Genomic DNA, 230,686 nt, shown 5'->3' with positions numbered 1-230,686 from the left:
ATTTTAGATACGAAGTCGGATAGGTTAAATGATGCTCTATATCCTAAATTACCAATTCGGTCGTTCCAGCCCGCCTGCATTTCCCATCCTGTGGTAAACATCTTACCTGTATTTTGATCGGGATTGTCGAACCCAATATAATCGGGTATCTCCAGTTCCAGGAGCATGTCACGAGTGGTTTTTTTGTAGTAGTCAGCAGTGATCTGAAGTCGATCATTAAAAAAGTTGGCATCAACTCCCAAATCGTATGAAGAAGTAGTCTCCCAGGAAATATCTCGGATGGCATATTGAAATTGAGCCGCCGATTGTGCCGCGGTAACAGTATTTCCTTGATAAAATAAGGAACTATTTTCAAAACTTAGTATCGCTTGGTAAGGATAATTACTTCCAATTCGTTCATTTCCAAGTGTCCCCCAAGAGGCTCTTAGTTTCAAGAAGCTGATGGCATTGGCCTTGTTCTTTAAAAAATTCTCTTCTGAGAGTACCCACCCTGCAGAGATGGATGGGAAGGCTCCCCAACGATAGCCGGAGGCAAACCTTGAGGAACCGTCATACCGAAGATTGGCTTGAAGCAAATATTTATTTTTGAAACCATAGGTCACCCTTCCAAAAAAGGAGCGATAGGCATTTTCTGATGCGGTGCCACTATTGTCCCGCTGATCCAAGGGGCCTAGATTTAAATAAGGATAGTTTGACAAATTATATTGCCTTCTGGAAGCTCCTAAATATTCATTGAAAGCTTTGAAGAATTCATAACCTCCTAGAGCACTAAAGCTATGGTCACCCCATTGTTTATTATAATTGGCTAAAAATTGAGTCGTGTAACGATAATTATCATTTCTGCTTTCATACAAACTCGTTTCAGTTGCACCTTCTATATATCCGGCCGTTACCCCCGGGTTGTCGAAGGAGGTATACGGTACTTTTTTAACAAATCGTTTCGATTTGTCAAAATTAAGAAACGGAGAAACTACAGCAGATAACTTTAGCCCCTCCACCGGGCTGAAATCGAGTCCTACTTTACCACCAATTTGGTTGTACCATCCAGTATTCGTTCCTGCCTGCATGGCGCCGTAAACATTTGCCCCATCCTTCCCTGCCGCAATTCGCCCATCCGACCATTTTGCAGCATATATTGGAGGCAGCAGATTCATCATGTAGAATGGATCTATGTTGGTCTGTTCCGACTGGGTTCTTTTGAAGTTTAAGTCTACACTGGCCGATAAATATTTAGAGATGGTGATATCATTATTCATACGTGCGGTTATTCTCTCATACTTGCGACCATCGAATAATCCATCGGTATTGTCATAGGCCATAGATACTCTGGACCTTAACATTTTCCCTGCCGCAGCAATACTTAGGATATGGCTGGTCCGAGGAGCCGACTTTTTTAATATTAAATCCTGCCAGTTCGTATTAGGATATAGATCCGGATTCTCTTGGTTCAACTGGTTATAATTTTCAATCATATCCTTAGAATAGGTAGGATACTCATTAGTATTATTCCCATTGTCATTCCATCGCAATTCGTTAGTCAACTGCATAAATCGCTGCGCCCCAACATACTTGGCTAGGTTGGTGGGCCGTTCCGATCCATATTCGAATGAATAGTCTAGATTCAACTGGCCCGATTTAGCCCTCTTGGTTGTAACAACGATTACCCCTGCAGCGGCTCTAGAGCCGTAGATAGAAGCGGACGCGGCATCCTTTAGGACCGAGATACTTTCAACATCATTAGGATTAATGGAGTTGATATCATCTACGGGAACTCCATCTAAAATGATGAGTGGGTTAGCCCCTTCACCGGAAATCGTGGTGATACCGCGTATTCTTATGGAGGCCGTAGAACCTGGTGCATTACTGCTTCTGGTTACCATCACCCCAGGCATGGTACCTTGCAATGCCTGCGAAATCTGCGTTGTTTTCCGGTTGGCTATTACCTCTCCCTGCACGGAAGAAACCGATCCGGTCAGGTCCTTTTTCTGAACACTCCCGTATCCAACCACTACCAGCTCTTCAAGTGCCTTATCATCGATCTTCATGACGATGTCCAAACGATTTTGATTCGTGATGGATAGCTCCTGCGAGGTATATCCTACAAAGGAAAATACCAATACGGAAGGCGCATCGGTCAATTCGATTTGAAATGCGCCATTCTGGTCCGTAGTGGTACCCTGTTGTGTTCCCTTTACTATCACATTGACCCCTGGCAGTCCTATCCCTTCCTCGTCTTTCACCGTACCTTCCAGCTTCCTAACCTCGGGACCTGGTTGAGTATGTAATATGTTTTCTGTATGTTTATCCTCTTGAGCTCCAACATTATTTTCTTTTTTTCGCAATATGATCTGATCGTCTATGATCATATACGTGATACTTTCGGGCGATAAAAGTTCATCTAAAACGCGGGACAGAGGCTTATTTTTGGCTTGTAGAGACCCTCGAAGATTTGGCGTGACAATCTTGGAGTTATAGGTTATACGGACACCGGTATTTTGGCTTATTTCTGATAGGATAGTTCTCAGGCTGGCATCCTTAATAATCAAATTGACCCGTTGATTGAGCATCTCCTGAGCCGAAGAGCTGGCCCAGGAAGCCGTAGTCAGCACGAGAGCCATCATTATCTGTATGCTGGAAATTTTCATGATCAGGCTCCAAGAATGAGCGTCGAATAGTTTTTTTTTCATACTTTTAATCGTTTTTGTGATTGTAAAAGGCAAAAACATCCCCTTCACACCAATAATGGTGTTTGCTTTTCATTAAGGAAGGGGGAGCAGTAGGTCAGTCATGGTGCGAACATGGCTGACTTTTTTAGTAAGGTAAGAGGTGTTTTGACATAGGCTATGGTTTAGTTATTACATCCTTTGGTGCTGATAATTATTTTGTTTCCTTCAATTTTATAATGTGTGGAAGGTCCTATTGCTTGGCAAATGATTTTAAGCTTTTCGAATAAGGGTTCATCTCCGAAGGTGGTGGTCAGCGAACAGTCGGCCAGGCTGGAACCTTCGACCGAAAATTGAACATTATACCTTCCACTCAGTGTAGTCAGAATATTATCTATGGTCGTGTCGGTAAAGATCAGGGGCTGAATATTATTGGGGCTGATTTTGTCAATTTGCGGGGTTGCAATCACAGAACGCACCATCATTTGCTCTTTGCGCTGCAATACCAGTCGCTGATTGGGCTCCAGGGCAACTTCCGAGGCCATCTTCTCATAAGCTGCTTTGGTACTAATTGAAACTTTACCACTTTTCACTACCACCTCAAAGTTGTCACGATCCTCAAAAGCATCTACTAGAAAGCTGGTGCCCAGTACCCGGGTTACCATTTCCTGGCTATGTACCAGAAATGGTCTGCGCGCATTTTTCGCAATCTCAAAAAACGCCTTACCCTCTAAAAATACTTCTCGTTGAGTCCCATTAAATTCTGTGGGGAACCGCAAGGTACTTCCAGGATAAAGCAATACGGTACTTCCATCAGATAATGCTATGGGTTGGTACGCACCTGTCGTTTCTGTATTTTTGATGGTAGTGAATTGATCGGACTGTAAATTTTGGTCTGAAAAATAGATAAACCAGGTCCCGATAATAAGGACTGCCACGCTGGCTGCTACTGAAAATGGCAAAAGCCAGTTACGAGAACGTTCCGGCGCTTGATTTTCCTGTGATCGAATGGTTTCAAGGGTATTTCGAATAATGGATTGGGTATATTCTGAAGAAATAGGCCGCTCGCATATTCTGCTGGCTATAATTAATTCCTGCGCTTCCTTGGCAATTTGCGCTTGTGTATGGTTTAGTTCAAGTCGGCGGTACCATTCAGAAGTGGGATCCGAAAATCCATTCACAAGAACCCAATGCTGAAAATCGGGGTCCACCAGGTAATCCTGAAGTTGGTACGAATTATAATCCTTCATCAATGCTATTTGGTCGATACATACCCAGTAGCAGGGATGGACAGGCTTTATACTGTTTTTTTATATTTTTTTTAAAAAAAATATTACTGATGCAATACAGTGGTCCAAAGAAATAGAAGGGAAAGTATTGATTTAGAGGGTATTAATTCCCGAAGTGAATTGAGTGCTTCGTGAAGTAAATTTGACGCAGTCTGATACTGAATGCCCATGACTAAGGCTATTTCCTGGTTACTAAGATTCTGGTAATACTTTAGATATATAATTTCTTTTCTTTTCCGGGACAGGCCGTTGATGTAGCGGTTCAGTTCGAATATGCGCTGAGCTTCCTCTTCATCCCTTACCAGGCTCTGCTCAACATTGAAATCCAATTCGAAGTGGGCTCCAGCATCCATTTCCTCTAAGGGGAGAAATTTTTCTTTTAAAATTGCTTGTCCAATTTTTCTCCTCAAACAAGTCAGAAGATAAGGCCTGATTTCTTGTACAACCCTTAAATTAGCGCGGTATTGCCAGATATCGATAAAAGTTTCTTGGATGCAGTCCTGGATCAGGTCATCATTATGAGATAATTTTCTTCCATAATAGGTCATTGGTCCAATAAATTGGTCCATTAACTGAGTCAAAGCCAGTTCGCTTCCTAACTGGAAGGCGTGCCATAAGCTCTTTTCATCGGTAAAAGGACGGTGGGCCATGTAGAAAATTGAATTGGATAGAAATGCAATTTGTAAATATTTACCGAAAAAGTAAGCATATTTCGTTCTAATCTATAGTCTATTCCCTAATTTCAACTGATGTGGTATCAAATTTTCTCAATTTTCACGAAAAAAGGTCTGGTACAATATTATTAAGTAACCCGACAAATCATTAGGGTATATTGCTAATTGTGAAGAGATGGAAAAATATGCACTGAATAGAGAGGCTGAGCCCCAAAAGACGGGCGTTACATTTAATGAAAAGGGATTGGCACAAGTTCAAGTCTGGGCGCCCTTAGCAAGTCTTGTGGAAATTTGTTTACATAAAAACCAGGTAAGGCTAGCACTAAATCAATTGCAGGATGGGTATTGGGGCATAGAAACAGATGCCCTTAGTCCAGGTGACTATTATAAATTCAGTCTCGATGGCACACCGTTACTTCCAGATCCCTGTTCGAGGGCTCAACCTGAAGGAGTCCACGGACCTAGTCAGGCGATTCGCTTAGACGATTTTTGCTGGACAGATAGCAACTGGAAAAATATACCTCTATCGGAGTACGTCATTTATGAGCTACATGTAGGTACATTCTCCGATCAGGGTACTTTCGAAGGCGTACTAAACCGGCTGGACTATTTGGTAGATTTAGGTGTAACAGCTATAGAAATTATGCCCGTCGCTCAGTTTCCCGGAAAGCGCAACTGGGGTTATGACGGAGTTTTCCCCTTCGCCGTTCAGAACTCTTACGGAGGCGCCAGAGGCTTGCAGCAATTGATTAATGCTTGTCACCGCAAGGGGCTAGCCGTTATTCTTGATGTAGTGTATAACCATATGGGGCCTGAGGGTAATTATCTGTCTAGCTATGGTCCCTACTTTACTGACAAATACCATACGCCTTGGGGATCGGCGGTTAATTTTGATGATGCTTATTGTGATGGAGTCCGGAGATTCGTTCTGGAGAATGCCAGAATGTGGTTTGAAGATTTTCATATAGATGCTTTACGCCTGGACGCTGTGCATGCCATTAAAGATTTTAGCCCTAAACATATCTTACAGGAATTAAAAGAACAGACGGTAGAGATCATGCAAAAATCGGGAAGACCACATTTCCTGATCGCCGAGCTGGACTTAAATGATACTCGTTTTATCAAGCCCATAGAGCTTGGAGGGTATGGCATGGACGCACAGTGGATTGATGAATTCCACCATGCCCTACGGGTAGCGAGTGGACAGGAACCGGTAGGTTATTATTCGGATTTTAATGGATTGGATCATCTGGCGAAGGCCTTTAGAGATGCTTACGTATATGATGGGGGGTATTCAGAGCATCGTAAAAAATATTTTGGTGTACCCGCCGAAAATTGTAGTGGAGAACAATTTGTTATTTTTTCACAAAATCATGATCAAGTAGGCAACCGCATGCTGGGGGAAAGGACTAGTACCTTGCTAGGGCCAGCAAAGCAACGACTGCTCGCCGGAGCGGTGATTATTTCGCCCTATATTCCTTTGCTGTTTATGGGGGAAGAATACGCAGAGCCCAATCCCTTTCAATATTTTATAGATCATGGCGATGTAGAATTGGTACAGGCAGTGCGGGAAGGCAGAGCCCGGGAATTCAAAGATTTTCATCGAGGGTCTCCTCCCGATCCGTTTGGAATAGAAACTTTTATGAATTCCAAAATGCAATGGGAGCTTCTTTCCAAGACAAAGCATCAGCAGATGAGAAATTATTATCAGCGTCTTATAAAGATTAGAAAACAGCAAGAGGTGCTGTCGAGGCTGGATAGACATGCGGTTGAGGTAGAGCTGCATGCCCAGGGGAAGGTACTGGTGATTACTCGCCGCTTAAAGGACAAGATAGCCATTTCAATCCTCAATTTTAGTAATGAAACCCAACAGTTGAACCTGCCTGATGAGGCTCCCGCCTGGTACAAACTAATCGCTTCAAGCGATACCGAGTGGGGGGGCTGGAAGACGCTTCCGGAAATGGTACCGGACCGACTCTCGTTCGCACTCCCGGCAGAATCATTTTCACTTTACACCAACACGATATGAATAGTATTAAAACATCCTATAGAATTCAATTTCATAAGGATTTTGATTTTAAAAAATTCAAGAAAATTATTCCTTACCTGATCGAGTTAGGCGTTGGGACCATTTATGCTTCTCCTATTTTCAAATCGACTGCAGGTAGTATGCACGGCTATGACGGCGTAGACCCTAAACAGATTGATCCGGAAATAGGAACAGAGGAGGAACTCTTAGAAATAAGTCAGCTTTTAAAGGAGCATGGTATTGGATGGTTACAGGATATTGTTCCGAATCATCAAGGTTTCAGCCTGGAGAATCCTTGGCTCCTCGATGTCTTAGAAAAAGGAAAGGACTCATATTACGCTGCCTTTTTTGATATCGAGTGGAATCATCCTGAGGCTAAGGGCAAACTATTATGGCCTGTTTTGGACCGTCCCTTGGAGGAACTGATACGTGAAGGGCAGTTCTCATTGGCATATATAAATCAGCGCCTTTATTTTAGATATGGAGAACAGCTCTTTCCCCTTCATCCGCGCAGTTATTTGGAAATCTTAGAGACTGAATCGCTAAGAAATAATCAGGCATTTAATTTGCTTTTTGAGCAACTCTCTACAGCGCTAAGCCTGGAGGATGCCCAGCAATTTGCCTTGCAATGGAATGAAATTCGGGCTCAACTGGAGGCTCTTTTTCAGTCAGATTGGGAAAAAGGGCTCTTTGAGGCGAGAATATCAGAAGTAAACGACGAAGAATTTCTCAAATCCCTTATACAGCAACAGGCCTATATTCTGCTTCACTGGACGGAGTCGAGTCGTAAAATGAACTACCGGCGATTCTTCACCGTAAATGAGCTTATATGTTTGAACATTCAGAACGAGACAGTATTTACTCAGTATCATGAGCAGATTGAAAAACTTCTTAACGAGGGCGTATTTACCGGGCTAAGAGTAGATCATGTCGATGGACTGTATGATCCTCGAGCTTATTTGCATCGCTTACGATCTATGTTGACCGATGATAAATATTTGGTTGTAGAGAAGATATTAGAGCATGGAGAGATGCTTCCGGAGAGCTGGCCTGTGGAGGGCACAACTGGTTACGAGTTTTTGGCATTGGTTAACAATCTTTTGACTCAGTCCAGGCAGGAACGGAAGTTTACCGATTTTTACAATCGTTTTATTCAAAGCGATGAAGCACCACAATCGTTACAGATTGAGAAAAAAAGAATGATTCTCCAAGAGCATATGGGGGGGGAACTCGACAATTTGTTTGAGTATTTAAATACTTTATTATTAGTACCAGAAGGATTTAAAGAAGAAGATTTCTCTATCCTCAAAGAGGCTCTCGGAGAGATGCTGGTCTACTGTCCAGTTTACCGATATTATGGTCAAAAATTCCCTCTTGACGCAGAAGAGACATGCTGGATTCATGATATTCTGGATCAGGTGAGAAGTTCCTTGCCTCAACTTGGCGTGGGGGTAGAGGCCTTAGAAAAAATATTAATTGTCAATCCTAAGGAGGCTAATGATTCCTATAATGAGAGAGTAGGTCAATTTTACGCCCGTTGTATGCAATACACCGGCCCCCTTATGGCCAAAGGGGTGGAAGATACCTTGATGTATGTCTATAATAGATTTATAGCGCATAATGAGGTAGGAGATTCGGTGGAGGCTTTCGGAATCAATAGGGAAGAATTTCACCGGAAAATGATTCTAAGGCAGGCCCAAACGCCTTTGTCCCTTTCTACAACAGCCACACATGATACCAAGAGAGGTGAAGATGTACGGGCACGATTAAATGTCTTAAGCAATATACCAGAAGTCTGGTTCGAAACGGTTAATAGTTGGTCACAGTTTGTGGATGAGACGTTGGTTTCAGATGAAATTCCAGATAGGAATGATCAGTATTTTATCTATCAGACACTGGTGGGAACCTATCCTATCGACGATGCGGACCATGCCAGTTATACGGAGCGCCTCAAGGCCTACTTACAAAAAGCATTTAGGGAATCGAAGAGGCGTACCAGCTGGGACAACCCAAATCAGGAATATGAAGCCGCTGTAGAGCTATTTGTAGACTACATATTAGAAAAGGAGGGTGCCTTCTACGACTTTTTGATTTCGCTCGTTAAAAGAATTGATGGATTTGGAAAGCTTAATTCTCTGTCGCAGCTCTTGCTGAAATTTACCTGCCCAGGAGTTCCAGATGTCTATCAAGGAACAGAATTATGGGATTATTCCTTTGTGGACCCGGATAATCGACGCCCTGTAGATTATGATAATAGGCAGCGCATATTAGAATGGTTATATTCTGACGAAAATATTGCCGACCACCTTCCCCATACCATGTGGGAACAGGGGAAAACGGCCGAACTAAAGCTTTGGTTTACCAAGCAACTGATGCATTTACGGCAGGACGGCGACCATATTTTCACGAAGGGGTCTTATATTCCCCTACAGGTAGAGGGGCAATATGCAGACAATTTGCTGGCATTTGCCCGGGTTTATAAAAACAGATATATCGTGGTTATAGTCCCTCTTCACCTCGCAGAGCTGAGTGGAAAAGAGGCAGATTCAATAGGTCAGCTGGACTGGAAGGATACGTGTGTACATTTTCCTGATAGCCAGCAGGTAGACTGGAAGAATTATCTACATGCGCAGGAATACCAGGGAACGGAAGGCTTTATGGTCAGTGAAATATTCAATGGTTTTCCTTATGCTGTAATGACAGGAGAGCGGATCTCTAAGGGTAGGAGCGCAGGAATTCTCATGCATATCAGCTCCCTAGCTGCTCCATTTGGTATCGGGGATTTAGGGCCTGAAGCATATGGATTTGTCGATTTCCTTGCCCGAAGTAATCAATCTGTCTGGCAATTATTGCCCTTAAATCCTACCTCGGAGCATGAACACCATTCTCCGTACAGCACTTTGTCTAGCCAGGCCGGAAATATGCTCCTGATTAGCCCCGCTCTATTGTACAGAGACGGACTGCTGGAGAACATCAACTTAAAATCCTATTATAGGAATAATGAAGGCAAGGTAGATTATAAAGCCGTGCTCGAAGTGAAGGGGGAAATATTGAGTCGAGCTTACGAGTCTTTTAAAAACAAACGATCCTCCAAGATGCTGCGTGCCTTCGATGATTTCTGTAATAAAAACCTATCCTGGCTCGACGATTACGCTTTGTTTATGGTCATTCGTGATATGCACGAATGCAAACCTTGGTATGAATGGGAACCGGCTTATCGCAAATATGATCCCGAACAGTTGCAAAAAGTGTCCGACGAGAAGGAGGATGCGTTGCGTTATCAAAAGTGGATTCAGTTTATTTTTGATCGGCAATGGAAGGCCTTGCAGAAATATGCGCATCGGAAACAGATATGTCTCCTTGGTGACATCCCATTCTATGTAAGTTATAATTCTGTAGATGTATGGGCCCACCAGTCTCTGTTTAAGGTGGATGAGGAGGGTGAAATGGTTGGAGTTGCGGGCGTGCCACCTGATGCCTTCTCTGCGGAAGGGCAACTTTGGGGAATGCCCACTTTCAACTGGGAATATATGAAAGAAAGGCAATATGATTGGTGGGTAAGCAGGCTCAAAAAAAATAAAGAATTATTCGACCTACTTCGGTTCGACCACTTTCGCGCCTTCGTAGACTATTGGGAGGTACCCGGTTCCAGCCCTACCGCTGAAGGAGGGAGCTGGGTTGCCGGCCCAGGTACTGATTTCTTCGATACCATTAGCCGGGAACTTAACGGATTACCATTTGTAGCGGAGGATCTTGGAGCTAGCAATCCAGAAGTTTTCCGTATCCGCGACCAATACAGGCTGCCCGGTATGAAGGTCCTTCAGTTTGCCTTCGACGAAAATTTTGCACAAAGTCCTCATATTCCTCATGAATACGGGGTTGACTTCTTGGTCTATACCGGTACTCACGATAATAACACCACTTTAGGATGGTTCCAGGATGAGACGGATGAGGAGATACGCGCCCGCATTGAATCTTACGTAGGTTTTAAAGTCGATGAAAAAAATGTAGTAGATACATTCATCAGATTGATCTATGCCTCTGTAGCCCAGACCGCAATATTGCCCATTCAGGATGTTTTGTATCTGGGTAGCGAAGCCAAAATGAATCGTCCTGGGACTACTGAGGGCAACTGGTCCTGGAGACTATTGCCCGGGCAGCTAACCAATGCCGAAGAAAACTCCCTAAAATTGTGGACAAAATTGTATAACAGAGGCTGACGTTTATGTGTAAAAGACTTCCCTGTTTGAGGCTCCTCGGTTTATTTAAGTGAGTGTCTGGTGACAGGAAGCTGAAGCGTATCCTGGGTACACTTTTTGTTATTGCTGCTGCATTGTTAAATATGAAATCGTCAAGCGCATGGGGCAGGGAGATAATTTGGTTCAAAAAGTTGCAAAGATTTGGAGGATGCACAAGAAACAGGAGCAAGGTTTCAAGTCGGTTATGAGCGCAGATATTTCTAATGAGCTCCGCCGGATTTGTGCCTGTGGTCATATGAGTTCTGTACTTTTTCTTAATGAAATCTGCACCCTTTACGAAAGTCTGAAGAATTGTCTGGAGGACAGGGACCTGGACAGTATCGTGATGTCCCGGACCATGAACTTAGGAAAAGATGGGGTGAAATCGGTGTTGCAGCAATTATTTTATACGCAGCAGGATCTCTTAAATGCCTATAATGAGCTCGTAGAAGGGGAAGTGCTGGGTGGAGAAGCCTTGCTTTTCTGTCAGGATCATTTTGCTCAGTTATTAAGATTAGATGCTTTTTTAAAGAAAGAAGTAAGGTCGTATGAACTCGGTACCAAAACGGCCTACCAGGTGGTAGCCTGAGGTAGGGAAGGCCTTAAAAAATATGTGTTTATACCTTCAAAAAACTAGAATTTTGGTACGATTATTTTATCACTCTATATAAACAGTCACACTAAAATAATATTTCATTTTAATCAATAACGTAACGTTAGAATTATGAAAACTTCGAAGAAAAAAGCACAGAAACAAATTACAGCTTCAGATAGCGAGAAACTAAAATCACTTTTTGTAGACGGCCTTCAAGACCTATATTGGGCGGAGAAGAACCTTTCTAAGGCATTGGTTAAAATGGCCAAAAATACTACCTCCGACGAGCTGAAGGAGGCTTTTGAGACCCATAAGAAACAGACTGATGGACATGTAGATCGTTTGGAGTCCATTTTTGAAATGGTAGGTGAGAAGGCCAAAACCAAAAAATGTGCCGCCATGGAAGGGTTGATAGAAGAGGCCAATGAAATTATAGAAGATACGGAGTCTGGAACCATGGTTCGGGACTGTGGATTGATTATGGCCGCCCAGAAGGTGGAGCATTACGAAATTGCGTCATATGGAACACTCCGCAATATTGCCCGTACTCTAGGCCATGAAGATGCGGCCAAACAATTACAGTTAACTCTAGACGAGGAAGGTGACACGGATCATCTGCTTACTGAATTGGCCGAAACGTATGTCAATCAGCAAGCTGGGGACGAATAGATAAATCCATATTTTGATAAAGTTATCAACTAAAAAGGGCTTGAGATCATTCTCAAGCCCTTTTTAGTTGTTGAACTGTAATTTATTCCTGGTGTGGAGAAGGACAAATTAGCACAAGCACCGATCTACTTGGGACCTCAATAATCGCTCCGGTAGGGTATTCCTCTGGCTGTCTTTCGACTATTCCAGTGCTGGTGTCTATCACTTTATACCACACTGTTCCTCGCTCGTCTGGAGGGACGGTATAAATTACGGGTTCATAATGTGCGTTAAACAGGATATAAAAACTATCATCCCTCATGGGGTCTCCCTGATCACTTCGGCAACGTATTCCCTGCCCATTGAGGTACAGGCCAAGAGATTTTGCGAAGTCATGTTCCCAGTTATGACTGGACATAAGACTTCCGTCCGGGAGATACCAGCGAATATCTTCAATGCCCGAACCTTCTACTGGTAGGCCCTGAAACCATCTTTTCCTTCTGAAAGTAGGATGTGATTTTGTGAATTGGATGATAGCCTGACAATATTGGAGCAAGTTTTCATCTCGCTGCGCCCAGTTTAACCAAGATATTTCATTATCCTGGCAGTATGCATTATTATTACCATATTGAGTCCTGCCGAATTCATCACCGGCTACCAGCATAGGCACTCCTTGTGACAGGAAAAGCGTAGTCAGGAAGTTGCGTTTCTGTTTATCCCGTAGAGCGATGATCTCAGGATTATCGCTAGGACCCTCTTCTCCACAATTCCAGGAGCGATCATGATCAGCCCCATCCCTGTTGTCCTCACCATTTTCCAGATTATGCTTCTCGTTATAGCTCACCAGATCATTCAAGGTGAACCCATCATGAGCCGTAATCAGATTAATACTGGCTGTAGGACTTCGGTATCCGCCCTGATACAAATCAGAGCTCCCAGTAATACGTCGAGCAAATTCGGCCAGGGTACTGTCGGCACCCCTCCAGAAATCGCGTACACAATCGCGGTACATACCATTCCATTCGGCCCAACCCACGGGAAATTTCCCCACCATATATCCGTCCTGGTGAATATCCCATGGCTCGGCAATCAGCTTGACTTGGGATATAATGGGGTCTTGATGTATAATATTAAAGAAGGAGCTCAAGGTGTCCGTTTCGTGGAGTGAACGGGCTAAGGATGAAGCCAAATCGAATCGAAAACCATCTACATGCATTTCAGTAATCCAATAACGCAGACTATCCATGATAAGTCCCAGGACATAGGGGAGGCGGGTATTTAGAGTATTACCCGTTCCCGTGTAATCTACATAATAGCGGGGATCTTCCTGGCTTAATCTATAATAAGCGGGATTGTCAATACCCTTAAAGGAAAGTGTAGGGCCCAGATGATTGCCTTCGGCGGTGTGGTTATATACGACGTCCAGAATTACTTCTATGCCAGCTTCGTGCATAGCTTTCACCATTTCCTTGAATTCGTATACCTGTTGTCCAGCAGAACCGGATGAGCTGTATCGTACATCCGGTGCGAAAAATCCCAGGCTATTATAACCCCAATAATTAGTAAGTCCTTGATCTACTAAATGGCGGTCACTAACAAAATGATGCACCGGCATTAATTCTATGGTTGTTACCCCTAATTTCTGTAGGTATTCAAGCATCACCGGATGAGCCAGTCCTGCATAAGTCCCTCGAATTTCTTCAGGAATATCAGGATGCATATAAGTGAGCCCTTTCACATGCGCCTCATAAATAATGGTATCATGGTAAGGTACATTCGGAGATTTGCTATCGCCCCAGTCAAAACGATTGTCGATCACCACAGACTTAGGGATAAAAGGTGCGCTATCGGTACTGCTAAAACTATAATCTTCTTCGTCGCTGCCGATTTGATAACTAAATAAGGCATCGTCCCAGACGACCGTCCTGGATATCGCTTTGGCATAAGGATCGATAAGCAACTTATTGGCATTGAAACGTAATCCGTGTGCTGGCTCGTAAGGTCCGTCAACACGATAGCCATACAATTGACCTGGCTTGATGTCGGGGATATAGCAATGCCAGATAAAGTGGGTAACTTCCTCTATTTTTATGCTGCACATTTCCTGTTCATCCTTATCGTAAAGGCATAAGGTTACGGCAGTTGCGTTTTCGGAAAAGAGGGCAAAATTTACCCCTTTACCGTCCCAATGCGCACCTAAAGGATAGGGCTTGCCTGGTAACACATGCGTTTCTCCGCCCAGTCTATGCGTTAAGACTTCATTTGCAATTTTTTTGTCCATATCATTTTAGTTAAAGAATTCATAGTGAGAAAAGTTGATCAGTTGGTCAGTAGCTAATTTTTCCCCAGTTTATTTATTACTGGTGATCCGGAGTGCTGGTGTACCGGTACTTTAATATCAACATGGCAATGTTTAAGAGCATGGAGAAGGCATTGGTGATAATTATGGGCATATCGTTTTTTTCGATCCCATAGTAAATCCATAGGGCATTTCCGCTCATGAGCACAATAAACATAAAAGTGGATACCTCAGATGCCGCCTTGCTTTTTATAGTTTTTACAAGTTGGGGTATCAAAGATGATGAGGTACAAATACCTGCTACAATCCCAAGCCCTTGGATAAAATTCATACCTATAACTTTATGTATTTGTTGTAATTATAACCTTAATGCCATTATAATATTCGTGCCAGATTTTACTGGATACAGTTAATCATCATAATGGGGATGGAACAATTTTTTATAGAATTGAGCTACAGATTATGCTCAGGTAAATCAACTGATTTTTTCACCATTATTCAGGTTGATTTGGAAGAGCATTTTCATTTCCTTTTTTGATGTACAAATGATAAAATCATAGATTTATGACTAACAGAAAATTTCAGACAGGAGATTGGGTCAAGCTCCAACAAGGAACCCAAGCAATGACCGTTGTCGATTATGTGAATCAGGAGTCAGAGGCTCCAAATGTAAAATGTCGCTATACCGACCAGGACGGTCAAAGCCAGGAAGACGTTTATAAGGAAGAAGAACTCGTATTACTTAATGCATAGAGTAAATATAAAATTGAGAATCATGAAAGAACATAATGAGACAGGTACAATTCCTGCCCAGTATGATGGAAAGGAAATTGTCGCACAAACAATCAGGGAGTGCGAAACCATAGAGGCAGCTGTCGCTCTTTTCGAAGTTGCACGTCTGAGGCTATTAGATGTTAATCGTTGGAATGAGCTTACCAACCAGCCCGTTACGAATTTTCAGATAACGGATCGGTTTGGTACTCCTGTAGATAGAACCGTAGAAGAAGGCGATTGCTTGCGTATTGACATTCCAGGCCCAGGTACCAAATCGGGGGATGGTCGAGATTGGGTTATGGTAGAGTTGATAAAGGAATACGATGCTCCCAATGTGAAAAGTGTAGGCATCAGGGTTAGGCCGACGACTAATCCTGGAAAGATGGATAAGGCCACTGCTCACTTTTACGGGCCAGAGTCTACGAGTACTTTCACGATTACCCAGGAGGGTAGGCAAGTGACAGCGGCCATTTACGATAAAAACTTACAGATAAACGATACAGCTGAAAATTTGGGGGATGACATCCGAAATAAGCTGGTGGGTATTATCGGTATCGGTGTCTACTCTCATCATCAATGGAAAATGTTGACGGAGGGGCTGTTAGACTAAGTAACGACTTCGCGTTTTCATTAAAAAGGGTGCTTTGAAAGCACCCTTTTTAATGAAAAACTTTTTGTAACTTATCTGTATTCTGGATTGGGGGCGTTATGGTCGCTTTTATCCCAATCCGAACGCTGATTGCCATGCGATGGGAAACCAGTCTGGAGCAACTGGGCCAAGTGCATCAGATTCCATGTCATGAAGGTTGTATTCCGGGTAGTGAAATCATTTTGAAGTCCGCCTTCTTCTTTATTCAAATAGGAGGGGCCGGGCCCGGCTTCACCTATCCAGCCGGCATCGGCTTGAGGAGGAATACTGTAGCCCAAATGTTGCAGGCTATACAGGATATTCATGGCGCAGTGTTTAATTCCATCCTCGTTTCCGGTAACAACGCACCCTCCCACCTTTCCATAATAGGCATATTGTCCCTGGTTATTTAAAATAGCTGAATTGGCATACAGTCTTTCTATAGCTTGCGCGGCCACCGAAGACTTATCACCAAGCCAAATGGGCGTTCCCAGCACAAGGATGTCTGCAGCCATAATTTTTTCCTGTATAGAGGGCCACTCATCCACTTCCCAGCCATGCTTGGTCATATCGGGCTGAACTCCATGGGCAATCTGATGATCGACCAGCCTTATCATCTGTGTTGATATCCCATTGGCTTCCATGATGGTTTGCGACATCCGCATCAGCCCTTCTGTATTCGAAATTTCTGGAGATTTTTTGAGGGTGCAGTTTAAAAAGATTGCCGATAGACTGCTGAAATCTTCCGTATTCTCTTCATTCCATCGCTTTTGTATAGTGTTTAAAATCATATCCATATTAATAGGCTGTTTAGTTATAACTTCATCCGAATCGATTTTAGTCCCTTTTCTTTACGCTATGTCTATTGGTGAAAAATAAGGGTTCTAATCGGTGGATTTGTGTTGACCTGTAGAGCTAAAATAATGATGCCTATGATGAATTTGTAGGAGATAAAAGGCCTTGGAGAATGAACTTTATCTACCTATTAAACCTTTTCAATTACATAAAATCAATTGCATGAAAACACATATACTTCAGATAGGAGATAGCTCGCAGGTGCTTGGCGCAGATCTGAATTCTCATATATCCTTCAACAAGGTCGTTCAAAGTATTGACTCGGCGAATGCCTCGGCGACTGAGGCGGAAGCTGCTCTTTTAAACCCGGTGGTGGAAGTAATAAAGGCCAATCCGGAGTTCTTACAGCCCATGACGGCACAGCAGACTTCTCAATTTACCACTCAGCTGGACTATATTTATCGAATGCTGGTTCCCGGTTTAAGCCCTAAAGCCGATACCCTTATTGCCTTTTGTCCACCTATGCAGCCAACTGTGTTCTATGGTACTGACGCCTTTTATGAACTTGTAATGGACAAGAGTTTTATGCAGCTAAAATGTCAGGTGATGGAACAGTCTGAGTCGGAAACTGAGGATCATATTAAGCTCATTTATTCAGTGATTCTGGAAAAATTATATGGTTTTCCTCCTTTGCCACATGCCATACAGACCATTTCCTTACTCGATGAAAACACGGGTCTATTCAGCTATTATCGCTGTAATATTGATAATTCCTATGTTGAAATAGCTCCTACAGGCGAATTGCCTCATTTCGATATAGACCTTTTGCGTAAGGAATGGCAGGAGCGGATGGATCCGTCCGCTATATTGAAAATATTACCCTTGTCTAACTTTGTCTTCTCAGGGTTTTCAATTCTCAGCCTTGAAAACATTACAGCTGATTACGCGATTGAGCGGTTGAAGAATATGTTAATTAACAAGGACACCTCCAGTAGTGAATCCCAGTATGAAGAATTATCCGATACCTTGAGCATACTGGTAGGTTCCCGGAAAGTATCTTTCGATTTATTGCCTTTGATGAAGGTAAATGGACGCCCAATCATTAATCAGCAATTCATTAAGTCGAGCCGTATGTATGACATATTGTTGAAGGGAGATTATTCTGAGGAGAATTTGGAGCAGTTAGCCGAGCAATATTTTGACAATCCCAAAATGGTATTTATGCCCACCATTCAGCTTACAGAAGATAGCCCGGACTATTTGCGGAATATCAAAGCGGGGGGGATACTTTCCTTTACCATGATGCCAATCTATTGTAATCAGGCATTAGTAGGGGTATTGAATGTGTACTCCAGTGAAGAAAACCTGGTGAATGAAAGAATACTAGCGAGGTTGCAAGGCGCCTTGCCATATGCTCAGCAACTGCTTCAGAAAGATATAATGGCTTTCAATCGACAGTTGGATGAGGTTATTAAAGATCGCTTTACCTCTCTGCAGGGAGCAGTTGAATGGAAATTTAAGGAAGTGGCTTGGGATTATCTCAAACACGAGCATGAGCCAGGGTCAAAGGCTAAAAAGGATATAGAAAAAATTGTATTTAAGGATGTCTATCCGCTCTATGGAGCCATAGATATTCGCAATTCGACCGTAGAAAGAGCGGTGGCATTACAAGCTGATCTGGAAGTACAGTTTCAAGCCTTGATAGATACACTTACTCTGATTCGTAAAAAGGCAGGGTTTGGTTTGGCGCAGGCGATGATCTTCAATACCAATACTTTTTTTGAGAAAATCAGACTTCATAGGTCTGATAGCGATGAGGTTCAGTTACATCACTTTCTTGACGATGAATTGCACCCCTTTTTAATTCATTTTCTAGAAAATGATGGGGCTTCCTTGCCCGAAGATATCAGGGCAGAGGTACTGGCGTCGATTAACCAATATTTCGCAATGATTGATGAAGAAACTGGAGAGGCATTCCAGAATCGCCGGGCACTGGAGTTGTCCATGGGGCAGATAAACTCGGCAATTAATCAGTATTTAGATCTGTCACGATTAGAAATTCAACAGACTTATCCTATCTACTTCGAGAAATTTCGCACCGATGGTATCGAATATGATATTTACATGGGCCAGTCCATTGCTCCCCAAAAAGCCTTTAATGAGCTATATCTTAAAAATATCCGTTACTGGCAAATTTCTTCTATGGCAGCGATCGCTAAAATGACCCATCACCTCGGACCTAATATACCTCGACAGTTGGAGACTACTCAACTGATTTTTATTCACTCAGGGAGCATTGATATCGGTTTTCGTGACGACGAGCGCCGCTTCGATGTGGAGGGAGCCTATAATATCCGTTATCAGGTAATTAAGAAAAGAATTGACAAGGTTCATGTACTCCAAACGGGTGAGCGCCTTACGCAACCGGGGAAAATTGCATTGGTATATTTTAACGAAGATATACTAAAGGAATACCTGTCCTATATTAGTACATTACAGAACCAAAATATTCTGCTGGACGATTTGGAGCAATTAGAATTAGAGGAATTGCAAGGTGTATACGGCTTGAGGGCCCTTAGGGTTGGTATTAACTTCCAGACATAAATCTATTAAAACGAATATGGATTACAGCGAGTTATTAATTCTTGTAGAAAATGAGGTGGTACGACTGTTCGAGGAATTGTCCTTTACCCGGTTGGAGTACCACAACCTCTCCCATACGCGATCGGTGGTGGAAAGTGCTAGTAAGATGGCTGTAAAATTTGAGCTTAGCGCTGAGGAGGTCTTTATCGTTAAGGTTGCTGCCTGGTTTCACGATACCGGATATTTTAATGGCGATGCAGAAGGGCATGAAGAAAGGGGGGCAAAACTAGCTGCGGGTTTCCTAGACATACATCATGTTCCTGAATCCATAATTGCAGAAATTAAAGGCTGTATTTTGGCTACCAAACTTCCTCAATCACCTCAAAACTTATTACAGCAAATCGTTTGCGATGCCGATCTATATCACTTTGGGACTACGGATTTCATGTCCAATAATAAATTAATGCGGAAAGAAGCCGAATCGCGGTTGGGTCGGAAGATTAGTAAATCCGAGTGGAATGATAGTACGATTAAGCTCCTTAAAGAACATACATTTAAAACGAGCCTATGCCAGCAACTCTTAGGGGATCAAAAGCGGGAGAATCTGAATTCGTTAAAGGCTAAGGGAGCCGATAAGAAACAGATGAAGATAGATGGGCCTCGCAAAATTGAGCAGGATGAGCATTTGAGTAAGCCTGGGCGGGGGATCGAGACCATGTTTAGAGTAACCTCCAGCAATCACCAGCGCTTGAGTGATATGGCCGACAATAAGGCACATATTATGATCACAACCACCTCAATTATCATTTCGGTATTGCTCAGTGTTTTATTTCGGATGATGGAAGAAACACCCCATCTTATCATACCTACCGCCACCTTACTGATTGTATGTGTCATAACCATGGTGTTTTCTATTTTGGCCACCCGTCCTCAAATTCCTAATGGAACCTTTTCGAAAGAATCTGTAGAGAACAAAAGTGTGAATCTATTGTTTTTTGGTAATTTCTACCGCATGCCTTACGAAGCATATTATGAGGGGATGCAGCGTGTCATGAACGATAAAGAGTTCTTATACGGAAATCTTACGAAAGATGTTTACTCGCAAGGGGTAGTATTAGGGAGAAAGTATCGCCTGCTTCGAGTGGCATACAATATATTTATGTTTGGTATAGTAGTTTCTGTGCTTTGCTTCGTGGTAGCGGCCTATATGGCTCATAAAGATTTACAATAATTAGAATATGAACCTATCTTTAACTTGTTCCAAGTCCTACATGCCTTTACTCCTTTTTCTCCTTCCATTTTTGCTGAGTACTTTGGGCTGCGAACGGAAGCAGGGCCAGGAAAAGGTAAGTGTAGCCTATGACTTACAAAAGCCGGTACGATATCCTATGGTTAAGGCACTGGATGAAATTTCGGGAATTGCCCTAAGAGATATTCATTCCACAGATATTCTGGCCATTCAGGATGAGGACGGAAAGATCTTTACATTTACCCTAGAAGAAAAAAAAACTGAGTCGATTGAATTTGCCAAGAGAGGCGATTATGAGGACATCGCCTTATTGGGGGCTCATATTTACGTGCTTAGAAGTGATGGTACCATATTTTCTTTTCCGACAGCGGCCCTCGACGAAGGTAAGATTAGGAATGTAAAGACTTTTGATAATGTTGTGCCCAAGGGTGAGTATGAAGGTATGTATGGGGATAGTATTAGTTCAGCCCTTTATGTTTTGTGTAAAAAATGTGATCGGGAGCTTAGTAAAAGTTCTGTTACGGTATACCGTTTAACGGCAGACGAGGCTGGATTAAAATCCAGTCCAATCAAAATAGATCTTTCGGGAATGAATCAAGGGGGAATGAATAAAAGGTTTCAACCCTCGGCCCTTGCGCGACATCCTTTCACGCAGCGATGGTGTCTGCTTTCCTCCATCAATCTTCAATTAATAGAATTAAGTCCGGAATGGAAAGTTCAGCAAACATATACGCTTAAAAGGTCCATATTTCAACAACCAGAAGGTATGCTATTCGATCAACAAGGCAATCTTTATATCTCCAACGAAGCCGGGAGCAATAAGGATGCCAACATATTGTTTTTCCAGTATAAGGATCCAAAATAGCTATAAATTAATTAGTGAAAAGAATTGAAATATCCATTTTTAGTGATGACCATACCCTTCTATCAATTTCAGCATCGATTAAATTATACAATATTGGTTGCGATAGCGCTTCTGATCACTGGCTGCGCGGGATATAAAACTCAATACGCCTCGGTAACTAAGGATTGGGATCAGGAAATGCCTATGTCCGGAAAAGTGCTACATACCATGTATCTGATCGGTGATGCGGGCAATGATAGTCCTGAAAATAAGGCGCCTGTTCTTTCCTATTTAAAAGAAATACTTTCCCAGGAGGTAAGTAATAGTTCGGTGCTATTTCTGGGAGACAACATTTATCCAAGCGGAATGCCACCTTCTGAGGATTCTGCGAACCGAGCCATAGCCGAGTTCCGGCTTTCATCCCAATTAGAAATTATCAAAGATTTTAAAGGTCGACCTATTTTCATTCCTGGAAATCATGATTGGCGCGGATGGGGTGGCCAAGGTCTGAAAAGGCAACAAAAATTTGTTCAAAAATATATTAATAAAAATAGAGGGGTAAAAGATAAAGACGATTATGAGGATTATTTTTTACCTCTAGACGGGTGTTCCGGGCCGGAAGTTGTGGAATTGAACGATGATGTCGTGGTGATTGTGGTAGATTCTCAATGGTGGTTGATGGATTGGGATAAGGAGCCCAAAATGAATGATGGCTGTGAGATAAAAAATAGGGCACATTTTCAATTTGTCTTCGAAAATGTTGTTCGGAAGTATCGAGCCAAACAAGTGGTCATTGCCATGCATCATCCACCCTATACCTATGGCCCGCATGGGGGACGCTTTACCTGGAAACAGCATCTGTTTCCGCTGACAGAAATAAATCCAGGATGGTATATCCCTCTTCCCGGCTTAGGCACAATTAGTGCTTTGTTCCGGGCCACCATTGGTTCTCGCCAGGACATGGTAAATAAGCGCTATAGAGATTTACGGAAAGCGCTCCTGGCAGGGGCGAATAAGAATGGTCGCTTTGTCTTCGCCAGTGGTCATGAGCATGGCTTGCAATTTATACAAAACGAAAATCATAGTTTTATTGTCAGTGGGAGTGGGTCAAAAAAGAGCCCGGTAGGGATGGGCAAAGGATCCGAGTTTGCCTCTTCGGAGCCTGGCTATAGCACCCTGGAATTTTATGAAGGGGGGCAGGTATGGACTACTTATTATGCCGTTGCTCCAGATGGTAAAAGTGCCAGGATAATTTTTAGAAAAATAATAAAAGAAAAAAAGGATCCTGAATATAAAGCCTATTTGCTTGAGAATCCTTCGCGACCGGAGCTTGAGCGAGATAGTATCGACCAATTTGTTACCATGCAACCGGCAGGACAGGTAGGAAAGTTTCATGGATTTTTGTTCGGAAAACATAATAGAAACCTTTATCAGCAACCCTATAAATTTCGGGTATTTGATTTGTCCAAAGAAAAAGGAGGCATGGTTCCCGTGAAATTAGGAGGGGGGAATCAGACTAACTCATTGAGACTCGAAGCCAGTGATGGGAAGGAATATGTTTTACGAGGATTGGCCAAGGACGTTACACGATTTATACCTTTTCCCTTTAATAAGATGAGTGCGGCAAAATATTTGGTAGAGGACAATTTTCTATCTACCAATCCATTTGCGCCACTTTCTGTCCCGGTCTTAGCCGGGGCCATTGGGGTATATCATACCAATCCCGAACTGGTGTATGTTCCTGAGCAGCCTGGCCTAGAAGGATATAATGAGGCGGTAGGAGCTACAATGAATTTATACGAAGAACGGCCGAAAGGGAAGCATTGGAGAGATGCTGCACATTTTGGCTATCCCGATAAAATTGTCGGCACTACCGACGTGGTAGAGGAGATTTTGGAAGACCCGGAAAATAGGGTGGACGAATCGTGGATGTTAAGAACCAGAATGCTTGACTTTCTGATTGGTGACTGGGACCGACACGATGATCAGTGGGCCTGGGCTATGCTAAAAGGTCCCCATGGGAGCAAGATTTTTAGACCCATCCCTAAAGATAGGGATCAGGCATTTTCCTTGTATGATGGCACCATTACGGAATTGGCTCGGTTTACTGAGCCTTTTTTGCGTCAGTTGCAGAGCTTCGACCCTGTTGTGAAAAGTGTTAAGTGGTCGACCTGGAGCGCCAGACTCATGGACCGGACTTTCTTAAACGGACTTTCCTGGCCAGAATGGGAGCAGCAAGTATCTTTCGTCCAGGAAAAGCTTACAGATGAAATTATTGACCAAGCTTTTGATCGCTGGCCTGCAAAGGCCAGGGAATTGGCAGCCGATGAGATTGCTCGAAATATTAAAGCCAGGAGAGATGGCTTGCGGGAAATCGCTCGTGATCATTATTCCTTTGTAAGCCGTTCAGTGAATGTTATAGGTACTGAGAAAAAAGAACGCTTTGAAATTGATCATATCAATGACCACCAATTAAGGGTTAGGGTCTATGATCTGAGTAAAAAAGGTAAACTAAAAGATTTACGATACGACCGGACTTTCGATGCAGCAATCACCCGATCGGTACAATTGTATGGCATAGGGGATGACGATTCCTTCGTTCACCAGGGGACTGGTAGAGCCCCTATTAATATACGGCTCATTGGAGGATTGGGGAAAGACGAATATATAGATTTGGCCGACTCTGTCCGGAGAGGGAAAAAGATCAAGGTTTATGACGATCGGCGTAATAATAGGCTTCATTCGTCTCCTAATTTCACGGATAAGCGCAGTAGTCAATATCGATTTAATATATATGATCGCCGCAGTGCCGACAGCAATTATGACATTCTGATGCCTTTGCCCCTGATAGGCTATAATCCTGACGACGGGGTAATGTTAGGTGCGGGTCTGAATTATACCCGCTATGGGTTCAAAAAAGAGCCTTTTGCTTCCATGCAAAAAATTGGTCTCCGCTATGCTTTTGGCACCAAGTCTCTTATTCTTGATTATACGGGCGACTTTATTAATGCTTTTGGAAAGTGGGATTTCTATTTGAACGGCCATTTACATGGACCAAGCTATGCTTTTAATTATACTGGAAGAGGGAATAACTCGATTCGGCTTCCTGAAAGAGCGAATTTTTACAGGGTGCGGCAACAGGGGGTAGCGCTATTTCCTGCTTTCAAAAAACGAATAGGATCGAGCGATGGATTTTTTGCCATTGGGCCCTTTGCTGAGGTCAATAAAATAGAGCCTACTATAGGGCGCTTTATTACTTCTCCACAAAATGAACTTGGACCAAATGTATTCGATACCCGCGCATTTCTGGGAGGGCGAGCCCTTTTCGATTTCAAAAGTGTAGATAATTATGCCATGCCTCATTCAGGGATTAAGTTTATGACGCGGCTCGACTGGACACATGAACTGAACAGCCACAGATCCTTTTCAGCTCTGAAGTCCCAGCTGGTCTTCTATCGATCTCTGGATGTGAAGGAGCGTTTCATTTTGGCGACGAGACTCGGAACAGAGGTCAATTTCGGCAATGATTTTGCCTTCTTTCAAATGCCTACCTTAGGAGCACGACAAGGCCTGAGAGGTTACCGAGCGGAACGATTTTATGGTAAAAGCAGCTTCTGGCAAGAAACCGATTTGCGGGTAAGGGTGAATAGTAGCTATAACGCCACCTTGCCCCTTACCTACGGGCTATTCGCCAGCATTGACTATGGACGTGTATGGGTTCAAAACGATACCGCAACCAATTGGCATTACAGCTATGGGGGCGGGTTTTGGTTTGCTCCAGTTAATCTTCTTACGATTTCTGTAGGAGTTTTTATGCCCAAAGAGAAGCAGGAAGAAGGTCCCAGGCTTGCTTTACAAACGGGTTTTTGGTTTTAAATCTGCCTGAGTTAAGGGCACCCCTGGAGTCAATTGGTATATCCTATTTGGTAATGCCCTTTAGTTGGATATAAATATCTAATTGCTCAGGCCTAATCTATTGACAGGCAGTTTATTTGTAATTGTATATTTTGATAATATAATCTGTTTGCCTTCTTCACAAATATGCGGATCACATGCATTCTATATTTCAAACGAAGAATTCTTACATGATATAAGATCATAGTTAAATTAAAAATTTTGTCTTCTAGGTTTAAAACCAGAAACGTATTATTCGTCTCACTTAACTCACTGAAGGATGCAAGCTTTTTTCGAAACACTATTTTTATATAATTATCAAACAAATCAGGCTTTGGCGAAAAAGTATGAAGATTCTCCTTTCAAGCTTTCTGATAATGCCCTGAAATTATATAGTCATATGCTCAATGCCCACCATATTTGGAACAGAAGAATATTATTGAAAGCGGCCGATTTTGGTGTATGGCAGTTACAGCCCAATACAGATATTAAAAATATTGATCTGACCAATTACCAAGAATCAATGATGATTCTGGCAGAACTGGATTTGAATGCAGAAATAACTTACTCCAACAGCAAAGGACAAGTTTTTACCAGGGTTATATCAGATATTTTGTTTCACATAATCAATCACTCGACTTACCACAGGGGACAGATAGCTACCGAATTTAGAAAATGTGGAGTCGATCCTTTAGTAACAGACTATATCTACTATAAGACGTATTAATTTGCTGTAAGGTTGGTAATCTAAGAGCAGGTAAGGCTATTGGAAGCGTTTGAATAGGAGGGCCAAAATAAGGGGCCCCATATGCCCAGAGTGGACTGGACATCACAGGGCCGCTTTATTCTGGAATAATCATTTTTTTTCAGGACAATTGAACATCCAGTTGATTCCAAATTTGTCTGTACAACTACCGAAATAGTCGCCCCAGAACATGTCTTCCAGGGGCATCGTTATAGTTCCGCCATCGGATAGTCGATCGAAGAGTTTCTTGGTTTCTTCTCTGGTATCCGGCATAAGGTTTATATTAATATTATTTCCAACGTTTAATTGAAAACCCATTGAATCGGGACAATCGGTGCCCATAAGGCTATGACTGTCCAGGATGCGTAATTCGACATGCATGATCAAGTTTTTGTCGGCCTCTGCAAGAGGGGGCATTCCTTCTTGAGGAGGGGCATCGGCAAAGCGCATCGGTCCTTGTCCATAGTATTCCCCGCCAAAAACTGTTTTGTAAAATTCAAATGCCTCTTCAGTATTCCTTTTAAAATTTAGATAAGTGCTTACGCTGGCCATAATTTGAACGTTTAGTGAATGAGTCTAATGCTGGTGTTACTTCTATACAAAAGTACAGCATGAGGGCAGCCTGGTACATAGCCAATTATGACAAAAAATGGGGGTAAATACGGCAATTCAAAACAAAAAAATCCCCCAACCAAACTGTTTCATTCATATTGGTTGGGGGGGGCGGGAATAGGGATTATTCTATTGACTGTCTTTGTACAGACCAAAACTGCTGAGGGCTATTGAGACAGGGGATTTGGTAATACGTAATCTTACTTTTTGAGCCGTGACGGGCTCGGGTAATTTAATAAGTCTTTTGGCACCTACGCTGGTGGCCTTACCAATCTCCTTCCATTCCTGGCCATCCCAGGCATCTACAGCAAATTCTTCTATTCTTTGGCCAAGCTGAATGTACTCTTGAATAGAAATGATGTCAAATGTTACTGGCTTAGTTAGTTCAATAACTGCATCGGGGGTTTTGAAGTCGTCGTCAGTGGCCCAATAGGTCTCTGGATTTCCATCCAAAATATTCTTGGCACTGTAAATGGAATTATATCCTCTAACATTTACCGCCCGAATCGAGGCTTTAGCTGCCAGATTTTCGGAGAAAGTCTTTGAGAGCCTCTCTCCAAATGTTTTCAGAGCTGCTACATCGTCCTCATGTAGCTGCCCCCGGGTGTCGGGAGCCAGGCCTAAGTCCAAGGCTGCTCCGCGACCTACACTCTTAAGGTATAATTCAAAGAGCTTTTCCGGACTCTTAGGTTTTTCGTTTTCATGGTAAAACCAGCCTTTACGAAGGGGGACGTCGCATTCAGCAGGAATCCAGAATTTACCACCTCTTGTGCCACCTGGGTTTTCGGTAGCATTAGCCTGGCCAGGTACGGCTTCATTCTTGCCTACAGGGGGCACTGGAGTGAGGGTGGCCCAGGAAGTAGGGTCTACCGATCCATCCTCATTTCCTGCCCAGCGAACATCCCAGCCCACATCACTGAAAATATTTGCACTGGGTTGCAATTTTCGGGTAATGCCTCCCCAGGTATTAGACCAGTCGTAATAGACCGTATTGTCTATAGAACGTTTCTCGTTGGCGCCACCATAATATCCATCGCCACCCATGGCTCCATCGTGCCAAGACATAAATAATTCTCCATAATTGCTATACAATTCCGTAAGCTGAGCGCGATAGATTTGAAGATATTCCGGAGAGCCATACAGGGCATTATTCCGATCCCATGGAGAGCAGTAAACTCCGAATTTAAGACCATGCTTCCGGGCTGCATCGGCTACTTCGCGCACCATATCGCCCTTACCGTCTCGGAATGGGCTTTTGCTGATATTGTAGTCAGTGGTTTTTGTAGGCCATAACGCAAATCCATCATGATGTTTAGAAACCAATACAATGCCCTTTAATCCTCCGGCTTTCGCTGCCAGTACAATCTGCTCCGCGTCGAAGGCAGTAGGGTTAAATGTTTTAGGGTCTGCATCTCCATAGCCCCATTCCTTGTTTTCAAAGGTGGTCGGCGTAAAATGGATTAGCCCGTAAACTTCTGTTTTATGCCATTCGAGTTGTCTTGGGGCAGGCACAGCGCCAAATGGTTTTGGTGGAGTTTGTCCCTGTACGGCTGTAGCGGCCAATAAAGAAAGACCTAATATAAATTTATGCATGAATGATTGGTTCAGGTTTATAAATGCTGGCTGATTATTCTATTATAAAGAGATAAGCGGGTTGTAAACCTGCTGTTTGCGAAACTTTTTCGGGAATTTGAATATTCCCTTGCTTATACTTTAAAGTGGTATTTTGCCCCGCAATACTGATTTTTTGTTCCGAATTTATAGTTAATCCGTCTATTTTCAACAGTTTAGGTAATTTTTCTCCCTTCTCGGCAAGATAAAAGGCGTAAGTGCGCTGTCCTTTATGTGTGAAGGCCCACTTCCCCTGGCGATAAGGGGCTAAAGGTTTGGTCTCATAGATGCCCACCGAATTGATGTTCATCCATTCGCCAATTTCATTTAACCGATCGTAAGCAGCCTGTGGCCAGGTTCCATCCGGCCCAGGTCCAATATTAAGCAGTAGATTCCCGCCTTTAGATACTATTTCCAATAAGGTATGGATTAACTGATGGGTGCTTTTAAATTGGTCATTAGGAACATAAGACCATGAGTTTCCCATCGTCATGCATGATTCCCAGGGGATAGGCAGATAGTGATCCGGCACTTGTTGTTCCGGAGTAACGTAATTTTCGAATTCTCCCGAGACTGTTCTATCCACTACCAGCAGACCGGGTTGCTTTTTACGGGCCTCTTTGGCTATTCTGGCCATATCAATATCCTGATCGTAAGGTATGGATTTTTGCCAACTGATATTGGGATCAATTGAGCTGAAAGGCCGAACCCAACCGCCATCGAGCCATAGAATATCTACTGAGCCGTAGTCGGTCATCAGTTCTTGTATCTGGTTATTGGTGAATTCTTTAAACTCTTGCCATTTTTCAGGATACTTCTTTGGGTCATAACTGACGTTGCGGTCTTTGGGTGGGAAATAGGGCCACCAATAGGAATCGGTGTTCCAGTCGGGTTTGGAGAAGTAGGTTCCAGTCATGAACCCTTCTTTTCTAAATGCTGAGAGAATCTCTTTCGTAACATTACTTTTTGGGTTTTTTCCGAAGGGTGTATTCGTGATCTTATAATCAGTGTACTTGGAGTCGAACATGGAAAAACCATCATGATGCTTGGTTGTAAATACCAAATATTTCATTCCAGCATTTTTTGCTGCAGAAGCCCATTTTTCAGGATCAAAATTCACCGGGTTAAAGGAGTCGGCAATCCCTTCGTAGGCTTTTTTATATTCGTACCAATTATGTGCATGTGGGCCACGTCGTTCACACCAACCTTCGTCTTCAGGACAGAGTGACCAAGACTCCACAATACCCCACTGGCTGTATGTTCCCCAGTGCATCATGAGTCCAAATTTGGCATCCTGCCATTTTTCAAGTTTAGCCTGTACTAAAGGGTCGGAAGGAGCTTTGTAGTTGGAGTGATCCTGCTCGGAATGCTGCTGTGCGGAGGCACCGAACCCCGCACCTATCATAAATAGGGCTAGGAAAATCGATTCAAATTTCATTAATAAGCAATTTTGAAAAATATGAGTATGGCTTAGTTAAACACTTATCAGACTAAGAAAAGGTTAGTAGTAAGCCATATTAGGGCTATACTAGCACTTAGCATACTGGTTAATTAAGTTTATGATTGTTGCTGCCAAAAACTGGGACAAATCGGACTCTTAGGGAAGTCTAGGAAAAGTAACATTTAGCATTGGAAATTTTATGCGCGCCACCTTGTTCGGTCACAGTATAATTAAAACCTTTTTGGATAGCATATGCCCCTATTTCTCCTTTTTTATTGATGGCGATAAAACCGACTTGAAAGGTCTTTGCTCGTTCAGGATTTGGTTTTACAATCCTTTCAATGGCTTTCTTACAAGCTTTTTCCGGAGAAAGGCCCGATCGCATAAACTCAACTACCAGGTGGGTGCCACATACTCTGATCACTTCTTCACCCTGTCCCGACGAAGTGGCCGCACCGACCTCATTGTCTACAAATAGACCTGCCCCAATAATAGGAGAGTCTCCCACGCGGCCCCGCATTTTGAAGCCCATTCCGCTGGTGGTGCACATGCCCGATACGTCACCGTTGGCATCCAGTGCTAAGGTGCCCATGGTATCATGATTAAATGATCCATCTTCCAACCGTGCAGGGGCAAATGGACCATGTCCCTTGCCCTTGTTTTGCTCGAGTTCAATATTGATAACCGGTTTGTATTCGGCTTTTTCAAGCCACTTGTCGTAAGTTTTCTGTGCGGAAGGAGATAAGGCTTCGGGTTCAAGTTCAAAGCCATTCTGAAGTGCAAATTGCTGAGCTCCTACACCTGCTAAAAACACATGCGGAGTAGTTTCCATTAATTTTCGTGCGACTGAAACCGGATGCTTAATGCGTTCCAGAAAGGCCACAGACCCACAATTAGACTTTTCGTCCATAATACATGCGTCTAAGGTGACATAACCGTCCCGGTCGGGATTTCCCCCCAAGCCTACACAGCAGTTAATGTCGTTCTCTATGGCAATTCCTGCCTGCTCTACGGCGTCCAAGGCCTTTCCTCCTCTTGCTAATATTGGCCAGGCGGCACCATTGGCAATCTGCCCACTATCCCAGGTCGATATGACAATGGGCTTTTTTACAGGGCCATGAGCTAAAGCGCTGCCGATCTGGGAAAATGGCACTGCCAACGCCGAAAGACGTAAAAAGGAACGACGATTTGATTTCATAAATTTTGTTGGGTTACTAGCTAAGCGTTTAGGTAAGTTCAGTTAACCTGCTGGACTATGCGGTTAAGTATTTTGGAATTTTGTCAAATATATATGCTGAGACCATTCTGTCTGTCGCTTGAATAAATATACATAAAGTTTTATATGTACAGGCATAAGTCTGTCAGATTAACAATTAACCGCCCAATTTATTAAAATTATTTATTAAATAAAATGATGTTAAATACATTTATTAAAAATTGATCATTATGCTGCATACTAGGGAGCTTAAATCCACTATATTTATGATTACGAAGAAGTAAAATCAAGGAGCCCGCTTCCAGTGACCAGAGGTAGCGCAGCCCACCAGGGGGAACTGATTGCGTTTGTTTATGGAAGGCTTTTAATTAATCAAGCTTGGCCAGGATACGGGTTACCATGCCAACAATCCCGTTTGCCTAGAGATCGAATAACCTCGGTAAGTCGCCATCATGTTTAGGTACATTCAGGCGATATATACCTCTGGTGCCAGGATTGGCGTCCAAGAAGCTGAGTGGGAAGCACCAGAAATGGAAACGCAAAGCAATACCCTACTTATTAGTTCTTCAAATCCCAATAATCGTAAGTTAAGAGTTAGTTTTGACCTTACTATTGGTGAAAAAGGAGCCCTTACTAAATATGAAACAAAGGGGAATGCGATTTTCGAGCGGAGTTTGGACGGAACAGGAACCGGTAAAAAGTAAAATTAGCGGATTCTTGCGCAGGTATATATCTGGTAGAGCTCCGAAATACGAATGGCTTATTAATAGTTGAAAAAATACTGGTGAGGAGTGAAATATTTGAAATCCTATTCAAATATTCTCCTTAGTCTGGTCTTTGACAGGAGTTGTGGAGGATAATTTGGAATCGCTAGCCGGCCGATAAGGTTGGAAAGGAATTTTCAGAAGGTTAGCGATCCTGGCATTTTCCTCAGGCGTTGGATGGGTGTCGATTCCGTAAACCAAATCCTTTTGAAAGGCGAAACGATAGGTTCCCAGAAGACGGTCCCAGAGAGAGAATATATTTCCGTAGTTGGAGTCGGTATAAGGTTGTTGATAATGGTGGTGTATATGATGCATATTGGGGGTAACAACGACTAGACTTATCACTCTGTCAAGCCAGGAAGGGAGGGTGATATTAGCATGGTTGAACTGCGATAATACTACAGAAAGAGACTGGTATAAGAATACTAACCACATGGGAGCGCCGGCGGCTAAAATAGCGACCCAGGTGAATATGAAACGTACCAAGCTTTCACCAGGGTGATGACGGTTAGCAGTGGTGGTATCTACTTGTTGGTCGGTATGGTGGATGAGATGAAATTGCCACAAAAATTTCACCTGGTGCTGTATCCAGTGCGCGAACCATGCCCCAATAAAATCGAGTAGGAGAAGGGCGGCTATGGTTCTAAGCCAGAAAGGTGTAAAGCTAAGCCAGTGAAAAAGGCCAATATGGAATTTTTGAGTCCAATCGCTCGCCCAGAGCAAGGCAAATGCAAGAGGGAAGTTTACCAATATGGTGGTGAAGGTAAAGAAAAAATTTATGCCGGCATGTCTCCATTTCCTGTAGCCAAATTGGAAAAGTGGCCAATTGTTTTCTAAAAGCCAGAAGAAAAGAATCCCCCCTACTAAAATAAAGGCACGGTGGGATGATGGAATGGTTTCGAAATAGTTGATAAAGAAATCCATGAGGCGTCAAAGCATATGTAATCTGGTCTTTGACAAATTTAACATATTTATTTTGAGAAAATATATTAAAATTTTTGTTTGAACCGCAGTTTTAACACAGCGAGGGACAGGAATATTGGAAGGGTATGAAGATATAAAAATTCTCCCGTCGCCTATCTATACAAAGAGAATTTGGGCAGGCGGGAGAAAATTTGAGGCTTTACCTATTTCGGAGGCATGGCAGGCCGAACTTCAATTTTGCTTGGAAGTGTGCGTGCCGGCATTTTTATCAGATCAGCTACGATTTGTCCAATATCTTCTGGTTGGATCTTCCAGGCATCCTTGTCGGAGGGCTGATGGTGATTGAATTCGGTGGCAACAGACCCAGGCATAATGGTGGACACTTTGATTCCTGCATTTCGCACATCCATCATCATGGCCTGAGAAAAACCAACTACGCCAAATTTGCTGGCATTATAGGCCGTGCCGCTAGGGAAGAAGTTGGTGCCAGCAAGACTGGAAATGGTAATAAAATAGCCTTGACTTTCCGTCAGCGCGGTCAAAGATGCCTTAGCGCTGAAGAAAACACCGGTAAGGTTAATATCAATCGTTTCTTTCCATTGCTCGGCTGTCAGATCCTGAATTGGTGCAAAATGACCTACTCCGGCATTGGCTATGAGATAATCGAGTCTTCCCCATTGTTGGATTACCTGTTCAACAGCTTTTTCCTGAGAAGAAAGATCGCGCACGTCCGATTCTATTCCAAGGGCAAAACCGGGGTATAGGGCATTTAATTTAGCAGCTGCGTCATCTGCAGAGGCCTGAGTACGACTGGTAATAGCAACCTTGATACCATCTTTGATAAGGGCCTCAGCTACCCCAAAACCTATTCCTTTTGACCCCCCGGTGATGAGGGCTGTTTTTATTATTTCAGACATATTGTAGTTTGTTAATTGATTAAGAACGCATGTTACAACAGGTTTAACAGAAATAATGTCCGGATGGTTTGCTAGTACAGGCTCATTTTTAATGTTCAGCTACACAACTTGCTTTTTGTACTATGTGCTGAAAACTCTATTTTTGCCAAACCAGTCGCTAAGTTCTACTATAGACCTGGCCACAGGGTACTGTCGATAGCACAAATGATAACTTTAACATAAGGAATGAAATTAGTTGAAAAAAAAGTAGCCCTTGTAACTGGAGCCTCAAGAGGTATCGGTCGTTCTATAGCCATGCGCCTCGCTCAGGAAGGTGCTGACGTCGCGTTTACTTACCTTTCCAGCATAGAAAAGGGAGAAGCTTTGGTAAAAGAGCTGGAGCAATTTGGCGTGAAAGCCAAGGGCTATCGTTCTGACGCTTCTGATTTTCAGGCAGCAGAACAATTGGTAACAGACGTTCTGGCTGATTTTGGCAAATTAGACATTTTGATTAATAATGCAGGAGTTACCCGGGATGGACTGCTTATGCGGATGACTGAAGAGCAGTGGGACACCGTTATGACCATCAATCTCAAATCAGTATTTAATCTCACCAAAGCATCCATCAAAAGCATGATGCGTGCGCGTAGCGGATCAATCATTAACATAACTTCGGTAGTAGGTATTAGCGGCAATGCGGGACAGGCTAACTATTCTGCTTCCAAAGCCGGGATCATCGGCTTTACCAAATCCGTTGCCCTGGAATTAGGTTCCCGTAATATACGCTCCAATGCGGTAGCTCCAGGTTTCATAGAAACAGAAATGACTGACGCTATTGATGCCAAGGCAGTGGAAGAATGGAAACAGTCGATTCCAATGAAAAGAGGTGGGCAGCCAGAAGATGTAGCGGATGCCTGTATCTTCCTTGCTTCCGATCTTTCCCGCTACATTACCGGCCAGGTGCTACAGGTTGATGGCGGAATGCTTACCTAGGGATTGAGGCTATTTCCGTTATAAGAACCAGAAGTTCGATAAAAGTAAGTATTTTGGGAAACGCAAGTTAAGGCCTTAACTTGCGTTTCTTATATAGTTTTCATCCAAAATCAGCGTCCTGCAATAGGGTACATATGGTACGTTCTGAACTTCTTTTTCAAACTCCTTACTGGTTTATAGCTTTTTGTTTTCTGGCTGGGGCTGCCTATGCATTTTTACTTTATAAAACCTCCAGTCCCTGGGGGCCCTCCGCTAACTGGGGCTTGGCAGTGGCTCGAGCTTTGGTAGTGGGACTTATCGTTTTTTTATTACTCAATCCGCTGGTCCGCAGTGTAAGCAACCAAGTTCAAAAGGCACAACTGGTCTTGGCCATTGACAATTCTGCATCTTTGGGTTCATTTGCCAAAAATGTGAGAGATGCAGGCCATTCTTTGACCCGAAAACTGCAAGAGGAAGGATTTGATTTGCGATGGGAAGATCTGGAAGGGAATATCCCCCAGGAAGACAGCATTCAGTTTGATGCACCAAAAACCGACCTTTCCGCCATGCTGAGAAGGTTGAAGAAAGGCTATGAAGGAGAACACCTCACCGATGTTATACTGATTTCCGATGGTATTATTAATCAGGGAAGTTCACCTGCCTATGAGCAGTACCCATTTCGGGTCCACACCTTAGCGGTGGGAGATACCACTCCGGTTACCGATTTATGGGTTCAGGATGTGGTTCATAATAAAGTTGCCTTTTTGGGTAATAAATTTCCGATTCGGGCTGAGGTGGCTGCCAAAGGCCTTGCAGGGAAGTCAGTAACTGTTTTTCTGAAACAAGCCGGAAAGGTGATAGGCAAGGAAAATATACGGATTGATCGGGATGTATTTTTCAAAGAGATCAATTTTCTATTATCCTCCGAGCAGAAAGGCATGCAGCGATATACCATTTCCCTTTCCGAACTACCGGATGAACATACTTTGACTAACAACTCCAGAAATGTTTTTATTGATATAATTGACGGAAGGCAGCAGATATTGCTTTTAGCGGCCACTCCGCATCCCGACATTAAGGCCATAAAAGGGATGTTAGAAACCGACGACAATTATGAAGTTACAACCCAGATACTGAGTGTAACAGGGGGGACACCCAAACCGGGAAAGCCCTATGACTTAGTGATCTTACACCAAATTCCCCATGCCAATAATTTGGGATCGGAATATTTAAGAGAATTGCTACAACAAAATGTACCTATACTTTATATTATCGGCAATCAATCGAACATATCGGCATTCAATTCAGTAAATAAGGCAGTACAGATTAATCAAGCCGGTCCACAGAAAGACCTGGTTCGGGGTATTTTCAATCCTTCATTTTCACAATTGAATCTTAATAGCACCGATTTCGACATTTTGCCGCAGTTGCCTCCATTATCGGTGCCCTTTGGTGAATATACGATCAGAAATGGTGCAGAGGTGGTACTTCATCAAAAGGTAGGCAGTCTGCCCACCAGCAAGCCGCTATTAGTGGTTCATCAAGCCGACCAAAGCCGCAGTGCAGTGTTAATGGGAGAGGGCCTATGGGCTTGGCGTCAGGAAGAGTTTGCCCTGACCAGAAAGCATGTTCTAGTGGATCAGTTATTTCAAAAATTAACACAACTGATGTCTATTAAGGAAGATAAACGCAAATTCCGTGTTTATAATAATAAGCCCAGCTACGATGCTGGAGAAGTTGTTACGTTCCGAACTGAGATTTATAATAACGTGTATGAACATATTTATGGTCAGGAGATAAAACTTGAACTTACGGATGATCAATCGAAAAGCCAGGAATATCAGTACACCCATACCCCAGAGTCAGAGGGCTTTCAAATCAGCAGCTTGGCGGCAGGAGCTTATCGTTATAAGGCAACGTCCACATTAAACGGGGAGTCTGTGAGTGCTACGGGAGCCTTCGTCGTTCAGTCAAATGATCTGGAAATGGTATCTACCCGGGCAGACTTTGCCATGCTCCAGGAATTAGCCAAGCAAAGTGGTGGAATATTCGTAGCTGAAGACGCGATAGATGCTCTGGTAGAAAAACTCGTTCAGAATCGACCGGTGGACAGGATTGAGTCTACGGAAACCTTGCAGGAGCTCATTCGTTTTCGGTGGCTATTCTTTTTGCTGATTACCTTATTGGCCTTAGAATGGGCGCTAAGGAAATATTTAGGGGGATATTAGTGACCCTACAATTAAAATAATAACTCTTTCTGTAATGATCGGAAAGATGACTTTAATATGGAATATCTTAAGCGAGTTGGAATTGTGGTGATGCTCGTCATCTGTTGTTATGGAAGGGCGGGTGCGCAGACCATTCCTGTGCAGCAGGATAGTAGCGAGCATGAACCGCCAAACTATCGTCGACTTCGAGCAATATTTGCAGGCCAGTCCGTATTATATGCCGCAACGCTATTAGGTCTTAGCAAAGCCTGGTACAAAAATGACCTTAGCCAGTTTAGAATAAAAGACGACAGCCGCGAATGGTTGCAAATGGACAAAATGGGGCATATGTATACTTCTTATCAGATTGCCCGCCACACGGCTGCCATCTACAAAACCTCGGGAATTTCAAAACGACAGATGTTGGTCTATGGAGCAATTTCTGGAATTATTTTTCAGACACCCATAGAGATACTAGATGGCTTTTCTTCGGACTATGGGTTTTCACCCGGAGATATGGCGGCCAACGTAGCGGGCTCTGCGTTGTATTTAGGTCAAATGGCTTTATGGGACGAAGTTCGGATTCATCCGAAGTTTTCATCCCATTTTACTGAATATGCCCAGGTTCGCCCCAACCTGTTAGGGCAAACCCCAGCGGAGCGCTTATTAAAGGATTATAATGGGCAAACATATTGGTTTTCAGGTAGTCCTTCTTCCTTCATCCAGCATTCTGGATGGCCCCCATGGCTTTGTCTTTCTGTGGGCTATGGTGTTAGCGGAATGGTTTCGGCAGAAACCTGGAGAAGCCGGGAAATGGGTTATAACCCTACCCGAACCCTATATTTTTCGTTGGATGTAGATTTAACCAAAATAAAAACCCGAAGTAAATTTCTCAAAGGACTAGCCTTTATCACCAACTCTATTAAGGTTCCGGCACCGGCCCTGGGCTTTGATAAGCATGGTGTTCGTTTCAAACCATTTTACTTCTAAAGGCACCAACCTTGGCTCAAACTTGTTTTCACAGTTAGAAGGACTCCTAGGTGCCTGCCAAACAACTCATTTAAAATTTAAAATTTATAATAGCCATATGAATATCGGAGATAGAGTAAGACTCGTCCATGGAAAAGAAGAAGGCATCATTTTTGCGTTTTTGCCGGGCAATATAGTCGAAATAGAAATTGAAGATGGCTTTAGAATTCCTGTTCTTCAGAAGGAAATTGTAACCATTGCTGCCGAAGAAAAACAGAGAATGGCAAAGACATCACAGGGCATACAGCCAAGAAAGGAGACCGAACATGTATTTAAACCCTCGGCTCCATTTGCAGCAAAAGGAATATATTTGGCCTTTGTAGCGGTAAATGATAGGGCATTGACGGTGCATATTATTAATAACTCAGACTGGACAGTGCCGTTTACGGCCAGCACCCATGATGGTAGCCTTCACAAGGGTATAGGAGCGGGAGCACTTCCAGCCCGCAGTAGCCAAAAGCTTACAGAGGTACAATTGAAGGATTTCGAATCCTGGCCCGTTTTCGATTTTCAATTATTATTTTTCCGGGAAGGGAATTATGAACTCCCTTTGCCCATTCATAAAAAGATGAAATGCAGAGCGCAATCATTTTATAATAGCAAACAGAAAGCCCCTGTAATTCAAAAGGATGCCTACGTTTTCCAACTGGATTTAGAAAATCTAAAACAACCAGAAACTGTGGTTGAAGTAGGTTTGTCCGATCGTCTGAGAGAACGAATGATGGATGGTGCAGCAATAGAATCAGAGAAGTCGCCGCTAGAGCAACCGGATGATATCGTTGATTTACATATTGAAAAACTGAATACTGCCTCTGAGAATCTAAAGAAGGAGCAGATCCTTGCCATGCAGTTAAAAGCCTTTGACACTTATCTAGAACGGGCTATAGCAGGTGGAATGGAACATATTACCTTCATTCATGGAGTGGGCAGCGGCGCTCTCCGGGATGAGCTGCACCGGCGGTTAAGTAAGAATAAGGATATACAGTATTTTAAGGATGCCCAAAAGGAAAAATTCGGTTACGGTGCTACCCTGGTTTATCTTAAATAAGCAAAGAGGGTGGCGGTCTGAAGTGGTCGCTGCCCTCTCTGGACTGATCTTTTTGTTGAATGCCTGCGAGTCCAAATATAGTTCGCCAGCTCCCCCTATGGAAAAATATCTGTATAGTGACGATCAGGTGATGAATGAGAAACATTTATCCTATGTCAACCTACCTGTAGAAATACCGGTACAGGAAATAGAAAACCAGTTAAATGCCCAATTAAAAGGACTTATTTACGAAGATAATAGCTACGAGGACGATCAGCAGGACAATCTGAAAGCTAAAATATGGAAATTGAGTCCCATCAGGATGGTGGCTATAGATTCCAGTTTTTTATTTGAAGTTCCTTTAAAGATCTGGGCGAGTGCAGGCTATAAATTTAGTCCTCTGGGTATAACTGTTTCGGGATATCGAGATACAGAATTTTCTATTCGAATGCGATTTATTTCCCGACTTTCGGTCGGATCCAGCTGGGATGTCCGGAGCAGTACTGTTCTGGAAGGTTACGACTGGATTACGGAGCCCAATGTGCAGATTGCTGGATTTAAAGTGCCCATTAAAAGTATGATAAGTCGAATCCTCAATAAAAACGCCGACAAGATCTGTGAAAATATTGATCGGCAGGTAGGGGAGGGAATTGAACTTAAGAAATATGCACGTCAAGCCTGGGATATGGCTCAGAAACCAGTTCTAGTCTCCAAAGACTACCATACCTGGCTCTCAATCCTTCCTTCTTCCGTGCTCATGACCCCGCTCATGGCCGATAATGGGATACTGCGCTCCACTATCGGATTTAAGGGGTTTACACAGACGGTGACAAGCCAGGAGGCACCTCAGAGTCTTCCTGCCAAACAGCTCCCTCCTCTGGAGGTAGTCAGTAAAGTTCCTGAACAGTTTAAGGTTGCCCTGATCAGCCGGATTACCTATGAGGAAGCTGGAAGACTGGCCAGTGAGCAATTCGTGGGGCAGACTTTTTCATTTCTGGGAGGTCAGTACAAGGTGACCGTTAATGGCCTCACCCTATACGGCCAGGACAATAAAATGGTGATAAAAGCGACGTTAAAAGGGGGAATAAACGGTAATGTTTTCCTCAAAGGAATTCCACACTTCGACCCCAAAATGCGGCAACTTTCCTTCAGAGACCTGGATTATGATCTGCAGACAAGGAATAGTTTGGTAAAAACTGCCGATTGGCTTTTGAAGGGACAATTCGCAAAAATGATAGAGAAAAAGATGATATTTTCAGTAGGCGATCAAATATACGAGACACAGAAGAGTATGCAGAAAGCATTGGATGAGATACAGGTTGTGGATGGGGTTCGTATTTCGGGAAAAATAGAGGAAATTAATCCAGATCGGGTTTATCTTACCCCGGAGCATATCTGTGCTGTAGTGTTTGCCAACGGCCGGGTGGGCCTAAGGGTTAAGGGGTTGAAGAATTTTTGAATAATTCTCAGCTACTGTATCCAAATAAGTCACCAGTAATTTTTTGGTTTTTATGAGATATTTCACATAGATCAAAGGAAAGTATTTCTTAGCTTTGCAGCTGAGCAAAAAGTTTAAGCTGTTCTATCGCCGCGGTTTTACATCGGGGAGGAAAGTCCGGACAGCGCAGGGTGCCGTACTTCCTAACGGGAAGGCAACCCCTTGGAAACGGGAGGTTGACAGCCAGTGCCACAGAGAATATACCGCCTGGCATATTTTTTTATGGCAGGTAAGGGTGAAAAGGTGGGGTAAGAGCCCACCGCGTGATAGGTGACTATCATGGCAGGGTAAACCTTACGGGCTGAAAGATCAAATAGGTGCTGGTCAGTGGGGCTACTCGTCTCCGTCATCGAAAGATGGCATCAGCATGGGTAGATCGTTAGAGGCTGTGGGTGACTACAGTCCTGGATAAATGATAGAAATTTCGTAAAAACTTGTTTTTGCGATTTACAGAATCCGGCTTATAGGCTTATACTTTTTGTTTGTATTTTAAATTAATAGTGAATAATTGAATCACATAACTGGTGTTTCCCATGAAGAAAAAGAATCTTTACATTGCTATCGCTTGTTTGTCCCTATTAAGTTTAGACTCAATTGCCCAAAACAGAACATACGACGGACCGAATAAAATGAATACCTGGTCCATCACGGGCTACGGGGGTATTACCAAGTTCTTCGGTGATCTGAAAGAATATGATTTCAAACTCGGCCAGGACGAAAAGCTTACGGGAGGATGGGGACTATCAATTAACAAGCAGTTATCACCGATTTTCGGGGTACAGCTTACCGGCTTTAACGGCCAACTTCAAGGGTCCAAAATGGGGCATAAAAGTTCTATCACAGGTGACACCTACAATGCCAACTTCAATAGCCCTTCCTTTATTCAATTGACTTTGGACGGAACCATGAACCTTAACCGGTTACTCCTGGGCCATAATAAGATGCGCCATTGGAAAATTGATGCACATTTGGGAGGGGGTATTATGTACTATCACACCGACTTAAATTATACCAATGTAAACACCGGCGTATCCGGTTCACTTTCGTCGAATACAGAGGGTAGTTCTAAAACTGCCGGGACCTGGGATCGTAACGGATCAACTTATACCCGCGAATGGGTGGTGCCTGCTGGTCTTGCCGTTCATTACGAATTGTCTCCTCGCTTCGATTTAGGTGTAGATTTTACATATAGCTATGTAAACACAGAAAAGCTGGATCTGACCGTTGGTGGTTTGTCCGACTATCAGTCACAGGCCGGAATCTGGACGTTTGCTAAAGGAGACTCAAAAAATGATGGCTGGGGGATGGCTTCCATTGCTCTGACCTATAAATTGGGAAAAAATCCGGTGAAGTCTAAAAATGGTGTTTATGATGCGGGCAGTGGTCGTTACCACCTACGCTGGGCCGACCCCAAGTCGCTTATCCCCGTTCCATACAACCCGACGATGAACGATGCTGACTCTATTGCAAAGGTTAATATGCCTAAGCCAGTTGATCCACGTCTTTATACCGACTCTGATGGTGACGGTGTAGCCGACTTGTTCGACAAAGAAGCTAATACGCCCATGGGAAGTATTGTATCTGGTGGGGGAGTGGCCTTGGATATCGACAAAATTATCCGGGATGCTATCAAAAACAATCTTCCGAAAGATGAATGTGAAGCATTATTCTCTAATGTGGAATTTGATACCGATAAAGCCATAATCCGTAACGCCTCTAAAGAAACATTGAGCAAGGTTGTAGAACTATTGAATATGCGTGTCAACTGCCGTATTGTTTTGGTAGGGCATACCGATGCACGTGCTAGCGATAGCTATAACGTAGCCTTGTCTCGTCGCCGTGTCGATGCAGCAAAGCGCTTCCTGATCAGAGCGGGTCTTCAGGATCCGAGCCGAATCATTGCGGAATACTATGGAGAGCTAAGACCAATTGCTGAGAACACTACAGTAGAAGGACTTCAGTCTAACCGTCGTGTGGAAATTAAAATTCTTCCGATGAATAGCATCCGCTCTACTTATCCTGCTGGGTTTCAGAAGTAATTATTAGAAATAAAAGTAAAAAGAGCGCGCTGATTCATTTCAGCGCGCACTTTTATTTTTATGGTTAGGATGAAAATACTTAGCTCCTATACCCATTTTTTTCTGAAAAAATAAAGAAGCATCCCTGCGGTCGTCATGCCCATAAGGCCCCAGGTATAGAAATATCCGTTTCTCCAATGCAACTCGGGCATATTATCGAAATTCATGCCGTAAACACCTACAATAAAGGTTAACGGCATAAATATTGCCGAGAATACGGTTAAGGTCTTCATGACAGAATTCATACGGTTGCTCACCGTTGATAAATGTACATCAGCCAGGCTTGCTAATAGATCACGATAGGCGTCGATGGTCTCCACCACTTGCATCACATGGTCGTGCAGGTCCCGAAAATAGGGTACACTCTCCCGATCAATTAGCCGGTTTTCTTCCCGGATTAGTTGGGTAATCATTTCGCGAAGGGGCCACACCATACGGCGGGTAGTGGTAAGTTCACTGCGCAGCAAGTACAAATCCTTTAAACTGAGGTCTCCAGACCCACTCAGCACCGCTTCCTCCAGATCGTCCAGACTCTTTCCAAGGGCTTCTATGGCAAAGAAATAATGATCAACAATGATATCCATTAAGGCAAACATCAGGTAATCAGCCCCATTTTTACGGGTTTTACCGATGGAAGCCCTTAGACGCTCTAGCACAGGGCTAAATACATCGCCGGTCAATTCTTCTTGGAACGAGATGAGAATATGATCGGATAAAACAAAATTGATATGTTCGAAATAAAGACTCAATGGAGCGGATTGCTCCACATGTATCATTTTGAGAGTTAGAAAAATGTATTTATTCTCATAAATTTCCAGCTTAGGTTTATGCTCAGTATTGACAATGTCCTCCAAGATAAGCGGATGTAAATTGTAAATTTTTCCAAGCTTTTCAATTAAACTGGGGTCGTGAATTCCATTTACATCCAGCCAGGAAACCATGGTCGGATCCAGAGTAGATGGGTAACAGTCCTGGATAGACAGTGGGTTCTGGCTGGAGAAATGAGTTCCATTAAATGAGATTTTCCGGATTTCTGTCTTCAAAGGAACAGAAGGCCCTACGTAGGTAATTGTCCCTGGAGATGTCAGAAGGTTTTCGTTAACAAAATTATGCTTTTTGCGTCCTCCTTTCTTGGAAAGGGCTTTTTTGGTTGCAGGGTGCTTCTGTGTCAAGAGTATCTTATTTAAGGTGATAAACGAGCAGTGGTAAATGCGTGTCTATAATTAACTTTTTGGTCAGTCCCGGGTTGATTAGGTATTCTTCAAGAAATCCTCTCTCACGAGATGACACTACAATCAAATCAGCCTCCACCTCATCGCAGTAATCTTCGATGCCATCCAAAACATGTTTGGCGTCCCGGGTAACGAAAAGATCAGCAGGTAGGCCGAATGTAGTCCTTATATCAGCCAGAAACTGGCTATCGGGTTGAATATCCATTTGGCTCTTGCTGTTGACTTTCAGGAATTGTATGTTAGCGCCCATGGTTCGGGCAAAGGATAGCACTTGCGCTAAATTGCTGTTCTCGTCGTATTCTAGTTGTGTGGCATAAACAATTTCCCTGAATGAGGTAGGGGAGCTTTGTGGGGGAATAACCAGTACCGGACAGGGGGTATGCAAGGCGATTGAAGTCGCAGAGGTACCAATTAATTTATCCAAAAAGCCCCCTTCTCCTGTTCGCCCCACAACTACCAGGTCGGGGTGATGAGTGGCCACCACTTGTTCTACAGCCGTCTTCACCGATCCAAACTCCCAGAGCGAATGTACCGTATAACCCTCATGGATCAGGTCTGCTTCTACCTGTTCGAGCTTTCTCTTAAACTCTTCCTCCAGCTCGGCTGTGAGGGCCAGGGCGTCTGGAGATCCCACGGCTGTGATGATTCCCCCATCTGCTGCACCTATATTGGCATAATAAGGTTTATAGGCGTGCATGACCAGTAATTCAGAATTGTACTTGCTGGCGATGACCTTCGCAGCTTCCAAGGCCTTATATGCATTTTCCGAAAAGTCTATGGGAATTAATATCTTTTTCATGAGTCCTAACGATTTTGAGGTTATTACATTTTTTTCTACTAAGAATTATATTATACAATAATAATCAATAATGGTGCCAACCTGAAATGACGGTGGTCAGCTAACAAACGACTTTTATAATCATAATTATTTAGTAATATTGCTTTATTGTTAGAACAACCATTAGTCTTAAAAACTATTTCATATGGTTAATTCCATTTTTCCTTTGTGTTTGTTCTATAAAAAATGGTATTAGTAGTATGAATATAACAATTATCCCATAATCCAAGTAAAATATTTGGAATTAGGCCTATTTTGCTACTCATCATTGTGCACGCTTTCAGTCTAATTTACCTAAGTTTACCGTATTAAACGCTTTATCTAATCTGAACCTTTAAGTATGAAGAGTAAAATTACCCTGATTAATATCGTATTATGCTTTATTGCGGCTGTAGCGTCTCTGTTGAATGCCTACGACCTGGTAGCCATTCCCGAATCTATTCTAATTGGATTAAGATGGTCGGCTCTAACTGGTTTGATCATCTACGCTATATTGAAAAGAAATCTTACCACTTCGATATTAATTTCGATGTTGGTAGGTACCGAAATTGGGTATGATTTTCCAGAAGTGGGAGTTCAGGTGCATTTCTTGCGCCAGATTTTCCTGCAGATGATCAAGACCGTTATTGCTCCTTTACTTTTTGCTACTCTGGTAGCGGGTATAGCCGGTCATTCCGATCTGAAACAGGTAGGTCGAATGGGCTGGAAGTCTCTTCTTTATTTTGAAGTAGTTACAACCTTCGCTTTATTAATAGGGTTGTTCTTTGCCAATTGGTTTAAACCAGGAGAGGGAATCATTCCTCCTGAGGCATTGAATGTCGCCCTTCCTTCTGTACAAAGTCAGGGTTGGCAGGAGGTAATCTTACATTCTTTCCCCGAGAATATTGCCAAATCCATTTATAATGGAGAAGTGCTACAGATTGTGGTATTTAGTGTTCTATTCGGCGTTAGCCTAGCCTTGCTGCCGGCCGAGAAGAAGCAAAAATTTGTCAATGGGGTGGAGCTTCTTGCAGAAGTCATGTTTAAGTTTACAAAAATTATCATGCTCTTCGCTCCAATTGGAGTAGGTGCCGCCATAGCCGAAACAGTGGGCCATATGGGGATTGACGTACTAAAAAACCTGGCTCTGTTACTTGCTACTTTATATGTCGCTCTGATCGCCTTTGTTTTGTTGGTTTTTGTACCCATCATGCTCTTCGCACGAATCCCTATTATTAAGTTCGTAAAAACTATTTTCGAACCCGTGTCAATTGCCTTTGCAACGACAAGTTCGGAGTCGGCTCTTCCGAAGGCTATGGAGAAAATGGAGAAATTCGGGGTCCCACGTCAAATCGTTTCTTTCGTTATGCCCACCGGTTATAGTTTCAACCTCGATGGGTCGACCCTCTACCTGGCCTTGGCTACCGTGTTTGTTGCTCAAGCCACAGGAACTGAGATGACTCTGGGGCAACAATTATCCATGGTATTGCTATTGATGCTTACCAGTAAAGGTGTTGCAGGTATTCCTAGAGCAACCCTGGTTATTCTCTTGGGTGCCATTGCCAACTTTGGCATGCCCGAGTGGCCCGTGTTGCTGATTATGGGCATTGACGAACTGATGGACATGGCCCGTACTTCTGTCAATGTTGTAGGGAACTGCTTAGCCACGGCTGTAGTGGCGCGCTGGGAAGGGGAACTTGATGATGAAAAAATGCATAACTCCGACTTAATTCTGGAAACCGAAATAGTAAATTAGTATTTCTTATGCTCACAATTTATGCTATTCCCAATTGTAATACAGTGAAAAAGGCCAGACAATGGTTAGATGCGAAAGGGATTGAATATATTTTTCACGATTATAAAAAGAAGGGTATTTCAGAGGAAATTATAGCTCAATGGATGGATCAGCTGCCCTGGCAAGATCTCATTAATAAGGCGGGTACCACCTGGAAACGACTTTCCGATGAAGAGAAAACGGAAGTTCTGGGGCCCCAGCAGGCCACCAGTCTGATGATAGCGAAAACCTCTGTAATCAAAAGGCCATTGATTCAGGATGAAGAAGGGAAAATTGTTGCGTTAGGGTTTTCTGAAGAAAACTATCAGCGTATTTTTGATAGATAATATTTATTACCAAAGAGGAGGGGAGGTCGTCCTGATTAACCATCCTCTTTGGTAAATCTCTGCAAGCATGTGTTACTATTTTGGCAACCTGCCCTTCTGCATCTCCAGCGCTTTCTGTTTATTTTGAAGGTCTGTAATCGATAGCTCAATCTCTGATCTATTTCTTTCTAAGCTTTGACGAAGTTCGGAGAGTTTCTTCTCCATTCTTTCAATATCTTTTGCTAGATCTTCTCCTTCTCTTATAAGCTTTTTATGTGTCTTTTCGGAATCAGAAAAGGCATCATCGGCAAGTTGTACTTCATTTTTTGCTGCAGCCCGGCTGGCAAATTCCTTCAGTATGGATTCTGCCGTAGTATAGGTATTTCCCGAATAGCTTTCAATGAACCTGCCATCTACCGCAAAGGTCATAAAAAGCTGTGACTGACCTTTGGAGGGAGAAGATATTTCGCTTAAAATCAAAACAGGGTTCGCTGATAGTTGTGGAACCGATGCGCGTTCTATCCTGACCACTCCTCTTTTCTCCTTGACTTTACCGTACTGTCCTAAATAAACCTCCCAGTATTTAATTAATTGCTTTTCCGGAATATTTTGATTCAGAAACAAACCGAAATAATCGGTCTTGTCAATATTTTTCTTTCCAGGATAGATAGTTTGGGCGCTCAACTGGGTAATTACCAGATGCAGGACCAGGCTGGTAAGTAATGTTACAGTGTGTTTCATGCCTGATGAAAGTTAAGTGATTTTGGAGTGGCTTTACCCTTAGGCAATCTTTTCTGTTATGATAACGACTTTCTTTTCATTCTCCAGAGTCGTAGCGAACAGATAGGTTTTTCCACCTTCCTTAAGACGTAATTTTTTCCGAAGGTCATCAACAGAGCCAGGGAAATTACGTATCGTCAGATTAGCCTTGTCAGTCTTTATTATATTTTTCACTTCCTTCGCATCCGGTTTGCACACGGCCAGGATACGGAAAGTTCGGCCAGGGAAATTCTCTACTAGGCGATCAGATGTATATAGATGACTCGAGGTTGCAATTTTATTGATGTGGAAATTAGCTCCGATCCATTTGTAGCAACCCGCCTTCATGACGGCCGCATGCGGTTCGTACAGGAATGTTTGAGGGGCGGAAAATTCCGATATGGTGTTCTTTTCATCATCCATACTGAAGTCCAATGCTGCATATACCTTTCCCGAAGGAAGTAATAGCCGCACTTTTCTGAGATAATTGAAAGTTGGGGCCTGGCTGAACCGGACGAAGAGTAACTCCTTACATTCCGATCCGAGGCCGATAATATGCACTTCATGTATGCCTCCTAGTGCCTCTACCGCACCTGCAATGTCCAGCACAGGGGAGGTCTTAATAAGCAGCTGATGCGCAGAATTTTTGAGCTTGGACCCTAAGGCTACTACATCGGGACTACAGTCAGAGAGCAATACTACCTTTTCCTTTTGGGTACCCCTTCGGGCTGGGTCCGCATAGAGCCAGTCTACCTGTTCGGGATGAAGGTCGAGGTAGCTTTGGAAATCGCCATGGTACACGCTTATTTGGGAGGATCCTAGGAGTTTAAAGTTGAGATGAGCCACACTACTCACCTCCGGATTAATTTCACAATAAGTGGACCGGTCAAATTTTTTGCTCATATAATAATGGTCGATGCCTGTACCACCTGTAATATCCAGCAGCGATTCTCCTTCCATTAGAGAGGCTTTATAAAGTGCCGTTGCTTCCGATGAGGCTTGTTCAATGGATAGTGGAGGAGGAAATACCAATTGGGTATGGGCAAACCATTCAGGAAGTTTTTTTTTGGCCTTTTGCCTGGACAGTATTTGTTGGCATAGCTTGGGCATATCTAGCTCCGGGAATCGCTTGGCCTGGAGCATAAGCGTATGAATGTCGGCCTTTAAATGGGCTTGAATAAAATCGATTTCCTTAGCGCTTAGCGGCTGTACTGATAGCGGTTGATCTGTGTTCATTCTGTAGTACCCCGAAATGATTTGAGAGGTGTTTTAAGTGCCATATCAGGCATATTTTTGGGCATACATGCCCGTTTACGCTGCAATATACGATCCCATCGGTAGTAAGGCTAAATGATTTTTTAATTCAGTAGGACTAACCGATTGAAAATTATAATTTCACCTCGAAATTCCTTTACCATTAAAAGATAATCTATAATTTATTATGAGAATTAGAACCTTTGAAGAATATCAGGACACCTATAATCAGAGTGTCGAAGACCCCGAAGGTTTTTGGGCAGAGATCGCCCAGCAATTTACTTGGAGAAAGCCATGGAAAAAAGTATTGAACTGGGATTTTACCCAGGGTACTACGAAATGGTTTGAGGGCGGAGAGCTGAATATCACCGAAAATGCACTAGACCGGCACCTAGGCGATAAGGGCGATCAACCTGCCCTGATATGGGAGCCAAACGATCCGGACGATCAGGCGGTGAATATTACTTATAAAGTGCTGCACGATCGGGTCTGCCGCTTTGCTAATGTCCTGAAAAAACATGGAGTCAAAAAAGGAGATCGGGTTTGTATATATCTTCCCATGGTACCCGAGTTGGCCGTTGCGGTATTGGCTTGTGCCCGTATAGGAGCAATACATTCGGTAGTATTTGGAGGCTTTTCGGCGCGCTCTATTGCTGATCGTATCAACGATGCCCAGTGCGTCATGGTAATTACTTCAGATGGTGCTTTCAGGGGTCCTAAGGTCATACCGATGAAAGATACCGTCGATGACGCCCTTGAGCAATGCGACAGCGTAAAGAAGGTGATCGTTATGGCGCGGACACGAACACCAGTTTCTATGTTCAAAGGCCGCGACCTTTGGTGGGAAGAAGAGGTGAAACATGTCGATTCCAACTGCCCTGCCGAGCCCATGAATGCCGAAGATCCTCTGTTTATTCTTTATACCTCTGGGAGTACGGGTAAGCCAAAAGGAGTGGTTCATACCTGTGGGGGTTATATGATCTACGCGACATATACCTTTACGAATGTGTTTCAATATGATCCTGGAGAAATTCATTTTTGTACTGCAGATATTGGCTGGATAACCGGACATAGTTATATTGTATATGGCCCACTGTGTGCGGGAGCCACCTCGGTGATATTCGAAGGAGTACCTACCTTCCCAGATGCGAGTCGGTTTTGGAAAATTGTAGAGCGGCATAAGGTCAATATCCTCTATACGGCTCCTACGGCAATCAGATCGCTTATGGGATATGGCCTGCATTTTGTGAAAGACCATGATCTCACCTCCCTGAAAAAACTAGGCTCAGTGGGTGAGCCTATAAATCAGGAAGCCTGGCATTGGTTCAAATTGAATATTGGCCGCAATATATGCCCATTAGTCGATACTTGGTGGCAGACTGAAACAGGTGGTATTATGATTTCACCATTGGCTGGAATCACCCCTGAGAAACCTTCTTTTGCCACCTTACCTTTACCTGGCGTTCAGCCGGTGTTGGTTGATGAAAAGGGAGATGAACTGGAAGGGAATAATGTCTCTGGTAACCTGTGCATTAAGTTTCCCTGGCCTGGGATTATTCGCACGATCTATGGGGATGCGGAGCGTAACAAGCAAACCTATTTCTCTACCTACCCCGGTATGTATTTTACAGGAGATGGCTGTCTGAGAGATGAGGATGGGTTCTATCGTATTACAGGGCGTGTAGATGATGTGCTTAATGTATCGGGTCATAGGATTGGTACGGCCGAAGTCGAAAATGCTATTAATATGCATTTGGGTGTGGTTGAATCGGCCATCGTCGGCTATCCACACGATATAAAGGGGCAGGGAATATATGCCTTTATCATTACTGACCAGAAACCGGAAGATCCGGAAATGTTCCGCAAAGGCATCGCGGCAACGGTTTCAAGGGTAATTGGTCCCATTGCTAAGCCCGATAAAATTCAATTTGTTAGCGGACTCCCGAAGACACGTTCCGGTAAAATTATGCGAAGAATTCTACGTAAGATTTCAGAGGGAGACTTCGATAGTTTAGGGGATACCAGTACACTTCTGGATCCGGCTATTGTAGAGGAAATTAAGGAGGGAGCATTATAGTTTTCTTAAAAATACAAAAAACGGCGAACCCAACATGGCTCGCCGTTTTTTGTATCAACCAAAGTCTATTTGCTTTTTTCGAGTTTATCCACTGAGCATCCGCATCCTTTGGAACAGCCTCCTCCATCTTTCAAACCTAGGCTTTTATAGAGTTTTTGACCTATAAAGCCTACTGCCATTAAGAAGAGCAAGAAAACTACAATCGTTTGTATGTCCATAATTCCTTAACGAACTAGTGGCTCCAATTGTTCCTTAATGCCAACTGGAAAGCGTGCTGATAATGGTGTTCACTATGCCAGGCATATTGAGCGATCACTTCGTCGAGTCGGAAGGTCTTGCCCGACTGCGGGTGTGTATAGGTTCGTGCCATATCGGCTTCATTCATAGAGTTCAGTAACAGCACCCAGCGAAGATGAATGTATCTGAGGAGTTGCGTAGATAGATCGACGGGTGCCGATTGCGCATCGGGCAATTCGGCCCATAATTCTTCCTGGTAGGGCTTTATGGTCGGATTGTCTTCGGTAAGGGCCAATCGAAATCTTATATATGCATTCATATGGCTATCAGCGACATGATGAACCAACTGCCGAACGGTCCATCCCCCGGGTCGGTAAGGTGTATTCAGCTTTTCAGCATCCCAGTCTCCAAGCAAATTGATGAATTTGGAAGGTAATGCGCTGATAATTTGAATGTTAGTCCTATTCTGTTCGTCAGTATAGGGGTGCTGAGCCACAAAGGGGCCAATAGGGAATTGCAGGTTATTGATATCCATCATTACTTTTTTTTAGAATGCTAATTCTCTGGTACTGTATTTTCATTTTTTGTACTTCTGAAGAGAATTCAGAAATGCTCCCGGATGGTCTCCAGTAACTCGCGGTGTGAGCCACAACCTGCAATGATGTCCCCACCAAAGAGATAGTTATCTCCGCCCGAAAAATCAGTTACCGTGCCTCCGGCTTCCTTAATCAGCAGGACCCCGGCTGCCATGTCCCAGGAGTTAAGATTATATTCATAAAATCCCTCGAACCGACCTGCTGCTACATATGCCAGGTCCACGGCTGCTGCGCCCATTCGCCGGATGCCATGCGTTTTTTGCATGAGAAGCTCAAGAATATACATATAGCGTTTCTGCTTCTCAAATTTATAGTAAGGGAAGCCAGTGGCGATCAGACTTTCTTGCAGTAAAGTAACCGACGAAACACCCATACGACGGTCGTTGCAGTAAGAGCCACCTCCCTTCCATCCCCAAAAGACTTCGTCCAAGCTAGGTTCGTGAATCACACCTAGCAATAGATCCTTTCCCCGAGCCAATCCCACACTGACGCAATATATGGGTATACCATGTATGAAATTGGTGGTGCCATCCAGGGGGTCGATTATCCAATTTAAGGCTTCCGGATTCGGCTCCATTCCCGACATGCCTTCTTCGGTAATGAAGCTTGCCTCCGGCAGAAGTTCTCTTAATTCTTTTATCAGGATCTTCTCCGCCTCCTTGTCTACGTAGGAAACCAGATTATTAAGGTCCTTGTATTCAATTTTTTCAGTGCTAAAAAGGGCAGCCTCCTGTTGGATAAAGGTTGAGGCAAGTTTTACAATGTCAATGGTTTGCTTTGTGAGTTGTTCTAGATTCATCATCAGGATTCCTTTTTGACAGGGATTTGAGAAAGTGAATTATTAAGATAATATACCCTCGCAATCAACATGACCAGGATGGGTATCAACACCAGATTATGTTTCTCTAATATACTGGTAGCACAAAGTAGGAGAAATCCATAAAAAACCAAAAAATATTGAAACCAGACTGGTCTACTATTTTTTGAGATCATAAAAATAATAGGAATCCAAAATGGGAATGCCCAGAGAATATCGAAATTAAAAGTAGTTACTCCATGGTTAGTCCCGAACCATAACAGGAGTATGAACCAGCCCATAAGCCCACAGATGGTAAACAGGATTTTGTCTAATAAGATATTGATTCGGTTGGTTTTAAGTTGCCAAACCGTATATGCTACGACCAGCAGAGCTAATGCCCAAAAGAAGTTCCTGGGCGTAAACACTTCTTCGTACGCTACTGCTGTTGCCTCGAATAGAATGCGTTCCGTCTGTACCAATGGTACGTTGCTGGAGTCTGTTTTGATAGAAGCAGCGTTGAATGCTTCACTAAGATTATCTGGCAAGAAGGTGGCCTGAATGGCCGTAGCTTCTTCGTCGGATGGAGCTCCTATGGCCAAATCCATACCAAAATCGGCCCAAGGGTTTTGAACATAAGCATATTGGTCTATCCATTCTCTGAAGCTCCGTTTTTCCCCCGGATATCCCGGGTAGTTTAAGCTGTCTCCACAAGCGGCCTGAACAGCCAGACCTAGCCGGGTAGCACAGTTATCGTAGAAAAATTTATACTGATATTCCCTGTTTTCCGGAAGATAATTGGTTTCCAGATATTGGTATAATTTCTCCTTTTGCTGAGCCGATAGATTCAGGATTTGTTGCTTTATAGACCTATTTTCTGCTTGCCAGTATGCCGCTTGAGGGGCTAAGGGAGCTACAGATATGGTATAGGGCAGGGTTCCTCTGAGAAATTTGATATAAAAGTTCCCCGTTTCAAAGCTAAAGGTACCGTAACTATAGGCCTTGTCCATGCCAGTAAGCGGATCACTAAACCATAGAACGCTATGACCAAAACCAGAGTAAAGTTCGGTTCCAGGGCCTACAGTCACCAGACTCACCTGAGTTTCCGGTGACAGGCTTTGGGAATATACCGTTCCCCTGGCTGCCCAGGAGAGCACAGTTAATATTAGTGAAAAATTGATGATCCTAAAGAAATTTTTTGAGTACATAGGAGGTAATAATGGATGGTATAATAATATTGGGCTGCAATAATCAGTCCGATTGCTTTTTTATATTTGGTTTGCCACCAAGTACGATGACAATCTCTCCTTTAACGGTTTTGGCCTCAAAATGGGCCGTTACTTCCGCTAAAGTACCCCGAACATTTTCTTCATAAAGCTTGGTAAGCTCTCTGGAAACTGAAACAGGGCGATCTGGGCCAAATGCTTCAGAAAATTGTTGCAAAGCTTTCACAAGCCGGTGAGGAGACTCGTAAAATATCATCGTGCGCTCTTCGTCCAGGAGATTTTGAATTCGTGTCTGCCGACCTTTTTTATGGGGTAAAAAACCTTCAAAAACGAAACGATCGCTTGGAAGGCCCGAGTTCACTAGGGCGGGTACAAAGGCCGTAGGTCCGGGCAAGCATTCTACTTCAATGCCTGCCTGTATACAGGCGCGAACGAGTAAAAAACCTGGGTCGGAAACCGCAGGGGTCCCCGCATCCGAGACTAGGGCTAGGGTTTCTCCTTTTTTGATCCGCTCTATCACCCTGGCCACAGACTGATGTTCGTTGTGAATATGGTAACTCTGCATGGGTTTGGAAATTCCCAGATGCTTCAGTAAATGACCAGAGGTCCGGGTGTCCTCAGCAAGCACCACGTCAGCGGTTTTTAAAATATTAATGGCCCGTAGCGTAATGTCTTCCAGGTTTCCTATGGGAGTGGGTACTATATATAGCTTCATTATGGCAATTTACAAAACGGTCGACTGTGCTGCCGTTTTAGGATTTATAAGGGTAATGACTTGCGGCTTTATCGATTGCTGCGGCTAGAGTATGGTCTTTTTCTGTGACCTTATTGCCGGCATCGTGGGTGCTTAGGGCAAATTTTACTTCATTATACATATTCGCCCACCAGGGGTGATGATCCATTTGGTCGGCTATCAGGGCTACATCCTGCATGAATGCAAATGCCTCTTTAAAGTCTTTAAAGATATAGGTTTTGATGAGTTGATCGTCCTGTTCTTTCCACATGATCTCTGTCGTTTGAGGTTGATCCCGATTTGTAATTAATTTAACTTAGAGACAAAACTAAATACGCTCAGGAATGGTTGTACGAAGATACAAGGATTCTTATTGATTATTATCTATAATAATTTAGGTACCTGAATAGACTACTTCTATCTTTGCTGTTTTTTGAGCTATTTCGGTTTTAGAGATTAGCTCAGGTTCTTGTTTTGGTATATTATCAGTAAATAAACGATATGAAAATTGAAATGGTACGCGTCGATGACGCATTTCACTTTGAAGGAACGGGTTCATCGTCCATTAAAGTGCATACCGACGGCTCCCCAGAAATAGGAGGTCAGAACGCTGGGGTTCGACCTATGGAACTCTTGCTTATGGGGCTGGCCAGTTGTAGCGCTATCGATGTGGTATTAATTCTTAAAAAGCAACGCCAGGAAATTACAGATTTTCGTATTGTGGCCGATGGAGATAGGACCGAAGAAGAGGGCACTAAAAGGAGCCCTTTCCGCACTATTCATTTAACTTTTAGACTAAAAGGAGTGGATTTGGATGAAAGCAAAATCAATCGGGCTATCAATTTGTCCATGGAAAAATATTGCTCGGCCACGGCTCAGCTTGAAGCCTTGGCTACCATTACCCACAGTGTGGAAATCATAGATTAAGGAACAGGAATATTTAAGAAATAATCAGGGTAGGGCATCATATATTTTTATCTTATCCGATGACGCACTTCAGAACTGAAGTACGTCTAATTTATATAATGTAAACATGCAACAATATCAGGCCTTATTACGACACGTACTGGATACAGGTGTTAGAAAGACAGATCGTACCGGAACAGGGACCATTAGTGTTTTTGGTTATCAAATGCGATTTAACCTCCAAGAAGGTTTTCCCTTGGTAACCACCAAGAAAGTACATATGAAGTCGGTTATCCATGAGCTGTTATGGTTTCTGCAAGGAGATACGAATATCGCTTATTTGAAAAATCAAGGGGTTTCTATCTGGGATGAATGGGCCGACGAAAATGGTGATCTGGGACCTGTATATGGCAAGCAATGGCGGAGCTGGTCTGCTCCTAATGGAGAGTCGGTAGACCAGTTGATGGAGGTTATCAAACAACTGAAAACAAATCCTGATTCGCGGAGAATTATCGTTTCTGCCTGGAATCCTGCTGAGCTGCATTTGATGAAATTGCATCCTTGTCATGCGTTATTTCAATTTTACGTTGCGCCTCCCGACACAGATGCGGGGGAGACCCGTGGGAAGCTTTCCTGCCAGCTTTATCAACGCAGTGCCGATGTCTTTTTAGGGGTTCCATTTAATATAGCGAGTTATGCATTATTAACCATGATGGTCGCCAGAGAATGTAATCTGGACCTTGGGGATTTTGTGTGGACTGGAGGAGATACCCATATTTATGTGAACCACCTGGAGCAGGTTAACCTTCAGTTGAGCCGTAGTGTCAGAGCATTACCTCAGATGAAGCTTAATGAAGACGTTCAAAGCGTTTTGGACTTTAAATACGAAGACTTCCAACTGGAAAACTATGATCCATGGCCAGGAATTAAGGCACCTGTGGCTGTTTAGTAGCTCATCTTTCCAGGGCTGGGCTGCGATTTTAAAATTCAATCATTTAGCGTGCAATGTATTCCGTCGTGCCTGCATGGCTAGGATGGTATTTTAACCAAATTTCAGTAGCATCTGCATTTTTACAGTGCCGCCATCATGAACATACAATATATCCTCGAAATAATCGGTACCGTTTCTTTTGCTATTTCCGGTGCTTTGGCCGTGCGGGATCAGCAACACCAGGACTGGTTTAGTGCATCCTTCACTGCCTTTATTACCTCCATAGGGGGCGGTACCATGAGGGACATCCTTTTGGATAGTTATCCATTGGTGTGGATCAGTGATATCACCATTATATATGCTATTATCGTAGGGATTTTGGCCACTTTTATTTTCTACAAATATTTGATTGGACTACGTAAAACCCTGTTTTTTTTCGATACCTGGGGGATTGCCTTATTTACTATCGTAGGTACAGAAAAAGCGCTACATCTCGGTGTACGTCCTGAAATTGCAGCCATAATGGGTGTTTTTTCAGCAGTAATGGGCGGAGTAATTAGAGATGTAATGACCAATCAAATGCCTATTATTTATAGCAGAGAGGTATATGCCACTGCCTGTTTTACCGGGGCATGTACCTATTTATTTCTCAACTGGATGGGGGCTGGCCGCAATGTAGCTTTTATCGTAGCAGCTTCTGTGATTATAATCCTACGCATCTTCGCAGTAAAATATAAATGGAGTGTGCCAGTTTTTTTTCGATAGCTCGCTCGTTCTCCGGTGATGTTTATAACAGAGAAGGCCTGCTGGTGCGAGCAGGCCTTCTCTGTTATCAGGCGGGTCAGATAAACTAAGGTGCAATCCAGATTTACCGACTCTACGCTATTTACTTCTTCTTTTTTAATTTGTTTTTAACGGCGGGAGCCAGGTTCTTCATTTCTGGCAGGCTACTTTGCATACTACTTATCCCTTTTTCAATCTGTCCTTTTAAGAAACCGAATGAAGGGTCTCCAGAGCTTTCTCCTAAGTTCAACGCTTTCTGAGCAAAGGGTATCGCTTCAGCAACTTTTCCCATCTTGCCAAGAATTTGGGCCTTAAGCCACAGATTCATAACGGTTTCTTTAATTCCAATAGCCTTGTCGACCATAGAAAGCGCCTGTCCCAAATCCTTACCCTTGTTAAGCATATAACCCGCGGCGTTTTGCAGAACGGCGGGATCTTCGGGCTTTTCAGCAACGGCCTTATTTAGGCCAGCCATGGTCAGTGTTTCCGTATCAATCAATAATGGAACTGGTACCTTTACCGACGCCCACGACAAGTTTAACATGGCCGAGCTATCGGAAATGTTTGAGAAATCGATGGTAAATGTTTCTGTAAATTCGCTAGACTGAGGGGCTACCTGGATCCGAGCCACATCTTCGGACTGACTATAATTAGCCGTTCCTCCCTGATTTACATTTTTATTGAGAATAACGGTCCATGCCCCTCCGGAAGGAATGGAAAACACCGCATATTTCCCCGCTGGGACGGCCCGGCCACCAAATTGAAAATCACTACTGGACTCTAATATAGTAGCTGCGTTGGCTCCAGTACGCCATAATTGATTCAAAGGTGCTAGTACGGAACTATCGGCAAAGGCTGTACGCCCTTTGATGCCTGGACGGGAATATTTGACGGTAAAATCGGTGACGCCAACGGTTTGGGTAACAGTCGCTCCTGGACTTGCCTGAGGCGTGCGTTGGGCTTGTGCGTGTATAAGGGAACCAGCCACTACTAGCATAGAAAGAAGATACTTTTTCATGTGAAATGTGTTTTTTGTGACAATTATTAAAAACTTGTGACGAAATTAGTGGTAATTTATCAGATAGCCTACCCCCAGATATGAGCAGTTTACTAAAGTACCTAAATGCATATACTCCAATTGATGATAACGAAAAGAAAATGCTGGAAGCTACACTCACACTTGTAACCGAAAATTCTGAATGTTTTTTACGTAGTAATCTTGAGGGACATATTACGGCTTCGGCATGGATTGTGGACCCACGACGTTCTCAGGCCTTATTGATGCATCATAGAAAGCTGAATCGATGGTTTCAACCCGGAGGACATTGCGATGGCGATAAAGAGGTATTAGCCGTTGCTAGGAAAGAGGCCGAAGAGGAAACAGGTCTTGCCGGACTGACTTTGATATTCGACCAGATATTTGATATTGACCGGCATACTATACCAGCCAATGCCAGAGATGCCGCTCATGATCATTTTGATATTCGCTTTCTTTTTGAGGCCGATCCACAAACTCCCTTGCTGATCAACGAAGAATCCCGGGCTCTAAAATGGATCCCACTTTCGGAAATTAAGGCCTATAATGATTCCGAATCAATTTTAAGGATGGTTCGGAAAACTAGGGCTTTACAATCCTTATTACCTGTTGCTGGCTCTTAGTCTGTACTTTTAGTATATAAATTCCAGGACTCAAATCTGGAATTGCGAGGTAAACGGTTGGCTCTAGCAGACCGGAAGTACGGTATATTTCTTGACCATTCCCTTTAATTATACTGATCTGCGCCGGCTGATTCTTCAGTACGGTGGGTACTAAAAGGGTCAATGGGTCCATGACGGGGTTAGGAGCCACCCTGATGGCCATAGGCGGTTGAGGCTCCACTGCCAGAGGGCCGTATTCCGTTGCAACGATCTGTTCCAGCTTGCGTAAATTGGGGACACCATAGCCTAGATAATTATCAGGACGGTCCGCTTGATTGCCCGATTTCTTTAATACGGAAATGACTTGCTGTGCGGTTAGAAAAGGATACGCTTGCCAGGCCAATGCGACTAATCCGGCTACTTGGGGACAAGAAAATGAGGTGCCCTGTGAAGAAACAACTGTGCCCGTACCCACATTGGTACCAATGTATACACCCAATCCTACTGCTGACACATCGGGCTTCTGCTGCCCTAGGGCATTGGGCCCAATACTACTGAAAGATGCGTATTCCAAATTTCTATTCGTGGCCCCCACGCTGAGTACTGAATCAACGTCAGCAGGGGCAATGATATATTTCCATGGACTAGAAGCTTCGTTTCCGGCAGAATTCACTACCACTATCCCTTTCCTACTGGCCCAGCGCGCAGCCCTGGATACGATTGTTGTATGGCCATCCATATCCTCGTAGGTATAATTATAATCGGCGTTATTAAAGGGGCCAATAAAGGTGCTGTACCCAAGCGAAGAGGTAATGATATCTACGCCTATACTATCGGCACGCTCAGCGGCAAGCAACCACGCTACCTCTTCATAGGGCGACTCCATCATATTGGATTCGGTTCGATATAAAACAAATTTAGCTTTAGGAGCAATCCCAACGATCATTCCAGGTTGATAGGCCGCAATTGTCGAGAGTACGTTGGTGCCATGCGACTGTTTATCATATACATTTACCTCTCCTGCTATGAAATCATAGGTTTCTAAAACCCTTTTCTCGTCAAAAAGAAGTTTGAAATATTCCAGTTGGTCTGCACGACTGAAGCCTTCATCAAAGGCAGCGATCACAATTTCTTGACCTAATATCCCTTTTTGATGAAAATAGTCTGCTCCTAGCAGTGTGGTCTGAGTTCGGGCCAGTCCATAATCTAATGTTACAGGTGATTCTGTAGCTTGTGCCTTTACTGCCATTCGTACCTCTCCGGGCTCAGTGCCAAACAAAACAGGGTGATTGCCTTCTATGGAGCTAAAAAAGGGAAGCATTTTGATGGCCTTAAGTTGGGATTCATTTGCTTCGACCAGGGCTCCATTGAACCAACGAGTGGTACTGATGACCTTTGCTCCAGTGGCAGCTACCCGTGCCAGATAACTGGGTGAAACGGGAAGGTCGCTTTCGGAGATGGGTATATTTTGTCGATACCGACGGGCTAGGGCCTTAGGACTCAAAAATTCCTCCGCTTTCTCCAGGGAAAATACATTATCTGCCTTGTCCTTAAAAAGTAGCAGATATCTGGAATTTATCTGTGCCAGAACATCCTGCGTCCCCAGTAAAATAAATAGGGCTAACCATTTTAGTTTCATATGCTGCTTATTGGTTATGATTGCTTGTGGTTATTCAAGAATTTTCCTATGTCCCAGATATGGACAATCCAATAGTTCTTCCATGCTCTTAAATGGGATCAAGGTTTTCTGATAGCCAAAGTGATGTCCCAGTGTAGCCGTTTCATTATCACCCAGCGAGATTTCTACATCTTCGGCCGTGAACTGAGCGGGATGCTCATAACCGGCAGCATGCGTTATCTCAATGATTTCCTTGGTGAACGTACGTACATAGTTATGGAATCTCTGACTCTTAAGAGCTGGATCGATACCCGATTCAAGCCATTTATTATTGGTGGCAATTCCTGTGGGACAGCGATTGGTATGACAAATTTGCGCCTGAATACAGCCTATCGACATCATGGCTTCCCGGGCAACATTGATAATATCGGCGCCCAAAGAGAAGGCCATGACGGCTTGGCCGGGCAATCCAAGTTTGCCTGAAGCGATAAAGGTGATTTTATCGTTTAGATTATGTTTCTGGAATATTTTGTAGGCACGGGCAAATGCTTGTACAAAAGGAAGTGAAACATGATCGGCAAAGGCGGGTGGTGCAGCGCCTGTACCCCCTTCTCCACCATCAATTGTTATAAAATCCGGCCCCTTGCCACTCTCGGCCATACGGTGAGCCAGTTCTTCCCACATTTCCGTTTTACCCACCGCCGATTTTATTCCTACCGGAAGTCCGGTTGCCTCTGCTATACTTTCTACGAAATCGATCAGGCCCTGCACATCGCTGAAAGCACTGTGGTAGGGCGGGGAATTGACATCTTTCCCCATAGGGACATGTCGTATTTCTGCAATTTCCTTCGTGATTTTGCTGGCAGGAAGAACTCCTCCTTTACCCGGTTTTGCTCCCTGCGAAAGTTTGACCTCTATCATCCGGATAAATGGATTGTCCTGGCATAATCGTACCATTTTTTCCATTGAAAATAATCCATCCTCATCCCGCACTCCAAAATAGGCGGTACCAATATGGAATACGACATCTGCTCCATTTTGGTGATAGGGAGATAAGCCACCCTCTCCGGTATTATGATAATTTCCAAAAAGAAAAGAGCCCTTATTAAGCGATTCGATGGCCCGGGAAGATAGAGATCCATAGCTCATCGCACTCACGTTGATAATGGATCTGGGTCGGTAGGGCCGCTTTCTCTGATGCGATTCTCCAATCAGTTTGGCAGCTGGTAAGGTATAATGATTCTTGTCTAATATATTATAAAGAAAATGCGGATGCGTAGGTTTCAGGCTCGTTCCCAGTAGAGTGGGCTTGATAAACACATGTCCAGCTTGCATAATGTCCTGGTCGGTACCAAATCCCTGATAGTTATTTTCTTTTTTGGCGGATGCATAAATCCACGAACGTTGCTTTCTGTTGAACGGGAGTTCTTCCCTATTATTGGCAACAATATATTGCCTGAGCTCGGGTCCAATCCGCTCGATAATATACCGCAGGTGCCCTACCACCGGGAAATTATGCTGTATCGTATGCCTGTTTTGAAAGATATCTCGGATGGCAAGTAGGGCGATCAATGCAATCAATATCAGCAGCCAGATAGGGATATATGTAAATATGCTTGACAGGTTCATATAATTTTAGTTTGTGTGATAGGATTATTATACGATAGGCCTCTTTACTTATCGTAAGATTTAAACACAAAAACACTTCATGAAAATGAAGTGTTTTTGAAATATTATTTCTTCAGCCCAGGCCAATTGCTATTTCAAGCCTTGGACTATTGTGCGTTCACTTCTAAGACTTCGTCTAATTCTGTTATCTTTTCAAGATCTGTCCAAAAACCAGGATATGACTTTACTACTACCCCGGGTTCTTCAATATTGATGGGAAAGAGCATACCGACCGGTGCAAAGGCCATGGCCATTCGATGGTCGTCATAGGTATCGATGGTAGGAATCTGATCAGCTTTCTCAGAAGTTCTCCTCACCTGATATTCTTCGCAGGATTTTACTTCGATAAGTTCAGCCCCTAATTTGACCAGTTCTTGCTGCAAGGCTAGAACCCGATCCGTTTCTTTAATTTTCAAGCTCTCAATCCCAGTAAGTGTCAGAGGGATTTTTTTCATAGCACAGCATACGGCTACAGTTTGAGCTAGATCGGGACAATCAGTAAAATCGTAACGTAGCGAAGTTTGAGGAGTAATTTTGGTTAAGATAACCCCTTCTGAGGTATATCGAGTCTGCACGCCTAAAGCCTGCATAATCTCCACAATAGCACTGTCGCCTTGAAGCGAATCTTCTTTTAAACCCAACAGAGTAATCTCCGCATCGGGAGCCAAGGCAGCTATGCTATACCAATAGCTAGCGCCTGACCAGTCTGACTCAATGGCATAAGGTCTGGCCAAATACTCGCCCGGTTCTACCGCGATGGTATTCGTAGCCCAATCGGCCTGATATTTGATGCCGAAATGGGCCATTTGTTTCAACGTCATTTCAATATAAGGTCTGGAGCCTACCTCTCCTTCCAGCTCAATGTTTATGCCTTGTGGAAGTGCTGGTGCAATCAGTAAAAGAGCCGATATATATTGGCTGCTTACATTCCCTTGTATCTTAATCGTGTTATTTCCAGAATAATTAAACCCTTCTAGCTGTAGTGGAGGAAATCCTTCCTCTTTTACAAAGCGAATAGTGGCTCCCAAGGTTTTCAAAGCATCTACCAAAATTCCAATAGGCCTCTCGCACATGCGGGGGGTTCCAGTCATGGTTTTATTCTGATTGGTTACAGTGAAGTAAGCTGTCAAAAACCGCATGGTCGTTCCAGCATCCAGCACGTCCGCTACCGGATCAGCAGACTTCAATAGCCGCTGCATGGTCTGAGAGTCGCGTGCCTCGGATATATTCGTAAGGGTGCATTTAAAACCGGTAAGGGCATCGATAATTAACGCCCGATTACATTCACTTTTAGATGCTGCCAGTTTGATTTCGGCGCGTACAGGGGTTTGAGGTGGATTGACAACGATACTTTTCACTAGTATTGGACGATTACAAAAATGGATTGGTTATTAAATATGGACCCAAAGAATATATTAATAGGTCTCTAGCACTTTTAATTTATTACGGCCGTTAATACGAACGGTAGTAAAGGTTAATTTATAACTGATAAATCCTGCAGCAATAAAAGCTCCACCTACCGCTATGGCTCCTGCATCGGTAGTGAACCTTTTATTATCTATGCCGGGATTAAAAAAATCGGCTCCGATATAAATAAGCCCGACCAAAGGGAAAAGGGGAGCAGCCTGGGAGATAAAAGGAATATTTTTGTGGGTCTTTACATATTTGATCTCTTTCAGCGGTATCTCCTGGTAATCCATACGCACGGCGGCTTCATTAATAATAGCGATTGAAAGGGAGGAGTCTGTGATGGCTGCAATGGGCTCGTTAAACCGGATGGTTTCGTTTTTCATTCTGAATTTAATCAGATCTCCTGGGAAGTAACGATGTCTATGAAAAAAGCCAAGAATAGGAGAAGCATCTAAAACCAGATACTTTTGATTCGGCTGGGCGATGATGCGATTGCTGGGCTTATCCTTCACAAATATTTCCTCACTACTGAGTACCTTGGCGCGGTCATAATGGTCCTGACCGTTTGCCTGAAATGACAGGAACAGAATTAAAGCCCAAAAAACCGTGAGTTGCTTCATAGTAATTTCTTAGATGTTTCAAAGATAGAGAATCATTCTTAAAACGGCTACACTAAGCGATATGTTGCCATTTTAATTTGATTCTATTGGGCTTTCCGCCGTTTCTTCAGAACGTGCTTGCATGGACACTCCTCCAGATACCAGCATCTTCATGATATCCGTAGAGGAAGCGTCAATAGGCCTTACATTGGCAATAGGGACGATGTAAAGCTCACCTGAAAGGGCATAGGAGAAGGGCATATAAACGGCTACATGGTCGATGAGCTGGAGTTGCTTGAGGTCGGGTTGGGTAATAAAACCAATTTTTTTGATACCTGTATCCCTGTACATGGTTACTAATACAGGCTGGTTAAATTTCTTTTTATCACCAACAAAGGCGAGTAACAGATCCTTGATGGAGTAATAGATCAGGCTGACCAATGGAATTCTTCTTAGAATTCCCTCTGTGAGCCTGAAAAAAGATTGGGGTACTACAGTAGAAAAGAAAAAACCCAGAAGAATAATAGAGCCCAGAATAATCAGTACGCCTAAACCAGGGAGATAAACGACCTGATTATTAGAAATGGGGATATTGATCGGGATGATATTGTCTAGGAACTCAACACCCGACCAGATAATGAGGGCGGTAATGTATAGAGGGGCCACCAGCACCAGTCCTCTGATGAAATAGCTAAGCAGCCTTTTTATGATTCTGTTTCTGATTTCCATTTATTAGACTCCAATAATCCCCCTTATGTCGGGCTCTTGCCCACGTATATGCTACGGTTATTACTTCGTTTTGGTTCCGTATATTAATGCGAAATAACGACTAAATAATAACAATTTGTTATCGTGGCAGGTTTACTTATTGCAAGCTGGACTTGGATTGCGGATATTTGCAGGCTTATTCTGCTCTTTATGTAATTATAGAACGGGATATTATTGATGTTGAAAATATAATCATTAGAAAATATGAAGTTTCAGGCCGAATATCTGAGATCATTTACCAAGCAGGTATTTTTATCCATAGGATGTAGTGATGCAGATGCTACCCTGGCATCTACCGTCCTGCTAAGTGCCGATTTGCGCGGTGTGGATTCTCACGGCATTGCACGCCTGGCCGGTTATGTTCGCTTAATGGATCATGGTCGTCTCAATCCGAACCCTGATATTAAGGTTGTTTATGAAACGCCCAGTACTGCCGTGGTAGATGGAGATAAAGGGCTAGGGCTGGTAGTAGCACCCAGAGCCATGGAAATTGCTATGGAAAAGGCAGAGAAAGTGGGTTCAGGATGGGTGTCTGTTCGTAATTCTAACCATTTTGGTATTGCCGGATATCACGCCATGCTGGCTCTGGAAAAAGATATGATCGGATGGACTATGACCAATGCTGCCCCTTTGGTAACGCCCACATTTTCACTGGACAAACTTTTAGGAACAAATCCAATTGCTGTAGCCGTTCCCGCTGGTAAACAGCCGCCTTTTGTGGCGGACTTCGCTTCTACGGCAGTAGCGTATGGGAAATTTGAAATATTGCAGCGCAAAGGACTTCCTGCCCCGATAGGATGGGCCCAGGACGCCGAAGGCATGCCTACTGACGACTCTAATGCGGTAAAAAGTGGAGGTGGGTTGCTTCCTCTGGGCTCCGATAGAGAACATGGAAGCCATAAAGGTTATGGCTTAGGTGCCATCGTAGATATATTTTCAGGGGTTTTGTCAGGCGCTAATTTTGGTCCTTGGGTACCGCCATTTGCAACGGCAGGATTTATGAATACACAGCAGGCAGCCGGCCTGGGTACCGGACATTTTGTAGGAGCGATGCGGGTGGATGGCTTTCGCCCCACCGATGAATTCAAAGCCGATATGGACAAATGGATTGGTGCTTTCAGAGGGGCGCGACCGGTAGCGGGTGAAACGGTGCTTATTCCTGGAGACCCTGAGAGGGAAACCGAAAAAATAAGGGCCGTTGAGGGAATAGAACTTCTACCACCGGTGATAGAGGCATTAAGAGAGCTAGCCAGTCGTTTTAATATTAACTTTGATGACCCGGCAAATTAAGAAAGAAGAGTACAGCATAACAATTAAATATTAACGTAACGGGTCCTGAGACCTCTGAACATTCATCCTTATATGTCAAGAAATTTTAAGGTCGGTTTCTTCCTTGTTTTGGCCATTCTGACCACCACTTTTACATTCTACTTCTGGCAACTGGTAAAGACGCCGAATTTTCAGGTAAATAAAAAGACCAGTTTTGCCCTTTACATTCCAGAAGGTGCTACTTACGACCAGGTGTTGGACTCCCTAAATCGTAATGATGTGGTCGCCGATCAGATATCATTTAGATTTTTAGCGAAATTTTTGGACCTGCCTGAAAATATCAAGCCCGGGCGTTATCTGCTGAAGCCCGATATGAGCAATTATGAAGCCGTTAAAAAGTTGACGTCCGGAGATCAGGATCCTGTAAAGCTAACCTTCAATAATATTAGATTGAAGCAAGACCTGGTAAGTCGTATTGGAAGCCGTTTCGCATTTGGCGAAGAAAACTTTGGAAAGGCGTTGTCTGACCCTACATTATGTGCGAAATATGGCTTCGATACGACCACCATTATCAGTATGTTTTTGCCCAATACTTATGATATTTTCTGGACTACCGGTACCGAAAAGTTTATGGATAGAATGCATAGTGAATACCAAAAATTCTGGAATCCGACGAGAATGGCAAAGGCCGATTCGTTAGGATTGACCCCAATTCAGGTGTCAATTCTGGCTTCCATTGTTGAAGAAGAACAGGCCCGGAAAGTGGATGAAAGGCCTATGGTGGCAGGGCTCTATCTTAATCGATTGAAGGCGGGAATGCCTCTGCAAGCCGATCCTACTATTAAGTTTGCCTTACAGGATTTTGCAATCAAGCGTATCCTGAACGATCAGTTAAGAGTTCGATCTCCTTATAATACCTATGTGAACACGGGCCTCCCTCCAGGACCCATCCGGATTGCCGATTTGAATTCTCTCAATGCAGTCCTGGATTATAAGGATCATGAGTATATATATATGTGTGCCAAGTCTGATTTGTCGGGTTATCATGCATTTGCCAAGACATATGCAGAGCATCTTAAAAATGCAAGAGAATACCAGACGGAGCTTAATCGTCTGAAAATTATGAAATAATAAGTTAGAGGCCTGGCCCAAAAATTGTAGAGAATGTTTTCTTATAAAGTTGAAGGAGTGCGTGTCCGTTATGCCGACACGGATCAGATGGGATATGTTTACTATGGAAACTATGCCCGATATTATGAAATCGGTAGGGTGGAGGCATTAAGAAGCCTGGACTTTCATTATAAAAAAATGGAAGATACGGGTGTGATGATGCCGGTCTATGAAAATCGTTCCAAATACCTGAAACCCGCACGCTACGACGATCAGTTAAGCATTAAGGTGACTATCAATCAATTACCTGGGGTGCGGGTCACCTTTCAATATGAAATTAGAAATCAGGATGATATTCTCCTTAATACCGGTGAAACTATATTGGTATTTCAGCGTGTAGATACGGGGAAGCTGTGCTTTGCTCCAGAATCCCTGCTAGAGAAATTGAAACCATTTTTCAACTAAATAAGGCTGTATGCTTGAAAAATTATTGCGATCCAGACAGATCAAGCGATTTATTGTATGGCTTCAGCATACTCATTTCTTCAGAGAGGGAGTGTCATGGTACGACATCATTGTCAATATTATTGATAAGAATAAGCGGTTTGACCTGGATCAGAGAGCTTCGGCGGTTGCCTTTAGCTTTACCTTAGCCTCCTTTCCTGCCGTAATCTTTCTGTTTACCCTCATTCCCTACCTCCCGTTGCCTACTGCAAAGCAGCAAGTAATGGGACTGCTGAGCGATATCGTACCTTACGGGATCTACCGTCATGTTAACCACGCTATAGAAGATATCCTTAACAGGCCCAGAAGCGGGGTGCTTTCCTTTGGATTTATTTTTGCCATCCTGGCTTCTACCAATGGGATGATGTCTCTGATGAAATCATTCGATGTAATCTTTGGCGAGAAAAAGAGCCGAGGGTTTCTCCTGGGCAGAGCGGTAGCCCTTATGTTGACTGTCCTCCTGGTCGTTGTAATTTGTGTTACTGTCATCCTTCTGATCGTAGGAGATGCCGTTATGGGTCTTCTTAGTGAGTGGGCTATAATTACCGATGGAGTGGTAATCTTCGTACTGAATGTTACCCGGTATTTAGTAAGTTTTGCCGCGCTAATGGTTGCCATTTCGCTCATGTACCGTTTTGCGCCGACCAATGGAAAAAACTTTTCATTTATAAATTCAGGGGTCATCATAGCCGCTGTACTCATCTTGGTAGCAACCTTTGGGTTTTCGTTCTACCTGTCCCAGTTTCATACCTATAATAAACTCTACGGATCCATCGGGGCGGTAATAGCGCTGATGATATGGTTTTATCTGCTATCATTTTTGCTTATTCTTGGTTTTGAAATTAATGCCAGCATAGCTATGATCAAATCGAAGGGGGACCAATCGTAATTGGATTAATCGTGATGCGGTGACTTCACGGGCCTGAATTTCGTCAGAACGATTATGTTAGGTGCCCCAAAAGAAGATATTAACCCGCATCCATTGGTAAGTGTCATACTTACTTGTTACAACCAAGCGCCGTACCTGGAAGCAGCAATAGCTTCAGTACTTAGCCAAACTTACCCATATATTGAGCTGATCATAATCGAAAATGCAAGCACTGATCAATCCTTAACCATCATCACAACTTTCCTGAATAAACACCCTGCCATTCGGTTCATTCAGAATCGGGAGAATATTGGACTTTGTAAAGCCTTCAATCAGGGATTATCCTTGGCCGAAGGTACCTATATAATTGATTTTTCAGGCGATGATATTATGCTGCCCGAGCGCGTGGGTCAACAGGTACAGTTTTTTAGCCAGCAGCCCGCTGATTGTGGCTTGATCTATGGAAATGCCATCTATATCGATGCCCACACGGAGTTCTGCTCCATGCATTTTCCCATCGATTCCCAGGGCCTTTCCTTAGACTCTCCTCCATCCGGAAGGGTATACTCCGATATATTGCATCGCTATTTTATACCTGCACCCACCATGATGATGCGTGCCGAAACGATCCGACAATTGGGTGGATACGATGAGGATCTGATCTATGAGGACTTTGACCTCTGGGTTCGGCTCTCCCGGGACTATACCATTATTTATCAGGATACGATTCATACGTTAATTCGCAAACATGTTACCTCTTTGAGTCAGCAGGTTTTGCTTAGAAAAAACGAAATTTTAAAGAGCACCCTGACTGTTTGTCATAAAGCTTATGCGCTCAACCGCTCGAAGCAGGAGAATGGTATTTTAGCCGCTCGTATCCGGACCTTTATTCGTAAATGTTGGTATACCCATTCCTTCGACCTGGTGGAAGATTTTAGAATTTTATTAGAACAGGTAGAATTTTTAGATCGATATACAAAAATATTCATAGTATTCTGTAGATTACGGTTACCTATCAACAGAGTTTATCGTATAATTCATAGAATTCTAAACTTTCGAGGCTCCTGTGGGATAGATTTTGCCCGTAGCGTTGTTATCAATAAAAACCAAATAGCTTATGCCTGCCGAATTTATTCGAATTTATCCAGAGAACCCCGACGAAAGAAAAATCAGAAAAGTAGTTGAGTGCCTGCGAGATGGGGGATTGGTTATTTATCCCACCGACACAGTGTATGGGTTAGGATGTGATATTTACAATGCCAGGGCAGTTGAAAAGGTCGCACGTATTAAGGGGGTGAAGCCACAGAAAAATGACTTCTCGTTTATTTGCTACGATTTGAGTCATATAGCAGACTATGCCCGGGTTGGTAACGCAGCCTTCAAATTAATGAAAAGAGTTTTACCAGGCCCCTATACATTCATCTTGGATGCAACCAATAATGTTCCCAAATTGTTGAATACCAATAAAAAAACAGTGGGGATCAGGGTTCCGGATAATAATATTCCCAGGATGCTCGTCAAGCAGCTGGGGAACCCTATCGTAACAACTTCAATAAAAGATGAAGATGAAGTGATTGAGTATTCCACTGATCCCGAATTGATTTTCGAGAAGTTTCAGCATCAGGTAGACATAATCATTGATGGGGGCTATGGAGGAAATATAGGTTCGACCATCGTTTTGGCTACAGACGATGACTTTGAAGTGATCCGCGAGGGGCTGGGAGACGTAAGTGTAATTGGATAAAAAGAATAGTTGGCGCTACATTATATCTGGAAACGTCCCTATCTCTCTTTATTCAGGCAATTAGAATTAATATTTGTCGTTAAATTTTTGATATTATCAAAGTCCTTTCTCATATTTGATAGTGCGAGTAATTGAAAAAAGTACCTCCGAAAAGGAGTCCGTCAGAATCGAATTGCAATATTTACCGAGTTTGGAATACTTCTGTTGTTTGTTGAAACAGGATGAAATTTGGTTGGAAACGGAGGAGGTTTATCAGAAGCAAACATATAGGAACCGGTGCAAGGTTCTTACGGCCAATAAGATCGATATCCTGACCGTACCCGTAAAAAAGTATTCCCATGGTACGCTTTCGAAAGATATAGAGATTGATTATGATCAGAATTGGAAACGTAGACATTGGGGCTGTTTCCAATCGGCCTATGGAAAGTCTCCTTATTACGAATATTATGCACCCGAGCTTAGGGCCATTTATGATAAAGAATATCAGTTTCTGGTCGATCTGAATTATGAATTGTTGACATTTTGTCTTAGATTGGTGGGGCTTAAGAAAGAAGTTAGGTACAAAATGTCAGGCTCGGAAATTGCTTCAAAACCCGCTAAAGACTTTATTTCGACTATTAACAATAAAAAAAGTACAAATAATTATAAATTTTACCGTTCTGTACCCTACTATCAGACCTTTGGGAATGATTTTGTTGAGAACCTAAGTATAATCGATTTACTCTTCAATATGGGACCCGAATCCAGGGGCATATTAATCAGTTCGTCAAAAGCGGAGGAACTACTTTGAACAAAGCGGATCGGAGTAGCGTTTAGTTAATTAAGAAACAATTTATTATTGCTGAAAATGGAAGCAAAATTCTCAAATAGAGTTAAAGAGGTAATCACCCTGAGTCGTGAAGAAGCTTTGCGCTTGGGCCATGATTACATCGGAGCCGAGCATCTTCTGCTGGGGATGATTCGTGAAGGCGATGGAATTGCCATAGGCCTATTGAAAAAACTGGGGGTTTCATTGGAAGAAGTTAAACAGACCATTGAGCAAGCTACGAAAGGAGCGGCCACCAATAACGTTAAAAATTTACAAAATATCCCGCTCACCCGTCAGTCAGAAAAGGTCCTTAAAATAACCTATCTGGAGGCTAAGATTTTCAAATCGCCGTTAATCGGGACGGAGCATTTGCTACTTTCTATTCTTCGGGATGAAGATAATGTAGGGACTCAGATTTTACATAAATTCAATGTCAGTTACGAAGTGATCAAAGAGATGCTCGAATACCAGTCCTCTGGAATTCGTCCTTCTATGGGTCCCGAGACAGAAGATGGGGATGAAGAAGGTCGTGGCGGCGGTATGTTCGGCGGCGGCGGTTCTTCTTCCGGCAAAGAATCGAAAGGGGCAGAAAAATCTCGCACACCGGTACTAGACAATTTTGGCCGGGATCTGACTAAGATGGCAGAGGTCGGGAAATTAGACCCGATAGTAGGTCGCGAGAAAGAAATCGAAAGAGTGGCTCAAATTCTGAGCCGTAGAAAGAAAAACAATCCTATTCTCATTGGAGAACCAGGGGTTGGTAAGACGGCGATTGCGGAAGGCCTTGCCTTGCGTATCGTTCAGAAAAAGGTCTCTCGGGTTCTATTTGGAAAACGAGTTGTAACGCTGGATTTGGCTTCTCTCGTAGCTGGTACGAAGTACCGTGGACAATTTGAAGAGAGAATGAAAGCGGTAATGAACGAATTGGAAAAATCTCCTGACGTAATCCTGTTCATCGATGAGCTCCATACGATTGTAGGTGCTGGAGGGGCTTCCGGTTCTTTGGATGCATCCAACATGTTCAAACCTGCTCTTTCACGTGGGGAAATTCAATGCATCGGTGCTACAACCTTAGACGAGTATCGCCAATATATCGAAAAAGATGGTGCCCTGGCCCGTCGGTTCCAAATGGTGATGGTAGACGCTACCTCTATAGAAGAGACCGTACAGATATTGAATAATATCAAAGATAAATATGAAGAGCATCACCACGTTAATTACACGCCTGAAGCACTGGAAACGGCTGTGAAATTATCGGAACGGTATATAACTGATCGATTCCTTCCCGATAAAGCCATTGATGTGATGGATGAGGTAGGTGCACGTGTTCACATCAGCAACATTACTGTCCCTGAAGAAATTTTGGTTCTGGAAGAACAGATCGAAAATATTAAGCAGGAGAAAAACCGGGTAGTAAAAAGCCAGAAGTATGAAGAAGCTGCTCAGCTGCGCGACCGGGAGAAAAAGTTGATTGACCAACTTGATAAAGCAAAAATTGCCTGGGAAGAAGAAACCAAGCAGAAACGTTATCAAGTTACGGAGCATAATGTAGCCGAAGTAGTGGCTATGATGACCGGGATTCCAGTGACCAATGTCTCGATGGATGAGGGCAAGAAACTCTTGAAAATGGGAGAGGTGCTCAAGAGCCGGGTGATCGGTCAGAATCCACCGATTGAGAAATTGGTTAAAGCGATTCAGCGTACCCGAGTAGGGTTGAAAGATCCGAAAAAGCCTATTGGATCATTTATCTTCCTTGGACCCACTGGGGTAGGTAAAACAGAGCTCGCTAAGGTGTTGGCTACCTATTTATTCGATAAAGAGGATTCTCTGGTTCGGATTGATATGAGTGAATACATGGAGAAATTCAGTGTATCTCGCTTGGTCGGAGCCCCTCCAGGATATGTAGGGTATGAAGAAGGTGGACAGCTTACCGAAAAGATTCGTAGAAAGCCATACAGTGTAGTCCTGCTGGACGAAATTGAAAAGGCACACCCAGACGTATTTAATATTCTGTTGCAGGTTCTGGATGACGGAATATTGACGGATGGACTGGGTAGAAGAGTCGATTTCCGGAACACCATCATCATTATGACTTCAAATATTGGAGCTCGTGATCTTAAGGATTTCGGTTCAGGAATTGGTTTCTCGACCCGTGCCCGATCAGAAAATCAAGACGAGATTATGAAAAGCACGATTCAAAGTGCTTTGAGAAAGGCTTTCTCGCCAGAGTTTCTGAATAGACTTGATGACGTAATCGTGTTTAACTCTCTGGAAAGAGAAGATCTGCATCGGATTATAGATATCAGCCTAGGCAAGTTATTTAGCCGTGCTAAAGGGCTGGGTTACGAAATAGAGCTGACCTTGGAAGCTAAGGACTTTCTATCAGAAAAGGGCTACGATCCTCAATATGGTGCCCGCCCACTGAACCGTGCGATCCAAAAATATCTGGAAGATCCTGTAGCAGAAGAAATACTGAAAGGCGATCTGAAAGAAGGAGATGTGCTAGTGGCAACTCACGAAAAGGGAAGCGATGAGCTGGTAATCTCTGTTCGGAAGAAAGAAGAAGAACTAACTGAATAAGTTAAAAGTAATATAAGTAATTACTAAAAAGGCGGCCTATCTTACATGGGTCGCCTTTTTAGTTGGCATGTGCACGGAGTATTGAGCGCAGGGATAATTTGGTGTGCACCTGGCAAGGTACAGACGACATGAAGATGGATCTGCTACCAACCACTCCGGTAGAGTCTTCAGCTTGTTTTTCAATTTTAAATACTGTAAAAGCGAAGTGAAAGATACAAGATGATAAAGGATGGGATCGGGGCAGAATGTGAGATTGAGTAAAAAAAAGACCCGGTCGCATAGCCACCGGGTTTTCTACATTTTGCAGATAAAATTTATTGTGTTAATTCTAGCTTTAACTGATTTAGACGATTCTTAATAGAAGCGTCAATCTGCCGGTCATTAACACGAAGCAGATATCCACCGATCAAACTAGGATCAATTTTTTCCTCCAACTGTACCGACTTTCCGGTAGCTGAAGCAACAATTTGGGTGAATTGTACTCTCAGTTCTTCGGTGAGTTCCGAAGGAGTAGTTATAATGGCCTTTTGAATGCCTTGGAAATCGTTATAGGCCAGGACAAATTCTTCAGCAATAGCGTCCAGAATAGATTCCCTGTTTTTCTTGGTAATGATATTAAATATAGCGAAGGTAACCGTATTTACTTTGTCTTCGAAAATAGCCTTTAAAATCGCCAATTTCTTTTCGTGGCGAACTACTGGGCTTTTCAATGCGAGCATCAAACCGCGGTTTTCCTTGGCGATACCCAGGAATAATTGCATATCCTGATACACCGCTTCCAATACATTCTTTTCCTTGGCCAGTTCAATAAGAGACTTGGCATATCTGGAAGCAACAATACTTACTGACATCTTTGATCAATTTAATGGTAACTGGAATAAAGAAAGGATTAGTTCAAGCTGGCGGAGCTAGCCAATTCGGCTACCAGTGCCTGCTGAGCTGCCTTGTCTTTCAACTCCCGGTTCAATACTTTCTCTGCGATATCAATTGAAAGGGTCGCAACCTCCGTACGGATTTTCTTGACAGCTAGCTCTTGTTCGCTGCGAATCGTTTCACGAGCCGCATCAATCATTCTCTGACCTTCAAGTGCAGCCTTTTCTTTGGAAGCAGCAATCGTTTTGTCTGAAGCCTCTTTGGCTTCTTTAAGAATGCTATCGCGAATAGCGTTTGCCTCGGCAATCATTTTCTGATTGTCCGCTTTAAGTTGCGCCATTTCCGCACGCGTTTTTTCGGCTAGGTCTAATGCACCCTGAATTTCGTTCTCACGCTCCTTAAGGCCGTTGATGATAGGCTTCCAGGCAAATTTGGCAAGAATAAATACAACTAGTAAAAATACCACCAGCATCCAGAAAATCAGACCTGGGTTAGGAGTAAGCAATGACATATGAATAGATGAGTTTAATTAATGAATTTCTTTGATCTAAGAAAAAGTTATTCTCAGTTTCAGCTCTTTTTTTATTATAATCCGTGGAAGCCTAATGCTTCCACGGAAAGGGTATTTTTTTGCCAAATCTTGAACCTATCGTTCAGGATCTATAGCGAACAGGCCTAAGCCTGTGAGTGCCTTAAAGCTTAAACGAGATAAGCAGACAGATTACCGCTGCAAAAAGGGCTACGGCTTCAATAAGAGCGGCAATGATCAACATGGCAGTCTGGATAGCACCAGCAGCTTCTGGCTGACGAGCGATACCTTCCATAGCACTTCCACCGATTTTACCGATACCAAGACCAGCACCGATAGCAGCAAGACCAGCACCAATAGCAGCGCCGAAAACAGCTAGACCTGCACCACCTTGTTCCGCAGCTTGAAGCAAAATTTGAAGCAACATAATTCTTAAAGTTTAATTTATGGTTATGAAATAAAAAAAGAGAATAAAAAATCAATGTCCATGATCAGCATGACTGTGCTCTTCAATAGCACTACCGATATACATAGATGATAATAGGGTAAATATAAACGCCTGGATAAAGGCAACCATGATTTCGATTAAGTTCAAGAATAAGGCGAACAAGGAAATCACAGGGGCAATCATAAAGCTTTGGAATATAAATATCAAACCGAATAAGCTTAGCAGGATAATGTGTCCAGCGGTCATGTTGGCAAAAAGCCGCACCATCAGAGAGAAGGGCTTCATAAAGACACCTACAATTTCAACCGGGATCATTACAGGTAATAATGCGCCTGGCACTCCAGTTGGGCTAACAAGGTGTTTGTAATAATGCTTGTTGGCGTTCCAGTGAACAATGATGAAAGTGATCACAGCCAAGGTCATCGTAACCGCTATATTACCTGTTACGTTAGCAGCACCGGGAAGTAGACCCAATATATTATTAACCAGAATAAAGAAGAACAATGTCAATAAGTAGGGAAGATATTTCTCGTAGTTAGGGCCCACATTTGGCTTCACCACATCGTCGCGAATGAAGAGTATCACAACTTCCATAGCCGACTGGAAGCCCTTGGGAGCCTTGCCTTTGTTCTTTTTATAGGCCGAACCGATACTAGTAAAGATAAGTATCAGTATAATAGCACTTAGAATCATAGACGCGACATTCTTGGTAATAGAGATATCAATTATCTCGCGGGAGGCATCTTCTGGAACGATCGTTTCGGAGTCGCCGTGTACCAAATGATACCCATTATAAGAATGGTGCTCATTATGGAAGTTACTGGAAGAGAAGATTTCCAGTCCACGATCGTCCGAATAAAGGATCACGGGAAGAGGAAGGACTACGCCATGTGTAAACTCCCATTCGTGAGAATCGGCAATATGATGCATAATCATTTGCCCAATATTAAACTCTTCCTCGTGCTTTTCGAGGTTTTGTTCAATTTCGTGCTCCGCTGCATTGATGTGCTCCTGAACAGGATGCTCATGCTGCTCTTCGGGTTGATCGGCATAAGAAGGTGCAGCAAATAAAATTGCTGCTGCTAAGAATGCGGTGGTAAAAAACTGTTGTAATGAGGTATACATAATGGCTTGAAATACTACGCTTTGTCAATCGCGGCGCAAGTTACAATACAAAGTATATATTTCAAAGCCGGTATAACACAAATACAGTATAAAAAAGTTGATAATGAATAGTAATGAGTCAGTTAGGCCATGATATAAAAATATTCCAATAAAAATAAGACTTAGAATAAGTCTGCCAACAACGGTCGAAAGGTAAAAGCTTACAAATTTTTTGCGATTATCCTTCATTCCATATTCCATCAGTCGATAGATAAGAAAGGATAGTCCGAAGAAAAAAGCAAGAATGTACCAGATGTAGGGGTGAACCCAACTGGCATTTACGAATTTAAGGACTATAAAAAATGCAATTCCAAGAATGGCAGTGAAGGCAAAATTTCTAAGCATGTTAAATAAATCTATTAAAGTTTGGGCATATTTCGGATGAGCATATATAAGGATGCACCGATGCCAGTTAGCGAGAGTACAATGGTCCATCCGGGAATCTGATGGCCTTGCCAACGGTCTAAACGCACGCCTGCATAGGTAAATATCAGAATAGTGCCAAGCATTTGCATGGCGAGACCAGAGTATTGCGCCAAAGAAGCGGAGCGCTTCAAATGGTTTTTTTTATCCTTTTTGGGTTCGTAATCCATTTGTTGTCCTGGTAAAATATAGGTAAAGTTGCTTCAATATTTTTTAAATGGCCTTATCTTCGATACGGTTTTGTAAATATTCCCGTTAATTTATTGATATTGATCCTGAATTAAACCTTCAAATAGTCTAGAATAAGTGATCTACCTCTTCATAAAAAAATACTTGGTAATCAGTGGTAGCATGTTGCTCCTATTAGGGCTGGGAGCTTGTTCCCAGTTTAGCAACCGCCCTGGAGCTATTGCCTTTCATAATATTACATCCAGGTATAATGCCTATTTTATTGCCGAGCAAAATATGGCTGAGGCGGAATTCCTCTTGCGCCAAGCCTATAAGGATGATTATAATCAGCTTGTGCCTATTTTGTACCCTATGGATTCCATTTCTTCCATTAAGGTACAGCCCCAACTGACCGATGCAATAAAGAAGGCGTCTATAGTGGCAGAAAAACACCAGAATAGTAAATGGTTAGACAACAGTTATATTGTCTTAGGAAAAGCACGCCTCTACATGGGCGAATGGGCCGATGGATTGGAAGCACTACGCTTTGTGTATGCTAATGGTAAGGATGAAGATGACAAAAATGACGCACTCATCCTTTTGATGAGGGCATACATCATCAAAAAAGATTTTTCCAATGCTTTAGGTGTAGCCGAGTATTTGAGCCAACAACCCTTGCGCAAGGATGCTCGTTTGCAATTTTACCTGACCAAGGCCTATCTACACCAGAGTAATGGGGAATACCTAACCTCTGTAGCTATATTGGAGCAGACATTTCCTCTTTTGAAGAAATCACCTGAAACTGCACGCATTCATTTCGCTGCTGGACAGATGTATGACTTACTGGGGCAATATGCCTTAGCCAACGATCATTATAAGAAGGTGGCTAAAAACCGCCCTTCCTATGATCTGGCATTTTATTCGTCTATGAATTCCCTGCAAAACAGGGTTTTTCTAAATCCTTCTACCGATTTGAGCGCAGTAGGTTTCGATAAAATGCTCAAGGATCGCAAAAACGAAGACCTCACGGATAAAATTTATTTTACCATGGGACTCCTCGCTGAACATAAGAATAATATCCCGGAGGCTATAAATTATTTACAAAAATCAGCTGCCAAAGGGGCCGGTAATCCTACCCAAAAGGCCTATACCTATTTGCATCTTGCTCGGATCAATTATGAGTCCCTGGAGATGTTCGAAGTTTCTAAAGCCTATTACGATAGCGCCCTAGCATTACTGCCAAAGGAGATACTGGATTATCAGATTGTTTCGGAGCGGAAGAAGGCGTTAGATGGTTTTGTGTCGCAATATACCATCGTTACCCGCGAAGATAGCCTGCAAAGTCTGGCGCGTTTGCCAGAAAGTGCTTTAGAAAATAAACTGGATGCAATTATCGAAGCCGGGGAGAAGGCCCGGATAGAAGAACAGAAAAAGCAGATGGCGGCGTTGGCTGCTGCCAATGTTTCACCTGTGAATAACGGTTCAGCTCCTGTTCCTGGTGAGCGTCGATGGGAATTATACGATCCATTATTGTTGAATAGAGGTAAAATCGAATTTAAACGTCAATGGGGGAACCGTCCTCTGGAGGACGACTGGCGCCGCAGTGGGAAGCCAGCTAGAACCATGGTCACCAGTATCGGTACGGCAGCAGAAGATAGCCTCAGCAGTTCTAATGAACCTGTGGCGATGGTGAAAGGCTCTCCCGAATGGGAGGCTGTTAAAAGTACACTGAAAAAGAATATTCCCTTTTCAGAAGCCGAATTAGCGGCTTCTCAAAAGCAAAAGGAAGAGGCACTCTATCAGCTAGGGAAAATTTACCGCTTCGACCTTAAAGAAAATTTAAAAGCCATTGCATCCTTTGAGCGTATCCTGGATGAATTTCCGAATAGCGGGCATCGGGAAGAGGTTTACTACCTCTTATATTTGTCCCACGCCGAGGGATCATCAGAGAAAATCGCTTGGAAAAATAAAATCTTTCAAGATTTTCCTAATTCTACCTATGCCCGGCTGGTGAGTGAGAAGACGGAGACAGGAGCCTCTAATAACGCGATGAAAAACCCCCAGGAAGCTTATGAAAGTAGCTATCAACTCTATGCGCAAGGCAGCTATGAACAAGCTTTAAAGGATATAGAACAAAATTTACCAGCCTATAAAGGAGGCCCTTTGGAGGATAAATTTGCCCTTCTCAGGCTCTTTTTGATTGGTAAAGTCCGAGGGAAAGCGGAATATACTCAGGCAATTACCGAGTTTATTCAACTATATCCCCAGAGTGCGTATCTTGCCCGAGTGAAAGAAATGCAGGAGCTAGCCGTAGGATCCTTTGGTCGGTTATAAGCCCAGACTTTTGTATTTTTGTAGTCCATACAATAACCATTACCCATTTTATGATTGAATTCCAACCAGGAAAATACCGTCGACGTATTGTAAACTTATGGTGGTCTGCCATAATAGGCCTGGGCTTAATGATTTTATATGTCACAGCCGTTAGCTTCAACCTTTTCTGGCTGTTCGGTGGTATGCCCGATCTTAAAACCCTGGAAAACCCAAGGAGTGAATTAGCCTCCGAACTCATTTCCGAAGATGGAAAATCCTTGGGGAAATACTTTTATGAGAATCGTACCCAAATTGAAATTGGGCAAGTGTCTCCCAATCTGATCCATGCACTGGTAGCCACCGAAGACGCCCGGTTTGTAAACCATTCCGGAATAGATGCGAGAAGTCTGATCAGGGTAGCCAAAGGAGTGGTATCTGGAAACTCCAGCTCTGGTGGGGGAAGTACCCTTACCCAGCAGGTGGCCAAAAACCTTTTTAATACCCGCTCAGAAGAGTATCGTGGTGTATTAGGCCATATTCCCGGGGTACGGATCGTGATTGCCAAGACCAAAGAATGGATACTGGCCGTCATACTCGAAAGAAAATATACCAAGCAGGAGATCATGCAAATGTACCTGAATACGGTATCCTTTGGCAATAACACCTATGGTATTAAAGTAGCAGCAAAAACCTATTTTAACAAGGAGGCCTCCGACCTGACGGTAAGAGAGTCGGCCTTACTGGTGGGGATGCTACAAAATCCTACCCTATACAATCCCTTACGATTCCCTACTAATGCCTTGAATAGAAGAAATACGGTGTTAGCTCAGATGAATAAATACGACTATTTGCCTCGTGAGGAGATGGTCAAATTACAGAAGCTGCCTTTGGGCATGGACTTTACCGTCGATAGCCATAACACCGGTCTGGCACCTTATTTCCGTGAATCAATGCGGGGCTACCTCAAAAGTTGGGTAAAGTTGTATAACGAGGAGCACGGCATGGACCTGGACTTGTATACTTCTGGACTAAGAATTTACACCAGCATCGATTCCCGAATGCAGCAATATCAGGAAGAAGCCGTAGAAGAGCATATGCGCACCCAGCAAAAGCTTTTCGACGAGCACTGGAAAGGGAAAGGAGATCCCTGGCGCGATGACAGTGGTCGAGAGCTGACCGGATTTATAGATCGGGCTGTACGCATGTCCGGACACTTTATTTCCTTGAAACGAGACCTGGGTGAAGAACAGGCCTGGAAGGTAATGAAAACACCCAGGAAAATGAAGATCTTTACCTGGGATGGGGAAAAGACGGTTACGATGTCGCCCATTGATTCCATCAAGCACTACAAAAAACTCTTACATATCGGTATGATGTCGATGGATCCTCGAAATGGTAAAATTAAAGCATGGGTGGGAGGAATCAACTTCAAATATATGAAGTACGATCATGTTAAGCAGGGGACAAGGCAGCCAGGTTCCACCTTCAAACCCTTTGTTTATCTAACGGCTTTGGATAAGAATTTTCTTACTCCTTGTAGCCGTTTGACCGATCAGCCGGTATATTTCGGTCCGAGTGACGGTGTGCCAGGAGGCTGGTCGCCCAAAAACGCCAATATGAAGTATTCATACCAAAGCCTCACATTACGCCAGGCCCTTGGAAAGTCGGTTAATACCATTAGTGCTCAAATCATGAAAATGGTAAAGCCAAAGGCTGTAGTCGAGTATGCTCATAAGCTGGGGATCACCAGTGAGCTGCAGGAAGTGCCCTCTTTGGCCCTGGGTATAAGTGAAGTGTCGGTTCACGACATGGTGTCTGCCTATTCAGCCTTCGCCAATGGAGGACATAAAGTAGAGCCCATGACCATTCTTCGGATCGAGGATCGATATGGAAACCTGCTTCAGGAATTTTATCCTAAGCAAAACCAGGAAATTAGTGCCAATATGGCATACAATATGCTGTATTTGATGCGTGGATCTGTAGAAGATCCTGGAGGAACTTCCCAGCGGTTACGTCAGTATGGAGTTACGGAGGGCAATGAAATCGCCGCCAAAACTGGTACCACCTCCAACTATTCAGATGGATGGTTTATGGGGATGACACAAAACCTGGTGACAGGGGTATGGGTGGGTGCCGAGGATCGAAGTGTCCATTTCCGGACCATTGCTTTTGGGCAAGGTGGCCGCATGGCCTTACCCGCCTGGGGGATCTACATGAAAAAGGTTTATCAGGACGAGACCCTGCAACAATACAGAAAAGGTCCTTTTATCAAACCTGAAAATTATGAGCTGGACTGCGGCAATATTGATATGGATAGTTCAGATACTTATACTCCTCCATCGCGATCCGATGATGAAGGGGTTCTATTCTAATTAGAGCGGAATAAGGGGGGGTACAGACTTGTATCCCCCTTTAATTTTAAAGCGTATATTATTTCAGCTGTTGTTATGAATATTATAGTAGCACCCGATAAATTCAAAGGTTCATTATCTACCTTCGAAGTGATAGAGGCCATATCCACAGGCATTCGTTGGGTAAATCCTGAAACGATTATCCATGCTGTTCCCATGGCTGATGGGGGCGAGGGAACCATGCAGATTATGACAGAGGCTAGTAAAGGTACCATCCAAAAGGTATCGGTTCGGGACCCCTTAGATCGTATTATTGAGGCGGAGTATGGCTATTCTAAAGAGCAGGAAACCGCCTTTATTGAAATGGCAGCTGCCTCTGGTCTCCACCTTCTGTCCCGAAATGAATATAATCCCTTGCTGACCAGTACTTTCGGTACGGGCCAGATAATCCAAGATGCCCTTCTGAAAGGGGCGAAAAAAATTGTACTAGGAATTGGAGGTAGCGCCACTACCGATGCCGGAATCGGCATGGCTGCTGCCCTGGGTTATCGCTTTTATGACGATCAGGATGTGGAGGTTTTGCCCATAGGCGGTATGATGCGTAACATATCTAAAATCGATACTTCAATGGTACTTCCTCAACTACAACAGTGCAAGGTGGTTGTAGCCTGTGACGTAACTAATCCGCTCTTAGGCCAGGAAGGAGCTGCAGCGGTATACGGCCCTCAGAAAGGGGCTAGTCCAGAGATGATCCCCCTTTTGGAACAGGGTCTTGAAAGGATCAGTAATTTGGCGAAAGAAGTATTTCATATGGATATACACCAAAAACCTGGTTCGGGAGCCGCTGGAGGTTTAGGAGCCGGCTGTCAATGGTTCCTGGGTGGTGAATTGCAGGAAGGGGTGAAAGTTATAATGGAACTTTCTAATTTAGAAAATTTGATCCAATCGGCCGACCTGGTTATTACCGGGGAGGGCAGAGTGGATCAGCAGACCCTGCAGGGCAAAGTCGTTAAAGGATTGGCGAATCTCTGTAACCGCAATCAGGTACCGCTTGCAGTTCTGTGTGGGAGTCTTTCTATTTCTGCAGAGGAATTGGAAACCGCAGGTATTACATATGCCAGTTCTATCCTGGATAAGCCAATGGATCTGGATACTGCACTATCCGAAGCATCAGACCTGCTTACGAATGCAACTATTCAGCTGGTCCGGTTGTTTTCTATAGCTAGATAGAAGGGTATAATTGCCGCTTTTATTGTCTTATTTCGCAGTTTACCACTGTTTAAAAGTATTTTTAATACGTGTCAGCATTTAACTATAAAGAAGAGATAGCTAAAATACCTCAAGAGCCCGGGGTATATCGATACTTTGATGAAAAAGGGGAGGTGATTTATGTTGGGAAAGCGAAAAATTTAAAAAATCGGGTTTCCAGTTATTTTTTAAAATCTAATCAGCACGACCGCAAAACCAAACGTCTGGTTTCCCAGATTCGTCGCCTTGAGTTTATGATCGTGCCCAGTGAATGGGACGCACTTTTATTGGAAAATCAACTTATCAAACAGTTGCAGCCCAAGTTCAATATTCTTTTAAAGGACGACAAAACATATCCCTTTATTTGTGTCACAAATGAGCTGTTCCCTCAGGTATATGTCACCCGGAATGTAGATCGGCGCAAGGGAACCTATTATGGTCCATTTGCGAGTCTGCGCACCATGCATACGCTACTGGACATGTTTCGATCGCTCTATACCATCCGCTCCTGCCAGCTGGCGCTTACTCCTCCCAATATTGAAGCAGGTAAATTTAAGGTATGTCTGGAATATCATATTGGCAATTGCAAGGGGCCGTGTGAAAACTTACAATCTCCAGAAGACTATAGGGTGGAGATAGAGCAGATACATCATATTCTCAAAGGTAATCTATCCTTACCACAGCAATACTTCAAGGATAAAATGCTAAAAGCCTCCGAATCCATGGCTTTTGAAGAGGCTCATTCCTGGAAAACTAAATTGGAGCACCTCGCTAACTTCCAAAGTAGAGCCACAGTGGTGAATCCTAAGATCGGAAATGTGGATGTTCTTACCATCGTTTCGGATGAAGATGCGGCCTATCTGAATTTTATGAAAGTGAAAGATGGCTATACCGTGGCGACGCAAACTTTTGAGGTGAAAAAGAAACTCAATGAGCCCGATATGGAGATTCTGGAAATGATGTTAATTGAAATGCGAGAAAAATATGGCAGCGAATCAAAGGAAGTACTTTCCAATTTAAAACCCGAACTGAGTATGAAGCCTGAGGTGATAATACCTCAGATCGGCGACAAGAAAAAACTTCTGGATATGTCTATGAAGAATGTGATGTACTTCAGACGGGAGAAAGCAGAGCGTAGGGAAATAGAAGCATCAGCTACTACATCCAGAAAAGATCGGGTACTGATTAGGCTCAAAACCGACCTGCAGCTGAAAACACTTCCCCGACATATCGAATGCTTTGATAATTCGAACACACAGGGTACCAACCCGGTAGGAGCCATGGTCTGTTTCAAAGACGGTAAGCCCTCCAAAAAAGATTACCGACATTTTAATATCAAAACGGTAGTAGGCCCCAATGATTTCGCATCTATGAATGAGGTAGTAGGTAGAAGATATCTGCGACTCATTGCTGAGAATCAACCCTTGCCCGACCTTATCATTGTCGATGGGGGAAAGGGGCAACTAAGTGCTGCCTGTGATGCCCTGAAACAATTGGGGATCTATGGTCAGGTACCAATTGTGGGAATTGCCAAGCGACTCGAAGAAATCTATTTCCCCGAAGATTCTGTCCCTTTATATATTGATAAGCGCTCCGAATCTTTAAAACTTATTCAGCAGTTACGTGACGAAGCACACCGTTTTGGCATTACCCATCATCGTGATAAGCGAAGTAAAGGAAGCCTGATTAGTGAACTAGAAGGAATTGAGGGTGTAGGTAAGGTCACAGCGACGAAACTGTTAAAATATTTCGGTACGGTAAAAGCGATCAAAGAGAGCCCGGCCGAAAAGCTTACAGAGGTGGTAGGCCCAGCATTGGCGGGTAAACTATTGAGGCATTTCGATTCTATGAAAGGGTAGATGTAGGCGGAGCTCCTATGTTTTTACCTGCAATATTGCCCGTGGTCCAGGCATTTTGAAAATTAAATCCTCCGGTTATGCCGTCGATATTAAGGACTTCACCTGAGAAGAACAGGCCTGGAAGGAGCAAGCTCTCCAAAGTGGTGGGGTTAACTTCATTAAGGTTAATGCCTCCACAGGTAACAAATTCCTCTTTAAAGGTGGTCTTTCCAGAAATATCATATTGCGAATTGGTTAACATTTCTACCAATCTGTTCATTGCTTTGTTACTGACATCTCCCCATCTTAAGGTATCGCTAATTTCCGCTTCCTGACAGAACGCCTTCCATAATCGAGAGGGGATGCCCCATTTGGCGTGCGAGGCAATCTGTTGCTTAGGGGCAATCTTTTTTTCGGTGATAAATGCGTCCCGAAGGGTCTGCTCCTGATGCTCAGGCAGCCAATTGATCTTACACACAAACCGATAGCCTAGGTCTGAGAGATATCGGGCTCCCCATGCCGATAGTTTGAGAACCGCAGGGCCGCTAAACCCCCAATGGGTAATCAATAAGGGGCCCTTATAAGCTAACTTGCTGCCTATAATTTTTACTTCACAGTTTTTTACGGATACTCCAGCCAGTTCCAATAGAGGGTTATCGGGGCTGTTGAAAGTAAATAAGGAAGGAATAGGTTCCGCAATAGTGTGTCCATGGCCGGTTATCCAGTCGAATCCACTGGCCTTTGGATGGCCTCCGGCAGCAATCAACAGTCGATTGGCAATAAGCCGTTCTCCATCGAGGGTACTTATTTCAAAAAGCGAATCTCCGTCCAGTCTCGAATATTGAAATGAAATGACTGCTGTGCTGGTTCGGATGTTAATGCCCCTGCTCCGCGCCATTCGTGTAAGACATTCAGTAATAGTTTGTGAGGAGTCGGTTACTGGAAACATCCGACCATCTTCTTCAGTTTTTAAAGAGACGCCATGGCGCTCAAACCATTTTACAGTATCCTTGGCATCAAATTGACTAAATAGCTTCCGAAGAAATTTTTCTCCTCTAGGGTATTGTTTAGGGAAACTCTTAAGGTCTGCTGGACTGTGGGTGACATTGCAGCGCCCACCTCCTGATACCCTTACTTTATTAAGTACCGTTTTGTTTTTTTCTATAATGGTAATATGCGCTTCAGGAAAATGATCGGCAGCAGTGATAGCGGCCATAAATCCCGATGCTCCCCCTCCAATAATAACAATATGCATAGATCGATTCAATAAAAAACTTTGTAAAAATGGCTGGAACTTCTGGATATCTGCAATTTCTTTTTCTAACTTACTCAAAGTCGCACTATTGTATCATTTTTACTTCGATAATTCATGAAAAATATTCTTGTTATTGGAATGGGAAAGGTAGGGTCATTAGTAGGAACCTTACTATCCCATCAGTTTAAGGTAACCGGTATAGACAGGCATATGCCACCCAGACCCCTGGGTTTCGAAATCCTGCTCGGCGATATTACGCATCCGGATTTTTTGGAGGAGGTGATGGAAGGAAAAGATGCGGTAGTGTCTTGTATGCCCTATAATTTAAATCTGCCTATTGCAAAAAGTGCCCATGAAAAAGGGATCCACTATTTCGATTTGACGGAAGATGTGGACACCACCTCCGCTATCAGGGAAATGGCCCGAAGCAGTAGGGGAGTGATGGTTCCGCAATGTGGACTGGCTCCGGGATTCATTGGAATTGTTGGAACCGACTTGGCCGCTAAATTTACGAAGCTCAGAGACATAGAGCTTCGGGTAGGGGCTCTGCCGCGCTACCCCAATGGCCTTATGGGGTATTCATTTACCTGGTCGCCAGCAGGAGTGGTAAACGAATATATCAATGATGCGGAGGTGATACATAACGGCGTTAAAAAGCTGGTACCCTCATTGGAAGGGATAGAAATGATTAATATTGAGGGGCAGGAGTTTGAAGCTTTTAGTACCTCCGGTGGGCTGGGAACAATGTGTGAAACTTTTGAGGGCAGGGTGGATACCCTGAACTATAAGACGATCAGGTATCCGGGCCATTGCAGACTGATGCGTTTTATGCTGTATGAATTATTATTAAAAAATGACCGGGAACTGATTGAGAAAATTTTGACTGAGGCGAAACCTCCGGTACAACAGGATGTCGTATACGTTTATGCGGTGGTAGAAGGCTGGAAGGACGATCGCCTTGAAAGGGAGGAATTTTACCAGGCCTACCATCCCATCGAAATTGATGGGCAGCACTGGAGAGCAATTTCCTGGACCACCGCAGCCTCAATCGCCGCCGTTGTGGAGATGGTTGCTCAAGGTACCTTGCCTCAAACAGGATTTATCAGGCAGGAAGATATTGGTTTAGACGACTTTTTGAAGACTACCAACGGGGCTTTTTTTAAGAAATATACTACCTGAATCCGGGGTGGAAACTTCCTGGTCTGGAATTTGGATGAAGGAAAATAATAGTTATTGATTTTATACTAAAGAATATGATCATGAAGGATATAAAAGGGATATTAAAAAGGTTGCAGATTCAAGATATTAACCCTGGTGTAAGCACAGGTCAGGATTTCTGGGAAGGGAAAGGTAAACATGTGATCTCCTGGTCGCCAGTCGATGGCAGTGAAATTGCCCAGGTGACAATGGCTTCTGCTGAGGACTACCGCCGGGTAATAGACTGCTCCCAATCCGCATTTAAGGTGTGGCGAGCAAAGCCTGCCCCGATCAGAGGAGAGATAGTAAGGCAGATTGGTCATGCTTTGCGTGAGTACAAAACCGAGCTGGGGACACTGGTGAGCTACGAAATGGGGAAGAGCCTGCAGGAAGGCATGGGAGAGGTTCAGGAAATGATTGACATTTGTGATTTCTCAGTAGGACTTAGTCGCCAGTTGTATGGGAAAACCATGCATAGTGAGCGTCCGAACCACAGGATGTATGAGCAGTGGCATCCCCTGGGAACAGTAGGAATTATTTCTGCATTCAATTTCCCAGTGGCGGTATGGTCTTGGAATGCCATGATTGCCCTTGTATGTGGAAATGTATGTGTTTGGAAGCCCAGCGAAAAGACTCCGCTTACAGCACTAGCCTGCCAGCATATTATTAAGCGGGTTTTTGCGCATAATGATATTCCAGAGGGAGTGGTAGGTTTGGTTTGTGGGGAAAGGGAGATTGGCGAACTCATGGCCCAGGATCCGAAGATAAATCTTTTATCGGCTACTGGAAGCACCCGGATGGGGCGCTCCGTTGCCGAGCAGGTAGGCCAGCGACTCGGAAAGTGTTTGCTGGAACTGGGGGGGAATAACGCAATAATTGTCACTCCAGGAGCCGATTTTAGTGTGGCCGTTCCCGGCATCGTTTTTGGTGCGGTAGGAACAGCAGGACAGCGTTGTACCAGCACCAGAAGGGTGATTGCCCATGAGAGTATATATGAAATTCTTAAAACGCAGCTAGTGAAGGCTTATAGCCAGTTGAAGATAGGAAATCCTTTGGATGAGCATATTCACGTGGGTCCCTTGATTGATAAAGCTGCAGTAGACCAGTATCAGTCGACTGTAGATGTACTACGGCAAAAACAGCAAAAGTTTCTGGTGGAACCTGAAGTATTGAAGGGAGATCCTTATAGTTCGGGGTGTTATGTACGCCCATGCATCGTTGAGGTAGAGCATAACTTGGAAATAGTCCATCAGGAGACCTTTGCCCCCATATTGTACCTGATGCAATATACTGATTTAAACGAAGCAATAGCCATTCAAAATGAGGTACCCCAAGGCCTTTCTTCTTCCATATTCACGCTAAACATGCGGGAAGCCGAGCAGTTTTTATCGGCGGCAGGTTCCGACTGTGGCATTGCCAATGTCAATATTGGTACCTCTGGCGCCGAAATAGGTGGGGCCTTTGGAGGAGAAAAAGAAACGGGGGGTGGTCGCGAATCGGGTTCTGATGCCTGGAAAGCGTATATGCGGCGACAGACCAACACTATTAATTACGGCCATGGTCTGCCTTTGGCCCAGGGCATCAAATTTGATCTTGAGTGAGTGGATTTTATTCCTAACTTTGCATCCTTTGGTTGAGCATACACTAACGCAAAAGACGATTCATGAAATATAAGTTAACTTCAAATCAAGTGGCCTCTAAGGTAGCCGGAGAAACGGTAATTCTAAATCATAAAAAAGGTGCCTATTACGGCCTGGATGAGGTAGGCGGGTTGGTGTGGGATCTTCTGGAAAAAGGACCTCAAACTTTGGAAACCCTGTGTGATGAGGTGATGAAACAATATGACGTGGATCAGGCCACCGCACAGGCCGATCTGGATGGGCTGCTTCAATCTTTGATAACAGAGAACCTGGTGGAGACAGCGGAAGATAAGTAGATGGGTCAGATACAGCAATATCGCCGAAAGTGGAATCAGACACCTTCTTTTGAAAGGAAGTATCTTCTTAAGGCGTTCGCTACTCTTACCTGTATCAAATTGGGTCTGTTAATATTACCCTTTCATACTTTTAGAAGAATCTTTGCTCGCTTGACCAAGCGGGCTGGAAGCCAGCGTTTCTCGGAAGTGCAAATGAATCAGGTAGCGCTATCGGTTAATAGAATGGCCGATTTTCTACCATTTACGTTACTCTGCCTACCCCGTGCCCTGGCCGTAAAATATCTGTTACGGAATGAGCCCGATTTGACCCTGGAAATTGGCGTTGAGATAGGTCGTATTGATTCATTTGAAGCCCATGCCTGGGTGGAAAGGGACGGAAAAATCATCATTGGAGACTGGAACGAACAAATTACTTACCAGCGACTCTGGTCCTGGGAGTAATTACATTTTTAAGCATTGATATGACCTACTATAAGGCTTACGGATTGTCCATACGAGCGCAGATTCCTCTACCAGAGCTAAGCATAGGGGAATCTACTGAAAAGCCAGATTTGAAGGTAGTTTTGACTACGATTTCTCTTCCTAAACTTAAGAAAACCAATATCCATCGTAGAGGGGTTCGGGCAGACTTTGGAATAAACGAGCAGGGAGACTTGATTTTACACTGGCAAGGCGTTGCTAACTTCCAAGCCATGGGGGGCCACACCTTAGGCGTAGAACCCTTGGTAGACGATGAAAATATTATCAGTCTATTCACCGTGAGTGAGGCCCTTGGACTGATTTTGTTTCAGAGAGGATTATTCCTCTTACATGCAAGTTCGGTGCAAGTAGGAGATGAGGCCTGGTGTTTTATGGGGCAGCCTGGAGCCGGGAAATCCACCACAGCTGCTGCCTTCATCAAAGCAGGAAGCCCCCTTCTAAGCGATGATCTGACCGCCATTCAATTTGATGATAGGGGGCAACCTTGGATTATCCCCGCCTATCCGCAGCTTAAAATCTGGGAGACAACGGTCCATGGCCTAAATTACGATAGCAAGAATCTCGCTCCGGTGAGTGAGGGGGTCAATAAGTTTTCATTCCAGCCTAAAGAAGGCTTTCAACATGATCCGTTGCCTTTAAAGCGTGTGTTCTTCTTACATAAAGCGCGAAACAGACCCTATATGGATGGACTTTCTGCTGCAAGTATTCCCGTCGAATTATTGAAGCACTTCCCCCTACCACTTTCACTCGTGCAAAACGATGCCTTGAAGGATCATTTTTCCCAAAGCTTTCTGATTTCCCGACATGCGGCTCTATGGCGCAAGCGACGCGACAAGTCATTTAGCGCCTTAGAAGATTGGGTGGCCCAGGTAAACCTTAACGTAATGGAGAGCCGTGAAATATAAGAGAAGCCCAGAAGTGGATTTTTTATTATCCGTTTCTTTTAATCAGCCCTATTCTGGAAATCTTGGTACCCTTGATTTCGAACGATTGTACCGTCTAGCCCAATGGCACGGCCTCCGGCCGCAACTTCTAGCTTTCGCTGAAAAATATCTGATCACACTACCATTCATAACGGAGTTAGTAGAAGGTTGTAGAGAATTGTCGTTCTATAATCTCATTTTGGCCAACGAGCTAACGCAGTTGAAGGAAATGTTAGCTCAAAATGATATTGAATGTTATGCCTATAAAGGAAGTTTCTGGGCTGAATGGTTGTACCAGAATATTGGTATGCGCGAGTTTGGCGATATTGATATTTTAGTAGCCGATCGGGATATCCTTAAAAGTTTGGAGGTATTAAGAGAAGAAGGGGGATATATACCTGACCATTACCGCCAGTACTTGCTGAATGACAAAGCGTCTTACCCTCGATTTATGCGGACAGATTATCATATCCCGCTGCTCAAAGACTATGGTAACCAGGCTTTGGTACTTGAACTTCACTGGAGAACTGCTTATCCCAGGCTAGCCTTTGACTTTCCTGCCAGGGAATGGGCCGAATACGGCTCCATCTCGCTTATCCGAAATAAGGAGGTCAATGGCTTTATAAATGAATACCAATTATTATTACTTATTGTCCATCATTCAGGAAAAGAGTCCTGGCATAAATTGAAATATATCGCCGATTTGTGTGCCTATATGAACCTTTATGGAGCCTCTACCGATTGGAGACTGGTTTACCGTCTGGCCAGGAAAAAAGGAATATTTCAACTGGTTCAGGATAGTTTTAACCTGCTGATCGAACTGGGGTATGAATTTAACTTCTCTCTTCCGGAGGTTCTTAGGTTAGAAGAGACCGGCGAAGCAGGAAAAATAATATCCATATGGGAAGAGATGCCTGCCGCTAGTAGTAACTCGACCTTGCCATATCTGATGAGAGGAATAGCGGCCAGAGACGGGTGGAAATTTAAGTGTAAAGTAATTTGGTCGCATCTGAGCTATTTTTTGGAGATCCCCCTACTACTCAGGAAGGCCGGATATTACCGCAAGAATCGGTAGCCCATTGGCAGACTTACCGATTCTTGCTGCCAATATATTAATACAGTTTAAGTTCTATTATTCCAGAAACTGATTTGCCGGGGCTCACCAGGTTCAGTCCTTCTCCATTATTGAATGCATTTACATTGGCCGTAAGTGGTTCTATGGCCACACAGTCTCTGGCAGGAGGAGTGTAAATTACCAGATAATTAAATTTTCCGTCCCCAATCTCCTGCCTGATTTGCAGGGTAACATCCTGATTCTCTGAAATGAGTTCAGTGACAGCCGAATGACCATCGGCTTCTACAATAAAGCAGTTGTCCAATTCTTTCCTAAATAGAGAAAAGGGTCCTTGGTGGTGATATGGGGCAGTACCTGTTGGAATCATATTCCCATCAAAGGTTACAATCGTTTGAGAAGGTATTCTAATTTTCCAGGCATCTACTTCTTCATTTCCTAAATCGAAATAAGGATGCCAGCCAAACATGGCGGGTGCCGCATTGGTACCTTGATTATAGGCCTCGTAATGAAGACGAAAGATCCCCTGCTGATCCAGGCTATAGGTCACCTCAAATTTAATTTCAAAAGGGTACCCTGGCGTTGGAGTAATTGCATAGGCCAACCTGATTGCTGCGCAGTCCGATTTTATACTTTGTTCCTGAAGGGTGAATTTATTTTTCCGGACGAGTCCATGTATAGCATTTTTTCCACCCTTTTCATTACGTTCCAATTGGTAGCTTTTTCCTAAAAATGTATAAGACCCATCGGGGATTCGGCTGGCGAAGGGGAATAAGAGCTCGCTGGCACTCTGGCTATCTTCGGCAAGTTTTTGAGGCGTCGGAGGTGTTTTTAATAAGGAATATAATGTAACATCTTTCCGAAGTGATAACTGCCTCACTAGGCCGCCCAGCTCAGGTACCACGGAAAAGCGATTGCCTGTTGAGGCTTCCTGAACAACATATTCGGTAAGATCGCCAAATTGCTGCTTTGTAATTTCAAATAACATAAGGTATTTTTTAGTGTTTAGGATTGGGAGTCGAATGTAAAAAATAAAAACCGGACTGCATAAACAGACCGGTTTTTATTAGATTTTAGGCATTCGACTAGGATGGAGAACCGTCTTTGGTGTCTGCCAGAACTTCAGCATCTCCCTCAGTTGTAGTTCCGTCTTTATCCAGATGCTCCTTCACGATTTCTTCATGAATAGCAGCCTCCTCATTGGAACGGCGATTGACATATGCCTGGTAGCTGGTTTCTCTTTCGAAAGGACGCTTACCTATAAGCTTTTCCAGATCACTTTGGAAGAGAATTTCTTTTTCTAAAAGCTCCTTAGCCAATACTTCCAGAGCATCTCGCTTGTCGGTAAGTAGTTTTATCACAAACTGATAAGCCTGGTCCACCAATTTCCGCACCTCTTCATCGATAGCCTGTGAGGTCGATTCCGAGTAGGGTTTCGTGAAGTTATAGTCACTTTGTTTAGAATCGTAGAAAGAAATATTTCCAATCCTTTCGTTCATTCCATACATGGTAACCATGCTGTAAGCTACTTTCGTCACTCTTTCAAGATCACTTAAGGCTCCAGTGGAAATTTTGCCAAAGACCACCTGTTCGGCCGCCCTGCCACCGAGGGTCATACACATTTCGTCGAATAACTGTTCAGTGCGGTAAAGATACTGTTCCCGAGGCAGGTATTGAGCATAACCCAAAGCAGCAACTCCCCGAGGAACAATGGATACCTTCACCAATGGGTCGGCATGTTCCAGGAACCATCCCGCTACAGCATGACCTGCTTCATGGTAGGCAACAATCTCTTTCTCTTCCGGAGAAATGATTTTATTTTTCTTTTCCAAACCACCGATTACACGGTCCATGGCATCTTGGAAGTCTTGCATGGTAACTTCGTCACGATTTCTCCGCGCTGCAATCAGAGCAGCTTCGTTACATACGTTGGCGATTTCTGCTCCTGCAAAACCAGGAGTCTGAGATGAGAGTCGGTGCATATCCACATCTGCCGACAATTTCAAGGGCTTCAAATGCACCTTGAATATTGCCTCACGACCGATTACATCAGGCTTATCTACCGAGATCTGACGATCGAAACGACCTGGACGAAGGAGTGCCGGATCCAATACATCGGGACGGTTGGTAGCTGCTACGATAATAATACCGGAGTCAGAACCGAAACCATCCATCTCTACCAAAAGGGAGTTCAAGGTGTTTTCCCGCTCGTCGTTGCTACCTGGCATTGCTCCACGACCCCTTGAGCGACCTACTGCATCAATTTCATCAATAAAGATGATACACGGTGCTTTCTCTTTTGCTTGTTTAAACAAGTCACGCACACGCGCAGCACCTACCCCTACGAACATCTCCACAAAGTCAGATCCTGACAGAGAGAAAAAGGGGACACCTGCTTCGCCGGCAACTGCCTTGGCAAGAAGGGTTTTACCCGTTCCCGGAGGCCCTACGAGTAAAGCACCCTTAGGTATTTTTGCTCCTAATTTCTTGAACTTGTCCGGACTTTGAAGGTATTCTACAATCTCCTTGATTTCCTCCTTAGCCTCATCGAGTCCGGCAACATCGTTAAAAGTAATCTTAACCTTGTTTTCGGCATCAAAAAGGGTGGCTTTTGAACGTCCAATATTAAATATCTGTCCCCCAGGTCCCACGCCTCCTGACATTCGGCCTAAAACAAAATACATGATCAGGATGACCACAATAAAGAAGCCCCAGGTTCCCAAAAAGCTTGTCCAGTCGTTACGGGTATCCACCACAAAGGTGACCTTGTCCTGGTCTGGTACTCCTTCCTGCATCTTATCCAGATCCTTTTTAAAAGTTTCGGCAGAAGTTACCTGAAACTGGTAATGAGCCGGTGCTTCACTTCCAAAATAGGTATTTTCCTTTGCGATGGCCTTATATTTATCCAGCTTAAGAGCCTCCGGCTTTAAACTGACTTCTACGGTCTTGTCGTTGACAATCGTTACCCGATCCACCTCTTTGTCGGTCATCATCTTCTCGAATCGCTTCTGGGTAGTTGGTCTTACGGTGGATGTACGACTTAAGTAAGTTATTCCGAGTATGGTCGCTATAAGGGCGGCTATAATCCATCCTTGATACCCCTTCTGAGGGTTCTTCGGATTCAGCGGTCCCCGTTTGTTTTCGTTTTCAGACATTCTTTATAAGAATAAAATAAGAGGAATTATTAAGTATAACGTGAAGCATTCTACGAATGTTCACCTTATGAAGGGAATTATGCTACGGAATCCTCCATATGCGTTACGATGGCATCGCCCCAAAGCTCTTCCAAATCGTAATGCTCACGACGATCCTTATTGAAAATATGGGCAATCACGTCCACATAATCAATGAGTATCCATTCTCCATTAGCCTTACCTTCTTTTTGCCATGGGTCTATTTTTGTCGCCTTGTACACCTCTTCCTCCACCGAATCGGCCAAGGCATCTATTTGTGTGTCGGAATTACCCGAACAGATTACAAAAAAATCAGTGAATGAATTTTTGACCTTCCTCAGGTCCATTATCTTTATATCAACGCCTTTTTTCTCGGCCATTCCCTTTGCTACTAGCTCGGAGAGTTCTTTTGAAGATACTTCTTTATTTTTGCGTTCTTTCATGCTATTGGATTCCCTTTTCTATAAACCTTAAAATAAGCCAAAAAAATTGTACAATTCTATATCTAACACCGGAATTATTGGTAAAAAAATTGTTTATCTGCCAACTTGTCACTCAACAAACGACATAGCCGCCGAATTAGTGCGTGCAGAGGGTTTCGAAGAGGGGGCCATTGTCATTACCGACCACCAGACTAATGGGCGTGGACAGCGCGGTACGGCCTGGGAGTCCCGGCAGGGATCTAATCTGATGTTTTCCTTAGCTCTGACTCCGGCAAATGTTCCGATTATGCAGCAATTTCTGCTGAGCCAGATGGTGGCCTTGGGTCTGGTACAGTTCCTGAAAACCATAGGTCTTCCTGCATCTATTAAATGGCCTAATGATGTATATGTAGAGGATAGAAAGATTTGCGGGACACTTATCGAGAATAGTATACAAGGCAATAGAATTTCTAGTTGTATAGCCGGGATTGGTCTTAACGTAAATCAGTTAGAATTTCAGGGAATAAGAGCCACTTCCCTGGCCCTGGAAACTAAAAAAACATGGAGCTTGGAGGAGGCTCTTGACATGATAATCAAAGAGTTAAATGCCTATTATGCGGTCTTAATTTCTGGTGAGTTTAGGACAATCCGAGCGCATTATCTTGATAATTTGCTCGGATTGAATGAGACTAGAAATTTTAGAATAGCCAACAAAGTCTTTCAGGGGCAAATAGTCGGAATTAATGACTACGGACATCTTCTACTACTCAAAACGGGTACGAATCATCCCTTAGAACTGGACCTCAAAGAGGTGGAATGGATCTGGGATAATTAACCCCAGCGCCCCAGAAACGCCATGCCAATCGCACAAATGCCGAGCCCAAGTGACTCTCTTGCCAGCTCTATGTTTAAGGAACGCATCTGGGTTTCTCCCCAGAAAACTCCTTCGAATTCTGGAGGCCATTGTAAGATAGCACCGACTACATATCCAGCGGCGAGTACATAGAAAACCCAGCTGGGCCATAAGTCTCGTAGACTCATATAACAGGCTAACGCAGCAATACTATAAATGAAAATCCAAATGGAGGCATCCGGGTCATTGGTTTGGAAATAGGAAAAGATGAGAAAAACGATTCCCAATACGATTTTAAGTATTTTCATGAAGGTTGATATAATGGGTTATTAGTATATAAAGGTTAAATACGACAATTTAGTATATTTTTTGAAAAAGGTAGTCAAGTTCTAGCCTGCAAATTGGAAAAAGAGCCGACGCCAGGGAATAACTTCCTCTAGTTGGATGGAAAAACTTGTGGAAGATGTAGGGATTTATGAATTCGCATGGGTACACTCATCGGAAATGATGTGAGTAATACTAATTTTTGGAAAGCTTTTTCCATGCCTGGCCAACTGCGAAGCGTGATAGGTGAAATTTTAGAATTCCAATTAAATAGAATAAACCAGATGAATTTAGTAAGGGGGTAGCTTTGTTAGTTTCGTCCTAGTAAATGAAGAATTACTACAAAAACAACCCTCTCTCCGTTTTAGACACTTGCAGTATGATGACGAGTATATTCAAAGGCCTTACAATCCTGATCCTGATGATGGTATCGGCCCCTAATATTTTGGCTCAAAGTGAAATTGAATTAATTAAAAGTCGTATTGTTGCCGATCTCATGTCGCAAGAGGTTAATGACGATTATATTGACGAAATTCTAAAGAAAATAAATCCTGATGGGAGCTTTCCGGGGATTGACTACACGGATCTAAGCCGGACCGCTGGATTTCCGCATCGTTTTCATAATGCCAATTTATTACATTTGAGTAAGGCCTTTATGAAAGAATCGTCGAGATACTTTAGGGATGAACAAGTTAAGTCAGCGATTGTGAAGGGCTTGTCCTTTTGGTTGAAGAATGATTTTGTGGGTGATAATTGGCATGATAATCAAATTTCTACTCCTACCTATCTAGGCGATTTGGTGTTGATCGTTGGTGATCAGCTTCCAGAGATAATAGTAGATAGGCTTCAACCTATAATCGGTAGGGCGCATATGAATGCTTCTGGAGCACGACCTAGTGGCGACCGAATTGTCATCGCAGGAATCCTGGCTAAGAACCTGCTTTTTCGAGGTGAAGACAAGGAGTTTGAAAAGATTATCAATATTATTGAGGGTGAGCTTAAGTTCGCTACGGGCTCTCGGGGTATGCAACACGACTATAGCTTTCACCACCGGGTCGACCGGGTAAATAATACCGACTCCTATGGATATGGGAAATATGCCAATGCGTATGGGGATTGGTCCTATTATGTTTCGGGGACCCGGTATGCCTTTTCAAAGGAAAAGATAAACCAATTGGTAGATTATTATTTGGACGGTATATACAAACAATCCGTATATGGGATATATCCCGATGTAAGTGTCCAGAACCGGAGTATTACGATCAAGAAACCAGAATTGAAACCCAGAGGAACACAGGAAATCGAGCGTATACTGGCAAGCACGGACTATAGAAGAGTAGAGCTGGAGGAAATTATCCGCCTTAGAAAAGGGGAGATCAAACCTGGGAGGTCATTTGCCAAATTTTTCTGGCAAACAGAACATTTCGTATTTCAGAGACCGGATTTTTATACTACCGTACGCATGTTTTCTAGCCGTAATCGCAACATGGAAGTACCATATAATGGGCCCGGGAAGCCCACCCACCATCGTGCCGACGGGACCAACTACCTACTCTTAAAAGGAGATGAGTATCATAATATATGGCCAGTTTACGATTGGCAGAAGATATCTGGTACGACCATCTTGCAAAAGCCAGAACTTCCCAGTCCTGAAGAGATTCAGAAAGATGGGCTGACCGATTTTGTAGGTGCCGTCACCGATGGGCTTTACGGAGCAGTGACATTCGACTTTAAAAGTCCCCATGATCCTTTGCAAGCTAAGAAGTCGTGGTTTTTTTTCGATGAGGAATATGTGTGTCTAGGGGCTGATATCAAAGCAGACTCCAAATTGCAGGTGGCTACTACCCTGAACCAATCCTTGCTTCGTTCTCCGGTTCATATTTCAGAGGGTAAGAACTCCCAGTTGATGAAGCACGGAGGTCGGGAATTAAAGGGAATAAAATGGGTACATCATGATCGGGTAGGCTATGTTTTTCCGGAACCTGAAAAAGTGAGTCTCTCTAATCAAGTGGAGACAGGTAACTGGGCATCCATCACCGACCAGAAGAATATCAGTCAAGAAGAGGTACAGGAGGGAGTTTTTAAACTCTGGCTCGACCATGGTAGCAAACCAGCCAACGCCACCTATGCCTATATGGTGGTACCTAACGTGTCGGAACAGGAACTCGAGAGGTCCAGCAAGGATAACCGCTCTATAGATATCCTGTCGAATACGGCAAATATACAGGCCGTACACCACAAGAGGTTGGGAATTAGTCAATTGAGTTTTTATCATGCGGGGGAATTAACTATAGACAACGCGCTGACGGTCAGGCTGGATAGCCCTGGGATGGTCATGCTGAAGCAAACGGCCGGTCGACTCTCCCAGCTTACTTTGGCGGATCCCTCTCGTAAACTGAGCCGTATGTTGGTGACAGTGAGTGGTCAATATCCAGGGGACGGCGACCATTACCGTAGCATTGTAGATAAGCAGGCTGGAAGCACGCTCTTTATAGTCGATTTGCCTGTGGGCGTATATTTGGGGAAGAGTGTTGTACTGGCTGTGCAATAGCATAATTTAGCCCAGAAATTAGAAACAGTACATTTTGAAGAAGATTTCGAGCTATGCTGTGGTTTTACGAAGCATTTACCTGTTGAAAGCGGAATATACATTAATGGAAAGCTATATATTGTTAGTTACCCGCCCAAAATTCCTATAAGGTCAAAAATGAATCGTATGAAACAAAGGTTTGTCAGAAGTGGAAATGAACTTTACTCGGCGAAAAGGTAATCGTTAAAAAATTATTGTGTTTTTTTGTAAAAAGAAGCTTACCGAGTAGTTATGCCCAAACTTTTGGAGAAGAATATATCCCATAAACAGATTAATGAAGAATTAGTGGTGTTTACGGCGCACGATGCCGAATATCATTTGGAGCTTAATGTCCCCTTTAGGGCCGAAGCTTTCGCCCTGATTTTGGTAGAAACTGGGGAGCTGCAGGTGCAATCCAATCTGAAGAATTACACCCTTCTACCTCAAAGCATTTTAATGGTATTACCAGACTCGCTGAACGAACTGAAATACGAATCTGACGATCTGAACTTCGTTTGCCTGGCATTTCAAAAACGATACCTAGAAAGATTGGGCCTTATTATGTCTCGTTCGGAGGCGGTATTAATGTTCTCCAAAGACGTTCAACATCACTTCGAGCTGTCGGCAATGGATCATGCAGATATCGTCTATGGGATATCAGTTTTGGCTCGGAAGATTAACATGAATACAGAAACTCCTTTTTATGACGAAGTCGTCAATAGTACTTTTTTATCGGTAACGTATCAGGTAGCCTCTATATTTTTTACCAAACTACCCGTATTAAATGTACAATTAAGTAGGAAGGAGGAAATAGCATCTAAATTTCTCGGGTTGCTGGCAGAGAAGTTCCGACAAGAACGAAGTGTATCCTATTATGCCAACGTCTTGTCCATTACCACACGTCATCTTTCGCAGGTGCTCAAGGAAGTTACTGGAAAAACTGCCGGAGAACTGATCGATGAGTTAGTTATTCAGGAGGCTAGGGTGCTGCTGTCTCAGTCCTCCATCAATGTGGCTGCGGCGGCTCAAATCTTACAGTTTAGTAACCAGTCTTTCTTTGGTAAGTATTTCAAACAACATACCGGATACTCCCCTTCAGAATATCGTTCGTTGAGCCGAACGACGCTGAATCCACCGTTTTGACCAATTCTTCCACCGTTTAGGTCTTTTAAGGTCCACTACAGCTACCGAATTTTGCATGGTAAATAATCTACAATACCATGCGATAATGGGAAATAAGCTTTTAAATAAAATAGCAGTAGTCATCGGCGCGGGCTCTATACTTGACCGTCAGGTAACTCGAGCGTTATTGCTAGAAGGTGGCCAGGTAGCCGTACTGGCTGCCAGCGCTGAGGACTTGTGGCAGCTTAAGTGCTTTCTTAAAAATGACGAAATATCAAGGCTCCATCTTTATTTGACCGACCCCCTCGACTATATCAAGAGTCTGGATATATTGGCCCATCTAAAGGAATCCTTTTCAAGAATTGATATAGTTTTTACAACTCTGGCCAATTACAGTCCACTGGCCACTCCGCAGGATATACTGGTTGCCGATTGGAAACGGACGACAGAGGAGCATATCCAGTTCTACTTCACCAATCTTCTCATACTGGGCTATCTAAAAGACGATACATCCTTATACGTGACCGCGGGTAGACAACCTGTAATTAAGGGCGACAATCAAAATATCTTAGCCGACCTACGCCAACTTTTACGTCTGGAAAGTCACCAATATTTTCTGCCAGAAATGGCCAGTACCAATGCCCGCTATCATCACCTTTACCTAAAGGAATCGTGGGGGGGTAAAGACGAGGCTGTTTCCTTAAAAAAGGATTATGCCGACTATATTATTCAGTTATACCTGGGACAAACGGAGTGTTTAAAGGCTGATATCCGCCAAGTCGTTTTAAGTCTTTAATAGGACCAATTTTCTCTTTTCAAATAAATCTAATTAGAAAATAAAAAACAATGCAAGTATTGATAAAAACCTTGACTCCATTATTGGTATGTGGACTCGCTTTGGGCAGCTGTACCCAGGAAAAGAATAAGGAGTCCAAAGAGGCTACTCCAGTAGCGGTGAGCATATACCGTGTAGGGACGGCCAACCAAAGCCAGCAGCTGAGCTATTCAGGTAGTATAGAGCCGGATAATGTGGCCCAAATCGGCTTTGCCGTTGGAGGGGTTGTTAATAATGTGATGGTCCAAGAAGGGCAACGCGTGAAACAAGGGCAATTATTGGCCTCTATTGACGCCACGGAATACGAGCAAGCGCTGGCCATTGCCGAAGCAGGCCTTGAACAAGCAGAGGACATGTACAACCGATTAAATGAGCTCTATAAGAAGGGAAGTCTGCCCGCGAAGGACTTTATTGATATCAAAACTAAAGTCGCTCAGGCTCGGGCCAATAAGAATATTAATGCCAAACATATTTCCGATAGTCGTTTGCATGCCCCTATGGCAGGCATTATTTCGGTCAGGGCTATTGAGCGTGGGAGTATGGCCGCTCCAGGCGTACCTGCTTTTACCATTGTTAAGACCGATCAGGTATATGCTCGTTTTTCTGTACCAGAAAGTGAAGTGGGGGGCCTAAAGGCGGGTATGCCAGGGTGGGTATATATACCCACGTTAGCAGATACCTTAAAGGGAAATATCAGTATTATCAACCCCCAGGCCGATCCCGTTTCGAGAACCTATACCATTAAGATCAGAATAGCAAATAACGAACATCGCTTAATGCCTGGCATGCTCACAGAAACTACAATTATGACGGGGAAAGAGGTTGAAGAACTGGTTGTTCCGGCCAAATCGGTGGTGCGGGATGTAGAGGATCTGTCTTATGTGTATTTGGTAGGGGAGGGAAAAAAGGTTGTAAAAAGAAGGGTAGAAACGGGTAGGCTTACAGGCAACGGAGAAGTCGTGATTCGCAAGGGTATCAAGCCTGGCGATACTGTTGTAATAGCAGGCCAGTCTGGACTTAAGGATGGAAGTGAGATATCCTTTTGAATTACCTCTGGCGAATGAATTAAAATCAGTAAGATCGATTTGAAAATATGAAAAATAGAAAAATTAACTTCATTGAAGCGGCCATGAAGTACAAGCAAGTTACGCTTGTAATCACGGGATTAATGTTGCTTCTAGGAGCATGGGCCTTGCAAAATATGCCCCGAGCCGAAGATCCGAAAATTGAAACCCCTGTGGCAATGGTCTATGCCTTTTATCCTGGTGCCGACGAGCTTCAGATGGAACAACAGGTAACCAACAAAATAGAGCAATTCTTGTTCTCCTTTGAGGAAGTAGACAAGCAAAAAACGAAGTCGCAGACGCGGGAGGGACAGGTCTTTATTACCGTGCAACTCCATTCGGAGGTAAAGGACCGCAAGAAATTTTGGGCTACCCTACAGCATGGACTCAATACAAGCATGCGGGCCAGTATACCGCAGGGAGTGATGGGGCCGATCGTTAACAGTAATTTCGGGGATGTTACTGCGCAAATTATCGCTGTTTCTTCTCCGAAAAGGAGCTATGCCGAACTGGAAAAGTACCTAGACAAGATGGAGGCTGTTTTGAAAACGATTCCGGAAGTATCTAAGATAAACCGGTCGGGCGGGCAACGGCAGCAAATCTATGTCACTGTGGACGATCGAAAGATGCAGCAATACGGATTCGACATGTCAGTGATTGTCCAGACTTTGCAAATGCAGAATATTACCGCCCCCTCGGGAGAGCTGACGGTAGCCTCAAACATCATACCCGTTTTTACAAACAGCCAATATAAAACCCAAGACGATATCGCCAACCAGATCGTATATACCACCCCCCAAGGCGTAGTGGTTCGTCTGAAAGATGTGGCCACTATCGAAAGGCGCTATGAAGAAGAGTCATCTTTTATTCGTATTGGAGAGGATAAGGTAATGCTCATTACCACAGAGATGCAACCGGGCAATAATATCGTGGCTTTTGGGGAAAAAGTAGATAGACAGCTTGAAGAATTAAAGGCGGAGTTTCCCGATGATATTAGTATCAATACAATCGTTAATCAGCCAGAAGTTGTAGGAGAAAGTATCAGTCATTTCATGTTCGAATTTTGTTTGGCAATTCTTTCAGTAATCATTGTGGTGATGCTCCTGCTTCCCATCCGAGTAGCGGCCGTTTCTTCGGTGGCCGCGCCCATCGCCATACTGATCACCTTTGGTGTGCTGAGCATTATTGGGATAGAGCTGCATCAAGTGTCACTGGCAGGTCTTATTATCGTCTTAGGAATGGTGGTAGACAATGCCATAGTGGTGGTAGATAATTATATAGAAAAGCTCGATGAGGGCGTCACGCCCTGGACGGGCGCTTGGCAGGCGGCACAGCAGTTGTCCTTACCCATATTTACAGCAACGTTGGCTATTATTTTTGCCTTTGCTCCATTGGCCTTTTTTATGAATGGTATAGCCAAAGACTTTATGGCTTCCCTGCCCATCACGGTGGCGGTAGCGCTGATCGCCTCTATGCTGGTGGCCCTTCTCCTGACCCCTTATATGTGCTTTGTATTTATCAAAAAAGGGTTAAAACATCAAATTAGCGAGCGCCCGCCACGAAAGTCCTTACTCGATAGGCTTCAAAATGTTTTCAATATGGCCGTTGAGTTTTGCTTCCGATGGCCCAAGAGCACCATGGCAGCGGCTGTTGGGGCGGTTATCCTGGCCTTTGTCGTGGCTGCCAATGTGGAGCAAGAGTTCTTTCCAGTCAGTGAAAGAAACCAGTTTAACGTCGAAGTATGGATGCCAAATGGAACGGCATTGTCGGAAACTGAAACGACTGTAAGGGGCATAGAGGCCATACTAAATAAGGATCAAAGGGTCGTGAACATTGCCAGTTTTGTAGGTACCAGCTCACCTCGCTTCCAGACTTCTTATGCGCCTGAAATTCCTCGACGAAACTTCGCACAATTATTTATAACCACCGAAAGTAATGAGGCTACCGATGAATTAGTGAAAGAGTATCGGCCAAAATTTGAAGGCTTCGTTAAAGATGGTTATGTACGTTTTCGTCAACTAAGTTTCCAGGAGGGTTCTCCTTTGGCTATTCGCGTAATCGGAGAGAATCTTAAAGATCAGAAAAGAGTCGCTCAACAAATAGAGGACATGTTAAGCAATACAGAAGGTACCAACTGGGTCCGTACCGATTATGAAGATGATTATCTGGCGGTAAGTTTGAAGGTTAAAGAAGATGTTGCGGCCAGACTAGGAGTCTCCAATCAGGCCATAACCCAGACACTTGCAGCCGGATTAAAGGGGTTTTCAGTATCTCAAATATGGGAAGGGGATAAGCCTGTAGATATATTTTTGCGCCTTAATGAGAGCAGTCGTAAGGACTTTGGAAGCCTTGAGGACCTCCATATTAGTTCAATGTATGGTAACAAGGTGGCCCTTAAAGAAGTCGCCGATCTGGTGCCCTCGTGGCATACAGGCGTACTGGCGCATCGCAATGGACTTCGTACGCTTACGGTATTGTCGGAAGCCCAGATGGGCCGCAGGGCGTCAAGCATTCTTAAGGAGCTGCAGCCACAGATCGAAGAGCTGCAACTTCCCGATGGTATCAGCATCCAATATGGTGGCGATGCCGAGTCGAGTGGAGAGAACATGCCAGGGATGATGACCGCCTTGAGTGTATCACTCGTGCTGATTTTTATCACCTTGTTATTTCAGTTCAAAAGCTTTGGAAAGAGTATCATTATCCTAGCTACCTTTCCGCTGAGTCTTCTAGGTGCATTTTTGGGACTGTATCTGACGGGAAACCCAATTGGTATGACGGCCTTTATGGGAATTATTAGTTTGATTGGAATTGTGGTTCGGAACGGAATAATACTGGTAGACTACGCCGATGAACTGGTCTTGGATCACGGATATTCCATAAAAGCGGCAGCCTTATCGGCGGCTAAACGGAGGATGCGCCCCATCTTCCTGACCTCTGCCGCCGCTGCTGTGGGTGTTGTGCCTATGATCATAGGGAAATCACCCTTATGGGCTCCGCTTGGAAGTGTCCTAGCATTTGGCTTGATCGTATCCATGATCCTGACACTATTTGTAGTGCCCGTCTTATACTATAGGTTTATAAAACCTGTGCCCGAGGAAGAGCTCCCAGCACCCACTAGCGAGCATATCCAATTCAAGCCTTCTCATTCTTAGTCATCAAAAAAATAGAGTATGACGGTAGTAGCAGTAATGATGAATGGTAGGCGGCGTCCAGTCTTCAGCTGCTTACCATTTTTGTGAATTATGCTACTACCGACATTATCAATACTAAATTTCAATCCAGTATGAAACGATCAATCACGGGTAAAAGGGGTTACAATACCAAAGCATTGAGCCTCCTTGTTCCAATATTTCTACTTATGGCTTTTGTCGCTCAAGCGCAGCAATCATTAACATTGCAGGAGATCCGCCAACTGGCCACCGAACATAACAGAAAAATTGCCCAGGCCCAGTATAATATCAAGGCTGCAGAAGCCGTACAGGCTGGAACCAAAGGTCTCAATAAGCCACAGATCGATGGTTCTGTATCTGCTTTTCATGTAGGTAAGCCTCTGAGTAGCCTTCTGCCCTCTGTTGGGGTTAGCCCTTCGCTAACGGTCTCTCAGGCTATTTATGCAGGAGGTAAAATAAAACTCGGGCAGTCTGCTGCAGCAAAAGGGGTAGAAATACATCAAAACCAGAAGACATTAACAGAAACTCAGGTGTTGCTACAGGCCGAAACGGCGTATTGGCAGATCGTGAGTCTGAAAGAAAAAATAGGTCTGACCAATCGATTTATCGTTTTGTTAGACTCTTTGGACCAGCAACTTTCCAATTCCTTTGATGCCGGGTTAATCTATAAAAACGACCTCTTAAGAGTAAGGGTACAACGAAATGAAACGGCCCTCAATTTGGCGAAAGCAGAGGATGGACTCATGCTTGCCAAGTTAAGCCTAGCTCAAATTATCGGTATGCCTGGAGATGTCAATTATTCTATCAGCGACTCGGTTTCAGGTTCATTTAGCCCTTTAGCTAGTGAGCCGTTGCCTAGTATAGCCGAAAACCGCATAGAAATCCAAATGCTGAAAACCACCATGGAAGCTCAGCAGCTTCAGAAGGAAATACTTAAGGCCGATTTTAAGCCAACCGTTGGTCTACTTTTCGGTGGATTTACCGGTGTAGGAAAAAAGATGAATTTTACCACTGGGGCAAATACCCTGTCTTCCTATTTTGGTATGCTGAGTGTAAGTGTGCCGATTTGGGACTGGGGACAGAAAGCGAGTAAGGTGAAGGAACAATCCTACCGTATGGATGCCTTACAGAGTCAGATTGACGAAACCAAAGAGTTGCTTACGCTGGAAGTTCAGGAGGCCTATTCGCAGCTCAATCAGTCGGCCCGTCGAATTAGCTTGTCCTATGCGTCGGTGTTACAGGCAGAGGAAAACCTGCGCTTAAGTACGGATCGGTTTGCGGCTGGGACCGTTACCGGACAGGATGTCCTAGAAGCTCAGACACTCTGGGAGCAGGCTAACAGTAATATCATCGATGCTAAAATAGCGTATAAAATAAATGAGGCCGCCTATAGAAAGGCAATAGGGGATATCCAATAGCAATGTGGTATATGCCAGACGATATTGCCGCCAAAAACTGTAAGCCAGCAATACTATATGTAGATTCTGAGGTGCATAATATAACGGCATTTGTGGCGATGTTGCGCCGGGAGTACCATATCGTATCGGCTGGCTCGGCCTTTTTGGGGCTGGAAATATTACAGTCACAACATTTTGAAATTATAGTCAGTGCAAAAAATATGAAAGAAATGAATGGGGCGATGTTTTTGGCCAAATCTATGGCAACCCATCCGTGCTCTATCCGCCTGATGGTATCGGACTATGCCGATGAGGACATGGGACAGGGGCAGGGGCGCTTAATCCATGATTTTTTAATAACCCCTTGGGATCAGTCGCAGGTAAAGGCGATATTGAAAAAGTCTTTTGCAGATTATTTGCTAACCTATAAGGCGAAAAATATGGAGTAGGTCGCCTTATTATGCTTTTGGTAAATGGTCTAGGTAAGCATATTCAGCGACCTGTATCAGTCTGAGTAAAAAGGGACTCGATTAGGAAATCGGACCCTATCGAATATCCAGGCCTTCTGGAGGGGAGGTCTTTGCACCCATGGGTTTGTGTAAAAACCGTAAATGAACGACGCCAATAAATAAGGCCAAAACACCTTCGCCTAGTATAGTATTTTGCACCCCAATGTACTTGGTTACTGTACTGACCAGCAAACTGCCAATAGGAACCATGGCCGAATAGGACATGACGAACAGGCTGATGACCCGCCCACGCATGGCCGGGGCTACGGAGGTCTGGATTAGGGTATTACTGATCGTAACCTGCGACATCATACCAAAGGCACCGATCATGATAAAGAGTAGGGCCAGGGGGTAGATGGTTGTATGAGAGAATAGGATTAACCCAAAACCAAAAACAAAGGTGTTGATGGCTAGCACCTTACTGAGGTTCGTTTCGGGCTTTAAGGATGCGAGGAAAATGGCGCCAATAAAAGCCCCTAGGCCTATGGCGCTGTCGATAAATCCAAAAGTCTTGGCCGTTCCATTGAAAATGTCTTTGGCATAGACGGGCATTAGAGTGGTAAAAGGTAAACCAAAGAGGCTAATGGCCGATAACATCAGGATGATAAAGCCAATAGAAGGGGTTTCTTTTACGTATTTTATGCCATCTTTTAGGTCGCCCAAAATATTTTGAGTACGTTCCTTGGTAATATGCTTGGGTAAACGAATCAAGCTAAGGGATCCTATAACCGCTACAAAGCTCAGCGCGTTAATACCGAAACATACTACTTCTCCCCAATGTGCTATTGCTACGCCAGCAATGGCCGGTCCCAATAATTTGGATAAGTTTACCATCGATGAATTTAAAGCTACTGCATTGGGTAGATCTTTTTTATCGTCGACCATACTGAACACCAAAGATTGCCGAGCGGGTACGTCGAACCCGTTAATGATTCCCAATAGAACACTCAATCCAATGATTTCCCAAACGGCGTTGTTTTTATAATAAACGACAAGGGTTAGCAATAAAGCCTGAGCCATCGATAATACCTGAGTCGCTAACAGGACTCGATACCGATCGTATCGGTCCGACACCACCCCACCTAGGGAAGTAAACAGGGCAGAGGGCATCAAGGTAGCAAATACACTTAGACCAAGCATCGTTTTTGAGTTGGTGTAGGAGTATATCACCCAGCTTACGGCCGTTTTTTGCATCCAAGTGCCCAGCAATGAAATGGACTGGCCTACAAAAAATAGTCGGTAATTATGGCTTTTAAATGCACGAAAAGTATTCTGGTTCATAGGAACAATAGATAGTCATTTGAGCGCTGAGGCAGCGCCAGTATTATAATTTTGCACATTTATGTATACAAAAATAGAGTGCCTGTCGGTGGGTAAGGAATCTTCTCCATCATCTTATCATGATTTTTGCCTGGCTAATCCCTCGGGGATATGTGCATTACCTTAGTGGTTCAACGAAAATAGACCACCAAAGTTTCAGCCCAGCTGTAGCCAGGGTGTTTTTTATCTATGGCAACAGTGCCGACATAGGAACTGATGTACTGGTGGGGTCAGAGGGTTTTATGCGATACGACTATAGCTTTCTATACGCTTTTCTAGTCCGTAATCTCAATATGGAAGTGTCATCAATTGGGCCCTGGAAGCCCAGCCCTCATCGTGCCGACGGGGTAATTGGGCAGCCATCACCGATCGGAAAAATATCAGTCAGGAATAGGTACATGAGGGAGTTTTTAAACTGCACCCTCATTCATAAAGAGCAGAATTCTACCTTATTCGTTGTTGATCAGCCTTAAATAGTTGGTATAGATTAATATTTTGGGGAAGTCGGTATCAATTGTAACCATAATTTAGTTTTTTAGTGGTGATTTGTTCTTATCGTTTCTTCCATGAAAAAAACGAATTATATTGCTTTTTTCGTCGTGGCCTTGGCAGGTCTTTTCTATCTGGTTTTAACGGAAAAGCCGGCCCTAAGGCATTCTCAGGAGCCAATTCCACCGGATCCCTATTATAGTGAGGAAGTGTCCTTTAAAAATGTAGAAGATAGTATCACGTTATTGGGAACGCTGACCTTACCAAATAAAGAAGGCAATTTTCCGGTGGTGATACTAATCACGGGAAGCGGACCACAAGACCGGAATATAGAGGTGTTTGGACATAAGCCTTTTCTTGTTATTGCCGACTATTTTACGCGTCAGGGATTAGCTGTCTTGCGGTATGACGACAGGGGTATTGGAAAGTCTACGGGTTCTTTCATGACAGCCACATCACAAGACTTTGCTTCAGACGCTATAAGTGCTTTGAACTATCTGAAGACAAGGAGTGAAATAAATGTCCAGAAGATAGGTCTTTTAGGACATAGTGAGGGAGGGCTGGTGTCGGCCATCGCGGCTTCTCAGTGCAAGGAGGTGCGCTTCGTTATTTCACTGGCAGGCCTCGGCGCCAGGGGGCTAGAAGCGCTCGGCTTGCAGACCGAATTGATCGCAAGAGCTGGGGGTGTTAATGATGCTGGTATTGCTTTGATTAAAAAGTCTAATCGAGAAGTCGAAGAAATATTGAATACTACCCCTGATACGACTGTATTGAGAAAGGCGCTAACGGCTTACTTTAAGGCCAATGGGCATCAAATCCCTGAAGAAATGGTACCTCCGGGCCAATCGAAGGCCAAGTTTTTTGAAAATTCCGTCAATTTCATGTGTACGCCCTGGTACCAGTGGTTATTAAAGGTAGATCCAGCCGATTTTTATGGAAAAATTGCTTGTCCGGTACTGGCACTGAATGGATCGAAAGACTTACAGGTAGATGCAAAACAAAATTTGCCTCTCATTTATAAAGCCGTCAAAAATGGAGGGAACCCTAACGTTGCCATAAAGGAACTACCAAACCTCAATCATTTTTTTCAAAATTGTAATACGGGGCATCCGAATGAATACGCCGATATTCAGGAAACTTTTTCTCCCCTGGCACTGACGACAATGACTGACTGGATTTCTATGACTATTGATCAGAACATTAATCGGCTGTCCCAATGAAAAAAGGTTCCTAGTATAGAGAAGCGATAAAAACTGTACCCATTTAATAATGAAATAACAATGGAAAATAGGCTTTTACTAATATCAATGATCTGTTTTTTGGGTTCCTGTAGATTCGAGTTGGATAAGGATCCAGAGATGATTCAATTTGTCTTCTACAATTCAGACAAAACTGTATTTGAGGAAGTAAAGATTATAGCCTTTGAGTTAAAAAACGGTATGTTAACCCCAGTTGATTCTGTATATCACTATCCACTAAAATCTCCTAGTATACCGTACTATAGTAATATAGGGATAGGTTTTTTGGCAAAGGATATAGATTCTCTACAATCAGGGTTATTTCAGGCTATCGCTATAAAAAAAGATAGTACCGTTTTTAAGATTCCGATAGGTGAAATCGAAGGCAAAGCTACTAAGCGCTCATTTAGTATTGAAATGACCAGTAGTGGAATTCAGGCACAGTAACTTCAAACTGATAATAAGTTTGCCCAATATTTCTTAGTTAGAACCAAATTAACTTTAAATAGAATGGGGTGACTAATGGTAAATCTTTAAATTCCGAATGAAGGACCCTCATTGAATATATGGATGCTACTAGCGCCACATGGAAAATTATGATCGATTTGTTTAAAATGGTTGACCATTGGGTCCCTGCTTTCCACCACCACAATTGCCTTAATATAGGCGGCTAATATGGGGTCTGGTTCGAAAATTATCATGGCTATATAGATAAACTTGTATATTAAAGCATTCTCAGCCACTGTGCCATGGCCATTCCTATATCTGCTGCTGAATCTTCTTGCAGATTATGATGCCCTACTACGGTGACATGCGTTTGGTTGGGCCAGTGTGTACAATTTTCTTTTTCGGCCTTCGACAACGTCCCGGGCCTGGCCTCAATAAATAATTTCGGGATACTACTTTCCGATAGCCAGCGTGTATTGTCGTTGACGATCTTGATAATCTCTGCCGGTTCTCCACCTATAGGCAGCTGTCTCGCCCAGCTGAGCATGGGGCGTCTGCTTTCTCCGGGGTCTGTGAAGGGTCGGCGATATTCGGCCATTTCCGCTTCCGAGAGCGGACGCAGCACCGATTTTGGCAAATTGAATTCGATGAAAGAATTTTCAAAAATAATCATTTTTTCGCCCTCCTCTGATCTTAATTTTTGAAATGTCTCGCGGGCTGGGCCCGGCACCTCGTCCCAGGTCCGTGGCATGGTGATAGCCTCCATATATACGATGCCCTTTACCTTGTCAGGGTGGTTTCGTGCCCAGTCAAATGCCAAAACAGATCCCCAGTCGTGAACTACAAAAATAATGTCTTTTTGTATATCTAGTCCGTTTAGAAATTCATCTAGGAACATTTTGTAGGTGCCATAAGTGTATTCTTCCGGGTCGTTGAGGCGATCAGAGTCGCCCATACCCATCAAGTCAGGAGCAATGCAGCAACCAAAATCTTGAACCAAGGGAATTATGTTCCTCCATATATAACTGGAGGTGGGGTTTCCATGAAGGAAAATAATAGGACTTCCGGTTCCTGCTTCGGTATAGGCCATTTTTAGACCATTAATCCGTAGGTATTTTTTGGGTGCGACAGAAGTTGTCTGAGTTTGAAGTTCTTTTTCTGTTTTCATTGATTTAACTCATTTGTGCCATTATAGCCTGTTCGATTCTTACTTTATACAAAGTTGGGATGTGGCCGGACAGGGAAATAGGAAAAAATCATTGGATTTCCTTATTTGACTTTATCACCTCCGATTTTGTACGATGAATAGTATTCCCAATACTCAGTAACAATCAGCTCGATAATCGTTTGCGGGAAGAATTTGACGACCGAAAGCAGACTGCAATACTAATCTAGTCGTGATATAGTCTATTGTATGGCACAAACGGTATTAAGCATCGGGAATTATAGGCTCAACGAGCTTTTTTAATTTTTCCAATGATTCCTGCCATCCCAAATAACACATTTCTACTGGGATCATCGCCGGGATACCTTCTTGAACAATATGTAGTTCGGTCCCGCAAGACACTTTAGAAAATTTAATAGTGGTTAACATTTCGCCCGTCAAAGTAGGGTCGTCAAATCGATCGCGGTAACGGATAAGTTCATTGGGCATGATCTCCAGGAAATCGCCTCCAAAGGACTGTGTTTTTTCGGTAGAAAAATTTAGAAAGGACATTTTAAAGGATCCTCCTACTCGGAACTCCCGATGATGCGCAATACAGATAAATCCATAAGGTGGGAGCCAGGAACAAAATGCTTCAGTATTGGAAAATGCCCGGAAGGTTTTTTCTTGGGGAGAAGTAAGTATGCGGTGCAAGGTTATGGAATTGCTCATATCTGTGATTTTAAGTGTAATTCCGATTCATATGAATTGAAAGAAGCTGTGTCAGGCAGACTTAACTGGTTGTCCTAATCCCGATTAATCCCCTCCTGCGTGTGGAATGGGCAAAGCTTTGCTGCCCGGTACGGGATAGCAAATAAGATCCAAAACTGAATATTCGGTAACTGAAATAAAATCGGACAGGATCTGGGCAGTAAAACCCAGATCCTTTAGAACTAATATTATTTTCGTCACATCTATGCTATCCAATGCCGTCTCAACTCGGAGAATCCGGTCACAATCTTCCAAATCGAAATTCATTTCATAGACCGGATATAGCGTGTTCAAATACTTTAAAAGGAATTGAGCTTCAGCTGGAGTTCTTACATTGGTGCGATAGACTTCAACCATTCTTATACATAGTTTTGATTAATCATTTTTTGCCAAGTCGTAACTCACCATCCAGTTGATGCCGAACTGATCCTTCCACATTCCAAAATAGGATCCCCAAAAAGTTTCGTCTAAGGGCATAGTTATTGAGCCACCTTCCGAAAGTTTCGCAAATAACGAATCCGCTTCTTCTTTGGAATCTACATTTAAGGATATTGAAAAGTTATCTCCCATCGTTACATCCGGTCCAAAGCCGGGTACTGTGTCGCTGCCCATTAATACGGTTTCTGTACTAATGGGAAGAGACACATGCATCAGCCTTTTTTTCATCTCCTCCGAAAGCTCCGGCATACCCTCTTCTGGAGGCATCTCACCAAACCGGCTTAGATCTTTAAATTCTCCGCCGAGCGCCGATTGATAAAAATTAAATGCCTGCTCGCAGTTTCCCTGAAAGGTTAAATAAACATTTACTGTTGCCATAATAAATAGGGTTTGAGGTTAAGCGTTAACTACTACTTTATAATAATGTTTAGAACCGGATGCTTTCGTCAATATCGTAACGCATGCCCTGTAAACCAAGCAGCTTCCTCATAAGTCCTATTTGACCTATCAGGTAGTCTTCCCTGCCAATGCACATCCCAATCATGTTCAGTACGTTTTCCTTAATAAATGACGCTCCCATTCCAAACGGGAAGGGGGTATCAAGCTGTTGATCTGTCGCTTGAAGCAATTTTTGATATACCTTAGGCGAAATGTCTGCAAAATTCATTTTAAGACCGTCCAATGAGGGATATTCTAAGCTTTCGTCGAGTGCGCGCCCCTCTTTAAATAAGTTCTCATTAGGGTCTGTGTCGTCTAAGCCCAACAAATTGCCTATCCAATACCGGCAATTAACTAAGTTTCCTGTCATCCACACTACATGATTGGTTTTGTTGTCTATACGCTTTAAGGCCATTTCATCAGAAATGCCGTCGAGAACGTTTTTAAAACTTTGTGAATGCATACGAAAGGCAGGAATTATAATTTCCAGTTTTTTTGATGTTGCAGTGTCCATAGTCATAGTATCAATAGGTTTTAATTAGGATTCCGAATATTGCTTAATTAGCCTTAAGGCTTTGGGAAATGCTTCGTTGAAATACTCCTCCATTTCCAGGGTGATATCCATTACTGCCTGTAGTTCTACACTGGTTTCGGATTCTTGTTTTAAAAAGTAAATCTCTTTAGCACCTTTCCAGCTTGATGTAGTTTCCACACCTTCTTTCAATTCAGCTTGGTGGGAGAATACCATTTGTTCATTGACAACAAGTCTTTCGACCAGGGAGCGTATCCCATTTCCATTCTTTCCTAAAAAATCGATGGTATGGCCCGGTTTTAAGTCGCCCTGGTAATGGCTTCCTTCCATAAATACTTTGGTCCACTTTTCATAGGTTTTAGGCTGCCACAGAACTTCCCAGATTTTTTCTCTAGGAGCATTTATAGAGATAGAAAATGATATGGTTTTAAGATTTCCCATTGCTTACCCGATTTGATTTCTCAAAATTAGAGCTTGAAAAAGCAAGGATACTTAACCTATGTCAAGAAATGCTAGTTGGTAATCATTTCCTTGCGAATACGGCTGAGGGAGGTGTCTGCAATGCCTAAGTAAGAGGCAATCTGTTTCAGGGGAGCCTGTTGCACAATTTGAGGTCGGTGTTCTATCAATTGTAAATATCGCATGGAGGCAGAGTGCGTAATCATTTCAATAGAGCGCTGCTGTGTCTGAAATAGTTGGCGAGACATCCATTCTCTGCCCCATTCCCGGATCGACTCCATGCTGTGATACAAATGTTGAAAATCGTTGAATTCAATTTTCCACACTACGGCATCAGTTACCGATTGTATATTTTGCACGGAGGGGAGTCGCTGGAATAAGGAGGACACTTCATTGGCAATCTCATTTTCACAAATAAATTGTGTTGTAATTTCATTTCCATCCAAGTCGTGAACAAAGAAGCGTATTAATCCTTTTTCTACCAGATAATATGCATTAGCAGTTTTTCCTTCCTGCAATAGCATATCGTTTTTTGATAGGACCATTCTCTGATGTAACGAAGCAATTTCGTCCAAGTCCTGGGGAGTCATGAGCGGATGACTGTAAAGCTTTTGAAATAGGGTCTGTGCCATAAACTTGATTTACAGTTATGTAGAAATCATTATTTATAAAGAGCCTTCCGGACTTTATGGAATCGTAAAGTGGTAAATGGATAGATGATATACTTGCCTAGTATTTTTGCTTTTTTTTTATAAATCTAAATTAAAATTTTAAGTAATCTAATCCCAAAGACAATAACTTTTATTCATCTTAAGGATGCTGGCCTGACTGCTGCAGGTAAAGCCGACATTGCATTGGCCCATTCCAGAAATAGTAGTAAGTTAGGTCGTCTCCAATATGATGCTCAGAGACATGTACTGAATACGAATATTGCGCCTAGCATTTCGGTAATAATATGACTTTGAGTAAATAAAAAGAATTTACCGTCCAGTGGGCACGAATATTGTAGCCTTAATAGGTTCAGAAGAGACTAAATGATAGTAGTGGCTCTGTTTTAAATGGTTCTTCTAATCTGGAATTATTTAGGGCTAATCTCGCAGCTAATCATTAACCGTAAATCTGTCAAAAAGCTTAAAAGGCTGAGCGGAATAATAAATTATATCACTAAACAAAATCATAATGAATAAGGGAAAGCAAAATATATTGGTAGCTGGCGCAAATGGTACCACAGGAAAGATAATTGTCGATTTGTTGAAACACTCGGATAAATATACGCCCGTCGCAATGGTCAGAGAGCAGGGGCAAAAGGAGCAATTTGAAAAAGATAATGTGACTGTAGTACTGGCCGATCTGGAGCAGGATCTAAGCCAGGCAGTGAATAACGTGCATAAAGTGATTTTTGCTGCAGGATCAAAGGGGAAGAACGTAGAAGGGATCGATCGGGATGGGGCCAAGCGTCTTACCGATGCTGCTAAAGAAGCGGGCGCCACGAAGTTTGTCATGTTAAGCTCTATGGGTGCCGACAACCCTTCGGCCAACGAAGATCTAAGAGCATATTTACAGGCCAAGCAAGCGGCTGATGAGCACTTGATGGCAAGCGGCATGAATTATTCCATTATTAGGCCCGGCTCATTGTCAAACGAAAAAGGAACAGGCAAAATTGAGTTACAGGAAAAATTTGAAAGGCAGGGGGATATTACACGAGCCGATGTAGCCCAGACCCTGGTTGCAGTTTTGGAAGACGGAGTACAGCAAAATCAGATATGCGAAATATTAAGTGGAAAGATTCCTATAGAGGTAGCCGTACGCGCGTAGGTATAAACGTAAATGATTATCAGGAGTCTATTCCTTAACTGTAACTTTGAAGCGACTCTAAGTAGATTTGAGTCTCCCCCTGCTTTCTGAATCATCATTTCCCATGATAGCACACGACGATTTGGGTTTTGATATTTTCCAGAGATCATTTTACAAAGTAAGAGCAAAGACATGTTGAGAACGGCATTGGTGATGGTACTGCTATCTATCTGGGGGCATAAGGCGATTTCGCAAACGAGCTACTCCCCACCTTTATTTGAAGGGAAAATTACCGATATTGATGATACTAATATTTTCCGCACCAAGGATTATTATAATTGGTGCGGATCAATTGTTAAAGCCGACGACGGGCTCTATCATATGTTTTATTCCCGTTGGCCGAAAGCGACAAAATTCACCGGCTGGCTACTGTACTCTGAGGTGGCGCATGCGGTGTCGGCCAGCCCTAGTGGGCCTTGGGAGTATAAAGAAACGGTATTGAAGGGTACGGGTGCTGGACATTGGGATGCCATCACGGCGCATAATCCTAAGATCAAATTTTTCGAAGGTAAGTACTATTTGTATTATATCTCCACAAACATGGGCGATAAGCCTTATACGGAGGATGAACTCATGGAAATCAGTCTGCGAGGCTATACCCATCCTAGCTGGGGGATTATACGCCCAAATCAACGGACGGGTGTGGCAGTAGCCTCCTCCTTATCGGGTCCGTGGGAGCGTTTTGATACGCCTTTAATTGAGCCCTCCGGGCCAATTGTTACTCTGACAGTCAATCCAGCCATCGACCGGGGGCGGGATGGACGCTACTATCTCATTATAAAAGGGGACAAGCCCAATGAGACCCGGTTCATTAGAAACCAGGCCATGGCCATCTCCAACAGCCCATTGGGCCCGTTTGTTATCCAGCCCAAACCGGTAATCGATTATATTGACACGGAAGATATGTCCCTATGGTACGATCAAAAAAGAAATAAATATTTCGGTATTTTCCATGCCCATAAATTTATAGGTCTGGTAAGCTCCGACGATGGCATTCACTGGGTAAAGGCTCAGGAGTATGAGGTGATGCCTAAGAAAATAAAAAGAAAGGATGGCACTACCATGGTCCCCGACCGCCTAGAACGGCCCTTTGTGTATAGGGAGGATGGCGACCTGCAGGTGTTGGGCCTGGCCAGTAAGCTGGGCGACGACTCCTTTATTATAACCATTCCCATTAACCATTGAGGGCGATCTGGTAGGGCTAGGAAGGTGGAAACCCTTTTCTTATAATAATTCTGGAAATTGCTGGGGTTTCAGTACTTGGAATGGTCCTGTCCTGAAGCGCATACTTTGGTCAATAGCATGGAGTTGATACTGATAAGCGGGTTCCCGGAGGCTAATTAAAAGATTGTCTAAAGGCTAGGGGTGAAGTGTTGGTTTTACTCTTAAATAACTTGCTAAAGGAGGTAGGGTGTTCAAAACCCAATTCGAAGGCAATTTCGCTAATACTCAGTTCCGTAGTCGAAAGTTTTTCTTTAGCAATCTCAATCACTTTGTTGTGGATATGCTGTTGCGTACTTTGCCCGCTAAGGTTTTTTAACATACTGCTGAGGTAGTTTGGTGACAGGTTTAAGTCATCGGCTATTTGTAGGACGGTAGGAGCCCCTTTTAAAAGTACATTTTCTGAGCAAAAATATTTATTTAAGATTTCTTCTAATTGGATAAGAATCTGGTGATTGGTAATTTTTCTAGTAAAGAACTGACGCTCGTAGTAACGCTCGGCATATTGGAGTAAAGACTCGATCTGAGTAATTATAATGCCCTCGCTAAACTTATCCAGATTGGAATAATACTCCCTTTGGATATTTACTAAAATTGCTTCTAATATATTTTCTTCCTTTTCGGAAAGGAAAAGTGCTTCATTTACAGCGTAGCCGAAGAAGTCATATTTTTTAATGGTTGTTGCCAAACTGGTATTCCATAGGAAATCGGGGTGGATTAATAATAACCACCCCGATGCAGCTGTTGTTACATCTTGATTGATCTCGATGTTTAGGATTTGTTGTGGGGCTACAAACGCTAACACCCCTTCGTCAAAATCGTATTTTTGTTGACCATAGTTGAATTTTGCGCTTACATTTCTTTTTAGCCCGATCGAGTAAAAATCCTGGACCCACCTTATTTCATTACGATCGGTAGGGTAAGCCACTTGGCTGTAATCTACGAGGCTAATGAAGGGGTGTTCGGGCTTAGGTAGCCGAGCGTATTGGTGAAACGCACTGATGGTCTTAAATCGATACATATTTATTCGTTTATTTCTTTATATAGTACCATTCCAGCATGATAAAGAATACCATTCTTAAATTCTCCATCGGCCGTAAATCCAGTATCGTCCTTATAATCAATATGGTTTCCAGTTACCTGATAGGTGCCTTGATAGGCATTTTCTTTATTCCCTCTGGTTTCCTTATAACGGCTATTGGGCAGAAGGTAGTGTTTAATATAGCCATCTTCGGTAACCCATTTACCTAAGTATGCTTTTGTGTCTTCTATTTTTGCTGAATCCAATTTATTCGTTTTTGAAAGTTCTGGGTGAGCTCCGGTATGGAGGTATACATGATGGGTAGGGTTACAGGCTGTGTTGAAGGTAGCGATTATTGTCGCAATTGCATAAAGCCTTTTTGAATGCTCCTTCATCGTTATTGATGGTCAAATCCGGTGGATAATCCTAAGTGACGATGAGCATCCATTTCCTTTTGAATGGTTTCTATTTTAAGCCGGGCATAATGGTAGGCGTCCTCTCCCATAAAAAAGTGAACCGGTGGATTTTCCTGTTGGCTCAATGCCATCAGCACGTCGGCCGCTTTTTCAGGGTCATTGGGTTGATTTCCATTGATTTCGTTTAAATGGGCCTGCTCCAGCTCACGAGCACTCTTGTATTCCTGCATGGGGTTGGCAGGAGTCTGAATGGAACCTTCGGCCAAAAAGTTGGTTCGAAAGTAGCCTGGATAAACCAAAGTGGTCTTGACTTGGAATAACTTCATTTCTTCGGCAAGTGCTTCCGTAAAGCCGGCTACGGCAAATTTGGTGGAACAATAGATTCCAAATCCAGCAAAGTTGCCCGTATAGCCGCCAATGGATGCGATATTAAAAATATGACCCGATTGTTGTTTTCGCAAATATACTGCGGCATTCCGAATGACATGTAAAGAGCCAAAGACATTGACCCTGAAGTTGGTCATCACTTCCTCATCGGACAATTCTTCTAATGTTCCTATTTGGCTGTATCCCGCATTATTGACGATCACGTCTATTTGTCCAAAATGTAGGACAGTTGCTTCAATCGCCTCTCGAACGTCGTTATTTTTGGTAAGGTCCATGTTTATAGGAAGAAAATGGCTGCTCTTTGGACCTATGGTATCCATAAGGGCTTGCTTATTCCGAGAAGTCGCTGCTACACGGTATCCATTTTTTAATAGGCTTTTTGCCAGTGTTAATCCCAAGCCTTTAGACGCCCCTGTTACAAACCATACTTTTTTAGTGTTCATCTTTTTAGTGTTTTAAATTTACACTGCAAAGTTGCCAATGCTCAGCCGTTAATACTTTTCCAAATCTATGGAAGGCTTAGCAAAATCTACTTTTATGTGGCTCACTTCCGATATTACTTACCGTTCGCTCATTTTGACGAAAGATTTAATTGGGAGGTTGTTGGTGAATGGTGTGATATGGACATATTTATCAATCTGAATATAAAACGTATTGATAGGATGGGATTTACTGGAGTTTTAATCGTGGTTTTTATTCTGGCGGCCTTGCTGCTGTTCATAGGGATCAAAAAGAGGAATAATCTGCTGATCACAGTGGCCTCAGTAGGCCTTTCTACATTATTTCTTCTCGTTTTAACTATCCTGTATTCCGTTAAGTATACGATGTGATCCTTTTATGTCTAAGTCGGTAGGGGAGTATTTCCTCTCGTAGGGATAGCCTTTTCAGTAGGTTATGTTTGTATCTTTAATATAGGGGCGATAAACTGGCCCAAGGATTTAAGTGGTTAAGAATAAAGCGAGATAGCCCACTGTTTCACCGAAAAGAAACCCGTAATCTTTTCTTCTCCATCAGCTAGGATGTTTTCTCGTATACAACCCTCAGGTATGAAATACGTGTTGGCAGAAATCTGGCCTTCTTTTAATAATTACTCTCCCTTTTTCAATGCTTTAGTTTGCAGACTTGAAATAATCGCTTCAGACTCTTCAATTGAAAGAGTCGATATTTTAGAGAAGTAATTAATGAATTTTTCGTGCATTCACGTTCTTTATTAATTACCGATAACACGGTTTGCGGATTTGCGAAGGGCGGAATTTTTACTATAAATGCTTATGCGGAGAACAAAACTTTCGGCTAACGCTAAACTGTCTGCGGAGTTCGAAACCCCCGCCTATTGCAAATGTTCTATTATGCGTACGGCTTTCTTTTCTGTCATGCAAGTTTAACAAAGTTGTCTTCAAGTTTTACGCTAAAATTTATTTCTGCTTTTAATGCTCTGAAAACTTTCAGAACAGTGTCTATTGTCGCACTGTTAGCACTGCTTTCTAGTTTTGAAATTTGAGCTTTCTGCACACCAACGAGTTTGCCAAGTTGTTCTTGTGTCAATTGGCGTTCTTGTCTCGCCGATTTTATCATTTTTCCTAACACATCCATACGGAGTTCGTATTCGTATTCGTCACGGTCTGCTGTCCCAACTTTACCGATATACTTATCTTTCATTTCGGTAAGTGAATAAGTCTTGAGTGCTTTCGTTGCCATGTTTTCTACTTTTTAGTTTTGTTGTTAAAATATTTGTCTCTCAGTCTTGCTGCACGGTCGATTTCGTTTGCTGGTACTTTGTCAACCTTTTTTATGAAACCGTGAGTCGCAATTACCAAGGTTTCCTTGTTGTTTGACTTGTCCCAAAATGCAAGCAATCTGATTTGAGCTCCACCAAATTTTGTCCGAAGTTCCCAAATGTCATTTTGCAATTTCTTGAACAATTTCGGGTCATTCGTCTGTTCGGCAAGGTCAATGTTGTAAAATATTTTTTTTTTTGATAGTCTTTGGGTCAAGTTCTGCTATGAACTCATTTGCTTCTTCCATAAACTTAGTCTCAAAATACTTCATTAGTCAAATTGATTGTTAGACGCCACAAAGATAAATTAAGTTTCTAAATATGGAAACAAAAGATTTCGCTATTTCTGTCGGTGTCTTCTTTTAAGCTGACGCATAACGTTTTGAAAATTTGTTCAGAAATGGCATTGCATGCAGAACCATGGCCGCACCGTGCTAAGTTAAGTAAATTACTGATGAATTACTCAAGTTACGCAGGCACTTATTAACACGTTTTGATCAAGTATTTTAGCATAAAAAAGCAGGATATATTTTATTCAATACCCTGATAAACAGCATATTAATATTTTAAAAAACTATGCTACAACATAAAGATACGAAGGAGATTTCATAATCGAAGACAGTTTTAACCAATAAGGCCTTGTGGCATATAGGTTAGTGACTAAAGGATAATTAGGTCAATAAAACATCGGCCGAAATGCCCAAATTCTCACGCAAGGCTTTAATCATTTTTAAGCTGAGGGCGCGTTTGCCGTTTAGTACGTGTTATCTTATTCTTTATGAGTGCCAATAAATCTGATATAAGCTGATTGATACCTGTACTCAAATTTGACAATGAGCCTGTACTTGTTATTACAGATGTCAAAGACAATTCTATTGTTCTTAAGGGTGTCGGCATCCTTAAAGAAGCCTGTTATCTCACTGGGAAAGTTGAACCGATTCGTTTCAATGGTTGCATACCAAGTTTCTATGGATGGTCGTGCATCAGGGTGTTTCTCCCAAAATGTCAAATAAAGTTCCACTTTTAGGGAAGTTTGTTCTTTGGTAATAGAAATGCATCCGGAAATTATCTGTGCTGACCAGTCTAATTGATAGCCCAAGGCCAACAGCTGATTGCCCAATATAGAGGCGCTCAGCAGTCGGCAATCAGCTGTGGGCTGTCGGCAATCGACCTTGATCCATGAAAACCCAGAATGAGTGACATGGTTATAGAAATTAATCGCTTTAGTCCATTCCCAAAACCCAGAAAGGGTGGTATGATGGCGACGGGCTTATGGGATAGAAATACCTTCTTATAAAATCCCACACGCTCTATGAGTTTTTGACTTGATCCATGATCTATTCACTTTTTGCAACCTGCAAAAATCACAACATCAAGCCACAAGCTTGGTTACTAGTCGTTCTAAGAAAATTGAACTACTGGAACTAGGAAGGAAAATTCTCAGACTTGTTACCATAACGTTGGAAGAATTAAAGTGCTAAATTTTGGCCCCTTTACCATAATAAGTGGGATGGGCGACTGCTTACATATAAATGACCTCGTGCCTCGGCCACCCTTGACAAATCCAATCGTAATTTTTAAATAGCACTTGAAAATCCAATAAAGAAAAATAAATTTGAATGATTAATTAACCACAGACAGCGTTCATTTTACACATCCATAATTAAGCCCTATCTTATTATATTCACCCAACCTTTCAGATGTTTCGAAATTTCCTGACTGGATAGCTCATAGTAATACAGGCCACTAGATAGGTTATTGCCGTTCCAAGAATTGTCGTAATGTTTGTTTTGGTAAACCATTTTCCCCCAACGGTTATAAATTCTTAATTGCCAAGGAATCAACCGTATATTGTCGATGATGAAGTTATCATTAATTCCATCATTATTTGGGGTGATAACATTTGGAATCAGCCCAGGACAGGTAACACTTTTAATAGTGATGGAATCCTCAGAATAGCATTGCTTATCGAGTGCCTGAGCTGAATAGGTTCCAGCACTGGAAACTGTTATAGCTTTGGCAGTTTCTCCGTTACTCCATGAAATACTTTCCAGATTTTTGCTCTGAATGATTATTGGAAAATTATCTTCACAAACATTTAAATCGACTCCAAGATCAATTTCATTAATAATTTCAACACGAATCGTATCCTTTACAACGCATTTGTTAAAGGCTAGGTTTAACTCATATTCGCCTGCGCGATCAATGGTGTATTTTGGGGTATGGTTATTGTTTGGCCAATAAAAATCAAATTGTTGATATTGACTTAAATCATAATTCAGGGTTTGGCCAAAGCAAAGTGTGGTATCTTTCCCTAAAATATCGTTAGGAGGTAATTGATTGAGGTCATACTCTTCCAAATACACATCATCTATTAAGTAGTAAGGTTCTAGCCCTGTAAGATAAATGGTTGGACTAAATGCAGTTTTAGAATCGGGAAAAAAATTGCCTATTGTAAGAAATTCATAATTTTCAGAAGCCTGAAAACAGCCGCTAACCTTTACCCAATTTTTGGTGTCCGAAATGATTTCCGAAATATTGATTTGTGGTTCATACTTTAAAAGTCCGAAATCTAATGGAGATTCGGATTTTATGGAATCCTTTGTGAATAGAGCCCCTAAATTATTGCTGGCAAGAGATGAGTTGTAGATAAAATGAGCATAAAATTCTAAATAATAGACTTTGTCTGTTTGTAATTTTTGAGCAAGTTTTACTTGTAAGTATTCTCTATATACTGGTATTGCATTAGTATTAATAATTTCATTATTATTTGCCGAAGTTATGATACCACCACAAAATTGTCCCGAATGTGGTTTGATATTGTATCTTTTGAGTAAATCAACAGCACAATTTGAAGTGTTGATATCAACCCAAATATCACTAGTACCACCGGTTGGGGTATACCAATTTGATGAAAAGACGGATACGTTATCACCGATTGTAGTGAGTAAATCACAAGGTTTTTTAATAATGTTTTCAAATCCACCATTTGGGACTAAGTTTTGTCCTTTGGCTGGATTCATACCAAAACAATTCAACCCAATAATTATTATCAAAAAGGTATACCAACTGAAAGATTTAACCATGGTTCAATAGCTGGTTTGAGTTTTGTTTTGAATTTTTCATCCGCCCCGATTTGCACACTACGGAACATAGGTGTCTGCCCTATTACTCTAAACAAAAATTTCTTGTTCGGATTTTTGCTCTTTCCGCTTAAAAACTGGAATAGTTTTGCAGCGAGTTTAAAGTTAAAATTTTCTTCTGGAGTTTTTACAATTAAGTACTGGTGGTAATATGTGTTCGTTCCGCTTGATGGACTAGGTAATAAAACCCCGTTTTCTAGCCTCATTTAATGCTTTCCCCAATATCATAAATGGATTTAAGATAGTTTGATCAGAAGTTGGCTCCACTTTTTTAATAATTGGATTTTTCCAGTTACCTTCGAAAATAACATCCATACCAAGAGTTGGAATGTTGATCCTCTGTCTGTCAACCTCTTCTATACTAATCTCCAAAGTTGGGGTGCGTAGAATAGGTAAACAGATTTTCATTACAGTTTTAGTAAGTGTAGTGATATCAAGGCTAGTGTCGTTGCGTTCATGGAATTCATCAGGACTGTATTTTTTTTCTACAGCCTCAATACTTTCAATTATTGGATCAATACTATGGAGAAATCCTCTTAGTATTCTGTAGAGTATGAAAAAATCTGATTCAGCTTTATTTATTTCTTCTTGCGCAAAAAGCCTTACCGTTTCCGTTGGGAATTCGATTTTGGGATAGTTTATGATTTTTCTCAGATTCAGTCGTTTATAAATTATCAGTGTACGCACTATATAAGTAGTCAGCCGCTCCATTTCGTTGAGGGGGTTCCGTTCTTTATAACTTGTAGGGAGTTGAGGTTTAAGAATTGTAAAAATCTTATCAATTGAATCTCTAATGATTAATTGGTTGTCGAAATGAAATGGCTCAGTAGAGTAGAATTTGTCGATATAACCTGAGAAATCAACAGCAGAACCATATCTATGATGAAATATCTTTCTGATATTATCTATATCGCAAACTAGAACAATTCTGTCAAAACCAAATTTATTCATGTCAACTTCTGGATCGTAGTGAGCGCTAAAAATGTTGAAAATCCTAAAGATATGCTCTGGGTCCAGCCTGTCCATATCGTCGACAATTAACACCGTTTTCGCTTCTTGATTTTTTATGCGCTGAACTAATTGATAAATCAGGCTTGATACAGGGTCAGACGAGTAAACTCCCGGCTTAGATTCTTGCTTAGCCATGAATTCTTCTATGATTTTTCTTTCAGGGTTTTCCTGCACCTTTTCTCTGAATTTTTGTAATCCTTTCCATAGGTTTCCGGGCCATTTGTTGATCTTTGAGGAAAGCGTTAGGTTTGCCACTATTGCTTCAGGGTAGTTGGCTATTTCTGTAATTATCTGACCCGCTTGGATCATGCTTCCCAATGTTTTGCCACCACCAAATCGTTCAATTATAAACATCTGATAAATAAGAAACATAGAAAAGTCCTCTTCTGAGAACGTTATCTTTTCCCCATATTTGGCCAGAAGCTCAACAATAAGGTCGTATTTGATCAGCTCGAATATGTCATCATTAGAAGCTATAGAATAATTGACAGGTAGAATTTTTAAGAAGATGAATTGCTGCTTGGCCTTTGATGCTTCGGAGTTATTATATTTTTTTTCTATTTGGCTTAAGAAAGTTGATTTTCCAGACCCGAAAGGTCCACTGAGGAGTGTTTTATTATTAATTGGTTCATTTAAATGTGCTATGAACTTGTCCTCCAGTGAGGTGTGGTCTACTCGAATGTTGCCCATGCTACTAGATAAGTGTACAGATTAAAGGTAAAATATTTAATGCTTATTATTGCATTTATTTATCTTCAAAAATGGTATAGGATAACTTCATTTTATTTCAATTATATTTTGAGTAAAGAATTAAAACAAGTAACAAATGACTAAGTTCTTGGGGCGCTCCCATTTTGAAGTGGATAGGCAAAAACAGAAATTGGAAGAAATCGGCATCTGGCTTATTGAGTCAGATCATACGATTTTTAAAGAAAATGAATTCTCTACAATACTCATTTTTAATTATCTATTTGAACCATTAAAGAACCCAGTGAGGACATTACTGTTGGGCTTTGAAGAATTGGACGAGTTTTTAGGTTATGATTCAGGGGAGCTGTATCAATTTTTTGCATTTAGATTCCGGCGTAATAAGGGTCGTCTAAGAAAGCCAATAAAATGTAAAAACATTATCTAATATTACTCCCAAATTCAAATTATGGGACTTGGAGGAGGTTGGTAACCAATATAGAATTTAGCAATCCGTCATTTTATTACCCATTACTGCTAGTGATGTAGCAACTATACGCCATTTACAAGTTTGGCTGGCGATAAGATCATTTCTTTTATAAAATTCAGGAATATATATATCGCAAGTGTGCCATCCCTCATATTGGTGTAGCTCCGCCAGCCTCCGCACCACAAAACAGGTCTATTCTTGACTTAAAAGCCGATCTTGGTCAGATAGCCGAACATAGTTTTGGGAGGGTAATTGGTCTGAATTTGTTCTGATATAAGCTGGTTTATGGGTTTAGGAAGTTAAGAACGGAGTGGATCTTAAAAAGTACATTGGCTGGAATGGAATGGACTACAGCCTAATCCAGGAAAAAGTTAAGATTGGCATGGTGCCTGATAGTAGATCCCCCCTCCAGCACTCGCCTAACCCCTAACCCCTAACTGCCTAATACGTTTCCCTCACTCCCTCAAAGACCGCTTTGGATTACTGGTGCGAGCGATGTTTTTTTGATTTATTTATCTATCCTTATTTTGTCCTTTTTTAGGGGCTACAAACTGGTCCATGGTAAGCACAAAAACGAGTGAAGCATTATACAAGGGATAGGGGTATACCTGTTGCGAAAGTCGTTGAAAATGAGTGGTTTTTTGAACTTAATGGGCAAGAAAATTGTGGTGGGGAGTGTTTAAAATATTGCTTCTTGAGTTTGTCAACATAACTTAAAGGGGTTTTTATTGGTTTATAAATGTAGCAACCCTTTTAAATGTAAAAAAAAATGATAACGTTCACAATTGAGTTGCCAGAGGAAGAAAGCTCCTCTTTTAAGGAATTTTTAAGCAAGATTCATGGTAAAATTATTTCGGAGGAAAGAGTTCCTAACAAGGAAACTATTCAGGCCATGAAAGAGCTTAAGAATGGGAAGGGTAATAGGGTAGGAAGTGTTGATGAGTTTTTGAAATTAGTATAGTCATGTTTGAAATACTATACTCAACGAAATTTCTTAAAGATGCTAAATTACTCAAAAAGCGTAGTCTAAGGGATTTTGATGAATTGGCGAATGTGCTTAAAATATTAGCAAATAAAGTGCATAAAGGACTGGATAGGAATCATAATGCTCATAAATTAAGAGGGGAATATAGTGGCTATTGGGAATGCCATGTTCGACCTGATGTATTACTTATTTGGGACGAAAATGAAAAACTTATGCTTCTGGAATTGGTAAGAACGGGTACGCACTCCGACCTATTTAAATAATAAATCAATGCAAATTACGAAAAAAGTCATGGGAGGTAATAATGGCTATTTTGGTGAACTCACCCCAAAAAAATGATTTTGCATCTTTTGAGCTATCTCGATTGATTTTACACGCCCCAAGATTAAGAATACCCTCCATTTTCCTGCCCTTCCCGGAACCTATTCCTTACAAAAATTTTTCCTCGCCTAAAGCCTAAAGCCTAAAGCCTAAAGCCTAACCCCTCGAAACCATATCCAATCTTTCCAGGGCTGCCACTTCTATGGACAGAAAGCCGAATTCTTCGGTGACTTTTCCCTGGATTTTGTATAGGCCCCGGCCGGTGAGTTTGAATTTTTTGACGATGGGAGGGAAGTGTACCGTATCGATAAAATCTCCGTTTTGGTCTACAAACGTCCCAAACTGCATGGTCTCTCCCCGGTTGGTGCGGGTGTTTTTTACCGTTACCAGATAGCCATATTGGGTTACAGGCAGGTTGACAAACTGGTGGATCTCGCTGCTCATCACCCCAGGCGGGATGGGCTCCCGGGAGAGGGCGAAGGGGCTGCAGAGGGGGAAACCCAGTAGTTCGATCTGGTCGAAGGCGTTGTCGATAAAGGTCTCCTGAAACTGCGGGAGCTTATAATCTTTTACCTGGTTCTGAAATAACTGCTTCTGAGGCGTTTTGTTGGTGCTTTTATTGAGGCGGAAGGTGGCCTTCCAGAGCAGAGTCTTCTTGTCGATGCCGGTAAACCGAAAGGCGTCGATGCGGATCAGGATGGTGAGCTGCTCGATGCTGATGGGCACCCGGTCGAGGAAGTCGTTGAGCGAGACGAAGGGTCCTTCCTGTTGGCGGGCGTGCAGGATCTGCTGCATGGTGCGCAGCTCCAGCTGGTGGAGCATCTGCAGGCCCAGGTAGATGGTGGTGCCGCTGATGCAGGTGTCGGCGTCGCTGTGATTGATGCAAGGAGCCTCTATCTGTGCTCCGCACATGCGTGCCTCGTGGATGTAGAGCTCCTGGCTGTAGAAGCCCCCTCCGTTGTTGAGGGTGGCCACCATATATTCCAGAGGGTAGTAAGTCTTTAGGAACAGGCTCTGATAGCTCTCTACGGCGTAGGATGCCGAGTGGCCCTTGGCGAAGGCGTAGCCGGCGAAGCTGGCGATCTGGTCCCATACTTGCTGGGTCTGCACGGGGTCGTAGCCCTTATGCTGACAGTTTTCGAAGAATTTGGTCTGCACCATTTCGAATTCGGCCCTGCCGCGGAACTTCCCGCTCATGCCCCGACGGATGACGTCGGCCTCGGCCAGGGTGAGGCCGGCATAATAGTGGGCTACCTTGATGACGTCCTCCTGGTAGACCATCACCCCATAGGTATCTTCCATCAGGCGCAGAAGTTCGGGGGGGGCGTCGAGGCGGCGCTCGGGGAAGCGGTGGCGCAGGATATAGGCGCGCATCATCCCGCTTTTGGCTACGCCGGGACGGATGATGGAGCTGGCTGCCACCAGTCCCAGATAGGTGTCTACCTCCAGTTTTTTGAGCAGCATGCGCATGGCGGGCGACTCCACATAAAAGCAGCCTATGCAGGAGGCCCGGCGGATAAGGGCGTTGATCTTGGGGTCGGTTTTGAACTTCCTGACATCGTGGATGTCTATGGCCGGGGCCTCCGGGCGGTTGTAGTGGATTACGTCCAGGGTCTCCTTGATCTTGGCCAGCCCCCTCTGGCTGAGGATATCGTACTTGTATAGACCCACATCCTCGGCGATCACCATGTCGAACTGGGTGGTGGGGTAGCCCTTGGGGGGCAGATCGGTGGCTGAGAAATAATGGATGGGCTTCTGGGTAATCAGAATCCCGCCGGCATGAATGCTCAGGTGGTTGGGCTGGTTGTTTTCCTGGAGATACTGGGCATAGCGAAGGACCAGTTTGGAGAGGTCGTCCAGCTTGTTGTATTCGAACTTCTTGTCGCTCAGGGCGTCTATCTCATGGGTGGGCAGGCCAAATACCTTCCCCAGCTCCCGCACGGCGGCGCTATGCTGGAAGGTATTATAGGTCGCCAACAGGGCGGCCTGGTTGTTTTTGCCGTATTTCTCAAAGATATACCGGGTGATGTCGTCCCGGTCTTTCCAGGAGAAGTCGATGTCGAAATCGGGGGGATTCTTCCGGTACAGATTCATAAACCGCTCGAAGTACAGGTCCAGCTCGATGGGGTCCACATTGGTGATATTGAGCAGATAGGCCACGATGCTGTTGGCCCCGCTACCCCGACCCACATAATAATAGTCTTTATGACGGGCATAGGAGACGATGTCGTGGTTGACCAGAAAGAAGGGCACGAAGTCCTGCTGGCGAATGAGCTCCAGCTCCATGGCGATGCGGTCGAGGATGCGGTCGTCTACGGCAGTGCCATAGCGGTAGCTCAGTCCCTTATAGCTCAGGCTCCGCAGCATTTCATAGTCTTCCTGTGCCGTTTTTCCATAAACTTTCAGATTCTGGTGTTGCCGTCCTTCGCCGAAGGAAAACTGTATTTCGCAGGATTCTAGGAGTTTTTCGGTGTTGTAGATCAGGTTAGGATAGTCTTTAAATCGAGCTTTGAGGACTTCTATAGGCTGCATCTGTTCGCTTTCGCTGGCGGTGTCGAAAACTGTCAGTTTTTGCAGCATGGTGTTCTCGTCTACGGCACGAAGGAGACGGTGGGTGTTGAAGTCTTTCTTATGGCGGAAGCTTACGGGCTGCAGGATCACGAACCGGTCCTGGTGCCGATAGAGTCTGGAATAGCGTATTTTGAGTAGATCTTGGCTGGATATGCCAATGTATTCGTGCTCTAGAAATTGGTTTTTCTCCGTGTCCAGCAGGGTTTCGAAAGGGTATATCACCACGGCGTCCAGAAAGGCAGGGGCCTGATCGGGAATCTCCTTTTTGAGGTGCGAGTGCTCCGATAGGTAGCGGTTGAGCTCCTGGAAGCCCTGGTTATTACGCGCCAGGGCAATGAATTTTTGGCGGATACCGTTGCGGAAGTCGATGCCCAGTATGGGTCTGATGCCATAGCGGGGCGCCATGCGTACGAAGTTGAGACAGGCGGAGGTGTTATTGATGTCGGTCAGGGCGATGCAACGGTAACCGTTCTGCTGTGCCAGGTCCAGCAGGGTTTCTTCCGGTATGGTACCGTAGCGTAGACTGAAGAAGCTGTGGCAGTTGAGTAACATGATTCTGGGGGGTGATAAAGGTTTTGCGTATTTGGTATAAGTTGGGTGTTGTGTAAAATGTAGGCAGGGTTAGGCGTTGCGGTGGGCGGGGATGATGGGCGGCTCTCCGTTGAAAGGGTTGCCCATGGCCCCAATATTGGGTATGCCCAGAGTGGTGCCCCAGCTCAGGATGGGGGAGCCCTTGCTATTGTATCCATAGCGGTTGCGGATATGGTCCATGGCCTGGTACAGGTTGAGCTTCTCTTCGGTGTCGTCGAAAAGGTTGATTTGATAGTTTCCCCCGACCAGGTCACTAAAATTGACCCCTATCAGCCTTACCAGCATGCGGCGGTTGTAGAGCTGGTCGAAGAGGTGCTCCAGATGGGGGATTAATACATGGTCGGCTGAAGTGTAGGGAATCTTCAGCTGGCGCGAGTAGGTGTTAAAGTCTGCATAACGAATCTTTACCGAAATGCAGGAAGTGAGTTTGTTGCCGTTGCGGAGCTGGAAGGCCAGGCTTTCGCCCATGGCCCGCAGCATCTCGCGCATGCGACGCAGGTCGCCGGTGTCTTTGCCGAAGGTGCGCTCGTTAGAAATGGACTTGCGCTCATGAAAGGGAATTACCGGCGATTCGTCCCGTCCGTGCGCACGGTTCCAGAGCAGCAGTCCATTTTTGCCCAGCACCGTACCCATCATTTCCATGGGCATCTCCTGAATGGTCCGTACCTGCCTGATACCGAGGTTGTAAAGGATCTGGTTGGTTTTTTCGCCTACCATGGGGATTTTCTTTACGGGCATAGGAGCCAGAAATATCTTTTCGTTGCCCCCGTCGATCTTGAGCTGGTTGTTGGGCTTGGCCTCCCCGGTGGCTACTTTGGATACCAGTTTGTTGGTGGATAGACCAAAGGAAATTGGAAGCCCCGACTCCCGGATGATGCGCTGCCGGAGTTCGGAGGCCATATGATAGCAGCCAAAAAACTTGTCCATGCCCGATAGGTCGGCATAGAACTCGTCGATGCTGGCCTTTTCGAAGAGAGGCACCGTTTCCCGGATGATGTCGGTGACCACCTTGGAGTGTTTGGTGTAGGTGCTGGCTTCTCCTCGGATTACGATTGCCTCGGGACAGAGGCTTCGCGCCATTTTCATGGGCATGCCAGAGTGTACGCCATAGGTCCGGGATTCGTAGCTACAGGCGGCTACAACGCCCCGGTCGCCAGTGCCCCCCACCAATATGGGTTTGTGGTTGAGCCGGCTATCGAGCTTGCGCTCTACCGATACAAAGAAAGTATCTAGATCCAGATGTAGAATGGTTCGGTTCATAAGTTTGGAATTTTTACAAATTTATGGAATATTTCCAAACGTATGGATATGTTCCATGTATTTTCAAGGATTTATTCCAAAATCTGCGTAGATTTGTAAGAGAGGGGGTTTCGTAAGGCAGTGAGCAGGGATGAGTACTTCTTCGGCGGAGCGACAGGGCTCAACGAGCATAAACCAATACCATGGAAGCAGAATTCAAGCGTTTTAAACAGATCAGGGAGGAGTTGGGGCTCACTCAATCGGCCTTTGCCGAGCAGCTGGGTATAGGGGCCACTACGGCCGACATTGAACGGGGCCGCACCCGCATTCCGGGCCAGGTAGTTAAGGAGCTTCTGAAGCAATTTCATATTAATCCTTTATGGCTCTATGGCGAAAGTGAGCAGCGCTTGCTGCACCCTGCACAGATACGAACCAGTCCGGGGATTATAACAGTAGATACTACGGGCAATGAAAATATGGTGCTGGTAAGTGCTAAAGCGGCCGCAGGCTATCCGCATAATATCGGGGATGCCCAATGGTTTGAAAAGCTACCCGCCTTCACTATTCCTCTTCCAGAGTATCGGAATGCCTCTTTCAGGGGCTTTCAGGTGGAGGGCGATAGTATGGAGCCGGCTCTGCATTCTGGAGAATGGATACTTTGCAAGGCCTTGGACAACTGGGACGACCTTAGCAAAGGGCGGATGTATGTAGTCGTAACTGATGACAGTATCTTGGTCAAAAAGATCCAGCAGGTGGCAGGCAGCAATCAGGTGCACCTGATATCGCTCAATCCCGAGTATACGCCCATCAGCATGGAAGTCGGGGACATCAGGGAATTATGGCAGGTTAATAGCAAGCTTACCTTCGAGCTGGAAGCCGACTTACAGGGGATTAGCCTTCAGAGCCTGCACCAGGAAATGAAGGAGCTAAAAGAGGAAGTAAGACGCATCGTGCGTTCATAACCAATATGCGAACGGGAGCTATAGGCTATTACTCCAGTTCGCATATTTTATTATTTCTGGTAAAATGTATCCAAGAATAGGTATCTGCCTTCGTCAGAGGCCCTTTCTGTTTTCGATTGGGTATCAATGACCATCACTGGGGGATTGGCATCGTCGGGTGTGGCTGCGTCCCATTGCGGCAGATTTTCTCCGTTGGGATTTCCCGTTTTAATAAAATTAGCGAAGTAAGAAGACATGGTCTCCGATACTTTATAGTCATCGGGTGTCCAGGCATACTCTTTAATTAAATGCAGGTTACCCATGCAATACTCTATTTCACAGGCATGGGGGGCTCCCAGAGCCTTGGGAGCGGCGGGAGTATTCCCTTCTTTTTTTAAGGTTCCTCCAGCAAGTCCAGCAGTAAGGTTCTGGTCGACCAGGGCTGGGCGGAGCTTGCTATATAAATAGCGATAGACGGGTTGCTGGGAATTTTTACGATGCAGATCGAACCATTTCCAGGTGGAGTAAGCAATAAACCGGTCGGAGCCCAGTGCAGTGGCCGAGAGCGCTACCTGTTCTTCGTTGGCATGAGGGTAGAGGGCCAGGGCCTGCTCGTAACTTTCGGGAAAAGCTTTTTTTACCAGCTCTCTAAAGTTTTCAGGAGTTGGTGTTTTTCCCATCAAAAAGGCTCCGGCAGGAATCTCAGCCGAGTTCCACCCCAATAGTAACGGCACCTGGGCCTGCTGTTTGGCGGTAAAAATTTCGGGGAGACTTTTAGGGAGGAAATATCCGTCCAGCACTACGGGGAAGCGGGATAGATTCAGCTCGTTCTGGAGCTCATAAAGGTCACGAGAAGAGAGGGCGCGCAGGGCTTTCAACGAGGTAGCCTTTGCTTTACTGGCGAAGTCAGTACCTATTTTTTCTGCGTCCGCCAAGGCGACAGGAGGTAGAGTAGGGTAGATACCCGCCCCACTTTCACCAATGGCACCAGCGATGAGCCCTTTTGCAAGCGGGCTGGCCATCTGATAACTTACCGATATGGAGCCTGCAGACTCACCAGCGATGGTCACTTTTTTAGGATCTCCACCAAACTGAGCGATGTTTTGTTGAACCCATTTCAATGCGGCCACCTGGTCGAGATACCCATAATTGCCCGATGCCTTATAGGAGGATTCGGCGGAAAGTTCGGGATGGGCGAAGTATCCAAAAATATTGAGTCGGTAATTGGTTGTTACCACAACCATGCCTTTTTTTGCCATAGCTTCTCCATCATACCGTGGCTCGGAGCCATCGCCGGCCACATTGCCTCCTCCATAGAAGTATACCAGAACAGGCAGATCCTTCGTGTTTCGGCTTGCAGGCGTCCAGACATTCAGGTAAAGGCAATCTTCACTCACCCCATTGGAGCGAGAGTTCATATCTCCATAAACGAGCTTCTGCATGGGGCGGGGACCAAAGGCTTTGGTTTCTTTTATACCCGACCAGGGCTTAAGGGGCTGAGGTGCTTTCCAACGAAGTTCGCCCACAGGAGGCTCTGCGAAGGGGACCCCGAAATAGGTTTGTATACCCGATTTCGTATCATATTGTCCTTCAATGGTTCCTGCATGGGTTTTAGTCTGGACCGCAAAAGCATTTTTGTTCTGCCCCTGCACACTAAGGAAGGTACCTGCCATCAGGGCTAAAGCGTATATCAGTCGTTTCATGAAGGATCGTTTTATGAGGATTTATTATTTATGTAGACACCAGTAAAGTTGTAATCAAGGAGTTCCTTATAAAACCTTAAGAAAACAAGACAACCTATACCTCTTCAGCCATCAACTGTTTTTCATAAAGCTCCTTATAGGCGCCATTTAAGGCCATCAGTTGGTCGTGGGAGCCCTGCTCGATGATATGCCCGTCGTCTAGCATCACAATGCGATCGGCAAGCTTGGCCGAAGATACTCTATGTGAGATAATCACCGAGGTGCGGCTATCCATTATCTTTTTAAGGTTGTTCAGGATGATGTTTTCTGTGTTGGTATCCACTGCAGAAAGGCAATCGTCCAGAATCAATATTTTAGGGTCTCGGGCAATGGCTCTGGCAATGGAAAGCCTTTGTTTCTGCCCACCAGAGAGGGTGATACCCCGTTCGCCGAGTACCGTACCAAAACCTTTAGGGAACTCCTGAATATTATTGAGTAGATCGGCATCTTTGACAGCCTGTTCTATTCGTTCGAAGGACATATCGTTGGTGCCAAATCGGACGTTATTTTCAATGCTATCCGAAAACAGGAAAACATCCTGAGGCACATAGCCAAGCTGGCGGCGGTAGGCATGTACGTCCAGATCTTTCATCGGGATCTGGTCGATCAGGATCTCTCCTTCGGTAGGGTCGTAAAGTCGGCCTAATAAGTTGGCTAGGGTACTTTTCCCGGATCCTGTGGTTCCTAATATGGCTACACTTTCACCTGGTTTTATTTCCAGATCAAAATCCTTAAGGGCGGTAATGCCCGAGTCGGGATATACAAAGTTGACATGCTTGAAATGTATGCCCCCTTGCAGGTCTGTAATGATATTTTTATCGGACACAAGGGTGTTTTTCTCATTCAGGAATTCGTTGATACGCTGTTGAGATGATGCAGCTCTTTGAATCTGACTGGTAGTCCAGCCAAGGGCCATAACCGGCCAGGTGAGCATATTGACATAGAGAATAAACTCGGTGATATTACCTGGAGTAAGGTTACCATTAATAATTTCTTTACCCCCTACATAGATAATCAGAATATTACTGATTCCTATCAATAGCAGAATAATGGGATAGAAAAAGGCGTCAACCTTGGTCAGCCTGAGTGATTTGTTTTTGAAATCTTCGGCCTCATGTTGAAAGTTCTGGAAAGAATGTTTTTCCTGGACGAAGGACTTGATGACCCGGATGCCTGAGAAAGCCTCCTGAACATAGGTCGACAGCTCTGATAATTGTTTTTGAATGGCCTGCGAGCGTTTCATAATCATTTGATTGACTACATAAACGCTTACAGAAAGTACGGGCAAAGGGAGCAAAACGAATAAAGTCAGGCGGGTGTTGACGCTGAGCATATAAGAAATAACCAGGAAAAAGAGTACTACCAGGTTGATCCCATACATCAGTGCAGGCCCTACATACATGCGTACATTGCTGACATCTTCGGATATTCTAGCCATCAGATCGCCCGTATTATGCTTTCTGAAAAAACTAGTAGGCAGTGTTTGATAATGCTGGTACACATCGTTTTTGAGGGCATATTCGATATGGCGCGACATCACGATAATGGTTTGCCTTACCAGAAACAAAAATATCCCCTTCAGCAAAGCCATGGCTAAGATCAGTAGACCGTAAAGCAAAATACTAAAGGCAAAGATGTCGTACATCTTACCTTGGAGTGCCAGTCCATCAAACAGATAGTAGACATCTAGTGTTTCAATGACCAAGTCCAAAGCATAGCGTACCAGTTGTGCGGGTAGAATGCCAAAAAGATTAGAAATAATGGTGAAGATGGTACCGAGGATCAGATACCATTTATATTTCCATAAGTACTGGTTGAGGTACTTTAATGCTTTCACTTAATATTGGTTTTATAATTACGATTGAAACCGCGGTTGGAAGGGGCTCGCAAGAACCTCCCAGGCCCAGTACCCAGGGATGCACATTTGAAACAGCGAATCGGGGTAAATCGTTGCAAATACAAAAGCTGTGCGAACAATTTTTAAATTCTGGACAAAATACGCTATTTTTGCGGACAATTTTAAATTAAAGCGGTAAGGTAAATTCAAATTCCTTGCACACCAAGCAGATACGTTCTTTGGTTTACTGTACCTCATACCCCAATTAGTATTCCGGCTTATGCTGAATAGAAGATTATTGCGAACAAAGGCTGTTCAGGCATTGTATGCCAGTCAGTTATCGGCCGAGGCCAACAGACTTTTAGGTATTGATCAGATTGATCTGGCCTTCGCTCCCGACTTAAACTCGATGGAGTATCAAGATCGTCCCAAGCTTACCCGTATGAAGGGAATGGCCGTGGTAACACTGGATGAACTGATTAAAAAAGGTAGCATTAGCGTAGATAATGAAGCACCTTCCGAGGTGACCAAGGTATCTAAGCAAGTTTTTGAAGCTTATCGTCGCCAGACTTTGAGCGACCGTGAGAAGATGGTGCGCCGGGTACTCAACGAAACAGAATTAATTCATGTGGATTTCGTTCGGGTATTGTCACTCATGTTGGAGCTGGCTTACCAGGCCCAGATCGACCGTCAGAGAACTTATGAAGATCCTGACGCTCCTTTCCCTAAGGACTCTGGCTTGGATAGCAACCGGGTAATAGAGGTACTACGACAAAATGAAGGCTTACAGGAGGAGATTGTCCGCAATGGCATCAGTTGGGGCAACGACATGGCTATCGTTAGGAAAACCTACAAGGAAGCCATGAAAAAGGATGAGAAATACATCGCCTACTGTAAGGAAAAAACGCATACCGAAGAAGAGGATCAACAATTGGTTCAGCACATCCTTCGCCAGATCATACTTAAGCACGAAGTTCCTCTGGATTTTCTGGAACAAAGAGATTTGTACTGGGACGATCACAGTGAGCTGATTCGTAGTTTAGCGATCAAAACGCTGAAGTCGGCAGATCATCCAGACACCTTTCAGATCTCTCCCCTGACTAAAGACTGGGAGGAAGATCGGGCCTTTGTAGAAGAATTGTTTAATATTGTAATTACCGAAGGAGATAAATATGACAGCTATCTGGACGAACAGTTGAAGAACTGGGAACTTGAGCGGATAGCACTAGTCGATTTGATTATCATCAAAACCGCACTGGCCGAATTGATACACTTTCCGGGGATTCCTGTTAAGGTGACCATCAACGAATTTATCGAAATTGCCAAGCGCTATAGTACTCCCAAGAGTGGAAAGTTTGTCAATGGGGTTCTTGATGTGCTCTCCGTTAAACTTGCTAGTGAAGGGGTTATACGCAAAAGTGGTCGGGGATTGATCGATAATAAATAAAAAGCCTTAAAAGGTATTGGTGAAAATCATGTACTATGGAACGGTTTTTTATAAATTTGAGAAAAAATTAAATCAATCAAGCCAAATGGCAGCACGCTATGGCTTTAAATAGGAAACAGGTCATGAGTAAAACTACGAACCATCTAATCGCCTTTTTAACGGGTGTGGTCACTGGAGCAGCAGTAGGAGTCTTATATGCACCCGATCGGGGCGAAGAACTACGTACCCAACTAACCTACCGATTGTCTAAATATAGAGAGAAGCTACAGACTGTAGTGGAAGGGCTGATGGATCGGGAAGCACAACCCGACAACCTGATGCGTACCGAGAGTGAACGTGTGGTAAACGATGCCCGTGAAAAGGCCGAGAAACTTTTAGAAGATGTGGATCGCCTGATGGCACAAATAAAAGGACAAACCACCTGATGATGAGAAGAAAAATAAATTGGATTTGGTTGCTGGCAGGATGCACTATTTTAATGGTCGCCTGTGGAAAATCAGGAGAAAAGGGTACGGATGAATCAGTGGCGTCCAAAATGCCTGTAATGACCATGGTAGACAGTGCCGCTTACGATTTCGGTACGGTTACTGAAGGAGAGGTGGTAGAACATACCTTCCAGTTTCGTAACGATGGAGAATTTCCATTAATTCTCAATAATATTACCTCGTCCTGTGGTTGCACCACTCCTGAATGGCCGAAGGAGCCCATCGGGCCACAGGAAACCTCAAGCATCAAGGTGCGCTTCGATACAAAGAATAAAACAGGCCCTCAGGTAAAAACAATTACGGTGTATGCCAATACGGAACCGGCCTACGCAGAGCTCAAGCTACGCGGGGTGGTTAACGCCGCAGAAAAATAACGGAACTCTTAATCATTTTTTTAAAATACCTTATCTATCTTAAAATGAATCTTTCTTTTTTAGCACAAGCAGCATCTGGTGGTTCTTCTGCCATGATTTACCAAGTCGTAATGTGGGTTGGTATCATTGGTGTATTTTACTTTTTCATGATTCGCCCGCAGCAAAAAAAGCAGAAGGAGCAGAAGGAGTTGATAAATAATGTAAAAAAAGGAGATATGATCGTAACCATCGGCGGCATTCATGGTAGAGTATATACCGTTGAAGAGACTATGGTAACCCTGGAACTTGACAAAGGAGTTAAGTTAAATATTGATAAAACAGCAATAGCGCGTACCATTACGGCTTAGTATTGTATAGGAATGCCTGGTACAGGTGTCAGGCATTCCGATTACTTTTAGCGATTAACCATTCCAATCCCGTGAGTGAGGCTCCCAGCAGGAAAAACAAAATAAAAACCTTTATAGGTTGTATCATTGCGGCTACCTTTTTTTGGTTAATGAATGTACTCAATAAGGACAATTATGCCATAAAGCTTAATTATCCCCTGCATATTGAATACGACCAACAAGCCTTTGTACCCTTGCAGCCCCTTCCTAAGCGAATTTCTGTTAACGTGTCGGGAGATGGATGGAGCCTTCTTCAAAAATCATGGCTCAACTTCAACGCCATGCCCGTGACCTATCAGGTCCTTAATCCCAATAAATCAAGCTATATCAATGCCTCTGCTCTTACCGATCAGATTACTGGATTATTCCCTAATTTGAAGGTGAATTATGTGGTAGCAGACACATTTGAGCTGAGTTTCGAACGTAAACTCCGGAAGATTATTCCCATACGTGTGGATAGCGCTGGGATTCAGGTTCGGGATGGATATGTAATTTCCAGTATTATCAATGTGTCTCCCTCCCTGATTTCTGTCGATGGGCCGGTGTCGGTGGTTCAATCTTATCCCGATACCATAAGAATCACTATTCCGACTTCCAAAATTCAGAATAATTATGATGAGACCTTGCCCATCCCATTTCCTATATCTCCATTGGTAGAAATCAGCCATAAGGATGTTTATGTAAGTTTCGAGGTGGCACAGTTTCTAGGTGAAAAAAATCAAAAGTAGTATTCACAATGGCCGAATTGCCCCTTCAGATTGGTATAACAGGTGGAATAGGGTCCGGAAAGTCTTTGGTGTGCAGAATTTTTTCCTGCTTAGGTATACCAGTTTACGAGGCAGACAGCCGGGCTATATACCTTGCCAATCATGATGCATCCACCAAAAACAAAATCTTAGGTCTTTTGGGGCCGAAAGCCTACGATTCGGAGGGGTTATATGACCGACCTTATGTCTCTAGTCAGGTATTCGGAGATCCGGAACGTTTAAGGGCCCTAAATGAAATTATCCATCCCGCCGTAAGAAAAGATACCCAGCAGTGGGTAATGCAACACCAGATGTCGCCTTATATTGTCAAGGAAGCCGCTATTATGAATGCAGCGGGCGATGGCAATAACCTCGATTATGTAGTATTGGTAACAGCTCCTGAGAGCCTGAGGACGGACCGGGTAATGCGCCGTGATGGTCGGGATTTGGAACAGATCAAATCCATTATGGCCCGACAAGCCACCGATCAGCAAAGGCAGGCCATTGCCGATTATACCATCATTAATGACGGGCATTGCATGCTCATTCCGCAGATACTGAATTTACATCAAAAATTTCTGGGGGTACGTTAGAAGTCTACATCAAGTCCCAAGGCCCTTCTCAATTCTTGTAAATGTGGGTTTTTTTCGGCCAGATAGTTGAATTTTTCCGCAGCTGTGTAAGGTTGGCGGTTGACTTCCTGAGGAGCTACTCTCGGGTTTAATTCCAAATTCGGGGCGTCGAAACGGCGCTTCAAAAAACTCAATAGGTCGTAGCGCATGCCCAGCAGGGCTTCCATCTGATGGTCATTGTCCAGCGCCATCTCAATCCTGTTGTCCACCAGCTCAAAAGACTTTCTGAGGGCAATCTCTTCAGTAGTAGAATTAACTTCTCGTTTGCGTTTTTCAGCGAATTGATACCAGGCCATTTGGAGGTTTTCTGAGGTAAGCGGTTCCTTTCCTGTCGCCACCACTTCCACCTCTTCCTGAGGTTTCTTTTCGGTTTCCTGCGCACTCGCTATGCTGGCCGACAAGGACGGTGTGAGCATAGCCGTGCTACGAAGCTTGGAGGGCTTGGCAGCACCTGCGCCAGTTGCAGCCGCAACGGGTTTCGAGGCAGTCTCAGGAATCATCTCCCTGGCGGAGGGCTCGGCCTGTACGACACGCTCCCCGGCCACTACGGGTTGGGACTCAACTTTTTTTTTTGCCGTCTCATCGACGGCAGCAATGTCTAGATTTAAAATATGAGGAAGATTGGCCAGTTTCATGAGGCAGAGCTCAACGAGCAGCCTTTGATTTTTTGCAGATTTATAATTAATATCACATTGTCCTGAAATGCTCATCGCCGACAAAAGAAAACTGGCACTGGCCGCTTCGGACTGAATGGCATATTTTTGCATGGCCGATTCTGACACTTGCAATAAAGGAATCGTTACCTGGTCTTTGCTTACCAGCAGATTCCGGAAATGTTCCAGCAGCCCAACTATAAAGAGATGGCCGTCGAATCCCTTCCTTAGAATTTCATCGAAAATTAGTAAAGTTTGGGGAATGCTGCCCTCCAGTAAAGCATCGGTAAGTTTGAAATAATAGTCGTAATCCAGAATGTGCAGGTTTTCCAAAACCGCAGCATAGGTCAAATGATTGTCGGTGGAGAAGGTTACGTTAAGATCGAACATCGACAGCGCATCCCGTAAGCCTCCATCAGCCTTTTGTCCTATCAGTTCAAGGGCCTCCTGCTCTACTGTTATCCCTTCTTTATCGGCAATATATTGTAAATGGCCTGCTATGTCCTTAGGCTGAATCCTGTTGAAATCAAAAATCTGACAGCGTGATAGGATGGTAGGTAGAATCTTATGCTTCTCCGTAGTGGCCAGAATGAAAATAGCATAGGAAGGTGGCTCCTCCAATGTCTTTAAGAAGGCATTGAAAGCCGCCTGGGATAGCATGTGCACCTCATCGATAATGTAGATTTTATACTTCCCGGTTTGGGGCGGGTAGCGTACCTGATCGATGAGGTTACGGATGTCGTCCACTGAATTATTCGATGCCGCATCCAGTTCATGAATGTTAAACGAGGCATTGTTCTGAAAGCTGATGCAGGACTCACATACGCCACAGGGCTCAACCTGCTCAGTTAGCTGTTGACAGTTAATTGTCTTGGCCAAAATCCGTGCACAGGTGGTCTTGCCTACCCCCCTGGGTCCGCAGAACAAAAATGCCTGGGCCAAGTGATTGGTCCGGATGGCGTTTCTGAGGGTGGTGGTGATATGCGACTGACCTACGACCGATTCGAATGTTACCGGCCTATACTTTCTGGCCGATACTACAAAGTTATCCATGGGTGCAAGTTACTTCCCATCCTGCGATTTTCAAAGTTCTTTTATGCACCCGGGCAAGGAGACTGGACGGGGCATGGCCAGGGCCAGAAGACGCCAGCTTTTGCAACTGTCTGGATGTATTTCATTTACCCTGTTTCAGGCCTCCAAAAACATAGAATCTCCTATACAAGAAGCGGCAAATTTTAAATACGAACGATAACCTCGTACATTTGTAGAGATAATAATTCAATAACAGCAATGAAACAACCCATCACCACCACCGAAGTCGCCATCAAGCCCATCGATTGGCAGATGAATCTGCGCACCAAAGTACTTACTATGGGATCCTGTTTTGCTGAAGTGCTGGGGCAACAATTACTTGATTATAAGTTCGACGTGCTTAATAGCCCTTTGGGGACCATTTTTAACCCACTTACAATTGCCAAAATTCTTAATCAGGCGGTAGATAAGGAGCCCCAGGTAGCTTCTCCCTTATTTGTAGAAAATATGGATGGTATCTGGCTTCACCATGATTTTCATTCCAATTTCTGGCACACAAAAAAGGAAGCCCTTGAAGCTCAGCTCCGAACAGGCCTAGGAGAGGTTAGGGAATACCTCAAACAGGCAGATTTGCTGGTTATTACCCTAGGGACGGCATTTGCTTATCGTCATAAGGCTAGCAATCAACTGGTAGGAAATTGCCATAAGGTGCCGGCCGACCGGTTTATCCGGGAGCTATTGCACCCCGATCAGATTTCCAATGCACTCGAAGACACCATATTCCGACTCTTGAGTGTCAATAGAAATATGAAGATCCTCATTACGGTTAGTCCCGTGCGGCATACCCGGGACACGCTGCCCTTAAATCAGGTGAGCAAATCTACCCTCCGGTTAGTTTGTCACCGTCTTTCCGAAAAATTCAAACACATCACTTATTTTCCAGCTTACGAGCTGATGATTGACGAGCTCCGGGACTACCGGTATTATAAGGATGATCTGATTCATCCTAATGAGATGGCGCAGGAGCATATTTTCCGTATTTTTGCCAAAAACTATCTTGAAGAGCCCGCACAAAAGTTTTTAGTTGAATGGCATGCGGTACGTCAGATGATTCATCACCGCTCACACCATGGTAATACGGAAAGTTACAGAAAGATGCTTCTGTCGGTCGATAAAAAACTGATTGAAATTTCTAAACAGGTGGATGTCACTATGGAAAGAATAGAGATAGCGAAAAGGTTGGCAGAGTTTTCAGAGAAATAGTAAACTCAAAAGTCGTCATTCGTGTTGTATTAAGTCAGTGTTTCAGTTATAATGCTTGACTTGACAATTGAAAAATAGATAATTAACGCAAAGATTAGATCCTTGTCTTCTTAAGCGGGGACTCACCAAAAGTACGAATGGGAGAATTTACATTGAATAAAGAAAAGGTTCTGGCTGCCCTCAGCACAGTAGAAGAGCCAGATTTGAAAAAAGATCTGGTCAGCTTAGGTATGATTCAGGATATAGAAGTAGGTGTCAATCAGGTGCGCTTCACCGTTGTGCTGACTACCCCTGCCTGTCCGCTGAAGGAACTTATAAAGAATCGTTGCGTGACGGCTATTCACACGCTGATCAGCCCTGATGTGGAAGTAACGGTAAATTTAACAGCGGAGGTTACCTCAGCTAAGCCTACCGGCCCCGTTCTGCCAGGGGTGAAAAACGTAATTGCTATTGCCTCAGGCAAAGGAGGGGTAGGGAAGTCCACAGTAACGGCCAATCTGGCCATGGCCCTGCACCGTTCCGGCGCCAAAGTGGGCATTGTGGATGCCGATATTTTTGGCCCTTCTATTCCAGTGATGTTTGGTGCAGAGGATATGCAGCCTACCATAACTCCCCGCGACGGGAAGAACTATATTAACCCCATCAGGCAGTATGGTATAAAACTGATGTCGATTGGTTTTCTTACGCCTCCCGATAGTGCAGTGGTATGGAGAGGCCCCATGGCAAGTCAGGCACTTAAGCAATTCTTTGCCGATACGGATTGGGGAGATTTGGATTATTTACTAATCGATCTGCCTCCTGGAACGAGCGATATTCATATCACCTTGGTTCAGTCGGTTCCTGTGGCGGGCGCTGTAATCGTGACTACACCACAGAAAGTAGCTTTGGCTGATGCAACAAAGGGATTGTCTATGTTCCGTCAACCCCAGATAAATGTTCCGGTATTGGGTATAGTAGAAAATATGGCATGGTTTACTCCTGAGGAGCTACCTACACATCGCTATCCTATATTCGGTTCTGGTGGGGGGCAACTCCTGGCCGATAAGTTTGAAGTGCCCTTGCTGGGACAGATTCCTTTGGTTCAAGGTATCAGAGAAGCCGGAGATGCTGGTAAACCCGCATTTATGGAGCAAAATCCGATTGTCATTGAAGCTTTTAAATCAGCGGCAGAAGCCTTGGCTCAGCAGCTTGCCATCCGGAATTCTGAGCAAGCAGAAACCAAGGTTGTTGAGATGAATACCTGATCATTGAAGGTTTCTACGTATATTTGATTGTAACTAGGTTCTTGCTATTTAGCATATAGATTAACTGTTGAAATGGATTCAAAAGAAAAAACAATAGCACTCATAGAGTTAGCATTGGAAAGTGTAAGGCCTTACTTGAAGGCTGATGGAGGAGACGTGAGGCTGATTGAGCTTACCGACAATCAGGATGTGGTACTGGAGCTGCTTGGATCTTGTCAAAGCTGCCCCATGAGCGCCATGACCTTTAGGGCTGGCCTCGAAGAGTCGATTAGAAAGGCTGTGCCTTCGGTCAATAAGGTAGTGGCGCAAAACGTTCCTTCTTTAGCGCAAGGGTAATTTCGGATAAGCTTATCAGGACACGGGTTCTTTTATTTTATCTGAAGCCTATACAGTAATTGGTTCATCCTAAAATGTGCGTTATATTGCAACAATCATTTAAAATGAATTATTTACTTGCCTTTTATGCGTATAGGAATATTTTTTGGTGGACCTTCCCGTGAGCGGGAGATTTCCTTTTCCGGAGGAAAAACCGCCTTCGAATATCTGGATCAATCCTTGTTTGAGCCTGTTCCCATTTTTGTGGATAGCTTCGGACGTTTTATAAAACTCGACAAATCCCTGATGTATCGTTCGGGAATACGGGAATTTTATCCTGTTGCTCCCGATCTTGCTAGTCCATTTCGGTTATATATAGAATCATTCCCGGAATTAGCTCAGCAATCTGTTCCGGAAGAAATAGGAGTCGAAGTGCAGCCCGCAGATTTTGGGCAGCACTTCGACTTTGCTTTTTTGGCCATGCACGGTCCCGACTGCGAAGATGGTGCCATTCAAGGTCTGCTGGAATGGTACCGAATGCCCTATAGCGGTCCTGGCTTAATGGGTTCTGCACTGGCCATCGACAAGATCCTTCAGAATGATCTGATAGAATTGGTTAATCAGCAACAGAAAAAAAGCTGGACCCTGACCCATCAGCAATGGATTCCTCAGGAATATGGTATTCTTTTTCAGGTTCTTAAAAAACATCTGGGCTTGCCTCTGGTCATCAAGGCCCCTCATCAGGGGTCCTCAATAGGGGTGGCTATTGTCAAGGAAGATTCGCTTGAGTCATTTGTGGAGGCCGTTAATCAATGCTTTTTCCAGGTAAATATTCTTTCCAAGGCTTGGTCGGTGCTCAGCCTAGAAGAAAAAATAAGCTTTGGCCAGAAAATGGCGAATTTGGATGAAGGCATAGGGTTTCCCGTTACAGCTAATGGGGCAACAGTATTGTACCACCCTGCTCAGCTGATTGCTTTTGCCGACGAATATTTTGCCAACAGCCAGGCCGCAGAGCTAATGTTGAGCAGTGCCAATGCCGAAGACCAGGTACTGATAGAGACGTTCATTGAAGGCCAGGAGTTTTCTTGCGGCTGCATACAGTTTGACGACGGGCAACCCCTTGCCCTTCCGCCCAGTGAGGTTATCAAAATGGTGGAGGTATTCGACTTCAATGCAAAGTATCGTCCCGGGGCCAGTCGCAAACGTATTCCGGTAGATACCTCCCTGAGTAAGAACCAGGAAATTCAGAAGATGATAGCAGAGGTATTCCAACGCCTGGGCTTTACGGCTTGTGTACGCATAGATGGCTTTCTGACAGCCGATGGAGATATTCTGCTCCACGACCCTAATACCATTCCAGGCATGTCACCCACCTCCTTCATCTTTAAACAGATGGCAGAAATAGGATTAGACGTCACGCAGGCGCTTACTTATCTGATTAGACAGTCCTTGAGAGAGCGTATTCGACTGGGGAAAAATACCTGGCAATGGCGCGATCTGTTAGCACGTTTAGACGAGCGTATCTTTTTGCAGCAACAGCTACCAAAACCTAAGATCGGAATCGTGTTTGAGCCTACACAGGAAGGATATCTCCAGGCTCGTCAGCACTTCGGAACGATCAATGCCAGTGGAAATAAACAGGCCATTCCTGTCCTTCACGCTGAAGATGGGCGCTATTATGTATTATCCAAACCGATGATGTTTAAGGAGTCTATTATTGATGTGGAAGACCTGATTGCTCTACCCCGTCATCCTTTACTGACCGAGACCAGCCAGAGAGCCGATTCTCTGACTCGCTTCTATGCCGGAGTGGTTGATTTTCAAATATATACTTATAATAGTCTGAACGAAATTGCATCTATCGATGAATGGTTGGTAGAGAGCTAAGATAATCTTTAACATATTAATATTTTTCAAAAAAGGAACCTAATCATGTTCCTTTTTTCCTAAATTTCCTTTTCAAGGTATTGACAACTTCAATACAATGACCCTCCATTTGATAAGGTATAAGAATACATTTCAATAAAATCAACACAGGAATGGCACAAGGTGCAGAAAAAGTTAGATTACGTCTTCAGAAGGAAAATAAGGGTTGGAAAAAGTGGGGGCCCTATTTGTCAGAACGTCAATGGGGAACCGTGCGGGAAGATTATAGCGGCAACGGAGATGCGTGGAATTTTATCACCCATGAGATGGCCTATTCCAAAACCTATCGATGGGGCGAAGATGGAATAGCGGGTTTTTCTGATAGCAAGCAACATATATGCATGTCCTTTGCTTTTTGGAATCATAAGGATCGGAATATTAAAGAAAGAATTTTTGGACTCACCAATGGAGAGTCCAATCATGGGGAGGATGTGAAAGAAATGTACTATTATCTGGATAGTACACCTACACATTCTTACACCAAAATGCTTTATAAATATCCGCAAAATGCTTTTCCTTACGATAAATTACGTCAAGAAAATCAGCGTCGGGGTAAGGAGGATCCGGAGTATGAAATCACCGATACCGGTATTTTTGATAAGGACGAATATTTTGATATTCTTGTTGAGCATGCCAAAGCCGACGAAGAGGACATACTCATGAAGGTGACGATTACCAACCGGGGGCCGCAAGATGCACCTCTGACCGTAATGCCTACTGTATTATTCCGCAACACCTGGTCCTGGGGCTATGAGGCTTATAATTATAAGCCTATGATGAATGGCATCTCTAACCGGCTGATCGAACTTACCCACCGCAAGCATGGTAAATTCAACTTGTATCTGGAAAATGCCGATGAGCTGGTATTTTGTGAAAATGAATCCAATTTTAAGAAGCTTTACGGAACGGCCAATACCACCAATTATCCCAAGGATGGTATTAATGATTATGTGATAAGTGGAGGCAAAAGCGCCACGGTCAATCCCAATGCCATAGGGACGAAGGGAGCAGCCTTATACAAACGTCTGGTAAAAGCAGGAGAAACCATTACCCTAAGAATGCGCCTGGTTAACCATAGCATTACAGAACCATTCGGTGGGTTCGAGGATTTGTTTTCTAAAAGAATCCGCGAGGCCGATGAGTTTTATGATGACGTGCAGTCTGATGTTGAAGACGAAGACTTACGCTCTATCCAGCGCCAAGCCTATGCGGGCATGTTATGGAGTAAACAGTTCTACTATTATAATGTTTATGAATGGCTGAAAGGAGACCCTGCTCAGCCTAGTCCGAACCAGGGCCGAAAATGGGGACGCAATTCGGGATGGAAACACCTGTATTCGGCCAATCTGATTTCTATGCCCGACAAATGGGAATACCCCTGGTTTGCTGCCTGGGATCTCGCCTTTCACTGTGTGCCCTTGGCGAGGGTGGATGCCGATTTTGCCAAGCGGCAGCTGGAGATATTGCTTCGTGAATATTATATGCACCCCAATGGTCAAATTCCCGCTTACGAATGGAATTTCTCCGATGTGAATCCTCCTGTTCATGGCTGGGCCAGCTGGAAGGTCTATGAGATAGACCGGGAGCAGAATAATGGAGTGGGGGATATAGAGTTTTTGGAGAAAATATTTCACAAACTCCTGCTGAATTTTACTTGGTGGGTCAATCAAAAGGATGACACTGGTAATAATATCTTTAGTGGAGGCTTCTTAGGGCTGGATAATATCGGTGTTTTCGACCGATCGACCCCCATGCCCTTCGGAGGAAAGTTGCAGCAAGCCGATGCTACAGGCTGGATGGCTATGTATACCCTGAATATGCTCCGGATTTCAGTAGAAGTAGCATTGGTACATCCCGTTTACCAGGATATGGCATCCAAATTTTTCGAGCATTTCCTGCATATTGCAGGGGCCATGGAGTCTATCGGCGGGAAAAATTCTTCTATCAGTCTATGGGATGAGGAAGATCAGTTTTACTACGACGTGATTCATATTCCTAATGGGCAGAGCATACTGCTGAAGGTAAGATCTATAGTCGGACTGATACCTCTGTTTGCTGTGGAGCTACTCGATCCTCAAAACCTAGATAAGCTACCCGTATTTAAGAGAAGGGTAGAGTGGGTGCTTGCTAACCGTCCCGACCTGGCCAGACTAATATCCCGTTGGTTTGAGTCGGGTAAGGGTGAAAACAGGCTCCTTTCAATCCTGAGAGGCCACCGTATGAAGATGATCTTGAAAAGGATGTTAGACGAAACAGAGTTTCTGTCGGATTACGGAGTACGGGCCCTTTCTAAGTATCATGAAGAGAACCCTTACAAGTTCTATATCAATGGTGAGGTACTGCAGGTAGACTATACCCCTGGTGAAGCACTAACCAATATTATGGGTGGGAATTCGAACTGGCGGGGCCCTATATGGTTTCCTTTAAATTACCTGATTTTCGATTCGCTGATGAAATTCCATAAATATTATGGTGAAGACTTCATGGTAGAATACCCTACCAACTCGGGGGAGCTTAAGTCTATCAAAGATGCGGCCATGGGAATAGCCGATCGGTTGATCAATATCTTTAAGAAGGATGTAAATGGGAATAGGGCCGTCTACGGTCATGACGATAAAATGCAAAAGGACCCGCATTTCAACGATCATATACTGTTCTATGAGTACTTCCATGGGGATAATGGTCGGGGGATTGGGGCTAGTCATCAAACGGGATGGACCGGACTAGTGGCAGAATTAATACTGAAAACTGCCCAGGAAAGAAATCAAGAAATAATAAAAGTTGAATCTGAAATAAGCAATTAATTCCAACATATAATTACATTTATATTTCAATAGTGCCGGCTTGTTCGGCACTATATCCTTTTTTAGGCAAATAGGGATTCCACAATTTACCTGTATCAAGGAGATTAATGTAAATTATATTATTACACATTTTAATATTAAAGACGTATTATGACAGCAAATTTGGAGTCGAATGTATTGGATAAGGTTAATAGTTGGCTAAATGGAGGCTACGATATTGAAACCAAGCAGTATATTCAGAAATTGATCGATGACGCAAATGAAACGGAACTTACCGATGCCTTTTATAAAGATCTGGAATTTGGTACCGGAGGGCTTCGGGGCCTGATCGGAATCGGTAGCAATCGTATGAACCGTTATACGGTAGGAGCGGCTACTCAAGGTCTGGCCAATTATTTAAATAAAGCCTTCTCGGGAGAGGAAATAAAGGTAGCTATTGCCTATGACAGCCGCATCAAGTCGGATGAGTTTGCAGGTATTATTGCCGATATATTCTCCGCCAATGGCATCACGGTTTACTTATTTGAAGCCCTGCGCCCTACTCCTGAGCTCTCCTTTGCGATCCGTCATTTGAATTGTAAAAGTGGGGTGGTCGTAACCGCATCTCATAACCCTAAAGAATATAATGGCTATAAAGCCTACTGGGACGATGGTTCACAGGTGGTGGCTCCTCACGACAAGAATGTGATTGCAGAAGTGAACAAGATCACTTCTATCGAACAAATTAAATTTGAAGGTGATGCGACTAAAATCATTTCGATCGGAGCTGAGGTAGATCAAAAATACCTTGAGCACATATTGTCATTATCTATTTCCAAAGAAGCCATAGCCCGTCAAAAAGACCTTAAAATTGTTTTTACACCTTTGCATGGTACTGGTATTACTTTAGTGCCTGAGTTATTATCTAAAATGGGCTTTGAGTCGGTGACGGTGATCGAAGAGCAGGCGGAAGCGGCTGGAAACGGTCAGTTCCCTACTGTAGTATATCCCAACCCGGAAGAGACGGAGGCCATGTCTATGGCTATGACTAAGGCTAAGGAGATCGATGCTGACCTGGTTTTGGGTACAGACCCTGATGCCGATCGGGTAGGTATAGGCGCCAAGAACCACCATGGTGAAATTCAGCTGCTGAATGGCAACCAGACGGCCAGTGTATTGATCTATTACTTGTTGAACGCATGGAAAGACGCCGGCAAACTTACCGGATCTCAATTCGTGTGCAAGACCATTGTAACTACCGATTTGATAGACAAAATGGCTGCAGCCTACGACGTAAAATGCTATAACACCCTCACAGGATTTAAATATATCGCCCAGGTTATTCGGGAGAAAGAAGGTGTAGAACAGTTTATAGGTGGTGGAGAAGAGAGTTATGGTTACCTAATCGGGGATGCCGTTCGTGACAAGGACGCTATCGCGTCTTGTGGGATGATCGCCGAGCTTACTGCGTACGCTAAGGATAGTGGATTAAGCTTGTTCGATATGCTTATGGAAATTTATAAGCAGTTCGGATTCTATTACGAAGGCTTAATTTCATTGACTAAAAAAGGCAAAGCAGGAGCCGATGAGATCCAGCAAATGATGGCTGATTTCCGCACAAGCCCTCCCAAGACCCTTGCCGGTTCGCCTGTAACGCGTATGGATGACTATAAGGCGCTTACATCGACCGATTTTACCACGGGTGTTACCTCTACCATTCCTTCGGGCGAGATGGGGATAGAGTCTTCTAATGTATTGCAGTTTTTTACAGAGGATGGTACCAAATTTACCTGCCGTCCTTCGGGAACTGAACCTAAAATCAAGTTTTATGTAGGGGTGCGTGCCGAACTACTGAAAAATGAAGATTTCGATGTTGTGTATGCGGGACTTAAAGAGAAGGTGGCTTCAATTGGCCAGGAGCTGAACTTGAAATAATCGTTCAGTTTCAGTTAGGAGCGGCTCTTCAATAGATGAAGGCCGCTCCATTTTTTTGACTATAGTACCAATCCAATGAAGTTTTTACGATTTGTAACCTGCTATCTAATTCTGGTTTTAACAATCTGGAGTGGGCCGTTGATGGGTCAGGGGCAACAGGTAACCCTAACCGGAACCGTTACTGACATCAAGACAGGAGCTCCCCTCCCTTTTGCTAATGTGTACATTAATAATTCCTCTATTGGTACCACCACCAACGAGGCGGGGCATTACCGTTTAGATAAACTACCGATTGGAAGTATAGAGGTTGCTGTTTCTTTTCTGGGCTACACTTCCATCAAACAGGCTTTGCGCTTTGAAACGGGCGGGATAAAAAATATCCCTTTTAAAATGCACGAAGGGATGGAACTTCAGGGTGTAACTATTTACTCTAAAAAGAGTAAAAATCGAGAGCGCTATCTAAAGGTAATCAGCAGGGAACTATTAGGTGAAAGCAAATTTAGTAAGGCTTGCCGATTAGTAAATCCCGAGGTTTTACGCATTCGAATGGAAGATAACGGTCATCTGACTGCTCAGACTACCAGTCCTCTGATCATCGAAAACCTTGCGCTTGGGTATATGATTTATCAGGATTTAGATGACTTTGACTTCCATGAGGGCAAGGTCTATTATGGCGGAAACACGAGATTTGAACTTCTCACGCCTAAAAATGCCGAGCAAAAAGCCGATTGGCGAAGTAACCAGGTAATTGCCTATCAAGGCTCCTTAAAGCAGCTTCTGCGGGGAATGGTCTCAGACAGCTTGAGAGAATATGGATTCAGAGTATTTCAAGAAATACCAGAATCACTGCGGATATTTAGTCAGGTTCGAGCGGTAAACGGGCAAAACCTGATTCGCAATCACATTAATAACCGCATACTGGAGGTGCGGGGCTCTCAGCTCATTCAGGATGGAGAACTACCGACAGAACGCCTGGTGGTGTCTCAGACTAAGCTTGAGGTTTTCGACACCCGACAACGAGGGCGGTCGCCTTACTCAGACCTACCTCAGGCCTACACTCAAATTACGCTTCCTAAGGGGTATTTTGTTATTACTCCTGCCGGTTGGGTGGTAATGCCCATGGGCTTCGAACTTGCGGGTCATATGGGCAGCGACAGGTTCGCAAATTTACTCCCTGCTGACTGGCAGGCAGATTAACTATGCACTCCACTTGCATGTAAAAAATTATTTCACCTTGTTTTCTAAAAGCACAAAAGGGGTACGGGTATTCCAGTTGGTGGGAGTGCCAGGTTCGTTAAGGAAGCCCTTTGAAAAATTGCCTAATACTATGTCCTGATCTCCATCACCATCAAAATCTGCCACATCCATACATATCCATCGTCCTGCTTTGGCCAATGGAGGAGCATGTGTCGTGAAAGAACAGACTCCGTCCTTGGTCGATTTATTTTCGAAATAGAGAAATTTTTCTTCAGGTTTCTTATTAAGGTCTGCAAAAAAAGCAATGGTAGCGATGTCTATATCTCCATCCAGATCAAAATCCTTTGCTATAGCCTTGGTACTACCATTGATCGGATAAAAGTAAATCTGCTCCATGTTGAAATTACCACGATTCCCAAATATGTATAAGCCATGATAGGGTTTTAGAATCCTGGAGTGATCACTATTATCTCCGGCGGTATAAATGATGTCCTGTAATCCGTCATCATTCATGTCGACGAGCTGAAAACTGCTTGAGCCATACACGGCTGGAAACCGCAACAGCCGTCGGCTGGAAAAACTATTATCCTTGTTATTGGTAAAGACCCAGATAGACTCGTCGGCATGTGCGAAAAGGGCCATAATGTCGGGCCAGCCGTCAGCGTTAAAATCTCCTACTATTGTTTGAGTAGCACCTGAAAGCCCTTTGATAAGTATCCTCTCGTATTGATGATGTTCTTTCTGAAGCCAAAGGTATAGTCCCCCTTGTTCATGGCCAAAGTTGCATACCAGATAGTCCATTTTACCATCCCTGTTGGCGTCTATCGGACTGGTATGTATGGGGCGGTTGACCTCCGTTGCAATGGGTTGGAATACTTGATTGTCTTTGGTATAGGTTAGAATGGATCCCTGATTATTATCTCGAGCCATCATATTACCAATGCAGGTAAGTACGGCCTGCTTGTTCACATCAAAGCTCATAAAGGAGGCGGGAGTTGGAAGGGAAACCGATTCCATGTTTCGCAAATTCAGGTCCCATTTACGAAGGGTCCCCGTTTCACCGTCGGAGCTAAACAGGGCGGGGCTGTCGGGCTCGAAGGCTACCATAGTGGTAGTGGCAATCCTCTGATCTGCTAGAGGTGTTTGTAACTGAAATATAGCCCAGCTACTTTCTGGCAGGTGCTGCACTTTTCTATGATCTAACTTTCGAGGCGCCAAAGAATCGAAATATGCTTCAATTTTCATCCATTCTCCATGAGTAATTTTACCGGGTTCATTTCTGGCGAACACCACACCTTCCCAAACTTCAAGGCCTAATCTGAGCGCCATAGCGGGTAGAACCCGGTTCTTCCAGGTCGCCTTGTCCAGTTGAGCGGGCTCGGGAGTCAAATGGCAGTTGCCACAATACTTCTCAACCAATGCAAACTCCTCCTTCATGGGGCGGCCGTTGTCGGTGGTACCACAGCTAATGATAACCGCACTCGCTGTAACCAATAAAAGGGCAAGGAATAGGTATTTCATAATGAGTGTAAAAAAGAAAAAAGGAGGCAGTGGTGAAACTGCCTCCTAAGGTTAATGAAAAACCGGAACTTTATTGGTATCCAGGATTTTGTTTCAACGACGAAATGCCATTCTTGGTACTTAAGTCTATCTGACGTTGTGGGATTGGGAAATATTCATCAACACCTTTAACGAAATTACCGCCTCGTACATCAGGGGTAATCGCTCCTTCGAAGCTGATATATTTATTCAATACCTGGTCGGCGATACCCCAGCGAGCCAGATCGAAGAAACGGTGACCTTCCATAGCCAATTCTATTTTTCTTTCGAAGTAAATAGCCTTTAATGCTTCAGCCTGACCCATCGACGTGAAGGTGCCAGCAGGGTATTCAGACACTTTATAATTCGCTGCTGGCGTTTCAGTAAAGCCGGCCAGAGGATCGCTAGGATTCTTATAGGTATATACCTTACTGCCAGCAGCACCTGCGCGAGCCCTTACAAGATTGACGTATTCCTGCGCTTTTGCAAGGCTTCCTGCCTGAGCTTCGGCTTCTGCTGCCATTAATAATACATCGGCATAGCGAATGATTAAGACGTTAATGGCCGTACCTGGAGCCCAGGAATTCTGATCAGAGTAGATGTCTTGAGTAGCCTGCCAGTAAATATTCTTTTTGGGTGAATAGGGGCCGGCATAAGTCTGATCACGAATCCAGGCACGTCCGGGATGGTTGCCCCAATCCAGATAAGGAATACCGCGACGACCCACCGTCCAGTCCAAACGAGGATCCACGGGTGTAGAATTGTCTGGTGTAAAGGACGCATCGGCATTTACGCCCATGTCATTTTTCAACGTTTTGCTGTTGTAGGTATCCACTAGTGGTAGCCCCTGAGCAGTAGTCTGAAATGAATTGGCCAGATCGATGCTAGGCTGGAAGAATCCACAGCAGCGGAAAGGAGAGTTATAAGGGAAATTTAGCATGCCCCCTTGATTGGCGTTAGAAATCGTGCCTGTTCCATCATTTGCGGCCATCTGAACGGCAAATACGGATTCCTGCATATTCTTCTTTGCTGCGTCGAAGTTGTCTTGAAAAGCAGGCATCAGGCCATACTTGAGCCCATTACTGGTGACCCCTTGTGAAATCACCTGATCGAAGATGGTCTTTGCTTCAGCAAATTTACGCTGATACAGATAGGTTTTGCCCAGATAGGATGCAGCGGCCCATTTGTTCACCCGTCCAACTTCGGACTGTGTAGCGGGCAGATTATCCATGGCAAACTGGAAGTCCGCCTCGATATTTGGCCATATATCCTTATCATTGGGGACAGCGGCGGGATCTTCCGTGTTCTCATCGATCCAAGGCACCATATTAAACATCTTCTTAAGCTCAAAGTAGTAGTGGCCTCTTAGGAAGCGTGCCTGAGCTTGATAGCCTTTAATATCTGCTTCAGAAACATTCGTTTCAATTTGTGGAGCAAGTCGCAACACGGTGTTTGCCCGGTTGATTCCCTCATATACCGCTTTCCATTTGCTATTGAAAAAGCCATTGCTAGGAGAAACCGAATAAGCCATAATTGAATTGATACCGGCTTGGTCGGCTCCATCACTGCCTTTTTTGGCATCGCCACCGGCTATACTTCCATAGATCCAGTTGTCGGGGGCTGCATCCCAGGCGCTGGCTGCACCTACGCCGTTACCGTCCAGGGCAGCGTAGGCTCCTACCAGTACATTTTCTACCCCTGCTTTTGTTTTCAGCTGGGCATCACTTAGGGCACCCAGGGCCGGCTGCTCCAAAAAATTATCCTTACATGCATTGGAAGCGAATCCCAAGGCAATGATTAATGCTATTTTTGAAAAATTTATTTTCTTCATCTCGATTCTGATTAAAGATTGGGTGACTTAGAACGACAAATTCAAACCAATAAGGAATTGACGGGTATTTGGATAAACACCTTCGTCCAATCCAAAGGCAGTGGATCCTGCCACCTGGCTTTGTCCAATTTCTGGGTCTGGTCCCGAGTATTTGGTAATGGTAAACAGGTTAGCAGTCTGAAAATAAATCCGCGCTTTTTCAATCTTATATTTAGATAATAGCTCCTTTGGTAAGGTGTAACCCAATTGAGCATTTTTGGCACGTAGGTAGCTGCCTTTCTCTACATAATATGAGTTAGGTACATTGGTAGTACTGAAAGTACCTGTGTTCTCCTGAATAGGTGCCGTGGCATTCATTCGATCTGGAGTCCAGGAATCATTCAGTGCAGTATTGCTCTTAGCTCCCTGGAAGTTGGCATAGAAGTCATGCCACCATTTCAGGTTGTTCCAGATATCATTGCCGGTTACCCCATAGAAGAATATCCCGAAATCGAAGTTTTTGTAAGTGGCACCCAAGTTTAGTCCGTAGCTCATTTTAGGGCTAGGATTACCCAAATAGGTCCGGTCATCCGCCGTAATCAGACCATCTCCGTTGATGTCCTGATAGCGGAAACGACCCACGGCCACTTCACTTTGGTAAATTGCATCAGCGTTACCGGTGGCAGATTTGGCTGATTCGTTCGCCGCATCAATTTCCGCCTGCGTATTCCAGAACCCATCAATCTTATAGCCAAAGAATTGTCCTATAGAATGTCCAACACCATTTCTAACGATACTACTTCCGTTGAAACGACGTGCTTCCTGATCGAAATAGTCTACCCCATCGGTGATTTTTTCAATCTTATTATTATAAGTCGTCATGGTTACGGTAGCATTCAGTTTCAAGTCACTATTGATTCTTTTTTCTCCATAAATGGATAAATCCAGACCCTTATTCTTCATTTTACCGATGTTAACGGCAGGAGCCTCGCCTTGTCCAATAGTACCCGCTAACTCAGGAGAGAATAGCAAATCTTCAATATTCTTCTGGTAATAATCGATAGTAAAGTCGATGGCACCATTAAAGAGTTGAGCATCTAAACCGATATTCGAATTGATATTACGTTCCCATTTGGCACTTGGGTTACCTACTCTGGTACGTTGGAAGCCCTGGATGGTACTATTGCCAGTTCCTCTGATATCATAGAAGCTGTAATTTCTATTCTGACCATAGGTCGTGAAGGCATTGGCTGTAGAAATATTGAACTGGTTACCCATAATTCCATATCCCCCGCGTAGCTTAAGATCGGAGATCCAGCTGATGTCTTTCATGAAATCTTCTTCTGAGACTCTCCATCCTGCACTCACCGCCGGGAATAGTCCATACTGAGAAACAAATTTGGATGAGCCATCACGGCGAGCCGTAACACTTAACAGATAACGGTCATTATAGCTATAATCCACCCGTCCAATATATGAGAACAAGGCTTCGGCATAGCGATAACTATAATTTGTGGGGGTTCCTGAACCAGTAGAAAGGTTGAGGTAGTTAGGGTCGAAAGAGAAATAATCTAATGTTCTTCCACCTACTTCTCTCCCTGTAGCACGATACGCCTCAGTTCCGACCAGAACTTTTAAATTGTGCATATCGTTAAAGTTCTTTTCATAACTCAAGGTGTTACTCCAAGTCCAGTTATAGCCCGAAGATGCGCTTTCAGAATAAGCATTAGTCGTATTGTTTTCCGCATTTTCCCATTCAGGAAAGCTAAACGACTGGCTGGAGGAAGAGTAGATGGTACCACCGAAGCTCGAGCGTGCTACAAGATCTTTGGTAATGTCGAATTCGGCAAACATATTTCCAAGCAAGGCATTGCTTAAACTCTTGTTGTTGCGGGTACGGTCTTGAATGGCTACCGGGTTTTTAGCATTTCCAAGTCCCTTACCAAAAGAACCGGCATAGTTGCCATTAATGTCGTATACAGGGATGATGGGCTGCATACGGAAGGCCATTCCGATACCTCCACCTTCTTCTAAAATAGACGCACGAGGGTTATCTACAACTGAAAACGCGATGTTTTCACCCACCCGAAGACGCTTGCTTACATTATATTGGCTATTAGCCCGCAAGGTATAACGCTTTAGATAGGTGTTTTTAAGGTTACCCTGTTGATTGAAATGGTTAAAAGAAAACAAATAGCTTCCCTGATCACTGCCTCCACTTACGGAAAGGTTATGACTCTGCATAGGTGCATTACTGAATACTTCATGAAACCAGTCAGTCCCCTGTTTATTGGCCTTCACGATTCTATAAAAAGAATCCAGGTCTCCTTTTTCAGTATATTCAGGATTAACATAATACTTGCTGAAGTCAACTTCAGATTCACTCAGTCCATTGGGGACGATATAATCGGGGAGCACCGGGGTGGGACCACTGCCATACTGATCGTCATTGATTGCGGAGCCAGAATTTTTTAAAGCCAGAAATTTCAGGTCAGCCATTCCCTGCGGCGATAATATGTCATACACATTACCCTTCTTTACGGTTTGAACACCATAATACATATCGTAATTGACTCTAACTTTTCCTTTTCCACGTTTGGTGGTAATAATCACTACTCCGTTAGAGGCGCGTGATCCATAGATGGAAGCAGAACCTGCATCCTTCAGGACCTGCATCGTTTCTACATCATTAGGGTTCAAATTATTGATATCCTGGGTAGGCACTCCGTCTACTACAAATAGCGGCGTGTTATTGCCAAAGGAGTTGATACCCCGAATACGGATCTGTGGAGCCTGTCCAGGTTGACCAGAGGTCAATACAGTAACTCCTGACGCCCGTCCCTGAAGCTGATTAGATAGGTTGGAATTAGGCTGCTCTGTAAGCTCACCTACCTTAACGACCGATACCGAACCTGTCATATCCTTCTTCTTTGCCGTACCATATCCTACCACCACAACCTCACTCAGAAGTTTTTCATCTTGAGTCAGCGTCACATTCACCTCTGTCTGGTTGGGTGTTACCGTTACGTCTTTGGGGGTGAAGCCAACGAAACTAAAAGTAAGTACGAAGCTGCCGTCCGGACCATCAATGGTAAAGTTCCCCTCTCCATCTGAGTTCGTTCCGCGCTGCGTGCCTTGTACTACTATAGATACGCCAGGAAGACCCATGCCAGAGTTGTCCACGATTTTTCCTGTAATCTTGCGGTCTAAAGCGGACTGGTCGCGAGATGAGGTGGGTTTCAAGGGCTGTACACCAACTTTCTGGCGCTTGAGTATAATCTGCTTGCCCGATACTTCATATTCCAGATTCAAAGGAGTGAGGATGGTCGTAAGGGCCTCGCCTAGGGGTTGCTTGTTCAGACTAACGTTTATGGTCCTATCTGTTTTAATCAGGCTTGAGCTGTAGAGAAACTTGATGTTGACCTGCGCTTCGATTTGTGCAAGTACTGAACGTACGCCTTGATTCTTTGCCTGCAGGGATACTCTGTTCTTCAATACCTCCTGTGCTTCGGATGAATTGGCAAAAGTAAGGGTTGATAATAAAGCCGCTATGAGCAGCTGGGAAAAACTAAATCTCATAAGGGTCTGCCAGAGAGCATAGTTAAAATACATTTTTTGCATAACTTTACAATGTTTTGTTAAGATTTGGAAATTGGGACAAAACAAATCCTCCATCCGAATATTTCGGATGTCATAGGTTTTCGAGGATTCTTTTGAAGATTAGGTTGGTGATGCTGCAACATCATCAACCTTTTTTTTCTCTAATGCATAGGAAAGGTATTTTGGATGGAAAATTATTTAGGTTTGTTATATGAATATTTTTGTCTTTAGTGGCATCCTCTCCCTTCAATAATGAATTGGGCATTTTCAATTCTATAAGTTGCCTCTATGCCCTTACAAATCAGGTCTATCTTTTCGAATAGTGTCTCTTTTCCAAAGGAGGCAGTCAGTAAGCAATCACCATGTGCTACCGGATCGTACTGAATATCTATTCCATAGGCGCGTTGAATGGTATCGAAAATTTTCCCTACCGGAACTTCCCGGAAACTATTAGGCATATCTGTCCACTTGGCGGATGGAAGGGGCACGGGTTTGTCCACTAAGGACTTTTGAAGGGCCTCGTGGCTCCGGGAATATTGGACTCTTTGGTTGGGGGTAATCATCGTCGTTGCTTCCGATTCCTTGTTTTCTAGTATTGACTCCATTAGGCTTTTTCGAGAATAAACCGAAACTTTCCCTGTGGTTACAATGACTTCCAATTCTTTAGATTTTTCGAAAGCTTTTATGGTGAAGCTGGTACCTAGAACCTTAGTCACCAGTTCATGGGAGTAGACGTAAAACGGTCGATTAATATTCTTACTTACTTGGAAAAAAGCTTCACCTGTGAGATAAACCTCCCTTTTGTCGGAACCATTGAAGGCGATAGGGAAGCTTACCCGGCTGTGGGGCTTCAGGGTTATGCGGCTACTATCTGGCAGGATTACTAGTAAATCGCCTTGGCCTTCATTTATTTTTTCGGTAAGACTATGCTGAATGGAGGCAGTCTGGCAGGCATAACTATATTCATTGATCGTAAGATTGGACCAAGCTAGCCAGCCTATTACTACTAGGATCATGGCGGCTGCGACGCTGGCTGTCCAGCGGGGCATGCGAGCCCAAAGACTTTTGGGGTGGGAAGGCTGAGACAAGGTCTGTTTTTCTATCTGGTCCCACATTGATTCCACCTGATATTCCCTGGGTTTCAGTTGGTCCAGATCTTGATGAAGTTGTATCAGAAGGAATCGGGCATGACGCATTACCGCCCTCTTATCTGGGTTTCTTAAAAGATAGTCATTCCAATATCGATCCGATTCCACATCGGGAGACAGGACCCATCTTTTAAAATATTCATCTGAAAGGAAATCGTCCAGTTGGTAGTTTTCGTCGCTCATGCCAATGCTTTTTGATGGGATTTATCCCACATGCTACAAACAAGAGGAGGGCATGTCGAGTTTTAACTCACCCGGAGTAAGATTTTTTTTATAATAAAAATAATAATACGATTAAGGAGATGGATAGCTGTCGAAGTTTTGACAGGCCTCTATGAATAAGATTACGTACCGATTGCTCATTAATTGCCAGGATTCCAGCAATTTCGGCATAACTAAGATCCTGGTAGTATCTCAGTATCAGGACTTCGTACTGGCGAACGGGGAGGTTTTTCAAGCCACGGGCTAAGTCCTGTTCCATGCGCTGGGTACTTTCTTCCTCTACAATATAAAACTCTTTGGGTAGGGATATGGGAAGCTGATCGCTATCTTCCAGGTCTATTTTATATAATTGCTGATCTTGCTTGGCAATTCGGTAAATTCGTCTTCGTAACGCCCGAAAAAGATAAAACTTGGGAGCAACCACATCCGATAGCCCTGTCCGGCTTTGCCATAAGTCAATAAATAAATCCTGGATGAGGTCTTCTATAATGGCTTTGTCGGGCAGTAACTTGTATCCATAGGCATAGAGCACTCGTACATAACGTTGGTATAACATTGCGTAGGCCTGAGAATCCCCATTTTTAAAGGATATCCATAAAGATTGGTCTTCAGCTTCTGTTAAAACGGTGTCCAAGATTGACTAAGATTTTTTGTCAAAAGTATTAAAATTCTTACAATTCGTTTAGCTTAACGCTGAGTTTTGTATTTTTTTATCACAATTTAATCTGATTTTGCTAAACAACTTGTTTTTTCTAAAATATAATGGTGACTTTGGTGACATCCATGAGGTCTTAAGAAAGACTTTAGCCACTCTATAGAAAATAAATGCAGTGTTAAGAAATTGAGAAAATAATTATATTATCTAATATTTGACTAAATATAATTGATATTGGCATAGAGTTTGCTTAGTAACCACAAACAACCATGAATTTATAACTATATGAAAAAATTACTCATAGTCATCACACTAATTGTATCCAGTATTACGGCAAATGCCCAATCATTCAGCTTTGGTCCTAAGGTAGGACTAAACCTTAGTAATTATACCGGAGATGATATCCAGTCGGATGCCTTGGTAGGTGCACATTTGGGAGGACTTCTTAATTTCGGAATTGGGGAGAACTTTTCTATACAGCCTGAGGTGCTCTTTTCTACCCAAGGTGCCAAAATTGATGTAGCTGGTGAAAAAAGAGATTATAAGACTTCTTATGTAACAGTTCCAGTACTATTGAAGTTAAAGTCTAATGGAGGGTTATACTTAGAGTTAGGTCCTCAATTTGGTTTCAAGACTTCAGAAAACATCCCCGATCAGACCATTAATAATTTCTCTAAAAACCTAGATCTTGCTGCAGCACTTGGAGTAGGTTATCAGGCTCCTTTTGGGCTAGGTTTTGGTGCACGTTATTTGGCAGGACTTTCTAAAGTCGGTAATTTCGACAGTGGGAATATCAGCCCTGACTTTAAGAACAGTGTGTTACAGTTTAGCGTTTTCTACGCTATTCCTGTAGTTCGTTAATTCCAGCGCTATTTAGTAGAAAGCCGCAGGGTATGGAAGAAATTCTGTACCCTGCGGCTTTTTTTATCAAGTCTTTTACGGCGCCGACTGCCTTTTGAAGGAGTCAAGTCCGTCTTCGGATATCAGCAGGACTAATCTTGTACACCAGGCTTAACTGGGGATATTCTTTCGAACCTGATCGAACAGGATATTAGGTAAAAAACGTTTAAGATAGATGGCAGCAACCTCCCTCAAGCCTCCAATATAAATTTCCTTTTTATCATTTTGGACGGCCTTTAGAATTATAGCCGCACATTTTTCTGGAGGTATTCCATTTTCCTGATTGCTGTCCATTTTTCCAAATTTTCCGCCTTTTTCGTCCATAGCATTCATAGAGATATTTGTTCGGATATAACCGGGACAAACGGTAGTGACACCGATGTGGTGCTCGTAACCCTCCGCTCTTAATGAATCATAAAAGCCGTGAAGCGCGTGTTTGGATGCATTATATCCCGATCGCATGATGGTTCCTATTTTGCCGGCAACACTGCTCATTACGATAAAATGTCCTTCTTTCTGACGTTTCATATGGGGCAATACTGCTTTTGTAAGTGCGACCGTGCTAAAGAAATTGATATCCATTAATTTTTTGTAGACCGAAAATTCTGTTTCGTCTATATAGGATCTCTGGCTTACCCCGGCATTATGCACCATAACATCGATACGCCCGAACTTGGCGATGATCTTTTCTACGGCAGGAGTGGCTTGCTCAAACTCGGTAACATCCATGGGTAATACCAGTACGCGGTCCTGGTCCAATCGCGTCTGTAGGCGTACACGTTCGAGTTCCTCCGTTCTTCGAGCGGTCAGAACCAGCATGGCACCTTGTTGTGCAAAGGCAATAGCAAGTGCTTCGCCAATTCCAGATGAAGCTCCTGTAATCCAGACCACTTTTTTATTATAACTTTTCATAACGATAGGGCAGCTGTTGGGGTATAGGTTAGTAGGGTATGAGAAGCGGTAACTTCTAAATGAGCCGGAGCTCCCATGCATAAGGGTAAATTATGCGCAACATGACCTGCCGGAAACTGGTGAGCAACGGGGTAGTGGTAAGGAGCCACGTGACCTGCAATTATTTGACTAAAATTCTGCCCAAATGCTGGATCCTCATTATCCTTCATATCGGTAAATTGCCCTACGATCAAACCGGCCAGATTGGCAAGTTTGCCCGCCCTTTTGAGTTGTAGCATCATCCGGTCCAGGTTATATAAATATTCGTTGACGTCTTCAATGAACAAAATTTTCCCTGACATATCCAGGTCTGAGGAGCTGCCGACAAGATGGGATAATAAGCATAAATTTCCTCCCGCCAAAATCCCCTGAGCATGTCCCGTTCGATTTAACGGATCCGCAGGAGCCCGATAGTGTATGGCTTTACCAAATAACATGCTTTTTAATTTTCCCCTGGCTTCCTCTGCTCCATCTAGCATCATGGATTTTACCATGGGCCCGTGGATACTTGCGACACCCAGTTGTTGAATATGTGAATGAAGGGCAGTTAGGTCGCTAAATCCTACGATCCACTTAGGCTGTTTCAAGAAAGTCGTAAAATCTATCTGATCGATAATCCTGGAACAGCCATAGCCCCCTCGAGCCGCTATAATAGCCTTGATCTCCGGGTTGTCCAGCATAGCTTGCAGATCTTGTTGGCGCTGCTGATCGGAAGCTGAAAATTGATGATGCTGACTTTTAAGAGTAGTGCCTTCTACGATTTTCAGTCCCCATTCCTGTTTTAATACATTCAGGCCGGGGATTAGTTCTTGATATTGAACGATGCTGGCCGGTGCCAGCACCCCCACCTGATCGCCAGGATTTAAAAAAGGGGGTATTGAATAGGTGATAGTTGTCAAAATAATAAATTATGAGGTGATGAAGCCTTCGAGCGGATAAAATATAATTAGATGAAAATTACCTCCTCGACCAAATTTGATCCCATTTCTCTATTAATAAGCTCGATGATTTTGCTTTTTGCGCGTACTAGCTCGTTTCGCAGAGGAGCGGATTCTATTTGTAAATACAGGGATCGATCTTTTATAAAAACCTTTTTGGTACGTGAGGCTATGGTCTGGCCCATAATCTTGTCCCAATGCGCTACCACATAAGATTGTTCAAAACGATTGCGCAGCTGGTATCGATCCAACATCTGCTCTATGGCGTCCTTGAGTGGTGTGATGCCTGGACGTCTAGAAGCCTTTTCCCGATCAAATCGATATTGTTGTGCCATAAATCTATTAGGTTGCTGCAAAGATAAAAACTTATGGTCGAACCCAGAAGCAAAAATAACTTTACCAGGGCTTTCCATCTTGCTACTCTTGTCCGGGTAAAGTTAGTAAGACTAATAGGGTTTGGGTATATAAATTTGCAATTTAGCATAATGCGGCTTATTATTGTGCCATCAAGTCAATTGCTCCATACAAAGAACGATTGATTTATAAAGAAGAGGCGAGAGAATGGGCTCAATGATCCTCTGGCAACCTGCTACCAATATTGGAGAAAGGTGCTAATTCCCACCTAAGCAATTAGGAAATATAAACTCAATTCGTTGATGCATATTTATATTTTTTTAACGGGAAGCGTACAGGCTTCAAATTCTTTACGATTACAACCTAATTGTTCTTTTTCGACTTCCATGGGAGGGACGATAGGGAATCTGTTTGTTGTAATCTATTCGGATAGATCATGCCTTTTGGCCCTTTTTAGAGGAGCCAATATGGAAGGCCTGGCTCGATATACTCACAATTTTGATCATTAATAAATTAGCTATTGCAACCATGCAGGCCGAACAGAAAATATTTAAATACCCTTACGCATACTCATTAGAACTAGGTCGTGAATTGAATGGTTTCGAACTTTCCTATACTACATATGGTACGAGGAATGAAAACGATGATAATATCGTGTGGGTATGCCATGCCTTAACGGGTGGATCGAACGTAACAGAATGGTGGGATGGGTTGGTAGGATCTGGAAAATATTTCGATCCAGAAAAGCATTTTATAATTTGTGCCAATGTTTTAGGTTCAGCCTATGGCTCTACCGGGCCTCTATCACTAGACCATAAAACCAAACAGCCATATTTTAGGGATTTTCCCGTTCTAACCATACGCGACGTGGTAGGAGCCCTGGAACTGCTTCGGCAGGAACTTGAAATTAGAAAAATTAAGCTCTGTATTGGGGGGTCGCTCGGGGGGCAGCAAGCAATAGAATGGGCTGTAGAGGTTCCCGAACTTTTTGAAGAGCTCATATTGATTGCCTCCAATGCCGTGCATTCTCCCTGGGGAGTGGCGTTTAACGAATCGCAGCGCATGGCTCTTGAAGCGGATCCGACTTTTAATGATCCTGACGAGTATGCCGCTCAGGCAGGACTAAAAGCGGCTCGTTCCATTGCCCTACTTTCTTATAGGAATTATGATACTTACAATTTCACCCAGGCTCGAGATAACCCCGACCAGGTAGACCAGTTTAGAGCCTCCTCCTATCAGCAGTATCAGGGAGATAAGTTTGTAAAGCGTTTTAATGCCTTTTCTTATTGGACACTCACCAAGCTTATGGACTCACATAATGTAGGGCGTAACCGGGGGGGGATTGTGCATGCCTTAGGCATGGTAAAGGCAAGAACATTGGTTTTAGGCATAAAATCGGATATGCTCTTTCCTCCAGCCGAACAGCAATTCTTGGCCCGCCATATTCCATTGGCTACCTATCAGGAAATAGATTCCCTGTATGGTCATGATGGCTTTCTGATAGAATACAAACAGCTGACACAGATTATCAGGTCTTGGCAAAATAGCGAGGGGCGTATGTGAATCTGTCCGGGAGGAACAATAATTGCCCTGAATACAGCCATTCCGCTATATTCAGGGCTTTGGATTTTTATTTCAAAAGATTGATCAATCTTTCGGGCTCGTTGGTAGTAATGTAGTCGATACCTTGTGCTATCAAATCACTCATTGTTTCTTCGTCGTTTACTGTCCAGGCGTTTGTGGTAAGCCCCAGCTTTTTGAAATCCTGCACCCACGTAGGATTCTTTTTGAATATGGAATAGTGGTAGTCGACGCCGTCAAGGCCCGAAGCTTTAATTACCTCGGGAGATTTATCTCCCGTAAGGTAAAGCACTTCCGAGTCCGGGCTCATTTTCTTCACCAGGAGGCAAACATCATAATCGAAGCTAATGTAATCGGTGATATCTTTTACCTTTAGCTTTTCTACCATCTCTACACACTTCCTTGCCAAGGCAAGGGAATGTTCCTTACTTTGTTTCGAAGCCTTTATTTCAAGAACCAGCCGGGTTGTCTTCTGTTTTTTTCCTGCTTTCAGGTAGCTCTCTAGGGTGGGTAGCGGCTCCCCATTACTCAGTTTGAGTTCATTAAGCGTCTCTTTGCCATGAGTTTCTATATTAGTACCTCTAAGGTCGTGGTCATGGTTGACATAAAGTACAGAGTCGGCAGACATATGTACATCGAATTCGCTGCCGTAGCACTTTAATTTAATGGCTTCTTTTAGTGCTGCAATGGAATTTTCCGGCACATTGGTATTTTTCCAGGCTCCTCTATGTGCTATTACTTTTGTCTTGTGATCCATGGTTTTTTGGGAGTAAACCACTGAGCCGCTGAATGTGCAGGCTACCAGGGCTAAAATTATTAATTTGTTCATTCTGGTTGGATTGATGGTAAAGAGGAATATTTTTAAATGGTTTAAAAGCTCAAACTTAGTATAATTCGAGGAGTCGATATTTACGCCAGTATTACCTTTCTTTCTCAAAACGTATCCAGTCCAGATAAAAAAGGGTCTTTTGGGGAGGAACTTCTCCTTCAAAACTTAAATAAAGATTGGTAACCCTTTGCAGGCTGTTCAGGGGAATAGCCAGGTCGAACCATCCATCCTTGATATTTTTCCAGCTTCCTGCTGGTATTGTAGCCTCCCCGATCTTAAGCCCTTGAAGACTGTCTGCTCTCAAGACGAGCTTGCCTCCGGCGCCTTGATTCTGAATACGCGCAATGATATGCCCGACTTGGGTAAGATCTAAATCTTTAAAACTTATAAATCGTCCGTTGCCACAGGGTATGGAGGTAATATATCCATTATTAAGAGTTCCGATGGATACGCTGACATTACCTTCTTCAAAGTCTTCGGCTTGCAGTTTTGGGTTTTTTAAGACGAGAACGGTACTGCTAGTAAGGGCAGGTACAGCTTGAGCTCCTCCATCAGTATAGCTCGCCTGCAACACGTATGAAGCTTCAGGTCCAGCGTCGGTATGTTCCAGCAAAGGTATACTTCCCTGGAGCGGGAGTTGAGCGGGAACTTCCTTCAAAGATAAGATGTATCCGCTAAGATTGCGAGCCTCTTTGGCAGTCAGCTCGGCATGTGGTGGCATAGGGTAGGTTCCCCAGTTTCCGCTGCCTCCTGATATTATTTTTCGGCTTAGGTTGTCCGAAGCGTCTGGGTCCGACTGATACCTAGTTGCTATCGCAATAAGAGATGGTCCTATCGATTTGCTGTCTAGGCTATGGCAGGCTTTACAATCAAGGCTTTGGTAGAGGCGTTGCGTTTCGGCATAGCGTAAATTACCGTGGCTGGCCCCGGAAAGCGCCGAGGCCAGATCCTTCCCAAAGGGAATCATATGGAAGGATGCTTTTGTACGTGAGGGATTAATTAACCGATCCTCTTCATCCGATATTTCAATGCTATAATTCAGGGTGGCCCCGTCCCAATAAAAGCTCCGGTTACCTTTCACATTAATATTTACTAGGGGAGGTGCATTACCTGCTGCTATTTGTTGAGAGGCGGAAGACTGCCCCCCATGATTGTCCGTTACCGTAAGCAGCAGGTCATAGATTCCGGGCTTGGTAAGGGTGTAGGTGAATTCCTTTTTATCATACGTTTTACCGTCGATATTCCACTGGTAAGTCAGCCGGTCTTCCGGGTCATAATCCCTCGACTTACCTGCCGATAATTGTATTTTCAGTGGAACAGCCCCAGCCGTGTGATTAATAGTAATTTCGGAGATAGGTTTTCTGTTGCCCTCCGAATATTCTACTCGAACTAATCCTGCATCTGTGTTTTTTGCAAACCAATTGGTACCATAGGCAAGGAGGTAAAGTGCACCATCGGGACCGAACTGCAGGTCCATAGGGGCCACAATATGAAGATGAGGAAGAAAGGGCTCCATCGCCAGGTAGTCACCGTTTGCATCTAAGGTTACTGCCATCATCCATTTGCGTACCCAGTCATAGATAATCAATTTTCCATGATAGTATGCCGGAAATTGATAGGGTGCCTCCTTGAAAAGATCCTGATAGAAAACGGGACCTGCCATGGCACTAGCCCCTCCCTTTCCTAGTAAGGGCCAACGTTTAGAGGGGCCCTTGCCATACCAGATCATGGCGGGCTGGGCAGGGGGAAGCTCCCGTATCCCGCTGTTATTAGGAGATTGGTTAATAGGTTTTAAGGGATCCTGCTTAGGGCCCTCTTTTTTTGTCGCAAAGTCATACTTGGGAAAGCCTTCATTATTCCCTAAAAAATAGGGGTATCCGAAAAAACCAGGCTTTCTGGCTTGATTGATTTCATCATAGCTCAACAAGCCCTCTTCGGCAGGTATGGCTGTATCGGGTCCCACATCACCCCAATAGACAAATTTCGTTTTAGGGTCGACTGATATCCGAAAAGGGTTTCTGCAGCCCATAACATAAATTTCCGGACGCCCTTGCGAGCCGTCTCTGGGGAATAAATTTCCATCCGGAATATCGTATTTTCCGTTAGGCAGCGGTTTGATGCGTAATATCTTTCCCCTTAAGTCCATGCTGTTGGCACTGGTAGCCTGCCCGTCAGATAGCTCCCTCCCCGGTCTTTCGTCGGTGGGGTTATGTCCTTCTATTTCTTCGGCATTAGTATTGTCGCCTATGGATAAATACAGCATTCCGTCGGCATCAAAAGTCAGGTATCCTGCTGAATGGCAGCAATAGGTTCTTTGGGTGGGAACCTCTAGTAGTACCTTTTTAGAAGCGATATTTAATTGGTCACCCTGTAGCTCGTATCGAGCCAGATGGCTCACATTTTTGTCGCCTCCCACACCGTAATATAGATATATCCATTGATTTTCAACGAAGTTGGGATCGGCTGCCACCCCCAGAAGTCCGTCCTCAATGCCGCTGAAAACATTTAAGGTAGCAATCGTACTCATTGCTTTGGTGTCAGCATTATAGCGTTTGATTGCACCTTTTCTTTCCACAACGATCACATCCAGATTGGGTAATATTGCCATTCCCATGGGTTCATCCAGACCCGAGGCAAGTCTGATCGGGGTAAAGCGGGTACTGTCGGGTGGGCTGGAGTTACCGCCGGAATTGTGAAATTCTGGCGGTGATAGCTGTGTTTCTGCGGTACGTCCACTCGTCTGAAATAGGGTAAACAGGGGCATGATTAATGACATCCAGAACAGGAAGGTGGCATTCATTTTCTAAGGATTTAGGTTTTAATAGGACCTTAAAGTTAAGATAGATTGTGCGGGTCCTCCTAGTTTCCCTTCAAAAGTTTTACTACAACACTTTTAGAGGCAGGCGTGTTACTCTGCTCTGCCACGCTGTCTATAGGTACCAGTACATTGGCTTCTGGAAAATAGGTGGCGCAGCATCCCTTGGCAATGGGATAACTAACTATTACAAAATGATGGGCAATTCGGCGTTGACCATTAAAATAACCTACCAGATCTACAATTTCACCGTCAGCCTGCCCCAGTCTCTTTAGATCATCTGGATTGACCAGCACCACGCGTCTTTCGTTGTAGATCCCTCGGTAGCGATCGTTGAGGCCATACACCGTAGTATTAAATTGGTCGTGACTCCGTATGGTCATCATAAGCAGCTCGTCGGCTTGAAGGGACAGCGGTTTGGGAGTGGTAACATAAAACTGAGCCTTGGAATCTGCTGTGTCGAACTTTCCTTCGCGGGTACAATTGGGTAAATAAAAACCTGCAGGCTGACGCACCTTACTATTATAGTCTTCAAAACCAGGCACACAAATGGCTATTTCCTCCCTGATCCGATCATAATGTTGGGTATATTTATTCCATTCTATTTTTGTCCGGTCTTTTAGGGTAGCTAGTGCCATTCCACAAACGATAGCAGGTTCGCTAAGGAGCTGGTCAGAGATGGGTTTTAAAACACCTTTGGATTGCTGCACCACCCCCATGGAATTCTCACAAGAAACAAACTGCAGCTCACTACCCGTATGATCCTGGTCACTACGACCCAGGCAGGGCAAAATTAAGGCCTCTTCCCCATGAACAAGATGACTTCTATTTAACTTGGTAGAAACCTGAACGGTCAGTTTACAGTTTCTTAGGGCTTGAGCCGTGTAATGGGTATCGGGTGTTGCGGAGAGGAAATTGCCACCCATAGCGATAAATACAGAGGCCTTACCATGATACATGGCATGGATGCTGTCTACCGTGTCGTAGCCATGAGCACGGGGAGGAGCAAATTGGAAATGGTTCTCCAATGTATCTAAAAATGCTGTTGAAGGTTTTTCATATATTCCCATCGTACGGTCGCCTTGAACATTGCTATGGCCTCGTACTGGGCAAGTACCCGCACCAGGTTTTCCAATGCTTCCTTTCAGGAGGAGTAAATTGATTACCTCTTTAATGGTGTCCACCGCATTCCTATGCTGGGTTAGTCCCATGGCCCAACAGACAATTAGTTTATTTTTGTTTTGGATGAGTCTGACCAGGTCCTCTATCTGGCCTGAGTCCAGTCCTGCCTGCTCAGAAAATTTTTGTACATCTACTCGACCAATGTTCTCCCGCCAGGCTTCGTATCCGGTAGTATTCTCCTGAATAAATGCCGTATCGAATACCGTTCCCGGCATTTCCGACTCCTTTTCTAATAGTAACTTCTCTACAGCTTGTAAAAGAGCTAGGTCTCCATTTATTTTAACCGGTAAATACAAATCAGTAAGTTCGGGCTTGATTCCCAGCACCCCCCGTACCGTTTGTGGGTTGTCGAATCCCATTAGTCCGGTTTCAGGTAAAGGGTTAATGGCTACAATTTTTGCTCCACGGGCCTTGGCCTTTTGCAGGGCTGTAAGCATTCTAGGATGATTTGTCCCCGGATTTTGTCCTAAAATCAAAATCACCTCAGCCTCATTGAAGTCGTCTAATGTCACGGAGCCTTTTCCAATTCCCAGGGATTCTCCCAATGCCACTCCACTGCTTTCATGGCACATATTGCTGCAATCAGGCATATTATTGGTGCCAAATTCACGAGCAAAAAGCTGATATAAAAATGCCGCTTCATTACTTGTCCTGCCAGAAGTATAAAAGATCGCTTCGTCGGGCGATACCAGAGCGTTGAGCGCGTTTCCAATTAAAGAAAAGGCGTCTTCCCAACTTATGGGCTCGTAATGAGTAGCTCCCTTCCGCAAATACATGGGCTGGGCAATCCTTCCCTTCAGATTAATTTTGTAATCCGTTAGCAATGCAAGGTCATGGAGGGAGTTCTCCTTGAAAAAATGGGCTGATAATTTCTTGGTCGTAGCTTCATCCGCCACAGCCCGTGCTCCATTTTCACAATATTCTGCAATGCCCGACCGCTCATCATCGGGGTCGGGCCAGGCACAACTTGGGCAGTCAAAGCCCCCTTTTTTATTGAGGCTCCACAGGGCCTTCATCCCCCTGGAAAGACCCGCCTCTGCCAGGGTCTTTTGGATGCTCGATTTCACAGCCGGTATTCCTGCCGCTACTTTTTTGATGCTTCCCCGTTTTAGTCCTGTAAGTTCCTCCGGGTTTTCCGCTGCTGGGTTATTATCTGATTTTTGATTCATTACCGAAAGTTTTTTTAGCCTCTTCTCTATTACTTATGGTGGTAATAGATAATATCTGAAGTTCCTTATCTGGAATATTCAGCAAATACTATTAGGATTTTCATAATGGTCCGACTGGTCTTCTGTGGTATTATCCAGGCATTTAAAGTCCTTTTCTAATAGAAGTTTAAGGGTTCCATCTGGTCTGATTTGCTGCTTCGAGCTCATGCCGACTACATCATTTTCTGGCCAGGTTTCGGCAAATGCTTTAGGGACCAATACCTTGATGCGATTTCCGGAAAAGGTAGCCTCCAACTCGCCATGTTGCTCCTGGATTTCCAAGGAATAATATAGGATACCCCCTACAAATTCCGTTTGAGATTCTACAACACCCGACCGGGCTAAAGTGGTTACCTCCGATTTGCTTAATCGGATACGGAGGGAATCGTTTAATATGCGTAATTTCATTTTTTATTTATTTAAAAGCTTAAAACCCCTCTTCGATGTGGTCATTACCCTTTTACTATAATACGGTGGGGGGCAGTATAGAGGTTGAAACGATCCTGTTTTAAAAAACCTATTAACGTGATTCCAAAAGACCGGGCTGTCTCTACCGCCAGGCTGGAAGGAGCCCCCAATGCTACGACCACACTAATGCCAGCCATATATGCTTTCTGTACCAGCTCAAAACTCGCCCTTCCACTAAGAAGTAAGATATGATGGTACAGGGGTAAAGTCCTTTCTTGAAACGCCCGCCCTATTACTTTATCCAACGCATTATGTCTGCCCACATCTTCTCCTATCCAGGAGAGCCGACCATGCCGATCGTATAGGGCAGAAGCATGGATGCCTCCTGTAGCATCAAACAGGGTTTGCTGTTGCTGCAGCTGGGCTTGTAGTCCATATAGCATATCCACTGAAATCGAGAATGTGTCGGATCCGCTGTCGTATTTAGAAACGGTTCGGATGGCCTCAATACTCGCTTTTCCGCAGACACCACAGCTGGAACTCGTGTAAAAGTGTTTGTCCTGTTCGGGCATATTGGGTAGGGCATGAGGCTCTAACTGGACAAGAATGCTGTTGGGTGACCAAAATTCCTGATCAACCGAAGCCACCTGATCGGTACTTGTCAGGATGCCTTCGGTAAACAAAAAGCCTAAGGCCAGGTGCGTATCATCACCTGGGGTACGCATTGTAACCGAAATCACTTTGCTTATTCGAGCATGTGCGGGGCCATACTGCATCCTTATTTCTAAGGGTTCTTCTATGGCAAGTTGGTCATCTATTTGCTCTGGTCTGTCTCCGACCCACCGTGTCGTGAGTCGTGGGGCAGTGGCTGTATTCTCCATAATTACGGGTTTGGCTCTCGATTTAATTGAGCTAATATTTGCTTATACGCTTCATGGGTATCAACGCTCTGAATTTTATACCCATGCTTCGCCTGATGCTTCACTGCTTGATTTTGCTTTAAAAAGTACTGTAAGGAAAATATCCCCTGCATATACTGATTTCTTAGTTGAGTTAGGGAATGGGAGGGATAAAAAGCCAATAAAGGTTCATAAAATCCCTGCTCATTGAAAAAAGCCTGGGGGCGATCTTTAGTTGTGAGTTTAGTTAGAAAATGGGCTAGTTCATCCGCATCGAATAGGGGGTAGTCGCAACCTAAAGCGATAATATCGTGATGAGGAAACCGTTGCTGAGCCGTCAACAATGCTGCCATGGGACCGATAGAGTCGTATTCTGGAGCGTCAGGCAGAGGTATTCCTTGTGCTTGACAGTCGGATAGCTGATCCCGATTACAGCTAAGCACCACCAGCTTGCAGTGGGGAAGTAGCATATTCTGGACGATGACTCGCTGTGGTAGGTCCTGATAGATGATTTTGCCCTTATCCTGGCCCATGCGCGTACTTTTTCCACCACACAGCACAAGCCCTAATAATGGCTTGTGTTTATTCAAAAAGGGCGTTGTTGTTGTCATAGCATCATGATATGATTAGTAGGCCGCGAAGGCAGTAGGTATACTCTGGAAGCTCAATTCTTTAAATCGGGGTTGTCAATATGAAATTGAAGGTCAATGCCTATATAAAATTGGATAATTCTCGCTATATTCCCTAATATCAGAAAAGATGTTTTGTTATGGAAGTTGGAGACGTTAAAATAGCAAATAAGAAACCAATATACCCGGTGAGTACGGAATTGCGTAAGTACCTGCGTTTCTACCAGCGGGATGCCCGATTACCTATTGGTTATCAGGATTTACTACATTTTCATGAATCCTTTCCCGTTATGGACAAGGCAGGAAGAGATACCTTCTGGGAGAGCCCCTTGTATCCACCTCATGAACTAGAACGAATCCACCAGGGCCTAAAAGTAGCCTATGCCTTGCTTAAAGCCTCAGGAAATCTGAGAATCGTTCAACATAAATATATAGAGCGCATCGACTACTGTACCTTTGGTAACTCGAATCCCTTTCGGGTGAAAATTGTCAATAGATTAAACGACGTCTACGATTATTTCTATGTGAAAAAGGCTGATGCATCCAGAATATATGGCCTGGAGCTGGAAGAAATTTTTTCGCCCAACCAGGTAAATTATCTGGTAGACGGTTCTACGTTAATTGAAGAACATATCGCAGGAATTCCTGGGGATGTTTTTGCTAAAACCCGCTTAGAAGATACGGATTATAATCCCACCAGGATCGCCAAGGAGTTTGTCAAATTCAATGAGCGATGCCGCATTACGCTGTTGGGTGATATGCGCTCCTACAACTTTGTAATGCAGATCACTCCAGATTTCGATGATTTTCAATTTCATCTTCGGGCCATAGATTTCGATCAACAATTTTTTGAGGGAAACTTAAAAGTATACATGCCTCAATTCTTTAAGGAAAACCTTCCCTACGTTCAGTTGGCCATGGAACATCTTACCGATAAAACAGTGCTTCAGTACCAACAGGAGGAGCAGTCGTCGATTATGTATCAGGCAAGAAGTGAAAAACACCGGTTGAAAGAACTGCGTGACGTCTCAAAAAAAGACAAAATTTCAACACCCGAAAATATCGAACAACTCCGCAACGGTCTAGCCGCATATTGTCAGGATGCCAATTATTTTCGATGTGACTCCATGACGGATATTATCGAGCTGAATATTAAAAATGTAATACGGCAAGTGATCTCCTGAGGTATGATATTAAGTGCTTATAGATGAGATGCATTACCGTTAAATAAGTTAAGTAACTTACTTGTCGGTTAATTGGATTTTTTACATTTCTTTACTCGAGAAAAATACTACCCTCCCTCTAGAAGAAATTGTAAAAATGGAAAAGTTAAAATGCCTACGTTTTATAGGTATGCCCCTGTTGTTGCTCTGTCCGGTCTTGCTTTTTTATATTTATATCTGGCAATATGCGGTTAACATCCCTTATATGGACGATGCCGATTTGGTAGATGTGGTAAACCATTCCCAATCGGGTTTCCGGGAGTTTCTCGCTATTTTATTTCGGCAGCAAAACGATCATCGAGTCTTCTTTTCGAGGTTGGGAGTTCTGATACCCTTTTGGATTACTGGCAGCATCGATTTTCGCCTCACCATTCTCGTGGGCTATATAAATCTAATTGGTCTTGGCTATTCCATTTTTTTGGTTTTTCGGTCCTTTGAACCGAGATTATGGTATTTTTTACCAGTTAGTCTTCTTTTATTTTCTCCCATAGTATATCAGGTCCATCTATGGAGTATTACAGCCTATCAATATACTTTGTCCATTGCTTTCTCTATAGGCGCACTTTATTTCCTTCAAAAAGATCTGAGCCGATGGTGGAGTTTAAGTATCCCTTTCAGTATGGCAGCCAGCCTAACCAACCTGGATGGACTGGGCACACTTCCTGTTGCCTTCATATGGCTGCTGCTTCAAGGCCGGAGAAGGGTAGCAGGGTATTACCTGATTTTTCTTCTGGCTTATGGAACGTTATTTTTCGTCGACTTCAAATTGTCTGGTGCATCACAATTGTCCTTTGGAATGGAGGGGTGGCTTTCCTTATTCAAAAGCATAGTGGCTATCACTGGTTCATTGGGAAAGGTAATTTCGGATACTTATGCTTTGAGTTTAGCGATGATCTTAGGGGCGGCCATCCTGTTGTTATATCTATCCTTGAAAATTTGGGATCTTATGGGCAGCAATTTGGCGATACTCTCAAAAAGAAACTTCTTAGAAATTGATTTAGTGGAGATCTGTTTTTTAAGGGTATTAGCTAGTGCCGCAATGATTGCCATAGGAAGGCATATGGACGGAATAGAAAATATGCTTGCGATCCGATTTCAAATCTATTCAGTCAGTTTGGTAATCCTGTTTTACTTATACATTCTAAGCAGGGTTGAGCTCGGAAGACGGGTATATGTTGGTAGCCTGACCCTTGGAATAGCTATGTTTATTGGGGGGTATAGTTATCTTAAGTATAGTTCGGCTGTAGATTATTATCGAGCGGGTCTTGTAGCGGATTCCTATAACTTTACAGCCAGAAAACTTTTTCTCCATCAGTATTTCAATTTGCCTGATCCTCAACCATGGTTTTACGGACACTATCGTTTTCCTGCATATTATAATACTGCAGTCTTTGAGAAATGGAGTCGTGAAGAGGACACGATGCGTGTTCTGCGAAAGGAAGACCTTAAAATAGTTAAGATTCAGAATGAGGCGCAGTATAAACATTATATCTACCCGGTTCTGCAATTTGGCCTCGAAAATATTCCTGATTCTGTCCACACGAAAGAGGCATATCTGATGCTAACATCTACCACCCAAAAACAAGAATCCTACCTTATGGCTCTTCGTCCGGAAGGGCCTCGCATACTTTTCTGGGGGAGGGAGGGGACAGTCAAACTTGTGGGAGAGATCCCGGATAAAATACCTTCCACTGCCTATAATTTAAATCTGTGCTGGAAGGCTGGCGACAGCACTTATGTGCGGGCTGTTGGCAGAAATGTTTCTTTATAGGGAATGGCCTTGGGGACTATTAAGCATTCATTGTAGAGCCCGACTTTCCCGGGAAAGCCCGGCTCTACCTAAATCTTAATCTATAAACCTTCTTAAGATGGGAGCATAACTATCTACCCGCCGGTCGCGTAAGAATGGCCAGGTGGTACGGTAATAATTCAGCTTACCAAGATCTATGGTTTCGGTATGTACTACTTCGTCCTGGTGAGGTGCCAGATATAAGAGCCGACCTTGCGGGTTGGCTATAAAGGAGCCGCCCCAGAATTGTTGATCCGCCTCTCTGCCCACTCTATTTACCGCCACAACATAAACCCCATTCGCTACAGCATGGCCTCGTTGAATAGTCTGCCATGCACCATACTGTTCCTCGTTAATCAGGGGGTCGGTTTCGTTAGTGTCCCAACCGATGGCTGTTGGATAGAAGAGAATCTCTGCACCCATAAGGCTGGTGATCCTTGCGGCCTCAGGGTACCACTGATCCCAGCAGATAAGCACCCCAATTTTAGCAAATTGAGTATCGAATATTCTATAGCCGTTTCTGTCCGATTCGGTGCTATCGGCATCGCCTGGCGTAAAGTAAAATTTTTCGTAATATCCCGGATCATCGGGTATATGCATTTTACGATATTTTCCTAGGTAACGGCCGTCGGCATCAAGGACTGCTGTGGTATTATGGTATAGACCTTGTGCACGCTTTTCAAACAGGGATGCAATGATAACAACCCCTAACTCCTTGGCCAATTCTCCTAAGGTATCTGTGGTAGCTCCTGGTATTGCTTCAGCAAGGTCGAAGTTGTTATGGTCTTCTATGTCGCAAAAATAAAGGGATTTATACAGCTCCTGAAGGCAGATAATTTGTGCTCCTTGGGCAGCGGCTTCTCTGATACGCTCAACAGCCTTTCGCTGATTGGCTTCGACATCGCTGCTACAACTCATCTGTACCAGACCTATGTTAACATCTTTCTTCATGTATACGGGAATTGTTATTTTTTTTCGGTTTCAATGACCTACTAACATTAATCTGACCCTGGTAGTTCGGGCACTGCAAAATCGAAGGACGATTCGGTCATACATTTAAAATGTCCCTTTGGGCAACGATCGTATCCAATTTTGGAACAAGGCCTACAGGATAGATCCTTGTTTTCTATAGTCTCGAAGGGAGTAAGGTAAGGATACATGCCAAAAGCGGGTACTGTATTGCCCCAGATAGAATAGATTTTTTTCTTAAAAGCGGAGGCAACATGCATTAAACCCGTATCGTGGGTGAAAACCAGAATAGCTTGCTTCAGTATGGACGCAGACTGATTAAAATTGTATTGCCCACATCCGTTGTAAATCTTATGTGTTTCCAACTGACTCATAATCTCATCTCCCGCGGATTTATCTTCGGGACCACCAAGTAAAATAATTGGAGACTGCAGCTTTTTACAAAGCTCCACCATTCTAGGTACAGGTAATTTTTTGGTAGTATGTTGTCCTCCAATAGCATAGGCCGTATAGCCATTTTGATGGGTGGAGGGTAGGGAATCGAGTGATATTTCATCCTTGGGTGGGATAAAATAATCTAGTCCTTTGAAATCATTTTTCACCCCAAATGATACTAAGGTTTCCAAATTCCTGTCAACAATATGAAGGTCGGGCATTCTGTCGATCTTAAAATTGGTGAGCAGAAATTTTTGAATGTTCAGTTTCTCGAAGCTATAGGCCTTCACCGATAAGGCCAGCTTAATTCGTAAGGTGCGGATATTGCGATGTAAATCGATAATAACATTAAAATTCTCTTTCTTTAATTCCTTCAACAGGGCAGCAAGAGAGTGGTTCAGGCACCATACTTTGTCGATATAGGGATTTTCATCCAGCAGAAAACGGAATTTCTCCTTGGTAAGAAAATGAATTTCAGCGTTGGGATGCTGTAGTTTCAGGCAGCGTACTACCGGCGTGGTGAGTATGATGTCGCCGATAGACGAGAAACGCAGGATTAGAAACTTCTCTGATTTATTCAATGCTTTCGAGCTGTTGGTACGGGTATAGTTGGTGAGGTTTGGAATGTTTCCAGCGTTTATGACTCCATAGCCAGTTCGCAGGCTGCAATATAATATCTCTTTCTAGTAGTTTTATCTGTTTTTCTAATATTGCATTTAAGGGTTCGTTGTTGGGATGTTCTGTTATCTCTTCAATTTTGATCTGATAATGGCCTCGTTTTTCGGGCTGACGCATGATGGCAGCATAAAAAACAGGCGCGTTTAGTGCTCTTGAGATGATCTCCACTCCTCGGAATACGCCTGTTTCCTGATTTAAAAATTTCGTCCAATAGGCCCGGGCGGGGTTAGGGGATTGATCATTCACGAGAAAAAATAGGAAAGGTTTGTTTCTGGGCGCTGTAGCAAGCTGAAGGGCCTGATTCATCGGTACCAATTCGCTTCCAAAGCGTGTTCTTATATTATACATCCAACGGTCTAACGAGGCATTAGCAAGTTGATGGTAGACTACCACCACCTGATGCGAAAGTCGTACTGAGGCATATAGGTTGGCCAACTCCCAATTTCCTAAATGTCCCAGAACAACCACCAGATTCTTTTTTTGTTTATAATACTGATCAAAAATACTGGTATCCATACTCACTCTTTCCAGAAGTTCTTCTCTTGTAATATGTTGAAGTTTTAATGACTCCAGAATAATATCTGTCATATTTCGGTAAAACTGTTCAGCTACCCGATTTAGCTGATTATCGTTGTACTGCGGCAGACTTTTTCGAAGGTTGGTAAATACGGTGTCACGCCGGTACCGGAAGATTTTATACAGGGCGGAGCTTATAACATCAGAAAATCGGTATATAGATTTCCAAGAGGTATTGCCAATATTATTTAATGTAATAAGAAGAATCTTTACAAAAAGACTTTTCATGGCCTTCCGGTTTTGCTAGTTTTGAAGGGTATAATTTTGACATCTGGGGACAAATCCAGGGTAATTACCTTTCAAAACATCGGCTGGCCGAAAATAAGTTTCAGGAGTTATATTAAATTAAAATTATCAGTATACCCAACGATCAGTTGGAGTGTTTAAATTCATAAAGTTGGTCTTGCCTTAATTTGCTTGGTCGATTATGTTTCCAACGTTTATGACTCCATAACCAGTTATGGGGCTGGGAACGAATGTCTTCCTCCAAAATCCGAATCTGTTTTTCAAGAATACCATTGGTGGGTTCATTTTTGGGATCATCGGTGATTACCGAAACTTCGACCTGATAAAAGCCTCTTTTATCTTTTATTTTTTTGAAGTCGGCATATAAAACGGTGAGTTCATATCTTCGGGCCATGGCTTCTACCCCCCGAAAAATGCCTGTATCCTGATTGAGAAATTCAGTCCAGAATGCAGTTTTAGGATTGGGTGACTGATCATTAGCCAAAACGACACAGTAAGGGTTTGTCCTTGGCTTTTGAAGTTCTTTAAATATCTCGTCCATGGGTACCAACTGAGCGCCGAATCGGGTGCGAAGATCCATGAACCATTCTTCCGCTGCTTTGTTTTGTAAAGGGCGGTAGACAACTATACAATCATGAGTAAAGCGAATGGATGAGAATAGATTGGCAAGTTCCCAATTTCCGCGGTGGCCCATCAGGTAAATAAGATTTGTATGATCGTTGAAATAACGATCCATAACACTAATATCGCCGGTAATTCGATTGGAAATATCGGTAGCTGAAAGGGTTCTAAGCTTAGGGGTTTCGACAATAAGATCGGTGAAATGGAGAAAGAAATCGTGAGCGATCTGCTCAATTTCTTTTTCGGATTTTTCTGGGAAACTCTTCCTTAAGTTCTTGAATATAACTTTTTTGCGGTAGCCTATTAAATCAAAAATCATCCATCGAAGTGCCGTGGAGAGCCCGTAAAGATACTTCCAGGGTAGTCTGGCAATAAGGTTTAAAACTTTTAAGAGGGTTTTGGTGCCTAGGTGAGTCATTCTGCATTTTTTTGGTAATAATACGGATAACTCGTCAAAATACAGTTCATTAGTAATTTTTTATAACATTTATTACCTTCAAGTTTAAATTAAGAGATAGGACTATGCTGACACATCTTTTTGACATAAAAAATGATAAGCGACTGAGTATTTATCTTTACCGATCAGGTTTCGCCATGTGGCTGCTTTATATTGTTTTGGGTGCCCCCATGGCGGACGCTTATACCCACTATCGCACAGAATGTGGTGTATTTTCTTTTATTTTAATGATCCTAAGCTTTTCTGTTTCCATGGTATACGATTATTTCCATGATCCAGAGGCCTATAAGCAAAAGAGAAAATGGTTATTTATCACCTACTTTATTCTCGCAGCTGTGTTATATTATTTTGATGTCATATAAGAGAGCCTATGACTTTCAGGCCTTCAGGGGCCTGAATTGTTTAAGTCATTAAATTGTTCGCCTGGTAAACAATTCAATGAGAAATTTGACCGTTCCGCCTAAAAACCAAACAATATACTGCCGGCTAAGCTGGTTTTCTCCGATTATCGGACAGGCCATGCAATATCAGGTGCTAGCTGTACTTCCCTGAGTGCAATTTGTCCCAGTCAATGTCACTATGGTTTTTCAACCGCTAACAGATATCCTTCTTGGCGCCACTCATATTTCCAAAGCCACATTGCAAAAGTGCATACATACTTGCAAAAGGCACAAGGATGATCATGGCCAATAATTTACTCGCTTCATAACAGTATTCTTGATCCTATCCCAATTCTTTAAAACTGACGAGAATTTATTGAAAGAGAGCTAGGTCAAGAGTTTATCTGCCATAAGGTCCGTTCGGTCAAAGACAGTCTTCATTTCTGAAATCCCCTCTGTATCTTTCTGTGTAGCATAGTTACAGAAAGTAATTCCATATATTTTATGAGGTTAGAAAAGCGCCTGTATCGTAGTGCTTCTTTTGCGGTAAATCCAAATTGAGCTTTATGTATAGTTTGTAAATGTCGTTCGCTGAGCGAGGTCTGTCGTGCGACTGACTTAATGGGGCTTAAATTATTGGCGATAGGCCTATCTAGCAAATCGGCAACCGGGTGTCTCCGACTAAGATATTGGAGGCAAATTTGTGAAAGAATAGCCAGATAATTTTGGGGGTCAGGCTCGTTTTGAAGCTGCTGATGCAGATCTAGGATACACGGGTGGTAGGTTTGGAATTGGTTGTATTCCCTGGTAAGCCTGCGAGGGGGAGAACAACTAAATAACCGATAAAACCCATCCATATTAAAATTGGCCACAAAAATGTGGCTTGCAGGAACCATATTATATTTAATAACCCGCTTCGAAGGGCCTATAATCATGTATTTTTCTATCTCTGCTTGATTGCCTGAATCGAGGGTAAAGGGGGTAGGGGTACCCAAATCGAGAACTAACTTCGTTTGCAAACTAGGAAATAATTGTTTTGCATAGCTCTGTTGAGAACCATTTGTAGCTTCGTAGAAATGAGTAAATATAGAATCCAATGCTTTTGGAGGTAAATACCTTCGTTCTAGGGGCATAAACGTTTTGAAAAAATCTTCTTCAAATTCCTGTGAGCATTAAAGATACAAAAAAGCCGTTCTCAATGCTGAAAACGGCCTTTAAAGAATTTTTTATTTCTAATCAGGGACACCTCAAATGGGTTATTTCCCGCCTACCTGCGTTTTACAGGTCCAAGTCAGACTGAAGGCTGCGATAGTTTTTGATTAGGTTTCGTGACTCCAGAAGTGCATTCTTTTGCAGTGCAATTTTATGTCGGAGCTCAACGGGCAAAGGTGTATTAGAGTCCAGGGCCGATGCGTAGGCATCCTGAGCTGCCTCTTCCCCATGAAGACAACTGCTCAGAACAGCATCCCGATCCTTGCCCGAAAAAGTGGCTTTGACGTCCATAAATACTCTATAAACTTTACCAATATTAGTGGTTCCCGTAGCCACTTCTCCCCCAAGAGATGCCACTTCCGTAGCCAGTTCCGTTCGATACTCACGGCTTTCTGCTGCCATTTTCTTAAACATTGCTTTCAAGTCAATATTAATGTCCTTGAGTTCGTCTATGGCTTTTTCATAACCTACTATTCTATCGTTATTGATCAGAATTAAATCATTCAACAATTCTATTAAATCTTCATTTGTATTTTCCATAGCTTTCTAGTGATTATGCTTTTAACTAAGTGAATTTCGTGATTTTAACAAGGAGTTACAATTATCGTTCCTGAGCAGTTAGCTTCCCCACTTTAAGGTAAAAAATGGGATTTTGTGTTTCCTAAGTATCGCTAGATTCTGTCCTTATCCTGCTTTTTGGAATGGGACGAGGAACAACATACTCATCTTTGTAGTTGTGGTTTAATATTATAAAATCGCTGATATGTAGTTACTTATAAGTTATTCTCTTGAAGAGTCTCAGACTGTGGAAATTCAAAATCTGATGATGGTACAGTTTTTTAAAAGAGAGAATTATTTACAGGTTTCAATTAAAAAATAAATAACAACACTATGAAAAAGATAACCATATCGGCATTTGTCATCGCTTCGATGATGATGTTCAGCGCTTGTAATTCGAATCAGAATGAAGATAGTACCGAGCAAGCTGAAGAGAGGAATGAGGAAGTACTTGATGATAAAAAACTAGAAGATGATAGTGAGTTTGCCGTCTCCGCCGCTAATGGTGGAATGATGGAAGTAAAGCTAGGCGAACTGGCTCAAACCCGTGGCCTGTCTCCTCAAGTTAAGGAGTTTGGTAAAATGATGGTTGAGCAGCATTCCAAAGCCAATGAGGAATTGAAAGCCTTAGCTAAGGAAAAGAACATTGCCCTTCCGGCCACCCTGGGTGAGGATAAGCAAGAGGATTTCGAAGATTTGTCAATGAAGAATGGCAAGGAATTTGACAAAGCCTATGCGGAGTATATGGTCGACGATCATGAGGAAGATATAAAGGCTTTTAAAAGGGCTGCTGAAAATAGTAATGATGCCGAACTAAGGGCTTGGGCTGGTGGAAAAGTGGCCGTGCTGGAAGAACATCTGGCCATGGCTAAAAAAATGAGAGATGCGGTAAAATAACAGAGAAGATACATTAACAAAAGTGGAGAGGTCGTTCGTAACTATTACGAAGATCTCTCCGCTTTTTTATATACGGCTCACTATAGCCCATATTGTACTAAAAGTTGTTTCAGACTATCCAGTGTATCTGCTTCCTGGGCTGTTTTGTCCTTCCTCCATCTCAATATTCTCGGAAATCTTACAGCAATACCTGACTTATGCCTGGATGATGCACCTATTCCTTCGAAGCCTATCTCGAAGACCAGTTCTGGCTTCACTGTACGAACCGGGCCAAACTTTTCTACTATATTTCTTTTTATGAAATAGTCTACTTGTCCTATCTCTTTGTCAGTAAGTCCGGAGTATGCCTTGGCAAAGGGAATTAATTTCCCATTCTGATCCCAGAGGGCAAAGGTGTAGTCGGTATACTGCTCGGCACGGCGTCCTGAACCCCTTTGGGCATAGATTAAGACTGCATCGATCGTTAGTGGATCCACCTTCCATTTCCACCAATCCCCTTTTTTTCTACCCACCCGATAAGGCCCTGACTTTCTCTTCAACATAAAGCCTTCCGCCTGCCTGCTTCTTGAGTCAGGATGAAGCTCACGAAGATCGTCCCAGCTGCTAAATTCTATTAAGGGGGAAAGCTGCACCGGCCCTAGAAATGGATCGGCATTTAATAATTGCTCCATTAATGAACGTCGGTATTCAATAGGCTTTTCCCTCAAGTCTTGCCCCTTCCATTCTAAGAGGTCGTAGACCAGAAGGCCGATAGGAGCCTCACTAAGTGTTTTTTTTGTTAGGGATTTTCGGCCTATTCTGGTCTGCAATAACTGGAATGGCAAGGGCTTGCCGTCAGCCCATGCCACAATTTCTGCGTCCAACACCGTACCATGCGGAAGCCTTTCTACTAGAAAATGCAACTCAGGAAATTTTTCGGTAGCGAGTTCTTCACCTCGAGTCCAAATAAACAGGGCTTGATTGCGAACGATTATTTGAGATCGGATGCCGTCCCATTTCCACTCGGCAAACCATTCCTCAGGCTCTCCCAGATCCGCAATGTCCGCTTCAATAGGATAAGCCAGATAAAAGGGATAAGGACGAGAATCCTGATCCTGTAGATTTTCAGCATGGATTAAATTGTAAAAATTGGTACTATCAGGGTTCCAGTCCCCCATAATTCGATGTGCCAATACGTTGGTAGGTTGGCCCGTGGCTTCAGCAAGAGCCCTCACCACCAGGCTCTGGGAAACCCCAATTCTGAAGCTTCCCATTAAAAGTTTATTGAAAACAAAAATTTCCTGAGGGGAAAGCGCTTCCCATGCCGCTAAAAGCATTTCCTTTTTTTTCTCTTCATCCATCGAAGGGAGTTTTCCCAGATAGTCAAACCATTCCGATAAACTGCGTTCCGGCTCCTGAGTTCGGGTAGGTGGAAGAAGTAAAGAGATGGTTTCACCCAAATCACCTACATTCTGGTAAGACTCCTGGAAAAGCCATTCCGGGATTTGCGCTACTTCTGTAGCCCATTCCCTCACCTGCTTTCTATTGATTTTAAATGAAGGTCTTCTTCCGGTAAATAGGGTTAATGCCCAGAGTTTGTCCTCGTCAGTAGCGGTCATGAAATAATTCTTCAGCAGAGATACCTTCGTATTCGTCTTGTTCGTTCTGTCGAGTTCGCTGAAGAGTTCGGAAAATCTTTTCATGTCATTAGGTTTTAAAGGAATAGCTAGTCGCTACTTTTCATGTCTGTATTGGGTTCGGCTTCCAAAGCCTGTGTTTCGGTAATCTCTTCATTGCCATACATAGTTTGTACTTCCTGAGCATCTAAACCTTGTTCTCTTAACCAGCGCGAAAATGCACTGGTAAAACCATGGGTGACGAAAACACGCTCTGCTCCAGTAGCCTGGATTGCGGTATTTAAATCGTTCCAATCTGCATGATCGCTGAGCACGAAGCCCTGATCGATAGCCCTGCGATTCTTGGCGCCTCGAATGGCCATCCATCCCGAGCAATACCCTGTCGATACAGGTCCTAATTTGCGTAGCCAAGGTCCCGAACCAGCACTGGGGGGGGCAAGGACTAAGGAGCCAGCCAGCTGTTTCCTATCCATATCCGTCGTGATTAAAGTGAGTTCAGGCAAGTCATGACCCGCCTTTCGCAAGGTCTCATTTAGAGCGTATATTGCCCCGTGAGCAAATAATCTACCTCCGTCGCTATGAACTCCCTTTAAGATCCGTTGCGTTTTTCCAAGTGCATAGCCCATCAGTAAGCTAGCTTTACCTTCCTGGGCATTTTTTGCCCACCAATTTTCTATTTCTCCGTAAATCTGCTGCTGGGGTTTCCATCTGTAGATGGGTAAGCCAAAGGTAGATTCGCTGATAAACACCTGACATGGGATAGGCTCAAAGGCTGGAGCGAAGCCGTCATCTTCTAATTTATAGTCGCCGCTAACCACCCAAACCTCTCCCTTGTACTCAACCCGAATCTGTGCAGAACCAATAATATGTCCAGCGGGGTGAAGCGAAAATGTCACTCCGTTTATCTGAAACGGTTCGCCATAACCCACCGTCTCCAGTGAGATATCCTGACCTAGCCGTTGACGTAAAATAGGGGCACTGTCGTGGTGCGCAAGGTAGTGCTTGCTACCCCACCGTGCATGGTCGCTATGAGCATGCGTAATTATTGCCTTTTCGACAGGTTGCCAGGGATCGATGTGAACGCCTGCTTTTGAGCAGTAAATACTCTGACCGGTAAACTGTAGTAAATTGGTTTTGGACATGCTCTAAATGATTAAAAAGCATGCCAGGATAGATACTTTTGTTTTTTGAGTTCAAGGTTACAGGCGGCTTATTACTACTTCATTAGAAATATTAATAATTCCTCCTTAAATTTCGGTTTTAACCTTTAATATTATATATATGACCTATTGCTGCTCCCAACCTTTTCGACGATCTTCTGCTTTGTTCCTGCTGGTCATAGCTATGTTTATTTTCCTCAATCCGGTTCAGGCTGCTACCCCTATTGAAGGTCGATGGGATATCAGCGTCGATGTCGAAGGAAAGTCAGCACCCTCCTGGCTTGAGGTACGACACTCAGGTACGAAAACCTTGGTAGGTCAATTTGTGAGTGTATCCGGAAGTGCTCGTCCCATCTCTGTAGTGCATTTTAAAGATGGTAAATTTAGTTTTTCAATTCCTCCCCAATGGGAGCGCGGAGATGCTGATTTGCGTATGGAAGGCACTGTAAACGGAGATCAAATTGCTGGTACCATCCATACTCCAGATGGGAAAATTCAGTCCTTTAAAGGAGTACGTGCTCCGGTACTTCGGCCCACTAAGATGCCAGCCTGGGGCAAGCCAATTAAGCTGACAGGGGGCAATTCTATGGACGCCTGGTATGCTAATGGAGAAAATCAGTGGGTGGCTGAAAATGGAATATTAAAGAGTCCAAAATCCGGTGCGAACCTTATTACCAACGAAAAGTTTGGGGATTTTAAGTTACATGTTGAATTTCGCATACCCAAAGGAAGTAATAGCGGAGTTTACTTGCGGGGACGTTATGAGGTACAGGTTACCGATAGCAAAGGGATGGAGCCTGCTCTGGATCAAATGGGTGCTATTTATGGTTTCTTAGTGCCAAGTGAAATGGTGGCCAAAGAGCCAGGAGAATGGAATACTTATGACATTACTTTGGTAGGTAGAATGGTAACCGTGGTTGCAAATGGTAAAACGGTCATTTCCAACCAGGAAATTCCTGGAATCACTGGAGGAGCCCTGGATAGCCACGAAGGCGAGCCCGGCCCATTGTATATTCAAGGGGATCACGGCCCTGTTGAATATCGTAATATCATTATTACTCCAGCCAAATAGCCGGCCTTTTCAGGCAAGTGTCTCCTCAAGATTTTTATTGAGGAGGCTTTTTATTATTCTCTCTAAGGACCAGCCACTTAGAGGAAGAAAATTATAAAGAAATGAATAATTCAGAAATTGTAGAATATTTAGAGCTAACAGCCAAGTTGCTTGAACTGCATCAGGCTGATCCTTTTAGGGTTAAAGGGTATTCGGTAGCTGCCTTTTATCTTGATAAGTTTAAGGATGGCGCCCTAAAAGATATGTCGGCCGCAGAACTATCTAAACTCCAAGGGGTAGGGAAAAGTACAGCGGCCAAGATCGTAGAAATGGTTCAGACAGGTTCTTTTCCTGAGCTGGATACCCTTTTGGCTAATACGCCACCAGGAGTTCTGGAAATGTTTAAAATTAAAGGGATTGGAGCTAAGAAGATTGCCGTTCTCTGGAAGGAGCTGGAAATCGATAATCTTCACGAACTCGAGCTGGCCTGTCTCAATGGTTCGGTAGCTAAGTTGAAAGGATTTGGCGGGGGAACCCAGCAGAAAATATTAGACTCGCTGGCCTTTGTGAGGAGTCAGGAAGGAAAATTGAGGATGAACAAGGGTAGGGAGGCTGCGGATGCCTTGGTGGAATTGTTAAAAACTCATTTCGACGAAGTAGAAATTGCGGGGGATATTCGTCGTAAGAACGAGATAGTATCCTGTGTCGTCGCCTTAGTAGAGGCTCAAAGTCCAGGACTGCTTCAGTCCGTAATTACCGAAATGGGATCTTTGATCAAAGATGAGCAAGCTTCTTCACCCTTCGTTTGGCGTGGTAGTATGGAAGGGGTCTCGGTAGCTCTGGAAATTGTTTACGTTGCGCCCGGCAGCATGGTGAACCGACTATTCCTGGAAAGTGCTTCTCCGGCGCATCTGGCCTATCGGGGATCCACAGGGAAATCTTTAAGAAAAATTGCCTCTGAATCTACTTCGGAGTCCGAATCTGAAATATATGAAAAGGCTGGTATTCCTTTTATTATACCAGAAATGCGGGAAGGCATCACGGAATTCGATTGGGCCGAAAAGCATCAGATCGATGAACTGGTTACCTGGGATAGGCTAAAGGGCATTCTACATAACCATAGCACCTACTCAGACGGTCAGCATACCCTCAAACAAATGGCAGATCATTGCAAGGAATTAGGTTTTGAATACCTAGGAATTGCCGACCATTCGCAAACCGCTACCTATGCTCAAGGCTTGAAGGAGGCAGATATTGCCAGGCAACATAAGGAGATTGAAGAACTAAATATGGCCTATGCCTCCGAAGATTCAAATACTGCCTTCAAGATTTTGAAGGGTATTGAGTCGGACATATTGGGCGATGGTTCATTGGACTATCCCGATTCTGTTCTGGCTAGCTTCGATTATGTGGTAGCCTCCGTTCACAGCAATTTGACTATGACGAAAGAGAAGGCTACCGAACGTGTTCTTCGTGCCGTAGAAAATCCGTATACCACCATTCTGGGACATCCCACCGGTCGCCTACTTTTGAGTAGGGAAGGTTATCCTCTGGATCATAAAATCATTATTGATGCCTGCGCCAGGCATGGTGTTGTCATCGAAGTGAATGCCTCTCCCTGGCGCCTAGATATTGATTGGAGATGGATTCAGTACTGCATGGATCAAGGGGTACTACTAAGTATCAATCCCGACGCCCATGCCATGGCAGGATATCAGGACATGCATTATGGGGTAGCAGTGGCCCGAAAGGGAGGCTTGATAGCAGATTTTACCTTCAATACTTTTAGCCTTAATAAGATGCTTAGCTATCTGAACAATAGAGCAGTAAAAAGATAATGAACTAAAGTATTATTCAAAAAATTACAAATCCAGTATCTGGGGAACCGATTCCATAATGCCGGTCTTTAGGGCATCGATTAGCCTGGATTTTACCTGCTCCCGATTAAAGACCAAACTGATTTGTCGCTGCGGGGCTGGCGCCTGAAAGTGCAATACGCTTTTCTTTCGCTCTTCTGTCAAGTCATGCAGGGCTAGCTCTGGCAGTATTGTCAGCCCCCCGTTGCGATCGACCATGCGCATTAAGGTCTCTATGCTTCCCGAACGATAATTGAATCGATGTCCGAAACTACTGTTTCTGCTCAACTCACAAAGTCGCTCGATCTGGGATCGAAAGCAATGCCCTTCCTCTAACAGCCATAGTTCGTTAGGTTCAATGTCTGAGGGGAGTACATATTTTTTGTTGAACAGACCTGTGCTCTCAGATGCATATACATAGAACTTCTCCTGATAGAGTGGGATTTCGGTCAGGGTGTGATCATCGGAACTCGTTGCTAGTATACCCACGTCCAGACTCCCAACTCGTAGTTCGTTGAGGATTCTATCTGTGATCATTTCAGAAATATGCAACTGAATATCGGGATACACTCCTATAAAGGGTTGTACGAAATAGGGTAAAAGATAGGGGGCTATGGTAGGAATAATCCCAATGCGTAAGTCTCCCGACAGATCACCATTATAAAAGCGCGCCATCTCCTCCAGCTGCCTGGATTCCCTTAAGATTACTCGTGCCTGATCGATTAACTTACGTCCTATGCCCGTGGGAACGATTGGCTGTTTGGTCCTGTCGAATATCTTCAGCCCAAGCTCGTCTTCTAATTTACGGATCATCATCGACAGGGTAGGCTGAGTGACATTGCAGAAATTAGCTGCCTGAACAAAATGCCTGTGATTATCAACAGCGATGATGTATTCTAACTGCTGTATATTCATACGAATCGGATATGTTGTTTCTCTTTATTCCCTTCCGGGAAATAAAGAGAATTAAATGGTAATCGATTATTGCTATGCAAATATAAAAAGAATCATTTTTATTTATATTTAAAAAGCTCACGCTTTCCTAGGCCTTGAACCAGACAACGTCTAACATCGTTGAGTTTTATTATTTAGATATAATTAGATTTGGGGTAGAAATAGTTATACGTAATTACTCTATTAGAAGGGGCGAATATCCGTCAAAATGTAGAATAATTCCCCAGAATTTTTTGGGATGATTTCCTAAAAAAAATCCTGTTTTGGGATTTATCATTCTGTATTACAATTCATTAGGTGAAATACTACTCTTTGGGGAAGTTGCCGGGGAACTATTTTTATATTAACAATCTGTAGCGTTTTTTGCCCAGCAGGAAGCGGTAAAAACTAACGATTAGCCGAATATATTAAGCAGGAGATTGACAGTACCATCGTACTCCTGACAAATACAATATTTTGAACGCTGATATACACACTAGAACAGGAGAAGGGGGCTCATTATTCGCAATGTCCCCCTTTTCAAATTATACAACAACTGTAGTGCCCGAAGGGATTAGAACAATCCTCTCGCTTTTTCCAAGGCTACCGAAAGGCCAGTGGCGTCAGAGCCTCCGGCCGTAGCAAAGAAGGGTTGCCCCCCTCCACCACCTTTAATCTCTTTTGCCAAATCTTTTACGATTTTGCCGGCGTTTAGGTTGGCATTCGCCACGAGATTCTCGGATATATATACCGAAAGCTGAGGTTTCTCATTAATGACAGTTCCTAAAACTACAATCAGATCTTCTATCTGGTCTTTCAATTCGAATGACAGCTGCTTAAGGGCATCTGCCGATGGTACTTCTATTTGCGCAACGATTAAGGTAAAGGCCTGAAACTTTTCGGCATTGGCAAGTAGGTTTTCTTTAACCGACTGTAACTTTTCATTCTGCAGGGCGGATACTTTTTTCTGCAGCGAGCTGCGTTCCTCCAGTAAGGTTTCCAGGGCTTTGATTACGTCGGAAGGGTTTTTTAATAACTCCTTAATCTGGTTCAGTTTTTCTTCTTGCTCTCTCAATATTTGCAGGGCCCGGTCGCCAGTAACAGCCTCAACCCTACGCACACCGGCCGACACAGAACCTTCGGAAATAAACTTAAAGAGACCTATCTCTCCCGTTGCTGGCACGTGCGTTCCTCCACAAAGTTCGAAGGAGTATTTAGGGTCAAAAATAATAAGACGGACATAATCTCCATATTTTTCTCCAAAAGTGGCGGTAGCACCCAGGTCCAGAGCTTCTTGTATAGGAACATGTATGCGTTCATCGAGTACAATATTTTCACGGATTTTCTCATTCACCCGATCTTCAACGGCCTGCATCTCTTGCTGAGTCATTTTGGCGAAATGGGAAAAATCGAAGCGGAGAACCTCGTCATTGAGGTAGGATCCTTTCTGAACGATATGACTACCTAAGACTTCCTTCATGGCGGCCAGCATGAGGTGTGTAGCGGTATGATTGGCCTTTATAGCCGCCCGGCGTTTACTGTCAATTTTGGCGAGTACTCTCGGAGTAGTCGTTAACAGATGGTCCAGATTTTTATCTTTAGAAATATGCACGAAAAGATCGTTTTCTTTTTTCGTATCGGCGATCTGTATGATGAACTCGGCCCCTTCCGCTTGGCCAGAAAGGGTCCCGGTATCTCCAACCTGCCCACCCATTTCCGCATAGAAGGGGCTTCGGTCTAAAACAATATGATATTCTTCTCCGGTCTTAGTTTTTACCTTGCGGTATTTGACAATATGGCTATGTGTTTCTTCGAAATCATAACCTAAAAACTCAAAATCTTCTAGCTCACGAAGCTCTATCCAATCGGTAGTTTCTTTGGCTGCATCTTGTCTGGATCTAGTCTTTTGTTCTGCCAAAGCATCGTTGAATCCCTGCTCGTCTATAAGCAGGCCTTTCTCCCTGGCTATTAGAGCGGTGAGATCGACGGGGAAGCCAAAGGTGTCACTTAGTTCAAATACATCAGCTCCTACAATGGTGTTAACGCCTTCAGCCTTGAGCTTGCTCATAATAACATCGAGACGCTTCAGTCCCGACGCTAGAGTTCTTAAGAAGCTCTTTTCTTCTTCCAGAATTACTTTAGTAACGAATTCCTGTTGAGCTACTAATTCGGGAAACACCCCATCGAATTGAGCGGAAAGTACTGGGATTAAGGCGTGAAAGAAGGGTTCTTGTAATCCTAAGTAGGAATATCCGTAACGTACGGCCCTGCGCAGGATTCTTCGGATTACGTAGCCAGCCTTGGCATTGGCAGGAAGCTGGCCATCCGCAATGGCGAAGGCTACAGCCCTGATATGGTCCGAAATAACGCGCATAGCAATGTCCGGATAGGTTTCCTGGCCATAAGTTTTGCCAGACATCTTCTCCAAAACCTGAATGGTATTCTGGAATACATCTGTATCGTAATTAGATGTCTTCTGCTGTACGGCCATACAGAGTCTTTCAAAGCCCATTCCGGTATCTACATGTGTGGCGGGAAGTGGGATAAGACTTCCGTCGGCCTTCCTTTCAAATTGCATAAATACCAGGTTCCAGATTTCTACAACCTGAGGGTGGTCATTATTGACCAAGGATTTACCGGAAACCTCTAACACCTCTGCTTCAGGGCGTAGGTCGACATGAATTTCGGAACAGGGACCACAGGGTCCGGTATCACCCATCTCCCAAAAGTTATCTTTTTTATTGCCCATGATGATGCGATCTTCCCCCACGATGGGCTTCCAGATGTCCCAAGCCTCCTGGTCGAAAGGGACTCCATCTTTCAGGTCTCCTTCGAATACAGAAACATACAGGCGCTCTTTCGGAAGTTTATATACCTCCGTGAGAAGCTCCCATGCCCAGGAAATGGCTTCCTTCTTGAAGTAATCGCCGAAGGACCAGTTGCCTAACATTTCGAACATGGTATGGTGGTAGGTGTCGAAACCTACATCTTCTAAGTCATTATGCTTTCCGGAAACCCGCAAACATTTCTGCGTATCGGCTATTCTTCGGGAAGGTGGTGTGCCATTTCCTAGGAAGAAATCTTTGAATTGCGCCATACCCGAATTGTTAAACATCAGAGTTGGGTCATTCTTGGCTACTAATGGTGCCGATGGAACGATTAGATGTTCTTTGCTTTTAAAAAAGTCTAAAAATTCCTGACGTATTTGTTGCGAATTCATACGGATTATATGCGGTTGGATTTGCCGATTTGCTATTCGGCCCAATAATGAATAGTACTTAAAATTGCCGCAAAGGTAAGTAAAAATGAGAGTTATGAGACTAACTTTTTTCCTCGTGCGCCATAATTGTTTTCCACTTTTTAATAAGCAATTATTTGGCCAAATGGTCCGAGGTATCTTTAATGAGCTCCTTGCCTGCAAGATTGTCTAAACACACCTACAAGTTATTGCTGATAGGACTTAAAGGTAGAATAAGTATATAGCATAAAGAAAGGTCTAATCCTAAGGGGCACAGAGGCTATCAGACGATAGGGAGGAATGGCTAAAAGGGAGTCGTAGCCCCTTTTTTTATGAAAACAGGTAGTTTAGCAAGGCTTCATGCTTTATATTAAAGCGATACCTAATCAACAAATTAATGATGAAATTGAATAATGAAAAACTTCCTAACGCGATCGAGATGAAACCTTTTTCCGAATATACTGCAGAGGAGCTTGCAATGGAAAAGCTTTTCATCCGGTGGGTTCGATTTCCGGACGACGATTCTATCGATGCGTTTTGGGAGGGCTGGCAATCACGAAATCCAGAGATGAAGCGGACCATTTCGGAGGCCAGAAGTCTGGTGATCGAAGCTGCAAACTTTAAGACGGACCCTATGAGTCAGCAGGAAACCAATACGCTATGGGGGCGCATACGAAACTCGTTAGAAACTATTTCGGACCGGGAGCCTGTCCCCATTCGCCAGCTTCAACCACCCACTACCCTGGGTTGGGAGGGTATTTTGATAGGCGCTGTAATAGCCGCCCTGCTACTGTTACTGGCCTACCAGCTATTAGGATGAAACCAAACCCCTAAACATATGAAAGTATCCCTGAGAAAATGCGTTAAAACTGGCCTTTTGGCAGTACTTTGGACTTTTTCCGCTCATGCCCAAAATTTTCCCGAGCCTATACAAAACTTACAAAGGACGCACCCTAGACTGCTTTTATTGAAGGGAGAAGAAAAAGGAATTCAGCAGAAAATCGAAAATCATCCCGAATGGAAAGGGGTGCATAAGGCCATACTCGATGAATGTGATCGTATGCTAGCCTTACCGCCTGTAGAGCGGATCCAGATTGGCCGACGCTTACTTGACAAATCAAGGGAGTGCCTCAGGAGGGTATTTCAGCTGTCGTATGCTTACCGATTAACGGGAGAAGAGAAATATTTTAAAAGAGCAGAAAAAGAACTCCTTGCCGTTTCCGCTTTCAGTGACTGGAATCCGTCTCATTTCCTGGATGTAGCCGAAATGACAATGGCAGCGGCCATTGGTTACGACTGGTTATACGATCAATTGTCAGAGTCCAGTCGTTCTGTTATTCGAGAGGCTATTATACAAAAGGGCTTGGAGCCATCATTAAATCAAAAAAATAGTTCATTTTCTCGAGCGGTCAATAACTGGAATCAGGTTTGTAATGCCGGTATGACCTTTGGGGCACTAGCCGTCGCAGAGCACCAGCCTGCACTAGCCAGTCAGATCGTGGATCGGGCTATTAAGACCCTGCCTATTTCCATGAAGCCTTCCTTCTCTCCAGATGGTGCCTATCCCGAAGGATTTGCTTACTGGGATTATGGGACAAGTTTTAATGTCTTACTTCTGAATGCGGTTCAAAAAGCATTAGGAAATGATTTTGGTTTGAGTGAGAGTCCGGGCTTCTTGGCCAGTGCAACCTATATGACCCATATGGTTGGGCCAACCGGAGTGGCTTATAACTGGGGGGATAGTGGATCGAAGAATCATCTCACCCCTGCGCTATTTTGGTTTGCCAGTCAAAGTAAAGATGCGTCAGTATTATGGAATCAACATGAAATGCTTACTGAAGCACCTAAGAATTATGTTAATAATAGGTTGCTGCCAGCAGTAATGTTGTGGAGCGATGCCGATCAGGTAGGAAAGAAAGTGGAGCCTAATAAATTGATGTGGTCGGGAGGTGGGCCTAGTCCGGTAGCGCTGATGCGGAGCTCTTGGACTGACGATCAGGCTTGGTATCTGGGGTTTAAGCTGGGGTCGCCGTCAGTAAGTCATGCACATATGGACATAGGATCTTTTGTCGTCGATGCGCAGGGCGAACGTTGGGCTATGGATTTTGGATCGGAGCAATATCATGGCTTAGAGTCGAAAGGGGTTGACTTGTGGAATAAAAGTCAGGAAGGGCAACGATGGGAGGTATTCAGGCTCAATAACAGGGCCCATAATACGCTAACTTTTGACGGGGTCTTACAACGGGTAGCGGGAAAGGCCCAAATTGACAGGAAGGGTGAGTCTCCCGAAAACATGTTTGCCATATCGGATTTATCTGAAATATATCAGAATAAAGTTAAAAGTGTTCGAAGAGGAGTTGCCCTTGTAAATAAGAATGCGGTGATCATTCGTGATGAAATAGGAGGGGGCGATAAAGCCACTTCTGTAAGGTGGAATATGTTGACTGGGGCTCAGGTGAAGATACTGGATAATCAAACGGCAGTTCTTACTAAAAACGGAAAGAAAATGAGATTACATGTGCGTTCCAAAGTACCTGTCAAGCTTCAGATATGGTCTACCAAGCCCGATCATGATTATGATTCGGAGAATCCCAATACGCAATTTGTAGGTTTCGAAACTTCCGTGCCCGCTCGTGCCAGTTTAGAGGTTACAGTGGAGCTTTCTCAAAATAGTGAACCTCTTCCTGCAAAGGCACTCAAAGACTGGTAAATTTTTTCTTAACCCCATTTATCCTGAGATTCTTTCGTGGCATCTCAGGATTTTTTTTGCCCCAGATATATCGCTCTATAGTATAGAACGACTTTCTCAGGTCAGTCTTGTAATGATAGCAAAGCTGTGAAAAAAATGTGCTGAAAGAATCATAGAATAATATGTCAAAATAATACAATAGTTGTTAGGTCTACACTTCAAAATATAGACAGGTTTATCCTTCTAAATAGCGGGTGGAACTTCTTAATCCTTTCCATTTTATTTGTTTGATATCGTTCCCGGGATCGGTTGCGTAATTATTATTGAATATTTTGATGTTTTTTTAGGAGATAATGCCTAGTATGCTACTGTTGTCTATGAAAGCATGATTATTAATTGTTTGAATAATGCAATAATTCGCAAGAAAGACGAAGATAATCGAAAGCCGCAAGTCACAAATCAGTCCATTGGTAGGATAAATAAAGACCCGGGGTAAACCCATTCATAGGAAAGCATCCCCTGATTCGACTGATATTTATTCAAGAAAAAAAATAAAAATAGGAGGGGTATATTTGTATTTCTTCGTCATAATGGTACAAAATTACTTTTTAATTTAACCAAATCGTCAAATGAAAAGAAGCTTTACAAAAGTAAAGATGGTCTTGTGCGGAGGGGTATTGACAGCTATGTTAATAGTACCTGGTTTCGCTCGAGCTGCTACTTTCGAAAACAGAGTGGTTACAGCTGGTTTTAATGTCATGTCCGAACAGACAATAACAGGAACGGTTGTAAGCGTTGAAGACGGCACTGGAATTCCAGGTGTTAGCGTCATGGTGAAGAATACCAATATTGGTACTATTACTGACGTAGATGGTAAGTATAGTATCAATGTAGCCGATGGGAATGCGGTATTGGTTTTTTCTTCAGTGGGTTTCATTACTCAAGAAGTGGCCGTAGGTAATAAAACTGGTATTAATATCAAGTTGGCTATTGACCAGAAAACCCTGGGAGAGGTGGTGGTAGTAGGATATGGTACCCAGAAAAAGAGCCAGTTGACTGGTGCTATTTCTTCGGTAAATTCTAAAGAAATTGCAGAGCTGCCCATCACCAATGGTAGCCAGGCTCTTCAAGGGCGTGCTGCGGGTGTGGATGTTACCCAGGCAGGAAGTAAGCCGGGATCGTCTCCTCAAATTCGTATCCGTGGTCGCCGGTCTTTCAATGCGAGTAATGATCCATTATTCGTGGTAGATGGCATTCCGTTGGCGGGTAATATCGATGATATCAACCCCAACGATATCGCCTCTATGGAAGTGTTAAAGGATGCATCGTCAACTGCCATTTATGGTTCCAGAGGAGCCAATGGTGTCGTAATTATTACCACCAAACGTGGTACACCAGGCAAAACTACTGTGAGCCTTGATACTTATATGGGTGTCAACCAGTCATTGGGACGGATTGATGTGATGAATGGGGAAGAATTTGCTGAATATAAGAGGGAGTCACGTCGTACAGGGGGGCACTATCCCGATGGACCTGCAACGGATGAGGCCGATGCAAAGATATTTGAACCAGTAGAGTTGGAGTCCATACGCCTGGGACGGAGTACTGACTATCCCAAAATGTTGTTGCGTACGGGTGCCATACAGAGCCACCAGGTGGCGGTATCTGGAGGAACGGAGAAAACGCAGTTTAATATTTCGGCCAACTTCTTCAAGGACAAAGGGGTCGTGAAAAACCAGGATTTCAACAGGAACACCTTCCGTGTTAATCTGGATCATAAGATTAATGATCGCGTGCGGATTGGTACTTCTACCCTTGGGGTGTATAGCCTTAGAAATGGAGAAAATTTCAATCCACTAGGAGGCGCACTTGCCGAAAACCCATTGGGTAAACCCTACGACGACGAAGGCAATCTTATCTTCCTTCCTACTCAGGATGGTTTGAGGACCAATCCGCTTGCCGAAATCGTACCAGGAGCGGTTATAGATGAGCGGAAAACCTACCGCATATTCAACAGTCTTTATACTGAAGTTCAGATTTTGGATGGTTTGAAATATCGTTTCAATTTCGGTCCCGATTTCGTAATCGATCGTTATGGACGTTTCTTTGGAAGCGAAACCAATGCCCGACGGGGAGCACCAGCATCGGGTAGTACCGCAAGTAAATATAAGTTCAATTATACCGTAGAGAATATTTTAACTTATTCGAAGCAATTTAATAACATTCATAACCTGAATGTTACCTTATTGCAGTCGTATCAGAAAGATAATGAAGAAATTTCCGGAATATCTGTAACGGGTATCCCTGCTGAAGCCCAGCAGTTTTATAATCTGGGTGCTGCCAGCCAGGTAAACTCGGTAGGGACCAACCTCGAGCAGTGGGCATTACTTTCGTATATGGCTCGTGTGAATTACGACTTTAAGGAGAAATATCTGATTACTGCTACCATGCGTGCAGATGGTTCTTCTCGCTTTGGAACCAATAATAAATTTGGTTACTTCCCTTCACTGGCGCTTGGATGGAATATCTCTTCTGAGAACTTCATGAAAGATCTTCGTTTCCTTGATATGATGAAGCTACGTCTTAGTTATGGTCAGACGGGAAACCAGGCTATCGATCCTTATCAAACACAGCCTTTGTTAGGCCGTACTTCTTATGCCTGGGATAACACTGCCGCCTTCGGGTACCGCCCAGGTTCAATCGGTAATCCCGATTTACGTTGGGAGTCTTCGGCAACAGCCAATGCGGGTCTCGACTTTAGCTTCTTGAATGGTAGGATCTCTGGTGCATTTGAATACTATGTAACCCGCACCACTGATTTGCTAGCCCCACAACCGCTGCCTAATTCGACTGGTTTTGGAGGATTTACCACCAATATCGGAGAAACTGAAAATACAGGTATCGAATTATCCCTTTCTACCATCAATATAGATAAGGGCGGATTCCGGTGGAGCACCGATATCATGTTTAACAGGAATAAGGAACGTATTATCTCTTTGGCCAATGGCAAGGTGGATGATGTGGCCGCAGGACGTTTCATTGGAGAACCCTTATCGGTAATTTTTGATTACAAAAAAATTGGTATCTGGCAATTGGATGAAGTTGACGAGGCGACAAAATACCAGAGCAAAGTGGGTGAAATAAAAATCGAGGATCTCAATAACGATGGATTAATCAATGCAGATGACCGCCAAATCCTCGGATCCGCAGTGCCTAAGTTCGTGACTGGTATTACTAACCGTTTCTCATATAAAGGCATTGATTTGAGCTTCTTTATTTTTGCCCGTGCTGGTCAGCAGATTGTTAGTAGCTTCCACCAGGGAAATAACTCCTTAGCGGGCCGTTATAATAACCTGGATATCGATTATTGGACGCCAGAAAATAAAACCAACGAATTCCCTCGTCCCAATGAGAACCAGGAATCTCCACGCTACAGCTCTACTTTAAGATATTTTGATGGATCATTTATCAAGATTCGGAACATCAATGTAGGTTATAATTTACCGAGCTCTATTACCGAGAAGTTGAAAATGCAGAGTCTTCGTGTTTTCTCCAGCATTCAACAGCCTAAAATCTGGTCTAAATACCGCAGCAAGTATAAGGGTATAGATCCGGAAGTGGAGCTGGATAGTGGTAGAAGTAATGAGAATAGAGGCATAGGATCGGATTTGTCGCCTGCCACCACCGTCATTACTTTCGGTATCAATGCCAAGTTTTAAGTAGTTCGAGACATTAGAAAATATTGATTATTATGAATATAAATTATAGAAAAAACCGTTACCGGTTTTTGAAAATAGGGATACTAAGTGCCGTATTAATGTTCGGCCAATCGTGTAGCGTAAGCGTTTTGGACGAAGAGGTTGTGTCAGGAATTGGCAATAACTATATGAATACGGCCAAGGGCTTCAACGATGGAGTAAACGCCGTTTATTCTACCCTCCGTGACTGGTATGGTACCGAAAGAGGTAATAACTTTACCATATTCGGAACGGATACCTATCAGAATGGAGCCGATGGTAGCCATAAGTTTATCAATACTTATGATGGTGGTTTCGATGCCAGGTCCGCTCATGCCCGGGAAGTTTGGGATATGCTCTATATTGGGATCAACACGGCCAATGCGGTAATTGAACGGGCTCCTAATGTAACGGGCATAACGGAGGCCATTAAAAAGCAAAGAGTAGCCGAAACTAAGGCTCTCCGGGCGCATTTCTATTTTATATTAACCCAAACCTATGGTGGGGTAGATCTTCGTTTGAAAGAGACTTTGGCTCCCACAAAAGTCGCTACTAGGGCCTCTATCGCTGAAATGTATGCTGCTATTATCAAGGATTTGGAAGAATCACTTCCCGATCTGGAAGATAAGGCGCGTTCGTCAGACTATGGACGTATTACTAAAGCCGTGGCCGAAAATATGCTATCGATAGTATACCTGACCAAAGCTACTTCGGAAGCAAAGGCTGCCGATGACTATGTGAAAGCAGAAACTTATGCCAAAAATGTGATTAATAATTATGGCATCAAATTATTGGCTGACTTTGCCGATGTCCATAAGCAAGGGAATGAGAAAAATGAAGAAGTTATTTTTAGTGTGCAATACACTGCCGATCCACTTACGAACGGGGGCGGAAATAACACCCATGTCTTTTTCCTGATGGAATATGATGTACTGCCTGGAATGCAACGTGATGTAGTAAATGGCCGTCCTTTCAAACGATATCGTCCTACTGAGTTTACGCTAAATCAGGTGTTTGTAAACCGCCAAGTGGACAGCCGCTATTATAAGACTTTTAAAGACGTGTACTATTCCAACAAGCCAGGAAAGTATCCAACCACCTTTGATAAGTCCAAGGCAGAGGTAACCTTTGCCGTTGGCGATACGGCAATCTACGATCCAGGTTACGAAATGCCGGTAGCAGAACGTGCTAAAAAACCCTATCAGGTATTGGTTCCAAGTGCCTATTCAGAGCGTGTTTTCCCTGCCCTGCGCAAGCATTTGGATGGTGCACGTAATGACCGTACTCAGTTTGAAGGTACCCGCGACTATATCGTGTATCGTTTGGCAGAGACCTATCTAGTATTGGCAGAAGCACAGCTTAAGCAAGGAAAAACTGCTGAAGCTTTAGCTAATGTAAATATTGTAAGACGTCGTGCCGCATGGGCTGGCAAGGCTGCTGAAATGGAAGTGAAAGCTGCGGACTTTAATATGGAGTTTTTGATGAAAGAACGTGAGCGCGAATTGCTGGGTGAGCAAAAGCGTTGGTTTGATCTAAAACGTTGGGGATTATTGGTGGAACGTGTGAAATTGCATAACCCACAAGCGGCACCCAATATCAAGGACTTTCATGTATTGCGTCCCATTCCTCAGAACCAGATAGACCGGGTTGAAGGTGGACAAAGTGCATTCCCACAGAATACTGGGTATTAGCATTTAGTATTTGAATTTGCAAGGCCGGGGAACCATAGCAATGGTCTCCCCGGCCTTTTTTGGCTTCTCAATCAACAGTTTAACAAGGCAAGGACTGTAATGTTCTGTAATGAAAACAACTGAATGTATTCAATTTGAACGTTACCAAGCAATGAAATTATCATGAGATTAGAGAAATACATCAGTAGATTGCCCAAGCCGTGGGTGTTCCTATTGGTTCTGGTTTTTTTGTCAAACCATATTTGTCAAGCCAGAATTCGCCTTCCCCGACTAATTAGTGATGGAGCGATTATGCAGCAGGGAGTCCCATTGAAAATATGGGGCTGGGCTTCTTCCGGGGAGGAGGTAGCGCTTGACTTTAAAGGGGGGCAATACAAGGTCACAGCAAACGAAACAGGGATGTGGTCGATGATGCTCCCTGCCCAAGAGGCGGGAGGTCCCTTCACTATGACTTTTATCGGATCCAATCAGATTAAGCTTAATAATATTCTTTTCGGAGAGGTATGGCTTTGCTCGGGGCAGTCCAATATGGAGCTAACCATGGAAAGACTTCAGGACCGCTTTCCCAAGGAGATAAGTGACTCGGAAAACCCTATGATTCGTCAATTTTTAGTGCCCGATCAATATGATTTTAACAATCCAAGACAGGACCTTTCGGAAGGTGAATGGAAGCCAGTCAATTCCAAAAATATATTCGAATTTTCCGGTGTTGCTTATTTTTTTGCAAAGGAATTCTATCGAAAAAATAAAATCCCTGTAGGTATTATTAATGCCGCAATGGGTGGATCGCCCGTGGAGGCCTGGATGAGCGAGGAGGCGCTGACCGCATTCCCAGACGCTCTTAGCGAGATGCATGCTTTTAAAGATTCGACACATATTCAGCAAATAGAAAGGGCTGATAATATTCGCAGAGACGCCTGGTTTGAAAATCTGCGAAATACCGATTTGGGACAAATAGCAGGTGCTGAATGGTACAGAAACGATGTGGACGATTCCAGGTGGAAAGAGATGACTATGCCGGATTATTGGGCCAATCAGGGGCTGGGTGAGATTCAAGGAGCTGTTTGGTTTCGCAAGACAGTTATGGTTACTGAAGCCATGCTTGGCCAGTCGGCTAAACTATGGCTGGGTAGGATGGTAGATCAGAATGAAGTATATGTGAATGGTGTTTTTGTCGGTGGCATTGGCTATCAATATCCTCCGAGCAAATTTGTAGTTCCAGCACATCTGCTCAAAACGGGGGCGAATACCATTACAGTACGTGTAATAAATCAGCAGGGTAAAGGTGGATTCATTAAGGACAAACCCTATTTCCTGGCGACTCCGGGAGATACCATCGATCTGAAAGGTAATTGGAAATTTAAGTTGGGCGCCAAAATGTTACCATTGGAGGGGCCAACCTTTGTACGTTGGAAGCCCGGTGGTCTTTATAATGCCATGGTGTCTCCATTACTGAATTATAGAATCAAAGGAGTTTTGTGGTTTCAGGGTGAGTCCAATACTGCACAGCCACAATTATATTACCAGCGTTTCCCGGCTCTTATAGCAGACTGGAGGGCGAAATGGGGGACAGGAGATTTTCCATTTCTTTATGTTCAATTGGCCAATTATATGGAACCATCTCCAGAGCCGGTTGAGAGTAAATGGGCTGAACTACGTCAAGCGCAGCTTAATACTTTGTCTGTGCCAAATACAGGTATGGTTGTTTCCATTGACCTTGGAGAATGGAACGATATCCATCCCGAAAATAAGAAAGCGGTAGGGGAGCGCTTGGAAGAAGTAGCTGAGGTAGTGGCGTATCACCGACCAGGATCCAGGAGCCCGGTTCCTGGAAAATACAATTTTACAAAAAAATATGTGGATATATGGTTTAGACTTGCCCCAGAGGGTATTCAGGTAACTTCAGGCAAGGAGATTAAATATTTTGAACTCTCCAGCAATGGTATCGACTTCGTTGCCGCGAAGGCAGTAATCAAAGGAAATAAGGTACGTGTTTGGTCAGCAGAAATTACCAAGCCTACCGTACTTCGTTATGCCTGGTCGAATAATCCTGAAAACGTTAACTTTTATGGGAAGAATGAGTTGCCTGTCAGTCCCTTCGAAATTAAAGACGATAAAAAATGAGCTAGGGATCGGTTAAATTAAATATCTAGCCCTGGTGTAATAGACAGAAATCTAGACAAGTAGGCAGTTAAGGTCTTTATTGATATGCAATCGATTGAACATCGCAATAATCTGACTAGAGACAAGGGTGTCACGTATTGAAAACAATCTCAGCAGCCAGGGCGGATAATAGATTCAGATCAATTGTAAATCATTTTAGGTTAAATTGTCGTATAAAATGATTCCACGGTTACTTTAATTAATATAAAAATTATCTTAGTCCTATTCCAGCCTGTAAGGGTATACCATCAGAGATGTCGTTATATGGATATAGACAGAGTCTGAAAACTTAATAAATACCAAAATTATAACAAATACCGGGAATGAAAATGAAACATTTTGCCTTGTCATTGATCCTTTGTTTGGGCGTGCCAGGAATGCTGTTGGCACAAAAGACAGAAAAAGGATGGCAGTCGTTATTCAATGGGAAGGATCTTACGGGGTGGAAACAGCTCAATGGTAAGGCCAAATATGAGGTAGTGAATGGAGTGATTGTGGGGACTTCGGTAACGGGTACTCCTAATTCTTTTCTTACGACAGAAAAGGATTATGGGGACTTTATATTCGAATGTGAATTAATGGTCGATAACAAACTTAATTCTGGTATACAATTCAGAAGTTTATCCAAACCCGACTATAATGATGGTCGTGTGCATGGCTATCAAATGGAGATTGACCCTTCGGACCGTGGCTGGGCTGGGGGAATATACGACGAAGCCAGGAGAGGGTGGTTGTATCCAGGGGACTTAAATCCGGAGGGTAAAAAGGCTTTTAAGAAAGGTCAGTGGAACCACTACCGTATTGAGGCGATTGGCCCCGATATTCGTACTTTCGTTAATGGGATTCCTGTAGCACATATTATCGACGACCTCACCTTAAAAGGCTTTATTTGTCTCCAGGTTCATGGCATCGGGCAGGATAAGGATCGGGAAGGTACTCAGGTAAAATGGAAGAATATTCGTATTAAAACTGCGGATCTTAAGCCCACAGCTCCATCCAACATCCGAATTGAGAACTTTTTGGCCAATAATCTTTCTGTTGCCGAAAGAAATTTAGGCTGGTCTTCACTCTTCGATGGGAAGACCATGGATCATTGGACTGGATTTAATAGCCAGAACATCCCTGCATCACGATGGAAAGTTGAAGACGGCACCATAACAATAATGAAGCAAGGGCAGGGAGATAAAACTAATGATTTGGCCACAAAGTCCAAATTCGGTCCTGTGTTTGAATTCCAATTCGAGTTTAAGTTAACCGAAGGGGCCAATAGTGGTGTTAAGTACTTCGTGCCTGAGGCCACCAACCCCGAAACCCATGGTGCACTTAGTCTGGAATATCAGGTTCTGGACGATGACAAACACCCGGATGCGAAGATGGGAGCAGTGGGCAATAGAACGCTGGCATCTCTTTATGATTTGATACCTGCAGAAAAGCCTAAAAATTCTGTTCACAAAATAGGCGAGTGGAATAAAGGTCGTATTGTGGCCATGGCCGACGGTACTGTTCAGCATTTTTTGAATGGTCAGAGAGTGGTAGAATATGAGCGTGGTTCGGCTATTTATAAGGCATTGATCGCCCGTTCGAAATATGCGAAATATGATGGGTTTGGCCTGGAAAAAAGTGGGTACCTCGTTTTGCAGGATCACCATGATCTGGTTCATTTTAGGAGCTTGAAAGTGAAAGAGAGTAAATAAGAACTAACCGTTAATACTACTGTTTTTTAATAAATAATTTGAATTATGTCCAACAGAAGAGATTTTATAAAGAGTGCTGCCTTGGCAACGGCTGGGGTAGCGCTTGGATCCAACGCATTTAGTGCATCCAGTTATCGTCGCATACTCGGTGCCAATGATCGGGTAAGAGTAGGGATTATCGGATTTTCCGATCGTTTCAAAAGCTCCTTGGCACCCAGTTTTGGAGACCATGCCAAGAAAATGAACTTTGAGTTTATGGGAGTTTCTGACATTTGGAGCCGCCGCCGCAATGAAGCAGCCCAATATATGAAGGATAAGAGCTATGCGTCCAAAGACTTTGTTCAGGCAAAAAATAATGACGAATTGCTAGGTCGTAAGGATGTGGATGCTGTCATTATCAGCACTGCCGACTTTCAACATGCCCTGATGTGCGCTGAGGCCGTGAAGTCGGGACGAGATGTATATGTGGAAAAACCCTTCGCCGAATCACTAGCAGATGGTAAGGCGGCGATCAAAGCGGTGGAAGCCTCCAAGCAAATCGTACAGGTAGGGTCGCAGCGCCGGAGTGCACCTAATTACCATGCTGCCAACGAATTTATTAACTCGGGTAAGTTTGGCGATATTACCACTGTGGAGATGACCTGGAATGTAAACCAACCCGGACGCTGGAGACGTCCTGAGCTCGTTTCCCAGATACGTCAGGAAGATACTGACTGGGATCGTTTCCTGATGAACCGTCCAAAGGTAGCGTGGAACCCTCGGTATTATCTGGAGTATCGTCTTTTCTATCCTTATTCTTCCGGAATTCCCGGACAGTGGATGGCCCACCAGATTGATACGGTTCACTGGTTCTCTGGACTGGATGCTCCAAGAAGTGTAGTGGCCAATGGAGGCGTTTATACCTGGAAAGATGGTCGTACCAATGCCGACACCTTTTCTGCTGCATTCGATTATGGTCCCTTCGACCAGAAAGACAAGGGCTTCCAGGTAATTTACTCTTCACGATTTAATAATTCTGCGGGAGGAGTTAAGGAGTATTACTACTCCAATGCCGGTATGATCAATCTGGATACCAATGAAATTACTCCTGAGGGGGGATTAAGATCCAGGGAGGCCCAGGCTATGGGAATGAAAGAAAACCTACTGCCTAAAATGTCTCTTTCTGCAGCCGCAAAAATTGAAACGGATGCCAACACTGGTTCCGATCCGATGACGTCATTGCATATGCAAAACTGGATGGAGTGTATCCGAAGCAGAAAAGAAACCAATGCCCCGGCGCGGGTAGGTTTCAACCATTCTGTGGCGAATATAATGGCTACTACAGCCCTACATACAGGGAAAAAGGTTACCTGGGATCCAAAGAAAAAGGAAATTATTGCCAGCTAAGCATTTCCTGAGCGCCACAGACATGACGGCAAGTACTGACTCAAGGGTACTTGCCGTCCTTGTCTCGGAGGCTGCAGATCCCCAATTTTCTTATCATAAATTTCTTTGTCGTGAATATAGTATCAAAAAATACAGTAGCTGCCTCTCTGGCTATGCTGCTGAGCACCAGTGCTGCCATGGCGCAAAAAGTGGAATTCAATAAGAAGGACAGTGAAAAAAAAGTTGAAGTACTGGTAGATGGGAAGCTCTTTACCAATTACTTCTATCCTGGAGAAGAGGTATTAAAGAAGGCCGTTTTGTATCCAGTTTACAGTCCGCAGGGTACCATAGTAACCAGGGGCTGGCCATTGGATCCTCGTCCTGGTGAACGTGTTGACCATCCACACCATGTTGGCGTTTGGCTTAATTATGAGGACGTCAACGGCAATGATTACTGGAATAACTCCGATGCCGTAGACCATGCCAAAAGAGCTTATGGAACCATAAGGCATACCGGTATCAAATCTATGAAAGCCGGAAAAGGAAAAGGGGAGTTGGTAGTTACTGCCGACTGGGTAGATAAAGATGGCAAGTTGACCCTCCAGGAGGTGTCTACCTATACCTTCAGTGGATCTGGAAATCAACGGATAATGGATAGGTCCACCAAGCTAACAGCCGTAAATGGAGACGTAGCGCTGCCTGATATCAAAGACGGGATGTTTGCTATTCGAGTAGCCAGAGAATTGGAACTGCCTTCGACCAAGCCTGAAATATTTACCGACGCATCCGGTATCGCCACCAAGGTGCCCAGTTTAAACAACGAAGGTATTACGGGTAACTATCGCAATAGTGAGGGTGTGGAAGGAGAAGAAGTTTGGGGTAAAAGGGCGGTATGGTGCAATCTGACCGGAAAAATTAAGGATGAAAAAATCAGTGTCGCAATCATCGATCACCCTAAAAATGTGGGCTATCCAGCCTATTTTCATGCGCGGGGGTATGGTTTGTTTGCCATCAACCCATTGGGCCAAAAGCAGTTAAGTGGTGGTAAAGAAACGTTGAATTATTCCTTAAAGAACGGTCAGTCTACTACCTTTAGATACAGAATGGTAGTTGCCTCAGAGCACCTTTCCGACGAAGCGCTAAACTCAGAAGCAGCCAAATTTGCAAAGACCAAGTAATACAAGTAATATTTAATACCTCCAGAAGAGTCAGTAGCAGGCTATTATGCTTCACTGACTCTTTTTTGGTGATAGGCCTTTATACAAACCTCTTCATGCTTAGCATTTGGCCCAAATGCAAGGCCTCATGATAGTTGTTAAATTGAATAGCCTCGGGAAGTGAAGTCATGGTAAATCCGGTACTCGTAGTCAGGGAGCTATAGGTCACAAATCGATCTCGGCCTAAGTCTTCTTCCATCCATGCCAGGGACTGTAGAAGGTAAGTTCTGATAGCTGCTATATCATTAAGCGAAACTGTAGATTCAGGTTTGCTGCCCATTTTATAGGCCTTAATGAACTCCCTGGAAACGTAAGGTGGTAAACCGGAGGCCTTATAAATTAGAAGCTGATGTACGGCAATAATATGAGCAAAATTCCAAATGAGATTATTATTAAATCCAGCAGGTATGTGGTTTAACTGGTCGTGGTCAAAAGATTCGAAAAGGTTTAATAATAGATTCCTATTTTGCTTCCAGATATTTAAAGCAGATTGCATAAAATTGAGTTTTGTTGACTAATACCTCAATATAAACATTCAGTGCTGAAGCTTCAAAATATTTTGCCTTATAATGTTTGCCAACCATTCCGTAATTGCCCCTTCTTTTTGTCTTATTTGACCCTTCATCGATTCCTCGGCGCAAGGTATTTTTGGGTATTGAAAGTTGTTTAATCATTTAAACTTAATCCAGATGTCATTTCAGAGCTATTTAGAAAATATTGAAGCAAAAACCGGGAAATCTCCCTTAGATTTTCAAAGGTTGTCCCAGGAAAGGGGATTTACCGAGAATGGACAAATTAGGGAAGGAATTAAGGCCACCCAGATCACAAATTGGCTTAAGGAGGAATTTGGGCTAGGGCATGGCCATGCTATGTCTATATATGCCTATCTGAAAGGAAAACGAGAGTAGGTAATTCGACCCTGGTTTTGCAAGAAATTGTATAGATGGAAGCCTGCCGACCGTTGACCTGCTTACTAGGAAGTTCAATATTAGAATTTTAATGCATTTCTGGCATGCCATGGCCAGATTGCCATTTCAAAAGGTTAAGTTTGTAGGAAGACAATAATATATCTGTCAATAAGCTTTATTGAAAGTCTAGTACTGGAATGAAAGAAGTCCAAAAATACATTGCTATTCTAAGGGGCGTCAATGTCAGTGGCAAGAATTTGATTAAAATGTCCGCATTGACGGAATTGCTATTCCAGGAGGGGTTCGGGGAGGTAAAGTCTTATATCCAGAGTGGCAATTTATGCTTCTCTGCTGCCAGGCAGAACCTCCCAGATTTGCAGCGGAACCTTTCCGAAATCATATATCGTCAATTTGGGTTACTTGTTCCGGTTATCGTGCTGACTGCAGCAGACCTCCTTAGGGTTCAGCAGCAGAATCCGTTTCTAAAAGAAGCAGATGTCAATATTAAAGATCTTTATCTGACTTTTCTGACAAAAATTCCCACGGATCTCGAACGGGAATCATTGGAACATCCAGGAAACGTTCCTGACACTTATTATATCATTAATAATTTAGTCTTTCTGAAGATGTCCCAGGGATATGGGAAAACAAAATTTAATAATACCTTTTTCGAGAAAAAACTTAACACAAGTGCAACAACACGAAATTGGAAAACAGTGTTAAAGCTCTTAGAAATGGTAGGTGCCCAATAGTATTTAATTATTTTAAAGTATTTATGAATCAATCATCACGTCGGAAATTTTTACAAAAAGCAGGTTTGGCCTCTCTTGCAGTGGCATCTCCGAATTTAGCAGAGCCCGAAAAGAATAAGGAGCTTTTTATACACCATGTCTTATTTTATTTGAAAGACAAAAATAATGCTCAGGACGCAGCCAAATTACTGGAAGGGCTCCATAAGTTAGCGAAAGTTAAGTCCATTCAATACGTGCATATCGGTACCCCGGCGTCCACAGATCGTTCGGTAATTGTTCGCGATTATTCCTTTTCGTGGATGTGCTTTTTTAAAAATATTATTGAGCAGGAAATATACCAGACCGATCCAATCCATTTAAAGTTTGTGGAAGATTACAGTCATTTATGGGAAAAGGTTGTGATTTATGATTCTGTAGGCCCTAAGAAGATTGGGTAAAGATCAAAGCGGCCAGAGTACACATACCCGAGCCGCTTTGATTAAACTTTGTTTATCTTAGTCTTCAATTAATACGCCCATTTTTCCTATACGGTAGTCACGATAGGCTTCCATTATTTCAGTTTCATTATTCAATACAAAAGGGCCTTGGGCGACCATAGACTCCTTTATAGGTGTTCCGCTCATCAACAAGGCTTTGCTATCTTCTTCAAGCTTTAATTCTATATGTTCCCCATCCTGAGCGAATACCACCATATGATGCTTTTCAATAACCTGGTTCCCTAATCGGATTTTCCCATCCAGGATATACAGGAAAGTGTGGTGATGGTCAGGAATATCCAATGCAAGAGTCGAACCCTTTTGACCTCTGATCATTGCTGAGTTAATGTCCGTATAAGTAGGCACCGGTCCTTTCAGACTTTTAAGCTCCCCAGACACAACGGCCATTTCTATTTGCTCCCCTTGGTAGGTAGGTAATTGCTCCTTGTTAAATGGATAGTAAGTGGGTTGATCCATTTTATTTTTGGCGGGAACATTCACCCACATCTGTATGATTTCTTGCGTGCCTGCCATAGCAGGACGCTCGCTATGAACAATCCCCATGCCGGCATTCATCCATTGGACACCTCCACTATATACCGATTGTTTATTGCCTCTGCTATCACGGTGCTCCACACCTCCTTCAAAAACGAATGTTACTGGAGCAAAACCACGATGTGGATGAGGATCTACACCCTGATGTTTTTGGGCATAATCGTCCGTAACCCAGCTCTTGGCATGATGCAATAAAACAAAGGGATCCAGATAATCAATATTTTGAGAAGGGAGGGGTTGTTTTACCCGCAATTTACCCATCGCATGTTCATTTGCATAAACTACTTTTTCAATACCTTTGATTTTCATAGTCTTGTATGTTTTTAAAAGATATTTGTATCATATCTTCCATACAAAAGTACAAAATAATAGCTATACAATATATAGCAATATACTAAAGGATAGTACTATACGGAGCTATAGTGCTATCCTTTAGATGGCAGTATAGGAGGATCAAAAGGGCACTGAGTATTATAATTTGTTAAGCTAAATTACTCATCTGTTGATTTTACGGGAACCTGAGGCGGGGTTTCATTATACCCTTTTTTGTCGTTCATATTATTAGCCTCTGCCTGATCTTCTGCTTCTTCCAGATTCTCATCAAGTGGCAGGTCGGTATCATCTTCGTGTTTTTCCGGATTAGGCAGATTCATGGTCGAGGGAGTGCCTCCGGCAATATTTTCTTTATTTTTGTCCGTATCCATTATGTTCGTATTTTGATGTAATCCTAACCAGTGCAATAAGTATACCACCCTTGCAGCGATGCTCTGAACATGGCCGCTACAAAGTGGTCATTATGTTTGCGCGGAATCCATATATTTTTCATCGGATCATATATTTTATCCATTAGTATATAGACCCTCAGCCTGGCTGGTTCAGCCAACCAGATTAAGAATATATTAAATTGACCAAATCGGGGCAAATCTGCTCTTCTGAGGTTATAGCCTAGAATATTTATTTGTATATTGAAGAATAATTAAACTCTAAATAACCAAAAAAATGACCAAGAAAATATTAATGCTCGCTGGAGATTACGTGGAAGATTATGAGGCGATGGTACCATTTCAAGCCTTGCTTTCAGTAGGTTTTGAGGTAGATGCCTGTGCTCCAGATCGCAAGAGCGGAGATACGGTACCCACTGCCATTCATGATTTTGTAGGCGATCAGACCTATCGGGAAACACCAGGGCATCAATTCGCCATTAATATTGACTTCGATAAGGTGAACCCTGCAGATTATGATGGATTATATGTTTGTGGAGGCCGTGCTCCTGAGTATACGCGACTTAATAAGCGTATTATAGAAATTACCCAACATTTTTTTGAAACTAATAAGCCAGTAGCGGCGATTTGTCATGGCATTCAAATTTTAACCACGGCCAGGGTACTGGAAGGGCGTACGCTCACCGCCTATGTAGCGGTAGGTCCTGATATCGAATTGGCTGGAGGAACCTGGAAAAACATTCCAGCCGATCAAGCCATTGTGGACGGAAATCTGGTAACCTCCCCAGCCTGGCCTGGACATCCTGCCATTTTAAAAGAGTTTTATAAATTACTGGGGGTAGAAATCTCCGGTAATTGATTCATAGGCTCCAGTCCCTCGCAGCCCGCTATGGCCTGGAGCCTATTTGCCAAAGGTTTCTTGGGCAGCAAGCACACCATTTCTTAGAAGCAGTGGATGGATGTCAGCGTTTTAAATTATATTTTTCCTTACGCCATTCGTCAGGACCGGTTTTATTGAGCATATTCTGGAGTATCGTATAAATTATATTGCTATGGAAAATCAAGATAAAAAAACTGCCTTGGTCGTTGGTGCAACTGGATTGGTAGGGAGTCAACTCGTTGAATTACTCCTTGCAGAATCCTATTATAGAGAGGTGAGGGTGCTTACCAGAAAATCACTTGGTATCAATAATAAACGACTCATTGAGATACTATTCGATTTTAATGATCCTGATCCCGCTGCCGTCATAGGTGATGATATTTATTGCTGTTTGGGTACTACTATTAAAAAAGCGGGGTCCAAGTCTGCCTTTCGAAAAGTAGATCTAGAGTATCCAATGGAAATCGCTCGACATGCCAAGGCGAATGGGGCAAGCCAATTTTTAATTGTTACGGCAATGGGAGCCGATATAGGCTCTTCTATATTTTATAATCAGGTAAAAGGCGAGGTCGAAAGGAAACTTTCGGACATGCACTTCGACACCTTGCATATATTGAGACCCTCACTACTCTTGGGAGACCGGGAAGATAAGCGAGTTGGAGAGCAGATAGGGACCGTTTTTGCCCGTATATTAAATCCATTCTTATTCGGGCCTTTACGAAAGTACAGGGCCATCGACTCTGGAAAGGTAGCCGCAGCGATGTATCGCTATGGCCGACAGCACCAAAAGGGAATATTTGTACATATGTCGGACGAGTTGATGCAGGATTCCGCATCATAGTCTCACAACGAAGACAAAAAAGCACCTCTCCATCGGAAAGATGCTTTAAGTATTACCCTAAACCTACAAATCTTAAATTAATATTGATTGTGACCCCTATACTGTCCGGCTCGATGATCGCGGTAATTTCTATTCAGACGTTGAGTGTCGGCCATAAGTTTGTGAAGCTGATCTTTCAATATGCGCACTTCCCGATTAGAAAGTCGTCCCCGGTGGCTAAACTTTTGTTCTAAAGCGGCAATTCGCCCATATTCTTGTTTTAAGCGGCTGGCTTCCCGGGTCGTTAAAGTGCGACGATTAATACCCACTTCTATCTGCCGGCGCACATCGCGTTGTAAATGATCGACCTCCTGATTTTTCTTATTATAATTTCTGGAATTGCGATCGGGCCCATAGTCTGGACGGTCATAACGATGGTGGTCCCCATAATCATGGCGATTTGGATATTGTGCATGTACACTACCAAGGCTGAATGCGAAAAGGGCGGCAACTAAGAGGAATTTTTTCATGGCTAATACTGGTTAAGTTCGCTGGTTAGAGGCCAGCAGCCACGAAGTGTTTAAAGTCGCCCTGTTAACGATTGTTAATCCGATGTTTATCTTCTATAGATGATCAATCCCGGCATGATTCTATTTTATTGGTAAACAAGAAGTTATCCTAGTTTTTAGGAGTAATTATTTTTTTTCATCCAAAACACTTTGGATAGCATTTTGTGAGAGCATAAGAATTTCTTCCAGCGATTTTCCAGAGGGTTCAATGACCGGTAGGGCGGTCCAGCTGATGGCTGTGAAGGAGGTAAGCGGAAATAGTCCCTTCGGGTTGAGTTTTCCCGTTCCACAAATAGCCACGGGCACAATCAGGGCATCTGGAGCCTTTTTCAGGAGGGTGGCTACACCGCCCGGCTGAAAAGGCCTCATTTGTGCCGATGCCGTTCGGGTTCCTTCTGGGAAAATCATAGCGGATGATTTTTCCTTGTGAATGAGCGATCCAAGCCTGGCTATTTCCAATAATGCTTGCTTGCCATCTTTACGATTAATGATTGCGGAGCCCCCGTGCCTTAGATTGAAAGAAATGCTTGGTATGCCTTTTGCAAGTTCTATTTTAGAAACAAATCGGGGATGATATTGTCTGAAGTACCAGGTAAGCCCTGAGATGTCGAACATACTTTGGTGATTGGCTACTACGATAATGGGTCGACCAGCGGGAATATTACTCCGATTTTCGAACCGAATGCTGGCACCTGTGAGGTATAATCCGAAATTCAGGAAAAAATTCAGGTAGTCAACCGTCACCTTATGAGCCTGTTTGCCGAAGACATGAAGCGTAAACCATTGAATAGGATGAAAAATTAAAATGGTTAAGCCAAAATGGATCAGGTAGATGATGCTAAGCAGATAGTCGAGAATTTTTTTCATTCCGGGTAATTTTTTTGCAAAAATAAGTGAAATATGCTGGGTTCGTAAATTATAATCGGATTAGAAATGAGAAATGTCATATAAAAACTTACTTTAAATTACCGTACTTTGTACCACTGTAATTCGAAATTAAACAGACTAATTAATGGACACCGCACTTTCAGCCGTACGTCTTGAAGTAATGCAACACGTAGGGAAAGACCTGGACGGTCTTATAGCAGATTACCTAAAACCGATTGATGAGAACTGGCAGCCTTCTGATTTCCTTCCCGACTCAGCTGATGAGAATTTTATGGGAGAGGTAAAGTTGTTGCAGGAAAGTTGCCGCGATCTGCCTTATGACTATATAGCTGTATTGATCGGCGACACGATTACCGAAGAAGCCTTACCTACTTATGAATCTTGGCTATCCGCTGTGATTGGCGTAGATCAGGTAAGCGAGCCCAATGGTTGGATGCGTTGGGTAAGAGCCTGGACCGCTGAGGAGAATCGTCACGGGGACCTTTTGAATAGATACTTATATCTTTCCGGCAGGGTAAATATGCGTGCTATGGAGGTTTCAACGCAATATCTGATTGCTGATGGGTTTGATATTGGTACCGATCGCGATCCGTATCGAAACTTTATCTATACGTCGTTTCAAGAGTTGGCTACCAATGTTTCGCACCGTAGAACGGCTTCATTGGCTAAGAAATTCGGGAACCCTCACTTGTCAAAAATATGTGGTGTAATTGCCGCTGACGAAATGCGTCATGCGAAAGCCTATAAGGCTTTTGTAAGCCGTATTTTAGCCGTAGACCCATCAGAGATGATGATTGCACTGGAAGATATGATGCGCAAGAAAATCGTAATGCCGGCACATTTCCTTCGCGAAACGGGAATGAAGATGGGGAGCACCTTTTCTCATTTCTCCGACGCTGCTCAGCGCCTTGGGGTATATACGACCATCGACTATATTGAGATATTAGAATCGCTACTGGCCGAATGGGAGATTGGTGCAGTAAAAGGACTTAACGAACAAGCAGAAAAAGGAAGAGATTACCTGATGGCTCTTCCTACAAGATTAAGACGCATTGCTGATAGAACTCGTGTACCTGAATTGAGCTACGAGTTTAGCTGGATAAAGTAAGTAATGTACCTCCTCCTTAATAAAGCCATTTCCCGAGGTATGTTAAATGCCTTGAGAAATGGCTTTTGGGCATAGTAAATCCCTACTTAAGTGACGGAGTCAATAAACCTGAATACGAGAAACCACCTATCGGTAGTACCTTGAAGATTCATTCACAGGGTAAAATACTCAATCAGTTTGCATTTTATTAAAGTTTCATTCGGGTAGTGCAACCCTGTTTGATAGGGCTTTGTTATTTTCGAAATCACTGAGATTCTCCAGCGTAATATGCGCTATTTCCTCCAGGGCTTCTTGAGTAAAAAAGCCTAAATGTCCGGTGAGAAGAACATTTGGAAAGGAAATAAGTCTGGCTATTACATCGTCTTGAATAACCGTTTCCCCATGGTCTTTAAAAAACAGGTTGGCCTCTTGTTCGTAAACGTCAATTCCGAGGTATCCAATTTTGCCCTTTTTTAAACCTTCAATCGCCGCCTTCGTATCTATAAGTCCACCCCGGCTTGTGTTGATAATCATAACCCCCGATTTCATTTTATTTATGGACTCAGTGTCGATGATATGTGTAGTTTGAGGAAGGAGGGGGCAGTGAAGGGATATAATCTCACTATGCCGAAATAACTCGTCCAAGGACGTATATTGAACGCCATGGTTTATTAGGTTTTCATTTTTCTGAATGTCATATGCAAGGACCTTACAACCAAAGCCTAGCATGATTTTGCAAAAACTTGCCCCTATGAGGCCAGTTCCCACGACACCGACAGTTTTATTAAATAGGTTAAAGCCTGTCAGATGTTCTATAGAAAAATTGCCCTCTCGAACCCTGTTAAAGGCTCGGTGAGTTTTCCGGTTCAGGGTAAGAATCAGGGCTACGGCGTGTTCGGCCACCGACTCGGGTGAGTAGGCTGGCACTCTAACTACTTCAATATGATACTCACGGGCGGCCTTAAGGTCCACATTATTAAATCCTGCACAACGTAGGGCAATAATTTTTACGCCCAGAACAGACAAATTCTGAATTGTATTCCGATCAACCGTGTCATTCACAAAAACGCAGACCGCCTCAGCTCCTTCGGCCAGGCGAGCAGTTTGTGAATTCAAAGCCACCTCAAAGTAGGTGATTTTGTGGCTTTTTAGATAAATTGATTCGTTGAAGAAAGTCTGGTCGTAAGATTTGGTATTGAAAAATGCGATTTGCATAAATTAATTTCGGTTAAAACCTAAGAATCTAATTTGATGAATCAGGCATCCTGGAATTGGGTCGCGAGATGAGATCCATCACAAAATGGCTTGTTAGCCGACTGGCCGCAACGGCAAAAAGCGGTAACTCCTGCTTTCTCCGATACTTCACCCGATTTGTCTTTAAGATTAATCGTTCCATGAACAAGCAAGGGGCCGTTAGGGAGGATTTCCACCCGGGCATTCTCCGATTGTGAAGTGGATAGTGATGTCGCCTCCTTATCTGGGTTGAGGAAATAACTTAAGGCCCCTGAAGGGCAACGTTTGACCTGCTCCATAATCCTCGTAGTTGGAGCCCCATGGGGTTTAATCCAAGGTTTCTCCGAAGGATTGAAAACCTCTGGTAAACTATCGGAGTTTTGCCAACAAATGCGTGAATGAATGCATAAAGCCGGTTTCCATACAATAGTTACTTCACCGTTGCTATATTCCTTGATAATTTCTGCCATAGCTTTATGGTTTTGATTTTAACATAAGCTAAGCAATTTTTTATTAATAAAAAATATGGTATTACCCGGCACGCTTATCTGAGTAATAATACAGTACCGCTACGAGAAACAGACTCTCCCGATGTTTTTTGCACGGTCAACCACCAGGTATATGGGCCCGCAGGGGCAGGCAGTTCCTTATACAATCCGTTCCATCCCGACTGAGGCGACTTGGTGCGGTAGATAAGCAGGCCCCACCGGTTGTAAATTCTTAGCTCAGTAGGGAAATAAGACCGGGTAAAGTAGGGAAGAAGTATTTCATTTAATCCGTCCCCATTAGGACTAAATGCATCGGGGAGTCCAAAGGATTCTACGTCGCTGATACTTAGGGTGACAGTTTCTTCACTTTTACAACCTTGTGCATCTGTTGCAGTAACCAGGTACGTTTGAGAGTCGGATAAAATAGCAATAGGGCTAGGATCATGAGGGTTATCGAGCCCTGTTGCGGGAGTCCAGAGATATGAAATACTGCTAGGCGGGGTGGAATTACTGACTCTTGCTTGCAATTGAATGGGAATTCCCTCCAGAACCGTTTGACTTTTGGTAACTATTAGTTCAGGACGTGGGACGACGGTAATTTTAACGGTATCCCTAATAATACAGGTCTGACCAGTACTACTGTTAAGGGCCAAGGCCTCCATCAAATATTCAGTCGTTTCCGAGGGACTTGCCGTAGGACTTTGGATATCTATTCGGTCTAGCCCTTCAGCGGGTCTCCAAATAAATCTTGAAGCATTTGTCGTAGTAGTTAACACGATACTTTCTCCTTCACAAATCTGGGCATCAGGAATAGAATGAGCCACATCACTTCCCGGTAAGATATGTACAAGAGTATCTCTAATACATGAATTGGCATCACGAATGCTAATGGTATGTAAACCGGGGGGCAGATTCAAACGATTAGAACTCTGGAAGGGTATCAGCTGAGTGGCATACTGCAGTGGGAGGGCTGCATCGGATACCTGAATAATAGTGGCAGAACCAGATCCGCAACTTCCACTTTCTCTCACAATTTTAATTACCGGGAGCGTAACAACAGGGTTTTTTATATTGTCCAGGGTCGTGCCACAGTCCGGATTTTGTATGGATAGCCTTACCCGCTTCGTTCCTGCCTGCTTCCACTGTACTTCTATAGGGCCCCGTCCTTGTCCCCCTAGAATAGTGGCGCCATCGAAATCCCAGGCCAGGGTGTAAGGCGAATCAGTGGGAAGACTACCGGTATAGGTAATGGTGGCCCGTCCATCCTTACAGCTTGCTCCAGGATTAATGGCAAAATCAGCAGTACTATTGGCGTCAATTAGCGCGCAAATTCCTTGATTAGCCATTTTCACTGCATCTGGATCCAGGTATCGGTTTGAGAAATTTAAATAGGCAAAGCGAGCAGAAGCTACACTGCAACCGCCGATGCTCTGACTGCTAAATAACGATACAGCCTGACCTTTCTCTGCAGTATAATCATCGTTTGTATCTGCTAATGAAATAACCATTTGATTGTCGACATACACTTCAAACTGCTTGGTCTTCGAATTTCTGGTAATGGATATGAGGTAGTACTGGTTCAAATTAAGCGGAAGGCAGGTACTACCCAGGGAAGCATCGAGAGAAAGGCATGCTTGTGTGCTGCCAGGTAAGGTCTTAAGATATAAGGGAGGAACGGATTTGCCATTATTGAAGTGGATTAAAGTCTGTTCCTTAGCCGCCCATGACGTGTTTTTAATGTAGAATTGTATGCTGTATTCATCAGAAATCCAGCCATTTGTATTTCCATAAGTTAAGGAATAGTTCGGTCCTAACTGATATACAGGACGTTGTATATTGCAAGTTACCGTTTCCACAACAAACTCTCCGGGTTTGGTTGTTCCACTGCAGTTCGAACCATTGAGACTGGTGGACAAGGCCTGTCCACAATAGGGGGTGTTTACCAGAAGATTGTTTCTAAAGCCATAGGGGTCTTGCTGGGTTTGAGCCCATAAATGCCCTAAACCAATATAAAAAACAATTAGAACTGTAGATATTATTTTCATCGTAATATTCCCATATAGGATACCCAGTTCGCCCTTATAAAAAGAATGTGGCTCGGTTAAAGGATAAAACTACGACGATTTTTGTAGAAATGGATACTTTCTGTCTCTTCTAAGCTGTAAAATTAGCTAAGCAATTTTTGATAAGTATTTGTTAAAAGCGTTTGATATAGTCATCGAAAGATAAAGGTAAGGAAACAGAGGAAAAATTTCGATGGCCGCTTGGGTGGAGGAGAGTTTATTTGCAGTTCACTTCTTTGAGTCTTATTCCATCGAAACGGAAGGCTATATTATGCTTAAACATCGTACGTCCATTTCGTTCTTCCATAGTGCCATAACCTTCCACAAGCTGCTTGTCCTCTTGGAGAAATATAATTTCTCTGGTAGATTCTTGACCCTCCGACATAAATGTGTACAGGGCTCGAATAGTGTCACCGTGAATCGTACCCAAGACGGAACCATTATTTTGATCTTTTTCATAGAGTTTATATCCCAGACTACCTTTAATACTGTCTCCATAGATTAGCGCATTAAAGAATACTGAATCACGATCCATTATGGATTCATAACAAATATTATAGGTACTGTCTGTCGGCCCGCTATAGGTATCAACAGCTGCGTTTTGAGTAGGATTGAGGTTGCAGGCCATCAGGGAAAAAGGCATTGAGACATATATAACTTTGCTGATTATTTTTCTCATAACTGACGGAGTGATATGGGGAGAAGCCCCAGGTTGCTTAGCCTACCTGGGTCAATATCGATTTTAAACCACTTGAAAAGTAGGCTATGGAACCGCTTTTTTGAATGAATTTACATTGATATTTCTCAGCATACCGGTTCATTTCCTGAGGGACTACACCCGATTGGATTACAAATTGCGTATTGCTAAGTTTGGGGAACTGACGCAAGCGTACCAGGCATTCCCAGCCATACATATCGGTCAAATTCCAATCGATAAATATAAAGTCCGGTACATGGCTGCCTTCTTGGCTTAGATAAAGTTCTGCCTCTTCCCAGTTATAGGCCGTAACACATTTCACATCTAGCTGCGTATCGGAGATGGCCATGGAAAAAATTTCATGATCATCATAATCGTCGTCAATTAATAAACAGGTTATTTCTTCTTTCATAGAAAAATAAATCAAAAAACTATACCAAAGTACGACGAGGTAGAGACTGAATCTATCCTGGATGGGTTGAATAACACTAAAATTTGTCTTCGATGCGTATTCTGATATCAGAATTCTTAAGTATATGCTTGGCGAGCCTTGAGATAGATCATTGTATCACTGCAGTTTCAATGTATAATCTTTTCCTCCCCTTCGCTCTGGCCCTGATGCTTTGGGGAATTTTGAGGACGAAAATAAGTGATGCCTTGCAAAGCTAGGGCAAGAATAGCCACAGTGAAACATCCTTCAGGAGCGTTTATGGCGTTAAAGTCAACTTAATTGCTGCTAATTTAACCCAAGATATGCGCCTAAAATTTGCCACTGTCCCCGGAGAATTGAGCCTGGAGTTAAGTATATGAATAGGCAAAGAGCATTTCCCATTCAGAAAAGAATAAGCTCTGAAGATACTAGCTACACGGGCTAAAGCCATAGATAAATGGAGAATGTATGCCTTCAAATTCGTAATCTCAATACCCAATTTTAACGAAAATGAGTTCCTATTATCAATGAGCCTGTAATGGGTGATTTCAGAGGATGGTACTTGATAAATATCGTATCGCTGGTGATATTTCTCATTCCAAATCGTATGGCTTTGTTATGAGGGAATACCTTAGCGTTTTGGTATTTAAAAGAACGATCTTCGGAGAAAAAAACAATAGCCGTATCACTCAAGGATTCTTCAAAAGTAAAGAATGCAGAACTATCTCTGTTTGTATTATGAACTAAGAATAGTGTGTCGCGGTTAGGGTCCAGTACTTCTCGGTAAACAGCCATTAATGGCTCCGCTGGGGTGAATTTGCTGCAGGAGGCTAAGATAATGCCGAAAGCGAGTACCAAAGTAAGGTTGGCCACCAATTTTATGAAGAAGATACTACGCTGTAATCTTTTTAAACTAACAAATAAGTATTTCATAGATATCTGAAATTTAGCCTTAAATCAACTTCGGTATATTAACTGTAAATGTCTTAAAAATTATGTAACCGAACGATGTTTTTTTGGGAAAATAATTTTAAATATCAATGAACTTGGGGTAAAGGAGATGACCGTTGCAAAGTTTTTTTTGTAACGGTCATAACGCCGACTAAAAGCAATTAGAAATGTTTTTTTATATCCCAGTATGTGCCTTAAAGAAATTTCGGGCTATTAAGGCATATTCCAGTGGATTAGCTTTAGACGGGTCTTGTTCAGCCTCCAAAACGATCCAGCCTTCATAATTGCTTTTGGCTATAATATTAAAAAGACCTAGAAAATCTATACAACCTTCAGGATCTCCCGGAACGGTAAAGACGCCATTTTTTACCGCTTTGAGAAAACTCCATTGCTCATCCCGTACCTGCTTTAAGATCTGAGGTCGAATATCTTTCAGGTGAATATGGGCCGTTCGGTTGATATATTTTTGCAATGCCAGCACAGGGTCCTCCCCAGCAAAGTAAAAATGTCCACAATCATAATTCAGATAGACCAGTTCGGGGTCTGTGTCTGCTAAGAGCCTATCCGTTTCTTCCATGGTTTGTATACATGTCCCCATATGATGGTGAAAAGCCAGTTTTATTCCCCGATCCTTCGCCAGCTGCCCTAGGGTATTGAGGCCGCGAGTAAAATCTTTCCATTCCTGGTCAGTAGTAAGTGTCCCTTTTCCTTGGAATACAGGAACATCCATCATGCCTTGACAGCTATTTCCTGTTTCTCCACCTCCGATCACCTTGGCTCCCATGGACTCCAAGAAATCCAGTAGGGCTGTAAAATTACGTATGTTTTCTTCAATGGGCTTGCTGGTTAGTTCATAGCTATTCCATTGGTTACAAATTTGAAGTCCTCTCAGTTCAAGAGCTTTTTTGAGCACCTGAGTATTTCTAGGGAATTTGTTTCCAACCTCACAACCCGTAAATCCGGCCAGGGCCATTTCGCTAATACATTGTTCAAACGTATTCTCTCGTCCCAGTTCGGGCATATCATCGTTGGTCCAGTTGATGGGAGCTATTCCCAACTGTATATTATCAAAGTTCATAAAGTCTATCTGTTAGAGGAATATCCTTTGTTGTTTTTTATTTTTTTTAAAGGTTTCATAGGCCTTTTGGGTGCTAGCCGAGGTAGATACTTCAGCAACGGGTACTTCCCACCAGGCATGGTATCCCTTTACCGTCCGGTAGAGACTGGTTTCAATATAAATAACAGTGGTTTTGTCATTACCTTTCGCTTGGGCCAGAGCGGCATCCAGGGATGATTTATCGGTTGCTTTTATTACCGCTGCTCCCAGGCTCTGGGCATTAGTGGCTAGATCGACCGGCAGGAAATCGCCCGATAGTTGTCCCGTATTTTCATCTCTATATTGATAGCGCGTTCCAAACCGTTCACTTCCTATACTTTCGGAAAGCCCGCCGATACTGGCATAGCCGTTATTATTTAGGAGCAAAATGGTGAACTTAATACCTTCCTGAATAGCCGTGACGATTTCATGATTGTTCATCAGGTAACCTCCATCTCCACAGAGCACATAAACTTCCCGGCTGGGGTCGGCCATTTTAGCTCCCAGGCCAGCTGCAATTTCATAGCCCATACAGGAAAATCCATACTCCAAATGAAAGTTTTTGGGATCAGTGGCGCGCCATAATTTGTGCAAGTCTCCTGGAGCGCTTCCCGAAGCATTAATCATCACGTCGCGGTCGTCCATAAAGCTATTGAGGGCGCCAATTACTACGGCCTGGTCAATTGGTACAATAGTGCTATTGCCCTCTGCATACACACGGCTTACTTCCTGGTCCCAATCCTTATTGATTTTGGCAACACGCTGACGGTAGTCAGGAGCAACGCTATAGTCCTGCAACAGAGAAAAAAGCTCTTCGAGGGTGGCTTTGGCATCGGCAGTCAAAGGAAGCGCCGCATGCTTAAACGAATCTAGTTCGTTGATATTGATATTGATAAACCGAATGGATGGGTTTTTAAAAATGGATTTTGATGCAGTGGTAAAATCGCTGTATCGGGTACCAATTCCAATGATCAGGTCAGCTTCGTTCGCAATATCGATGGCATATTTGGTGCCAGTAGCCCCTAAGCCCCCGATGCTATAGGGACGATCGAAGCGAACGGAACCCTTTCCTGCAAAGGTTTCCCCAACGGGAATTCCAGTTTGAGATGCGAACTCATGCAAAATATCACAAGCATCGCTATATATTACCCCTCCACCAGCCACAATCACGGGTTGCTTCGATGAACGTATCCACTGTGCTGCTTTATCCAGTTGCTTCAGATCGGGCCGGGGGCGGGCTATATTCCATACCCGCTTTCTGAACAGTGATTCCGGAAAGTCATAGGCATGAGTTTGAATATCTTGTGGCATAGAAAGGGTGACTGCACCCATTTCTGCCTGGGAAGTGAGCACACGCATCACCTCAGGAAGTGCATAAATCAATTGTTCAGGCCGGCTGATCCGATCCCAATACTTGGATACTGGTTTAAAACAGTCATTCACCGAGATGTCCTGTGTTCCAGCACTTTCTAGTTGTTGCAAAACAGGGCTGGGCTCCCTGCTGGCGAATATATCCCCAGGTAAGAGTAACACAGGTAAGCGGTTGATCGTGGCCAGGGCTGCTCCAGTAATCATATTGGTGGCTCCCGGACCTATGGAACTGGTACATACCATAGCTCCCATGCGATTCTTTACCTTTGCATAGGCTACGGCGGTGTGCACCATGGACTGCTCATTGCGACACTGATAATAACGAAAATCGGGATTTTCTTGGAGTGCCTGCCCTATTCCCGCAACATTGCCATGTCCAAAGATGCCGAAACAACCTCCAAAATAAGGTGCTTCGAGGCCATCTCTTTCGATATATTGATTTTTTAAAAATGCGATGGTAGCCTGAGCTACGGTGAGACGTACAGACATAATAAGGTCGTTTATAATTTAAATATATTCTATGACTTTCCCCGAGCTACCTAAAAGGTCAAACTTCCGAAGCATAAAATCTTCGTACGTTTCCATTAAGGTTCTGCCAGGCGTGGTAGGGGCAAATTCTTCGGGTTTGTTTTGGAAAAATTCGCGTGTAACCATAGTCCAAAGTAATCTTGTGTCGGTAGCTATATTTATCTTGCACACTCCTAAAGGAATAGCGGCACGAATTTCCTGTTCTTGAACACCCCTGGCTTCGGTGCCCAGATTTCCGCCCGCAGCATTAATCCGTGCGATTACCTGAGCATCTACTTGTGAGCCTCCATGCAAAACGAGAGGAAAGCCAGGAAGCCTGGTTTGGATATCCTTGAGTATTTGCAATTGTAAACCTTGTTTACCCGAAAATTTATAGGCCCCATGGCTTGTTCCTACGGCCACAGCGAGGCTGTCGCAATGCGTCGCCGAAACAAAGTCGGCCACTTGCTGAGGATCGGTATAAAACGATTGGCTGGCGCCTACGGTGAGGTCGTCTTCTACCCCTGCCAGCACACCGAGTTCCGCTTCAACGCTAATACCTTTGGCGTGTGCCAGCTCCACCATTGATTTTGTGCGCTCAACATTCTGTGCGTAGGGATCGTGCGATGCATCAATCATTACCGAGGAATATCCACCTGAGGCCACAGCCCGAACGATATGATTCTCATAACCGTGATCGAGATGGACTGCGTAAACAGTTTCAGGGTAAATTCTGCTGGCTGCGTCGATCATTGCCAGCAACATTTCTGGCTGGGCATAGTCTCGGGCAAAGGGTGTCGTCTGAACGATAAATGGAGACCTGGCCTTCTGGGCAGCAGAAAATAATGCCAGAACCTCCTCCATGAAAAAGACATTTACTGCTGCCAACGCATACCGGCCATAGCATTTTTGAAATAGCTGTTGAGTGGTTAATATCATAATTAGTGCTTTGTTTTCGTGTCGGATCATCGTTGTTCTTTACCAAAAAATGGCATATAAGGCCGCAAGCGCGCCACTGAGCAGAATGGAGCCAATGGTAAAGCTCTTGCCAGGACTGAACATACTCCGGTCTATCTCCAGTCCTTTGGGATTATCTTTAGAATGTGGATCAAGCAGGGTGACCATTATAATGACCGCAGATAGGATTAGAAATATGACCCCCATACGGTCTAGAAACGGCACATCTTCCGCTAATAGTTTTCCTGCTGTTGACAGGGGGATGGTCAGCAGGGCTGCCGTCAAAGCTGCCCGGGAGGTGGTTCGTTTCCAGAACATACCAAACATGAAAATGGCAAACACACCAGGAGTAATAAAGCTACTATATTCCTGAATGAATTGGTAGGCTTGTTCGAGGACCCTTAGCTGCGGTGCTATAGCCATTCCAATGGCCATAGCGGCCCAGATGGTCCAGCGTCCAATCCGTACCAACTGCCTTTCAGAGGCGGCAGGATTGATAAATTGTTTGTAGATATCCAAAGTAAAAATGGTCGATATACTATTGGCTTTCCCAGCCAAAGAGGCTACAATGGCAGCTGTTAGGGCAGCGAAAGCCACACCTTTTAAGCCTGATGGAAGTAGATTAAGAAGGACGGGGTAGGCGTGGTCGGGTTTGACGGCCCCTTCCATATCCAGCATTTCCTGCTGAAACATACCATTCTGAAATAACACATAAGCAGCAATACCCGGAAGCACCACAATAATTGGGATAAGTAGCTTCAGTACAGCTGCAAATAAAATGCCTTTCCTGGCCGTTTTTAGACTGGCTCCCAGTGTCCTCTGGATAATATATTGATTACAACCAAAGTACGCCAGGTTATTGATCCACATGGCGCCGATAACCACACTGATGCCGGGAAGATCTTTATAATAGGGGCTTTCCTGAGGCAGTATCATATGAAAATGATCGTCGGCCTGCTCTTTAAGTACTCCCAATGCGCTAAAGATTCCAGGTTTATCAAAATGCTGAGCCACCAAATCCAAAGCCAGATAGGTGGTAGCTAAGCCCCCTAAGATAAGGACGACCACCTGTACTACATCGGTATAGCCAATGACCTTCATGCCACCAACGGTAATAAGAATGGCGAAGAGGCCGAGTCCCATTATGGCATAGGTAAAATCAAAACCCGCAGTAACTTCCAATGCAAGAGCCCCCAGATACAGGATGGAGGTAAGGTTTACAAATACATAAAGCAGCAGCCAGAATACCGCCATGATGGTGGCGACAGTCGGATTATACCTTTGTCTCAGAAACTGAGGCATGGTATAAATATTATTTTTCAAATAGACCGGTAAAATAAATACGGCAACTACGATCAATGCGGCGGCGGCCATCCATTCGTAAGAAGAAATAGCCAGGCCTATAGCAAAGCCAGAGCCGGACATACCTATGAAATGTTCTGCGGAGATATTGGACGCTATTATGGAGGCGCCTATGGCCCAGAAAGTCAGAGACCCCTCAGCCAGAAAGTAGTCTGTTGAGCTTACCTCTTTAGGAGCCTTCTTCTTATAAATATAGTAGCCATAGGCAGAGACTCCGACCAGGTAAATTATAAAAACGACATAATCTAAAAATTGTAGACCGGTATTGTTCATGCGGCTTTTGGGTTAGACGGGGTTTACGAGGAGGCCCAGGCCTCCTCGTAAATTCTGTGGGTAATTATGATAGAATAGATCAGGCCTATTCCTGGATAGCCGAAACTTTGCCTAAGATTTCTTCCATTCGAATGGTTCTTCCTTCTTTTAGCGATTTCATGGCGGCAATACCTATAGCCGTAGCCATAAGCCCGTCATGGGCATCCACTGGTGAAGGACAACCGTTAAGAATGCTCGTGATGAAGGCTTGCATGCAAGTGCGATAAGCTTGCTCATACCTTTCCAGAAAGAAATGCTGGGGAAGCGCACTCTGTATGCCTGCTTCAGTGAAAAGCTGGGTATTATGAAGGGTGTTATTCTCGGCTTTGGCCATGCCTTGGGATCCAAAAATTTCGAGCCGCTGGTCATATCCATAAACTGCCTTTCTACTATTGTCAATCACACCGATAGCGCCATTTTCGAATGTCAATACAATTATGGCAGTATCTATGTCTCCAAAATCCTTAATTTCCGGATGAATTAAAGCATCACCCTTCACAAAAACCTCCGTCACTTCACTACCTACAATATAACGCGCCATGTCGAAGTCATGAATGGACATATCTAAGAAGATTCCGCCCGAAATTTTCAGGTAGGAAAGGGGAGGTGGAGCTGGGTCGCGGCTGGTGATGCGCAAGATATGGGGCTGGCCTATTCCGTTGCTGGCCACCGTCTGCCGTATCTTCATAAAATTGGTATCGAATCTGCGGTTAAAGCCCAGCATCAGCATTACCCCATTTTTCTCAACTGCGTTTTGAGCTTGTTCTATAGCCTCCAGTGTTACGTCTAACGGCTTCTCGCAAAATACATGCTTTTTGCGTTCAGCAGCCGCAACGCTGTAAGGAACATGAAATGGCGTAGGGGAGCATACTATTACAGCCTCCACCTCAGGATGATCGATTACCTCATAGGCATCTTTTGTAACCTGCCTAACCCCAAGCTGGGTTGCAAAGGCGTGGGCCTCAGGATCCACGTCAGAAGCAATGATTACCTCTGCTTGGGGCATATGCTGGATCAGGTTACTGAGATGAATTTGCCCGATGCGACCGAGGCCAATGACACCTATTTTTAGTTTTTTATTCATTTTATTGGCTGAAAAATGTCTTGGTGGTAATGAAAACTGAAAGCATTATTAGAATTTACGGCTCCACTCTTTTAGCCATCGCTCGATCACGACTTTGGTTTGGGTAAAGAATTCAATGGCGTGTTTCCCCTGTCCATGCAGATCGCCGTAAAAGCTTTCTTTCCAACCTGAAAAGGGAAATTGAGCCACCGGAGCAGCGACTCCAATGTTTATACCAATGTTGCCAGCCTCTGCTTCATGACGAAACTTGCGGGCATTGAGTCCACTGCTGGTAAATACACAGGCCATATTGCCATATCGCCCCTGGTTGATATAGGCGATGGCTTCGTCGACGGTATTAATATGTACCAAGCTCATGACTGGTCCGAAGATTTCTGTTTCTGCCAGTTGTCCCGTTAACGGAATATCTTCGATGATGGTAGGCATTATAAAATTTCCGGTTTCATAGCCTTCCACCGACCCGTTTCTACCGTCTACCAATAGGCGACCCCCTTCCTGGAGCCCTTGTTCAATAAGACTATTGATTCGGCTTTTGCTGTCGGCCGATATGACCGGGCCCATTTGTACATCCTGATCGAGTCCAAAGCCAGTCTTTCTCGCCTTTACAGACTCTACCAGGTTTTCTGTGATATTACTGTGGTCACCCACAGTAATAATAGTAGAAGCCGCTAGGCATCGCTGACCTGCGCAACCATACACACTATCGATTACTATTTGGGTGGTCATATCAATATCGGCGTCTGGCAAGATGATAACCGGATTTTTGGCCCCACCCTGGGCCTGAACCCGTTTCCCGTGGGCTGCACCCTTAGCATATACGTGGCGTGCGACAGCGGAGGAGCCGACGAAACTGATACCTTTAATATATGGATGTTCCAGGAGTGCATCCACTACATCTCTTCCCCCTTGAACGAGATTTAACACCCCCTTAGGCAAGTCAAGCTGCTCCATTAGTCCTACGATTTTAGTCATGGTCAAAGGCACCTTTTCTGAAGGCTTGATAATATAACTATTGCCACAGGCCAAGGCATAGGGCAAAAACCAGAATGTAATCATGCCCGGGAAATTGAATGGGGCAATGCAGGCACAAACCCCCAATGGCTGTCGGATCATATATTCATCAATACCCTTGGCGATATCTTCGGAAAATTCGCCCTGTATCATGGCTGGGGTGCCACAGGCATTCTCTACGTTTTCTATGGCCCGTATCATCTCTGCTTTCGCTTCTATAAAGGTCTTCCCCGACTCCAAAACAATAGTTCGAGCTATATCATCTAGATTATCCTCGAGGATAGTCTTTAACTTGAAAAGGTATTGGACCCGCTTTGAGACCGGCGTCGCCCGCCATTCCTGAAAACCCTGTTGTGCGGCCTCGGCAGCCGCGGCGACATCGGCAGCAGTGCCTTGAGGTACTTTTGCGAGTATGTCCTGATTGGCCGGATTAACCACAGACAGGCTGTCTTTGCCCCGGCTGTCGACCCATTGCCCGTTAATATAATTTTTTAGCTTTTCCATAATTTCC

General features: G+C 43.7%; 196 protein-coding genes, 1 other RNA gene and 1 riboswitch (1 of these 198 cut by a window edge). Of the genes, 97 read left to right on the top strand and 100 right to left on the bottom strand.

Going from position 1 to position 230,686, the window contains the following annotated elements; genetic code table 11:
• From X939_RS0105825 to X939_RS0105815, 3 genes are all read right to left on the bottom strand, one after another.
• Nucleotides 1-2,687: the 5' portion of a TonB-dependent receptor gene (locus tag X939_RS0105825; RefSeq protein WP_025762327.1), read on the bottom strand. The gene continues 733 nt to the left of window position 1, outside the view; the window shows 2,687 of its 3,420 coding nt (coding positions 1-2,687); it begins with the start codon at nt 2,685-2,687; the stop codon falls past the left edge of the window.
• Nucleotides 2,688-2,848: 161 nt separating this feature from the next.
• Nucleotides 2,849-3,913, bottom strand: coding sequence for a FecR family protein (locus tag X939_RS0105820; RefSeq protein ID WP_025762326.1), 1,065 nt, complete (start codon nt 3,911-3,913; stop codon nt 2,849-2,851).
• A gap of 83 nt (nt 3,914-3,996) precedes the next feature.
• Nucleotides 3,997-4,602 carry an RNA polymerase sigma factor gene (locus tag X939_RS0105815; RefSeq protein WP_025762325.1) on the bottom strand — a complete coding sequence of 202 codons (606 nt, stop codon included), beginning with the start codon at nt 4,600-4,602 and terminating at the stop codon, nt 3,997-3,999.
• A gap of 199 nt (nt 4,603-4,801) precedes the next feature.
• Between X939_RS0105815 and treZ the strand changes: the two genes are divergently transcribed.
• The 4 genes from treZ (at nt 4,802) to X939_RS0105795 (ending at nt 12,157) form a co-directional block, all read left to right on the top strand.
• Nucleotides 4,802-6,655 carry a malto-oligosyltrehalose trehalohydrolase gene (treZ, locus tag X939_RS0105810; protein WP_044198521.1) on the top strand — a complete coding sequence of 618 codons (1,854 nt, stop codon included), beginning with the start codon at nt 4,802-4,804 and terminating at the stop codon, nt 6,653-6,655.
• A complete protein-coding gene (gene treY, locus X939_RS0105805) occupies nt 6,652-10,875 on the top strand; it encodes a malto-oligosyltrehalose synthase (protein ID WP_025762323.1) in 4,224 nt (1,407 codons plus the stop codon). Before treZ ends, treY begins: the two co-directional genes overlap by 4 nt.
• Before the next feature lie 187 nt (nt 10,876-11,062).
• On the top strand, nt 11,063-11,482 hold the full coding sequence (locus X939_RS0105800; protein WP_131694652.1) for a hypothetical protein: 420 nt from the start codon (nt 11,063-11,065) through the stop codon (nt 11,480-11,482).
• A gap of 135 nt (nt 11,483-11,617) precedes the next feature.
• Nucleotides 11,618-12,157 (top strand): YciE/YciF ferroxidase family protein, encoded by a 540-nt coding sequence (locus X939_RS0105795; RefSeq protein WP_025762321.1) that lies wholly within the window; start codon nt 11,618-11,620, stop codon nt 12,155-12,157.
• An 82-nt stretch (nt 12,158-12,239) separates the two neighbouring features.
• Here X939_RS0105795 and glgX read toward each other — a convergent pair whose 3' ends face one another.
• Together glgX and X939_RS0105785 are read right to left on the bottom strand one after the other, a co-directional pair.
• On the bottom strand, nt 12,240-14,417 hold the full coding sequence (gene glgX / locus X939_RS0105790; RefSeq protein ID WP_025762320.1) for a glycogen debranching protein GlgX: 2,178 nt from the start codon (nt 14,415-14,417) through the stop codon (nt 12,240-12,242).
• Between the two features lie 76 nt (nt 14,418-14,493).
• The gene (locus X939_RS0105785) at nt 14,494-14,766 is read right to left on the bottom strand and encodes an SWEET family sugar transporter (protein ID WP_025762319.1); all 273 of its coding nucleotides are present in this window, start codon (nt 14,764-14,766) and stop codon (nt 14,494-14,496) included.
• A gap of 233 nt (nt 14,767-14,999) precedes the next feature.
• Here X939_RS0105785 and X939_RS0105775 point away from each other — a divergent pair, with 233 nt between their 5' ends.
• Both X939_RS0105775 and X939_RS0105770 read left to right on the top strand, forming a co-directional pair.
• Entirely contained in the window at nt 15,000-15,188 is a 189-nt protein-coding gene (locus tag X939_RS0105775; protein WP_025762318.1) for a DUF2158 domain-containing protein, read from the top strand.
• A 22-nt stretch (nt 15,189-15,210) separates the two neighbouring features.
• Nucleotides 15,211-15,819 carry a hypothetical protein gene (locus tag X939_RS0105770; RefSeq protein ID WP_044198665.1) on the top strand — a complete coding sequence of 203 codons (609 nt, stop codon included), beginning with the start codon at nt 15,211-15,213 and terminating at the stop codon, nt 15,817-15,819.
• Nucleotides 15,820-15,890: 71 nt separating this feature from the next.
• On the opposite strand, the gene X939_RS0105765 is transcribed toward X939_RS0105770, so the two are convergent.
• The gene (locus X939_RS0105765; protein WP_229236003.1) at nt 15,891-16,634 is read right to left on the bottom strand and encodes a flavodoxin family protein; all 744 of its coding nucleotides are present in this window, start codon (nt 16,632-16,634) and stop codon (nt 15,891-15,893) included.
• Between the two features lie 220 nt (nt 16,635-16,854).
• Here X939_RS0105765 and X939_RS0105760 point away from each other — a divergent pair, with 220 nt between their 5' ends.
• The 5 genes from X939_RS0105760 (at nt 16,855) to X939_RS0105740 (ending at nt 25,929) form a co-directional block, all read left to right on the top strand.
• Entirely contained in the window at nt 16,855-19,236 is a 2,382-nt protein-coding gene (locus X939_RS0105760) for a hypothetical protein (RefSeq protein ID WP_025762315.1), read from the top strand.
• A 16-nt stretch (nt 19,237-19,252) separates the two neighbouring features.
• Nucleotides 19,253-20,446, top strand: a complete 1,194-nt coding sequence (locus tag X939_RS0105755; RefSeq protein ID WP_025762314.1) for a Pycsar system effector family protein — start codon at nt 19,253-19,255, stop codon at nt 20,444-20,446.
• A gap of 7 nt (nt 20,447-20,453) precedes the next feature.
• Nucleotides 20,454-21,329 carry an SdiA-regulated domain-containing protein gene (locus tag X939_RS0105750; RefSeq protein WP_131694653.1) on the top strand — a complete coding sequence of 292 codons (876 nt, stop codon included), beginning with the start codon at nt 20,454-20,456 and terminating at the stop codon, nt 21,327-21,329.
• Nucleotides 21,330-21,374: 45 nt separating this feature from the next.
• Nucleotides 21,375-25,184 carry a metallophosphoesterase gene (locus X939_RS0105745; protein ID WP_025762312.1) on the top strand — a complete coding sequence of 1,270 codons (3,810 nt, stop codon included), beginning with the start codon at nt 21,375-21,377 and terminating at the stop codon, nt 25,182-25,184.
• A 298-nt stretch (nt 25,185-25,482) separates the two neighbouring features.
• Nucleotides 25,483-25,929, top strand: a complete 447-nt coding sequence (locus X939_RS0105740; RefSeq protein WP_025762311.1) for a DinB family protein — start codon at nt 25,483-25,485, stop codon at nt 25,927-25,929.
• Between the two features lie 129 nt (nt 25,930-26,058).
• Here X939_RS0105740 and X939_RS0105735 read toward each other — a convergent pair whose 3' ends face one another.
• From X939_RS0105735 to X939_RS0105720, 4 genes are all read right to left on the bottom strand, one after another.
• The gene (locus X939_RS0105735; protein ID WP_025762310.1) at nt 26,059-26,499 is read right to left on the bottom strand and encodes a VOC family protein; all 441 of its coding nucleotides are present in this window, start codon (nt 26,497-26,499) and stop codon (nt 26,059-26,061) included.
• 189 nt (nt 26,500-26,688) lie between these two features.
• The gene (locus X939_RS0105730) at nt 26,689-28,152 is read right to left on the bottom strand and encodes an alpha-L-fucosidase (RefSeq protein WP_025762309.1); all 1,464 of its coding nucleotides are present in this window, start codon (nt 28,150-28,152) and stop codon (nt 26,689-26,691) included.
• A gap of 34 nt (nt 28,153-28,186) precedes the next feature.
• A complete protein-coding gene (locus X939_RS0105725; protein WP_025762308.1) occupies nt 28,187-29,608 on the bottom strand; it encodes an alpha-L-fucosidase in 1,422 nt (473 codons plus the stop codon).
• A 169-nt stretch (nt 29,609-29,777) separates the two neighbouring features.
• Nucleotides 29,778-30,809, bottom strand: a complete 1,032-nt coding sequence (locus X939_RS0105720; protein ID WP_025762307.1) for an isoaspartyl peptidase/L-asparaginase family protein — start codon at nt 30,807-30,809, stop codon at nt 29,778-29,780.
• A gap of 470 nt (nt 30,810-31,279) precedes the next feature.
• Here X939_RS0105720 and X939_RS0105715 point away from each other — a divergent pair, with 470 nt between their 5' ends.
• Complete coding sequence (locus X939_RS0105715; RefSeq protein ID WP_025762306.1) at nt 31,280-31,531, top strand: hypothetical protein; 252 nt, start codon at nt 31,280-31,282, stop codon at nt 31,529-31,531.
• 108 nt (nt 31,532-31,639) lie between these two features.
• On the opposite strand, the gene X939_RS0105710 is transcribed toward X939_RS0105715, so the two are convergent.
• Both X939_RS0105710 and X939_RS0105705 read right to left on the bottom strand, forming a co-directional pair.
• Nucleotides 31,640-32,515: a sterol desaturase family protein gene (locus X939_RS0105710; protein WP_025762305.1), complete on the bottom strand. Its 876-nt coding sequence runs from the start codon at nt 32,513-32,515 to the stop codon at nt 31,640-31,642.
• A gap of 203 nt (nt 32,516-32,718) precedes the next feature.
• Nucleotides 32,719-33,432, bottom strand: a complete 714-nt coding sequence (locus tag X939_RS0105705) for an SDR family oxidoreductase (RefSeq protein WP_025762304.1) — start codon at nt 33,430-33,432, stop codon at nt 32,719-32,721.
• A gap of 225 nt (nt 33,433-33,657) precedes the next feature.
• On the opposite strand from X939_RS0105705, the gene fabG reads away from it, so the two are divergent.
• The 7 genes from fabG (at nt 33,658) to X939_RS0105675 (ending at nt 42,183) form a co-directional block, all read left to right on the top strand.
• Complete coding sequence (gene fabG / locus X939_RS0105700; protein ID WP_025762303.1) at nt 33,658-34,404, top strand: 3-oxoacyl-[acyl-carrier-protein] reductase; 747 nt, start codon at nt 33,658-33,660, stop codon at nt 34,402-34,404.
• Nucleotides 34,405-34,538: 134 nt separating this feature from the next.
• Complete coding sequence (locus X939_RS0105695; RefSeq protein ID WP_025762302.1) at nt 34,539-36,611, top strand: hypothetical protein; 2,073 nt, start codon at nt 34,539-34,541, stop codon at nt 36,609-36,611.
• 57 nt (nt 36,612-36,668) lie between these two features.
• Nucleotides 36,669-37,580 (top strand): DUF2279 domain-containing protein, encoded by a 912-nt coding sequence (locus X939_RS0105690; protein WP_025762301.1) that lies wholly within the window; start codon nt 36,669-36,671, stop codon nt 37,578-37,580.
• 97 nt (nt 37,581-37,677) lie between these two features.
• Nucleotides 37,678-38,667, top strand: a complete 990-nt coding sequence (locus tag X939_RS0105685; protein ID WP_025762300.1) for a Smr/MutS family protein — start codon at nt 37,678-37,680, stop codon at nt 38,665-38,667.
• Nucleotides 38,615-40,105 (top strand): DUF4403 family protein, encoded by a 1,491-nt coding sequence (locus X939_RS0105680; RefSeq protein ID WP_229236002.1) that lies wholly within the window; start codon nt 38,615-38,617, stop codon nt 40,103-40,105. Before X939_RS0105685 ends, X939_RS0105680 begins: the two co-directional genes overlap by 53 nt.
• Nucleotides 40,106-40,215: 110 nt before the next feature.
• Nucleotides 40,216-40,624: RNase P RNA component class A (gene rnpB, locus X939_RS22920), an RNA gene on the top strand.
• 53 nt (nt 40,625-40,677) lie between these two features.
• Entirely contained in the window at nt 40,678-42,183 is a 1,506-nt protein-coding gene (locus tag X939_RS0105675; protein WP_025762298.1) for an OmpA family protein, read from the top strand.
• A gap of 86 nt (nt 42,184-42,269) precedes the next feature.
• Here the strand turns inward: X939_RS0105675 and corA are convergent, their stop codons facing one another.
• Nucleotides 42,270-43,394 (bottom strand): magnesium/cobalt transporter CorA, encoded by a 1,125-nt coding sequence (gene corA / locus X939_RS0105670; RefSeq protein ID WP_025762297.1) that lies wholly within the window; start codon nt 43,392-43,394, stop codon nt 42,270-42,272.
• A gap of 7 nt (nt 43,395-43,401) precedes the next feature.
• Nucleotides 43,402-44,253 carry a universal stress protein gene (locus X939_RS0105665; protein ID WP_025762296.1) on the bottom strand — a complete coding sequence of 284 codons (852 nt, stop codon included), beginning with the start codon at nt 44,251-44,253 and terminating at the stop codon, nt 43,402-43,404.
• 379 nt (nt 44,254-44,632) lie between these two features.
• On the opposite strand from X939_RS0105665, the gene X939_RS0105660 reads away from it, so the two are divergent.
• Nucleotides 44,633-46,027: a dicarboxylate/amino acid:cation symporter gene (locus X939_RS0105660; RefSeq protein WP_025762295.1), complete on the top strand. Its 1,395-nt coding sequence runs from the start codon at nt 44,633-44,635 to the stop codon at nt 46,025-46,027.
• An 8-nt stretch (nt 46,028-46,035) separates the two neighbouring features.
• Nucleotides 46,036-46,392 carry an ArsC family reductase gene (locus X939_RS0105655; protein WP_025762294.1) on the top strand — a complete coding sequence of 119 codons (357 nt, stop codon included), beginning with the start codon at nt 46,036-46,038 and terminating at the stop codon, nt 46,390-46,392.
• Nucleotides 46,393-46,467: 75 nt separating this feature from the next.
• Here X939_RS0105655 and X939_RS0105650 read toward each other — a convergent pair whose 3' ends face one another.
• A complete protein-coding gene (locus X939_RS0105650) occupies nt 46,468-47,112 on the bottom strand; it encodes a hypothetical protein (RefSeq protein ID WP_025762293.1) in 645 nt (214 codons plus the stop codon).
• Nucleotides 47,113-47,151: 39 nt separating this feature from the next.
• Complete coding sequence (locus tag X939_RS0105645; protein WP_025762292.1) at nt 47,152-48,366, bottom strand: class I SAM-dependent methyltransferase; 1,215 nt, start codon at nt 48,364-48,366, stop codon at nt 47,152-47,154.
• A 205-nt stretch (nt 48,367-48,571) separates the two neighbouring features.
• Here X939_RS0105645 and acs point away from each other — a divergent pair, with 205 nt between their 5' ends.
• The gene (acs, locus tag X939_RS0105640; RefSeq protein WP_025762291.1) at nt 48,572-50,461 is read left to right on the top strand and encodes an acetate--CoA ligase; all 1,890 of its coding nucleotides are present in this window, start codon (nt 48,572-48,574) and stop codon (nt 50,459-50,461) included.
• A gap of 65 nt (nt 50,462-50,526) precedes the next feature.
• Here the strand turns inward: acs and X939_RS23275 are convergent, their stop codons facing one another.
• The 6 genes from X939_RS23275 to X939_RS0105610 form a co-directional block, all read right to left on the bottom strand.
• On the bottom strand, nt 50,527-50,679 hold the full coding sequence (locus X939_RS23275; protein ID WP_131694655.1) for a FeoB-associated Cys-rich membrane protein: 153 nt from the start codon (nt 50,677-50,679) through the stop codon (nt 50,527-50,529).
• Nucleotides 50,680-50,693: 14 nt separating this feature from the next.
• Nucleotides 50,694-51,236 carry a YfiT family bacillithiol transferase gene (locus X939_RS0105630; RefSeq protein ID WP_044198516.1) on the bottom strand — a complete coding sequence of 181 codons (543 nt, stop codon included), beginning with the start codon at nt 51,234-51,236 and terminating at the stop codon, nt 50,694-50,696.
• 65 nt (nt 51,237-51,301) lie between these two features.
• Nucleotides 51,302-52,093: an inositol monophosphatase family protein gene (locus X939_RS0105625; RefSeq protein WP_025762289.1), complete on the bottom strand. Its 792-nt coding sequence runs from the start codon at nt 52,091-52,093 to the stop codon at nt 51,302-51,304.
• 2 nt (nt 52,094-52,095) lie between these two features.
• The gene (locus tag X939_RS0105620) at nt 52,096-53,247 is read right to left on the bottom strand and encodes a lipoprotein N-acyltransferase Lnb domain-containing protein (RefSeq protein WP_229236001.1); all 1,152 of its coding nucleotides are present in this window, start codon (nt 53,245-53,247) and stop codon (nt 52,096-52,098) included.
• 94 nt (nt 53,248-53,341) lie between these two features.
• The gene (rsmI, locus tag X939_RS0105615) at nt 53,342-54,031 is read right to left on the bottom strand and encodes a 16S rRNA (cytidine(1402)-2'-O)-methyltransferase (RefSeq protein ID WP_025762287.1); all 690 of its coding nucleotides are present in this window, start codon (nt 54,029-54,031) and stop codon (nt 53,342-53,344) included.
• A gap of 37 nt (nt 54,032-54,068) precedes the next feature.
• Complete coding sequence (locus X939_RS0105610) at nt 54,069-54,320, bottom strand: 4a-hydroxytetrahydrobiopterin dehydratase (protein WP_025762286.1); 252 nt, start codon at nt 54,318-54,320, stop codon at nt 54,069-54,071.
• 230 nt (nt 54,321-54,550) lie between these two features.
• Between X939_RS0105610 and X939_RS0105605 the strand changes: the two genes are divergently transcribed.
• The 3 genes from X939_RS0105605 (at nt 54,551) to X939_RS0105595 (ending at nt 56,651) form a co-directional block, all read left to right on the top strand.
• Complete coding sequence (locus X939_RS0105605; RefSeq protein WP_025762285.1) at nt 54,551-54,976, top strand: OsmC family protein; 426 nt, start codon at nt 54,551-54,553, stop codon at nt 54,974-54,976.
• A gap of 106 nt (nt 54,977-55,082) precedes the next feature.
• Nucleotides 55,083-55,904, top strand: coding sequence for a thymidylate synthase (locus X939_RS0105600; RefSeq protein ID WP_025762284.1), 822 nt, complete (start codon nt 55,083-55,085; stop codon nt 55,902-55,904).
• 138 nt (nt 55,905-56,042) lie between these two features.
• On the top strand, nt 56,043-56,651 hold the full coding sequence (locus tag X939_RS0105595; protein WP_025762283.1) for a trimeric intracellular cation channel family protein: 609 nt from the start codon (nt 56,043-56,045) through the stop codon (nt 56,649-56,651).
• A gap of 121 nt (nt 56,652-56,772) precedes the next feature.
• On the opposite strand, the gene X939_RS0105590 is transcribed toward X939_RS0105595, so the two are convergent.
• A complete protein-coding gene (locus tag X939_RS0105590; RefSeq protein WP_025762282.1) occupies nt 56,773-57,687 on the bottom strand; it encodes a DUF2911 domain-containing protein in 915 nt (304 codons plus the stop codon).
• A gap of 80 nt (nt 57,688-57,767) precedes the next feature.
• Between X939_RS0105590 and X939_RS0105585 the strand changes: the two genes are divergently transcribed.
• The gene (locus X939_RS0105585) at nt 57,768-58,328 is read left to right on the top strand and encodes an NUDIX hydrolase (RefSeq protein WP_025762281.1); all 561 of its coding nucleotides are present in this window, start codon (nt 57,768-57,770) and stop codon (nt 58,326-58,328) included.
• Here X939_RS0105585 and X939_RS0105580 read toward each other — a convergent pair.
• The 5 genes from X939_RS0105580 to X939_RS0105560 all read right to left on the bottom strand — a co-directional run bounded on the left by X939_RS0105580 (nt 58,288) and on the right by X939_RS0105560 (nt 64,331).
• A complete protein-coding gene (locus X939_RS0105580) occupies nt 58,288-59,946 on the bottom strand; it encodes a S8 family peptidase (protein WP_025762280.1) in 1,659 nt (552 codons plus the stop codon). The two genes, X939_RS0105585 and X939_RS0105580, sit on opposite strands and share 41 nt — an antisense overlap.
• A 30-nt stretch (nt 59,947-59,976) precedes the next feature.
• Nucleotides 59,977-61,554, bottom strand: coding sequence for an FMN-binding glutamate synthase family protein (locus X939_RS0105575; protein ID WP_044198514.1), 1,578 nt, complete (start codon nt 61,552-61,554; stop codon nt 59,977-59,979).
• A gap of 146 nt (nt 61,555-61,700) precedes the next feature.
• Nucleotides 61,701-62,951 (bottom strand): 3-phosphoshikimate 1-carboxyvinyltransferase, encoded by a 1,251-nt coding sequence (locus X939_RS0105570; RefSeq protein ID WP_025762278.1) that lies wholly within the window; start codon nt 62,949-62,951, stop codon nt 61,701-61,703.
• A gap of 57 nt (nt 62,952-63,008) precedes the next feature.
• Complete coding sequence (locus tag X939_RS0105565) at nt 63,009-63,623, bottom strand: hypothetical protein (protein WP_025762277.1); 615 nt, start codon at nt 63,621-63,623, stop codon at nt 63,009-63,011.
• Nucleotides 63,624-63,695: 72 nt separating this feature from the next.
• The gene (locus X939_RS0105560; RefSeq protein WP_044198512.1) at nt 63,696-64,331 is read right to left on the bottom strand and encodes a DUF502 domain-containing protein; all 636 of its coding nucleotides are present in this window, start codon (nt 64,329-64,331) and stop codon (nt 63,696-63,698) included.
• Nucleotides 64,332-64,574: 243 nt separating this feature from the next.
• Here X939_RS0105560 and X939_RS0105555 point away from each other — a divergent pair, with 243 nt between their 5' ends.
• The 8 genes from X939_RS0105555 (at nt 64,575) to X939_RS0105520 (ending at nt 73,253) form a co-directional block, all read left to right on the top strand.
• On the top strand, nt 64,575-65,660 hold the full coding sequence (locus tag X939_RS0105555; protein WP_025762275.1) for an Ldh family oxidoreductase: 1,086 nt from the start codon (nt 64,575-64,577) through the stop codon (nt 65,658-65,660).
• Nucleotides 65,661-65,732: 72 nt separating this feature from the next.
• Entirely contained in the window at nt 65,733-66,770 is a 1,038-nt protein-coding gene (gene mltG / locus X939_RS0105550; protein ID WP_025762274.1) for an endolytic transglycosylase MltG, read from the top strand.
• Between the two features lie 33 nt (nt 66,771-66,803).
• Nucleotides 66,804-67,214 (top strand): acyl-CoA thioesterase, encoded by a 411-nt coding sequence (locus X939_RS0105545; protein WP_025762273.1) that lies wholly within the window; start codon nt 66,804-66,806, stop codon nt 67,212-67,214.
• Between the two features lie 10 nt (nt 67,215-67,224).
• On the top strand, nt 67,225-68,142 hold the full coding sequence (locus tag X939_RS0105540) for a YihY/virulence factor BrkB family protein (RefSeq protein ID WP_025762272.1): 918 nt from the start codon (nt 67,225-67,227) through the stop codon (nt 68,140-68,142).
• A 54-nt stretch (nt 68,143-68,196) separates the two neighbouring features.
• Complete coding sequence (locus tag X939_RS0105535; RefSeq protein WP_025762271.1) at nt 68,197-69,306, top strand: glycosyltransferase; 1,110 nt, start codon at nt 68,197-68,199, stop codon at nt 69,304-69,306.
• On the top strand, nt 69,239-69,865 hold the full coding sequence (locus X939_RS0105530; RefSeq protein WP_025762270.1) for an L-threonylcarbamoyladenylate synthase: 627 nt from the start codon (nt 69,239-69,241) through the stop codon (nt 69,863-69,865). Before X939_RS0105535 ends, X939_RS0105530 begins: the two co-directional genes overlap by 68 nt.
• A 121-nt stretch (nt 69,866-69,986) precedes the next feature.
• Complete coding sequence (locus X939_RS0105525) at nt 69,987-70,655, top strand: WbqC family protein (protein WP_025762269.1); 669 nt, start codon at nt 69,987-69,989, stop codon at nt 70,653-70,655.
• Nucleotides 70,656-70,712: 57 nt separating this feature from the next.
• Nucleotides 70,713-73,253: an ATP-dependent Clp protease ATP-binding subunit gene (locus X939_RS0105520; RefSeq protein ID WP_025762268.1), complete on the top strand. Its 2,541-nt coding sequence runs from the start codon at nt 70,713-70,715 to the stop codon at nt 73,251-73,253.
• Between the two features lie 314 nt (nt 73,254-73,567).
• On the opposite strand, the gene atpH is transcribed toward X939_RS0105520, so the two are convergent.
• From atpH to X939_RS0105490, 5 genes are all read right to left on the bottom strand, one after another.
• On the bottom strand, nt 73,568-74,104 hold the full coding sequence (atpH, locus tag X939_RS0105515) for an ATP synthase F1 subunit delta (RefSeq protein WP_025762267.1): 537 nt from the start codon (nt 74,102-74,104) through the stop codon (nt 73,568-73,570).
• Between the two features lie 38 nt (nt 74,105-74,142).
• The gene (gene atpF / locus X939_RS0105510; protein ID WP_025762266.1) at nt 74,143-74,637 is read right to left on the bottom strand and encodes a F0F1 ATP synthase subunit B; all 495 of its coding nucleotides are present in this window, start codon (nt 74,635-74,637) and stop codon (nt 74,143-74,145) included.
• 181 nt (nt 74,638-74,818) lie between these two features.
• Nucleotides 74,819-75,082, bottom strand: a complete 264-nt coding sequence (atpE, locus tag X939_RS0105505; protein ID WP_025762265.1) for an ATP synthase F0 subunit C — start codon at nt 75,080-75,082, stop codon at nt 74,819-74,821.
• Nucleotides 75,083-75,133: 51 nt separating this feature from the next.
• Nucleotides 75,134-76,228, bottom strand: coding sequence for a F0F1 ATP synthase subunit A (gene atpB, locus X939_RS0105500; RefSeq protein WP_025762264.1), 1,095 nt, complete (start codon nt 76,226-76,228; stop codon nt 75,134-75,136).
• A gap of 398 nt (nt 76,229-76,626) precedes the next feature.
• Entirely contained in the window at nt 76,627-76,860 is a 234-nt protein-coding gene (locus tag X939_RS0105490) for an AtpZ/AtpI family protein (RefSeq protein ID WP_025762262.1), read from the bottom strand.
• A 181-nt stretch (nt 76,861-77,041) separates the two neighbouring features.
• Between X939_RS0105490 and porW the strand changes: the two genes are divergently transcribed.
• The 4 genes from porW to uvrC all read left to right on the top strand — a co-directional run bounded on the left by porW (nt 77,042) and on the right by uvrC (nt 84,629).
• The gene (porW, locus tag X939_RS0105485) at nt 77,042-79,192 is read left to right on the top strand and encodes a type IX secretion system periplasmic lipoprotein PorW/SprE (RefSeq protein WP_025762261.1); all 2,151 of its coding nucleotides are present in this window, start codon (nt 77,042-77,044) and stop codon (nt 79,190-79,192) included.
• 50 nt (nt 79,193-79,242) lie between these two features.
• The gene (locus X939_RS0105480; protein WP_025762260.1) at nt 79,243-81,543 is read left to right on the top strand and encodes a transglycosylase domain-containing protein; all 2,301 of its coding nucleotides are present in this window, start codon (nt 79,243-79,245) and stop codon (nt 81,541-81,543) included.
• Nucleotides 81,544-81,618: 75 nt separating this feature from the next.
• Nucleotides 81,619-82,752, top strand: coding sequence for a glycerate kinase (locus X939_RS0105475; RefSeq protein ID WP_025762259.1), 1,134 nt, complete (start codon nt 81,619-81,621; stop codon nt 82,750-82,752).
• A 68-nt stretch (nt 82,753-82,820) separates the two neighbouring features.
• On the top strand, nt 82,821-84,629 hold the full coding sequence (gene uvrC / locus X939_RS0105470) for an excinuclease ABC subunit UvrC (protein WP_025762258.1): 1,809 nt from the start codon (nt 82,821-82,823) through the stop codon (nt 84,627-84,629).
• On the opposite strand, the gene X939_RS0105465 is transcribed toward uvrC, so the two are convergent.
• Entirely contained in the window at nt 84,616-85,863 is a 1,248-nt protein-coding gene (locus tag X939_RS0105465; RefSeq protein WP_025762257.1) for a BaiN/RdsA family NAD(P)/FAD-dependent oxidoreductase, read from the bottom strand. The two genes, uvrC and X939_RS0105465, sit on opposite strands and share 14 nt — an antisense overlap.
• A gap of 114 nt (nt 85,864-85,977) precedes the next feature.
• Here X939_RS0105465 and X939_RS0105460 point away from each other — a divergent pair, with 114 nt between their 5' ends.
• From X939_RS0105460 to X939_RS0105435, 6 genes are all read left to right on the top strand, one after another.
• Nucleotides 85,978-87,042, top strand: coding sequence for a saccharopine dehydrogenase family protein (locus X939_RS0105460; protein ID WP_025762256.1), 1,065 nt, complete (start codon nt 85,978-85,980; stop codon nt 87,040-87,042).
• Between the two features lie 80 nt (nt 87,043-87,122).
• On the top strand, nt 87,123-88,661 hold the full coding sequence (gene amaB, locus X939_RS0105455) for an L-piperidine-6-carboxylate dehydrogenase (protein WP_044198645.1): 1,539 nt from the start codon (nt 87,123-87,125) through the stop codon (nt 88,659-88,661).
• A gap of 62 nt (nt 88,662-88,723) precedes the next feature.
• On the top strand, nt 88,724-88,996 hold the full coding sequence (locus X939_RS0105450) for a PqqD family peptide modification chaperone (RefSeq protein ID WP_025762254.1): 273 nt from the start codon (nt 88,724-88,726) through the stop codon (nt 88,994-88,996).
• Entirely contained in the window at nt 88,997-89,437 is a 441-nt protein-coding gene (locus X939_RS0105445) for a lasso peptide biosynthesis B2 protein (protein WP_025762253.1), read from the top strand.
• A 20-nt stretch (nt 89,438-89,457) separates the two neighbouring features.
• Complete coding sequence (locus X939_RS0105440) at nt 89,458-90,381, top strand: phosphoenolpyruvate carboxykinase (ATP) (RefSeq protein ID WP_025762252.1); 924 nt, start codon at nt 89,458-89,460, stop codon at nt 90,379-90,381.
• Nucleotides 90,371-91,474 (top strand): nucleotidyltransferase family protein, encoded by a 1,104-nt coding sequence (locus X939_RS0105435; protein ID WP_025762251.1) that lies wholly within the window; start codon nt 90,371-90,373, stop codon nt 91,472-91,474. Before X939_RS0105440 ends, X939_RS0105435 begins: the two co-directional genes overlap by 11 nt.
• A 37-nt stretch (nt 91,475-91,511) precedes the next feature.
• Here X939_RS0105435 and X939_RS0105430 read toward each other — a convergent pair whose 3' ends face one another.
• From X939_RS0105430 to rsfS, 3 genes are all read right to left on the bottom strand, one after another.
• The gene (locus X939_RS0105430) at nt 91,512-92,459 is read right to left on the bottom strand and encodes an aldose 1-epimerase (protein WP_025762250.1); all 948 of its coding nucleotides are present in this window, start codon (nt 92,457-92,459) and stop codon (nt 91,512-91,514) included.
• A gap of 97 nt (nt 92,460-92,556) precedes the next feature.
• Complete coding sequence (gene ftsH, locus X939_RS0105425) at nt 92,557-94,626, bottom strand: ATP-dependent zinc metalloprotease FtsH (protein WP_025762249.1); 2,070 nt, start codon at nt 94,624-94,626, stop codon at nt 92,557-92,559.
• Nucleotides 94,627-94,703: 77 nt separating this feature from the next.
• Nucleotides 94,704-95,087, bottom strand: a complete 384-nt coding sequence (gene rsfS, locus X939_RS0105420) for a ribosome silencing factor (protein WP_025762248.1) — start codon at nt 95,085-95,087, stop codon at nt 94,704-94,706.
• 46 nt (nt 95,088-95,133) lie between these two features.
• Between rsfS and X939_RS0105415 the strand changes: the two genes are divergently transcribed.
• Entirely contained in the window at nt 95,134-95,901 is a 768-nt protein-coding gene (locus X939_RS0105415; protein ID WP_025762247.1) for a biotin--[acetyl-CoA-carboxylase] ligase, read from the top strand.
• On the opposite strand, the gene X939_RS0105410 is transcribed toward X939_RS0105415, so the two are convergent.
• Entirely contained in the window at nt 95,898-96,227 is a 330-nt protein-coding gene (locus tag X939_RS0105410; protein ID WP_025762246.1) for a transmembrane 220 family protein, read from the bottom strand. The genes X939_RS0105415 and X939_RS0105410 overlap by 4 nt on opposite strands.
• Nucleotides 96,228-96,622: 395 nt before the next feature.
• Here X939_RS0105410 and X939_RS0105400 point away from each other — a divergent pair, with 395 nt between their 5' ends.
• The 7 genes from X939_RS0105400 to X939_RS0105370 all read left to right on the top strand — a co-directional run bounded on the left by X939_RS0105400 (nt 96,623) and on the right by X939_RS0105370 (nt 106,849).
• Nucleotides 96,623-98,794 (top strand): polysaccharide lyase family 8 super-sandwich domain-containing protein, encoded by a 2,172-nt coding sequence (locus X939_RS0105400; RefSeq protein ID WP_229235999.1) that lies wholly within the window; start codon nt 96,623-96,625, stop codon nt 98,792-98,794.
• Nucleotides 98,795-99,064: 270 nt separating this feature from the next.
• Nucleotides 99,065-99,955, top strand: a complete 891-nt coding sequence (locus X939_RS22910) for a helix-turn-helix domain-containing protein (RefSeq protein WP_025762244.1) — start codon at nt 99,065-99,067, stop codon at nt 99,953-99,955.
• Between the two features lie 85 nt (nt 99,956-100,040).
• A complete protein-coding gene (locus X939_RS0105390; RefSeq protein ID WP_025762243.1) occupies nt 100,041-100,730 on the top strand; it encodes an SDR family oxidoreductase in 690 nt (229 codons plus the stop codon).
• Between the two features lie 50 nt (nt 100,731-100,780).
• The gene (locus tag X939_RS0105385) at nt 100,781-101,815 is read left to right on the top strand and encodes an efflux RND transporter periplasmic adaptor subunit (RefSeq protein ID WP_025762242.1); all 1,035 of its coding nucleotides are present in this window, start codon (nt 100,781-100,783) and stop codon (nt 101,813-101,815) included.
• 47 nt (nt 101,816-101,862) lie between these two features.
• Complete coding sequence (locus X939_RS0105380; protein ID WP_025762241.1) at nt 101,863-104,985, top strand: efflux RND transporter permease subunit; 3,123 nt, start codon at nt 101,863-101,865, stop codon at nt 104,983-104,985.
• 131 nt (nt 104,986-105,116) lie between these two features.
• Nucleotides 105,117-106,421 (top strand): TolC family protein, encoded by a 1,305-nt coding sequence (locus tag X939_RS0105375; RefSeq protein ID WP_131694656.1) that lies wholly within the window; start codon nt 105,117-105,119, stop codon nt 106,419-106,421.
• A gap of 11 nt (nt 106,422-106,432) precedes the next feature.
• Nucleotides 106,433-106,849, top strand: coding sequence for a response regulator (locus X939_RS0105370; RefSeq protein WP_198034365.1), 417 nt, complete (start codon nt 106,433-106,435; stop codon nt 106,847-106,849).
• A gap of 96 nt (nt 106,850-106,945) precedes the next feature.
• Here the strand turns inward: X939_RS0105370 and X939_RS0105365 are convergent, their stop codons facing one another.
• Nucleotides 106,946-108,190 carry an MFS transporter gene (locus X939_RS0105365; RefSeq protein WP_025762238.1) on the bottom strand — a complete coding sequence of 415 codons (1,245 nt, stop codon included), beginning with the start codon at nt 108,188-108,190 and terminating at the stop codon, nt 106,946-106,948.
• Nucleotides 108,191-108,309: 119 nt separating this feature from the next.
• On the opposite strand from X939_RS0105365, the gene X939_RS0105360 reads away from it, so the two are divergent.
• The 3 genes from X939_RS0105360 (at nt 108,310) to X939_RS0105350 (ending at nt 110,403) form a co-directional block, all read left to right on the top strand.
• Nucleotides 108,310-108,702, top strand: a complete 393-nt coding sequence (locus tag X939_RS0105360; RefSeq protein ID WP_025762237.1) for a hypothetical protein — start codon at nt 108,310-108,312, stop codon at nt 108,700-108,702.
• A 93-nt stretch (nt 108,703-108,795) separates the two neighbouring features.
• Complete coding sequence (locus X939_RS0105355; RefSeq protein ID WP_025762236.1) at nt 108,796-109,938, top strand: alpha/beta hydrolase family protein; 1,143 nt, start codon at nt 108,796-108,798, stop codon at nt 109,936-109,938.
• Nucleotides 109,939-109,998: 60 nt separating this feature from the next.
• Nucleotides 109,999-110,403, top strand: coding sequence for a hypothetical protein (locus tag X939_RS0105350; protein ID WP_025762235.1), 405 nt, complete (start codon nt 109,999-110,001; stop codon nt 110,401-110,403).
• 277 nt (nt 110,404-110,680) lie between these two features.
• Here the strand turns inward: X939_RS0105350 and X939_RS0105340 are convergent, their stop codons facing one another.
• The 7 genes from X939_RS0105340 to X939_RS0105310 form a co-directional block, all read right to left on the bottom strand.
• The gene (locus tag X939_RS0105340; RefSeq protein ID WP_025762234.1) at nt 110,681-111,571 is read right to left on the bottom strand and encodes a haloalkane dehalogenase; all 891 of its coding nucleotides are present in this window, start codon (nt 111,569-111,571) and stop codon (nt 110,681-110,683) included.
• A gap of 261 nt (nt 111,572-111,832) precedes the next feature.
• Nucleotides 111,833-112,279 (bottom strand): SRPBCC family protein, encoded by a 447-nt coding sequence (locus X939_RS0105335; protein ID WP_025762233.1) that lies wholly within the window; start codon nt 112,277-112,279, stop codon nt 111,833-111,835.
• Nucleotides 112,280-112,363: 84 nt separating this feature from the next.
• Nucleotides 112,364-112,675 (bottom strand): hypothetical protein, encoded by a 312-nt coding sequence (locus X939_RS22090; RefSeq protein ID WP_025762232.1) that lies wholly within the window; start codon nt 112,673-112,675, stop codon nt 112,364-112,366.
• Nucleotides 112,676-112,693: 18 nt separating this feature from the next.
• Nucleotides 112,694-113,134 carry a VOC family protein gene (locus X939_RS0105325; RefSeq protein WP_025762231.1) on the bottom strand — a complete coding sequence of 147 codons (441 nt, stop codon included), beginning with the start codon at nt 113,132-113,134 and terminating at the stop codon, nt 112,694-112,696.
• Nucleotides 113,135-113,183: 49 nt separating this feature from the next.
• Nucleotides 113,184-113,714 (bottom strand): DinB family protein, encoded by a 531-nt coding sequence (locus X939_RS0105320; protein WP_198034364.1) that lies wholly within the window; start codon nt 113,712-113,714, stop codon nt 113,184-113,186.
• An 18-nt stretch (nt 113,715-113,732) separates the two neighbouring features.
• The gene (locus tag X939_RS0105315) at nt 113,733-114,167 is read right to left on the bottom strand and encodes an SRPBCC domain-containing protein (protein ID WP_025762229.1); all 435 of its coding nucleotides are present in this window, start codon (nt 114,165-114,167) and stop codon (nt 113,733-113,735) included.
• Between the two features lie 71 nt (nt 114,168-114,238).
• Entirely contained in the window at nt 114,239-114,817 is a 579-nt protein-coding gene (locus tag X939_RS0105310; protein ID WP_025762228.1) for a Crp/Fnr family transcriptional regulator, read from the bottom strand.
• Nucleotides 114,818-115,364: 547 nt separating this feature from the next.
• Here X939_RS0105310 and X939_RS0105305 point away from each other — a divergent pair.
• The gene (locus X939_RS0105305) at nt 115,365-116,000 is read left to right on the top strand and encodes an SDR family oxidoreductase (RefSeq protein ID WP_025762227.1); all 636 of its coding nucleotides are present in this window, start codon (nt 115,365-115,367) and stop codon (nt 115,998-116,000) included.
• A gap of 171 nt (nt 116,001-116,171) precedes the next feature.
• Nucleotides 116,172-117,224, top strand: a complete 1,053-nt coding sequence (locus X939_RS0105300) for a glycoside hydrolase family protein (RefSeq protein WP_025762226.1) — start codon at nt 116,172-116,174, stop codon at nt 117,222-117,224.
• A gap of 151 nt (nt 117,225-117,375) precedes the next feature.
• On the opposite strand, the gene X939_RS0105295 is transcribed toward X939_RS0105300, so the two are convergent.
• The 6 genes from X939_RS0105295 to X939_RS22080 all read right to left on the bottom strand — a co-directional run bounded on the left by X939_RS0105295 (nt 117,376) and on the right by X939_RS22080 (nt 121,882).
• A complete protein-coding gene (locus tag X939_RS0105295) occupies nt 117,376-118,281 on the bottom strand; it encodes a helix-turn-helix domain-containing protein (RefSeq protein ID WP_044198504.1) in 906 nt (301 codons plus the stop codon).
• A gap of 2 nt (nt 118,282-118,283) precedes the next feature.
• Nucleotides 118,284-118,676 carry an Atu4866 domain-containing protein gene (locus X939_RS23270; protein ID WP_084299322.1) on the bottom strand — a complete coding sequence of 131 codons (393 nt, stop codon included), beginning with the start codon at nt 118,674-118,676 and terminating at the stop codon, nt 118,284-118,286.
• A gap of 2 nt (nt 118,677-118,678) precedes the next feature.
• Nucleotides 118,679-119,527 (bottom strand): SDR family oxidoreductase, encoded by an 849-nt coding sequence (locus tag X939_RS0105285; protein WP_025762223.1) that lies wholly within the window; start codon nt 119,525-119,527, stop codon nt 118,679-118,681.
• A 928-nt stretch (nt 119,528-120,455) separates the two neighbouring features.
• Nucleotides 120,456-120,782 (bottom strand): helix-turn-helix domain-containing protein, encoded by a 327-nt coding sequence (locus X939_RS0105275; RefSeq protein ID WP_025762221.1) that lies wholly within the window; start codon nt 120,780-120,782, stop codon nt 120,456-120,458.
• A 5-nt stretch (nt 120,783-120,787) separates the two neighbouring features.
• Nucleotides 120,788-121,078 carry a type II toxin-antitoxin system RelE/ParE family toxin gene (locus X939_RS22085; RefSeq protein WP_229235998.1) on the bottom strand — a complete coding sequence of 97 codons (291 nt, stop codon included), beginning with the start codon at nt 121,076-121,078 and terminating at the stop codon, nt 120,788-120,790.
• 552 nt (nt 121,079-121,630) lie between these two features.
• Nucleotides 121,631-121,882, bottom strand: a complete 252-nt coding sequence (locus X939_RS22080; protein ID WP_044198627.1) for a type II toxin-antitoxin system HigB family toxin — start codon at nt 121,880-121,882, stop codon at nt 121,631-121,633.
• 311 nt (nt 121,883-122,193) lie between these two features.
• Here X939_RS22080 and X939_RS24105 point away from each other — a divergent pair, with 311 nt between their 5' ends.
• The gene (locus X939_RS24105) at nt 122,194-122,289 is read left to right on the top strand and encodes a transposase domain-containing protein (RefSeq protein ID WP_131694657.1); all 96 of its coding nucleotides are present in this window, start codon (nt 122,194-122,196) and stop codon (nt 122,287-122,289) included.
• A gap of 242 nt (nt 122,290-122,531) precedes the next feature.
• Here the strand turns inward: X939_RS24105 and X939_RS0105260 are convergent, their stop codons facing one another.
• On the bottom strand, nt 122,532-123,884 hold the full coding sequence (locus tag X939_RS0105260) for a T9SS type B sorting domain-containing protein (protein ID WP_025762220.1): 1,353 nt from the start codon (nt 123,882-123,884) through the stop codon (nt 122,532-122,534).
• Nucleotides 123,885-124,178: 294 nt separating this feature from the next.
• Nucleotides 124,179-125,705, bottom strand: coding sequence for a P-loop NTPase fold protein (locus X939_RS0105250; protein ID WP_025762218.1), 1,527 nt, complete (start codon nt 125,703-125,705; stop codon nt 124,179-124,181).
• A gap of 136 nt (nt 125,706-125,841) precedes the next feature.
• On the opposite strand from X939_RS0105250, the gene X939_RS0105245 reads away from it, so the two are divergent.
• The 3 genes from X939_RS0105245 to X939_RS0105235 all read left to right on the top strand — a co-directional run bounded on the left by X939_RS0105245 (nt 125,842) and on the right by X939_RS0105235 (nt 127,440).
• Complete coding sequence (locus X939_RS0105245) at nt 125,842-126,150, top strand: hypothetical protein (RefSeq protein WP_025762217.1); 309 nt, start codon at nt 125,842-125,844, stop codon at nt 126,148-126,150.
• 811 nt (nt 126,151-126,961) lie between these two features.
• Nucleotides 126,962-127,153: a hypothetical protein gene (locus X939_RS0105240; protein WP_025762216.1), complete on the top strand. Its 192-nt coding sequence runs from the start codon at nt 126,962-126,964 to the stop codon at nt 127,151-127,153.
• 2 nt (nt 127,154-127,155) lie between these two features.
• The gene (locus tag X939_RS0105235) at nt 127,156-127,440 is read left to right on the top strand and encodes a type II toxin-antitoxin system RelE/ParE family toxin (protein ID WP_025762215.1); all 285 of its coding nucleotides are present in this window, start codon (nt 127,156-127,158) and stop codon (nt 127,438-127,440) included.
• A 214-nt stretch (nt 127,441-127,654) separates the two neighbouring features.
• Here X939_RS0105235 and X939_RS0105225 read toward each other — a convergent pair whose 3' ends face one another.
• Nucleotides 127,655-130,621: a DNA polymerase III subunit alpha gene (locus X939_RS0105225; RefSeq protein ID WP_025762214.1), complete on the bottom strand. Its 2,967-nt coding sequence runs from the start codon at nt 130,619-130,621 to the stop codon at nt 127,655-127,657.
• Between the two features lie 69 nt (nt 130,622-130,690).
• The gene (gene dinB, locus X939_RS0105220; protein WP_025762213.1) at nt 130,691-131,920 is read right to left on the bottom strand and encodes a DNA polymerase IV; all 1,230 of its coding nucleotides are present in this window, start codon (nt 131,918-131,920) and stop codon (nt 130,691-130,693) included.
• Between the two features lie 182 nt (nt 131,921-132,102).
• Here dinB and X939_RS0105215 point away from each other — a divergent pair, with 182 nt between their 5' ends.
• Nucleotides 132,103-132,861: an XRE family transcriptional regulator gene (locus X939_RS0105215; protein ID WP_025762212.1), complete on the top strand. Its 759-nt coding sequence runs from the start codon at nt 132,103-132,105 to the stop codon at nt 132,859-132,861.
• 50 nt (nt 132,862-132,911) lie between these two features.
• Here X939_RS0105215 and X939_RS0105210 read toward each other — a convergent pair whose 3' ends face one another.
• Nucleotides 132,912-134,543, bottom strand: a complete 1,632-nt coding sequence (locus tag X939_RS0105210; RefSeq protein ID WP_025762211.1) for a carboxylesterase/lipase family protein — start codon at nt 134,541-134,543, stop codon at nt 132,912-132,914.
• A 94-nt stretch (nt 134,544-134,637) separates the two neighbouring features.
• Entirely contained in the window at nt 134,638-136,419 is a 1,782-nt protein-coding gene (locus tag X939_RS0105205; RefSeq protein WP_025762210.1) for an ABC transporter ATP-binding protein, read from the bottom strand.
• 280 nt (nt 136,420-136,699) lie between these two features.
• Here X939_RS0105205 and nusB point away from each other — a divergent pair, with 280 nt between their 5' ends.
• From nusB to coaE, 6 genes are all read left to right on the top strand, one after another.
• Entirely contained in the window at nt 136,700-137,866 is a 1,167-nt protein-coding gene (gene nusB, locus X939_RS0105200) for a transcription antitermination factor NusB (RefSeq protein WP_025762209.1), read from the top strand.
• A 122-nt stretch (nt 137,867-137,988) separates the two neighbouring features.
• Nucleotides 137,989-138,291: a YtxH domain-containing protein gene (locus tag X939_RS0105195; RefSeq protein WP_025762208.1), complete on the top strand. Its 303-nt coding sequence runs from the start codon at nt 137,989-137,991 to the stop codon at nt 138,289-138,291.
• Nucleotides 138,291-138,725, top strand: a complete 435-nt coding sequence (locus tag X939_RS0105190; protein WP_025762207.1) for a DUF1573 domain-containing protein — start codon at nt 138,291-138,293, stop codon at nt 138,723-138,725. The genes X939_RS0105195 and X939_RS0105190 overlap by 1 nt, the downstream gene beginning before the upstream one ends.
• 44 nt (nt 138,726-138,769) lie before the next feature.
• A complete protein-coding gene (gene yajC, locus X939_RS0105185) occupies nt 138,770-139,072 on the top strand; it encodes a preprotein translocase subunit YajC (RefSeq protein WP_025762206.1) in 303 nt (100 codons plus the stop codon).
• Nucleotides 139,073-139,143: 71 nt separating this feature from the next.
• A complete protein-coding gene (locus tag X939_RS0105180; RefSeq protein ID WP_229235997.1) occupies nt 139,144-139,839 on the top strand; it encodes a YbbR-like domain-containing protein in 696 nt (231 codons plus the stop codon).
• A gap of 8 nt (nt 139,840-139,847) precedes the next feature.
• Nucleotides 139,848-140,450 carry a dephospho-CoA kinase gene (gene coaE / locus X939_RS0105175; protein WP_025762204.1) on the top strand — a complete coding sequence of 201 codons (603 nt, stop codon included), beginning with the start codon at nt 139,848-139,850 and terminating at the stop codon, nt 140,448-140,450.
• Here coaE and X939_RS0105170 read toward each other — a convergent pair.
• The gene (locus X939_RS0105170) at nt 140,447-142,195 is read right to left on the bottom strand and encodes a DNA polymerase III subunit gamma/tau (RefSeq protein ID WP_025762203.1); all 1,749 of its coding nucleotides are present in this window, start codon (nt 142,193-142,195) and stop codon (nt 140,447-140,449) included. The two genes, coaE and X939_RS0105170, sit on opposite strands and share 4 nt — an antisense overlap.
• A gap of 237 nt (nt 142,196-142,432) precedes the next feature.
• On the opposite strand from X939_RS0105170, the gene X939_RS0105160 reads away from it, so the two are divergent.
• The 7 genes from X939_RS0105160 to X939_RS0105130 all read left to right on the top strand — a co-directional run bounded on the left by X939_RS0105160 (nt 142,433) and on the right by X939_RS0105130 (nt 152,837).
• The gene (locus X939_RS0105160; protein WP_025762201.1) at nt 142,433-143,437 is read left to right on the top strand and encodes a GSCFA domain-containing protein; all 1,005 of its coding nucleotides are present in this window, start codon (nt 142,433-142,435) and stop codon (nt 143,435-143,437) included.
• A 137-nt stretch (nt 143,438-143,574) separates the two neighbouring features.
• Nucleotides 143,575-144,681, top strand: a complete 1,107-nt coding sequence (locus X939_RS0105155) for an Mrp/NBP35 family ATP-binding protein (RefSeq protein WP_025762200.1) — start codon at nt 143,575-143,577, stop codon at nt 144,679-144,681.
• Between the two features lie 72 nt (nt 144,682-144,753).
• Entirely contained in the window at nt 144,754-145,017 is a 264-nt protein-coding gene (locus tag X939_RS0105150) for a NifU family protein (RefSeq protein ID WP_025762199.1), read from the top strand.
• A gap of 126 nt (nt 145,018-145,143) precedes the next feature.
• Nucleotides 145,144-146,883, top strand: coding sequence for a D-alanine--D-alanine ligase family protein (locus X939_RS0105145; RefSeq protein WP_025762198.1), 1,740 nt, complete (start codon nt 145,144-145,146; stop codon nt 146,881-146,883).
• 152 nt (nt 146,884-147,035) lie between these two features.
• Complete coding sequence (locus X939_RS0105140) at nt 147,036-149,726, top strand: MGH1-like glycoside hydrolase domain-containing protein (protein WP_025762197.1); 2,691 nt, start codon at nt 147,036-147,038, stop codon at nt 149,724-149,726.
• 150 nt (nt 149,727-149,876) lie between these two features.
• Nucleotides 149,877-151,640 carry a phospho-sugar mutase gene (locus X939_RS0105135; protein ID WP_025762196.1) on the top strand — a complete coding sequence of 588 codons (1,764 nt, stop codon included), beginning with the start codon at nt 149,877-149,879 and terminating at the stop codon, nt 151,638-151,640.
• Between the two features lie 75 nt (nt 151,641-151,715).
• Nucleotides 151,716-152,837: a carboxypeptidase-like regulatory domain-containing protein gene (locus X939_RS0105130; protein ID WP_025762195.1), complete on the top strand. Its 1,122-nt coding sequence runs from the start codon at nt 151,716-151,718 to the stop codon at nt 152,835-152,837.
• A 27-nt stretch (nt 152,838-152,864) separates the two neighbouring features.
• On the opposite strand, the gene X939_RS0105125 is transcribed toward X939_RS0105130, so the two are convergent.
• The 5 genes from X939_RS0105125 to X939_RS0105105 all read right to left on the bottom strand — a co-directional run bounded on the left by X939_RS0105125 (nt 152,865) and on the right by X939_RS0105105 (nt 161,790).
• On the bottom strand, nt 152,865-154,358 hold the full coding sequence (locus tag X939_RS0105125; protein ID WP_025762194.1) for an FG-GAP repeat domain-containing protein: 1,494 nt from the start codon (nt 154,356-154,358) through the stop codon (nt 152,865-152,867).
• 70 nt (nt 154,359-154,428) lie between these two features.
• Nucleotides 154,429-156,207 carry a RagB/SusD family nutrient uptake outer membrane protein gene (locus X939_RS0105120; RefSeq protein ID WP_025762193.1) on the bottom strand — a complete coding sequence of 593 codons (1,779 nt, stop codon included), beginning with the start codon at nt 156,205-156,207 and terminating at the stop codon, nt 154,429-154,431.
• A gap of 27 nt (nt 156,208-156,234) precedes the next feature.
• The gene (locus X939_RS0105115) at nt 156,235-159,807 is read right to left on the bottom strand and encodes a TonB-dependent receptor (protein ID WP_025762192.1); all 3,573 of its coding nucleotides are present in this window, start codon (nt 159,805-159,807) and stop codon (nt 156,235-156,237) included.
• Nucleotides 159,808-160,013: 206 nt separating this feature from the next.
• On the bottom strand, nt 160,014-161,117 hold the full coding sequence (locus tag X939_RS0105110) for a FecR family protein (RefSeq protein ID WP_025762191.1): 1,104 nt from the start codon (nt 161,115-161,117) through the stop codon (nt 160,014-160,016).
• A gap of 88 nt (nt 161,118-161,205) precedes the next feature.
• Nucleotides 161,206-161,790 carry an RNA polymerase sigma factor gene (locus X939_RS0105105; protein ID WP_025762190.1) on the bottom strand — a complete coding sequence of 195 codons (585 nt, stop codon included), beginning with the start codon at nt 161,788-161,790 and terminating at the stop codon, nt 161,206-161,208.
• A 306-nt stretch (nt 161,791-162,096) separates the two neighbouring features.
• On the opposite strand from X939_RS0105105, the gene X939_RS0105100 reads away from it, so the two are divergent.
• A complete protein-coding gene (locus tag X939_RS0105100; protein WP_025762189.1) occupies nt 162,097-162,672 on the top strand; it encodes a porin family protein in 576 nt (191 codons plus the stop codon).
• 150 nt (nt 162,673-162,822) lie between these two features.
• Here the strand turns inward: X939_RS0105100 and X939_RS0105095 are convergent, their stop codons facing one another.
• Genes X939_RS0105095 through X939_RS0105085 form a run of 3 tightly spaced genes read right to left on the bottom strand, consistent with a single transcriptional unit; the run spans nt 162,823 to nt 164,935 of the window.
• Nucleotides 162,823-163,623 carry an SDR family oxidoreductase gene (locus X939_RS0105095; protein WP_025762188.1) on the bottom strand — a complete coding sequence of 267 codons (801 nt, stop codon included), beginning with the start codon at nt 163,621-163,623 and terminating at the stop codon, nt 162,823-162,825.
• Nucleotides 163,620-164,561, bottom strand: a complete 942-nt coding sequence (locus X939_RS0105090; protein WP_229235996.1) for a S66 peptidase family protein — start codon at nt 164,559-164,561, stop codon at nt 163,620-163,622. Before X939_RS0105090 ends, X939_RS0105095 begins: the two co-directional genes overlap by 4 nt.
• 47 nt (nt 164,562-164,608) lie before the next feature.
• Nucleotides 164,609-164,935 carry a DciA family protein gene (locus X939_RS0105085; protein ID WP_025762186.1) on the bottom strand — a complete coding sequence of 109 codons (327 nt, stop codon included), beginning with the start codon at nt 164,933-164,935 and terminating at the stop codon, nt 164,609-164,611.
• Between the two features lie 202 nt (nt 164,936-165,137).
• A riboswitch (SAM riboswitch) is annotated at nt 165,138-165,246 on the top strand.
• A gap of 236 nt (nt 165,247-165,482) precedes the next feature.
• Between X939_RS0105085 and X939_RS0105075 the strand changes: the two genes are divergently transcribed.
• The gene (locus tag X939_RS0105075) at nt 165,483-166,517 is read left to right on the top strand and encodes a homoserine O-acetyltransferase family protein (RefSeq protein WP_025762185.1); all 1,035 of its coding nucleotides are present in this window, start codon (nt 165,483-165,485) and stop codon (nt 166,515-166,517) included.
• Nucleotides 166,518-166,584: 67 nt separating this feature from the next.
• Here X939_RS0105075 and X939_RS0105070 read toward each other — a convergent pair whose 3' ends face one another.
• The 6 genes from X939_RS0105070 to X939_RS0105045 all read right to left on the bottom strand — a co-directional run bounded on the left by X939_RS0105070 (nt 166,585) and on the right by X939_RS0105045 (nt 174,487).
• A complete protein-coding gene (locus X939_RS0105070) occupies nt 166,585-167,364 on the bottom strand; it encodes a glycerophosphodiester phosphodiesterase (protein WP_025762184.1) in 780 nt (259 codons plus the stop codon).
• 91 nt (nt 167,365-167,455) lie between these two features.
• Nucleotides 167,456-170,164, bottom strand: coding sequence for a PQQ-dependent sugar dehydrogenase (locus tag X939_RS0105065; RefSeq protein ID WP_025762183.1), 2,709 nt, complete (start codon nt 170,162-170,164; stop codon nt 167,456-167,458).
• Between the two features lie 59 nt (nt 170,165-170,223).
• Nucleotides 170,224-172,530, bottom strand: coding sequence for an FdhF/YdeP family oxidoreductase (locus tag X939_RS0105060; RefSeq protein WP_025762182.1), 2,307 nt, complete (start codon nt 172,528-172,530; stop codon nt 170,224-170,226).
• A gap of 78 nt (nt 172,531-172,608) precedes the next feature.
• Entirely contained in the window at nt 172,609-172,977 is a 369-nt protein-coding gene (locus X939_RS0105055; protein ID WP_025762181.1) for a DUF7009 family protein, read from the bottom strand.
• A 44-nt stretch (nt 172,978-173,021) separates the two neighbouring features.
• Complete coding sequence (gene fdhD, locus X939_RS0105050; RefSeq protein WP_025762180.1) at nt 173,022-173,858, bottom strand: formate dehydrogenase accessory sulfurtransferase FdhD; 837 nt, start codon at nt 173,856-173,858, stop codon at nt 173,022-173,024.
• A gap of 2 nt (nt 173,859-173,860) precedes the next feature.
• On the bottom strand, nt 173,861-174,487 hold the full coding sequence (locus tag X939_RS0105045) for an NTP transferase domain-containing protein (protein ID WP_025762179.1): 627 nt from the start codon (nt 174,485-174,487) through the stop codon (nt 173,861-173,863).
• Between the two features lie 158 nt (nt 174,488-174,645).
• On the opposite strand from X939_RS0105045, the gene X939_RS0105040 reads away from it, so the two are divergent.
• Together X939_RS0105040 and X939_RS0105035 are read left to right on the top strand one after the other, a co-directional pair.
• A complete protein-coding gene (locus X939_RS0105040) occupies nt 174,646-175,689 on the top strand; it encodes a hypothetical protein (RefSeq protein ID WP_025762178.1) in 1,044 nt (347 codons plus the stop codon).
• Nucleotides 175,690-175,825: 136 nt separating this feature from the next.
• Nucleotides 175,826-177,499 (top strand): hypothetical protein, encoded by a 1,674-nt coding sequence (locus tag X939_RS0105035; protein ID WP_131694658.1) that lies wholly within the window; start codon nt 175,826-175,828, stop codon nt 177,497-177,499.
• 75 nt (nt 177,500-177,574) lie between these two features.
• On the opposite strand, the gene X939_RS0105030 is transcribed toward X939_RS0105035, so the two are convergent.
• From X939_RS0105030 to X939_RS0105015, 4 genes are all read right to left on the bottom strand, one after another.
• Nucleotides 177,575-178,468, bottom strand: a complete 894-nt coding sequence (locus tag X939_RS0105030) for a carbon-nitrogen hydrolase (RefSeq protein ID WP_025762176.1) — start codon at nt 178,466-178,468, stop codon at nt 177,575-177,577.
• Nucleotides 178,469-178,515: 47 nt separating this feature from the next.
• Nucleotides 178,516-179,502, bottom strand: a complete 987-nt coding sequence (locus X939_RS0105025; RefSeq protein WP_025762175.1) for a glycosyltransferase family 9 protein — start codon at nt 179,500-179,502, stop codon at nt 178,516-178,518.
• Entirely contained in the window at nt 179,495-180,403 is a 909-nt protein-coding gene (locus tag X939_RS0105020; RefSeq protein ID WP_025762174.1) for a lysophospholipid acyltransferase family protein, read from the bottom strand. The genes X939_RS0105025 and X939_RS0105020 overlap by 8 nt, the downstream gene beginning before the upstream one ends.
• Before the next feature lie 142 nt (nt 180,404-180,545).
• Nucleotides 180,546-181,460, bottom strand: a complete 915-nt coding sequence (locus X939_RS0105015; RefSeq protein ID WP_025762173.1) for a lysophospholipid acyltransferase family protein — start codon at nt 181,458-181,460, stop codon at nt 180,546-180,548.
• 104 nt (nt 181,461-181,564) lie between these two features.
• On the opposite strand from X939_RS0105015, the gene X939_RS22075 reads away from it, so the two are divergent.
• Complete coding sequence (locus tag X939_RS22075) at nt 181,565-181,861, top strand: hypothetical protein (protein WP_044198499.1); 297 nt, start codon at nt 181,565-181,567, stop codon at nt 181,859-181,861.
• 455 nt (nt 181,862-182,316) lie between these two features.
• On the opposite strand, the gene X939_RS0105005 is transcribed toward X939_RS22075, so the two are convergent.
• Both X939_RS0105005 and X939_RS0105000 read right to left on the bottom strand, forming a co-directional pair.
• Complete coding sequence (locus tag X939_RS0105005; RefSeq protein ID WP_025762172.1) at nt 182,317-183,012, bottom strand: hypothetical protein; 696 nt, start codon at nt 183,010-183,012, stop codon at nt 182,317-182,319.
• 145 nt (nt 183,013-183,157) lie between these two features.
• Nucleotides 183,158-183,631, bottom strand: a complete 474-nt coding sequence (locus X939_RS0105000; RefSeq protein ID WP_025762171.1) for a ferritin-like domain-containing protein — start codon at nt 183,629-183,631, stop codon at nt 183,158-183,160.
• 351 nt (nt 183,632-183,982) lie between these two features.
• Between X939_RS0105000 and X939_RS0104995 the strand changes: the two genes are divergently transcribed.
• Nucleotides 183,983-184,546 (top strand): DUF4142 domain-containing protein, encoded by a 564-nt coding sequence (locus tag X939_RS0104995; RefSeq protein WP_025762170.1) that lies wholly within the window; start codon nt 183,983-183,985, stop codon nt 184,544-184,546.
• 80 nt (nt 184,547-184,626) lie between these two features.
• On the opposite strand, the gene X939_RS0104990 is transcribed toward X939_RS0104995, so the two are convergent.
• Nucleotides 184,627-186,228, bottom strand: a complete 1,602-nt coding sequence (locus X939_RS0104990) for an ATP-dependent DNA ligase (protein ID WP_025762169.1) — start codon at nt 186,226-186,228, stop codon at nt 184,627-184,629.
• 23 nt (nt 186,229-186,251) lie between these two features.
• Entirely contained in the window at nt 186,252-187,304 is a 1,053-nt protein-coding gene (locus tag X939_RS0104985; protein ID WP_025762168.1) for a ligase-associated DNA damage response exonuclease, read from the bottom strand.
• Nucleotides 187,305-187,443: 139 nt separating this feature from the next.
• Between X939_RS0104985 and X939_RS0104980 the strand changes: the two genes are divergently transcribed.
• Nucleotides 187,444-188,394, top strand: coding sequence for a 3-keto-disaccharide hydrolase (locus X939_RS0104980; RefSeq protein ID WP_084299318.1), 951 nt, complete (start codon nt 187,444-187,446; stop codon nt 188,392-188,394).
• Nucleotides 188,395-188,495: 101 nt separating this feature from the next.
• Nucleotides 188,496-190,211, top strand: coding sequence for a DNA polymerase/3'-5' exonuclease PolX (locus tag X939_RS0104975; RefSeq protein ID WP_025762166.1), 1,716 nt, complete (start codon nt 188,496-188,498; stop codon nt 190,209-190,211).
• Nucleotides 190,212-190,235: 24 nt separating this feature from the next.
• On the opposite strand, the gene X939_RS0104970 is transcribed toward X939_RS0104975, so the two are convergent.
• Entirely contained in the window at nt 190,236-191,144 is a 909-nt protein-coding gene (locus X939_RS0104970) for a LysR substrate-binding domain-containing protein (RefSeq protein WP_025762165.1), read from the bottom strand.
• Between the two features lie 592 nt (nt 191,145-191,736).
• Nucleotides 191,737-194,382: an alanine--tRNA ligase gene (gene alaS, locus X939_RS0104960; RefSeq protein WP_025762164.1), complete on the bottom strand. Its 2,646-nt coding sequence runs from the start codon at nt 194,380-194,382 to the stop codon at nt 191,737-191,739.
• Between the two features lie 415 nt (nt 194,383-194,797).
• Here alaS and X939_RS22905 point away from each other — a divergent pair, with 415 nt between their 5' ends.
• The 8 genes from X939_RS22905 to X939_RS0104920 all read left to right on the top strand — a co-directional run bounded on the left by X939_RS22905 (nt 194,798) and on the right by X939_RS0104920 (nt 208,917).
• Nucleotides 194,798-195,220, top strand: a complete 423-nt coding sequence (locus X939_RS22905; protein ID WP_025762163.1) for a hypothetical protein — start codon at nt 194,798-194,800, stop codon at nt 195,218-195,220.
• 18 nt (nt 195,221-195,238) lie between these two features.
• Nucleotides 195,239-197,110, top strand: coding sequence for a heparinase II/III domain-containing protein (locus tag X939_RS0104950; protein WP_025762162.1), 1,872 nt, complete (start codon nt 195,239-195,241; stop codon nt 197,108-197,110).
• A gap of 737 nt (nt 197,111-197,847) precedes the next feature.
• Nucleotides 197,848-200,808, top strand: coding sequence for a SusC/RagA family TonB-linked outer membrane protein (locus tag X939_RS0104945; protein WP_229236019.1), 2,961 nt, complete (start codon nt 197,848-197,850; stop codon nt 200,806-200,808).
• A gap of 32 nt (nt 200,809-200,840) precedes the next feature.
• Entirely contained in the window at nt 200,841-202,517 is a 1,677-nt protein-coding gene (locus X939_RS0104940) for a RagB/SusD family nutrient uptake outer membrane protein (RefSeq protein ID WP_025762160.1), read from the top strand.
• A gap of 162 nt (nt 202,518-202,679) precedes the next feature.
• Nucleotides 202,680-204,641: a sialate O-acetylesterase gene (locus X939_RS0104935; protein WP_025762159.1), complete on the top strand. Its 1,962-nt coding sequence runs from the start codon at nt 202,680-202,682 to the stop codon at nt 204,639-204,641.
• Nucleotides 204,642-205,003: 362 nt separating this feature from the next.
• Complete coding sequence (locus X939_RS0104930) at nt 205,004-206,374, top strand: 3-keto-disaccharide hydrolase (protein ID WP_131694659.1); 1,371 nt, start codon at nt 205,004-205,006, stop codon at nt 206,372-206,374.
• A gap of 45 nt (nt 206,375-206,419) precedes the next feature.
• Nucleotides 206,420-207,760, top strand: coding sequence for a Gfo/Idh/MocA family oxidoreductase (locus X939_RS0104925; protein ID WP_025762157.1), 1,341 nt, complete (start codon nt 206,420-206,422; stop codon nt 207,758-207,760).
• 152 nt (nt 207,761-207,912) lie between these two features.
• Nucleotides 207,913-208,917 carry a DUF6807 domain-containing protein gene (locus X939_RS0104920; protein ID WP_044198616.1) on the top strand — a complete coding sequence of 335 codons (1,005 nt, stop codon included), beginning with the start codon at nt 207,913-207,915 and terminating at the stop codon, nt 208,915-208,917.
• A gap of 79 nt (nt 208,918-208,996) precedes the next feature.
• Here X939_RS0104920 and X939_RS0104915 read toward each other — a convergent pair whose 3' ends face one another.
• Nucleotides 208,997-209,452, bottom strand: coding sequence for a DinB family protein (locus tag X939_RS0104915; protein ID WP_025762155.1), 456 nt, complete (start codon nt 209,450-209,452; stop codon nt 208,997-208,999).
• A gap of 193 nt (nt 209,453-209,645) precedes the next feature.
• Here X939_RS0104915 and X939_RS0104905 point away from each other — a divergent pair, with 193 nt between their 5' ends.
• From X939_RS0104905 to X939_RS0104895, 3 genes are all read left to right on the top strand, one after another.
• Nucleotides 209,646-209,864 (top strand): DUF4287 domain-containing protein, encoded by a 219-nt coding sequence (locus tag X939_RS0104905; protein WP_025762153.1) that lies wholly within the window; start codon nt 209,646-209,648, stop codon nt 209,862-209,864.
• Nucleotides 209,865-210,061: 197 nt separating this feature from the next.
• On the top strand, nt 210,062-210,616 hold the full coding sequence (locus tag X939_RS0104900; protein ID WP_025762152.1) for a DUF1697 domain-containing protein: 555 nt from the start codon (nt 210,062-210,064) through the stop codon (nt 210,614-210,616).
• Nucleotides 210,617-210,639: 23 nt separating this feature from the next.
• Entirely contained in the window at nt 210,640-211,053 is a 414-nt protein-coding gene (locus X939_RS0104895; protein ID WP_025762151.1) for a Dabb family protein, read from the top strand.
• A 57-nt stretch (nt 211,054-211,110) separates the two neighbouring features.
• Here the strand turns inward: X939_RS0104895 and X939_RS0104890 are convergent, their stop codons facing one another.
• A complete protein-coding gene (locus X939_RS0104890; protein WP_025762150.1) occupies nt 211,111-211,956 on the bottom strand; it encodes a pirin family protein in 846 nt (281 codons plus the stop codon).
• A 182-nt stretch (nt 211,957-212,138) separates the two neighbouring features.
• A complete protein-coding gene (locus tag X939_RS0104885) occupies nt 212,139-212,351 on the bottom strand; it encodes a hypothetical protein (protein WP_025762149.1) in 213 nt (70 codons plus the stop codon).
• Between the two features lie 295 nt (nt 212,352-212,646).
• On the opposite strand from X939_RS0104885, the gene X939_RS0104880 reads away from it, so the two are divergent.
• Both X939_RS0104880 and X939_RS0104875 read left to right on the top strand, forming a co-directional pair.
• Nucleotides 212,647-213,228: a DJ-1/PfpI family protein gene (locus X939_RS0104880; RefSeq protein ID WP_025762148.1), complete on the top strand. Its 582-nt coding sequence runs from the start codon at nt 212,647-212,649 to the stop codon at nt 213,226-213,228.
• A 193-nt stretch (nt 213,229-213,421) separates the two neighbouring features.
• On the top strand, nt 213,422-214,090 hold the full coding sequence (locus tag X939_RS0104875) for an NAD(P)H-binding protein (protein ID WP_025762147.1): 669 nt from the start codon (nt 213,422-213,424) through the stop codon (nt 214,088-214,090).
• Between the two features lie 77 nt (nt 214,091-214,167).
• Here X939_RS0104875 and X939_RS22900 read toward each other — a convergent pair whose 3' ends face one another.
• Both X939_RS22900 and X939_RS0104865 read right to left on the bottom strand, forming a co-directional pair.
• Nucleotides 214,168-214,599, bottom strand: coding sequence for a hypothetical protein (locus X939_RS22900; protein ID WP_025762146.1), 432 nt, complete (start codon nt 214,597-214,599; stop codon nt 214,168-214,170).
• A gap of 165 nt (nt 214,600-214,764) precedes the next feature.
• Nucleotides 214,765-215,505 carry a lysophospholipid acyltransferase family protein gene (locus X939_RS0104865; RefSeq protein WP_025762145.1) on the bottom strand — a complete coding sequence of 247 codons (741 nt, stop codon included), beginning with the start codon at nt 215,503-215,505 and terminating at the stop codon, nt 214,765-214,767.
• A gap of 145 nt (nt 215,506-215,650) precedes the next feature.
• On the opposite strand from X939_RS0104865, the gene X939_RS0104860 reads away from it, so the two are divergent.
• On the top strand, nt 215,651-216,634 hold the full coding sequence (locus X939_RS0104860) for an acyl-ACP desaturase (RefSeq protein ID WP_025762144.1): 984 nt from the start codon (nt 215,651-215,653) through the stop codon (nt 216,632-216,634).
• A 195-nt stretch (nt 216,635-216,829) separates the two neighbouring features.
• On the opposite strand, the gene X939_RS0104855 is transcribed toward X939_RS0104860, so the two are convergent.
• The 12 genes from X939_RS0104855 to X939_RS0104800 form a co-directional block, all read right to left on the bottom strand.
• A complete protein-coding gene (locus tag X939_RS0104855) occupies nt 216,830-217,828 on the bottom strand; it encodes a 2-hydroxyacid dehydrogenase (protein ID WP_025762143.1) in 999 nt (332 codons plus the stop codon).
• Between the two features lie 41 nt (nt 217,829-217,869).
• Entirely contained in the window at nt 217,870-218,316 is a 447-nt protein-coding gene (locus tag X939_RS0104850) for a (4Fe-4S)-binding protein (RefSeq protein WP_025762142.1), read from the bottom strand.
• 74 nt (nt 218,317-218,390) lie between these two features.
• On the bottom strand, nt 218,391-220,379 hold the full coding sequence (locus X939_RS0104845) for a T9SS type B sorting domain-containing protein (protein ID WP_025762141.1): 1,989 nt from the start codon (nt 220,377-220,379) through the stop codon (nt 218,391-218,393).
• Between the two features lie 235 nt (nt 220,380-220,614).
• Entirely contained in the window at nt 220,615-221,076 is a 462-nt protein-coding gene (locus X939_RS0104840; RefSeq protein WP_131694660.1) for a hypothetical protein, read from the bottom strand.
• A 37-nt stretch (nt 221,077-221,113) separates the two neighbouring features.
• Nucleotides 221,114-221,506: a response regulator gene (locus X939_RS22895; protein ID WP_025762139.1), complete on the bottom strand. Its 393-nt coding sequence runs from the start codon at nt 221,504-221,506 to the stop codon at nt 221,114-221,116.
• Between the two features lie 519 nt (nt 221,507-222,025).
• On the bottom strand, nt 222,026-222,457 hold the full coding sequence (locus X939_RS0104830) for a hypothetical protein (RefSeq protein WP_025762138.1): 432 nt from the start codon (nt 222,455-222,457) through the stop codon (nt 222,026-222,028).
• Between the two features lie 193 nt (nt 222,458-222,650).
• Complete coding sequence (gene iolE, locus X939_RS0104825; RefSeq protein WP_025762137.1) at nt 222,651-223,553, bottom strand: myo-inosose-2 dehydratase; 903 nt, start codon at nt 223,551-223,553, stop codon at nt 222,651-222,653.
• 12 nt (nt 223,554-223,565) lie between these two features.
• On the bottom strand, nt 223,566-225,431 hold the full coding sequence (iolD, locus tag X939_RS0104820) for a 3D-(3,5/4)-trihydroxycyclohexane-1,2-dione acylhydrolase (decyclizing) (RefSeq protein WP_044198494.1): 1,866 nt from the start codon (nt 225,429-225,431) through the stop codon (nt 223,566-223,568).
• 18 nt (nt 225,432-225,449) lie between these two features.
• The gene (locus tag X939_RS0104815) at nt 225,450-226,388 is read right to left on the bottom strand and encodes a class II fructose-bisphosphate aldolase (RefSeq protein ID WP_025762135.1); all 939 of its coding nucleotides are present in this window, start codon (nt 226,386-226,388) and stop codon (nt 225,450-225,452) included.
• Nucleotides 226,389-226,427: 39 nt separating this feature from the next.
• Complete coding sequence (locus X939_RS0104810; protein WP_025762134.1) at nt 226,428-228,041, bottom strand: sodium/sugar symporter; 1,614 nt, start codon at nt 228,039-228,041, stop codon at nt 226,428-226,430.
• Between the two features lie 85 nt (nt 228,042-228,126).
• Complete coding sequence (iolG, locus tag X939_RS0104805; RefSeq protein ID WP_025762133.1) at nt 228,127-229,164, bottom strand: inositol 2-dehydrogenase; 1,038 nt, start codon at nt 229,162-229,164, stop codon at nt 228,127-228,129.
• A 48-nt stretch (nt 229,165-229,212) separates the two neighbouring features.
• Nucleotides 229,213-230,679 carry a CoA-acylating methylmalonate-semialdehyde dehydrogenase gene (locus tag X939_RS0104800; RefSeq protein WP_025762132.1) on the bottom strand — a complete coding sequence of 489 codons (1,467 nt, stop codon included), beginning with the start codon at nt 230,677-230,679 and terminating at the stop codon, nt 229,213-229,215.
• Between the last annotated feature and the right edge of the window lie 7 nt (nt 230,680-230,686).

The organism is Dyadobacter tibetensis Y620-1, assembly GCF_000566685.1.
Classification (GTDB): Bacteria; Bacteroidota; Bacteroidia; order Cytophagales; family Spirosomataceae; genus Dyadobacter; species Dyadobacter tibetensis.
This window is presented reverse-complemented; position numbering and strand designations above follow the sequence as displayed.

Bases quoted from the DNA above. Each gene is read 5' to 3' on its own strand.
- X939_RS0105820 (WP_025762326.1), bottom strand. From the start codon at position 3,913: ATGAAGGATTATAATTCGTACCAACTTCAGGATTACCTGGTGGACCCC.
- X939_RS0105815 (WP_025762325.1), bottom strand. From the start codon at position 4,602: ATGGCCCACCGTCCTTTTACCGATGAAAAGAGCTTATGGCACGCCTTC.
- treZ (WP_044198521.1), top strand. From the start codon at position 4,802: ATGGAAAAATATGCACTGAATAGAGAGGCTGAGCCCCAAAAGACGGGC.
- treY (WP_025762323.1), top strand. From the start codon at position 6,652: ATGAATAGTATTAAAACATCCTATAGAATTCAATTTCATAAGGATTTT.
- X939_RS0105800 (WP_131694652.1), top strand. From the start codon at position 11,063: ATGCACAAGAAACAGGAGCAAGGTTTCAAGTCGGTTATGAGCGCAGAT.
- X939_RS0105795 (WP_025762321.1), top strand. From the start codon at position 11,618: ATGAAAACTTCGAAGAAAAAAGCACAGAAACAAATTACAGCTTCAGAT.
- glgX (WP_025762320.1), bottom strand. From the start codon at position 14,417: ATGGACAAAAAAATTGCAAATGAAGTCTTAACGCATAGACTGGGCGGA.
- X939_RS0105785 (WP_025762319.1), bottom strand. From the start codon at position 14,766: ATGAATTTTATCCAAGGGCTTGGGATTGTAGCAGGTATTTGTACCTCA.
- X939_RS0105775 (WP_025762318.1), top strand. From the start codon at position 15,000: ATGACTAACAGAAAATTTCAGACAGGAGATTGGGTCAAGCTCCAACAA.
- X939_RS0105770 (WP_044198665.1), top strand. From the start codon at position 15,211: ATGAAAGAACATAATGAGACAGGTACAATTCCTGCCCAGTATGATGGA.
- X939_RS0105765 (WP_229236003.1), bottom strand. From the start codon at position 16,634: ATGGATATGATTTTAAACACTATACAAAAGCGATGGAATGAAGAGAAT.
- X939_RS0105760 (WP_025762315.1), top strand. From the start codon at position 16,855: ATGAAAACACATATACTTCAGATAGGAGATAGCTCGCAGGTGCTTGGC.
- X939_RS0105755 (WP_025762314.1), top strand. From the start codon at position 19,253: ATGGATTACAGCGAGTTATTAATTCTTGTAGAAAATGAGGTGGTACGA.
- X939_RS0105750 (WP_131694653.1), top strand. From the start codon at position 20,454: ATGAACCTATCTTTAACTTGTTCCAAGTCCTACATGCCTTTACTCCTT.
- X939_RS0105745 (WP_025762312.1), top strand. From the start codon at position 21,375: ATGACCATACCCTTCTATCAATTTCAGCATCGATTAAATTATACAATA.
- X939_RS0105740 (WP_025762311.1), top strand. From the start codon at position 25,483: ATGCAAGCTTTTTTCGAAACACTATTTTTATATAATTATCAAACAAAT.
- X939_RS0105735 (WP_025762310.1), bottom strand. From the start codon at position 26,499: ATGGCCAGCGTAAGCACTTATCTAAATTTTAAAAGGAATACTGAAGAG.
- X939_RS0105730 (WP_025762309.1), bottom strand. From the start codon at position 28,152: ATGCATAAATTTATATTAGGTCTTTCTTTATTGGCCGCTACAGCCGTA.
- X939_RS0105725 (WP_025762308.1), bottom strand. From the start codon at position 29,608: ATGAAATTTGAATCGATTTTCCTAGCCCTATTTATGATAGGTGCGGGG.
- X939_RS0105720 (WP_025762307.1), bottom strand. From the start codon at position 30,809: ATGAAATCAAATCGTCGTTCCTTTTTACGTCTTTCGGCGTTGGCAGTG.
- X939_RS0105715 (WP_025762306.1), top strand. From the start codon at position 31,280: ATGTTTAGGTACATTCAGGCGATATATACCTCTGGTGCCAGGATTGGC.
- X939_RS0105710 (WP_025762305.1), bottom strand. From the start codon at position 32,515: ATGGATTTCTTTATCAACTATTTCGAAACCATTCCATCATCCCACCGT.
- X939_RS0105705 (WP_025762304.1), bottom strand. From the start codon at position 33,432: ATGTCTGAAATAATAAAAACAGCCCTCATCACCGGGGGGTCAAAAGGA.
- fabG (WP_025762303.1), top strand. From the start codon at position 33,658: ATGAAATTAGTTGAAAAAAAAGTAGCCCTTGTAACTGGAGCCTCAAGA.
- X939_RS0105695 (WP_025762302.1), top strand. From the start codon at position 34,539: ATGGTACGTTCTGAACTTCTTTTTCAAACTCCTTACTGGTTTATAGCT.
- X939_RS0105690 (WP_025762301.1), top strand. From the start codon at position 36,669: ATGGAATATCTTAAGCGAGTTGGAATTGTGGTGATGCTCGTCATCTGT.
- X939_RS0105685 (WP_025762300.1), top strand. From the start codon at position 37,678: ATGAATATCGGAGATAGAGTAAGACTCGTCCATGGAAAAGAAGAAGGC.
- X939_RS0105680 (WP_229236002.1), top strand. From the start codon at position 38,615: ATGCCCAAAAGGAAAAATTCGGTTACGGTGCTACCCTGGTTTATCTTA.
- X939_RS0105675 (WP_025762298.1), top strand. From the start codon at position 40,678: ATGAAGAAAAAGAATCTTTACATTGCTATCGCTTGTTTGTCCCTATTA.
- X939_RS0105665 (WP_025762296.1), bottom strand. From the start codon at position 44,253: ATGAAAAAGATATTAATTCCCATAGACTTTTCGGAAAATGCATATAAG.
- X939_RS0105660 (WP_025762295.1), top strand. From the start codon at position 44,633: ATGAAGAGTAAAATTACCCTGATTAATATCGTATTATGCTTTATTGCG.
- X939_RS0105655 (WP_025762294.1), top strand. From the start codon at position 46,036: ATGCTCACAATTTATGCTATTCCCAATTGTAATACAGTGAAAAAGGCC.
- X939_RS0105650 (WP_025762293.1), bottom strand. From the start codon at position 47,112: ATGAAACACACTGTAACATTACTTACCAGCCTGGTCCTGCATCTGGTA.
- X939_RS0105645 (WP_025762292.1), bottom strand. From the start codon at position 48,366: ATGAACACAGATCAACCGCTATCAGTACAGCCGCTAAGCGCTAAGGAA.
- acs (WP_025762291.1), top strand. From the start codon at position 48,572: ATGAGAATTAGAACCTTTGAAGAATATCAGGACACCTATAATCAGAGT.
- X939_RS23275 (WP_131694655.1), bottom strand. From the start codon at position 50,679: ATGGACATACAAACGATTGTAGTTTTCTTGCTCTTCTTAATGGCAGTA.
- X939_RS0105630 (WP_044198516.1), bottom strand. From the start codon at position 51,236: ATGATGGATATCAATAACCTGCAATTCCCTATTGGCCCCTTTGTGGCT.
- X939_RS0105625 (WP_025762289.1), bottom strand. From the start codon at position 52,093: ATGAATCTAGAACAACTCACAAAGCAAACCATTGACATTGTAAAACTT.
- rsmI (WP_025762287.1), bottom strand. From the start codon at position 54,031: ATGAAGCTATATATAGTACCCACTCCCATAGGAAACCTGGAAGACATT.
- X939_RS0105610 (WP_025762286.1), bottom strand. From the start codon at position 54,320: ATGTGGAAAGAACAGGACGATCAACTCATCAAAACCTATATCTTTAAA.
- X939_RS0105605 (WP_025762285.1), top strand. From the start codon at position 54,551: ATGAAAATTGAAATGGTACGCGTCGATGACGCATTTCACTTTGAAGGA.
- X939_RS0105600 (WP_025762284.1), top strand. From the start codon at position 55,083: ATGCAACAATATCAGGCCTTATTACGACACGTACTGGATACAGGTGTT.
- X939_RS0105595 (WP_025762283.1), top strand. From the start codon at position 56,043: ATGAACATACAATATATCCTCGAAATAATCGGTACCGTTTCTTTTGCT.
- X939_RS0105590 (WP_025762282.1), bottom strand. From the start codon at position 57,687: ATGAAAAAGTATCTTCTTTCTATGCTAGTAGTGGCTGGTTCCCTTATA.
- X939_RS0105585 (WP_025762281.1), top strand. From the start codon at position 57,768: ATGAGCAGTTTACTAAAGTACCTAAATGCATATACTCCAATTGATGAT.
- X939_RS0105580 (WP_025762280.1), bottom strand. From the start codon at position 59,946: ATGAAACTAAAATGGTTAGCCCTATTTATTTTACTGGGGACGCAGGAT.
- X939_RS0105575 (WP_044198514.1), bottom strand. From the start codon at position 61,554: ATGAACCTGTCAAGCATATTTACATATATCCCTATCTGGCTGCTGATA.
- X939_RS0105565 (WP_025762277.1), bottom strand. From the start codon at position 63,623: ATGAAGCAACTCACGGTTTTTTGGGCTTTAATTCTGTTCCTGTCATTT.
- X939_RS0105560 (WP_044198512.1), bottom strand. From the start codon at position 64,331: ATGGAAATCAGAAACAGAATCATAAAAAGGCTGCTTAGCTATTTCATC.
- X939_RS0105555 (WP_025762275.1), top strand. From the start codon at position 64,575: ATGAAGTTTCAGGCCGAATATCTGAGATCATTTACCAAGCAGGTATTT.
- mltG (WP_025762274.1), top strand. From the start codon at position 65,733: ATGTCAAGAAATTTTAAGGTCGGTTTCTTCCTTGTTTTGGCCATTCTG.
- X939_RS0105545 (WP_025762273.1), top strand. From the start codon at position 66,804: ATGTTTTCTTATAAAGTTGAAGGAGTGCGTGTCCGTTATGCCGACACG.
- X939_RS0105540 (WP_025762272.1), top strand. From the start codon at position 67,225: ATGCTTGAAAAATTATTGCGATCCAGACAGATCAAGCGATTTATTGTA.
- X939_RS0105535 (WP_025762271.1), top strand. From the start codon at position 68,197: ATGTTAGGTGCCCCAAAAGAAGATATTAACCCGCATCCATTGGTAAGT.
- X939_RS0105530 (WP_025762270.1), top strand. From the start codon at position 69,239: ATGCCTGCCGAATTTATTCGAATTTATCCAGAGAACCCCGACGAAAGA.
- X939_RS0105520 (WP_025762268.1), top strand. From the start codon at position 70,713: ATGGAAGCAAAATTCTCAAATAGAGTTAAAGAGGTAATCACCCTGAGT.
- atpH (WP_025762267.1), bottom strand. From the start codon at position 74,104: ATGTCAGTAAGTATTGTTGCTTCCAGATATGCCAAGTCTCTTATTGAA.
- atpF (WP_025762266.1), bottom strand. From the start codon at position 74,637: ATGTCATTGCTTACTCCTAACCCAGGTCTGATTTTCTGGATGCTGGTG.
- atpE (WP_025762265.1), bottom strand. From the start codon at position 75,082: ATGTTGCTTCAAATTTTGCTTCAAGCTGCGGAACAAGGTGGTGCAGGT.
- atpB (WP_025762264.1), bottom strand. From the start codon at position 76,228: ATGTATACCTCATTACAACAGTTTTTTACCACCGCATTCTTAGCAGCA.
- X939_RS0105490 (WP_025762262.1), bottom strand. From the start codon at position 76,860: ATGGATTACGAACCCAAAAAGGATAAAAAAAACCATTTGAAGCGCTCC.
- porW (WP_025762261.1), top strand. From the start codon at position 77,042: ATGTTGCTCCTATTAGGGCTGGGAGCTTGTTCCCAGTTTAGCAACCGC.
- X939_RS0105480 (WP_025762260.1), top strand. From the start codon at position 79,243: ATGATTGAATTCCAACCAGGAAAATACCGTCGACGTATTGTAAACTTA.
- X939_RS0105475 (WP_025762259.1), top strand. From the start codon at position 81,619: ATGAATATTATAGTAGCACCCGATAAATTCAAAGGTTCATTATCTACC.
- X939_RS0105465 (WP_025762257.1), bottom strand. From the start codon at position 85,863: ATGCATATTGTTATTATTGGAGGGGGAGCATCGGGATTTATGGCCGCT.
- X939_RS0105460 (WP_025762256.1), top strand. From the start codon at position 85,978: ATGAAAAATATTCTTGTTATTGGAATGGGAAAGGTAGGGTCATTAGTA.
- amaB (WP_044198645.1), top strand. From the start codon at position 87,123: ATGAAGGATATAAAAGGGATATTAAAAAGGTTGCAGATTCAAGATATT.
- X939_RS0105450 (WP_025762254.1), top strand. From the start codon at position 88,724: ATGAAATATAAGTTAACTTCAAATCAAGTGGCCTCTAAGGTAGCCGGA.
- X939_RS0105445 (WP_025762253.1), top strand. From the start codon at position 88,997: ATGGGTCAGATACAGCAATATCGCCGAAAGTGGAATCAGACACCTTCT.
- X939_RS0105440 (WP_025762252.1), top strand. From the start codon at position 89,458: ATGACCTACTATAAGGCTTACGGATTGTCCATACGAGCGCAGATTCCT.
- X939_RS0105430 (WP_025762250.1), bottom strand. From the start codon at position 92,459: ATGTTATTTGAAATTACAAAGCAGCAATTTGGCGATCTTACCGAATAT.
- ftsH (WP_025762249.1), bottom strand. From the start codon at position 94,626: ATGTCTGAAAACGAAAACAAACGGGGACCGCTGAATCCGAAGAACCCT.
- rsfS (WP_025762248.1), bottom strand. From the start codon at position 95,087: ATGAAAGAACGCAAAAATAAAGAAGTATCTTCAAAAGAACTCTCCGAG.
- X939_RS0105410 (WP_025762246.1), bottom strand. From the start codon at position 96,227: ATGAAAATACTTAAAATCGTATTGGGAATCGTTTTTCTCATCTTTTCC.
- X939_RS0105400 (WP_229235999.1), top strand. From the start codon at position 96,623: ATGATGACGAGTATATTCAAAGGCCTTACAATCCTGATCCTGATGATG.
- X939_RS22910 (WP_025762244.1), top strand. From the start codon at position 99,065: ATGCCCAAACTTTTGGAGAAGAATATATCCCATAAACAGATTAATGAA.
- X939_RS0105390 (WP_025762243.1), top strand. From the start codon at position 100,041: ATGGGAAATAAGCTTTTAAATAAAATAGCAGTAGTCATCGGCGCGGGC.
- X939_RS0105385 (WP_025762242.1), top strand. From the start codon at position 100,781: ATGCAAGTATTGATAAAAACCTTGACTCCATTATTGGTATGTGGACTC.
- X939_RS0105380 (WP_025762241.1), top strand. From the start codon at position 101,863: ATGAAAAATAGAAAAATTAACTTCATTGAAGCGGCCATGAAGTACAAG.
- X939_RS0105375 (WP_131694656.1), top strand. From the start codon at position 105,117: ATGAAACGATCAATCACGGGTAAAAGGGGTTACAATACCAAAGCATTG.
- X939_RS0105370 (WP_198034365.1), top strand. From the start codon at position 106,433: ATGCCAGACGATATTGCCGCCAAAAACTGTAAGCCAGCAATACTATAT.
- X939_RS0105365 (WP_025762238.1), bottom strand. From the start codon at position 108,190: ATGAACCAGAATACTTTTCGTGCATTTAAAAGCCATAATTACCGACTA.
- X939_RS0105360 (WP_025762237.1), top strand. From the start codon at position 108,310: ATGATTTTTGCCTGGCTAATCCCTCGGGGATATGTGCATTACCTTAGT.
- X939_RS0105355 (WP_025762236.1), top strand. From the start codon at position 108,796: ATGAAAAAAACGAATTATATTGCTTTTTTCGTCGTGGCCTTGGCAGGT.
- X939_RS0105350 (WP_025762235.1), top strand. From the start codon at position 109,999: ATGGAAAATAGGCTTTTACTAATATCAATGATCTGTTTTTTGGGTTCC.
- X939_RS0105340 (WP_025762234.1), bottom strand. From the start codon at position 111,571: ATGAAAACAGAAAAAGAACTTCAAACTCAGACAACTTCTGTCGCACCC.
- X939_RS0105335 (WP_025762233.1), bottom strand. From the start codon at position 112,279: ATGAGCAATTCCATAACCTTGCACCGCATACTTACTTCTCCCCAAGAA.
- X939_RS22090 (WP_025762232.1), bottom strand. From the start codon at position 112,675: ATGGTTGAAGTCTATCGCACCAATGTAAGAACTCCAGCTGAAGCTCAA.
- X939_RS0105325 (WP_025762231.1), bottom strand. From the start codon at position 113,134: ATGGCAACAGTAAATGTTTATTTAACCTTTCAGGGAAACTGCGAGCAG.
- X939_RS0105320 (WP_198034364.1), bottom strand. From the start codon at position 113,714: ATGACTATGGACACTGCAACATCAAAAAAACTGGAAATTATAATTCCT.
- X939_RS0105315 (WP_025762229.1), bottom strand. From the start codon at position 114,167: ATGGGAAATCTTAAAACCATATCATTTTCTATCTCTATAAATGCTCCT.
- X939_RS0105310 (WP_025762228.1), bottom strand. From the start codon at position 114,817: ATGGCACAGACCCTATTTCAAAAGCTTTACAGTCATCCGCTCATGACT.
- X939_RS0105305 (WP_025762227.1), top strand. From the start codon at position 115,365: ATGAATAAGGGAAAGCAAAATATATTGGTAGCTGGCGCAAATGGTACC.
- X939_RS0105300 (WP_025762226.1), top strand. From the start codon at position 116,172: ATGTTGAGAACGGCATTGGTGATGGTACTGCTATCTATCTGGGGGCAT.
- X939_RS0105295 (WP_044198504.1), bottom strand. From the start codon at position 118,281: ATGTATCGATTTAAGACCATCAGTGCGTTTCACCAATACGCTCGGCTA.
- X939_RS23270 (WP_084299322.1), bottom strand. From the start codon at position 118,676: ATGAAGGAGCATTCAAAAAGGCTTTATGCAATTGCGACAATAATCGCT.
- X939_RS0105285 (WP_025762223.1), bottom strand. From the start codon at position 119,527: ATGAACACTAAAAAAGTATGGTTTGTAACAGGGGCGTCTAAAGGCTTG.
- X939_RS0105275 (WP_025762221.1), bottom strand. From the start codon at position 120,782: ATGGCAACGAAAGCACTCAAGACTTATTCACTTACCGAAATGAAAGAT.
- X939_RS24105 (WP_131694657.1), top strand. From the start codon at position 122,194: ATGATCTATTCACTTTTTGCAACCTGCAAAAATCACAACATCAAGCCA.
- X939_RS0105260 (WP_025762220.1), bottom strand. From the start codon at position 123,884: ATGAATCCAGCCAAAGGACAAAACTTAGTCCCAAATGGTGGATTTGAA.
- X939_RS0105250 (WP_025762218.1), bottom strand. From the start codon at position 125,705: ATGGGCAACATTCGAGTAGACCACACCTCACTGGAGGACAAGTTCATA.
- X939_RS0105245 (WP_025762217.1), top strand. From the start codon at position 125,842: ATGACTAAGTTCTTGGGGCGCTCCCATTTTGAAGTGGATAGGCAAAAA.
- X939_RS0105240 (WP_025762216.1), top strand. From the start codon at position 126,962: ATGATAACGTTCACAATTGAGTTGCCAGAGGAAGAAAGCTCCTCTTTT.
- X939_RS0105235 (WP_025762215.1), top strand. From the start codon at position 127,156: ATGTTTGAAATACTATACTCAACGAAATTTCTTAAAGATGCTAAATTA.
- X939_RS0105225 (WP_025762214.1), bottom strand. From the start codon at position 130,621: ATGTTACTCAACTGCCACAGCTTCTTCAGTCTACGCTACGGTACCATA.
- dinB (WP_025762213.1), bottom strand. From the start codon at position 131,920: ATGAACCGAACCATTCTACATCTGGATCTAGATACTTTCTTTGTATCG.
- X939_RS0105215 (WP_025762212.1), top strand. From the start codon at position 132,103: ATGGAAGCAGAATTCAAGCGTTTTAAACAGATCAGGGAGGAGTTGGGG.
- X939_RS0105210 (WP_025762211.1), bottom strand. From the start codon at position 134,543: ATGAAACGACTGATATACGCTTTAGCCCTGATGGCAGGTACCTTCCTT.
- nusB (WP_025762209.1), top strand. From the start codon at position 136,700: ATGCTGAATAGAAGATTATTGCGAACAAAGGCTGTTCAGGCATTGTAT.
- X939_RS0105195 (WP_025762208.1), top strand. From the start codon at position 137,989: ATGAGTAAAACTACGAACCATCTAATCGCCTTTTTAACGGGTGTGGTC.
- X939_RS0105190 (WP_025762207.1), top strand. From the start codon at position 138,291: ATGATGAGAAGAAAAATAAATTGGATTTGGTTGCTGGCAGGATGCACT.
- yajC (WP_025762206.1), top strand. From the start codon at position 138,770: ATGAATCTTTCTTTTTTAGCACAAGCAGCATCTGGTGGTTCTTCTGCC.
- coaE (WP_025762204.1), top strand. From the start codon at position 139,848: ATGGCCGAATTGCCCCTTCAGATTGGTATAACAGGTGGAATAGGGTCC.
- X939_RS0105170 (WP_025762203.1), bottom strand. From the start codon at position 142,195: ATGGATAACTTTGTAGTATCGGCCAGAAAGTATAGGCCGGTAACATTC.
- X939_RS0105160 (WP_025762201.1), top strand. From the start codon at position 142,433: ATGAAACAACCCATCACCACCACCGAAGTCGCCATCAAGCCCATCGAT.
- X939_RS0105155 (WP_025762200.1), top strand. From the start codon at position 143,575: ATGGGAGAATTTACATTGAATAAAGAAAAGGTTCTGGCTGCCCTCAGC.
- X939_RS0105150 (WP_025762199.1), top strand. From the start codon at position 144,754: ATGGATTCAAAAGAAAAAACAATAGCACTCATAGAGTTAGCATTGGAA.
- X939_RS0105145 (WP_025762198.1), top strand. From the start codon at position 145,144: ATGCGTATAGGAATATTTTTTGGTGGACCTTCCCGTGAGCGGGAGATT.
- X939_RS0105140 (WP_025762197.1), top strand. From the start codon at position 147,036: ATGGCACAAGGTGCAGAAAAAGTTAGATTACGTCTTCAGAAGGAAAAT.
- X939_RS0105135 (WP_025762196.1), top strand. From the start codon at position 149,877: ATGACAGCAAATTTGGAGTCGAATGTATTGGATAAGGTTAATAGTTGG.
- X939_RS0105130 (WP_025762195.1), top strand. From the start codon at position 151,716: ATGAAGTTTTTACGATTTGTAACCTGCTATCTAATTCTGGTTTTAACA.
- X939_RS0105125 (WP_025762194.1), bottom strand. From the start codon at position 154,358: ATGAAATACCTATTCCTTGCCCTTTTATTGGTTACAGCGAGTGCGGTT.
- X939_RS0105120 (WP_025762193.1), bottom strand. From the start codon at position 156,207: ATGAAGAAAATAAATTTTTCAAAAATAGCATTAATCATTGCCTTGGGA.
- X939_RS0105115 (WP_025762192.1), bottom strand. From the start codon at position 159,807: ATGCAAAAAATGTATTTTAACTATGCTCTCTGGCAGACCCTTATGAGA.
- X939_RS0105110 (WP_025762191.1), bottom strand. From the start codon at position 161,117: ATGAGCGACGAAAACTACCAACTGGACGATTTCCTTTCAGATGAATAT.
- X939_RS0105100 (WP_025762189.1), top strand. From the start codon at position 162,097: ATGAAAAAATTACTCATAGTCATCACACTAATTGTATCCAGTATTACG.
- X939_RS0105095 (WP_025762188.1), bottom strand. From the start codon at position 163,623: ATGAAAAGTTATAATAAAAAAGTGGTCTGGATTACAGGAGCTTCATCT.
- X939_RS0105085 (WP_025762186.1), bottom strand. From the start codon at position 164,935: ATGGCACAACAATATCGATTTGATCGGGAAAAGGCTTCTAGACGTCCA.
- X939_RS0105075 (WP_025762185.1), top strand. From the start codon at position 165,483: ATGCAGGCCGAACAGAAAATATTTAAATACCCTTACGCATACTCATTA.
- X939_RS0105070 (WP_025762184.1), bottom strand. From the start codon at position 167,364: ATGAACAAATTAATAATTTTAGCCCTGGTAGCCTGCACATTCAGCGGC.
- X939_RS0105065 (WP_025762183.1), bottom strand. From the start codon at position 170,164: ATGAATGCCACCTTCCTGTTCTGGATGTCATTAATCATGCCCCTGTTT.
- X939_RS0105060 (WP_025762182.1), bottom strand. From the start codon at position 172,530: ATGAATCAAAAATCAGATAATAACCCAGCAGCGGAAAACCCGGAGGAA.
- X939_RS0105055 (WP_025762181.1), bottom strand. From the start codon at position 172,977: ATGAAATTACGCATATTAAACGATTCCCTCCGTATCCGATTAAGCAAA.
- fdhD (WP_025762180.1), bottom strand. From the start codon at position 173,858: ATGGAGAATACAGCCACTGCCCCACGACTCACGACACGGTGGGTCGGA.
- X939_RS0105045 (WP_025762179.1), bottom strand. From the start codon at position 174,487: ATGACAACAACAACGCCCTTTTTGAATAAACACAAGCCATTATTAGGG.
- X939_RS0105040 (WP_025762178.1), top strand. From the start codon at position 174,646: ATGGAAGTTGGAGACGTTAAAATAGCAAATAAGAAACCAATATACCCG.
- X939_RS0105035 (WP_131694658.1), top strand. From the start codon at position 175,826: ATGGAAAAGTTAAAATGCCTACGTTTTATAGGTATGCCCCTGTTGTTG.
- X939_RS0105030 (WP_025762176.1), bottom strand. From the start codon at position 178,468: ATGAAGAAAGATGTTAACATAGGTCTGGTACAGATGAGTTGTAGCAGC.
- X939_RS0105020 (WP_025762174.1), bottom strand. From the start codon at position 180,403: ATGAAAAGTCTTTTTGTAAAGATTCTTCTTATTACATTAAATAATATT.
- X939_RS0105015 (WP_025762173.1), bottom strand. From the start codon at position 181,460: ATGACTCACCTAGGCACCAAAACCCTCTTAAAAGTTTTAAACCTTATT.
- X939_RS22075 (WP_044198499.1), top strand. From the start codon at position 181,565: ATGCTGACACATCTTTTTGACATAAAAAATGATAAGCGACTGAGTATT.
- X939_RS0105005 (WP_025762172.1), bottom strand. From the start codon at position 183,012: ATGCCCCTAGAACGAAGGTATTTACCTCCAAAAGCATTGGATTCTATA.
- X939_RS0105000 (WP_025762171.1), bottom strand. From the start codon at position 183,631: ATGGAAAATACAAATGAAGATTTAATAGAATTGTTGAATGATTTAATT.
- X939_RS0104995 (WP_025762170.1), top strand. From the start codon at position 183,983: ATGAAAAAGATAACCATATCGGCATTTGTCATCGCTTCGATGATGATG.
- X939_RS0104990 (WP_025762169.1), bottom strand. From the start codon at position 186,228: ATGAAAAGATTTTCCGAACTCTTCAGCGAACTCGACAGAACGAACAAG.
- X939_RS0104985 (WP_025762168.1), bottom strand. From the start codon at position 187,304: ATGTCCAAAACCAATTTACTACAGTTTACCGGTCAGAGTATTTACTGC.
- X939_RS0104980 (WP_084299318.1), top strand. From the start codon at position 187,444: ATGACCTATTGCTGCTCCCAACCTTTTCGACGATCTTCTGCTTTGTTC.
- X939_RS0104975 (WP_025762166.1), top strand. From the start codon at position 188,496: ATGAATAATTCAGAAATTGTAGAATATTTAGAGCTAACAGCCAAGTTG.
- X939_RS0104970 (WP_025762165.1), bottom strand. From the start codon at position 191,144: ATGAATATACAGCAGTTAGAATACATCATCGCTGTTGATAATCACAGG.
- alaS (WP_025762164.1), bottom strand. From the start codon at position 194,382: ATGAATTCGCAACAAATACGTCAGGAATTTTTAGACTTTTTTAAAAGC.
- X939_RS22905 (WP_025762163.1), top strand. From the start codon at position 194,798: ATGATGAAATTGAATAATGAAAAACTTCCTAACGCGATCGAGATGAAA.
- X939_RS0104950 (WP_025762162.1), top strand. From the start codon at position 195,239: ATGAAAGTATCCCTGAGAAAATGCGTTAAAACTGGCCTTTTGGCAGTA.
- X939_RS0104945 (WP_229236019.1), top strand. From the start codon at position 197,848: ATGTCCGAACAGACAATAACAGGAACGGTTGTAAGCGTTGAAGACGGC.
- X939_RS0104940 (WP_025762160.1), top strand. From the start codon at position 200,841: ATGAATATAAATTATAGAAAAAACCGTTACCGGTTTTTGAAAATAGGG.
- X939_RS0104935 (WP_025762159.1), top strand. From the start codon at position 202,680: ATGAGATTAGAGAAATACATCAGTAGATTGCCCAAGCCGTGGGTGTTC.
- X939_RS0104930 (WP_131694659.1), top strand. From the start codon at position 205,004: ATGAAAATGAAACATTTTGCCTTGTCATTGATCCTTTGTTTGGGCGTG.
- X939_RS0104925 (WP_025762157.1), top strand. From the start codon at position 206,420: ATGTCCAACAGAAGAGATTTTATAAAGAGTGCTGCCTTGGCAACGGCT.
- X939_RS0104920 (WP_044198616.1), top strand. From the start codon at position 207,913: ATGCTGCTGAGCACCAGTGCTGCCATGGCGCAAAAAGTGGAATTCAAT.
- X939_RS0104915 (WP_025762155.1), bottom strand. From the start codon at position 209,452: ATGCAATCTGCTTTAAATATCTGGAAGCAAAATAGGAATCTATTATTA.
- X939_RS0104905 (WP_025762153.1), top strand. From the start codon at position 209,646: ATGTCATTTCAGAGCTATTTAGAAAATATTGAAGCAAAAACCGGGAAA.
- X939_RS0104900 (WP_025762152.1), top strand. From the start codon at position 210,062: ATGAAAGAAGTCCAAAAATACATTGCTATTCTAAGGGGCGTCAATGTC.
- X939_RS0104895 (WP_025762151.1), top strand. From the start codon at position 210,640: ATGAATCAATCATCACGTCGGAAATTTTTACAAAAAGCAGGTTTGGCC.
- X939_RS0104890 (WP_025762150.1), bottom strand. From the start codon at position 211,956: ATGAAAATCAAAGGTATTGAAAAAGTAGTTTATGCAAATGAACATGCG.
- X939_RS0104885 (WP_025762149.1), bottom strand. From the start codon at position 212,351: ATGGATACGGACAAAAATAAAGAAAATATTGCCGGAGGCACTCCCTCG.
- X939_RS0104880 (WP_025762148.1), top strand. From the start codon at position 212,647: ATGACCAAGAAAATATTAATGCTCGCTGGAGATTACGTGGAAGATTAT.
- X939_RS0104875 (WP_025762147.1), top strand. From the start codon at position 213,422: ATGGAAAATCAAGATAAAAAAACTGCCTTGGTCGTTGGTGCAACTGGA.
- X939_RS22900 (WP_025762146.1), bottom strand. From the start codon at position 214,599: ATGAAAAAATTCCTCTTAGTTGCCGCCCTTTTCGCATTCAGCCTTGGT.
- X939_RS0104865 (WP_025762145.1), bottom strand. From the start codon at position 215,505: ATGAAAAAAATTCTCGACTATCTGCTTAGCATCATCTACCTGATCCAT.
- X939_RS0104860 (WP_025762144.1), top strand. From the start codon at position 215,651: ATGGACACCGCACTTTCAGCCGTACGTCTTGAAGTAATGCAACACGTA.
- X939_RS0104855 (WP_025762143.1), bottom strand. From the start codon at position 217,828: ATGCAAATCGCATTTTTCAATACCAAATCTTACGACCAGACTTTCTTC.
- X939_RS0104850 (WP_025762142.1), bottom strand. From the start codon at position 218,316: ATGGCAGAAATTATCAAGGAATATAGCAACGGTGAAGTAACTATTGTA.
- X939_RS0104845 (WP_025762141.1), bottom strand. From the start codon at position 220,379: ATGAAAATAATATCTACAGTTCTAATTGTTTTTTATATTGGTTTAGGG.
- X939_RS0104840 (WP_131694660.1), bottom strand. From the start codon at position 221,076: ATGAGAAAAATAATCAGCAAAGTTATATATGTCTCAATGCCTTTTTCC.
- X939_RS22895 (WP_025762139.1), bottom strand. From the start codon at position 221,506: ATGAAAGAAGAAATAACCTGTTTATTAATTGACGACGATTATGATGAT.
- X939_RS0104830 (WP_025762138.1), bottom strand. From the start codon at position 222,457: ATGAAATACTTATTTGTTAGTTTAAAAAGATTACAGCGTAGTATCTTC.
- iolE (WP_025762137.1), bottom strand. From the start codon at position 223,553: ATGAACTTTGATAATATACAGTTGGGAATAGCTCCCATCAACTGGACC.
- iolD (WP_044198494.1), bottom strand. From the start codon at position 225,431: ATGTCTGTACGTCTCACCGTAGCTCAGGCTACCATCGCATTTTTAAAA.
- X939_RS0104815 (WP_025762135.1), bottom strand. From the start codon at position 226,388: ATGATATTAACCACTCAACAGCTATTTCAAAAATGCTATGGCCGGTAT.
- X939_RS0104810 (WP_025762134.1), bottom strand. From the start codon at position 228,041: ATGAACAATACCGGTCTACAATTTTTAGATTATGTCGTTTTTATAATT.
- iolG (WP_025762133.1), bottom strand. From the start codon at position 229,164: ATGAATAAAAAACTAAAAATAGGTGTCATTGGCCTCGGTCGCATCGGG.
- X939_RS0104800 (WP_025762132.1), bottom strand. From the start codon at position 230,679: ATGGAAAAGCTAAAAAATTATATTAACGGGCAATGGGTCGACAGCCGG.